Origin of the sequence: Winogradskyella ursingii, from assembly GCF_013403975.1 — a bacterium.
Lineage (GTDB): Bacteria > Bacteroidota > Bacteroidia > Flavobacteriales > Flavobacteriaceae > Winogradskyella > Winogradskyella ursingii.
Window position 1 is genome coordinate 115,344 of record NZ_JABFDH010000003.1, and the last position, 230,686, is coordinate 346,029.

A 230,686-nucleotide genomic window follows, 5' to 3' on the forward strand; every position below is an offset into this window, starting at 1 on the left:
GCTTTTCTTCAAAACCGTAAGCCAAATTAGGGTAAGTAACTGGCATCATAGTTACCTCACCGTCTTTATCATCTTCATCTTTTTTCATTTTGTCATCATTATCGTCAACGTCATCTTTTTTAGTTTTGTTGGCGTAAAATGATACGTCATTACCATTTGGTAATGTGGCTTTACCATTAAGACTGTTACCATCTTTTGTGGTTGCAATAATTCTTATGAATTCGTTTTTGGTGCTATCAGCAGTTTTAAAGGTTAAATTCATCCAATCATCCACATAAGATATTTTGTTGCCGAGACTCTTGTCTCCAGTTTCAAGTTTTGCTTTAGGTTTGCTAGCGCTTCCAGAAATGGCGAGGTCATATGAATTACCAGCTAGGTTAAAGGTATAATCACCATCAATATCTTTCACATTCATGTTTTCTATAATGTGCTGTGTGCCTTGCACCCAGTTTTCGAACAATGTGGTTTTCTTATCAAAGATATCACCAGAAGTAATCAAAAAATTAGCATAGCTACCAGCTTTCAGAGTTCCGATTACATCAGATTTTCCTAATAATTTTGCAGGAACCGTAGTGAGAGCCTCTAGGGCTTTTTGTTTAGAAAGTCCACTTTCAATGGCTTTCATTAAGTTAGAACTAAAAGACTTTTTAGATTTTAAACCGTGTGTAGTTAATGCGAATGTAATTCCGTTTTCAGCTAATAATCTTGGATTGTGTGGTTCTTGATTCCAGGCACGCATATCGCTTAGAGCTAGAGTAGAAGCTAAGTAAGGATTGTCTACATCATAAGCCATTTGAAAATCTATAGGTAAAATTACTGGTGCATTGGTTGCTTTCACTTCTTCAATGCGCTCATACTCATCGCCTCCACCTAAAATCACATATTGAATATTAAATTCATCACCAACCTTATCAGCACGTAATAAATTGGCTCTACTACCTCCTTCAAAAATTTGGTGTAAATTTTTATTTTTATTTAAAGCTTCGAGTGACAAATCTTTGGTTTTTACATTGCCGTCTGCATACCAATTGGCATCGTGATACATTTGTCTAAGCAATGCCATACTACCCATAATAGAAGAAGGATAGGCTTGTCTATAAGCGACACTCTTGTCAAAAGAAAGATATTGAGCAGATCTGCCATCAACCACTCTAACCGCATTATCGGCATTATTGTTAAGTGCTATTAACGCTCCAGTACCACGCACAATACCATCTGGCATATGTGTATTTACCATGCCAAAACCTAATTTTTGCATTTCGGTAGCCGATTTGGAATCATAATTAAAAGATGTCATTGCATCTTGTTCTGGCATCACATGGTCGTTCCAATAAAAACCAGTTCTACTTGCCTCATATTGTGGACCATTGCCGCGAGCACGTTCTGGTTTTTTAATGCCGAAATCGGTAAACATATCTATAAAAGATGGATAGATAGATTTTCCAGTCAGGTCAATAGTGGTTGTGTTTTTAGGAATGGAAACCGATTTGCCAACACTCACAACTTTACCATCCTTTACCACCATGGTAGCATTTTCTATCACTTCAGTAGGTGATACATGAATAGTGGCATTGGTAAAAGCCGTGTAATTAGAATTATTTGCTATAACTCCTGTGTTACTAGGGAAATAGTCCTGGCCAAATAAAGAAAAACTGCACATGAATACGAACAGTCGTAAATAGAATTTTATCATAAAAAAGATTAATTAAATTAGAATTCTAAATATAAGGATTATAGCTAAAAGCAATAATGAAATGCGATTTTTTAACTTTTACAAAGGCAAAATAGTAATTAATTGTCCTGCCTTTACTTACAGAAGTAAGGATTTATAAGGTTTTGTTTTCATAATAATTCACTAAAAGTGCTACTACATAACTGTAACTTTCCATACCACCAGACTGGTTATTGGCCTTTAAAAAACTATCAAAGGTTTTTGCAAAATAAGGTTCTACAGGATTTGCATAATCCAGCCAAAAATTCTGTACTTCTTGGTAGTTTTTTATAATGCCGAAGTTCACCTTTGTAATAATCCTATCGTAAATTTCAGTGTCACGTTTAAATATTTCGGCCAGACAATACCGAAGCGCAAATGTATAACCTGAATATTTAAAATATATATCGTCATTGTGTATCGCAGCAAGAGAACCTATAAAATTTGCTTCGTTTTCTGCCGCGTAACCCAATTGATGCGCAGCTTCGTGGCATGATGTTGTTGGAAATTTATATGTTGGCAATATACTCGCAACTTGTCCTTCGTTAGTAAATGGATTTAAATAGCCCGAAAACCCCATATAGATTAAAGGTGTGCTGAAAATTGATTTCTTTATACTCTTTGGATGATATTTCAAATGTGGATAAGTTGTTGTTAGTTTTTGGTAGCCGTCCTTGATTCTATTTTGGATTTCTGTCTTACTATAAGGAAGAACGATACGCAAGGAATCTTCGCCACCATTGAGTTGGTCGTGAACCGCATTAGATTTAGCAATTAGCTTATCGGTGAATTTAACCAATGCCTCAGTTGTATAATCTGCTTCGAGATTTAATGATTTATGAAGCGGCAATCTGTAATAATTATAAGCCCAGAGCAGATGGAATGCAAAATATAAAATAGACAACGTAGCACCAACATCCAATAGCCAACTTATTGTATCCTTATAAATACGTTTACGATTTACAAAAAGCCATCTAATAATATAAATGGCGGCTAAAGTGTACAATACATCACCTACAGAAAAAGGAATCCAACCAAAAGCATAGCGCATCATTTTTGAAAGAAACACGTAAATTCCGTTACTGTAAAATTGCTCGACAAATTCAGGAAATTTCTTTAAAATTGAAATCAAAATCAATTGAATTCCAAGAAAAATAACTAAGATTAATCTTACGTGTTTGCACATGTTTCAAAAATAAGTAAAAACTTGTAACACTTTACACATAGTACAATTTTGTGTTTAAATATGAGAGTAAACAGTTCTAATATACTAGAAAGGAGAATGTCTTTTTGTACCTTTGTGAGTACTAAAAATTAAAGAAATATGAGTTCAGAAATTAGAGCATTAGAGCCAAAAGCATTATGGAATAAATTCGCAGATTTAAATGCGGTACCACGTCCTTCGAAAAAAGAAGAACGTGTGATTAAATTCATGAAGGATTTTGGAAAAAAACTCAATTTAGAGACTATAGAAGATGAAGTAGGTAACGTCATCATTCGCAAACCAGCTACAAAAGGCATGGAAGATCGGAAGCCAATCGTGATGCAATCACATTTAGATATGGTGCACCAAAAAAATAACGATACGGATTTCAATTTTGAGACCCAAGGCATAGAAATGAAGATCGAAGGTGATTGGGTAAAAGCAAAGGGTACAACTCTTGGTGCGGATAATGGGCTAGGTGTTGCAACAATTATGGCTATTTTAGAAAGTAATGATATTGCACATCCAGATTTAGAAGCGCTATTTACCATTGATGAAGAAACTGGAATGACAGGCGCGAAAGGTCTTAAAGGTGGATTATTAAATGGTGATATTTTATTGAATCTCGATACCGAAGAAGATGACGAAATTGGAGTAGGGTGTGCTGGAGGAATTGATGTTACTGCAATGCGTGAGTATAATGCGGAAGATACACCTGAGTTTAAAATCGGCTATTCTGTTATTGTAAAAGGATTGCAAGGTGGACATTCCGGAATGCAAATTCACGAGGGGCTAGGTAATGCCAATAAAATAATGAACCGTTTATTATTTGATGGTTTTGAGAAATACGGACTTCGAATTTCTGAAATTGATGGAGGTAGTCTCCGTAATGCTATTCCTCGAGAAAGTAAAGCTATCGTTGCTATTGATTCTGCGAATGAATCTTTGTTCGAATCAGAAATTGAAGAAATTGCAAACACCGTTAAATCTGAATATAAAACTATGGAACCTGATCTGAAAATCGAGGTTTCAAAAATAGATACACCTAAAAAAATAATGGATTTAGGTGTTCAAGAAGGACTAACACGAGCGTTATACGCGGCAGTAAATGGCGTATATCGTATGAGTGCAGATTTTCCTGAGTTAGTTGAAACTTCTAATAATGTTGCGAGAGTTATCGTCAAAGACGGCAACATAAAAATAGGTTGCTTAACTCGGAGCTCAGTAGAAAGTTCTAAATGGGATCTAGCAAATACATTAAGAGCTACTTTTGAATTAACAGGTTGTGAAGTGGAATTTTCTGGTGACTATCCAGGTTGGGCACCAAATATGGATTCTGACATTTTAAAAGTGATGGTGCCTATATACGAAAGGCTTAATAACGAAAAACCTCATGTAGCAGCATGCCACGCAGGCTTGGAATGTGGTATTTTAGGACAGAATTATCCAGATATGGATATGATTAGCTTTGGGCCTAATATTAAAGGTGCACATTCGCCTGACGAACGTGCCCAAATTTCTTCTACCCAAAAATATTGGGAATTTGTTCTGGAAATCTTAAAGAACATTCCAAAGAAATAATTAGAAATACTTATTATAGAAGGATCTAAATAAAAAAGACCTGTCGAGAATAAACTTGACAGGTCTTTTTCCATAATTTAATTTCTATTTTGCTTCAGCAATACCAGCCAATTCAATGTCGAAAATTAAATTGGTTCTTGGAGGAATAACCGGTGGATTACCTGTATCTCCATATCCTAAATAATAAGGTATAAATACTCTTGCTCTGTCTCCAACTTTCATATTAAGCATGGCTTCCCTAAAACCAGCAACTAAAGTTGCAGTTTCATTATATGGCATAGTAAAAGGTTGGTAATTACCAGCTTGTTCCTGTCTTTCGTCATATTTACCATTTTTCTCTGCGACTTCTTTCCATGTGGTCCAGAATAAGGTGCCATCTTCAAAGTAACCTGCGCAATCAATTTTTACACGTTGAGAAGCATTTGGTTGAGGGCCATCACCTTCCTTAGTAAAAATCATTGCCATACCTGTTGGAGATTCAATCCTTCGACCTTCCATTTCTTCATTCTTTTTCAAGAATTCGTCCTGAGCCTCTTGAGCTAACGCTTCAGCTTTTTTTCGCTCTTCTTCTTTACGTTGTTGTTGGCGCTCTTCAATTTTTGGCATTTCCTCTTCAAACACTTTTGGTGCTTTGAAAGCTTTGGCTTCGCTTCCTTTTCTAATAATATTTACTTTTTCAATTACCACATCATCAATAGGTTTGTGGTTTCTTGCCTGTGGATTAACGACTGGTACATTAGAGATGGAATCATGAACTTCCATGCCTTCCACTACTTGACCAAAAACAGCATGCCTGTTATCTAAACCTGGCCATTCTTTTTCCATAATAAAAAATTGGCTTCCGTTGGATGCAGGACCTGAATTTGCCATTGACAAAACACCAGGTTTGTCGTGTTTTAGATCTGGGTGAAATTCGTCTGCAAATCTATAGCCAGGATCACCACTACCAGTTGCAGTTGGATCACCACCTTGAATCATAAAATTATCTATAACTCTATGAAATGTAGTACCGTCATAATAGCGCTTGTTCTTATACTCTTCTTTTACCAAGGGATGCTCGCCTTCTGCTAATGCCACAAAATTTGCCACTGTTACAGGAACCTTGTCATAATACAGTTCTGCAACCATGTTACCTTTGTTTGTTACAAATTCGGCATAAAGCCCGTCTTCTAATTCTGGATAGCGTTCTTGGCACGAAATATTTACCAATACCATAAGCACAATGAGTGCTGTTATTCCTTTTTTAATCATTGTTTTGGGTTATAGTTTTTAATTTTACTTCACAAATAAGTGGGACGTTAATCCCTATTTTATGGTCATCTCCATAATAACCAAATGCTTTATTAGATGGGAAGATAAATGTCACTTCCTCATTGGGTTTCATTAATTTTAAGCCTTCACGTAAACCAGTAAATAATTCCTCTTTATCCATTACATAAGTTCTGCTTTCTTCAGGATATATCTGCTGACCATCTAGGGTTGATACATTAAAATCAAATTCAACCACATCACCAAACTCAGGTTGTATCGTATCGTTTTCAACTTTATTATTATAGTAATACCAAAAACCACTTTCTGACGCAATATATTCTTTGTCTGGATTGCTCGTAATAATGTCCTTGATTTGCTTTTGCTCCTTTTCGTTCAATTTTTTATTCCGTTTTACGGATTCTTGAAGAAATGAACCAGTTTGCACGGATTCTGGCATACGCGCTTCAGGCGACTTGCAGCTCAAAATAATTAGAGATATAAAAATGAGTGTTACAATATATTTACTCACGCTACTTCTATTTGATATAAAGAGTTTGTGAATTTTCGATTTCATTTTTGGGACAATTCTGATTTATACTGTGGTAATATACTAATAAAATTCTCAACTGTAGCTTGTAAATCCAGGTCACTTTTTCCACCTGCCGCATTGGTATGGCCTCCACCACCAAAATGGTTTCGGGAAAATTCGTTGACCGAGAAATCACCTTTACTTCGTAATGAGATTTTTACAATATTTTCTTGTTTGTTTTCAATAAAAATAGCAGCAAATATGATGCCTTTTACGGATAATGCATAATTAACAAATCCTTCGGTATCTCCTTTTTTAAAATTAAATTCATCAAGCTCGGCTTGAGACAGGGTAATGTAGGCCGTTCTCAATTCTGGGACCACCTTAAGATTTTGCAGCGCTCTTCCTAAAAGTTGTAAACGGTTGTAGCTATTGGTATCATATATACTATTGTGTATTTCTGAATTTTCGGCACCTTTATCTATTAGATGCCCAATAACCGCATGTGTTTTACTTGTAGTAGCTGGAAATCTAAATGACCCAGTATCAGTCATAATTCCAACATAAAGACAGGTCGCAATTGTAGAGTTGATTTTTTCTGCGTCGCCCAACATATCTATAAAATTATAAACCATTTCGCAAGTGGAAGACATAGTGACGTCAGAATACATGTATTTAGCGTAATCGTCTGGCTGTTGGTGATGATCTATCATTAACTTTATCGCGTCCGATTTTTCTAAAACTTCTGATAAATCGTTACCAGCTCTGTGCAGTGCATTAAAATCGAGTGTAAATATAAGGTCTGCATTCTCAATAAGCGTTTTGCTTTCTTCTGATTGACCTTCAAATTTTACGACAGAATCATCACCTGGTAACCATTTAAGAAAATCAGGGTAATCGTTCGGTGCAATAACCACTGCATTGTGATTGTAAAGTTTTAGGTAATGATATAAACCTAAGGTAGAGCCCATAGCATCTCCATCAGGATTTTTATGCGGAACAATAACAATGTTTCTTGGTGTATCTAATAATGCTTTTATAGCTGGTATTTGTGCTTTTATCATAGTTGGCGAAGATACAATTTTTAAGATTTTGGAATGTGCTTTTAATATGAAATTAAGATTGAGCTTATATTGAAGCTGTTACAGCTACCAAAGAAGAAAACCTCATATAATTATATTATATTAATGCTTTTGCAGTATTGACATATAAACTTAAAATTGATGATGTAGAAACTGTTTTTATTCAATATTTATAAATCATTTAAAGGTCTTGATAAATTAAAGAAATACATTACTTTTGCACCACATTTAAAAAAAGATACATGGCAACTAACAGAACATTTACAATGTTAAAGCCAGATGCTGTTGAAAAAGGACACATTGGCGCAATATTAGAAAAAATTACAGCCTCAGGTTTTAGAATCGTGGCTATGAAATTAACGCAAATGACTGCGGCAGATGCTAAAGAATTTTACGCTATACACAAGGAACGTCCGTTTTTTGGTGAATTGGTGGAGTATATGACGCGTGGTCCAATCGTAGCTGCAGTTTTGGAAAAAGACAATGCTGTAGAAGATTTTAGAACATTGATAGGAGCTACCAATCCTGCTGATGCAGCAGAAGGTACTATTCGTAAACTATATGCGGCTTCTATTGGCGAAAACGCTGTTCACGGTAGTGATAGTGATGAGAATGCAGCAATTGAAAGTGCATTTCATTTTGCTGGTAGAGAGATGTTTTAGGTTAAAACATTTTGTAGGAATTAAAAAAGACCATCCAGAAGGATGGTCTTTTTTGTTTGTGTTAAGTTTAATATTGATTCTGCTCACAATTTTAATAAGGATATTATCAAGACAGTAATTAGACCACTGATCATTATTATAAAATGCCAATAATACATTTTGGCACCCCAAGTTTTACGTAACTTGGCACTAGTTTCTTTTTTGTAAAATGCATTAAAGAGTTTCCAAACTAGAAAGGTGACAACCAAAAAAAGTAAAATTGCAATTAGCCAAATATTCATTTTCTAAAATTTTTATTAATTCATTAATCAAGTTTTAGGGTTATTGTTTTTTCATAGAGAAAATCCCTAAGGACTTTTATAAGTAGACGAAAAACAGGCAATTTATTATACACAATTTTATTTTTTGGTTTTTTTCAATCGAATATGTGTTCTTCATAATCTTCCCACCATTTCTCAATATCTATTTTCGGTTTTCTACAAATATATAGAGGTATATCATTTTCTTCACCAATGGCATATTTATGAGTAATTATTTTAACTAATTCTACTTCTTCAAAAACATATTCTACAGATGGTTTTTCGTTTCCTAAACTTATCCAAACATCTGCATCTTTATTTCCAAAACCCCAGGTCCAAAAACTACCATGTCTGCTAATTGGATTGGGAAGGTTATGTTTTTTACCTAATATTTTAAGAGCACCAGCCTCTCCATAATTTTCTGCCCATAAAACACAATTGTTTTTTTCTTCTGGACTCAACGATTGATAAACACTATCAACCAAATTTACTTGTTCCTCCCACCCGAACATATCTGCATAATCACCAGTTAACTCAATTCTTCCATTTCTCTCTTCTAGTTGAGAATATGCAACATATTTTTCGATTGGTAGAAGTGGAGTAAGTTTTGGAATGAAATAAATTGAAGGAACCAGGGTAACTATTGCTATGACATATACCCAAACTGGCTTTTTAGAAAGTAAAGATTCAATTTTAACTGCTCCACTTGCAAAAAGAACAGGGTAAATGGCAAAGACATAATAGGCTTTAGAATTAAGTAGCCACATAGTACAAAAAATCACTATGGAGGCTATCCCAATTATTCTGTATTTTTTTAAATTTTTATCTATAATTAAAGCGACTAAACCGATAAGACTTATAATTAGTGTAAACGGAAAATTTAATTGCTCTAAGGCAAATTCCATCGGGTTTATAGCATCGAGTTGACTGTCATTTAAAGCATGTAAATGCCTTACAAGTGGGAAATCATTTTGCGCTTGCCAAATAATATTGGGCAAGAAAATCAGTACTGATAATGATGCAGAAAGGTAAAGCCATTTGTTTTTGAATAGATTTCCTTTTTGATAGAAAAATAAACCAATAAATAGTCCAAAAACCCAAATTAATATGGTGTATTTGTTCATTAATCCTAAACCTAAAGTTATGCCCAATAGAATTAGAAATTTATTGTTTTTTGAGTTTATGAATTTTATAATGAAGTAAAAACCAAGTGTCCAGAATAATTGGTCAAATGCAACAGGCTGAAATAATGTATGGTTTCTATAAAACGGTAAGAAAGCCATGATACAAATACCAGAAAGCATTATAGCTTTTGATTTTCCGCCAAGTTCTTTAGCAATTAAGCAGCAAAAAATTAGGATGCCAATACCAGCAAGCGTTGGGAAAAACCTTACTCCCAAAAGAGAATAATCGAAAATCCAATAAGACATTTTTCCAACTAGACCTATAAAAGGCGGGAATTCCATAAATCCCCAATCTAGATGCTCACTAACTGATAGATGTAATAACTCATCACGATGGAATCCGTAATTCCTATTTCCTAACCATTGAATTATGAGTTTGACAATAGAAAGTGTCAAAATTATTGGTAAATATTTCTTCATTGGTTTTATGGCTTGCAGGCTACAATTGTGACTAAATTATTAAATCTGAAAACATACACTTATCATTGGATTTAATTACAAATGCTCTATTGCAATTATATATTCTTGTGCACTGGCTTTCTTCAATTATCTATTTTTTTAAATAGACATTTGTTTTTTCGGGTTGTTTGATAGAATTATATTCAAAATCATTTATCCAATCAATTTCTACAATCGAAAATCCATCAAAACATTCTATTGGGATTAAATCAAATGCTTTTAGTGTTATTAAAAAACGTTCCATACCTCCGAATGGAAAATTGCCAGTAGAAAATTCAACTATTCCAACAGCATCATTTATGATTTCAAGATTATTAATTTCTACCTCGAAACCGTATTCCAGATAATTCCATATTGACAAAATACCCTTATTACCAAGAGGCCCTAATTTATCATTATCGTTATTTAGGTATTTTTTTATAAATGTATTTGCATAATCTGGAATAAATGAATTATACCTATTAATTTCTTTCCTTTCAGGATCGTCAAATTCATCGAGTGTTTTTAAAGCTTCATTTACACCTTCTTCATCCAGATTTTCCCAGTCAAAAGTTGGTTCCTCTTCTTCTTCAAATTTAAATTCAGGTTGTCTAATGTCAACCATATATGTAAAAAGTTTTTGAAAGTCTTTATACTTTGACGAATCCTGTATTTTAAATTTTATGAATAACATTTATTTATGAGGTTGTTACGGTTACGACCTCCTAAATACAATTTGGCCTAGTGAACGAAGATATAAAAAAGTGGAAGATGATAAGCAAGCGAGATATATGGTCATTAGTCGTATCGCTTAGCGAATTTTCTATTTTAAAAAAATTTGATGGATGAGTCACTTTGGTCAGCTTTTCGCTGAATGTGTTCCATCGGTTGGTATAAAAAGAGTTGCGGGTTCACGTGCGAGGATTTTCTGCAGGAAAATCAGACGTAGTAAACTTGCAACGACCTTCACTTAAGCTTAAAACTAAGCAATTATTTTTATACTGTGTTGTGCTTCCTTTATTTATTTTGTTCACGATTGATGAGTTCAGTAATTTCTTCTATATCAGTTAGTAGCTTTTCTAAATTGTAGACAGTTTCTCTTTCCGTGAAATTTTTATATAACATAGAAATTTCGATTGAGCCAATGATTTTAGGTAGATTATCCTTAATTCCAAGCTCTTCTTTTAAGAGAGGTTGATTTCTTATTCTATTTTGGAAGTCGGGTTGTGAACCTTTTATTCCTGCAATTTCCATTCTGTCAAAAAAGTATTTATTCCCGTCATTGTTAGTTTCAGTCGAGAATTCTTGATTTCGTTTAAAATCAGTTAGTTTTTTCCTTAATTCAGAAGGAATTAATTTGATTTCTCCTGTGTTTTCGAGTGAAGTAATCGTGCTATTTTGGAAACGGATTGTAGTTACAGAAAAATCCAGTTGATTTTGGTTATTCATAACATCATTCAAAGTCAAATTAGGGGTTTTATAACTTTTTAAATATTCTTTGTACAAAAGGATGTTCTCATCGTACTCCTTAATTAAAGATTCAATGTATTCTTTATCTGTTTTTAAATCTTCTAAAAGTTGTGTGTAATTGTTATCCCTGATTTCATTGGACTTTTTATTTTCATTCCAAGTATTGATTTGTAAGGCAATTAAAATTCCAATCACCACTAAAATTATCTCTCCAATCGCATATATAAGATACTTGCTGAACTTATTTTCAGAGAGTAGTTTTTGTCTAATTTTTTTAAAGAATTTTATCATTGGTTAGCGGTTTCTGGTAGTGAAGCACAACTCGTAATATCAAAATAAATACAACTAATATCCCAAGATATCCTTGGGATATAGTGTATATTATAAATTATTGTTTTGGGACCGGAAATCCACGATCACGCATTAGTGCTTCGATATTTGCATCGCGACCTCTAAACTTTCTGTAGGCTTCAGCTGGGTCCATGGCGTTTCGTGGTGCAAATAGGTATTTTACCAATTTCTCTGCAACATCTTTATCATAAAAACCACCTGGTGCTTCTCTAAAGGCTTCCGAAGCGTCACTGGTAAGTACATCTGCCCACATATAACCATAGTAAGCGGTGGCATAACCTTCACCAGAAAAAACATGTCCAAAATGTGGCGTTCTATGACGCATTGGTAGCTCGTCTGGCATGTTAAGCTCTTTTAAGGTTTCACGCTCAAACTTGTCGATATCGATATCAGTTGGGTCGGCTAAATGCAATTTCATATCCATTAGAGCTGAGGCCAAATATTCCGTAGTACCAAAGCCTTGGTTAAAGGTAGATGCCTTTTTAATCTTCTCAACGAGCTTTTGCGGAATAGGCTCACCTGTTTTATAATGCACCAAAAACTGATTGATAACTTCATCTGTAGACAACCAACGTTCTAATAATTGTGACTGAAACTCAGTATAATCACGAACACCACCATTTAAAGTTGGATACTTAACATCGGCAGAGAAGAAGTGCAGCGCATGCCCAAATTCATGAAAAAATGTTGTGGCATCGGCCCAAGACACCAAAACGGCTTCACCTGGTGCTGGTTTTACAAAATTGGAATTATTACTAGCTAAAACATTGGTTTCTCCTTCAAAAGAAGTGGCACTTCTATAGGTGGTTGCCCAAGCTCCAGAACGTTTGCCTTCTCTGGCAAAAGGGTCTAAATACCAAAGACCTATATGATCTCCAGAACTTTTATCAGTAACTTCCCAAATTTTGACATCTTCATGAAAAACAGGTACACTGCCTTCTTCAACAGGTGTGAACTCGTAATTAAACACTTCGCCAGCTGTAAAGAATAAAGCATCGGTTAGCTTATCTAACTGCAAATATTGCTTTACTTCTTCGCTGTCTAGATCGTATTTCTTTTGTCTTACTTTTTCTGCATAGTAGCGGTAATCCCAAGGTTCTATTGTTATATTTTCCCCATTGGCATCTGCTATGGCTTGCATATCGGCAACTTCTTCCTCTACGCGAGCAATGGCTGCTGGCCAAACAGCCATCATTAAATCCATGGCGTTTTCTGGAGTTTTTGCCATACGGTCTTGTAATCTCCATTCGGCATAATTGTCGTAACCCATCAAACCAACACGCTCTTTTCTGAGTTTTAATATGTCTGCAATCAGTTGATTATTATCATGTTCGTCTGCATTATCACCTCTGGAATAGTAGTTTTCCCAAACTTGTTTACGAAGTTCGCGCTCTGTGGAATAGGTTAAAAACGGATCCATGGAAGATCGTGTATTGGTAATAGCGTATTTTCCTTCTTCACCTTTATCGGTGGCTATTTTTGCTGCAGATTTTATAAATCCTTCCGACAGTCCACCCAATTGATCTTCGATTAAATAAGTGACATAATTTTCTTCGTCATGCAAAACATTGTTAGCAAATTTGGTGTATAATGAAGATAGTTCTTTGTTTATCTCTGCATAGCGCTCTTTCTTTTTGGCATCGAGGTTGGCACCGTTCATTTCAAAACTCTTATAAGTTAAATCTACGACTCGTTGTGCCTGAGGCTCTAATGGTTGCTCTTGCGAAGCCTCGTAAACTGCTTTGATACGCTGAAATAGTTTTTCATTTTGTGAAATCTTAGAACTAAATTCCGAAATTTTAGGAGCCATTTCGCTTTGCACATCTCTAAATTCTTGTGATGACACATTGCTGCCCATAATACCATAATATGTGAATACACGATTAAGTGGCTTCCCGGCACTCTCCATTGCTACAATAGTATTTTCAAAAGTTGGTGATTCAGGATTGTTGGCTATGGCTTCAATTTCTTCCAGATTGAGAGCCATGGCTTTTTCTAAAGCAGCTTTAACATCTGATACATTCATTTTGTCAAATGCAGGTAAACCTTCGTAGGGTCCTGACCATTCTTGGAGGAGTACATTATCGCTCATTAAATCGTTGTCTTTTTTAGTGTCTTCTTTACAGCTTGCAAATAATATGATGCTACCAAAAATGGCAGCTCTTAAGGCATTGGAATTCATTAGTATTGGATTTAATTTTAAAGTTAGTTTTAGCAAAACAAGATATGAATTTAGTATATTAAGATTCTTAATTATTCTATAATTTCAACCTTTTTAATATAAACGTTATTCAATGGCCATTCGCCATCATCAGTTTCTACAGCGGCGATTTTATCTACTGTGTCCATTCCGCTTATGACTTCACCAAAAACAGTATAATCGCCATCGAGATGGTAAGCCCCATCCTTTTTTTGAACGATAAAAAACTGATAGGGAGACGCTAGTTTGTAAGCGTTTTCAATTTCGCTACTTGGCATGGAAACTGCTCCACGTTTGTGGGTATAGCCACGCTTAGTATCTGGCGGAAGTAGATATCTACCGATTTTTTTTCGTCTTTGGTAAATATCCATGCCATCGCTACTACCACCTTGGATAACAAAATTTGGCACCACTCGGTAGAATTGAGTATAATCGAAATAGTCACGTTTAGTGAGGTAGATAAAATTGGCTCTGTGAAATTTAGTCTTGTCGTAAAGCAAAATGTCAATATTTCCAAAATCTGTAAATATCCTTACTTTGTTTTCTTTGTGTTCTTTTTCGTATTCCAAAAAGAATTCCATGGCATTATCGTCGGTTAGGACTGGAAATTTGGATACTGGCTTCTTTTTGGTTTTTTTTGCTTTCTTTTTTGAAGTTACCACAGTTTCGGTTGAATCTTTTACAATCGCCTTTTTATCTTTTGAAGTTTGTTTATCTTCACAGTTTATCAACATCAAACCTATACATATAGCTAATAGAAATCTCATAAATGAACTTTAATACGTTTTTAGAATCTGTTGTAAAAATAAAGCATCTTAAACTTTTTGGCGAAGCCTCACACGCAAAAATGTCACCGCCCTATCGCTTGGAACTGGCTCAAAAAATGAAAGAAAAATCAAAAGGGGCCAAAAAAGCTGCGGTTATGGCTTTGTTTTATCCCAATAAAAGGGGCAGAACAAGTTTGGTGCTTATCTTACGAAATACGTACAAAGGAGTACATTCTGCACAAGTAGGATTTCCTGGTGGTAAATATGAAGATGATGATGAAAATCTTATGGTTACTGCCATAAGGGAAACCGAAGAAGAGATAGGTATTTCCAAACAATTGTACGATGTGCTCATTCCTATGACACCGTTGTACATTCCACCTAGTAACTTTTTAGTACATCCTTTTATCGGAGTTTCAGAGGAATATTTAAAATTTAAAAAGCAAGATGCAGAAGTTAAGGCCATAATTGAGGTTGAGCTCTCTGATTTTTTAAATGAAACCAATAACATTACTACAAGAGTTAATACCTCTATGAACGTTAAGGTCGATGTACCTGCGTTTCAATTAAACAATTTTATAGTATGGGGAGCTACGGCAATGATGCTAAGTGAGTTAAAAGACTTGTTGAATGAGGTTATGTAACCTTGTCTTATTTATTACCTTTGTGGTTAAGCAAAATTGAAATTTTACTATGGGATTATTCAAAAAAAATCCTTTTGGACATATACTTTTTATCAAAAAATGGCTCATTAGAATTTTGGGTCTTTTAACGCACAGACGTTTTAGAGGGTTTAATAATCTTCAGATTGATGGTTCTCAAATTATTAAAAATTTACCTGATACTAATGTCCTGTTTATCTCTAACCACCAAACATATTTTGCAGATGTTATTGCCATGTTCCATGTTTTTAATGCAAGTTTAAGTAACCGTGAAGATTCTATTAAAAACGTTGGGTATTTATGGAATCCTAAATTGAACATTTATTACGTCGCCGCAAAAGAAACCATGAAAGCGGGATTGTTGCCTAAAATTTTAGCTTATGTTGGTTCAATCAGTATAGAAAGAACTTGGAGGGCTCAAGGCAAGGACATTAATCGTCAGGTGAAGATGAGTGATATCTCTAGCATAGGAAAAGCTTTAGATGATGGTTGGGTGATCACTTTCCCACAAGGAACAACTACACCTTTTAAACCTATTAGAAAAGGTACTGCGCATATCATAAAAAAATACAAACCTGTGGTAGTTCCAATAGTTATTGATGGTTTCAGACGATCGTTTGATAAAAAAGGATTACGTATTAAAAAGAAGAACATCTATCAGTCCTTTGAGATTAAAGAACCTTTGGCAATTGATTACGACAATGAATCAATCGCAGATATCGTTGAAAAAATTGAATTTGCCATCGAACAACATCCGTCTTTCTTGAAAGTGATTCCTCAAGAAGAACTCGAAGAAAAAGAGCGCTTAAATAAAGAATTGAGAGATTGGTAAAGCCTATTGATTGGGTTTTGTTCTTAATTCAACATTGATAACATTCCACAAAGCGGAGAAGATTTTTCCTTTCCAAGTTTCAAATCAAATAAGGTATTTATAGCTTTACCGCTATTTTGGCACTATGGTTAAAAAATTCTCTATACTTCGAGCCTTTTTAATTCCTTGTAATTTCTATTTAATCGTTTTAGCAGAACACCATATATAAGTCTGTAGAACAACAATAATAGCACGAAAAACACTACCATCATAACCACAATAATTCCCGCCATAACTACCATTTGTTTAGGATTAAAAGCAGCTACTTGGTCATGAAATTCAATATTTTCGTTAAATTCAAAATACAAAGAGAGTGGTATTGAAACAAAGACCATAGCAAGATTATAAATGACGTAGTATTTGATGACCTTCCTTGTTTTTAATATACTTTCCATCAACTTCTTTGTATTATCCGTAGTAGAAATGGATCTGTAAGATTTAAAAAGCAAATAAATAAAAGCAAATATCACAACAAACCCTATTACGGTTAAGGTAATAAATAATGGATTTTCATAGCTTTTTTCCATCCGATCTCTCATATCGTCCGATAGGAAGTAGGGCAGTGCACTAATAATAATCCAAAGGAAAAGTTCTGCAATGCTGATGTAAAAAAGCGTTTTTACAATGGAAGAGGACTTTTTATGCAACATCGGAGCAATTTCCGAATCTGTATACTCTCTATAGCTTGATTTATCGCTATTCCAGTCTTTTTTTAATATATCTAATTCATCCATAATCTTACGGATTTAAAATGGTTCTTAACTTCTTTTTCACTCGGTTCATTTTCACTCTAGCATTAACTTCACTTATACCTAAGGTTCCGCTGATTTCGCGGTAGTCCTTATCTTCTAGATATAGAAAAACGAGTGCTTTTTCAATATCGTTCAACTGTTGTACAGCCTGATATAATAAATTCAACTGTTGATCTTCGGTATCGTCATATTCATCAGCCTTTATCTTAAACTGAACATTTTCAAATTCAGTCGTCTTTATACTTCGTTTTCGTTTTCTGTACAACGTTATTGCAGTATTTAGCCCAACACGGTACATCCAAGTACTAAACTTAGAATCTCCTCTAAACTTAGGGTAAGCACGCCATAACTGTATTGTTATTTCCTGAAACAAATCGTTATGCGCATCTTGGTTATTGGTATATAGTCTACATACCTTGTGTACAATGTTTTGATGCTTCTGCAACTGTTCTACAAAACTATGTTCTAGTTCTTTGTTCAATTGATGAAATTGGTTAGTTATCTATTTGTAGTATTAATGTTTAAAACGTTACAATGCTATGAAACAAATGTTGAAAAATAAAGTTTTTAGCAGCTTTAATCTTATCTTTGGGAGCGTCAATTCTAGACGATTTACTTATGAATATTCCTGATTCAAGTTTTCCAAGAGTTATTATTATTGGTGGTGGTTTTGCTGGTGTGAGACTAGCCAAAACACTGGGTAATAAAGATGCACAAGTCGTTTTGTTAGACAAGCATAACTATCACACCTTTCAGCCATTGTTGTACCAAGTATCGAGTTCTGGTTTAGAGCCAGATTCTATTGCTTACCCATTACGAAAAATCCTCAAAAAGCATAAAAATTCATTCTTTCGTTTGGCTGAAGTAAAACAGATCAATGCCGAAAAAAATGAAGTGGAAACAAGCATAGGCAAATTAAACTACGATTACCTTGTTATTGCAACAGGTACCAAAACCAACTTTTTTGGTAATACTGAAGTTAAAGCCAACAGCATGCCCATGAAAAATGTGCCACAGGCTTTGAATATTCGTAGTTTAATACTTCAAAACTTTGAAAAAGCCGCCATTGCCGATACCAAAGAGGAGCAACAGGCCTATCTCAATTTTGTAATAGTCGGTGCAGGACCAACAGGCGTAGAGCTTTCGGGTGCAATTGCAGAATTAAAAAACCATATTCTACCGAGTGAATACCATGATTTGGACAGTAACGATATGAAAATCCATTTATTGGAAGGTGCGGATCGTGTCCTGCCACCAATGAGTGAACACGCTTCAAAAAAGGCAGAGGAATTTCTTAAAGACCTAGGCGTACAAGTGCATTGCAATACTTTAGTAGAGCATTACGACGGAAAAACTGTGACTACAAATTCCGATTTAGAATTGCAATCCGAAACCCTAATTTGGGCTGCAGGTGTAACTGGTGCTCCAATAGAAGGTTTAAAAGCTGAAGCATTATTAGAAAAAGTGAATCGATATAAAGTCAACAAATTTAACCAAGTTGAAGGTTACGACAACATTTTCGCCATTGGTGATATTGCATTGATGGAAACAGAAAACTACCCAAAAGGCCATCCGCAAGTAGCTCAACCTGCTATACAGCAAGGAAAATTATTGGGTAAAAACCTTTTGAAATTGGTTAACAATCAACTCATGGAACCTTTTAAATATAACGATAAAGGTTCTATGGCAACCATAGGAAGAAATAAGGCTGTTGTGGATCTGAAACACTATAAATTCAGTGGTGCTTTTGCTTGGTTTGTTTGGATGTTTGTACATCTCATGTCACTTGTTGGTTTTAGGAACCGTGTAGTTACATTTTTCAATTGGACGTACAATTATATTAATTTCGATAAGGCAGCACGATTGATTATTAGGCCTTTTAAAAAGTAGTTTTTTGATTGCCTTTGTCATTCCTGCGAAAGCAGAAATCTAAAATTTAAGGTAGTTAGTGGATTCCTGTCTTCTCAGGAATGACAATACTGATTATATCTTTAATTGTTAATTTTCAATATCCCTAAAACAATCAAAAACTGAGCAATGGAATAAGTTACCATAATGGAAACATCAGAAAAGGGTAGTGGCTGGTAGAATTTATTTAACGCTAAAATACTATCAGAAATCATGAAAAAAATTGCGCCTATAAAGACCAATCCATAACTCAAAACGTTCACTTTTCCTTTTCGTATATAAGCTGAAGTTGACATCCCTAAAATCACCAACATATAAATCACTACAGGAATAAGCATTTCTCCCAAACCATCTTTTAGAAAGTAAAACAGACTTGATGCATATACCAGCAATATCAAAATAAAACCAAACGGTTTTGAGTTGGGATTACGATGTTTCAAAAAAACCATCACATACATCACATGCGCAATTAAAAAAGCTATTAAACCGAAAGTGAAAAAATGCTGGGAATTATCAACTAACATAAGCAAAATATCACCCAGAAGTGAAAACACCAAAGCCAATACTGTTAATCGTTCTATAGGTTTTGGTAATTCACCTGAAGTTTTAACAAATAATGCTATAAGACTAGCAACTATGGCTGGTTTCGCAATATAGTGAGCATATGTTAGGGTTTCTGTACTTCCTGTGATTAGCTCAAACAACACAATAATAAAAAATATAATGGAAAACTGTTTCTCGGTTTGGGTGAGCATTGTTGGTGGATTTTCTTAGTGTGATTTTCAAATATATTCAATTCGTCAATGATATTTTACAGTTCGGTAACATAGAATTTAGATCCTCAGATTTTCAATAGAAGTTTGTACTATCAATTTTTGCTGAATTTATTTCAGTATCTAAAACGAACATTTAATCATCAATCAAAATCATGAAAAATATATTCATTATCCTTCTCTTATTTTTAATCAATATAAGTTATTCGCAAACAATTATTTCAGGAAAAGCAGTCGACACTAAAAATCAACCTATCATGGGTGTGAACGTCTATCTAGAAGGAACCTATGACGGCGCGACTACAGACGAAGATGGAAATTTTACCTTTAAGACCCAAGAAGCTGGGACGCAAACTTTAGTGTTATCTATGTTATCATTTGAGACCAAAACCATTGTTGAAGATGTTTCAAAAATGAAGGACTTAAATATTAAATTGAGAGAAAATGTTGAAGCTTTAGACGCTGTGGTAATCAGTGCAGGTACATTTGAAGCCAGCGATAACAGTAAAGTTTCGGTATTAAAACCCTTGGATGTGGTGACTACCGCAAGTGCTTTGGGCGATTTTGTTGGCGCATTACAGACACTACCTGGAACTTCTAATGTTTCAGAAGATGGTCGTTTGTTTGTACGTGGAGGTAATGCAGACGAAACCCAAATTTTTATTGATGGTATACGGGTATTTACACCTTTTACGCCAACGACAAATAACATTCCAACACGTGGTCGCTATTCGCCTTTTTTGTTTGATGGTATAACGTTTTCTACAGGTGGTTATTCGTCGGAATATGGACAAGCGCTTTCAAGTGTACTTCTGTTAAATTCTATCGATGAGCCAGACCAAGAAAAAACTGATATCGGTATCATGACCGTAGGTGCCAATCTTGGAAATACACAAAAATGGGAAAAATCTTCTTTGAGTTTTAGTGCTTCGTACATTAATCTAGCACCATATTTAGAAGTGTTTGAAGATAGAAACAATTGGGAAACGCCATATCAAGGTGCTCAAGGCGAAATGATTTATAGACAAAAAATGAACAGTGGTATGTTGAAGTTTTATGCTGCATTCGACACTTCAAAATTTAAATTGACTCAGGATGATATCAATTTTGAAGATGGTTTGGATTTTAAATTGAATAATAATAACTTCTACTTAAACACATCATACAAAGGTGCCCTGGGAAATAGCTGGAGTATCGCAACGGGTCTGAGCTACACTTATGCAGAGACAAAAATAGGTATTCAGACAAGTGATATAGTTGATAGAGAAAATTCTGTACATACCAAGTTGAAATTAAAAAAACGTTTCAATAGCAGATTCAAATTAAGTTTTGGTGCTGAACAATTTTTAACGGACTTCAATGAAAATTTTGAAGATCAAGAAATCGATGCCTCATATGGTTTTAATAATAATATCACTGCAGCATTTACAGAGGCCGATCTTATTTTTTCAAAAAAATTAGCTTTAAAAATCGGTTTGAGAGCAGATTACAGTTCCATTTTTAATGATTTAGATGTAGCACCGAGAGCAGCAATTGCTTATAAAGCATCAGAAAACGGACAATTTTCTTTGGCTTATGGTAAGTTTTATCAAAACCCAAACAGTAGCATTTTAAAATTTGAAAAAAACCTCAAAGCACGGAAAACGTCGCATTATATTCTTAATTACCAATATGTTAATAATGGTAAGATTTTTAGAGCTGAAGCCTATAGAAAAACATATGATAATCTCATTAAATTCGACTCAGATTTTGAAGCATTTGACAGTAATTTTACATCTTCAGGTAATGGTTATGCTCAAGGTATAGATGTTTTTTGGAGAGATAATACGGGAGTAAAAAATCTTGATTATTGGGTCAGTTATTCGTATTTAGACACTGAGCGAGACCATAGAAATTTTGAAACTGCTGCACAACCTAACTTTGCTACAAACCACAACCTATCTATTGTTGGGAAATATTGGGTTGAGGATTGGAAAAGTCAAATAGGTTTAGCTTATGGATTTTCTTCGGGCAGGCCTTATGATAACCCAAATGAAATTGACTTTCTGGCTGAGCGCACCAAATCCTTTAATAGTTTGAGTGTTAATTGGGCTTATCTTTTGGATGAACAAAAAATACTATATTTCTCTGTTAATAACGTTTTAGGTATTAAGAATGTTAATGGGTACCAGTACAGTAATTCACCAGATTTGAACGGTAATTTTAGCAGAAGAGCTCTAAGACCTGCGGCAGACCAATTCTTTTTTGTGGGTTTATTCTGGACTATTAGCGAAGACGGAACGGATAATCAGCTAGATAACTTGTAGATTAAGTATCTCTCATTAAATATTAGTTCTTTACCAATCGCTTTTCATAATTGTATACCAATTGAGTTGTGTGTTGTCATGGACAAACGTACCAGAATACTTCATTCCGATTTTATTTAAAATAGTATTTGAAGCAATGTGGTCTAGTTCTGCGGCGGCACCAATTTCTTTTAATTTTAAATCGTTAAACCCAAAATTAATGGAAGCTAAAGCTGCTTCAGTTGCGTAGCCTTTACCCCAAAATTGTTCTTTTAATCTGTAACCAACGTCGTAATAATTAAATTCTTTACGCAGATTTCGCTCATATTTTAAACCAGACCATCCGATAAATTCATTGGTTGTTTTATTGATCATGGCCAACCGACCAATGCCAAATTCTTTATACTGTTGTAATATATCATCAATCATTTTTTGTGATTCCTCTATAGTTTTAACAGGCTTTTTACCAAGGTAAATATGAACTTCGGGATTGGAATCCAATTCAAAAAAGTCTTTGGCATCATTTTTTTTAATTGGTCTAAGGATTAAGCGTTTGGTTTCTATAGTAATATTCATTTCCATTTTATATTGCATCCCATACTTGGTTTTTGGTTTTTATCAATTGGTTGGTCCTCCACTAAAGCATCCATAGCTGCTCTGAGGTCTTTACCAGTGACAGGAATTCCGTTGCTAGGCCTTGAATCGTCTAGTTGTCCGGTATAAACAAGTTCTAAATTTTCATTAAATAAAAAGAAATCAGGTGTGCAAGCCGCATCGTAAGAATTGGCAACTTCCTGGGTCTGATCGTATAGGTAAGGAAAAATAAAGTCATTTTCAACGGCATTTTCAGCCATTTTTTCAGGACTATCTTGAGGATATTTTTCCACATCATTGCTCGATATAGCAATGCATTTAATTCCTTTAGCAATATAATCTTTTGCCAATTGCGACAATTCTGAATTTACATGCTTTACAAAAGGGCAGTGGTTGCATATAAACATGATTAAGGTGCCCTTGAGACCTTTGAGGTGGTCCAACGACTTTTTATTATTGTCTTTTGTGTCTAATAATTCAAATTCCGGTGCTTTTGTACCCAGAGGTAACATATTTGAGGGTGTGAGTGCCATAATTTTTAGTATTTTAGTTCAACATTATAAAGTTACACACTTCTGCGAAAACTAATATGGATAATATCATAACATTTGAAGATTTTACAAAGGTCGATTTAAGAATAGGTACCATCATCCAAGTCAAGGATTTTCCGAACGCCAAAAAACCAGCCTATCAGCTTACAATAGATTTTGGTGATTTAGGTACTAAAAAATCTTCAGCCCAAATTACTACACTATATTCCAAAGACGATTTGTTAAATCGGCAAATCGTAGCAGTAGTGAATTTTCCAAAAAAGCAAATTGCCGATTTTATGAGTGAATGCTTGGTCGTCGGTGCTGTTAAGGAAAAAGATGTCTTTTTACTGCACCCTGAAACTAAGGTTAAGAATGGCAGTGTTGTGAGTTAAATATAGACTCATCGATGCTTATCAAAATAAATGATTTACTACTTTTTTTAAATTTTTATCTCTTTTTGTGATTTTTTAAAATCTCTTGCGAATAATATAGTAAACACACAAGACAAAACAACTTGAGCAAGAAGGCGAAATTTATTGAAATCATCGAAAGATACAGAGGTATTTTATATAAAGTGATCACAATATATTGTACTGATGATGATGACAAAAAAGATTTAGAGCAGGAAATTTTAATTCAGATCTGGAAATCTCTAGATAAGTACAACGATACATATGCCATGACCACTTGGTTGTATCGTATTTCAATGAATGTTGCCATTTCGCATTATCGTAAGACGTTTAAAACAAAAAACAGGACAGTGAGTCTAGATGCTGGATTGTTTAAGTTTACACCAGCACCTGAGACTAGTGAAAGGAGCTATGAGCAAAACGTATTGCACAAATTGTTATCTGCACTTAATGAGTTCGATAAGGCCTTGATGTTTCTATATCTAGAAGATAAAGATTACGAAGTCATTGCAGATGTCCTTGGGATTACAAAAACCAATGTAGCTACAAAAATTAGTCGAATTAAGAACCGGTGGAAGCAAGAGCTGACATCATTAAAACATTAGAAATTATGGATATCGATGATATAAAAAACATTTGGAAACAAGATATGAACGTTCTTGAACATCGTGTTAGAGTGAATGAAGAAAAAATTAAAACATTAGAACTTAATAAAGCCACAACCACTTTCGATAAATTCTTAAAAATCTCACTTGCAGGAAAGAACATGGCATTAGTTTATGCTTTAATATCATTCTTTATTATTTATAAAGTTTGGGATTCACCGTTTTTTGTGATTATAGTAAGTTTGGGAGCTGCAGCAATGATCTTTTCCTTTTTACAGCACAGTCCATTGAAAAAATTAGATTTAGGGAAATTAGGTATAGTGGCATTGCAAGAGGAAATCTATAAATTTAGAATGCACACTGCAAAAACAGCCATATACGATATGACAATTGTCGGTTTATGGATGGCCACTGTTGGTGTAGGTGTATTTCAAATATTCTCTGGTGGAGAAGTTGCAATGAACTTAGCCAAAGTCAGTGCCATAGGATTTGTTGTGTGTGCTTGGTTTGCCGTTGCATATTTTGGTGCTAGACATATTTATAAAGACATTGACGTTAAGCTTAAAGAGACCGAAGATGGTTTGGAGCAACTGAGAGCTTATAAGAGTGATATTTAAATTCTTAATATTTAAAAAGCCCAATAGTTGACTATTGGGCTTAATTTTTTCAATATTAGATAAACTTTTTAATACTCATCCCGAAAGAAAATAGCATTCATCAACAACTTATTGGTACCATACCAAAAGGCTCTAAAATTGGTGTTGTCGGTAAACGCCACAACATTACCACGACCAACACGGCCAATTTTTAACGGCACTGTATTACTAATACTATCCAGATTTTCTTCTGAAATATAACCACTCAACAATGGATTCTCTGTGTATTGTATTGGGTTATTATAACTATTTTTATCTGCAGGAATAAACAATGTAGTATTTCTGAACATTGCCAATTTATCATTTTTATAGCCAAAATTTATAGGATGCGAACGGTCCAATTCAGCTTCAAAAATAGCTCCACCAATTACTTGCGCACCTCTAAAATCGCCGCGTTCTTCAAATGTGATGTTTTTCGCGTCTAGATTACTTTTCTTGAAATCTATGTTCATTAATTTTTTAGAATCTAGCCAACGTAATGCGTTTCTATAAGCGACTAATGTGCCACCGTCTTCGAGCCATGATTTTAGTTTTTTAGTGTTGTTTTCATTTAAACCAGAATAAGAATTTACCATAATAATGGTGTTATAACGGTTTAAATCTGCACGACTAAAATCGTCTGTGTCTAACTTAGTGACTGTGATGTCGTAGCGTGTATCCAATAAGTGCCAGATTTCACCAGCATCATAAGACGTCATACCATCGCCTACTAATAACGCTATTTTTGGTAATTCAAGACTGCCAAAATTATTACTACCTAAATCGATACCCTCAGTTAACCCTGTAGAAACAGCATCAATAGTAATATGGCTTTCCTTGGCAGTTTCATCTAAAAATGAATAAACTTCGGACGAACTCATATCCTGATTCTGAGCAGGTACCATAATCGTTCCGTAACCGTACTTTTTACCATTTGCCGTAAATTGTTTTGAACTCACTTTGGCTCTCAAGCCTTCTTTTAAAATAGCATATAAAAGTTTTGGTGAGTAATATTCGTTCCATTCAAACAAATATGCATAGTCACTTTTTGATGCTACACCACCTGTTTTTGGCTGTAAATCTGTGACCACACTCCCAGCATTAGATGTTGTTGTTTCCGTATAATCAAGATTAAACGCTAATGGGAAAGACCAAGCCGAAATATCATAAAACAAGCTATCTTGAAACGTGGTACGTTTCTCAAACATCGCATCAATCAACCTTGTGTTTTTTTGATTTTTAGGCACAATATAGCTGTATCCTTTTTTGAAAGATATGCCATTCGCTGAAAAATCAGATTCCACTTCGTGGAACTTAATTTTGTGTCTATTCAATATTTCAGCCAGATGATATGTTTTAGCCGCATCTTTTTCATCTCCAAAGACAATCGCTTTATTACCGAATTTTGAACCTTCATTTCTTGCATTGTTATAAAATGTATTCTGATACTGAAGAATTTCTTCGCGCATGCCATTAGCAGCTTCTAATGTTGATAACGCTGCTGTAAATTGATTTCTTATGGTAAATGGAAACGTTAAAATACCATTGTCACTTTCTTGAATGTGTCCACGAGAACTGGCTTGTTCAAACAAAATTCCGATACCACCATTAATATCAGGAAAGGTTGAACCTTTGCCATAATAGAAATCATCAAAACTTTCTTCAGAATAATATAGCGAGCCAATCTTATCCAATGCTTTTGCATGATATTTAGCGATACCTCTGGTCAAATCTTGATTCATTTGCGGAGTTAACGGATGCGTTCTTGAAGGAATTCCCGGTTGAAAGAAAAAACTTGAATTGGTACCCATTTCATGGTGGTCGGTTAAAATATTAGGCATCCATTCGTGAAATGTTTTTATACGTGCTCGTGATTCTGGAAGTTGCACAGGCAACCAATCTCTATTCATATCAAACCAATAATGGTTGGTACGTCCACCTGGCCAAACCTCACTATATTCTCTATCATTTGGATCTGGATTAAGGTTAATACTTTTATTGGTGTTAGCCCAATACGCAAATCGTTGCAAACCGTCTGGATTAAAAGATGGGTCAAAAAGAATGACCGTATTCTTCATCATTTCATCAATTTTAGACCCTTGTGCTGCAGCCAAATAATAAGCAACTGCCAAAGCAGCGTTAGAACCACTTGGCTCATTTCCGTGTATTGAAAACCCTTGATAAACTACGATAGGTCTATTTTCTACATTGGCAGATTTACTCTCAGTGGCCTCAATGTGTGCTTTTTGTATGGCATCTAAATTCTGATGGTTTTGAGGCGAGGTGATGGTCAATAATAATAATGGTCGACCTTCAAATGTTTTTCCTCTATCGTCAATTGTAATTCTATCAGAGGCTTTCGCAAGAGCGGTCATATATTGTACGAGTTTATCGTGAGTGATATGCCATTCGCCAACCTCATGACCAATGATGCTTTTTGGTGTTGGTATACTCGAATCATACTGTACGTCCTGAGGTAAATAATAGGACAGATCGGTATTGGATTGTGCAAATAGACCAGTAATTGATAAAAGGAATACAAATAAAATACGTTGCATAAAAATTGGATTAGTTTGTTGTAAAATCTTTGAAATTTTTTGACTTAATCATCTTAATGAAGGCGACTAGTTTCTTAATTGCTTAAAAATAAAAAACCCTGACGATATTGTCAGGGTTTTGGTATAATTTAACAGATGTACAACTTAAATATCATCAAAACTGATATCGGTAAAACTATCCGTCGATTTTGTGTCTTGTGGAGTTTTAGCTTCTTGTGCTACGAAATCATCATCTTCTCTCTTAAAATCTTTCTGATGACGTTCGCTAATAACTTCGGTACCTTTTTCGTCAATGATATAATCCGTCATTTCACCAAGGATTTCTCTAAATTCAATAAAATCCTCTTTATAAAGGTATATTTTATGCTTTTTGTAATGAAACGATCCATCATCATTAGTAAACTTTTTACTTTCTGTAATAGTTAAGTAATAATCGCCCGCTTTAGTTGCTCTTACATCAAAAAAATAAGTGCGTCTTCCCGCACGTAATACTTTAGAGTAGATTTCTTCTTTGTCCATCATTCCGTAGTCACTCATAATTCAATCTTTGATTTTATATTATTTCGAAATCAAAAATCTAAAAAAAAAGTATAGCAACCAACAAATTATAACATTTCTTTTTCTGAGAGTTGCTTTGTGTAAAGTTCTTTATAATATCCATCGATATCAATGAGACTTTGGTGAGTTCCGGTCTGGATCACTTTACCATCGTCCAGAACAATTATCTTATCTGCATTTTTAGCCGAGGACACACGGTGGCTCACTATAATAGTAGTTTTATCTTTGGTGAGTTTTACAAGATTTTTAAGGATTTTCTCTTCGGTTTCAGTATCTACAGCAGAAAGACAATCGTCAAAAAGAAGTATGTCTGGTTTTTTAACAATTGCTCTAGCAATGGACACACGTTGCTTTTGGCCACCAGATAATGTAATGCCACGTTCACCTAAAACGGTATCGTATCCTTTATTGAAACCAATGATATTTTTATGAACTCTTGCGTTTTTTGCGGCTTCTATTACTTCATCATCCGTAGCATCTTCTTTTCCGAATTTTATATTATTTCTTATCGTATCAGAAAATAAAAAAGCATCCTGAGGTACATAACCAATACTTTGTCTCAAATTGTAAAGATTGAGATTTGAAATCACAGTATCATCAACTAAAATAGACCCATTGTCAATGTCGTAAAGCCTTCCAATTAAATCGAGAATAGTCGATTTACCAGATCCAGTCTTTCCTAAAATAGCTAAAGTTTCGCCAGAATTGATTTTAAAACTCACGTCTTTTAGAGCCTTAATATTAGTGTCTGGGTATATAAAAGAAACATTTTTGAATTCGATATCACCTTTTATGGGTGTCAACTGCTGAACCTTGTTTTGGATCTCTGGTTCTTGACCTAAAAACTCATTAATGCGCTGTTGTGATGCTTCTGCCTGTTGTACGAGCGAAGTCACCCAACCCACTGTAGCGACTGGCCAGGTAAGCATATTTACGTAAATGATAAACTCTGCAATGGTACCAATATTTTCAATTTCACCATTCATATATTGCATGCCACCAATATAAATTACAATGAGATTACTCAAGCCTATAAGCAAGATCATCAAAGGAAAAAATAAGGCTTGTACTTTTGTTAGATTAATCTGCTTTTGTCTGTTTTCAGAAGATAGATTATCAAATTCCGTATTGGTTCTGGGCTCAATGCCATAAGATTTAATTACCGAAACTCCACTGAATGTCTCTTGCGTATAAGTTGATAATGTTGAAAGAGATTGCTGTACAATAGTACTGCGCTTATTAATCATTTTACTTAATTTATAAATGGAAAATGATAAAATAGGCAAGGGGAGTAGTGTATATAGGGTGAGTGTTGGCGCAGTATTAATCATATATATAAAAGCCACAACAAACAAGGTAATGGTATTCATGGTGTACATAATGGCTGGACCAACATACATACGTACTTTACCTACGTCTTCACTGATTCTATTCATTAAATCACCCGTTCTGTTCGATTTGTAAAAATTTAAAGAGAGAATTTGGTAATGCTGATAGATTTCATTTTTAAGGTCGTATTCAATATAGCGCGACACGTTGATAATTGTTTGTCGCATTAAAAACGTGAAAATCCCAGCAACAATTGCTGCACCGATTAAGTAAAGAACATTGACCAATAAATCAGCTTTAAAAGCTTCTGCACCAATCTTACCATTAAAATGATCAGAAATAATATTAATTGAGTCACCAACTAATCTTGGTGTAAACAGCGTAAATATTTTAGCTATTATAGTGATAAGAATACCTACAATTAAACGGTATCTGTATTTAAAAAAATATTTATTGAGGTGTTTTAGTGCTTTCATATTGCATTTGGTCGGACAAAAGTATTACCATAATCTTATTTTGTAGTTAATATTTTGCTAATCCTCTAATTATAATTTATTTTTGCTCGCCGTTTTTAAGGAATCCTCAAACGGTCTAAAATCTTATTAAACATGACTTCAAGTATTATATCACCCAAAGAGCTATCTCATGTAGATCCCGTCTTTGGACAGGAATCTTTTGATGACCACGAGCAAATTGTTTTTTGCAACGACAAAGATACTGGTTTAAAAGCTATAATTGGTATTCACAATACAGTTTTGGGACCAGCTTTAGGAGGTACCAGAATGTGGAACTATTCTAATGAATGGGAAGCATTAAATGATGTGTTGCGATTATCTCGCGGAATGACATTTAAATCTGCCATTACAGGATTGAATCTCGGCGGAGGTAAAGCCGTAATTATCGGTGACGCTAAAACACAAAAAACGCCAGAGTTAATGCGTCGTTTTGGAGAATTTGTTCATTCATTGAGCGGACGATACATTACAGCAGAAGATGTTGGTATGGCCACAGAAGACATGGATACGGTTAGAGAGGTAACTCCATATGTTACTGGTATATCAGAAAGTAAAGGTGGTGCGGGAAATCCATCTCCAATTACTGCTTATGGTGTTTTTATGGGTATGAAGGCAGCAGCTAAATTCCAATATGGATCTGATATCTTAGAAGATAAAAATGTTTTTGTTCAAGGTATAGGTAATGTTGGCGAAGCATTAGTGGAACATTTAGTTAATGAGGGTGCCAAAGTTACCATCGCAGATTTAAGCCAAGATCGTTTGGAAGAAGTGCGCAGTAAGTATGGAGCTACTATATATGGAGGCGATGATATTTACAGTGCAAATATGGATATTTATGCTCCGTGTGCGCTTGGTGCGACTATAAATGATGATACCATTTATAAACTTCAAGCAAAAATTATTGCTGGAGCTGCCAACAACCAATTGGCGAATGAGAAAAAACACGGTCAAATTTTACAGGAAAGAGGTATTGTATATGCACCAGATTTTTTGATTAATGCTGGTGGAATTATTAATGTTTATGCGGAACTGGAGAACTACGATAAGCAGGAAATAATGCGTAAAACAGAGAACATTTACAATACCACGCTCGAAATTCTCGATAATGCCAAGGTGAACAATCTAACCACGCATAATGCCGCACTTAATATTGCAAGAGAGCGTATTGAAACGAGAAAGAGAGAAAACTCAAAATAGTTTTTTTCAGAATTAAATAATAGTATTTTTGCACGGTGGGTTTTTTGCCCACCTTTTTTTAATCAAAAAACAAAAGTAAGTTCTTAGACATGCTCAATAGAAGACACATCAGAATAAAAGTTATGCAATCGCTATATGCTTTTAAAGGAACTGAGAGTGATGATATCACAAAGAACGAAAAATTTTTGCTTCACAGTTTAGATAGTATTTACGATTTATATCTATCCATACTTGCATTGCTTACCGAACTGCAAAAAAAGAGCAAAGACCACAATCAAAAATTACAGAAAAAGTTAACAGGGTCTGCCGCAGACAGAAATCCAAGCACCAAGTTTCAGGATAATCAATTGTTGGAGCTTATTAGCAGCAATAAGATGCTGCAAGAAATTATCAAAAAGCGTAAACTTAATTTTTGGGAGCTTGATTTTGAATACATCGATATTTTATTTAAAGAGATATTGAAAAGCGAGATTTACGAGGAGTATATTAATGATACTGAGAATTCTTTTCAAAAGGAAAAACAGTTTGTTTTGGATATTTATTCTGAAATTATAGCACCTAACGATAAACTTTATGATTATTTTGAAGATAAGAGACTTACTTGGGTCGATGATCTTCCAGTTGTAAATACAGCTATTTTAAAGGTCTTGAGAAAGCAAAAACTGATTTCTCCAGAAACTGCCTTGCTACCAGAATTGTACAAGGATGATGACGATAAGGAATTTGCTAAAGACTTGCTCAAAAAAACTTTGCTTAATAGCAGTACTTTTATAGGAGAAATTTCAAGTAAGACCACAAATTGGGATTCTGAGCGCTTGGCCAGTATTGACGGTGTATTACTTCAGATGGCTATTTGCGAATTCCAGAAGTTCAATTCTATACCCTACAAAGTTACTATTAATGAGTATCTGGAAGTCGCTAAGGAATATTCTACGCCTAAAAGCAGTTTCTTTATAAATGGTATTTTAGATAAAATTGTGAAAGACTACCAAGCCGAAAAGAAACATCAAAAAACAGGAAGAGGGTTGCTGTAAGTGTTAACAACAAACTAAAAGTTTTAATTGGATGAAATTATTATTACCTTTGACGGCTGAATTAAAAATGTATTTAAGTTAATTAAAAAATAATAGCAATGAAAAAAGTAATTTTAGGACTTAGTGCTTTATGTATGGTAGCCTTTACTTCTTGTAAAGAAAATGCTGCTGACAAAGTAAAATCTGAAAATGTAGCCGTCGCTGCCGAAAGAGATGCCAATGCTGGTGATTTTCCAGTAATTTCTTTTGATAAAGTTGAACACGATTTTGGAACGATTGAAAATGGAACACCTGTAGAAACTACTTTTAAGTACACAAATACTGGTAATTCTATGTTGGTTGTAAGTAACATTAAAAGTACTTGTGGATGTACAGTACCATCTAACTGGACAAAAGAGGTGAAGCCAGGCGATACGGGTGAATTTGTTGTAAAATTCAACGGTAAAGGAAACGGAAATAAAGTTTCTAAATCGGTAACTTTGACTACCAATACTGAAAAAGGAAGTGAAGTGGTAAAAATTACTGCTTTTGTGGAAAAAGATCCAAACGCTAAAGCAGCACCTGCTACAGCATCTATGAATCAAGCCGCACCTAATACAACTGGTACAGTGATGAAAACTTCAACACAACCAGGGCACGAAGGACATAACCATAACTAATTAAAATAATTTAATGGAAGGATTAGGATCTTTTTTGCCATTTATTGCCATTTTCGCCGTGATGTATTTCTTTATGATAGCACCACAGATGAAAAAAGCAAAACAAGAAAAAAAATTTGCGAGCGAACTTAAGCGTGGCGATCGTGTCATTACCAAAAGCGGAATGCATGGTAAGGTTGTGGATTTAAACGATAAAGATAATAGCTGTGTAATTGAAACATTAGCTGGAAAAATTAAATTTGATCGTTCTGCAATTTCAATGGAAATGAGTAAAAAATTAAATGCACCAGCTGTTGTAAAGAAATAGTAGGTTGTAATACAGAATAAATTAAAAAGGCTTCCGATTTGGAAGCCTTTTTTTATGCTCTAAATCGAAACGTAGGGTAAATTGGTTTTTAAGTGTCTTAATAATAGAAACCCTAAATTGAGATTAATTAAAAAACAATTATTATGAAAACGTGTTATACCATCATTTTTGTCGTAATGCTTAGTATAGTTTCTATCGGAACCTCACAAGAGCAATCGAAAAACCAAAAGGAAGACAAAGAAAAAACAGATTTAGATAGAGCTTCTTATTATGAAAAAAGGGGAAAAGAAGATGCAAAATTTGAGCAACATTACGATTCCGAAAAATCAGAAGGAGAAGAGGAGTTTTGGAGAGAACAAAAGGACTATGAGAAATCTTTAAAAAAACGAGATAGAAAGGCTTACAAAGCTTATAAAAAAGGTAAAGAGGATGCTTATAGAGAACATTATGAGCATTGCGATTCACATTGCCACCATAGTGACCATTACTATCAATATGCATCTCATTACCATCGTGGTTATTACAATTATTATTACTATGAGCGACGAGCTCCAAGAAACCAAATAAGGGTGCATACTGGCACTCCAAGAGTTAGAATAAGTTTTCTTTAGGTTGGTTAGTTAATTTGAGTTGATTGATGAAAAAGTCTCCCAATAAGGAGGCTTTTTCTTTTGATCAAATATCAGTTGCACTAGCAGTTTTTATATTTGTCATTAAGACCGACACCATTTAAGATCATGGGTGTGATTTTTTCTAATCGAGACTGTTTGGTGGTCTCTCTTTTTGCGGTCTCAATATATTCGCAATATTCACGTTGTTTACCAGCTGTTAACGTATTAAAACTTTCCTGTAAATTTTTATTTGCTTTCAAAATTGAATTAAGTTCAGGTGGAACATCTACCTTTTTGGACGCTCTTTTTGGTTTAATTTCCTTGCCTGCTTTTTGATTGGCAATAGCCTCATTTATATAGCTTAGAACTACAGCATCATTAATGTCATCTAAGCTTTCAAAACGCATTTGCCTTAAAGCCTTTGTCTTATTTTCTTGTGCATTGATGAGCAAGCTATCATCATCTTTCAAAAATACACCTTGATGAAACCATAAGCAAAAATGTTGTTTAAATGCACCAATGCCCAAGACGTTTTTTCCATTGATACAATAGGTTGGCATACTCCATTTAATAGTTTCTTCCAATTCTGTTTTCAATAAGATGTTTCGGAGTCTTTTTAAAGCTTCAGCCCAATGGTCGTTAGACTCTATGTACTCCTCAACGGTATGGTTTTTTTTCATATTTTAATATGTCTTATATCGGTTAATTTATTGTTCATTATAGCCAGTTAACCACTCTGTTAATTATTTATTGTAGTTCTTTTTTTTGACCTGACGTTTTTCACCGACTTATCAAATAATTGTCGATAAATTTAGCCAAATGCCATACTAGCAACGTGTTTATTTTTTGCCGTAACTTGTATTAGGAATCCTAGGAATATTTGTCTTTTCTCAAATAATCAAATGCACCTTTTCTGAGTTGTATGCCATATTCTAAATATGCTTTCATACAAGCCAGAAAATTTGCCCATCCTCCAGAATTTTCTAATGCCCATTTTAAATTATCTTCAGTAAGCACTTTGCCTGTTTCATTCACTCGTACTAGAGTAGTATTGTCAGGTAAACTTTTTAAAGTGATTAAAACAACAGTTTCTGGATCCCATACAAAGGAAATAGACTTATTGTTTTCAACTTTAACTTCTGTTATAGGGAATTTTTCTTCAAATTCAGGAAATTTCCATATCAGTTCTTTTCCTGTTTCAAGCCAACCGCTACTTTCAGAAATAAAATACTTGGTCATAATATCTGGATTTACAATCCCTTCAAAAACTTTTTCAATAGGTTTTTGAATTTGTATAGCCGCGTTGGATTCAAGTTTCATAATAATCTTATTTGTCTTTATGTGTGGTTTGATCCAAATTGGCGCTAAATATTTCTAACCGAAGTTTGGCTTTCTGAACTAAGATACAAAAAGCGTAAGATAATGAAGTAACATGTTTTAACTCTACTCCGTAAGCGAGGTTATCCCAATTCCTTTATATCAGATTTATTTTCTATTTAAGATTGGTAATTCTGCGACTTAAAATCCTAAAATCTGATGGAAGACTCTATCAAAATGATGACATTTTTTCAATTCAGCGATATAGAGTTGTAAAGTGGTTATTAAAAAATATCATAATCACTTATCACTAAACTTATTAATCATCTAAAAAACAAACACAATGGACGAGCAAAAAATTTCCTTATTAATTAGACACATCGGTGGTTCTAAGAAAGGACAGGTAGAAAAATTTTCAGTTGATGACATTTCGGAAATCAAGATTGGCCGCGGACTGGATAACAATGTAAGTTATGACCCAGTTAAAGAAGATACCATAAGTCGAGATCATTGCAGAATTATTCAGGATAACACCAACCCAGAACATTTCTTCATCTCTGACAGTCATAGTAAAAACGGAACATTTGTTAATGATCAACGGACAACAGGTAAAACTGAACTATTTGCTGGTGACATCGTAAAACTAGGTAAAGAAGGACCATCTTTTGAGTTTGATCTTGACCCTCGACCACAATCGCATATAAAAAAGACACGAGTGATCGACCCAATTTTAGCAAAGGAAACGAAGATGCATACAGCTACGAGTTCGCAAAAGGCAACTTCGGTGAAAACACCACCTGTAAAAGAAGGTATAGGTAAGAACACGATGCAACATATGATAAACCAATCTGAAAAGAAAAGTAAAACCGGTTTAATTGTCACGATAATTGCACTATTACTAATAGTTTCAACAGCAGGTTACTTATTAGCTAAAAATGGTGGGACAACCATAATTCAAGTTAATGAAGAAAAGGATACTTTTTCTCCAACAGAAATAGCAAAAACAAATAAAGACCAAGTCGTCTACATTGAAATGGCCTGGAAACTAACTAATACAGCATCGAGTGAAGAAATGTATCATGTCTATTATCCTATTTTTAGTGGTGACAATATTACTGGATATAGAGGTGCTTATTATCAAAACAATCAAGGGGCAATCGTGCCGTTTCTGGCAACAAAGGGAGATTATCTCAAAGCACTAGGTAATGCACAAGGAATAGAACTTGACCTTATTGGAAGTGCAGGAAGCGGTAGTGGATTTGTTGTGGACGAACGTGGTTTTATTGCCACAAACAGACACGTTGCTTCAAACTGGCTTACAAGTTTTCAATTTCAGGATTATGCATTTCCAGGTGTTCTCGTAGAGACTAATCAAAACGGATTATATGAGCCATCTTGGGATAGACCAGTTACTAGTGATATGGTTGGCGCATGGGTGCCTGGCAATGATAGTAGATATATAGGTGTGAATACGTATCTTGATGTTACTTTTGCTAACAATTCACAAAGAACACCAGCTAAGATTGTACGTACCTCTTCTACGCATGATGTCGCTATGATAAAAATTGATCTACCTGAAACTTTACCAACAGTTAAACTTTTTGATAGTTATAATGAAATTCAACCAGGAGATGCTGCCATTGTTATGGGATATCCTGGCATCGCACCACAACAATTGGTATTAAAGCGTAGCCAAGATGTTTTTAATTCCAATTCAAATATTTCGTCCGTTCCTGTACCTACAATTAGCACCGGAAATGTTGGCCGAATGGTACGTGGCTCCGAAAAAAACGATAAAATTGATGGCTATAAATCTACTTTAGGAGACTATTACCAATTGACCATTAATTCTGCAGGTGGAGGTAATAGCGGAGGCCCCATGTTTGATGATAAAGGCCGTGTAGTCGGTGTGTACAGTGCCGGAAAATGGGCACCAGGTACTTCAATTAGTTTCGCAGTTCCTATTAAGTATGTCATGGAATTAATGGGCCGTCAGCAAGTTATAAGATAAAAATTTTTCAGCTAAATTTTTTTTAGATGATCTACTGTCAAGTATTCCACCAGTTATTATTTCAAGGCTGGTGGATGACAGTAGTGTAACCTTCAACATTAAAACATTATGGGATTCTTATTTTCAAAAAAAAAGAAAAAGGCGCCTAAGGCAACCAATAATTATCAAAGCCAAAAAAGAAATTGTTGTGAAGTCCATGCCGTATCAGAAACAGGTCCAGCACGCGACCATAACGAAGATGCTATCGCTTTTTCTTTTCCTGAGAATGACAAGCAGAATCTTATAGCTGTGGTAGCAGACGGTATGGGAGGACATAATGCTGGCGAAGTGGCAAGTAAAATGGCTTGCGATTTGTTGCTTGATTATTGCATGGTAAATTGGTCAAAGCACAATCCGGAAAAATTACTACATAAAGCATTTATTAAGTCGCACCAAGAGATTGTTGAGAGCGGAAATTTAAATGCTGAACAGAAGGGCATGGGTACTACGGCAACTTCGGTAATTATTAAAAAAGGTGTTTGCTATTTAGGACACATTGGCGATAGTCGTGCATATATGCTACGCAATGATACACTGACGCAGCTTAGTAAAGACCATACTTTAGTTAATCAGATGTTTGAAGGTGGCGAAATTACAAAAGAAGAACGGGATGAGCATCCTATGAAAAATGTATTGTTGCAGGCCATGGGTACTACACCAAGTATAGAGCCTCAGATGATTTCTGATGGAATAAAAATAAAGGAACGAGACCGTTTGTTGCTCTGCTCTGATGGAGTAAATGACGTACTGAGTGACGATGACATCAAAGACCTACTTTTAATGAAACAGCCGGAATTTATGTTGGAATGTCTCAGTTCCGTGGTAATATCACGTAAAGTTTCCGATAACTTTTCTGCATTATTGATAGATATTTCAGCGGTCATTCAAGCAATTCCGTCAGAAACAAAAGAAAACATAGTATTATGAGCGGTATAGGAAGTCAATACGAAATTATCCAGAAACTTGGCGAAGGTGGCATGGGAATGGTATATCTCGCAAAAGATACCATGATTAACAGACTGGTCGCCATAAAACAGCTGCATCGAAATACAGGATCTGAGGACGAGAGTTTGGGAGAACGGTTTCAATCCGAAGCACATACCTTAGCTAAACTGAACCATCTCAATATCACTCATTTGTATTCCTTTATTCCTAAAGAGGATACCTATTGGATGATCATGGAGTATGTTGAAGGAAAGACACTAGAAGATTGGCTCCTTGTCCATAAAAAAATCACACATCAACTCGCTGCCAGTATTGCGGTCCAGGTACTTGATGGTTTGGACCATGCGCACCGTAAAGGAATTATTCATCGCGATATAAAACCAGCCAATGTGATGATTAACGATGAGGGTGAGGTAAAGATTATGGATTTTGGTATTGCGAGAATGCGTAACTCGCAGCGTCTTACCAATCACGGAAAATCAGTTGGTACTTTAGAATACATGGCACCAGAGCAAATTCAAGGTCATGAAGGAGATGAGCGCACAGACGTCTATGCTGTGGGCAATCTTTTGTATGAGATGCTTTGCGGTACAACACCTTTTCAAAGTGATACCGACTATCAATTAATGAAGGACAAGCTAGAGAAACAACCAGACTCAATCTTATGGGAAAACCCTACGGTTCCTGTGGCTTTTGAGAAAATTATCATTAAGGCGCTTCACCGCAATCCAAATAAGCGGTACAAATCAGTCTTGGATATGAAGTTTGCTATTGAAAAATGTCTTAAAGGAGCATTGATTGATCAGGCTTCACTTTCTCAAGTACTACAAGCCTCACAGGTATTTACGGAGCCACAAAACGATCATGAAATTATCTCTGTAAGTAAAATTTTATCCAGAGCAAAAACCATTTCGGACCGATTTAAAGTACCAGCTATTAATTTTTCCTCTGTTAATGCCATTAAGAGACCTTATCTTATTCTCGGTGCCTCCATACTATTGTGTATGATATTATTAATTTGGAGTGGAGGACGTGATGCCAATTCTGGAGGGGAACTACCTCAAAATCTTACTGCATGGGAAGATCCAGAAGTTGCGCCTACTATTAAAAATGTACCGCAAACAAGTGATGATTTTGATGAGACACCGAGTGAAATGTACGAGCGTATTTCAAATCCTCCAAAAGAAAAAACAACACCTAGAGAGCTTACTAACTTAAGTCCTAAAACGGGAAATAACAATACAAAAAAAGTAGTCAACGTTCCTCTGGACGATAAATTGAATAAGTCGTCCAAAACAACCGAACGTGATGTCGTCAAAGAAGAAAAAGCTGAAAAAAAACCAAAGATTCCAAGTAGTCCAATAGATGTTCCTAGAGGGCAAACAATACGTGTTACCTTAATGGAAACCATAACCTCAGAGGAAGTAGAGCGGGACGGCACGGTAATTCGGTTAATATGTAATGAAAATGTAGTTGCAGAAAATCACGTTATCATTCGTAAAGGGGCTGTGGTTAGAGGAAAGATTGTAGATTGTATTCCATCGTCAAAAAAAAATAGAAAAGCTTTAATTGGCTTTGTAATCCAAGGTGTGGATGCCGTTGACGGTAGTAATATTAAATTACGATCCGAGCGTTACAAATTATTCGCTGAAGTACCAGGAAATGCTGTAAGCTACCGGTCAGGGCAGACCTTCGAAGCAAAGTTAAAGGGAGGGAAGGTTTTTGATAGGTGAATTAAAATATGACGTATTTATCTAAATTTAATTATTATGTGAAGAAAATGTTTCAGTTTTTTGATAATTCTTTACTTCTAGTGTCAGGAATGTGATAAGTGTTTCATCTTCTGTCTGTTTTAAATTGGCTAAGAAATGTTGGTCACTTTGGTTAATAAAGTTCTTACCCATTTGTCCTGTGTATTGTTTAAAATGAATGTCGTAGGCTACTGGTTGAGCGTTCTGGACAGTAGTGTGAATATGTCTGTTGTCTGCTGAACTTCCATAATCACCTGGCAAAATAGTTTGAACAAAAATCCGACCTTTATTATCTGTTTTTATTGTTCCATTTAATCGAGCCGTTGATTCATCATTAGGATTCTTTTGTTCATATTCACCATCTGAAGAAGTATGGTAAAGACTTATTTCTTCGTAGACTAACGGGTTTTTAGTTTCCTTTGATATAAATGTAAGACATAACCACAGTTTCTGTCCAGGTTCGTTTAATCCACTTATTTGTAATTTATGAGCATTATCTAAGTTTTTAAATGTTCTTAGCACCTGAATTTCAGATTGACTTAGGTTTTGAATAGTTCTGTCAATCGAACAGTGAGTAAATACAATACTCATAAATAATAATGATAAAACTCTTCTCATTATGTTGTTCTAAAATGTACTATAGGTTTCTAGTGAGATTTGATTGTATAATTGAGCAACTAAAACAGTAAACGCTAATCGGATTAAAAGTCTGTAAGGATTTTTATAAATAGACCCTAATTAGTCATCGTTTATATTAATTTTTGGTCGCAGGCTGTTTTTGCCATACCGGACTTTCATTTCTACCTCTAGTATTAGTTAATTGTTTTCGTTCTTTTGTATTAATATTTATTTTCCAAATATTATAATTTCCTTTACTTCCAGCTGTATAAACAAGCCATTGTCCATCTGCAGACCAATCTGGCGAATAGCACTCAATGCTGTCATTGGTGAGATTGTACAAATTTGTTCCATCAGAATTCATTATAAATAAATCCCAATTATTTTCATTAAAACCATAAAAAGCGATTTGTTTTCCGTTAGGAGAAAATTTAGCTCCCGAATCGTAACCAGTTTTGTTTGTAAGTCTTCTTACATTTTCGCCTTTGATATCCATTATGTGTATTTCGCCATTAGCTGCGTGACTAGTATCAAGTGAGTCCCGCAATTGTCTTGTGAATATTATGTTTTTAACATCGATTGACCAGCTTGGACTTTCTTCGTAAAATTTGTTTTTTGTTAATTGCCTGATATTAGTGCCGTCCTTATTCATTAAATAAATATTTTTTGAAAGAGAATCTCTTTCGCTCATAAATACTATTGTATTTCCGTCAGGTGATAATTCAGGAAGTACGTCTGTTGTTGGATGATTTGTTAGTCGAATTAAAACATCTCCATCTAAATTCACAGCATATATTTCCGCATTGCCATCTCTTTTTGAATAGAAATAAAGACTTTGGCCATCATGAGACCATGATGGATTAAAGTCAAGTGAATCATTCTTTGTAATGTTTCTCAAATTATCTCCATTAGCATCCATTGTATATATTTCAGAGTTACCATCTCTGTTAGTTACAAAAGCGATTTCTGAATTTGATAAATTGCTAATATCAACACTTCTTCCCGTATGCTCTTTACAAGAATTGAAAATTAAAATAAGAACGATAAAATCAATGAACTTCATGTTTTTTATTTGTTACAACCCATTGTCTCGGTGACGAATAGATGTTTGGTTGGTAATGTAATTTAGCAAATAAAAACTAGATAGATATAGTCCACGAGACAACAACGGATAAGATTTGCAACAGTAATTTACTTACTTAAGCTAGAGCCAACAAATAATTATACCCATCTTAATTTTGAAATCCACTAATTTTAGAGGAAAGTGATTATTATAGATAATTGAAAAACAGTTCAATGAAAATACCGAGTATTACACTTAACATGGCTGCCCAACGAGATAATCGTTGTAATTTGAATGTGTTTGCAAATGCTAGCCAAAGACATAACAAAGCGCAAATCGTTAAAATTATTGTTCCGTATAAAGGTACTATGCTATTAAAAAGGCCTATTTGATTAAATAAAGGATCTAGTAAAGCTGTAAATCCAAAAAGAGACAAAGCGAAATTTGCCTTTTTGTGTCTTATAAATAGGTAATAACTGGCAAATAATAGTTCAATACTTATGGCCAACGGGCCAAATTGATTATAGTATTCTCTTTTAAGATATGGCTCAAATCCTTGAGGAAAGTCAATTTTTAATATAAAGGCAACACTCAATAAAGTTCCAATAATTAGAAGTAGTAATGAAATAGCTTTTCTTTTTTTTGTCATGAAATTTTATAATATGTCTGGCAACACGTTTGGCTATGGTTTTTTACGTGAAAATCTTCGCGAATTCTACACCATAAGCGAAAGGTAACAAAATTGCTAATAATTTTTGAGAGAAATGTCAGAAGCAGTGAACTATAACTTGTGTTATGTGTGCATAGTTTTTAATTAAGTGGTTTTCTATTTGCCTTTATGTTTTTTAATTTCAGAATCTGAAAGTTTCAAAAATTTAGCTGCATTATTATAAAAGATATCTTCTTTTTGTTTCAGTGTAAGAAAATCTGCCGAATTAATAGCCTCAATAGCGTCGTCTATGGTTTCTACCCAAATCATGTGATCAGTTCCAAACATAATTCTTTTACCAAATCCAGCGTCCACCAATCCCTTTAAGAAATTATGAAACTCTTTTCTTGGTAAAACCCAATTAATCACACCAAGCTCAACATAAACCTGTGGGTGGGTGTACATAAGAGCTTTCATATCGTCCAAATAAGGCCAACCTGCATGCATTATATAAAATCTCATTTTTGGATGCGAAAATAGAATTTCTTCTAACTGCAAAGGTTTACCTTGAAACGCTCTTATTTTTGGGTACATAAAGTAGGCTCCTCCAGGAGGACCGCCAGGAAACATGTGATAACCCATTGGGATACCTAATTCTTCTGCCAAATCATAATATTTACTTAAGCTCTCGTCAGTTGGTAGCACTCCTTGATAACTAGGTGCTACTTCTCCTAATACATCTAACTTACCGTTAGAATGTTTTTGTCTTAACTCTTCTACTGTAAGGTGATTATCATTCCCGATTATTACTTTCTCAGGAGCAAAGTCGTGCCAGAGCTCTCCTTGGGATACCATAGCTTTAACAATATTGTGTTCTTTGAACTTCGAAAAAGTTGCTTTTTTAAGATGGTTCATCGAAGATGGAGCAGAGTAGATCTTGCCAGTCATAGCGAGATCCATTTCTTGTCCTAACATACGATTGAATGAGCTATTCTCGTCAAACGCGTGGCTGTGCATATCTATTATTGGACCAGAATAAATTGTTGAGACGCCTTCTGCATTAGTGTTTTTTATTTTTTGATCTTGTTGAATGCACGAAATCATAAGTATAGCTAAAAATCCTAATATTAATTTCTGTGTTTTCATAATATTGCTTTTATGGCCCACGTGTTTATGTACAAGCATTTTCCGAATAAAAATCAGTCGTAACAGACGTTTAACAACCTTTATTTTAGATCAATACCGGTAATTATATATATACATTGTTGACAGTAATTTCTTATTTATAACTTGAATTCAAATTCAAAACATGTAAAAAATTAATCAGTAACTCTTCGCCAACCGACTGCTAATCCATTTTCCACTTCCATTCCAACACCTTTAGCAGCGACTTTACCTTTTATGAGCCATGAGACATCGTAGAAGTTTCCTGTTTTTTCAATTACAAGATCATATTCATCTGAAAAATCTCCATTCTCGAAATAATAGCGAACGTGATAATTTCCAACATACCCACTTTCTTTTGGTCCGCCTGTTGCTATTCCAGGACCACTATAAGCATTGCCATAATTCCATCTTGCGAATAATGTTCCTGGCGTATTGCTTTTTGTATAAAGTACAAAACCAATATTCAGGGGTTCTTTCTCGTCAGAATCTGTTTCATTCTGAGAAAAAGATAAGATTGGAAAAATTGCAATAACAAGAATCAATAACAATTTCATTGGTGCATTTAATGGTAGATTTTCTTTCATTGTGTTTTTTTTTAAGTTTAGCGTTCGGTATTTATTACTTCCAACTGTTTTGTGTATAGATTCGTTGCGTGTTTAAGTATTACAGTTAACACATAAATCCCAGATAGAAAGTCCTCTAGGACTTTCGCAGGTAAGCTTTAACTAGCAAATACCTATGGACATTTTTTTGCGCTCGTATTTTATTCTTTCATTTCTACTCTAATCAGCCGGATAGTTTTCGTATCGCTTAAATTCTCTACAGTATGAGGTGCTTCAGGGTCTTTATACATTGTTATAGGAAAAACAAGAGGTTCAGGTAATTTCCTGGTATCCATAATCACATTCCCTTCTGCGTCTCGGTCAATGAAATCAGCAGCTTCCAAAATATATAAGACACTTTTCCATTGATGATGGTGAACAGGCTCAATTTCGTTGGGTAAGACAGTTACTTCTAAAACTCTTACTTTATCATTTTCCAATAGTATTTTATGATTATTTGGTGCAGATACAACTGCATCTTGGTCTTTTGGCCAATCTGCTGGATTTCCTGTTTTATATAAAAGTTTTTGTTCGTCAGTTGTTTGTCCAGAAACTGAAATAGTTGAAAATACTGCAAAGCAAATCACGGTAATTAAAAATTTTGAAGTTGATTTCATATTTGGTCAGTTTTAGTTTTATATGCTTACTTAAAACGGTTTTCGGCTTTCCCGTTTGTCTTTGTCACAGTCAGTTGTAATATGACGCATTTCGTTGCATGTTTAAGTACTAAAGTTAGCAAATAAATCACAGAAAGCTAGACCTTTATAATTTTTCTACGGATCAGCGGAAAGGAGAATTAGAAACTGAGAAATATTTTGTTAATGTGCAGTTTCAATTCATTTAAATACGATGAGGTCTACAGAGAATTTTATGAACGATTTGTTGCCAAAGGGAAGAGCAAAAAAATTGCTTTAGATGTATTATGAAAGAAGTTTTGCCATAGAAAAATCGGGATTGGTTAACGATGCTGAATATAAAAGTACCTTACTGCAAAATTATTGTGATATCATTTTTTTCAGCACCTTTTATGGAACGCTTTTTATTCATAATCTGGAATATTCAGTCCCAAAGTTAAATCTCTATTTGCCGTCCAAATGCCATCTTCCATTTTCAGTTGTATAATTCCAGAACCACCTCTATTTTTGTGTAATTGTATTTTTTCTTCTGTTAGCAAAACGTCACTTTCGAAAAAGTAACTATCAAGGTAATAAGGATTAGTATTAGGTTCTTTTACGTAAATATGAATATGTTCAGGTTCTTGAGCATTTGGATATGAAGCTGGTCTGAAAGTATAAAACGTAAATTTTCCATTTTTGCCGGTTTTTAACCATTCTCTATATTTTCCGTGCCTTTTTTCCCAGCCAAAAGGTTGTTCACTTGGTTGATAGATTCCATTTCGGTCTGTGTGATAAATATATAGTATCACGTTTTCTGCTGGTGTTTTTCCATCTTTTTGAAATACAGTTCCGGTTATTTTTACTTTTGACTCATTGTTTTCAAAACCTGGTAAGGTATCTGTTGATTTTGGTTGACTATTCAACTCTTTAAAATCTAAGACTGCCACACAATCTTGACAAGGTCCGCCAACCTTTCTTTCAACACCAGAATTTGACTGTCCTTGACAGGAACAAACGAATAAAGTAACTAATAATATTTGCAAGTATTTTTTCATTCTCAACGCTATTTCAAAATGGATCACCATACGTTTAAGTACTAAAGTTAATAAATAAATCACAGATAAAAAGTCCGAGAATACTTTCGTTGGGATTAACAAAAAAGAGAATCAAAAATTAAGGTATCTATTGTTATGTGCACTTTTCAATGTCTATAAATATTACAAGTCGTGCAGAGCAAAAAACTTTATGTGCGAATTGTGACCAAGGGAAAGAGCAAAGAACTGACATTGATTACAGTTTGTAATTAGCTATTGAAACAGGTCTTTGCAAAAAATACATAGTGAAAAATTAATGAGGTTTTACTTGTCTTTAACCATAGTACTCAGATAGCAAATGTTTCTTGATTATAATAAATTTTTAATTTTCTTTTTAACTTTTTGAACATCTTGAGAGTAGGAGTATCATTTAAGTATTCAATTTTTCTGTTTTTATCAATCAATATAAAAAAGGGATAGTATGGAATTCCAAATTTTTTGATTAAGTGTGTACTATTATGAATTACCTTGAAATCAAGTTTATGATTTTCTAAAAAAGTATATAATGCTTCCTTTTTATTAAAAGTTATTGCAAAAAACTCAACGGGTTGATTTTTAAAATATTCTTTTAACTTATTCAATTCAGGAAACTCTACAACACAAGGTTTGGGGTTTCATATTTGATTCTAAGTTTAAATTTTTGCCAACGGATTCGGTTATGAGTAATTGCGTTGTTTAGCGCGTAACATTACAAGAACACACCAATTTGTGAATTTCGCAGGGAATTTAGAAATATGCGATAATGGCTCCATTACTTATAGCCATTTGTTACGTGCTGGTGTTTTTATTTAGTTTTTTTTTCAGATTTAATTCTTTGAATATTTATAAATGGACTTTTAATTAAATAGAGGAGTGATTGTTTTTCATCCGTATCAAATTCCACCAATCCATATGCCATATCTTCTACTGGCATCATTTTAAAAGTTCCAAATAACCTGTCCCAAATTATAAATATATCTGCATAGTTTGAGTCTGTATAGAGTTGATTTTGTTGGTGGTGAACTCTATGATGGTCGGGCATTACAAAAAGCAGTCCTATTGTCGAATTCAACCATTTTGGGTAATTTAGATTTGCGTGCTCGAAAAAGAAGAATAAATAAAGGACGAAATAATACAATGCCATAGAAATGACATCTGTTCCAATTAGGGCAGCAGTAATTATATTTCCCATTCCAAATACAAGAATTAACTCAATCGGATGAAAACGAAAAACCGTTGAAGAATCCATTGATGTATCGCTGTGATGTACTCTATGAAATCTCCAGAGCAAGGGTATTTTATGAGTTCCTCTATGAATCCAGTATGCTGTAATGTCGTATAGTGCAACAGAAACACAGAGTTTAGCCCAAATGGGTAATTCTATCAAATATAAAAGCCCAATATTATTTCCATTCAGCCATTCAATTGAAAAAACCTGAAATGTTACAAAAAAGATATTGAGAATCACCAGTATAATTTGGAATAGGACATTTTGAAATAGATGATTAATTCTTTTTTTGAACTTAAATGGAGATTGCATTATTTGCTCTAAAGAAAAGAATAATGCAATTAATCCAATCACAATATAATTTGGGTCTATCCCCAATAATTTGTTTATTAAATCCATAGTATAAAGTATGAGATAAATTGTCATGGTACGTTTTTCTAAATTGTACCTAACTAGTTATATATCAATAAATATATGGATTAATTGAGCAATTTTTCGGTATAACAAAACATTTTGGTTTGTGTTATCCTGCTCCTTTAGATTTTCTAAAGGGAATTAAAAGACAAATTAGTCGCTTATAATTTTAAAACGACCGTATATGCTTACCAAGAATTAAGAATGACAATTACCTAAAGATTATTTAAATTGTAAAACTTATCAGAGACTTTACTCCGCTGACTCTTCCATGGTATGGTACACATTCTGTACATCGTCATCTTCTTCCAGTTTTTCAATTAATTTTTCGACATCTTCGGCTTGTTCTGCTGTAAGTTTTTTGGTTACTTGAGGGATACGTTCAAAACCTGAGGAAATAATTTCGATATCATTTTCTTCTAAATAAGACTGAATGTTTCCAAAACTTTCAAAAGGAGCATAAATCATAATGCTATTGACTTCATTGCCATCTTCGTCTTCATCTGTGTCTTCAAAAATCTCTTCGACACCATAATCAATAAGTTCTAGTTCTAGTTCCTCCATATCTAAATCGTCACCTTTAATTTTGAAATTGCAGGTATGGTCAAACATAAATACCACAGAGCCTGAGGTACCTAAACTTCCATCAGTCTTGTTAAAATATGAACGCACATTGGCAACCGTACGCGTGTTGTTATCTGTTGCAGTTTCAATTAATACCGCAATGCCGTGTTGAGCGTAACCTTCAAAAATAACTTCTTTATAATCACCTTGATTTTTATCACTGGCACGTTTTATGGCGCGCTCAATATTATCCTTAGGCATATTTACAGACTTGGCATTCTGTATAACGGCACGTAACCGTGAGTTTGAATCTGGATCTGGACCACCTTCTTTAACGGCCATTACTATATCCTTTCCTATACGCGTAAATGCCTTACTCATAGCAGACCAACGCTTCATTTTTCTTGCTTTTCTAAACTCGAAAGCTCTTCCCATTGAAAATCATATTTTCATTTCCGTGAAAACGGAAATCTAGTTAAAAGGTATAATTTAAATTGCCTAAAATTGTTTTTGAAGGCAAAGCAAATTTAAAAAAATATTGAATGTATTAAGAACGTATTCTAAATTAAAGAACTGCAAACTTATTGCTGCCTACTGAATACTACCACTGAATTTCCCCTTTGAGGAAAATGTATGTAAGATCCAAAGAAATTATTCTTCAACCTCAACAATATCTTCGATGGCTTCTGCCAATTTAAAATCTTTTTCGGTGACACCACCAGCATCATGAGTAGATAAAGAGATTTTAAGAACATTATATACATTGGTCCATTCCGGATGATGGTTCTGTGACTCACACTCAAATGCAATACGGCTCATTGCGCTAAAGCAGTCTTTAAAATTCTCAAACTCAAATTCTGCATGGATAGCGTCTTTGTTGTATTCCCAATCTGGGAAATGAAGTAATTTTTTTTCTATTGTAGAATCGTCTAATTTCATAATATAATTTGTTTAGCTGAAATTTAAGGAATAAATAAGAACACTACAAGCATAACTTAATTCTTAATTTTCAATATTATTAAAGAGAATGATAAGGGCGGTAGACACTTACTTTTGAATCTCTTCCAAGACATAATCGCTGGTTACCTGAAGGTGTTTGGGCAATTTATTAAACTTTGGAAGTACGGCCAGATAGCGATCTTCATTAGTAGTAAATACATGCTTTAGCTGTACATGACCTTTGGTGAGATTCTCAACGATCTGTTTAATAAATTCATCATGATGTACCAAATCTGTACTTCCTAAATGAAAAACTCCATATTTATCTCTGTTGATGATGTAATGAATTTGCTGTGTGACTTTCTTGTCTAATGTCACATTCATAATAAGGTTAGGAAAAATTTCGACGGACGATTTATCTTTTGAAGCTTGCTTTATTTCCTGAACCCTTGGGCAATTGGCACCAAAAACCATGGGTAATCTCAAAATTGCTATTTGCTTTTTGGGCAATCGCAGCAACATATTTTCTATCTTAATTTTAAAATGGCCATAAATACTATGGCTCAGTGTTTTGTCTAGCTCATAGCTCGGATATTTGCTGTACGCATCAAAAGCATTAGCAGAAGAAAGGAAAATGATTTTTGAACCAAATTGCAATGCATATTCCGCAATATGCTGATGTGCTATAGTTTGTGCATGGAAATCACCTCGCAAGGATGAAATGATAATGGACGGTTTACACGCTTCCAGTATCTCATAAACATCATCTTCTTCTACATTATAATGAAAGAATTGCTGATTGTTTTCAAAGGCTTTTGAAGGTGTACGATAGGTGCCATAGGTTCTAAAGTAAGGTCCTAATTCTTTATATATGGCAGTGCCCAAATAGCCGCTGCAACCTAATATTAAAATTCGATGTTTCTGTGTGTCCTGCTTCATTAATCTTACTTCATCTCAAAAATCACCCTTTGTAAAAAGGCAATTTTACAACTGTTGCAGGAATTGCATTTTTGCGTACCTGAATGTTTATTTTACTTCCTACGTCCGAGAACACTTTTGGCACATAGCCTAATCCTATGCCAATCCCCAAACTCGGACTCATGGTCCCAGAAGTAACAGTGCCTATAGTGTTTCCATTATTATCTACAATGTCGTAACCTTGTCTTGGAATACCTCGCTCATCAATTTTAAAAGCAACCAACTTACGTTCTGGCGTGCGTTCTTTTTCAGCTTTTAACGCTTCGCTATTGGTAAAGTCTTTGTTGAATTTACAGACCCAGCCCAAACCGGCTTCAATAGGTGAGGTAGTATCGTCGATATCATTACCGTAAAGACAATATCCCATCTCCAAACGCAAAGTATCTCTTGCTGCCAAACCAATTGGCTTAATGCCATAATCTGCACCAGCTTCCATGACCTTATCCCAAACTTGTTTTACTTCAGAATTTTTACAATATATTTCAAATCCTCCACTGCCTGTATAACCTGTTGCCGAAATGATCACGTGCTCAACACCTGCAAAATCGCCTACCACAAAATTGTAGAATTTAATGGCTGATAAATCATGACTTGACAACGGCTGCATTGCCTCAACCGCCTTTGGACCTTGGATTGCTAACAAGGAATAATCCTCGCTCAAATCGCGCATAGTTGCATTAACGTCATTCTTGGATTTTATCCAATTCCAATCCTTTTCAATATTACTGGCATTTACAACCAGTAAATAAGTTTCTTCTTTAATCTTATATATAATTAAATCGTCTACAATACCACCATCGTCATTTGGCAGGCAACTGTATTGTGCTTTACCGACTTCGAGTTTAGAGGCATCATTACTGGATACTTTTTGTATCAAGTCTAGCGCGTTAGGACCTTCAATTAAAAATTCACCCATATGAGAGACATCAAAAACACCAACGGCATTTCTAACAGTTTCATGTTCTATGTTAACACCCTCGTACTGTACAGGCATATTATAGCCTGCAAACGGGACCATTTTTGCTCCAAGAGCTTCGTGTGTTTTAGTTAATGCGGTATTCTTCATAAGTGTGACTTTAAAATGCTGAATCTTGAAATTTATTGCGCAAAATTACATTTTCTTTGCTATTTAAGATGATATCTATGCCTATATATTTTTTCTTATAAAGGCAAAAATTGTGTTTTTTGGGTCAATTTCTAAATCCAAAATATAGATTTTTGTAAATTGAATCTTAACCTAATTGAATAATGTACTCCGATAACAAATACCTAGACATATCTAATAAATGTCTTGAAGATTGCCAATCTTATCTCAAAAAAATTGAAACTACAGAACTCAACGAAACTTTCATTACAAAGTATATGGAATGTATTGATGCAGCATACGTATGCATAAAACAGTTGTCTAAATCCAATGCTTACTCTGATGAATATGCAGCGCTTTGTGGTTCATTTGGTAAGTTAATTACTCAAATGACTGAGAAATTAAAAGAAAGTCAGTTGCTGGTATCGACTAAAAATCCATGATCCAATCATCAATCTCTTTGTCATCAGAGCCATGTAATACAGAAATATCACCGGTAGATTCAAAAACAACGGCTTTGACTTCAGAAAGCTGAATCACATTGGCTTCGCGTAATTTGGCCTTTAAATCAGATTCGGTGACTTTACATTTTTCAAGGCTACCATCAATTAATTTTCCATTTTTCATAAGTAAAGTAGGTTTGTTATCCATGATATGTCTCACGGATTTCCAGCGTCTGCTATGTGCTACTAACATCTGGATGACATAAATGCTTATCAATCCCGCTATACCATGCCATAGAGTAACTGATTTAGAAATAATTACAGTTGCCATAACAGAACCAATAGCTACGGTTATAGCAAAGTCGAAACTGGACATTTTAGAAAAACTTCGTTTTCCGCTAATTCTTGTCATTATAACTAATGCAATGTAGGTACCTACTGCAGTGATCGCTATGGCCAAAAGACTTTGGTCGGAGGTTGAGAACCATTCTTTCATATTATTTATTCTTTAGGTTATCATAAAAATTATCGATTTGATCTTGCGCGCGCTTCAGTTGCTCATCTGTCGGATAAGGTCTGGTTTGTTGGTCCTTTAATTCTGGTTCAAATGAAAATTTTGTATATAATGGAAAATGATCAGAATGTACGTCCTGGCAGCGTCTTACTTCGTCCAGTCTGAATTCATTTGATAGAAAAATATGATCCAAAGGCCAGCGCATAATATAACTGTTTGCATCATAGGTATTGTACAATCCACGACCTTTACGCACATCCAATAATCTGCTTACATTCTGAAATAATTTTGAAGTTTGAGACCATGCCACATCGTTAAAATCACCAATTACAATTACTGGATATTTAGATTTTAAGGCCATTTGTGCAATCATCATCATTTCTGCATCTCTATCTGCAGACGACGGATTTTCTTGTGGCATTGGAGGAGTAGGGTGTATGGCATAAATTTGTACAGTATCTTTTTCAGTAAGCTTTAGTTTTGTGTGGATTGATGGTACACTATCACTAACCAAATATTTTACATGGGTGTCAAACAATTCAAACTTAGAATACAGTAACATACCGTAAGTATTATCTTTTGGAACTTCAACTTGACCTTTATAAGATGGGCTAAGTCCCTTAGTGATATGTGTTTTCCAGGCTTCATTAGTTTCAGTAAATAAAAGCACATCGGCATTGGTTTGTTTGCAGGTGTTGTTCAAAACTTCATATTCTACATTTTTCTGTAAAACATTAGATGTAAATAGGCTTATCGTTACCTTATCATCGACGGTTTCTAATATTTCATATTTGGCAAATGCGGTATATGGAAATATTTTACTGAATTGAAATATAAAACAACTTATAAGTAACGTAGCAAAAAAATAATCGCGCCAATTCTTAAAATCGAACTTTACAAAATAAATCAATAGCGCTAGGGCTGTAAGGAAAGTAAGTTGCAGATGTGGAAAATCGAACATTCTAATCCACCAATAATCCAATGCCACAAAAGGCATTAAAGTGAAGAGGATAGCGATAAAACCAAAAACGGTAACAACGGTTTTAAAAGTTGAGTTTTTCATAAGTTGGGTTGGTGAGAATTCAATATACATCAATTATGTGAAACAATAAATAAATTAAGTAAATGCGTCAAATGTTGTTTTAAAAGGAATATCGGGTGTCTTAAAATTAAAATAGCTTTGTAAAAACAAAAACCTTTAATTATGAATACTTTATATGAAAAATGTATAGAATTATGCCAGCAATGTTTGGTCGATTGCCAGAATTGTTTGGTCGAAATGGCAGGAATTGAGAGTATGAACGACTGCCCAAAATGTTGTGTGCAGTGTATTGACGCTTGCTATATGTGTATTAAAATGATGTCTGCAGACAGCGCATATGCGAAACAATATGCTTTGTTATGTGCAGAAATTTGTGATTATTGTGCCGACCATTGTGAGGCACACAGCCATGAACATTGTAAGTTATGTGCTGAATCTTGTAGAGCCTGTGCTGAAGAATGTCGAAAGATTGCAGCTTAACTCTCATTAGAAAAATTATGAAGGAGCAAAAGCTTATAGGCAAAGAAGCCATAAAAAAGATTGAAACGCTTTTAAGCAACAATCAACTTGCTATGATGGCTACAAAGTTATCGACCATGCCGTTTTCAGTTTGCCCTATGACGACTCAAGAAATTGACAAAAATGGGAAACTTTGGTTTTTTACAGCAAAAGATAGTGAACACAATCGGGAAATAAAGCAAGATAATCGATTACATTTAACCTATGCCAATCAAAGTGATCAAGAATACCTCTCAATTTATGGTACGGCGGAAATTACTGAAAACAAACAAAAAATAGACGAACTTTGGAGTTCCATTCTTAAAGTTTGGTTTAGTGGCAAGGACGATCCTAATTTAGCATTGTTGTGTGTTACAATACATGATGCGTATTACTGGGATCAGAAGTATAACAAAGCGGTAACTTTATTTAAGATGGCAAAGTCTGCGATTACTGGAGAAAGAGACGATACTAATGATCAAGGAGAATTGAGCGTTTGAAAATATAAAATAATAAATGGCAATACTTGGCAATATAATTAAAGGATTTATTAATCTAAAAGATACCTTTACTTCAGAAATAGTGCACACCGAAGCGCAAAAGGAAGTTTTAGAACAATTACTGGAAAAAGCAAAGGATACGCAATTTGGTACGCATTATAATTTTCGATCGATCTTAAATTCTAACAATAGCACGAAGACCTTTTCTGAAACCATTCCATATTTTGATTATAATAAGTTGAATAACCAATGGTGGCACAAACTTCATAAAGATGAAGAAGATGTTACCTGGCCAGGAAGACCATCTTATTTTGCCCTTAGCTCTGGTACAACAGGAAAAACAAGCAAGCGTATTCCGGTAACTGATGATATGATTGAAGCTATAAGACAAGCAGGAATAAAACAAGTCTTTGCTTTAAAGAACTTTGATTTACCTGGAGATTTCTTTGAAAAAGAAATTTTGATGCTGGGAAGCTCTACAGATCTCGAGGAAAAAGATGATCATCAAGAAGGTGAAATTAGCGGTATAACGGCAAGTAATATTCCATCGTGGTTCAGAGGCTATTACAAACCAGGAGAAGAAATTGCCCAAATTGATGATTGGGACGAACGTGTGCAACATATCGCACAACGTGCCGAAGAATGGGATATTGGTGCTTTGAGTGGCATTCCTTCTTGGATAGAACTTATGCTTCAAAAAGTAATTGAACATCACAATCTTAATCATATTCATGAAATTTGGCCAAATCTTCAGGTATATACCTCTGGAGGTGTTGCGTTTGGTCCCTATGAAAAGAGTTTTAAGGCATTACTGGGTCAGCCTGTAACGGTCATAGATACCTATTTAGCCTCGGAAGGCTACATCGCCACCCAAGTACGACCAGAAACTGATGCAATGCAGCTCAATACGGATAATGGTATATATTTTGAATTTGTGCCATTTCAACCAGACTATATCAACGAGGACGGATCGCTTACAAATGATGCTCCCGCACTAACCTTAGATGAGGTGGAATTGGATCAAGATTATGCTTTAATCATTAGTACTGTTAGCGGTGCATGGCGTTATTTAATTGGTGATACGATTGAATTTACAGATATTGAACGTGCCGAAATTAAAATTACGGGACGCACTAAATTTTTCTTAAATACTGTAGGCTCACAACTGTCGGTTAACAAAATGGATGATGCCATGCGTAAACTCGAAGAAGAATTTCAAACAACTATCCCTGAATACACTATTTGTGCGCAGCGAAGTGAAGAAGACGATGAGTTCTATCACTGTTGGTATTTGGGCTCTGAATTAGAGAATGCAGATGTTGTGAGAATTGCCGAATCTTTGGATGAGTCGCTACAATCAGCTAATAAAAACTATAAGGTAGCACGAAGCAAAGCGTTAAAAGGAGTGAAAGTGAAAGTGATACCTCCAAGTAAATTTTACGATTGGAACGCGAGAAACAAGAAAAAAGGCGGACAAGTAAAAATGGAACGCGTTATGGGTGAAGATAAATTTGCCGAATGGGAAACATTTCTTGCTGAAAGTTAATTGTTTTTATCAGCGTCACGTTCTTTAACTAACTCCATAATTTCTTCTGGTGATAAATAATATTTTATTATTCGATCCTTGTAGGAAGTTGTGATTTTTGCATTGTTTAGGATAAAATCCTTAGTTTTTAAAATATAATGTTCCATGCCGTGTGCAACTGCAAAACTATCTGCAGCACGTTCAGCCTCTACTATATGGTTATCTGATAATATATAATTAATACCAAACCAAATTAAATTAAGTTTACTTCGGTTCTGATAATCCATTATATGACCAAGTTCGTGTCCAATCCATCCTATAAAAATGTCTTCAGGAATGTGTCTTGTCATGAATTCTTGATCCGATATCTTAAATTTTTCACTAATTAAAATTACATATTCCCTATTTTTTCGACTCCTAAAAAAACTACCAAATCTTGGTCGAGCTTGCATGGTCGATTTTTTTATGTTTTTCTTAAATCGGAACTCTATTTTAGTACTGTCTAATTCTGGATAATAAGAGAGGGCGGTTTCAACATTTTGACGTATAGATTCTGGGATAATATGTTGGGAATTCATGTAATTAGAAGAGGTTAAAAAAATTATGAAGGTAAAATAATGCAGCGATTTTAAAGATGGTATTTTATTTAAAAACATTTGAAAAATCAAATTTTATAGCATTAAAAGTCTGTGGTTTTCGGTTAATTAAAATTTGCGTTTAAAACTACCTTAGAATAAACAATAAAAAAACTAATTATGAAAACTTTAAAAGATTTATTTGAACATGAAATTAAGGATTTATATTCTGCAGAAAAGCAATTAGTAGATGCATTGCCAAATATGGTAAAAGCAGCATCAGATAAGAAATTACAAAAGGCTTTCTCTGATCATCTTAATGAAACCAAAACACATTTAGAAAGAATACAAGGAATTTGTGAAGAGTTAGATATCAACCCTACTAACACAAAATGTAAGGCAATGGAAGGATTGGTAAAGGAATGTGAGGGCATGATAAAAGAAGACGCAGATGCAGATGTAAAGGATGCTGGATTAATTGCTTGTGCACAACGGGTTGAGCATTACGAAATCTCTGGTTATGGAACAGCCGTTCGCTTCGCTAAAGAATTAGGTCACGAGTCTATAGCCAAGAAATTGCAGACTACTTTAGATCAAGAATATAAGGCAGACCAAAACATGGATGATTTGGCACAAGGACGACTCAATAAAAAAGCAATGGCTTAATTTTTAAATAATTATTTCATAGCTGTTTACAAGTCTGTTTCTGATATTTAATTTTTAAGGCGAGAGAACCTTGGTTTTATTCCTTTCATAAGATGAGTTAGTTAAGCACCATTATAAAAATGGTTTCAAAGGCGTTTTAACCAATGTTTTAATTATCAGAATTTTAAACTTTTAAACAGCTTTTTTATGTACATAATTCAATTATCATATTACTACAATATATAGCAATATAATGCTACATATATAGGTATCTTTGTTTTACAAAATAGAACTAAAAACGAAGGAGGTTTATAATTGTCATTTCAACGTACCCAAGAAAAACTCAAAATACTTGCTGATGCTGCTAAGTACGACGTGTCGTGCTCATCAAGCGGAAGCCAACGCGCTAATAAAAATAAAGGTTTAGGAGATTCTACAGGAATGGGCATCTGTCATTCTTACACAGAAGATGGCCGTTGTGTGTCACTTCTTAAAATCTTGCTCACTAATTTTTGCATTTTTGATTGCGCCTACTGTGTTACAAGAAAAAGTAATGATATTAAAAGAGCTGCTTTTAAAGTGCAGGAAGTCGTAGACCTTACAATTAATTTTTACAGACGAAATTATATTGAAGGTTTGTTTTTGAGTTCTGGAATCTTTAAAAGTGCAGATTATACTATGGAACGATTGGTGGCTGTGGCAAAAAAACTTCGTTTAGAAGAAAATTTTAATGGTTACATTCATCTTAAATCCATTCCTGGAGCTTCAGATGAATTGATGCGAGAAGCAGGTCTATACGCAGACCGTTTAAGCGTCAATATCGAAATTCCTACCGAAGCCGGACTCAAAAAATTGGCGCCAGATAAAAAACGTGAAGATTTTATTAAGCCAATGGTAAAGGTGAAAAATGAAATCATTCAATATAAAGCTGAAAAGAAAATCATAAAAAGCACACCCAAATACGCTCCTGCAGGTCAAAGTACTCAGATGATTATTGGAGCAAGCGGAGAAAACGATTTTCAGATCATGCAAACATCTAATTTTTTCTATAATAGCTATAATTTAAAACGTGTTTATTATTCAGGTTACGTTCCCATTAGTTATGATGAACGTTTACCGCAAATAGGGACTGCGGTGCCAATGCTCAGAGAAAATAGGTTGTATCAAACTGATTGGTTGATGCGGTTCTACGGCTTTGATGTTAGTGAAATTTTAAATGAACAGCATCAAAATTTAGAATTGGACATTGACCCTAAATTAAGTTGGGCATTGCGAAATTTACATGAATTTCCTGTCGATATCAATACTGCAGATAAGAGAATGTTGGCAAGAATACCAGGTCTGGGAATGAAATCGGTACATAAAATTTTAAATGCTCGTCGATTTAGAAACTTAAATTGGGACCATTTAAAGAAAATAGGTGTCGCTCTTAATAGAGCACAATATTTTATCGTGTGTGAGAGCAATCAATTTGAACGTCGCGATTTAACCTCAGATAAAATAAAAGGGTTCATTCTTCAGAATTCTACAAGTAAATACCGTAAAACACTAAGTAACCAATTAAGTTTGTTCGGGTAGATGCAAGAAAAATGTCTTATATATGACGGAACTTTTGATGGTTTCTTGAGTGCTGTGTTTTATACTTTTGAACACAAATTGGAATTGGTGAATATCCAGAATGAATTTGCCCCTCAAAATGAATTGTTTTCAGAAAATGAACACATCCTTACCGAAGAAGACAAAGCCAATCGTGTTTGGTCCGGACTCAAAACCAAATTGACTTCGCAGGGTAGTTATCAAATGTATTATGCGTTTTTGAGTGAGAAAGATGGTGTTGAAAATGTACTGCTAGACTATGTGCGCTATGCATTTTCTAAAAACACCAAAGTCGATAAGGATTATTCCCATCCTTCCGTTTTAAAGATTGCTCAAATTGCGAAAATGGTTGGTCGCGAAAAGCATAGAATGGAAGCTTTTGTACGTTTTCGACTCACTAAAGATCATATTTATTTTGCGAATATCGAGCCTGACTTTAATGTGTTGCCACTGATTCAAAAACACTTTAAACGACGCTACGCAGACCAAAAATGGATGATTTATGATATTAGAAGGCGTTATGGATTATTCTACGATTTAGACAAAGTTGACATTATCAATATGGATTTTCCTAAACAATTTGATTTTACAAAAACTAATTCTGATTACTTTGCAGAACAAGAGTTTGATTTTCAAAAATTATGGCAAGATTATTTTAAAGCGACTAATATCAAATCGAGAAAAAACATGAAGTTGCACGTAAGGCATGTTCCCAAACGCTATTGGAAATATTTAAGCGAAAAGCAATCCACTTAATTAACTCTGTGCTTTGCAAAATTGTCTGCCCAATCTTTTACAGTATCACCAAAACACTCTAATATGGCATCGACACCAATAACACTTCCTTTTGCCAATCTGCCGAGTACTGCAATAGGTACAATCGTTTCATTTTCTGCAGTTTTTATATAGGCATCTGGTTGGGTTTCAATTCCTAATTCTGAATGTATGGGCTTTATAAGGTTGTTTTCGAGTAAATGTTCTATAATTTTAGAATCAGTATCTAATAATTTCGGTGGATCGATTACACTATTTACAAGTACGCTACAATGAATTATTTCGTTTTTCTTGTTTTTTAGTTCCCATCCCTTATCAATTGCACTAATTTTTGGATCGTGAACGTAGTTTAACGTTAAAACTTCTGCGTCTACAAGAGCCAAGAGTTGCTGCATGCTTTCTATTGGAGGACCATAAGAATAACGTTTAATGCGCTCATCCAATTCTACAACTTTATTAAGGATGCCTTCATCAATTTGTGCATGTGTAAAAGTTTTATAAAATCTGGGTTGGCAATGTCTCCAAACTTGACCGATACAAAAATCCAAAGTAATTTTAGCCTCTCCCAAAGCCATACCTATAAAAGATTCAATTTGTTTATAGGTGGATAAATCAGTATTTAAAATAAGTGCGTGTTTAAAATTGTCGTTGCGTAACCATTCTAAAATTACTTGTTCAACCTCAGTCGAATCTAGATCATGATTTTTAGCTTTTTTATTCAAATTAATAAAAATTTGAGCGACAATCTTTGCCATTGGTTCTATTAAAAGGTCAATGTTGTTCACACTTTTTTGACTTTGAGTTACAGCATCTATTTTTTTAGTAAACCAGCTTAGGGTTTTGTTACTTGGAAGAAACCAATTGTCAATTTTTTGATTTAACGGCTTAGGCGCTAAAGGCAAACCATCTAATGAAAATGGAACTAGTTTTAAATTTTGGCTGTTTACTTTATAGTAAACTGTTTCAAAGGTGCATGGATTGGTTACTTTAAAATTTCCGTAATTGTTTATTGCCAAATACCGCATTATATCTATCATGGCAAGACCAAATCCTCTCATCCCAATATTTATGTCGGTTTTGTTTTTGTAATTTTTAAGTTGTGTTACAGGATAAGGTTCTGTAAAAACTTCAGTATTTAGATTTTTTTCTGCGTGCTTGACCCAAGATTTAATTTGGGTTGATAATTTGGTCGGTTGATGTCCTATGGTTAGCAGTACGTCATCACAAGTCCAATTTTTATTATGAGTTTGGATAAAGATTTTACCATCTTTAGCCTCAACATGTTGCACAAACTCTTTTACGATATGAAAATGATGAAGATGTTTTATGTCTTTAACAAGTGCTGTAAATCGTTCAAAAAGATAGCGACCCAATTTATTTCTAGGAGGAAAGTTATCTGGTTTGGTCGACGATTGTTTAAATCCGCACCATTCATGATAAGATGGAAAACGTTTAATGGTTAAATTGCTATACTCAAATTTTGGCCTTTCTTTTATACCAATCAATGCACGCTCAGTAATATTTATCCAATTAGAATCTGGTTGATCTACATTCCAAATGGTACCAGCACCTGGTGTATTTGACGGTTCAAAAATATAGATTTCTAAGGTTTTATCGAGGTGGCCTAAATTGATTATAAGCCGCTCCAAAGCATAAAGACCCCTTGGACCCATTCCTATAATAGCAAGTTGGTTCATACCTTTTAAAGTTAATAAAAAACCATCTCGATTGAGATGGTCATTTATATAAATATGTGCTTTATTAGTTAAAATTGGTACCGAACACCCAATGCGATATCAAAATCAAGATCATTATTGTCGTATAGGTCATCTCCAAAACCAATTTCTGGCCTAAAATCTAATGATAACATAAGAGGAATATCGAAGCTGTATTCTATACCAATGTCTCCAGCAGCAAAGAAAAACGTTTCGCTATCATCAAATTGATCAGGTACATTGTCAAAACTGTAAGATGCAACTCCACCACCTGCGCCTACGTACCAGTTAAAGTCTCCATCCAACGGAAATACCCATTGGTACAGACCTGTTAGTTTAAAACCATCGTAATTATTACCGCTTCTTAGGCCTAAATCAAGCTCAAGCCTATTAGCATCACCTAAGGCACGTTGATAAGATATTTCAGCCCCAAAACCGTCACTATCACCTAAACGTAATCCAATAGCGTTTTCAGCGATTTCTTGGGCGCTTGAGATGGTTGTAAAACCGATTAACAAACCTGCTAATAAAAATAATTTTTTCATAATCTTTGAGTTTTAGTTTTTTAATCAGAGCATCATAGAATGCCCATATTAACATAAGTACGAATTTATGTTAAAATTGAAATAGAAGGTTTATTTTTATGACAATTTTATAACTCTAACCGAGCTATTTTTAACTTATATGCTTTTGTCAAACTCCAAAAATCTTTCTCTACTTAATTCCACTTTAGAAGGCAATTTATATTTTGACGATTTAATGCGGAAACTCTATGCAACGGATGCGTCGGTATATAGAAAATTACCACTAGCAGTAGCTATACCAAAATCAAATCAGGACATAAAATTATTGATTGATTTTGCCAAAGAGCATGCCATTTCTTTGATACCAAGAACTGCAGGAACTTCTTTGGCTGGCCAATGTGTTGGCAATGGTGTTGTAGTTGATGTGTCCAAACATTTTACTAAGATTTTAAAAGTTGACGAGCGTTATAAAACAGTGACCGTTCAGCCCGGAGTAATTAGGGACGAGCTTAACAATTTCTTAAAACCGTTTGGTTTGTTTTTTGGGCCAAACACTTCCACATCCAACCGTTGTATGATAGGAGGTATGGTAGGCAATAATTCTTCCGGTACAACATCTATTCAATATGGTGTTACAAGAGATAAGGTTTTAAGTCTGAAAACAATTTTAAGTGATGGAAGTGAGGTTGAATTTAAGTCGATTTCAAAGGAAGAATTCGATGATAAATTAAAACTTAAAACACTTGAAGGGCAAATATATAGAACTGTATTTTCTGAATTAAAACCGGAAGATGTTCAGAATCAAATAAGAAATGAATTTCCCAAACCCGTAATCCATCGCAGAAATACAGGTTATGCGATGGATGAATTAATTAAATCTGAAGTTTTTCCAAATTCAGTTACAAATTCAAATTTTAATATGTGCAAACTGCTCGCAGGTAGTGAAGGCACATTGGCATTTACCACTGAAATCACTCTGCAATTAGATAAATTACCTCCAGCTGAGAGTGCAGTTGTGGCGCTGCATTATAAAAGTATCGACTCTTGTTTAAAATCTATCGCAAAATTGATGGAGCACAATTTGCATACTTGCGAAATGCTTGATGATACAATTCTAAATCTCACAAAGCACAATAAACTTCAGCAACAAAACAGACAATTTATTGTTGGCGAACCCATAGCACTTTTGATGTGTGAACTAAAAGAAGATACCATTGACGACTTAGATGCCGCTCTTCACCGATTTATCGGAACAGTTGAAGATCTTGACCTATCTTACGCTTCACCCGTTTTAAAAGGCAGGGAAATTGATAAATCAGTAGAATTACGAAAAGCAGGATTGGGGCTTTTGGGTAACATGATTGGTGACAAAAAGGCCGTGGCTTGTATTGAGGATACTGCTGTGGCTTTAGAAGATTTAGAAAACTACATATCTGAGTTTTCGGAATTGATGACTTCATACAAGCAAAATCCGGTTTATTATGCTCATGCTGGAGCAGGAGAGTTGCATCTTAGACCGATTTTAAATCTTAAGAAATCTGAAGATGTTGCTTTATTCCGAAAAATCACAACTGATGTTGCTACTTTGGTTAAGAAATACAAAGGTTCAATGTCTGGTGAACATGGAGACGGCATCGTTCGCTCAGAATTTATTCCAATGATGATTGGTGAAGGTAACTATCAAATTTTAAAGCGGATTAAATCAACCTTTGACCCAAATAATATTTTTAATGCTGGTAAAATTGTCGATGCCTTTCCCATGGACCAAAACCTACGATATCAGGTCGATCGGGAAGAACCGAGAATTGAGACTGTTTTAGATTTTTCAAGTTCCAAAGGTATTCTACGAGAGGCCGAAAAATGTAATGGTTCTGGTGATTGCAGAAAGTTACCAGAATTTGGAGGTACTATGTGTCCGAGTTATAGAGCCACACGAAATGAAAAGGATACCACACGAGCACGAGCTAATGCATTGCGTGAATATTTGACCAATTCAGATAAAGCCAACAAATTTAATCATAAGGAATTAAAAGATGTGTTCGATTTATGTCTGAGTTGCAAAGCTTGTGCGAGCGAATGCCCAAGTAGTGTTGATGTAGCAAGTTTAAAGACCGAATTTCAGTACCAATACCAAAAAGCAAATGGTTTTAAATTTAAAGACCGGTTTTTTGCTAATGCAACTAAATACAATAAAATTGCTTCACGGATGCCATGGCTAACTAATGGACTTTTTAATGGAAAATTCAGTTCTAAATTGCTTCGTCTTTCTTTAGGTATCCATCCCAAACGAAGCTTCCCAAAAGTGACGAAATCTTATTCCAGTTTTAGTAATTTTTCAGATTGGATTGAAGATGAAAAAGATGTCAAAAAAATCATTAAAACTGTGCATTTATTCGTGGATGAATTTACTAATTATTTAGAATCTGAAATTGCGATTGACACTAAAGTTTTACTTGAATCATTAAATTACAAAGTGATTGATGTCAGTCATTTAGAAAGTGGAAGAGGTTTTTTGTCTAAAGGATTTTTGGAACAATCAAAATCAATAGCAAATACCAATGTCAGCTATTTTAAAGAATTTCAAAATGATACTTTTAATCTAGTCGGAATTGAGCCATCAGCGATATTGACGTTCAAGGATGAATACTTGCGTTTAGCAGATGATAAAGATTCAGCTAATCAAATTGCGAAACAGACCTTTTTAATTGAAGAATTCATTCAACAAGAAATAGAATTGGGAAATATTTCTTCAGAACAATTTACAACAGATTCCAAATCAATTAAATTCCATGGACACTGTCATCAAAAAGCATTAGCGAATCAAAAAAGTAGTTTTGATATGCTTAATTTGCCAAAGAATTATAAAGTAACCATCATTCCTAGTGGTTGTTGTGGTATGGCAGGCAGTTTTGGTTATGAAAAAGACAAATACGAGATTAGTATGCAAATTGGCGAGCAAACTCTTTTTCCAGCAGTTAGAAAAGCTTCGGGCGATACTTTAATTGCGGCAAACGGTACAAGTTGTAGACATCAGATTAAAGATGGAACCGGAATTAAAGCTAAGCATCCTGTAACTATTCTTAGAGAGGCCCTTATTTAATCTTTATTCTTTTTCTTTGTTTTTTTAGGCTGCTCAACAATGGTAATTGCGGCAATCAAATCTTTCATGTCCATTTCCTTTAATTCTTCATCTGCAAAAAAAGGGGTAAGCTTATCTTTATTGTAACTATATATTTTCCAGCGCTTAAATTGATACTCTAAAGCGGTAAAATTTTCGACCCAATCTCCAGAATTGAGATATGTTGTGTTGCCATATTTGTTTTCAACCTTTAACATTTTTGGTTGATGAATATGGCCACAAATCACATAATCGTATCGATTTTCTATAGCTAGTTCAGTCGCAACTTTTTCGAAATCATTAATATATTTTACAGCTCCCTTTACTGAGTTCTTTATCTTTTTGGATAACGAATAACGTTCTTTGCCCAATCGATCCAAGCACCAATTGACAAAACGGTTGATTAAGATTAGCATATCATAACCGTAACTTCCCAATTTGGCGAGCCATTTAGCATTTTGGATAGAAATATCGAATACATCGCCATGAAAAAACCATGCTTTTTTTCCATCAAGATTCAATACCAATTTATTAACTATGGAAATATTACCAATTTCAGTATCTGTAAATTTACGAAGCATTTCATCATGATTGCCTGTTATGTAAATGACCTCAGTACCATTAGCGGCAAAGTCCATAATTTTCTTAATAACGCTAAGATGTGATTTTGGAAAGTAACGCTTTTTAAATTGCCAGACATCGATAATATCACCATTTAGGATCAGTTTCTTTGGCTGGATGCTGTTAAGGTAAGTCAATAACTGCTTGGCGTGACAGCCATAAGTGCCGAGATGCACATCCGAAATTACTACTATTTCAATTTTTCGTTTTAAATTCAAAGCTCTATTCAATTACTGCAAAGCAAAGAACACAAAATGATTTTGCATTCGTATTATCACATAATTAACTAACTATGAGCAAACTGTTATTATAATGTTACGGAAATATTAAGCATAAAATAAGCGGACATTTTAAACAATCACTGACGAAAATTCGTGATGCATTTTTGTTTCTGTAATAATACATTTACATTAGCGTAAAATATGATTTAATGGCGGGAAATTCCTTCGGAAAATTATTTAAACTCACCACTTACGGTGAATCACATGGAAAAGCAATTGGCGGAATTATTGATGGATGTCCGGCAGGAATACAGCTCGATTTTGAAGCAATCCAAAATGAAATGGAGCGTCGCAAACCAGGACAGTCCAAAATCGTTACGCAAAGAAAAGAGCCAGATGCAGTGGAATTCTATTCAGGTATTTTTGAAGGTAAAACAACAGGCACGCCAATAGGATTTGTGATTCATAATACCAACCAAAAATCTAAAGATTATTCGCATATAAAAGATGTATATCGTCCAAGTCACGCAGACTATACGTACGATAAAAAATATGGCGTTCGTGATTACAGAGGTGGAGGAAGAAGTTCGGCTCGAGAAACAGCGTGTAGGGTAGTGGCAGGAGCTATTGCAAAACAGTTTTTAAGCTCCATTAAAATTAATGCTTTCACATCTTCAGTTGGAAATATCACTGTGGAAAAACCTTATCAGGAATTGGATTTGAATTTAACAGAATCTAATGTGATACGTTGTCCAGATTCTGAAACTGCTGAAAAAATGATTGCCAAAGTTGAAGAGGTTAAAAAGCAAGGTGATACCGTAGGAGGTGTGATTACTTGTGTTATACAAAATGTACCAGCTGGATTGGGAGAACCGGTTTTTGATAAATTGCATGCTGAATTAGGCAAAGCAATGCTATCGATAAATGCCGTAAAAGGTTTTGAGTATGGTAGTGGATTTGATGGTGCAAAAATGCTGGGTAGTGTACATAATGACAAGTTTAATGAAGATGGTAGCACTAAGACCAACCGTTCTGGTGGTGTGCAAGGTGGTATTAGCAATGGCATGGACATTTATTTTAATATAGCTTTTAAGCCAGTGGCAACGACTTTACAGAAACAAAAAACAATCAACAGTAAGGGCGAAAATGTTGAAATGCAAGGCAAAGGCCGCCATGATCCGTGTGTTGTGCCGAGGGCCGTACCCATTGTTGAGGCTATGGCTGCTTTGGTTATTGCGGATTATAAACTCCTTCGTAGACAGGAGTCTCAGGATTGGTGATTTGACTTTGCGAAAACAGCGGTCCATATGAGCAATTAATGGTTAATAAATAAAAGAATAAGTTTAATTATAAAGATTCCTGCTTAGTAGGAGGAGATACTGAAATAAATTCAGCATACAATGAAAAAATTAGCATTACACTGGAAAATTATTATAGGAATGGTACTCGGTATCATTTGGGCATTGGTTTCAAGTTCAATGGGTTGGAGTGAATTTACCATCGATTGGATTGATCCTTTTGGCACTATCTTTATTAATTTGTTGAAATTGATTGCTGTGCCGCTTGTGTTGTTTTCTATTATTAGTGGTGTGGCCAATATTGGAGACCCTGCAAGTTTGGGGAGAATGGGCGGAAAAACCCTTGGGATTTATTTAGTTACCACAATTTTAGCGATTTCACTCGGATTATTATTGGTTAATGTGATTAGTCCTGGAAAACTCATAGATGAACAGAGCAGAATTGACAATAGAATAAGCTATGAAATTTGGGCCGACAGCGAAGGCTATGAAATAAAAGATGGCGTAAACTATCTAAAAGATCCTGAGTTCTTTGAACGTGCACAGGAAATTTCAGATTTATCCAAGAGCGAACTTAAAGAAGCTTCGGTAGCAGATAAAATGGAGACTGCAAAAATGAAGGAAGATACTACACCTTTACAGCCTTTGGTAGATATAGTGCCTAGTAACTTTTTCTATTCATTATCCAACAATGGCTTAATGCTTCAGATCATATTCTTTGCGATATTTTTCGGTGTTTGTTTGTTGTTTATTCCAACGGACAAGGCCAGGCCTGTTATGAATCTTGTTGACAGCGTTAATGAGGTGTTTCTTAAAATGGTAGATGTTGTGATGCAGGCTGCACCATTCTTTGTCTTCGCATTATTGGCAGGTGTAGTGAGTAAAATGGCAGGTGATGATATTGGAAAAGTTGTAGAAATATTTAAAGGTTTAAGCTGGTATTCATTAACTGTATTGGCTGGTTTACTTCTTATGATTTTTGTTGTTTATCCAATGATTTTGAAATTGTTTGTAAAGAAAGTTCCATACAAAGGATTTTTTAAAAGTATGAGTCCTGCACAAACCTTGGCATTTTCGACATCGAGTAGTGCTGCAACACTTCCTGTTACTATGGAATGTGTGGAACAGAATTTAGGTGTCAATAAAAAAATAAGCAGTTTTGTACTACCGATTGGAGCAACCGTTAATATGGACGGAACGAGTTTATACCAAGCTGTAGCTGTGATTTTCCTGGCTCAAATGCACATGATAGATTTAACTTTAGGACAACAGATTACTGTAGTTTTAACAGCGACTTTAGCCTCAATTGGTTCTGCAGCGGTACCAAGTGCAGGGTTGGTAATGCTGATTATTGTTTTGAGCTCAGTAGGGTTAAACCCTGCATGGATTGCTATAATTTTTCCGGTTGACCGTATTTTAGATATGTTTAGAACTGTTGTTAATGTAACTGGAGATGCAACTGTTTGTTCAATCATTGCCGATGGTGAAAATATGTTGGATTATAAAGGAGAAAAAGACCCAACAGAAACTTTTGACTTGGATTCTTAAGTATTCTTTATTAATTTTTTAACTTTAATATAAAGGAACTAAAAACCAACACAATATGAACATTTGCTTCATTATGTATCCATGGGAAACTATTAATCCTGAACACGATACAAGTTTAGCTTTGATTAAAGAATGCGTGAAACGAGGACATGGTGTTGCCATGTGTTCTCCGGCAAACCTTACGATTCGAGATAGTGTAACCAATGCTTTTTGCAATGTTATTGGGCGTATGGAAAAAGTGCCATCAACGCTCAAATCATTTTATTCAAAAGCAAAACTCAGAGAAGAAATGTTGCCCTTGGCAGGTTTTGATGCGATTTTCTTTAGAGCTAATCCGCCTTTGGATCCTATAATGCTTAATTTTTTGGATTCAGTAAAAGACGATGTATTTATTGTAAACTCTCTTCAAGGCATGCGAGAGGCAAACAACAAACTTTACACCGCTGCTTTTGGTGATGCGCACAGCAATATCATTCCTAATACCCATGTATCAAAAAATAAGGAGTATTTGGTACAGCAAATAAAAGATTCCAAAGCAGATAAAATGATTTTGAAACCACTGAACGGTTTCGGTGGCTCTGGTGTCATTCTAATAGAGAAATCGGCAATGAGTAACATTAACTCTTTGCTCGACTTTTATATTTCTACAGGTGAGGGGGAAACCAATTATGTGATACTTCAAGATTATATTGATGGTGCAGACAAAGGCGATATTAGAATTTTATTGCTTAATGGAGAACCTGTTGGTGCCATGAGAAGAGTACCAGGCTCAGATGACCATCGCTCTAATGTTTCGGCAGGAGGAAGTATTCAAAAACACACACTTACCAAAGCCGAAAAGGCTTTATGTAAGCAAATAGGACCAAAACTTGTTAAAGACGGCTTGTACTTTGTAGGTATCGATGTAATAGGAGGTAAATTGGTAGAAGTCAATGTTATGTCGCCAGGAGGTATTACTTACATGAATAAGGTTTATAAAAACAAGCGAAAGGTCGAAGAAAAAGTAATTGACTTTTTAGAAAGTAAAGTCTTGGATAAACTGCAAGCCTTTGATAGAAGAGCACGATTACGTAAAACTGTAGAAGAAGCATAGATGTTTTGAATCCGGATTATTTAAAGTTGGTTTTGTGATTGATATAATATGGATACAAATCGTTTAAATTCAGTATTGGTCTCGGTCAAATGGCTTCAAAAAGAAATCGATAATCCAAACCTGATAATTCTTGACGCGACTATAAATAAAAAGATTTCTGAGTCTGCGCTGAGAATTCCAAAAGCACGTTTTTTTGACATCAAACAAAAATTTAGCGATGTAAATTCAATATTTCCTAGTACACTTCCTAGTGCTGAGCAATTTCAAAGTGACGCCAGAAAATTAGGCATTAATGAAGATTCCTTAATTATAGTTTATGACGATAAAGGTATTTACTCAAGCCCAAGAGCATGGTGGCTGTTTAAGACTTTTGGGTTTGATAATGTAGCCGTACTAAATGGTGGTTTACCAGAATGGAGAAATAAGGGGTTTTTGGTTGAATCATATTCAAGTGAGCATTATAGTATTGGAAACATTGAAGTCAATTTCAATTCAGACTTGATTACCGATTATGAAGGTCTTCAAGACTTCATTTTAGATTCTGAAAGAATAATTATTGACGCACGTTCCTCGGAAAGATTCAACTGTCAAGTACCAGAACCTCGAGAAGGTTTACGGCGTGGCAATATTCCCTCATCTATAAATTTGCATTATCAAGAACTGTTAATCGGTAATAAACTAAAATCCAAAACTTCCCTTTTAGAGTTATTAGAACCATTGAGTAGGAATAAAAAGAAAGTAGTTTTTAGCTGTGGATCTGGTATAACAGCATGTATTTTGGCATTGGCAGCAACAATTTGTAACTTTAAAAATATAACGGTCTATGACGGATCGTGGACAGAATACGGTAGCCTAACAACATAAATATGAAAACAATTGACTGGACAAGAGACGAACTAGTAGCTTATATTTTACTGTTCGCAGCAAATTCAGATTTTAAGGAAAACAACAAAGAGCGTAACGTGATTCTTTCAAAAGTAGATATGGAAACCTTTCAGGAAATCCATAACGAATTTGATAATGATAATGACTACCAAGGTATAAAAAAAATAATGACGAGCTTGGAGCAGCATAATTATACGGATGAGGATATTGAAATTCTTTTGGCCGATATTAAGGTCTTATTTTTTTCGGATAAAGAATTCAACATCATGGAGCGAAACATGCTTAAATGCCTTAAAAGATTATTTAAAACTATATGATTCAACGATTATCCATATCAGAAATTATTTTAAAAATCCAAGCAGAAGAAACATTCCATGCGGTAGCAGAAGATTATTCTTTTACTTTAAAGATTGAAAAATACGTCCATTACGCGTGTGCCGCCATACACGACGGTCATCAATTCAGAAAAGAACTTTGGGATAATTGTTTGCATACGGCTTACGAGCGTTGGTACGAAGAAGATCCAGAAACAATGTCGATGGTCACGTCTCACCCGATTGTGCTGGCTGGTTTGGATTCCCGCTTTGAATATGATCTTAACCGTACTCCTGAAGAAGCTGTTTTTGAAACTGCGTGGGGAAAACAATTATGGAAAACTCCGCTGCCAGAATCCCAAATAGAAAAAAGTCTAAAGAAGCATGCCAATTTTTATAAAGTCGTAAAAGTCTTAATTGATAAATTAGAAGAAAAATTTGGTGTTTGTGTAGTTTACGATATGCACAGCTATAATTGGAAACGTTGGGATAGGGAAGTACCAACTTGGAATTTAGGAACCTCAAACATAGACAACAGACGTTTTGGTAACGAGGTTGAATCTTGGCGAAAAGCTCTTTCTGAAATTGAATTACCACATGGTATTAAACAAACTGCCGCAGTTAACGATACGTTTCAAGGGAATGGCTATTTTTTAAAATTCATCACTAATAATTTTGAAAACACGTTAGTATTAGCGACCGAAATAGCTAAAGTTTATTGTGATGAGTATAAGCAGATAATGTTCCCAGAAGTGATTGACGCTGTTTCTAATCAACTAAAATCCAAACTAAAACATCACGCGAACGAGTTTTATAAATCACATTCTAAAAAATGATATCAGATAAGAAACATAAAATCGATTCATCAATAATTGACAAAATATGTAATAGCATTACTAGTGAAAAACCTGTAAATATAGAATTACAGAATAATGGAATATTGCATATCGATAAACTTTTACCATTTATCTGTGTTTACAGATTCAGTGAAATGGATGTTTATTTTTCAAGAATTTTAAAAACGCAAGCATCATATCTTATTGTTAATGACCAAGTGGATATATCGCATCTATTAGAAGCAATAAGAATTGTGGTTTCCGCAAAATTTGATACATTTTTAATTTTGGAAATTTGGCCTAATAAGGATGAACAGAGTACTACATTTAATATATCATGTCCAGAAAACAAGGCACCTGCAACAGTATCAGCGTTAAAGGCCGGTTTTGAAACACTCAGTGATTTATATGCGAATCTTAGCGTTAATATTGACGATTCACACCAACGTCATCCAGAGCATTTGTCACCACTTCTTAATGTAGATGAATCGAAGAAAAAAGGAACGTTAATTATTGGGCTAAGCATGCCTATTCTCTACAAAAACAACAGTTCTAACGAACTTTATTCTTTGTTCTTTAGAGAATATTATTCTGTCTTTTCTGAAACAATAAAACGTGCTGTGTTTGAATTTATACGCGTTCAGACTACAGATGATTTTGAGAATTTCTTAATGCTAGGAAAAACAAACATTGACCAAGTAACGCTAAAATCTGATGCAGTCCTGGCAGAAATAAGTAGCGGAATGTCTTTTCTATTGCGTACCACGCCCGTAAATAGCAATGAGGAATGGAAAAACTTCAAGAAAAATAAATTTGAAAAAGTTCCATCGTTTAAATACAGATTAATTGCATTGGATCCTGAATTAGAAAAACGGAAACTATACAATATTCCGATAGATCTAGTAGACGATCCCACAATAGCTTTTATCTTAAGAGGAAAGCGACTGGAAATTGAAAAACAGTTGACTATGCTAGAAGAGCGTGGTACTAAAAACTTTCGATTTGTGGGAGAAAGTCTATATGGAGTAATCAAGAAAAAATTACTAGAGCAGGCCAAACACATTTTAAAAACCTATGCAAAACGTGAGGATCGTAAGAGCAAAAAAAGATATAGCTGCCATGAATTTGCAGATCACGCACAAAAGGAATTGGATTATTACAATACAAAATTTCCTGACCTTGACCTTGGTCTTGAGATAAGAAATGATGTTGCAGGCATTATGGTTTCAAAATCAAAATTATTGATTAATAATGAAGTTAGTTTTGATGCCAATCGTTGCGATGCACTCATTCAACATGAAATAGGAACACATATTCTCACTTATTGTAACGGAAAAAGACAGCCTTTACAACAGATGTACGAAGGGTTTGAAGGTTATGATCAACTTCAAGAAGGTCTGGCGGTTATTGCCGAATATTTAGTCGGCGGATTAACCGTAAACCGATTAAGACTTTTGGCAGGCAGAGTTATTGCGGTAGAATCTATGGTTAATGGGGCAAATTTTATTAAAACTTTTCACTTACTTCGCAAGGAATATGGTTTTAGCGATCGGATTTCATATTACATCACCATGCGTGTTTACCGAGGAGGAGGACTCACAAAAGATGCCGTTTATCTCGCAGGACTGATGGATTTGATGGACTATTTAAAGAATGGTGGAAATTTGGAAAATTTATATACAGGAAAATTCAACATTACCCATATAGATTTGGTAGAGGAGCTGTTATATAGAAAAGTTTTAAAACAACCCGAATTACCAAGATTCTTAGAACGAAAAAGCGTTCAAAAAAGACTAAAGAGGCTTAGAAAAGGAATTGATATTACCGAATTGGTAAACTAAAAAAGAAATTATGAAAATTGCATTTATAATAAACGATCACGACACGGAGAAACCGAACTATACTACTCCTGGTTTAGGTTATACCGCATATAAAAGAGGTCACGATGTTTATTATATTGGTGTTGGTGAATTAGCCTATGCTTCAAAAGGCCATTTATCCGTTAGATGCAAAACTGTTAGAGGTCCTAAGTTTAATACTCAGGAAACTTATTTTAAAGCCGTACAAAAAGAGAAATTTACCAGAATTAGCTCAGAACAATTAGACGTTTTATTTTTAAGAAATAATCCAGCCGAAGAAATTGGACACAGGGACTGGGCACAAAATGCAGCTTTTATATTTGGGGAAATTGCAATGAAAAACGGTGTTTTGGTGCTTAATCATCCATTGAGTTTAGCAGGAGCAGTAAACAAAATGTACTTTCAACATTTTCCAGAAATTGTAAGACCAAAAACCATTATCTCTAGGGATCATGATGAAATAAAAGAGTTTTTTAAATCACAAAAACAAAAAATGATATTAAAACCTTTACAGGGTTCTGGTGGCACTAACGTTTTTATGATGGATAAAAAAAACGAGCATAATCTTACCCAAACCATTGATGCTATTGCAAGAGATGGATTTGTAATTGCACAAGAATATCTCAAGGAAGCAACTAAAGGAGATACACGGTTGTTTTTAATGAATGGTGAGCCTTTGGAGGTCAATGGTAAATATGCTATAATGCAACGTGTTAATGCATCAAATGATATACGTAGCAATGTTCATGCAGGCGGCAGGCCTGAGCCTGTTAAAATGACCGAACAAATTATGCAGCTTGCTGAGATAGTTCGGCCAAAGCTGGTTCAGGATGGTATGTTTTTGGTAGGTATTGATATAGTTGGCAATAAACTTATGGAGATTAATGTTTTTAGCCCAGGAGGATTGAATATCTCAACAGAAATGTACGAAGAAGATTTTTTTGCACCTGTCATAGAGTCCATAGAGAAGAAAGTTAACTATAAGGCTATGTATCCTGATTACTTATTTAATAGTCGTTTGGCAACGTTGTAATATATCTTCAAACCTTGCATGTAACTCATAGATGATTTCTGCACTTTTAACTTTTAAAACTATTTTTTGAGGTGCTTTAACGAGTACTTTATGTCGGTTGATAAACTTCGCTTAAATTTACTTTAACAAGATAAATGCTATTAATCAATTATTCCGTACCCTCGAATAATTTGAAATTAAATTTTTTGTTTAGATTAAATTAGTTTTAAGTAAATTGTTAATTTACAAAGCCTTTTGAAGTGGATGTCAAAAGGCTTTTTTTATTCTAAAAATTTAGATTTTAATTCTGGAGTTGGGATCATACAAGACTCTTTTTTGCCGTACCATTGGTATCTGTTTTTGGCAATATAATCATAGACCCAATTTCTAATAAAAACAGGTACGATTAAAAAAAATGACAATATGTTAATCGGAAAATTTAAGTTGGCTGCTATTTTTAATGCAGCTGTAGACTTGTAGGTAATTTTATCTTCTTTAGGGTCATATAGTAAAATAGAATCCGTGTTCTCAGTATTTATTTTGAACTTCTCAATGACGTTTTGGCCAATTTCACTTTGTAATGGTGCAAAACGAAATCTATCGTTTTTATCTCGCTTAATTACATAAACAACACTACTATTACAAAGATTGCAGACTCCGTCGAATAGTATCAATTGTTTGTCTTTTGGTATATTTTGTATCACATTACAAAGATACATTAATCAGAACTAAGTATCTTAATATTGACTCATACTATAGCAGACATATTTATCATCAAAAAACCCATTCAAATTATATTGAATGGGTTCTAAAATGATAAAATAAACATAAAGTAATTTTTAGGTTTTCAAATAATAATTTTTAATTATTCGAAAATTTAACGTGGTTTTTGCTGTTGCTTAGCCTGAGCCCTTGTTTGTTGGCGCTCGTTCTGTTGTTTTGGCTGATTTTCACGTTGTCTTTGTTCATTTTGTTGCTGCTTTTTCTGCTGCGGCTTGTTCTGATTTTGTTTGTTTTGTGTACTCATAATATTTAAATTTTATAATTAAACTTAAATAAAGCTACCATTAGAATTGGATGCTGTGGTACCTAAAAAATTTTCTTTTTAATCCAATAAGTTGCATCAAATATCAGCCAATATTCCAAGTGCTATTTTTTTACCGCTTCTACCAATTCCAATAGATCCAAGCTAACATTTGTAGTAAACATACCATAATTGACATTGGCCTTTCCTTTTTCTATAGAATCGATACTACCAACAGCTCTACCATCGTGCATTCTAACTCTATCACCAACTTTTAAGATTGGTTTCGGTTTTTCTACTTCAGCCACTTTTTTCTTAGCGGCCTTTTTCTTTTTACGGATCACTTCAACTTTCTTTTCGGCTTCCTGTTTTATTTGCTGTTCTTTGTTCTTTTCGGCTTGGCGTTTTTTGGCTGAAGTTTTTTTACGTTTAGAATTTTCAATCTGTACTAGTCTAAATAACTCTGCCATCAATTCTCGTTTCTTTTTATTGATAAAATACTTTTCTGACAGATCGTTGACTTTTTGACCGAGATAGATTAATCGTTGGTTGCTGTCATACAATTCTTGAAAACTCTCTAGCTTTTTCTGGATTTTAGTATTTGTTTCTTCTAATTTTTCCGCCTCAGTAAGTTTCTTTTTTTCGTTTTCTTTTAACGACCGTTCTGTGCGTTCTAATTTACTTCTCTCTTTTTGTAGCTTGGCTATTGTTGCGTCAAATCTTACTTTACCTCGTTCAATTTTCTTTTTTGATTTATTAATTAAACTATATGGAATACCGTTTTTCTGCGCAACTTCAAAAGTAAAAGAACTTCCTGCTTGCCCTATCACCAACTTATATAAAGGTTCTAAGCTTTTTTCGTCAAAAAGCATATTGGCATTCTGCATGTGTGGAAGTTCGTTGGCCAATAGTTTTAAATTAGAGTAGTGGGTAGTTATAATTCCAAAAGCATTCCTTTCATAAAAGACTTCAAGAAAAGTTTCGGCCAAAGCTCCACCCAATTCAGGGTCACTTCCTGTTCCGAATTCATCAATTAAAAAGAGGGTTTTATTATTGACTTTTCGCAAAAAATAATTCATTTGTTTTAAACGGTAACTGTATGTACTCAAATGATTTTCTATCGATTGATTATCGCCAATATCACTCAATATTCTATTAAACAAACATACTTTACTACGCTCATGAACGGGAATTAGCATGCCGCTTTGCAGCATCACCTGAAGCAACCCAACCGTCTTAAGGGTGATACTTTTACCACCAGCATTGGGTCCGGAAATTACAATGATTCTGCTATTTTCGTTGAGACCTATGGTCTGAGGAAATGTTTTTTCACCTTTTTCTTTATTGGTTAAATAGAGTAGTGGATGGTAAGCATCGCGCAAATACATGTCGCGCTTTTCTGAAATTTCTGGCAAAATCGCATTCATACTTTTTGCATATTTCGCCTTTGACGAAATGACATCAATTCTCGTTAGAAACTCTTGGTACGTTCTTAAAAGAGGCAAGAATAAACGAATAAAATTAGTCAGATCTTTTAATATTTTTATCACTTCCTCCTTCTCTTCATATTGAAGGTTATTGAGTTCTCGTGAATACTGCAAAGTAGTTTCAGGCTCAATGTAGACGATGCTTCCAGTTTTGCTACCACCCATAATGGCACCCTTTACCTTTTTACGATACATGGCTTTAACAGCCAACACACGTTTGTTTTCTACAACAGATTCTCGGATGTCATCTAAATAATCAAGACTATGATATGTATTTAAAGCCGAAGAAAAACTACTGTTTATTTTCCCTCGTAGCTTGTTAATACTTTGCCTTAATTCTAAAAGTAAAGGTGAGGCATCGTCTTTAATATCTCCAAACCTATCTACGACTGAATCTACCTGTTCTATTATAGATTTAGTGACTTCTATGTTAGAACTATAATGTGCTAATTTGGGATAATATTCCTTAAACTTTTCAAGAAATTTTAAAATTGAATTTACCGTCAGCGACATGCTCACAATTTTCTGAAAGCTTGGAACTTCTAGATAAGTGTTTTCAATTTTTAAAAGTTTTAACTCTTTGCTTATTGCTTCAAAACCGTGATTGGGAATGCGATTGTCATTATCAAATGATGACAAGTATTCGTTCACATATTCTAATTCTAATCGTAAATTAGCCTCATCTTCATAAGGCAGCATAGCAAGTACAGAATCTTTACCCAAAGCTGTTATACTGTGCTCACTAACTTGTGCTAAAACCGTTGAGAACTCAAGGTCTTTTAATGTTTTTTCATGAATGCGTATCATGTAATTTTATTGATTTTGAAGATTGTAAATTTAGGTTAAATAAGACGATATGCCTAATGCATCTTTTCAATGACTTATTGTTATTTTTGAATAAAATTTAGGACATGAATGTTGATATACACGATACCTGGCAACCATATCTCCAACCGGAATTTGAGAAAACATATTTTAAGGATTTAGCTGAATATATAAAATCAGAATATAAGAATCACCAATGTTTCCCAAAAGGATCCGAAATTTTTAATGCGTTTAATCATTGCCATTTCCAGGATTTGAAGGTCGTAATCATTGGTCAAGATCCATACCATGGATATGGCCAGGCTAACGGGCTTTGTTTTTCAGTTAATGATGGAATTCCGCATCCTCCTTCGTTAATCAACATATTTAAGGAAATTGAAGACGACTTAGGAATTCCTTATCCTAAAAGTGGTAATTTATTACCATGGGCAGATCAAGGAATATTGCTGTTGAATGCTACTTTAACGGTGAGAGCACATCAAGCTGGCAGTCATCAAAAAAAAGGATGGGAGCAATTTACGGACACAATAATTCAATTAATAAGCGATAAAAAAGACAATATTATATTTTTACTTTGGGGAGGTTTCGCCAAAAAGAAAAAGAAATTGATTGATGGCTCAAAACACGTTATTTTAGAAACTGGCCATCCATCTCCATTAAGTGCAAACAGAGGTTATTGGTTTGGAAATAATCATTTTAGTAAAACTAACTACCTGTTGCAGCAAGCTGGCGAGTCTGTAATTGATTGGAAATTAAAGTAGGTCTTTCTTCTCTAATTATGTGAGGTTGTTTAGAAACCGATTTTTTAGTTGTCTTATTACAACTGAATATTAATAGGATGAAATTTACGGCAACTAAAAAGGCTAAAATTAGAGTAATTGTTAATACCATATTAATTTGTTGAAGATAAAATTATAAGATTTGGTAAGGCAAATATAATTAAAAAATTGAAATAGTGCGGTTTAGTGGGGATTTTTAATCATCTCAGGTACGAAAATATGTATACAATTTTGTTTTTAATCGTTTTTAATTGTGCTTTATCGATTGTTTTATTAAGAATTTAGCTACACTTTTCTAAAAAAGTTAATCTTAAGTTATCAATATTAATAATTTTCGAGTTTTATAAATTCTTTAGATTTTTTTTACCAACTCAGAATATGAAGCTTTTTTATTAATAATATTTAAATCGTAAAGCTGATCCTGAATATTTCTAATGGTAGTCTCATCCATAACATCTTGTGACCATTCCGTTAGTGATAACCACTCTTGTACATCATCTAATTCTTGCTCGTATCTATTGGCAATAGTTTTATCTATACTAGGAATTGATTTAAATTCTTCTGTGGTTTGATTGACAATACTTAAAATAGCCTTCAATTCATCTTCGCTGTTTTCTATAAATTCTTCCCTTACAGCAATCACAAAGCATGGCCAAGGTGTAGGACAATTGGAGATACGTCTAAAAATTCCATCATCTACAATGGGCTTTGTGGTAAATTTTTCCCACATAAAATAATCTGCTCTTTCTTCTGTGAGTCCTCTAATTGCACCATCAAGATTTTTGATGACTTCAAAGTTCAAATCCTCTTCTAAATTCCAACCGTGTTTTTTTGCATTGATGTAAGCCATAAGGTGAGAGCCTGAACCATATCTGCTAATTGCAGCTCTTGTACCTTTAATATCTTCTATAGTTTTAAAATTTGAATCTGCAGCCACATGAATACCCCAAATTAATGGGGATTGTACAAAAGTTTGAACAATCTTAGAAGGGTTACCTTCGATGATATCTTTGATAATCCCTTCTGTTAAAATAACGGCCATATCAATCTCCCCAGACCTTAAGGCTTTACACATGGCACCTGTGCCGCCATGATAATCGTGCCATCTCAGGTTGATGCCTTCTTCCTTGTACTCACCATTTTTTAGCGTTAGGTACCAGGCTAGATTAAAATGCTCAGGTACACCACCTATATTAACTTTCTTCATTTATGCTAAACTTCCTTATGCTGAATTATAAGATTTTTTATTAAAATTTTTACTATAAATAGTTAAGATACACTTCAGTGTAAATCATTATATATTAACGATACGCTCTAAAGCATACTTTATTAATTTCTCAACTGTTTTTTTTGGATTGTTGCTAAAATGACCTGTAGCTCTATTTGCTATTATTGCATTTAGAGACAGTGCTTCGTGACCTAATAATTTTGAAAGTCCATAGATGACCGACGTTTCCATTTCAAAATTTGTAATCCTGAAATCTTTGTAATTAAAACTATCCAGTTTTGAATTAAGAGAAGCATCATGCAAAGGCAACCTTAAGACCCTTCCCTGTGGTCCATAAAAACCACCTGCTGTACCTGTCATGCCTTTAAAAATAGAATCACTTTCAAAATACTTCTGTAAATATTTACTGTTATTAATTATGATGGGCCTTGCCTTATTTTTATCCCAGCTGGTATGTGTTATAAATGCATCTTCAATTTCTGGGTTACTGATACCATCTATTTGATAAAAATGCAGCATCCCATTCACATCTAAAGCATGTGTACTAATTAAAAAAGCATCTACGGGAATATCTTTTTGCAGCGCACCAGAAGTGCCAATTCTTATTATGTTAAGACTTGTTAACTCAGATTTTGGCTTTCTAGTTTTGAGATCTATATTGACTAGGGCATCGAGTTCATTCAAAACTATGTCTATATTATCTGGTCCAATACCTGTTGAAATAACACTTATGCGTTTATCTTGATAATATCCTGTTTGTGTTTTAAATTCCCTTTTTTGCGTTGTAAATTCTACACTATCAAAATGGTTAGTGATTTTTTCAACCCTATCTTGGTCACCGACAAATATGATGGTATCCGAAATATTTTCAGGTTTTAAATTCAAATGGTAAACGCTACCATCTGGATTAAGTATAAGTTCTGAATTTTTAATTGCCATGCTTGGCTGATTTAATTAGTTTGTTCTGTTCTACACTAAATTGAAAATCCAAACGATTCACTCCGCCGTAAGGCATATCGTTATTAACTTCTAATACAAAATTGCGCTGTCTTAAAATTGCCTCGTGACCTTTACGATTTAATTCGATGCCATTTTCGGTCGTTTCAAAAAAAATAGAGAGTTTTTCTATAATTCTTTTGAGCTGAGTATCTCCAAAACCATAATAACCTTGATAATTTAGAGCATATCCCAAAAGATGGTGTTTAGATTTAATATTGTTTTCCTCAATTAATTTTAAAATATTTTGTTCCAATACGCTCAGACCATTTTTTTGATGTGGAAAACGCTTTAAATGAGCCTTTAAACAATTGCTCATATATTTAAAATTAGATGGCGTTACTATGTAAGGTTTTAAAATATTATGGTCTGTGCCACAGTATGTTCTCCACAAAGCGACGGTAAAGTCTTTATCTTCTTCAGTTAAAAGGACCTTATTATCGTAGTGATTATTTAGCTGCACAGGACTAAGTTCGCTTAATCCTTTTAAGCCTTTCTCTCCTTCTACACGTCCACTGCAAATTAAATAGAGTGGTAGATCAATATTTTTTTGATGTAATAAATTAATGACACCTATTAGATTGATGTGGCAAAATAAATCATATTCAAACCATAGGTTAATTTCAGTATATTTTTCAACATTATTTAACTTTGATAGTTCTTTGTGCAGATCTTCATTATTAACCTCAATGCCATAATAATCTTTAAGAAATCGAGATCGTATATCAAAAAACTCTATACTACTAATCGCGGGAATTGTTGGGCCTTCACACAACATTTCTTGCCAAGTAAGTATATCATCTGTGTAATCTAAATCTCTAAGGTAATTAGTTAGATTATTTCCGTTTGTGATATGTAAAGTGGTGCCGGCCATTATCCGCCAACGCGTTTCACATTAAATCCTTTCTGCTTCAGAATTTCCATAATTTTATTACGATAATCACCTTGGATTATAATTTTATCATTTTTAAAACTTCCTCCAACGCTCAATGTTGTTTTTAGATCTTTTGCAAGTTTCTTAAAATCTTCTGTCGCACCGGTATAACCTTCAAGAATCGTTATTGGCTTACCTTTTCGTTTTTCGTACTTACAGATTATAGGGTCGTCCTGTATCCAAAGGTTGTCTGTAGAATCTTCTGATGTAGCCTCTGGCTCTGGAGTATGCTCTGGGAACAGGTTTTTAAGTTGATCTTTTAAATCCATTTATTCAGTTTTCAGTCTCAGTTTTCAGACTCGGTTACAAGAATGCTATTTGCAAACTGTAACTGCGACTGCATACTATTTTTTAACTAGTCCAAGTTCAACCAATCGCTGATTCAAAAATTTACCAGCCGTAATATCCTTGTATAGCTTTGGGTTGTCTTCATCTATACAGCTCTCCAATACGTCTAATTTCATTTCGCTGACTGGATGCATAAAAAATGGTATAGAATAACGGGATGTTCCCCAAAGTTCACGTGGTGGATTCACCACACGGTGTATCGTGGATTTCAACTTGTTATTGGTGTGTCTCGATAGCATGTCGCCCACATTAATCATTAATTCGTCTGGTTCTGCAATCGCATCAATCCATTCTCCATCGTGACGTTGCACTTGTAAACCTCGACCCTGAGCACCCATTAACAGTGTTATAAGGTTAATGTCTCCGTGTGCTGCAGCTCTAACAGCGTTTTTAGGTTCTTGTGTGATTGGTGGATAATGTATAGGTCTTAAAATGGAATTACCATTGTGGATGTAATTATCAAAATAGGTTTCTTCCAAATCTAGATGAAGTGCTAATGCACGCAGCACATATTTTGCCGTTTTTTCTAACATTTGATAAGTTTCCTTACCAATTTTATTGAATTCCGGTAATTCTTTTACTTGTACATTTTCAGGATATTCTTTACGTCTTTCGTCATCATCTTCAACATATTGTCCAAAATGCCAAAATTCCTTTAAGTCACCTTCTTTTTTGCCTTTTGCGCTTTCTTTGCCAAAAGAAACGTAGCCTCTTTGTCCACCAATTCCCTCGATTTCGTAACTCTCTTTAACTTCAAGTGGCAAATCGAAAAAGTTCTTCACTTCACTATAAAGATTATCTACTAATTTATCGTCCAAAAAATGGCCTTTTAAAGCTACAAAGCCAATATCCTCGTATGCTTTACCAATTTTATCAATAAACTTTTGCTTTCTATCTGGATCGCCAGAAATGAAATCCTTTAAATCTACGCTAGGTATTCTTTCCATCGGTTTTAAATTTATTTTTCAACAATATACAAAGGTAAATAAAATACAACTAGAATTTGAGTTTATAATTATGCTTAAAATCAATGGCTCTACAGGAGTTTGAGTGAATTTTAATTACATTTGAATATACTTTGAAAGAAATTAATATGCCAACCATAACTAAAAGCAATATCGACTACGACCGTAAAAATCTCAGTGACAAATCGTTGCTGAAGCTCTATTACAATATGTTAAAGCCGAGAATGATTGAAGAGAAAATGCTCATTCTATTACGCCAAGGGAAAATATCAAAATGGTTTTCTGGAATTGGGCAAGAAGCAATTTCTGTTGGTGTAACTATGGCGCTTAAACCAAGTGAATATATTCTCCCAATGCACCGGAATCTAGGGGTTTTTACAACGCGGGAAATTCCATTGCATCGTCTATTTTGCCAATGGCAAGGTAAGGCCAGCGGCTTCACTAAAGGCAGAGACAGGTCATTTCATTTTGGTACTCAGGAATACAATATAATTGGAATGATTTCACATCTCGGTCCGCAATTGGGTGTGGCAGATGGCATAGCTTTAGCCAATCTTTTAAAGAAAAACGGACAGGTTACAGCGGTTTTTACTGGTGAAGGCGGAACTAGTGAAGGTGATTTTCACGAAGCGCTTAATGTAGCTTCCGTGTGGCAATTACCTGTGATATTCTGTATTGAAAATAATGGCTACGGTTTATCTACACCAACTAATGAACAATACAACTGCAAGCATTTGGCAGATCGAGGAAAAGGTTATGGCATAGAATCATTTATAATTGATGGCAACAACATAGTCGAAACTTACACGAAACTTAAAAAATTATCGGAAAGCGTTCGGAAACGTCCGCGTCCTATTTTAATTGAATTTAAAACTTTTAGACGACGTGGTCATGAAGAGGCGAGTGGTACAAAGTATGTTCCGGATGAATTAATTGCAGAATGGGAATCGAAAGATCCCATTGAAAATTTTAGAAGTTACCTATTTGCTAACCAGGTTCTGTCGCAAGAAATTGATGAAAAATATTCTACAGAAATCAAGGCTGAAATTGACTCGGCATTAGCATCTGCAGATGATGAAGAAATTGTTATACCAAATGAAAGTATTGAGTTAAATGACGTATACAAAACCTTTGAATATAAAGAATTTAAAGAAAATTCTAGCAAAAAAGAGATACGTCTAATTGATGCTATTTCTGAAGGCTTAAAACAATCAATGGAACGCCATAAAGACTTGATTATAATGGGTCAGGACATTGCGGAATATGGTGGTGTTTTTAAAATTACAGAAGGCTTTGTTGAGCTATTTGGAAAAGACAGAGTAAGAAATACACCTATTTGTGAATCTGCCATAATTGAAACAGCAATGGGCTTATCCATTGCAGGTATGAAAGCCATGGTCGAAATGCAATTTGCAGATTTTGTGACTTCTGGTTTCAATCCAATAGTAAACTATTTGGCAAAATCACATTACCGTTGGAACGAAGCTGCCGACGTGGTTGTAAGAATGCCATGTGGCGCAGGTGTTGCAGCGGGTCCATTCCATTCGCAGACTAACGAGGCGTGGTTTACAAAGACTCCAGGTCTTAAGGTGGTCTATCCTGCGTTTCCTTATGACGCAAAAGGGCTATTGGCAACAGCAATTAACGATCCAAACTCTGTGATGTTTTTTGAACATAAGGCATTATATCGCAGCATTAGACAAGATGTCCCTACCGACTATTACACGTTACCTTTCGGCAAGGCGTCGCTCTTAAAAGAAGGTAAGAATGTGAGTATCATCACTTACGGTGCAGGCGTGCACTGGGCTTTAGAAGTATTGGGTAATAATCAAGATATTTCAGCGGATTTAATAGACTTGAGAACCCTACAACCTTTGGATACAGACGCAATTTTTGAATCTGTCAAAAAAACAGGTCGTGCTATTATTCTCCAGGAAGATTCAATGTTTGGTGGAATAGCTAGTGATTTATCTGCACTAATAATGGAAAATTGTTTTGAGTACCTAGATGCACCCGTAAAACGAGTAGCAAGTATGGAAACTCCAATTCCTTTTATCAATCAGTTAGAAGATCAGTATTTAGCAAAGGGCCGGTTTGAAAAAGCCTTAAAAACTCTTCTTCAATATTAGTCAAAATACTATAAACTAGTTGTTTAACTGAATTTTTGTCAGTAATTCTGAAATTTTTTCAGATATTCTCAGTTGGCATTTATTTTGTAATTATAAAGTCAAAAATTAATGTTTAACATAAAATTTTAAGACTTATGAGTAATTTAATTCCAACCGTAAAAAGAGGTAGTGATTCAAATAACAATACAGGTTTTAGAACATTGCCAAGTATATCATCCTGGTTAGATGATGTGATTAATAATAATTTTGGCACTGAATTTATGTCTAACTTTAATACAGGTATGACGTTACCTTCTGTAAACGTGAAAGACAGTGATGAAGAATATATAGTAGAGATGGCTGTACCTGGATTAAAGAAATCAGATTTTGATATTAATATTGATAACAAACTGCTATCTATTTCGGCAGAATTACAAACAGATTCTGAAGAAGAAGATGATAACTACACAAGAAGAGAGTTTGGATATTCTTCTTTTAAACGTACATTTTCTTTGCCAGAAACTATTGAGACAGAAAAAATCAGTGCGAAATATAATGATGGAATTCTTAAAGTTAATTTACCTAAACGTGAAGAAGCGAAAAAGAAACCATTAAAACAGATTAAAGTTTCTTAAGAATTTATGACACAGAAAAAAAGCCAGTCATGCGACTGGCTTTTTGTATTTCAATATACATGAATTTTAACTTTGAGCTTGTATCTCGTTTCTAATAGCTTCAACTTCATCTAAAACACGTAACAAATTACCACTCCAGAGTTGCTCTATTTCATTTTCGGTATAGCCACGTTTTACCAATTCTAAGGTCACATTAAATGTCTCAGAAGCATCGGACCAGCCTTTAATGCCACCACCACCATCAAAATCACTACTAATACCAACATGGTCGATTCCCATTTTTTCAACTAAATAATCGATATGGTTCACAAAATCCGTAACATCAACAGGAGGTGGTAGGTTATCCATAGTTTCTGTTTTTCTCTTAACTATCGATCGCATTTCCACATAATTATTATAATATTCTTCCCGTTCTGCTTCTTGTAGTTTTGATACTTCGCTTCTTTCTATCATTGGTGTTCCCAAAGAATCCATTACAGTTCTTCTAATTTCATCTAAAACTTCATTTCGGGCGTCGTTCTTTTCTGTATTTAGATATGATGTAAAAGCAACAGTCTGGACCACACCACCGTTATCTTTCATCCATTGCAATTGTTCATCATCTAAATTTCTACTATGATTACAAAGCCCTCTTGCTGAAGAGTGCGAAGCTATGATTGGTGCTTTACTCAATTCAATCATTTGTCGCATAGCTTCTTTTGATGGATGTGAAACGTCGATCATCATTCCAACACGATTCATTTCTGCCACAACTTGTTTTCCCAAATCACTGAGACCATTATGTAACCAAGTACTGTCTTTTTCGCCGGTATTGCTATCACTAAGTTGGCTATGACCGTTATGTGAAAGTGACATATAGCGACCTCCCATGTTATAGAATTTTTCTACGTTGCTTAAATCCTCTCCAATGGGATAGCCGTTTTCAATACCAATCATCGCCACTTTTTTACCTTTTGCTGTAATTGCTCTTACTTCTTCAGATGTTGTGGCCAGCTCTATCTCTTCTGGTGCAATTTCTGTCACTAATCTATTAATCGCATCAAATTTTGAAATTGCATTATCATAAGCTTTTTTATAACCTGCTTCGTTGAGCGAATCTTGTCCAGTATAAACGATGAACCAAGCGACGTCCAATCCACCTTCCTTCATTTTGGGTAATGTGATTTGTGTATCCAAATCCTGGGTATAGTTTAGAGAATCCGTGAAATTTTTTACATTGATATCACAGTGTGTATCAAGCGTAATCACACGTTCATGAATGGCTTTAGCTTTGGCCATAAGATCTTCATCCTTTGGCGTTTCAGATTTACAACTAAAGCATAATAACAGTACGATTGCGCAATAAGGTAGCAGCGTTTTTGACATTTCTTTTTATTTTGGTTGGCTTAAATGTAGTTAGAACGCTATTAAAATCAAAGAAACCGATACGCTTTATGTATCGGTTTCTTTAACTAAATCTAAATTGATGATTAGTCAACCTTAAGATTTAATGTTTTCTAAGTCATCATCCAAACTATGGGATGTATTGACAATTCTTGCTAGTGTTCTCATAACTGTTCGATTTTTTGATTGTGATGCTGAAAAAAATTCAGCGTCGATTAATGAATTTTTCTTTGTTATCTGTAACGTCTTTTTTGGTTCCAAGTGTAGCTTTTTGTTTCAGTTGACGTACTCGATAATTGATTGTTGTTTAAAGTTCTCATGATTGATGTTTTTTAATTGATTACTACTATATAGACGAGTCATAAATAAAAATGTTACAGTACTATGTATTACAAAGTAATGATTTAACATTTTTTAACTTTATATTTATTGCATGGACAGGAGAGTAGCTCTTACAATTGCTTTACTGGTTATTACAATTGGTTGTAATGATAGAGAAGAAAGATGTGTGGCAAAAAGCATGAAAGTTACTGCTACAGCCTATAATTCTTTAGCGTATCAAACCAACTTTAATCCTAATATCACTGCTTTTGGAGATAGCTTGAAGCCAGGATTGCGCTATATTGCTGTCTCCCGAGATTTATTAGATTCTGGTTTGGTGCATAATACCAAAGTGAAACTCGAAGGATTTGACAGCCTATTTACTGTAAAGGATAAAATGAACAGGCGTTATCGAAAACGTATCGATATCTATATGGGTGTCGATGTGAAAAAAGCTAGAAAATGGGGCAAAAAGAAGCTTTTGATAACCTATTGTATTGAGCCTAAGGATTCGATATTTTAATCTTCACGCTTTATCTGTATTTCTGAAATTACAAATGGATAAGCCTTTTTAACAACTTGTAATTCGGTTTTTGATAAATTTTCTGGTGATTTATTAAACTTCTTTTTGGCATAATTTGCTCTCAAATCATAGAATCCTTTAGTGATCTCATCTTGTACCCTTATAAAAAAATCATATTTAGTTAATGCATCATAGCTTAGCGAGATGACTGCTTTATTAGGATGGTCAGAGGATTCAACGTCCTGCGGACCATTACAATAGTCACAAGAATCCATTCCATTATTATCAATAAAATTATTAATTAGTGTTTGAATGTCTTCAATTTCAACCTTTTCATCTTCAATCAAAATCTCATGTTCTTTATTGAGAGCAATCCGTAATACATTACGTTCTGCAATTTTATCTGAGCATTCAGATCCTGATGGACATTCTGCTGGTAATTTCCTCAGAATGCCTTTATCTGCTGAAATGGTCGTTGTAACCAAAAAGAAAATAAGGAGTAAAAAAGCAATGTCTGCCATAGACCCTGCGTTAACTGTTTCGGAATTTCGTCTAAATCTTTTCATGATTAAAAGGTTTTGGTGAATAATTTGAATCACAAAAACGATACCGTTTTGTTAAATGTTGTTAACAATTGAGGTAAAGAACCTTTATAATGTGCTATTTTTGCAAAATTAACACGTTACCAAAATCAATACATGTCAGAAATCCAAAGCATACAAGAAACTGCGACCGAGAAAAGACTTTATGACTATCAAATAAAGGATCTCAATCGCATTTTCGATGTAATGAACGAGGAATCCAATAACTTCAACCTTTTATACCAATTACCCACGGGTGGTGGCAAGACGGTTATCTTTTCTGAAATTGTAAGACGATATATTGAAACGCACCATAAAAAGGTGGTAATTTTAACTCACCGAGTAGAATTGTGCAAACAGACTTCGAATGTACTTTCTGGCTTTAATGTTAAAAATAAAGTTATTAATAGTAAGGTAAAAACCCTACCAGATCAAGATGAGTACAAATGTTTTGTCGCGATGGTTGAAACACTAAACAACCGTCTGTCGGACAAAGATTTTGAACTTAAGAATGTAGGGCTGGTCATTATTGATGAAGCACATTACAACTCATTTAGAAAACTATTTAAGTTTTTTGATCAATGCTTCATTCTTGGCGTAACAGCCACACCGTTAAGCAGTAACATAAAGTTGCCCATGAAGGATAATTATGATCAACTTATTGTGGGTGACGATATTTCCACCTTGATTAAAAATGGCTTTTTAGCTAATGCAGAAGTCCATAATTACGATGTTGGATTGACCACGCTTAAAATAGGCATCAATGGTGATTATACGGTAAAATCTTCTGAAGCTCTATACACTAACAATGTCATGCAGTCTAAGCTATTAATGGCTTATGAGGAAATGGCAAAGGGTAAAAAGACACTGATTTTCAATAATGGAATTTATACGTCTAAGGAAGTATTTTACACCTTTAAGAAGGCAGGTTACAATGTTAGGCATTTAGACAATACGGCCAGTAAACAGGATCGAAAGGATATTTTAAAATGGTTTAAAAAAACACCTGATGCGGTGTTAACTTCGGTGAGTATTTTAACCACAGGATTTGATGAACCTTCAGTTGAATCCATTATTCTAAACAGAGCTACGCGTTCGTTAACGCTGTACTTCCAGATGATTGGTCGTGGCAGCCGTATTTATAAAGATAGAGATACGTTTCAAGTGATTGATTTGGGTAATAATGTTGCCCGTTTTGGCCCATGGGACCAGCCAGTTGATTGGCAACATATTTTTAAATATCCTGATTTTTATCTTGAGAATATTGCAGATGACGAAACCATAGAACAAGATTTTGTATATGTAATGCCTAGCGTTCTAAAAGAGAAATTCAAAAAATCTGAATCTATAGATTTCGATGTAAAAGCTGAATATAAAGACGTCATTAGCCTTAATAAAAAATCCTTTACTGTAATTGAACGGTCTATTGCACAGCATTCTCAAATGTGTATTGAAAACAGCGAAGATGTTTATGATGCAAGAGATTTGGCAAAATTACTTCAGGATGATATTGCGTATCGTATAAAAAAATATTGTTACTGCATCATGAATAGTACTCAGAACTATAAAGACTGGTTATTTGAAGAGTACAATAGAAAGTTAAGAATAAGTTTTAACGGTAAGTTTTAACTTTTTTTTGTAAGGTTTTGCACTTTTATACGTTTATTTTGAAGTAGGTATGATTTATGGTATATTATATCAGATGACAATAACTTTGAAAACAAATTCATTTACAATACTATTTTTTCTTATCTGTACTTTGTGCGGCACAATGGCTTTTGCACAAGTTAAGGATAAGGAAAATAAGTCTATTCGTATTCCTGCAGAAACATCCAAAAAGGAAAAGGATTCTACGCCATTAAAAATAAAAGTTGCTCCAAAAAAAGACAAAGACTCAGCAGCTGCTGGTGGAAAGATTAACAAGCTTGGTGGTATTTCTAAAGGTGATGAAAAAAAGTTTATTATTAAAGAGACTGAAAAACCGTTCTCTATGGTTCACGATGATGGACTTATTAGCCCAGGACAAATTTTTGAAAAACGTTGGAATAAAGAAGCTGAAAAAGGTGGCATCATTAGAACTATGGACGATCAATTTTTGGGCGAACACCGTGTCGACACCAAATTTGTAAATATCATTTGTCGAGACCATCAATACCCAGATGGTGACCGTGTTCAGATTTTTATTAATGATGTAATGGTAGAGCGTAATGTGCTGCTTACCTCTAGTTACCGCAAAATACAGGTGAATCTGGCGGATGGTAAAAATACCATCGATATTGTCGCTTTAAATCAAGGTGATTCCGGTCCTAATACGGCAGAGTTTGTGGTATATGACGATAAAGGAAACTTGATTTCTTCTAAAGAATGGAATTTGCTTACAGGTGTAAAGGCAACCATTATCTTTAATAATGAAAAAACCATTATACAGCCAAAAGATAAAGTTGCATCTTCTGACGAACAGGCTTCTAACGATAATAAATAAAACATATTTAAATCACTCATTAAATACCTTGTTGTCATTTCTGCCTTGGCAGCAATGACAATTTTGATTTTAGATTTTCGTAAGGGATTGGTTTCTTATTCTTTGTTGAACTGAATTATTTCCGCTGGTTGCATGTCACTCAGTGTATAATTTCCAATTCGTACTCTCACCAATCTTAATGTGGGAAAACCCACTTTAGCAGTCATTTTGCGTACTTGTCTAAATTTACCTTCGGTTATGGTGATTGAAAGCCATGAGGTTTTGCCATGCCTCTCGTCGCGTACAAAACGGTCATGAATATGTGAAGTATTATTCAATATTTCGGCTTTGCAATGTTGTGTTTTATACGGTTTTCCGTCAACTGAAATTTCAACACCATCTTTTAATTTATTGACGGTTTCTTGAGTAATTTCGCCATCAACCATAACGTGGTATTCTTTTTCAATTTTTGGACTTCTGATGTATTCGCTGAATTTCCCATCCGTAGTAAGCAACAATAAACCTTCGGATTTTTCATCTAAACGACCTACAGCCATGATATTGTTAGGTAAATCGAATAAATCACTGAGCAACTTTTTGTTTCGTCGTTTGTTTTGATGATTCACAAACTGACTTAAATAACCGTAGGGTTTATATATTTTGAAATATTTGTGATGCATTACCAAAATGTGATGAACCCTTTTTTTAGTTGATTATTTTTATCTTTTAGCCAAATCATAGGTGAGCGTTGATTAGTTATTTCTTTTTTAATATTAAGCTTTGCTTCATCAAAACCAAGCCAATTCACTTCATTATGCGGAATAATGAGCCAATCTAATTTCGATGGCATATACATTTTGAAATCTTTCAGCGTTTCAATTTTATTGAATGAAAGATGAAATCCTGAAATGCATGACCTGTTTAAGCTATCAAGTTGAATAGTGTCAACCTGATAAGGAAAAAATAGCTGTGCTTTAAATGAAACATATTGATTTATGTTTTCAGCTTTCAAGTTGAATTTATTTAAATATGGTTCACAATACTTATTTAATAGTAATGGCAACTGCTTCCCTTTCAACTTTTGTAGTTTGTAAATTAAAGTATCTTTTCTATTTGGACCAATCCAATAGGCGAGTGGGTCTGCATAAGTTTGTATGGTATCAAATAGATAGAATTTGTACACAATTTCTAAATGAATAGTTTGAGATTTATAATGAAACAGTGCATCCAGTTCTCCGATGGTTTGCTTACCGTTTTGGATTTGTAGATTCTCGGCAATCCATCCAATATTTCTATTTTGCTTTAGTTGATGACAAGTGAATGCTTCAGTTAATTTTCCCAATCGACGGTTTTGAAATTCCAGTTGGTAATGAGATTCAATTTTAAAATCATCATTCTTAAATTGTTTTAGACTAAATACGTCATCATCAAACCAGAGGAGTGGTGTTTCTAAAAAGCCTTGATAATGTAAAAATGTCTTAAAATCCATGTTTTCACGAATATACGTATTAAACTCATTTCCGGTTAAAAACAAAAAGTCAAGATGAGTTCATTACCTTTGTCGCATAATATAAATTTATGACAACATTTTCGGACTTAGGTATTAAAAAACCTTTTATAAAAGCACTTAAAGAAATTAAAATTGTTAACCCGACTGAAATTCAGAAAACGGTTATACCTATACTTTTGGAAACTCAAACCGATCTAATTGGTTTGGCTCAAACAGGTACTGGAAAAACCGCTGCTTTTGGGCTTCCGCTTTTACACTCTATTGATAATAATAAAGAGGAAATACAAGGTTTAGTTATCGCACCAACGCGTGAATTGGCACAACAGATAAAAAAGCAACTTTTTAAATTCACTAAATATATCGATGGTAAAATCTTTGTAGAAGCAGTATATGGTGGCGAGAAAATTGACCGACAAATAAAATCCTTAAGCAGAACAACACATATTGTGGTGGCCACACCTGGACGACTATTAGATTTAATTGAACGTAATGCGCTTGATATTTCAAAGGTGAAAACATTAGTTTTGGATGAAGCGGACGAGATGTTAAGTATGGGTTTTAAAGAAGAATTGAACAAAATTTTAAAATATAATACATCTAACAGACACACTTGGCTATTTTCTGCTACGATGCCAGATGAGATTAAAAGTATTATCAAAAATTACATGTCTAAAGATGCTGTTAGGATTGAAGTGAATAAAAATAGTTTGGTGAATGAGAATATTTCACATCATTACATTCATACAAATATTAAAGACAAAACGAATATGATCATTCGTATTCTGGACAAAAGGCCAGAAGACAGAGGTGTGATATTCTGCCGAACCAAAGCTGGCGCTAGACAATTAGCAAAGCAATTGACAGAAGAAGGTTTTGCAGTTGATGCACTTGAAGGTGATATGCAACAAAAAGAACGTGATAAAGTGATGCGAGCTTTTAAAAACGAGAGTTTACAAGTGTTGATTTCAACAGACGTTTCTGCACGAGGCATTGATGTTAATAACCTAGCTTTTGTTTTGCATCATCAATTGCCAGAACAAATGGATTACTATACTCACCGAAGCGGAAGAACCGCAAGAGCTGGTAAAACAGGACAATCCATTGCATTAATCATACCAGGCGAAATGCAAAAAGTCCTCGATATTCAGAGGACTTTAGGAATTTCTTTTAAGGAAATTGTTATGTAATCAATTACAACTATTTTATGAATTTGTCACCTTTTGTTGTGCTTTTGGTGATAGGCTCTTCCGTGTGAAAGGTTTTTTCTAGGCCTGCAGAATCTACGCCAAAATAATCCAAAACTTTTGTGGTATTCACAATATGTTCAGTATTATCACCATGAATAATTATGGCACCTCGCATGGCATTTGGATTGTTTTCTAAAATCTTTAAATAATTATCTTCGTTATATTCAGAATCATCGTCTAACTTATCGACCTGAGCCGTGTTGATGAAATCTTTGATACTTTTATTTAAAGTCTGTGCCAATTCCTGCCATTGCGAACTACTTGGCATGTTTTCTGTAATATCTGTTAGCAAAATATCTTTTTCAGCAGATTCCAGATAACCTGGAAGTGATTTACCAAAATCTGAAGTGCTGGAATAAATACAATTGATTTGATTTTTATCTCTACTTATAATTCCCATGTTTAGTATGTTTTCATTTTTTGTTTACGCTTATCCAATTGTCTAAGAAGTTCGTCAACCACATCAGCTACTGATTCTTCAAAAGTATCATTAGAAGATTCCGCGAACAATCTGGGTCCTGGTGCGCTTAATCTAATACCACATTTCATTCCGGTTTCGTCGCTACTAGTATTTTCTGTTTTAAAAAACACATCGGCGCGAATAACGAATTCATAACGGTTAAAAATACGTTCTAATTTCTTTTTTGTGAATGTCTCCAACCGATCGCTGGCTGTTACATCATGATATTCAAATACTGTTTCCATTATATTTTTGTTTTAAGTTAAGTTTATTTCTTTAAAAAATCGAGTAAAAATTTATTTAAAATAGACGCATGAGTTACATTAAGTCCATGTGGCGCATCTTTAATGACATGATAAGAATTATGCTTTATTCCTTCCGCTGCCTGATCACCAGCTGTTTCTTTTGGCACTATGTTATCAGCGTCACCATGGATAATTAATGTATCAACATCTACATTCTTTAGTTCTGGTCTAAAATCAGTTTCTGCCCAAGCTTTTGCTGCTTGGATGGTTCCTGTAGGTGATGCGTGAGAAGCAATGGACCAATCGTAATGTAATTGTGCTTCGCTTGCTCCATCTTCCAGATTACCATAATTATAGAAATTCTTATGGAATTCTTTCAAAAATCCTACGCGATCCGATTCCAATGCATCCATTATACCATCCAAGTCTTTTTGCGGCACACCTTTTGGATTATCGTCTTTTTTGGCTACAAGTGGAATAATTGAACTGATTAAAGCAACCTTGTCAATATTGGATGTACCATAATCGGTACAATATCTTACAACTTCACCACCACCCATTGAGAATCCGACGAGAATTACATTTTTTAATTCTAATTGAGTAATAATAGAATTAAGGTCTGAAGCTAAACTAGAATAATCATATGATCTCCAAGGTGCGGAAGAGTTTCCAAATCCTCGTCTATCGTAAGCGATACATCTGTATCCAGCTTCTACAATGGCCCAAATCTGTTGTTCCCATGCTTTATGACTTAATGGCCAGCCGTGAATTAAAATCACAGGCTGTCCATGACCGTAGTCTTCAAAAAATAAATCTATATTTTGTGTTTCTGTTTCGTTTGTTAAAAATGGCATTCTTAATGGTGTTTTAATTAGTTTTTCTTTATTTCGACCTTCAGAATTTTAACGCTCTGTACTATCCTCTAAGTTAGAATTAGATTCCGAACCTTGACTGTACAATTGATTTTCTTCGTCTTTGAGTTTTTCTTCTGGCCTGTTACGAGGCAAATCTCTACCTGGTACATCTAAACCTTTTCCTGTAAAATCGACGTCTTTGGTTCTATTTTTGAGTTGAGCATCATCGGTTTCCTTATCTCGCATGTGCTTATTTTTTTCGCCCAAAGTATTCAAATCTTCTTTTGTAATATCTGAATTGTATTTTTTCTCGTTCTCTTTATTTTTCATCTCTTATGTGTTTTAATTATTATAATATAAATGAGATTGAGCGTTCTGCCATAGGTTTTAATAGTACTTTAAGAAATGATAGAAACGCCTTTCATTCTTTCTATATCAATATCGTATTTATAAAGAGATTTGATTATCTTCAAAACAACAAATGTTAACTTGAATGAAAGTCATAAAAAAGCCCAGTCTGTAACTGAGCTTATTTGATAACTGAATTGACTAATAATTACAACGAAAGACTTATTATTCTAATACTATCTTTTGAATTCGTTTTTCGTTAATTCCATTATTAATTTGAACAATATAGATGCCAGACGAGAGATTATTGACCTCTATAATTTGTTTTGTTTCAAACGCATTCAAATCTTTAGTTCTAAGGACCCGACCGTTAATGTCATAAATCGTGAAGATGGATTTGTCGCTAAGCTGTCCTTCAATAATTATAGACTTATCTAATTGATTGGTGTAAATAATCAGGTCATTTAATTCTTCCTCAGTTGTGCTTAATACTTGAGATTCAAAATGAATAAAAAATCGTCCCGGTTTTGAGATATTTTCTTCAGCAGTGAAATTATAACTATCATCATGCAATAAGGTGAAATTATTTTTCTCCCTATCTTCGAGATAAATATCGACGTAGCTTGGTATGGACATTTGTGATAGACTAACCGAAACTGTTTGACCTTGTATAGCATTGATCCCCAACGGAATTACAACAGCATTCATATCATTTTCACCAATTGCCTGTATACCCATCGGAATACCTGTATTTTCTTCTACTAACATTGTGTATACTGAAAAATCAGGGGCTGAACCACCAAACAAAGAAGCGTCATAACCTAAATCAAGACCTCTTGAAGCATTGGTGTTGAAATAAATATCTGTTTCGAATGTGTCTGAACTATTTGCTATTTCAATTTTTACCAGACCTAAATTATTTCTACCTGTAATAAAATCGTCTGTATTTCCTTTAACCCTCATTGCTGGTGTAAAATTTATTGTACCACCTCCAGATTTTGTTTTAACAAAGAAACCTTGGCCAGGTGCAATTAACACACCACTAGTCACATTATTAAGAATGGTCCAACCATTGGTAGCATCACCATCATAACCATAAACGGCTTTCAACGCACCAGCATCCAGTTCGTCTTTATTTAGATTAAAGAAGGTTTCGAAATCCATATAGGAAGGGTAGGGGTTTCCTATCAAATTCCATCCGCTGAATGAAGACTGAGATTCAGTTATTGGGATACTAAAGCTTGTAGTTTCTACATTTCCAGAGAACTCAAGAGTTGTTCCGTTTGCTCCATCTTTTGAAGTATCTCTTGCTGCCCGATAACCAACACCTTTGTCTAAGGTTGCACCACTATCAGTGGATGCGAAATAAGTTTGATAATTACCTGAAGATTCATTAAATGGCCCAAATAACTTTTGGTCAGGATTTGAAGGGTTGGCAAATAAGTTTGGATTTGCCATATTAAAATCTCCAAAAGTTTGACCTGTTACAGGTGGAACAATAAGATCATTACCTGTAGTACCATTATAAGCATTGACATGACGTTTATAGCGCACTTCACCCGAACTTGTACCATTAACGATTAAGCTAGAGTATTTGGTAGAATTGGATTGTAATTCCAAGCTACCGTTATTGGTCAGATTGCCATTCACGGTTAAGCTAGCACCCTTTTCAATAATCAAACTTGCTCCCGACGCTATTTCAATATGGTTAACAATGATTTCACTATCTTCTGTAACGATATAAGTTCCATCCCCAACTAAAATATCTTTTAGCCCAGTTGTTTCTGTAGGTCCATCCCCATAAATCCATTCTCCACTACAGTATAGCATAGCATTTTCCGGTACATTAACGTTGCAGCTATTGCCAGGTGATAAATATTGAATTAATGTTGCTTTAGGAGTGGTGCTGCTGTCTTTTTCGATATTTGAATCTGCTCCGCGACCTCTTAAGTGGACACTAACAACATTATTTTGCCCGTCGCTATACAATTGAACGCGTATTGCATCCGCCTCAATAGGATTCGTCGATGGTCCTCCCCATTGGTATATGCCATTATCTAACCATCCGCCTTGACCTTCTTCCAGAATATTCCAAATACCATCTCTTCTATAGCTAATGCGCCAAATCGTTTGAGATTGGTCTTGATTTGAATACGAACCACCAATAGTTAAATAATTGATATATTTTACGTTAGGCCAATTGACTCTCCATTCAAAGGCATCATTAATATTTGGTGTTCCAATATTTTCTTCAAAACCTACACCATATTCATTATAATCAGTAATTATATGATATTCTCCTATATCTGGATCGTATAAAATAGTTTCTGGCGTTCCTCTACCGTCACTAACAGATCCACTAACGATAGCTTCTGAAAGTAAGGCCAAGTTAATATTATCATCAGCATAATTATCTGGAATGCCCCCTAAACTGCATTTGCTTGGTGCTTCAAAAAGAGTATCTTCACTAAAATTACAAATTGGATTTTCTGAGAAGTAAGCATTAACATTCACATCTAAGCCATCTGCAGTTAAACCGGTTAATGTAATTGTCTGAGGACTTGTGCCAATTGGAAAGCTTTGATTATTGACTATTAAAGTTCCATTAGTTGGAGCATTGGAGTATTCGATAATTAAATCTTGAGAGTATGTATCATCAAAATCGTCGCAAGAACTTTGAACGCTAGGAACAATTGAATTTATCGGGCAATTTCTATCGTAGAACAATAATAATCGAGGAGCAATAGAAGCACCACTTTCCCTGGCATCAGCAACCCGCCTTCCTGTCCCAGAAATAATAAATGTCATTGAATTGCCAGAAATCCAACCAGGTTGAGAGTAAATTTCATTAACGATATTGGTAATCCTAGGCGTTTGCTGTGAGTATTCTGAAAAATTTTGCTTCCCCCATTTTCCTACATCGTCCCAGTTAATTGAAGCGTTAGTTAAAGTTCGACTAGAAATATTATGACTATTATTTGCAAAAGTATTGCTATTTGGGGCTAATTCACCTCTAATAACGAGATTTGTTGGGTCCAAAATAGAATCTGTCTCATCCGTTTGAAATTGAATGTATGCTCTTAGAATAGTTGCGCCTTCAATAATATCTATATTATCAAATCTTATACCCACAAGTTGGTCATTACCATTATCATTGATAAGTTCTAAGTCTGAACTACCAATTTCAACAACACCAGTCGCAACGAATTCTTCGGCATCATCCGAATCAACAGAAACTCGTGTTGTTTTGAGGGTTAAACTGTTCTCTTCAATCCCAATACAATTGCAAGCACCATCTTCTTCATCGTAAACTGTAGTGGGATCATTGTCATCGCAAGGGGCTCCTTCTGGTGGGCATGATGCTAAAGCTGCGTTTGAAATTGTGACAACAGATCCTGTTGGAGGTGAAAATATGTTAAGATTGGTAGGCAATGTAAAGGGATCTGTATTTGAAACTTCTGTAACCTCGCTGGCATTACTGACGTTTATTGTTCTTAATTCCATCATAGAAGGTTCGACAAATATGAGCTTAAACTGATTGAATGTACCTGAGTTCCTTGTCCAACTTTTAAGTCTGTCATCTGGTCTGAGTGGTGCTCCCCAAGAACCTTCGCCTGCATATACAGTCCCGTTATTTTTATCAATAACGAAGCCTAAATCATTTCCAGGCTCAAATGATGGTTTAACAGGCCATGTTGTTTTGGTCATATGTGAATCTGAATCAACGACCAATTTCACCCCGTAATCATAAAAAAGATTAGCCCAGGCTGTATAAATTCTATTATCATCAGATTTGAGGCTGTTATGAGAGCGCATTGGTCTATGATATTGTGCCATTTTCCAAGTAATTTGGGAAGATGCTTGTAAATCGTTTTCTAGCCAAGTTTTTTGATTACCTAAAACTGAAATATTGGTGTCTAATGTATATGCTCTAATTAAATCATCACCAAAAGTTATTGCAAAATAAGTATCTGTGTTAGAAGCACCAGTAACATTTGGCGAGTCAAATAAATTATAAATTGTATTGTCATCTGTCTCGTGGTTTCCACGAGCAGCAACTATAGGAAACATTCTGCCGTCACTGGCTATAGTGAGTTGCCAATCGTCAAACCACTCCCTCCATTCAGATTCACTATTGGTGTCCGTCATGTCACCACCAAAGAAAACAGCATGTGGCTTTAGTTTACTTACCAGCAAATTAGCGTCCTGTCTTGGTAATCTATTGTTTCGAGAGTCGCCACCTGCAATAAAAGATAGTCTACTATTGTCATCTGGTGCAGTCCTAAACCAAAAACGTTGGCTAGTGCCTTCGCTATCTGCAATAACAAAATAATAGTTTGTGTTAGGAGTGAGGCCAGTTAACCTTACGAATTGATTGTTCATACCTTTATAAATAAGTGATCTATCCACATTTTTTGAAAAAGGATAAGAACCAACTGTGGTTCCAAAATCCGTTGTGCCGTAATATAGAATAGGATCATTCCCAGAAATTTGATTCCATCCCACGGTAGCGGTCGTAGCAGGATCACTCCGTAATATCAAGCGGTATTTATCTGTATTGCCAAACCCAAATAGAAAGGTGGCCAAAAAAAGAAATATTAATATTGTTTTAAATTTCATGGGGTTGTAATTTTTATCTTTTCCTTTTTTGCATTATGTTCTAATAGCAAAGCAATTAGCGGCACAAATCCGTGCGCAAGCCTATATACCGTTAAGTAAGCATTATTATGCAGGGAAGACCATAAAAAGTTTTGATTGAACCCAGCAAACACTCGAGCAAAGGCTGTAGCAAAACCCCAAAATACCATATAAATAAGTACGTATTTTGATATACCTGGTATAAATATAAGAAACGAACAGATGACATCCAATAAACCAACAATGAAAAGAAATGATGTAGCTTGAGCTTCATTCACTCCAAATATCAAAATTGTCATATCCACAAAATGACCTGGTAGATAAATTAGTCCCATGGCAAATAAACCATGAGGAATAAAAGTTAGTGCCGTGGTTATTTTCAAAATGAGCAGTACTTTTTTGCTATTCATATTTGAACCATACAATAAAAGAATGATGGGTGCCGCAAATTGCATGCTCAATTCAAACAATTTCAAAATATCATAATTACTGTCTTTTACCATGCAAATCCCTAGAATTACGAGAATTAACAACGATAATACCAGAATGATTTTTTTGAAAAGGTGATATTTTAAATTATCCCAAAAAAGGCTAGTAATGGCACCTAAAAACAAAATTATACCGCAAAATCTTGTAAACCCATCTATCCATGTATTTACAGATTCGCTTGTAGCATAATCATACCATGTGTAATCGGACAAGCCTTCAACTATCGGAGTTAAAAGGCTCTCATCCCATAAAATTGCTCGAAATGGTGCTCCAAAAAAATAAAATTGATAGGCTCTACCTAGAAAAACGGTAAAAGCGCAGATTTTTATAAGCGATATTAGATTAATCTTTTTCATTTAGAGCACTTAAAACTAATCATTTGAAAATGAGATTCGAATTAAAATCGTTTAATGGATTAATAACTCTTTTAAATGAAATAATAATTTTTATAAAGGTTGAAAAGTGACATTTCAAAGTCTAATTCTTGATTTCGGAGGATCATGTTTAATGAATTAAGACCTTCTGAGAACGCTGATATCCGAAATTTTTGATAACTATAATGTAAATACCTGTTGTTAAAGTAGAAACATCAATAGAACAACTTAAATTATTTGCATTCAACATTTTGAAGCTAATTTTACGACCAGATAAACTTAAAATTTCAATTAGCTGTTTTTCTCCCACTAAACCCTTAACCTCAATACGTTTTAGGTTTTGATTAAAAGTAATTTCTGGGAGATTTGATTTAAACATATTAATATCTAATAGTTCAGATTCAAAATGCACAAGAAACCTCTCTCCATTGGCCATGTTTTCATCAGGAAAAAACGTATAGTTCTCATCATTTAGAAGTGTATACATTCCGGTTAATTTATCTTCAAGATATACAAATACTGATTCAGGTATTGTTATTTCCTTTATACTGACTTCTATCTGTTGTGTTTCTGTTGAATTGATTCCCAAAGGAACGGTGACATTGCCCAACTCGTTCTCACCTAATGACTGAATTCCCATTGGTGTTCCATCATTTTCTTCTACTAGAAATGAGTAAACTGAGAATGGAGGCGCTACACCTCCTATCAAAGAGGCGTCATAGCCAAGATCCAAACCTTGAGACGCATTGGTGTTGAAATAAATATCAGTTGAAAAATTTTTCTGAGAATCCTTAATTTCTATTGTAACTAAGCCTAAATGAGTAAAAACAGAATTTTTAACAATTTGAGCTTCTTGTTGAGTGGGTGCTATAGGTGAAAAGCTTACGAGAAAACATGACAATAAAAGAGATTTTGATAATAATAACTTCATGAGGGCTGATATTAAATGAACGCTATAATCAATTATATCAGTAATTAAAATTACTTCATCATTTTCTCGATACTATTTATTTTCGATTAATTGAATATAAATTGGTATTAAGTTGCAAATAGTAACTAAAATCTAATTAATTCTTCCATGTTTGGCTCAATCCATTTAATTTTTCAAAAATTAAGCTACGAATTATTAACATTTTTTTTGAATTCTATTTGTACAAAATAATTTATCTTAAGAGTATGAAAAGGACAAGTTTTACAATCAGTATTTTGTTTTGTTTGCTTTTGTTGAACTGTGGAGCATCTAAAGAGAATATTTCGGAATCTGACAGAGCTGCTTTTAACGATTTAAAGACGTCTATATTAACATCGCCTATTAGATTTGAGGCCGAATCTGCTTCACCAACACAAACTTTTGGTTTTGTAGCCGCATCAAATTATTTACTGAGACAAACAGGGAGTGTGAGTAGTAGGATTTATTTAAATGATAGAAACGACTATATGTATATCTCAAAAGATTCGGTAAATTCTGAATTGTCGTATTATGGAGAGTTAAGAAATCCGACGTATGGCAGTATTAATAATGGAAAAATAGAACTCGAAGGGAGCCCTCGGAAATTAAAAATTGAGGAAAATGATAAAAAGCAAAATATAACCTTGAATTTTAGAGCTACCAACGATTCAGAGGAGTGTGAGGTGACAATGATTTTATTCCCAAATCGTAAAGCAACCGTTATTATTAATAGTCTCAACAGAACGACTATTCGATACAATGGCGTTTTTTCTATTGTCGAAAAGATTGAAAATTAGCGGTATTGACTTCTGCTAGTGCCCTTAGTACAAGGACAATTACTTGCGCTCTGCAACAAATCCAAACCTATTGTGATCATATGAGTTCCTGAGTTGAAGCCAGAAAGATCATTGATGGTTAGCTGATATGAATAAGCAAAGTATATGTTATGATATGATATTCCTGCCATAGGACCGATATTAAGTGGATTTAAAAATTGATCATTTAAAAAACGGTAAGAAGCACCTATCCAATAGTAATCGCCATCTCTGTTAAATTTTCGATATTTAAAGTTGAGATCTGTACTCGATCGGTTATCGCTATCAAATAATTGGAAAAATACTGAAGGTTCAAATTCGATATTTTTGTTGGTTTTGCTTCTAAGAACCAATCCTGAATATAATTGATAGTTTAATAATTGAGACGGCTCAACTCCTGTAAAATCATCAATATCTTTTGAAATGAGATTGTTGGCATTCAAGCTAATGTAAAATGCTTTGTAACGATAGAGGATACCAGCATCAAAATTATTGTTGCTTATAGCTCGATCGCCATCAATGCTTGGATCAACAATAGGGACATCATAAGTTGTGTTAAAATTCTCTGTATCTATCCTAAAACTATTAATGTTATAGGATAAACCTAAAGATAGATATTGTTTGGATTTATAATCTAAAATCAAATGATGTGCAAACGAAAACTTAACTCCTTTCTGTCTTGTATTTCCATTCTTATCATTATAGGCCGAAACACCAACTCCAGAACGATTGGAAATTCTAAAATCTGCATAAATGGATTGATTATCTGGTGCATTTTTAATTCCAACCCATTGTGTTAACCCATTGGCTCTTATTTTTAAATTATCTCCAATTCCTGCATAAGTTGGAGAAATCACAAAATCATTATCTGCCAAGTATTGGGTAAATACAGGCAAGTTTAATTCTTGACCATATCCAATAGACATAGCGAAGAATAATATATATAGTGTTAGATGTTTCATCTTTTTAGTTTTATTTAATTGCATTACCTGTATAATGTAAAATGTCCAACGAATTCTCTGTCTATGTTCGGATCATTTGTTTTCACTACAAACCAATAATCTCCAGTAGGTAGTTCAGTACCGTTATACCTGCCATCCCAAACTTCGCCAACTCTATAAGTAGCTACTTTACGACCATACCTATCGAAAATATCGAATGTGAGATTTGGATAATTTTCAGTACAACCAGGTGCCCAAGTATCAAATTCACCATCACCGTTTGGTGTAAACCAATTTGGAATACAGATATCAATAAACTCCAGTTCTATTTGAGCAGTTGCCATACAGCCACTACTATCTGTTACTGTGACTTCATATAGTCCAGACTCTGTAATCGTATAGGTAAATACATCACCGAAGTCTTCACCATTCATTGTAAATTGATAATCACCAGAACCACCTGAAGCATTAGCTATAAATTGATTCAATTCGCCTTCGGTAAGCGTTAAGGTAACAGGTTCGTATCCTTCAATATCAAATAATTCTGTGCTTTGGATACAACCGTCGGTATGTCGTACTTCAATATAATGTCCCGTTCCAACTGGTACATTTGTGAAAATATTACTTGCTTGGTATGCACCTCCATTTAGGGAATAATCAAACTGCGAAAGATCTGTATTACTATCATCAATTGTAACAGTAACCATATTGCCTTGACTATTATTCTCACAAGTATATTCGACAATAACCTCTGGGTTAATAATTACGGAATCAGGGAAGGTTATATTCCACTCCGATTCACAACCTTGGGCATCACGGATGTATACAATATGATCTCCACCACCTAAGTTGGTAAAATCGAAAATTGTTTGTGTTGCCGTACCTGTAGTGTAAGGACCGTCGTAATCATCCAAACTCACACTATACGGTAAGTTTCCACCAGAAATATCAATACTGAATTCTCCGTTAGAGTCACCCTCACATACTTCTGGGAAGAGTGAATCGGCAACAATTGTAATTAACACAGGTGTTGGTTCCGAAACGGTTGTTTGAAAGGTTAAATAACAACCTAATTCATCTTGCACGATGATATCATAATCACCTGGTGCCAAATCTTCAAATAGATTGGTTTCAAAAAATTGATTCAACTGTGGAGAAATAGCGTATTTAATAATTCCGGTTCCTCCTGTTGCTGTAATTTCAATAGAACCGTCATCTGTTCCACTACACGTTACATCACTTACAGCTAAGGCTGCATCCAGTGATGTTGTTGGTTCTGTGATATTAATCACGGCGGTAGTAGTTTCACAATCACCGCTCTCTACACGAACTCTGTAACTTCCGGCAATTAATTCCGTAAAGACACCTGGACTACTCTGCACAGCGGAAATCGGGTTCCCAGCTCCATCTAATAAAGTATAAACATAATCTCCTAGACCACCTTGAGCCATAGCAACAATTGTTCCTGTATTATCACCAGTACAATTAATCGTTGGATTTGTTGAATCTAAATTAATAGTCAGAGCTGGTAATGGATCAATTGTGATTTCGTTCGAAACATCTGCAATACAGCCATTAGTATCACGAACAAAATATTGATACGTTCCTGGCGTCACAGAAAACGTTGTTGAAGCCGCAAATGATCCTAATGTCGTAGTAAAGGTCTCATCTGTACTATAGGTATATGGTCCTGTCCCTCCATTTGCGCTTAAGGTTAACGTGCCATCGGTTAAACAAGTTGGAGTAGTGTTCGCAACTAAACTTGCCATTACTTCAGCAGGATTGTCAATAACTATATCCAAAGAGGTCGTACTACAATTAAATCCATCGGTGATTACAACATTGTAAGTTCCAGCTCCTAAATCTGTAAACACATTTGAAGTTTGAGGTCCTGATGAACTTGTCGTTGGGGAAATTGTATTTAGCGTATAAGTATAGTTACTTCCTTGTCCACCTGTGACAGCATTAACAGTTATAGTTGCATTTTGGTCGCCAAAACAAGATAATAGCGTAGTGCTTGGGGTAAATGTAGCATCAATAGGAGTAGGCTCTTCCAAAATAATGGTTTCAGAAACAACACAACCTTGTGCATCTCGTGCATTTACTATGTATGTACCTGCTGATAAATTTGGAAAGGTTCCATTTGCTGAATAAGCAACGGTAGCATCACCTGTTAATTCGTATTCATAATCACCATATCCACCAGACGCAACTGCTGTAATTGTACCTTGATTGTTATCACAAGTTACGTCAGAAGTTTCAGTAGCAATTAAATCTAAAGCTTCAGCCGGAGAAATTATTGTAACGTCAGAAGTAGTTGAACAAAATGGACTTTCTGTTTCCGTAATTACTACAGAATACGTTCCAGCAGACATTCCGTTTACAGTTTCTGGATTTACAGCAGTATTTGCATTAATTGGTCCTGAAACTGAAACACCTAAACTATCAAACACTTCGTAAGTATAGGCGCCTGAATAATTATTAACTGAAATTTCAAAAGATCCAGAATTATCACCAAAACATGTTACTCCAGTTGGTACTGTTGTAAATGTTGGAGGTGTAGCTTCAGGTACAAAAATCTCAACATCCTCTGTGCATGATGTTACTATGTCGCTTACAGTGATTGTATATAATCCTGATGGCACACCCGAAAATACATTGCCACTTAATGAGGTTGATGCTGGATTCGGAGTTATTGCATATGCATAAGTACCAGAACCTCCTGAGCCGATAACGGTTATTTGACCATCATCATTGTTACAAGATGGAATTGAAGTAACCTGAGGTGTTAATTCTAAAGGTGGCTCAATATTTACAGAAACTAAATTGCCACAACCATTAGCATCGTTAATTTCGATAGTATGTATTCCAGATGAAAGATTTGAAATGGTAAATGGAGCAGTTCCAGACTGAAAAGCACCTCCATCTATACTAAAGGTATATGGTGGTATTCCAGCTGAGGCTAATGACACATCAATTTCAAAATTACCTTCTGTCACAGTACATTGATTGTTTACAGTTGCTGTAATCATAGGTGATGGATCCTCAGGCAATATTGTTGCGGGACTTGTTACAATACATCCATTAGCATCAAGTACATGAATATAATATGTGCCAGCATCAACATTAAAAACACTATTGGAATTCCATGCAGCGTCTGTTGCTAAAGGAGCAGTTGCTGATGTGGTAATTTGATATTCATAAGGAGAAGTACCGTTTTGTCCAATCGCTGAAATCACGCCAGAATTAGGGTTACAATTCGCATTTTGATCTACAAAAACATTCAAATCCAAAGGCACTGCAGATTCTGAAATTTCAAAAATTGCGGATGCAGATTGACAACCGTTGAATGACCCTGTTCCGTTTTCAGTGAATACAATATAATACTGTCCAGGTGACAACGTGCCAGGCGTTGGAGTTGTTACTGTTTCTGGAGTACCGAATGTTACTGGTAAATTGGTTGGCCCATCAACTAAAGTATTGTCAAAAGCGGTGTAAATAGCATAATCTACAGATGCTGTAGTGTTATCAAAATTATCAATTGTAAAAGTAACACTACCATTGGCTTCACCAACACAAGCTACGTTGTTTGGAACTACCGATGATGTTAATGGTGATGCTGGATCTATTGGTGCATCTGCAGATTTCACAAAGTAACAATCAGTCACCAAATCATGAACCACAAATGTGTAAATCACACCAGGAATTAAATTTGAAAATGTTCTTGTATCACCACCAGGCACGTCCGGTGCAAAATAAGTCGATGTATAAGGAATTGAGTTGAATTCTAAAATTCCAAATTCGTAACTACCACTTCCAACAGCAGATATTGCAGTAACTACAGCTGTTCCACCAGAAACACAGTCAGGTACTGTGGTTGAAATGTTGATATCCAAATCCGATGGAGGAGAAGCAATAACAATTTGCTGAGAAAGACTACAGCCATTATCATCAACTACATTTATTGTGTAAGTTCCAAAATCAATAATATTGAAGGTGTGATCTTCATTTGACGTTGCAGAATATGGGTTTCCTGGGATGACATCACCAAAATTATTTGAAATATAATACGTGAAAGGTGCCGTACCTCCTGAAACGTTCTCAACAGTAATTGATCCTAAGGAAGATCCTCCAGGATTATTACAGGTAATATCTACTTTGCTTAAATCAAAATCAATAGCATTGGGTTCATTGATTACCACAGTATCCGTTGCTGTACAAAAATTAGCATCTGTTAATGTAATGGTATATGCTCCTGCAGTTAAACCGGAAGTTTGTGTTCCATAATCAGTGCCAGTGGTGTCATTATTTACGTTGATAATATATGGTGGAGTGCCAAAAGCTGTATCAATTGTAATATCAATTGCACCATTGGCCTCTCCATTACAAAGAATAGGTTGAGTTTGTGTAATAATATCAAATTCAGGTGGAGTAATAGGATTTACAGTAACTATATTAGACTCTACAGTACAACCATTACCATCTGTAATTTCAAATTGGTAAGTTCCAGCAGACGCTGTGGTATAAGTAAATGCTGAACCAGTTGCTCCTAAATTTGTATAAGCACCACCATTTATTGAAACCGCATATGTAAATGAAGCTGTGCCCGAGATCGTTCCCGAAATAACAGCATCAGGTGTTGCAGTACAATCCAAGCCTTCAGTAAGTAGAATATCTACCGTAGTAACTGGTAGTGGATCTACGGTGTAAGATTCACTATAAACACAGTTGTTTTCATCTCTTACTTGAAAGGTGTATGTTCCTGGATCTAATCCAGCAAAAACATTTGAAGTTTGATAAGCTGTTGCAGCACTAGCAGGTGCTATAATTTGATATTCAAGTGTACCGGTTCCACCAGTGGTCCCTGTGACAGTAATGGCTGTGGTATTTGCGGCACAATCTATCGGAGTATTATCAAACATTAAATCCGTGGGTGGATTAAGTGCTTCAATTGTAATGTCATTAGTTATAAACGTACAGTTATTAGCATCGCTAATTGTGACCGTATATGTGCCTTGGCTTAATCCAGTAAAAGTGTTCCCACTTTGAAAATTTACCCCATCAATACTGTACATATATGGAGCATCTCCACCTGTAACTCCTGTAATGGTAATTGTTCCAGTATCCGTACAGGTAAAAGGAGCAGATAATTCGGCCGTTCCAGAAATAGCATCATTTTCAATAATAGTTACAGTTTGAGGATTTGTCTCACAAACTGAAGGACCAGACGTATATTGAACTACTACATCGTAATTTCCAGCCGTTAATCCCGTGAAAACTGATGAATTCACAAAAGTTACTCCTCCATCAATACTATACTGAACAGAGTTCCCGTTCGGGTTAGTCACATCTATTTCAATAGTTCCTGTATTACCTGAGCCACTACAAAGAATGTCTGTTGTATTTATATTGAAATCTGGTTCAGGAATTTGACCAACATTAATAGTTGTACTTGCACTACAGTTATTAGAATCAATAACAGTGATATTATAAGTCCCTGCAGATGTCACAACGATTTCAGGAACGGTTTGAAACACCGTTGTGCTGTTTACAAAATAAAAGTAGGGAGGTGTTCCACCTTCAGCGTATACTGTGATTTCCCCATCTGTACATGTTAATGGTGCAGTCAATGCGGCAGAAACCGTTAGTAAAGGAGGCTCAACTATTGTAATATCTTCAGAAAATAAACAGCCGTTTTCAGTTTCTATAGTTGCTGTATATGTCCCTGGGTTTAAATTGTCGAATACATGTGTATTTGATGTAACTGGCCCAACACTGTTGACTAAAGTCGCACCATTAAATAATGAAAACTCATATTGAGGATCAACATCATTTGCTGCTAATTGAATACTTCCCAATTCACCATAACATAATGGTTGTGTTACTGTTGCAGATGCCGTAAAATCCCGTTCTCTAATCTGAACGTCAGGCACTGTAAATACACAAGGATTGGTTGGGATCCCAACCTGTCTGATATATACGGTATAAGTTCCAGCTGTATTTACAGTAAATAAATTGCTAGCTTGATAATTGGTACCATCTATACTGTATTCATAACCAGTCGGTACATCATTTACGGTGATGCTTCCAGGCGTTGTACAGATTATATCCGTCGCATCAACTGAAGCATTTAACACATTTTGATAAACGTTAAAATAAAACTGAACAAAGCAGCCTCCAGGATAGTTAATTGTTAATCTAAATTGTCCCGAAGTGTTCGCAAGAAAGTTAGGTCCAGTTGCAACTTCGTTCCAAGTACAAGCTGCATCTTCATTAGCACAATCTTGATTTGCGACAGCAGTACAACTCGATTCATCCAATTGTTCCCAAATAATTGATGTTGAATCTGAAATATTGGTTTCAATAAATCTTGAATCGTTTGCTCCACATAAAAATATGTTTGGCAGCAACTTACCATCGTTAGGACAAGTCACAACCTCATCTGCATAGGGAATTACTGGATTTTCTATATCGCCACCAAAGAGTTGAACATTGTATTGTTGCTCAATCGATTGGCAAGGAGCAATTGCAGTATTGAAAGAATAGTAGGTACCAGTCTCTGTAACCGTAATTGTTTGGGTTGTTCCAATAACAGGAGTTCCTGTTGGGCTAGTAGACCATGAGTAGGTATCATAGCCGTCAGCGGCTGTCAGCTGCAAACTTTCTCCACAAAGTATTTCTTCTTGAATAAATGTACAATCCAAATCGGCTAAAAAGTTAGTAGCTTGTGGTGTTAACAAACAACCAGTGTTACTGCTTAAACTAGGGTCATCAGTTACTGTAAAAGTTGGATTAAAAAATCCATTATACGAAGCAAAAGCCTGATTGGTAACAATATTAGAACAAGCATCTGCTAATTGATTACATTCATCTACAACCTGAACTTCAATTCTAATTTCATAGACAGGATCATTTTCCTCGACTAAATAATCTTCAATTGAAAATATAATTTCTCTAGTAGCAGGATTATAACTTTGAACCGTGACACCAGGTGGCAAAACAAGATCAGTAGGATAATTAAAAATAATGTTAATCGGTAACACATCTCTGATTTGAAAATTGGTAGCATTGTCATTTCCTGTATTCTGAAATCCAATTACATAGTTTAAAGACGCTCCTAAACCAACCAATTCACCACCTATATCATTACCTGCATCATCTTCAACAATTTTAGTAAGCACAATATCCGGCTCAATAATTTCAACCGCAAAAACAAATAGGTATGGAAAATAAGTATCTCCACTTGTGTCTAATGTTACAGTTGCAGATGTAGCATCATTTGCAATTAATGTATTTCCTGGATTGGGTACCGCTATCACACCAGTGTCAAAACCTAATGTATTTGAACTATTAGGAACCCTATTGTTAACTGGAGTCGCATCCAAACGTGTCACAGAGCTATTAAAGAAGTTAGTTTCTGGGCGGTCTGCTGTCGACAAGGGTGTGCCATTTAACAATAAACGATCACCTAAAATAGGACTATCACCTTCTAAAGTTGCAAATGCAAAATTTGCACGAACAGGAGCAGGAGCAGGGACTGTTCTAAAACCACTAACCGGAATATCCAGTGAAGGATTTGCACCTGGTACACTAATGGCACTAAAACCATCAAAACTTGTAATGGATTTACCTGGCAGTGTTGGGTCTTCATAAACAATAAACAAAGACCATCCAGCAGATTGCCCTGTGCCATTATATGGATTAAAGGTATCTGTTTGGCCAAGCGCAGAAGATACATTTGCCACAGTATAGGTACCTAAATCTGCACCACTACCAAAAGCAGTTACAATATTTGTGACATCTGCAAAACACGCATACGAAAAACTGTCTCCGCCATCTACAGTTGTGCCGTTAGCATCATAAATAATAGTACCTGTTATATCATTATAACCTCCACTAGGACCTTTAAGTTTTACTTCGGTAATTGGATCACCTCCTGGATTTACGGCTCCCCAATATAATCCAGCATATATAATACGATAGCAATTGGGGTTTGGAATTTCTAAATCTGCACTAGAGGATGAGAATGTCGAAGCGTCTCCATCAATGTCTATATATTGCATATCTACATTATGGTTATAAACCGTACCGTCGTTAAACGCATTATTGTCTGGTCCTAAAATATTGTTTCCAATTAGAACAATATCTCCTTTGAGATCTTGATTAAAACGTGGAGTAAAAGGTTCGTAGTTTTGCGCAAATGTATTCACCCCAAATAGCAAAAATGTGAATACAATTACAAGTTTTGAAAAAGTAGGTTTTTTCATGGTTTGGTTTTTTTTGTTCTATTCTTTCAAGGGGCATATCGAGAAAAGAACTGGTGCTTAACTATTTATTCTTAATTTTCTATTTTTATTAATGACATATTTACATTATACGGTCTGTTTCCTTTAGTTTTCATTCCTTCAGTTGCGGCTCCAATACTGTCAAACTTATCATAATAGATATAATAATTGCTAGTATTAACATCATAAAAGAAATCTACATTATTACGCCCAGAAGCAATGACTTTCTTAAGAAATTCATCCCTTTTTGCTAGATCGTTATGAACAGCAATCACAAGGAAATAACCATCTTCGACATTGTTTACATTCTTTAATATCTTAATATTTTCACTCTGTTTTTCACCAAAGTCAAAATCAGAAGCTTTGAATGGTGTGCTTGTTAGAGCCGTGTTCTCCTTTAAACTTTTTAAGACTGCCCTGTCCTGAGTATATCGCTTTTCTTCATTATCAAATGCCGCACGCTTAATTCTTCTTCTTCTCTCAAATTCTGTTGCTACTCTAATAGTTTCAAGTTGTGCATCTAAACTTGCTTTAGTCTGGATTGCTTTTAGTTGTTCTGCCGTTAATCTTTTAATTTCTTTTTTATAATAGAGCATAACCACATCGTTGGTCAATGTATCGGCTTGGTAATTGTCTTCATATAAAGATTTAAGTTCTTCGATTTTTTGATTTCTATCTTCAATTATTTTGTCCAAATCTGCTTTTATAGCTTTTAGTTCATTGTTTTCGGCTGTAATACTTTTAAATGGTTTTGGAGCGACAGCAATACCTTTTTCGCTTAAATCATTTTCTTCTTTTAAATCCCTAAGCGTTTGGTCTTTAGATATTACAACTTCATTTAATCTTTGAAGTAATATATTCTGCTCGGCTTCCGACTGTTTGGCTTGTTGGTCTAAACTATATAACGCTTTGCCAACAGCATCTTGCGGATTAGAAATTAATTCTTGTTCGGCTAATTTGTCGATTTCTAATTGCGCTTGCCCCTCCGCTTCTTCTTTTACTTTTCTTTCTTCTTCTAGGATGGCTTGTTGTTGTGCTAATGCATTCGCTTTTTCTTCGGCATCAATTTTAGCTTGCTCTTCCAATACTAACTTAGCAGCAATTTCAGTTTGCTTTTGTTCTTCTAAAAGTTTAGCATCAGCTTCCTCTATTGCTTTCTGTTCTTGTTCAGCTTTTAACTGTGCCTCTGCCAATTCTTTAGCTTTCTGCTCTTCCAATAATTTTGCTTGTGCTTCAGCTGCAGCTTGTTTTTTTGCATCTTCTTGCTGTTGCTTTTCAATTGCTATAGCTTCGGCCTCTTCTTTAGCTTTTTGTTCGGCTAATAATTTGGCTTTTGCTTCAGCGTCTTTCTGTTCTTGGGCTTTTTGAGCTGCTATCGTAGCACGAGCTTTTTGTTTGGCGGTTTCAACTCTTTGAGCTTCTACTTGAGCTGCCAATCTTTCTTTTTCGTCTGCTTCCTCTTTTGCCTTTTGTTCAGCAGCTATTCTAGCTATTTCTTCAGCTTCAATTTGGGCTTTAGCTATTTTTTCAGCTTCCAATTTTTTTAATGCTTCTCCAGACTGATTCGTTTTATCCTCTTCATTAGCTTCTTTATTCGTGTCTCTTGAGGCAACTGTTGTAGTGTTATTTTTTCTATTTGAATTTCTCCTTCTGGAAGATGCTCTTCGTGGCTTCATTCCTGAGAAGATTCCTGCTACTTCTTCCTCATTACTATAATCAAAATTTCTATTGTTTTGGAACCTATACGCCAAGGATATCTCATGGGAAGGGCCAAAAACATTTAAGTCTCCTAATGGTGTTTCGTAATTATACTCAAGTGCAATAGAATTAGTAATGTTAAGCCCAACACCTCCAGATGCACCAAATACTGTATTGAAGCCCAATTGAGCCCAAATACCTTTTGGCACAGTTACCATTGCCATGGCAGAAATAATGGTTTCGTCTGTTTTGAACTCTGATCGCAACAATCCTGAAAACTTACTCTCATCGAAAAAACCTCTACTATTTATAAAGCCAGTATACATGATATGACCTTGAATACCCTGTTCTGGATTTTCTTCTATTAGTTTTGAGGTATTAAAATTGTATGTGACTAGGTTATTTATAGACACCCCAAAATCGAAAAAATCTGTTCCATAATTTATACCAGGATTTACCGTCATCAAAAAGTTAGATGGTACGTTTTGTAACGATGGGTCTTCAAAATTAGTTACAGTTTTAGAAGTATTAATACCACTACTGTAGGCAGCCATGTTAAGACCAAAGGTTAGATTGCTAAATCGTGATAATTGTGCATTGTATGCAAAATTGAAAACACCGCCAAAGGTGGTCAGCACGCCATAATTTTGTTGAAAAAAGCCAACACCAGCTCCAATATTTTCACCAAATCTACCAGCAAAACTGGCTAAATAAGTTTCAGGAGCATTATCAAACTGTACCCATTCTCTTTTGTTGGTAATAGATATATATTTGGTCTGTTCCCTTACAAAACTAAATGTTGGATTCATCACAAATCGATTAAGCGTTAACGAGTTTCTAACTGGAATACTAAGCGCAACCACACCATCATCTTCTTGAGTTTGGAGCATCTGTGTAACACAGAGAAAGATTAGTATGGTTAGCGTTATTTTCACTTTACTTTATGATAGTTATAGATCCTTTTTTAGTTTTATTATCTGCCGTGGTTATCACGTAATAGTATATTTGGTTTACATTGTTAGTTTCCAAATCGTTTTCTGGCCAATTATTTTGATAATCATTGGTTTTAAAAATCACTTTTCCTCTGTTGGTTAAAATCATGACTTCAGTATTGGTGCCACTGACAAATTGTTGTGGAATCACCCAGGTATCATTAATCATATCACCATTGGGACTAATAACATTTGGAATTTGATCCACATCTGGAAATGGGTCTGCGGCTTCCTCAATAGTAAAATCGTATTGTACCGCTCCGTTACAACCTGCAGTTTCCGAAATGACCACACTGTAGTTTCCAAAATTTGAAGCCAAATATGTTTCAGTTGTTGCGTCAGTAATTAATTGATTCCCCAAATACCATTCAAACACAGGGTTTTGAGCCGATGCAGTTACAATAACTTCTAAATTACTGCCGGATTCTAAGTAATTGATTTCTGGTATATTAATGGAACTTTCAAACAATTCGCTAATCAAATTAATTGAACCTGCGGCTTCGCAACTTCCTAAATCTACCTCCACAGAAAAAACACCCGATTCATTAGTCTGGTACATTTGGTCAGTAGCATCTGGAATAGCAATACCGTCTTTAAACCATTGGTAAGAGTTACCGCCAATAGTACTTAATGTCGTCAAACCTTGTTCGGGACAATAAGGATTTCCTAAACTTGAAACAATTGTAGCATTTGCATTGCCAGAGGTGACTTCACTAATAGTTACTCGGTTTGAAAACGAGTTGGAAGTACATGTGCCATAATTTGTTTCTACAAAGTAAGTACCTTCTGTGCTGACATTTAATTCTGGGCCTTCCTCCACAAATTCCGAAGTGGTAGGACTTGTTTCCCTATACCAATAAAATGTAAGTGAAGGGTAGAGCAGTGGCGAATCGTTAGAATCTCTTCCTGGATTATCAATAGTCAATAAATAACTACCGCCAGAACAATACGCACCAGTCGAAACTAAATTGTTTATGGTAAAAGGTGAATCTTGCACTTTATAATAAGCTGCAAATGATATTGAACCAGCACTAGTAGCTTCTGGAGCCGTACTTTTTATTCTAATTCTGTAGCCTTCTCCTGCAGAGTTTTCTGGTATCGAAAAATTTAAAGTAGCTGGTGATGTGGTTATAGAACCTGCTGTAGATGTGTAAAGAATTGTCGCATTGGTAAAATCGCCCGTAGCGTCAGACATTTCAACAATAAATTGATTTGTAGCTTGTGCTGCTGATTCTGGGGAAAATACAAATGTAGCACTGTAGTCGTTAAATGATTCACTAGCACAAGCCTGAGTAAAACCCAAATTAGGAGTACCTATAACCATTTGTGCGCTTAATTGTTTTTGGAAAACAAAAAAGCACCATAGGAAAATAAGTTTATTAAGCGTAGAATTCGAGTTCATTTAATTTAGGTTGTAGTTGTCTATCCTATACGCGTCTGGTTAAAAATTAAAGAATTAAAGTCAGTTCATTAATCTTCGTCTGGATCGTCATAGTCTTCATAGTCATTTGAAGCTATGATTCTATTGATTCTTAATCTAAAGTCTGGTTGTCTGCTATTGCTAGCATCAATAAATGTTTCAGAATCTGGACCTTTGGAATAAACATTATCAAAGGCGCGGCTACCATACCAGCTTTCCAGATCTTCATTATTGCTGTTATATTTAGAGAAGATGTTCCCATTACAATTATTGAAATAGGTCTTGTTAAAATTAATTTTCTCAAGATTTTGAGCATTAATCATTATTTTTTCGTCTAAAATAACCGCTGGACTAAATCCAGAAATCACACTATTGCTAATTGTGAAGTGAGTATCTACACCTATATAAATAGCTTCTTGCACTAATCCAATCTTAATATCAGACTCTAGATCGTTGGAAATATTTACCATTGTAAGATTTTCTGCAAAAACACGGCTTTCCTTTTTTGCAATATTCATGTTTTCTTCTTGGTCATAAGATTTAATTGACAGTACTTTAGACCCATCCGGACTAGAGATGTAAGGAGATCTGACAGCTAGGGAATTAAGAATGTTGCACTGAGCACCATAATTAAATTGATAATCATTTTGACTTGACCTAAATGAAATAAGTTTTACCAATATCAAATCACCACCCATAATATTGAAGGAATCTCCTTCGCAATAGCTCACCATTACATTATAGATTGTAGTATCACGACCCACGCCTGCTAAAGTTAATCCATTAAAATTGCCAAAATCACGAGTTTTCTTACCAGCAAATTCAATACGTACATATTTTAATATACCGGAATTGCTATTGGGATTATCACCGCCAAAACTAATGTCGCTTGTTGAGTTAGGCTTTAAGCCAAAATTTAAAGAGGTCTCATTTCCAAAAGTGTTAATAGGAGCATCTCCTAGAATAAATAATCCGCCCCAATCGCCTTCTTTTTTATCACTTCGACTAGATGTGAAAACTATTGGATCTGTAGGTGTGCCTTCTGCAATGATCTGAGAATTTTTACTTATTGTAAGAGAACCTTTAGTCTTGAAATCACCAATAATTACAGTGCCTGGCTCAATAGTTAAAATAGCGTTGTTGGTTACAAACACATCGCCAATCAATAAATAGATATCTTTTTTGAAAAGCTTGGTGTCTTTATCAATATTACCGCTTATGATTTGGGTAGGTTTACCATAAACCGCCTGATTAGGCTTAAATTCTGTCCATGTATCCAACCAATTATCGTATCCCGTAATTCCTTTTTCCTGTTGTGCATTCAGAGTACTAAATACCAATAGAAGTGTTAGTAAACTCAGCGTAATTTTTTTCATAATAGGTTAATTTATTATTTAGATTTTTGGGCAATCTATCTATATGAATCAAACATAGTACATAATCCCACGAAATACAAATTATATCGATGAAATACACAAATTAATAAGATGATACAGAACTTTTCTTACATTTTTTATCCATTTCTAGGTTTTAAATGAAAATATTAGACTCTGAGAATGAAAAAACCTTAACAATTACTTGTTAAGGTCTCTTAAGATTAAGCGGTAAAGTAGTAAAGTTTAGTTCTTCTTAAAATCGTTATAAGTATGTAATGATTTTAGCGTCTCTTCATAAAATAAAATTGCCGAAATTAAATCTGACGTATCAGAGTATGGCAAAATTTTCTTTTGAAATTCTATAGTACTATCAAAATATGTGGTTGAAGCTTCAATATTATCTTCCAATGCCTTTTTATTTTCTTTTGTATCTGGGATGCCTAAGGTGGACATCGTAATTCCAGGTTTAGTTGCAAAAGCAATATTAGGTAGTATATTTACAATTACTTCAATACGTTCTATATATAAAACTAATAGCTCACCTTTAGGCATATTCTCTAAAGCCTCACGACTATGATACTTCGAAATATTGACTTTTCCACTGATTATACTTTGGGATTCGTTCTTTTTTTGAGCAAAACCTATACTGACCATTAAGATAAAAAAGGCACTTAAAAGAGTAAGTTTTGTATTCATAATTTAGGGATTTAGGTTCATGTTTGTGCAACAAATCTATACATTAAATTAAAAAATCCAACTTATTTCACTTATTTTTTTAAGATTATTTTATAATGTAAAATGCATATTTTGCGGATAAACTGCGTCTTTAGCGGATAAAATGCGTTTTTTATAGACGTAATGCATTTTTCTGATTTTCGATTTTTTAAGTGTATTTGAATAGCAAAAAATAGATTTTTATAATTTTTTGACACCCTATAAACGTATAAATACTTCGAATTTGTCTCTTTTATAATGAGAGCATATTTTCAAAATTTGGTAAATCTGTCATCCTACTTTAAAGGCTTATAACTTATTGTTATCTATATTTCAGCTTCATTTCGTCGAAATAATCGAGCACTTCCATACGCTTTAACCTTAAATTTAGTCATTCGTATGGTTTATAGTGGTTTATGAAATTTATAAAAGAAATTTGATCAATCCCAAACTCTTTATTTCATGAAAACTCGCTCTTACTTTTTAAAATTTGTCATTCTTTTAGGCGTTTTTAATTTTATAAATGCACAATCTTCGGATGGTTCCAATGGTATAAATCAAATAAACCCTATATATGATTATTTGGGTCAGAAGATAAGTAATACGGCTACAATTCCTGATTTTCAATCAAAATCAGATCAACTTAAAATTACTGGTACCATATATAAAAGCGATGGTGTTACACCTGCTAAAAATGTAGTACTCTATATTGAGCAAGCTGATGAACATGGTGATTTTGACTTGAGAAACGAAAAAGAAAACCGTTACGTTTACAATAGAGCATGGATAAAAACAAATGAGGATGGTAAGTACACATTTTACACATATGTTCCTGGTAACGATAGAAGATTTAATCAATTTCAACAGATTTTTCCTGTAGTTATAGATGAAAATCAAAATACTTATGAAATCGGTACTTACCTTTTTGATCAAGATCCATTGCTCTCGAGAGCTTGTCGAAAAAAAATCGCAAAAAAGGATGATCCAACAAGAATATTAAAACTGCAAAAAGTCGAAAGTTTATTTACCGCAAAACGGGATATAGTTTTACCAGAAAATATTGGTAAAGAAAAAGTAGCATCTAAATAAATAGCATTATCATCTAGAGCAAAAGGCATCATAAATTTATGATGCCTTTTTAGTTTAAATTATAAAAGAAGTTTAAAGCCTAAAAGAAACAAAGGGAATTAAAAGATTTTTACATCTTAATTCCCTTTGAAATCATAATTCCTTCAGTTGGCATTATCCGACGAAGTGCAATGGGTATATTTTCAGCTGTCTAACTTAAGCACCCCAATTATGATATAATAAATATACAGAATAATCTAATTGAATCAAAGCATTTTAACATTCTTTAAATATTAATTTATGGTTTTATTTCTAACCATTTGAAATCATAATAGATTTTGTATTCACAAATTCCTTCATACCAAATCCTCCGTGTTCTCTACCGTAACCAGAATCCTTAACACCACCAAATGGCATATTAGGTTCTGCTAGACCAAAAGAATTTATGAATATCATACCTGTGTCAAAATACTTTTCAGCCAATTCGGCGGCTTTTTCTTCATCTTTAGAAAATATTCCTCCTCCAAGACCAAATCTACTATCGTTTGCTATTCTCATAGCGTCGTCTGTATCTTTAGCTTTAATCAATGAAGCCACAGGCCCAAAAAGTTCATCGTCATAAGCTGGCTGCCCAGGCTCTACTTGTTCTAAAACTGTTGCTGGGTAATAATAGCCTTCACCATCAGGCATTTCGCCACCACAAAGAATTTTTGCACCTTTAACAACACTGTTTTGTACTTGTTCATGAAGTTTCTCACGTAAATCCTCACGTGCCATCGGTCCCATATCTGATGATTCTTTTGTTGGGTCACCAATTTTAATATCTGACATGGCTTTTACAAATGCTTCCTTAAAATCATCATAAATTGCCTCTACAGCAATAAAACGCTTTGCTGCAATACATGTTTCGCCATTGTTGTAGATTCTTCCTTGAACACATTTTTTCACCGCAACATCTAAATCTGCATCATCTAATATGATATATGCGTCATTACTTCCCAACTCCAAAACCGTCTTTTTCAATTCAGCACCAGCTTTTTCACCGATGGTTTTTCCTGCACCAGGACTACCTGTAAGGGTAACACCTCTTACCAATTTATGCTTTATGAGCTCATCGGATTGGTTGTGGCTAATTATCACAACCTTAAATAATCCTTCTGGCAAACCTGCTGTTTCAAAAATAGTTTCAAGTAATAGGGCAGTGCCAGTAACATTAGCGGCATGTTTTAGCAAAACAGCATTACCAGCCATTAAATTTACAATGGCATATCTAATAACTTGATAAGCTGGATAGTTCCAGGGTTGGATGCCGTATATAATTCCTATAGGCGAGTAGGTAATTATGCCTTTCCCACCATCGGATAGTTCACGTTCCTCGTTTTTAAGGACCTCTGGACCCTGTTTGGCCGTGTATTCACAAATTCCGGAACAAAGTTTAATTTCTTGATGACTTTGCTTAATCAATTTACCCATTTCATTGGTCATGAGCTCAGCTAATTCAGACTTGTAATTTTGAAGTTCTTTACCAATATTTTTAATGACCTCACCGCGCTCTTTGTGCGATTTCTTCTTCCATTCTAAAAATGCTTGATGAGAATTTTGAACAATTTCTTCAATTTGATCACTATTCATCTCATTATAAGAAGATAATTTCTTTCCATTAGCCGGATTTGTTGTTTCAATCGTTTTTTTATCTGTTGTAGTTTCCATAGTATCTTTTTTAATTATTTTTTTATTTCTGTTCACTTGGTACAATATACACATCATTAATATTGACGCGGTCTGGTTGTGATAATGCATAATAGATAGCATTTGCAATATCCTCGGATTCTAAGGTGTTCATACTCATCATATCAGACATTTTATCTTTAATGTCTTCGTCTGTAATAGTATCGGTAAGATTGGTTGCAACAGCACCAGGTTCTATTGATGTCACATTAATCCCGTGTTCTGGAGCAAGTTCTTGTCTCAATCCTTCAGAAAACATTTTTACTGCCGATTTTGTTGCACAGTATACTGCACCACCTGGAAAATAGCGATGTGCCGCCATAGACGAAATATTTATGATATCTCCTCCCTTATTTTCAATAAGTTTTGGTAGAACTGAAGACACGCCGTTTAAAACACCTTTAATATTTACATCTACCATTTTGTCCCACTCATCAGTTTTTAACTTTTCAATGAATGAAAGAGGCATCAATCCAGCATTGTTAATTAATCCATCTACTTTACCATATTCTGATACTGCCTTTGAAACTACATCTTCAAAATCTTTTTTCTTAGTCACATCACCAGATGCTACCAATGCTTTTCCTCCAGATTTTTCAATATCGTTCTTTAGGTTATTCAACTTATCCTCAGTTCTAGCCATGAGAACCACTTTAGCACCTTCTCCGGCCAGTTTTTTTGCTGTTGCCTCACCGATTCCGCTGGATGCTCCAGTGATTATTATTACTCTGTTATCTAATGTCATATTTATTATTTTTTTATTAAGATTTCTTTAAATATCCCTTAAATAACTGGTTAAGGTTAACCCAATAATATTTTATGTTGACGTATTCACTAATCCATCAATTTATTATGTAAGTCGCTATTATTAAGAGTAATATTTTTTTCATAAGAGATAAGTCTACAAGAGAGCGGCTTGTATTTTTAGTGTGAATCACATAAAAACAAATAAAATGATAAAGCCAAGAACAAAAACACCTAATCTAGAAATTGATTTAGTCAATGATACCAGATGGGATCTGAGCGAACAGACACCGAAAAATTTTACGATGATTGTTTTTTACAGAGGCAAACATTGTCCGGTTTGCAAAAAGCAGCTGGAAGAGCTTCAGCAAAAACTAAGCAAATTCACTGAACGTGGAATTAATGTAATTGCTATAAGCTCTGATACCGAAAAGGTCGCAAAGGCCACGTATGACGATTGGGATATTGCCGATATTCCTATTGGATTTGAATTTCCTATTGAGGAAGCCAGAAAATGGGGTCTTTTTATTTCCGAAGGCATTAATGATGAGCCGAAACACTTTACAGAACCAGGTCTATTTTTATTAGATAAAGATCAGAAAGTGTACTGGGAAACCATCCAATCCATGCCATTTGGCCGACCAAGTTTTAACGATGTTCTTAGCGGAGTTGACTACATCTTAAAAGAAGATTATCCAGCAAGGGGAGAAGCTTAGTTGTATATTTGAAAGTGGAAAAATTTAAATTTAATCATTTACCCAAGCTTTTAATAAAAACGGGAAAGGAGTGGTTTGATGGAGAACCCTTTCAGCGAAGTGCTATTGTCGCATATTACTCCATTTTATCGCTTCCTGCTCTCATAATTATTATCTTAAAAATTGTAGGTAGCTTTTGGGAAGAAGAAATTGTACAAGGCGAATTACTTGGAGAAATTTCAAAAGCTCTTGGGCCGGAAACCGCTAGGTCTATAAAAGAAATCATAGAAAGTCATGGAGGTGAAACTACTTCTATATTCGCCACAATTGTTGGAATTGCCACTTTAATTTATGGGGCAACAGCTGTGTTTTTTCAAGTTCAAACAGCACTTGATGACATTTGGAACGCAAAGTCCCCTTATAAAAATAATATTGTATCGATTTTAATGAATCGTATTAAAAGCTTTGGGTTTATATTGATTATTGGCTTCCTGCTTCTTACAAGTTTCGTTTTGACATCAATATTAAGCACCTTTAGCAATAGGTTAGAACGATTTCTTCCCGAACACCTTTTCGAATACATATTTGTATTTGATATATTAATCTCCTTAGGATTAATTTACATGATCTTTGCATCCATGTTTAAATATCTCCCGTCGCTTCATATACCTTGGAAATCGGTAAGGATTGGTGCAGCGTTAACCACCATTCTTTTTATGATTGGTAAATACGTCTTAGCATTTTATTTTAATACCATGGAGCCAGGCTCCACTTATGGTGCTGCAGGATCGATTATTTTAATTATGCTTTGGGTATCTTACTCTAATCTCATATTGCTATTTGGAGCCTATTTCACAAAAACTTACGCGGAGTGCTACACTAATTTTAAAACCAAAACCATCTAAATATGTCTTTATTACAAGATAATACCTCTGAAACTTTAGCAAAATCTATAGAAAATTATTACGACAAACTGATTACGGCTCTTCCTAGAATAGCACTCAGTATTTTTGTAATAATTGCTGGTATTTTAATAGCAAAAGCCATTACTAATTTTTACAAAAGCCGTATTCTAAAGAAGGCCCAAGATCCTTTAATGGCAAGATTTCTGGCTCAAGCTATTAAAATCACATTAACCCTCATAGCCATTATGCTAGCGTTGCAAGTTGCAGGTTTAGATGGCGTTGCTACGGGACTCTTAACAGCTGCAGGAGGTGCCGCCATAATTTTGGGTTTTGCGTTTCAGGATATTGGGAAAAACTTTTTAGCTGGAATTATATTAGCTTTTAATCGTCCATTTAATATTAATGATACAATTAAAGTAGATAATTTATTCGGAAAGGTTAAGGCTTTAAATTTCAGATTTATGCACATTAAAACTTTTGATGGTCGGGATATTTACATTCCTAATAGTGATGTGCTCACAAAACCAGTAGAAAACTATACAGCTGACGGATTTTATAGAAACGATTTTGTAGTTGGAATTGGTTATGAAGATGATATTGATGGTGCCAAAAAAATAATTCATGAAATACTTGATGCAAATACAGATATTGTTCATGACCAAGACCATGAAAATTTTGTATTTGAAGATGAACTTACTGCTAGCACAGTCAATTTAAAGGTCTACTTTTGGGTAGATACTTTTGACTATCGCAAGTCTGCTATTATTATTCGTGGCAATATTATTCGAAAAGTGAAGGAAACACTCGATGAGAAAGGATTTAACCTTCCAGCGGACATTAAGGAACTTAAATTATATGGTAATGAAGAGGACATTCCATTGAGAGTTAGGAAAGATCCAAGGGATGTTGAAAATGAGAATCGAAAAAACAATGAGAGCTAATCTGTCTTTAAACCTCTGGTTCTGCTTATTGCAATACCAATAATTTTTAGAATAACATTGATTAATTTAAGAGCAAGAACAAAAGAGCAATACATTAAATTAATTAACATTGAGAGGTTTAATACTTAAATGAGCTAAAATCAATTGTTGTAAATTACCAAACAATATCACATTCATAATAATTATTATATCCTTATTTATTTAGAAAATTCGTGAAGCTATTCATTAAAATTAGGATTACTAAAGTTAGCTTTTTATTTTTCCTCATCAGCTTTTTGTCATTTGGATATGTTAATGCACATATTTCTGATGGGCATGTCGTGATTGAGAGAAAAGCCTACGCATTATTAAAAGCACAAAAACCTAAGGGTAGCTTACCCAATGGAGAAACGATGTTTCAATTTTTGGTGGCAAATGGTTTTATTAAGGATAATGACGAGGCAAATAGTGCTTATCCAGATTTGGATTTAGGAAGGCAGTTTTTGTCCGATAGACAAATTTATCATTTTATGGCAAGTAGCCATTATGTAATGGAGGCGCTGAGGAAATATGATGATGTCGAAATGCAAAAAGCGTATATACTCAAAAAAGCCCTTCCTGATTGTTTAAATATGGTATATACCTTATTAAGGGAAACCATTGACAATCCTGTAGGTGCGAGCGAAGCTGGCCGAGGCATATATGTTCTAATGCATGCCATTACAGATTCATACTCTAGAGAACACACCATCCGAGACTCCAAGACATTCGACCTTATAAATATTAAAAGCTGGCAATTGTCACGTTTATTTTGGCCAAAAGCAGCCAAGCAACCAGAACCGAAAAAAGAAGACTATGTAGAGACCATGGTTTTTTTACATTCAATAGAGGGCCTGGCAGATGAAGAATGGGAGTATGATGGTGGTGAACTTAAACCTGAAGCTATTGCTGCTGCAAACGCCATTAAAGAGTTGTTGGTGACAATTTATATTGCAAAAAACGCAAACGACAATATTGATGGTTTAATTACTGCTTATATGAGTAAACATTTTAAACCAAAAATTGCAGTGACGGAAAATGATAATTTTCGATTTCGCAATGATAATACAGTTCTGAAACTTAGTTACGATATAGGTTACGCAAATAATCAAAATGTACTAAAATTAGATCGATATCCTTTATTCTCGCACATGTTATATGCTCAAAACGGCTTAAATGATACTGAGAGAAGTTCCTTTGGGTATGAGGTGGGTTATCATGTTACACCTAGAGCAGCGTTTTCTTCAACCTCTTTTTTTCAACGTTTGCCGTACGGTTTTACGATGGCCGTTAATGAGAATACCAGAATTTTAAAAAACACTAATTTCTTTGAGTCTCTACAATTAAAAGCTACTGCAAAGGTTGCTATATACCTGCCTTTGCGAAATTTAGTGCTAGAGCCAAAAATCGGTTATGGTCTAACACCATTATATGAGCAGGCTTCAAATTCTGGTTTTATCACAGGTTTTGATATAGCGTTTAACTTAGGACGAGACAATAACAGAGCACGGACGAAGCGTTTTGCAATAGGTTATGAGTATGACAGTTCAGGCCTGCATTCTTACAATAGTATTTTACTAAAAATAGGCTATAACAGTTGGCAAGGTCGTACAATAAAAAAGTAAATCACTCATATTTGTTTAATGTTTTGTTAATTATGTTAAACAAAATAGGTTTTTTAGTACCTTTCAAAAAAATAACTAAAAAACCACATCATGAAAACTATTAAAAAATTAAGTATTTTATTATTGGCTTCTTTATTTTTCTATGCTTGCGAGGAAAAAAAGAAACAAGAAAACGAAACCGTTAAAACTGAAGAAGTAGCAGAAGTAATGGAAGTAGAGGAGACTGATCCAAATATTGTAGAAGTAGCCTCTGGAAATGACAATTTTTCTACTTTAGTTGCAGCTGTAGGTGCTGCCGATTTAGCAGGTACATTAAGCGGAGATGGTCCATTTACAGTATTTGCACCTACTAATGATGCATTTGCAAAATTACCTGATGGTACTGTAGATACCTTGTTAAAACCAGAAAACAAAAATACATTAACAAGTATTTTGACTTACCACGTGGTTTCTGGGGCATACGATGCTGCCGCAGTAATTGATGCCATTAATAAGAATAATGGAAAATTTACTGTAACCACAGTTAATGGAGGAATGATTGACCTAAGCATCAAAGATGGTAATGTAATGCTTACAGATGCCAAAGGCGGCATGGCTCAAGTTATAATGGCGGACGTACCTGCTTCAAACGGTGTTATACATGCCATAGACAATGTAGTTATGCCCAAATAATCTTAAGAAATAATTAGTAAAGAAAACCAATGTAATTTTTACATTGGTTTTTTTGTTAAAAAACAAATGGTAATAACCATGCCCAAATAGGTGCAGTTATAAAACCAGCAAGAATATCTATGATCTGTTCTTTGGTAGTATTGGTACCACCATTTTTTTTCTGAAAATATTCTAAAGCAACAACCATAATTAAGCAGATGCCCAATCCAACCCATTGATTAAATAAGACAATAGAAATTGCGATAATAATAAAGTTGATAAAATATCCCCAAGCAAAGTGGACATACTTGTCATGATTCTCTTTTGACTCCCGCTGTCTTTTAGCGAGAAATTTAACTAAGAAAGTAAGCTTCATTCTATTGTATCTTGTGTTATTAAGACATAAAAATTACATTTCACTTTTTTGTACCTAAACCTTCACCACCATTTTTCCTTTGTTTTTACCATCAAACAAATCTATAAATGCTTGTGGAATATTCTCAAAACCTTCAACAATCGTCTCAGAATACGTTAGTTTTTCTTCTGCCAACCATTTAGATAATTGATTGATGCCTTCAGGGAATTTTTCTTCAAAATTAGAAACGATAAAGCCTTGCATTGATGCGCTGTTTTTAATTAAGAATGGGCGCACACTAATGCTTTTTGGAGTTTCGGTTTCATTGTAAACCGCTATGGCGCCACAATTTACGGTTCTGGCAAATTTATTTATATTGAATAATACGGCATCTGAAATCTCACCACCAACATTGTCAAAATACACATCCACACCGTTTGGTGCAGCTTCATTAATTGCAGCTTTCATGTCCTCAGTAGTATTATAATTGATACCTGCATCAAAACCAAATTTGGTTTTCAGCATTTCTACTTTTTCGTCTGTACCTGCGATTCCGACCACTCTTAATCCCTTAATTTTTCCTATTTGTCCTACCACACTTCCCACTGCGCCTGCAGCTCCGGAAATAACTAAAGTTTCTCCTTCCTTAGGTTTTCCGATTTCGGTTAAACCAAAATAAGCAGTTAATCCTGTCATTCCCAAAATACCCAAGTAAGCACTTAAATCTGCCTTGGATGAATCTACTTTATGAAGTCCTTTGCCATTAGAAATTTGTTGTGTCTTCCAATCCAACATCCCAGATACATGGTCACCTTTTTCAAACTTGTCATTTTTAGATTCCAGTACTTTTGCAATTACACCAGAATTTATAGGCTTATTGAGTTCAAAAGGTTCTACATAAGATTTAGCATCTCTCATTCTTCCTCTCAAATAAGGGTCTACGGAAACGTAAAGTGTCTCTAAAAGCAATTCCCCATCTTTAATGGTTAAGTTTTTATCTTCTTTTTTAAACTCAAAATCCGAAAGTTTAGGTTTTCCCGCTGGTCTGTTTTTTAGTAAAATAGTTTGTATCATAATGTTTGTGGTAATAGAATTAATATTTTATTCAAGCACAATTATTGTACTTAAATTTTTAACGTTTAGTGAAATAACAAAAAGGATGGCTGTAGTTTAGATTTAAACGGTAGTCTCACAAAAATATAGAAAATTAAACCTTATTATTTGCTTTTAACAAAGGTTTATCTGTTATGTTTTCAATTTGATTTATTAGAATATAATATGATTGTAATTAAGGTAGTTTGGTATTAATTTATTAAATTTAAAACTATCATTTTAGAATAAATTTATGCTCCCACAACATTGTTTATTAATTCAAATTCCACATGGCACACCAATGCCTGGCGAAGGTAAAACTTTAGATTTTTCAGATCCGTTTGAGGTGATTGTCTATGTAATTCTTCCAATTCTGCTTATTGTATTTTATCTTATTTGGAGGAAGAAGAAAAGAAAAAACAAATAGTCATTAGAAATTGATAATTAGATCATCTAATATTCCTAATATTTTTATCGTAACTATTTTATGTTTAATTATTTAAAACTCTATATTTTTACTAAAGGTTCAAGATAATCCCAAACCGTATTGGCTATAATTTCATGACCTCTAGAAGTGGGATGAATGCCGTCATTTTGATTCAATTCTTTAATACCTCCAACATTTTCCAAAATAAACGGAATAAAAACGACATCATTCTTTTCCGCTAAATCCGCATACATCTCCTTAAACTCCGTAGTGTAATCCTGACCCATATTAGGTGGCAATTGCATACCCGCTAAAATAATTGCTGTATTTGAATCTTTTTGATTTACAGCATCTATAATGGCTTGCAAATTTTTGCGTGTTTCTGATAGCGGTACACCTCGTAAACCATCGTTGGCGCCAAGTTCCAACACAAACACATTAATATCTTGATTTAAAATCCAATCAATACGACTTCTGCCACCAGAAGACGTTTCACCACTCACACCTGAATTCACTACAGTATAATTCAAATTCAAAGAATCAATTTTTTCTTGAATCAACGCTGGAAAAGCATCATCAGTAGTATCCAATCCATAACCTGCCGTGATGCTATCACCAAAAAACAGAATAGTTTTGGTGTCCGTGGATTTTGAATTCTCGTTTTCTTCGACAGCAACCGTCTCAACATCTTCACTATTTTGTTTGTTGGAATTGTTGCCACAAGAAATCAAGAACAAGCTAAACACCATAAAATAACAAAACTTTAAGATTTTCTGTGCGTTCAAAGCGAGGGCATTCGAAACCAATTGTTTATTTTGAGCATCATTCATAAGTAGCATAAAATTTATAATTACATGTCAAAGATATTAAAGATAAATGGTCTTGAGAAAACCTATACAAGTGGTGCAAAACAATTAACAGTTCTGCAAAATATAACTTTCGATGTTGAAAAAGGGCAGACCTTTTCCATCGTTGGTCCTTCAGGCAGTGGAAAAACAACGCTTTTGGGATTGTGTGCTGGATTGGACACACCAAATGCAGGAAATGTAGAATTGTGTGGCCATGACCTCAATACACTAAATGAAGATGAGCGCGCCCAATTGCGAAATAGGGAAGTGGGTTTTATTTTCCAAAATTTTCAATTATTGCCAACGCTTACGACTTTGGAAAATGTAAGTGTACCATTAGAATTACAAGGAGCGAAGCAAGCCGCAAAACGTGGTATGGAACTTTTAGCTCAAGTTGGGTTGGCAGACCGTTTCCATCACTATCCCTCACAACTTTCGGGTGGTGAACAACAGCGTGTGGCATTGGCAAGAGCATTTTCAAATTCTCCGTCTATTTTATTTGCTGATGAGCCCACAGGAAATCTGGATGATGAAACGGGCGAAAAAGTGATTAAATTATTATTCGATTTAAACAAGGCATCAAATACAACTTTGGTTATCGTGACGCACGATCTGGATTTAGCCAACCGCACACAACAGATTTTACGACTTAAAGGAGGCGAAATTATAACCAATCAACCTACTGTTACACATTGAAAACAAAAGACTTCTCTTCAAAATTAAATTTGCCGTGGTTATTTAAAATGGCATGGCGAGATGCAAAAGCTAGTCGTGCGCGATTGTTATTGTTTACTGCATCAATTATACTGGGAATTGCCGCTGTGGTTTCCATTCAATTATTTCGCGATAACCTTCAGGATAATATTCAAAGTCAATCCAAATCATTAATGGGTGCCGATTATCTCATTGATATTGACGAAACACCCAATGAACGTGCTCAAGCTATTATCGATTCTTTAAATCCTGTAGCATCTGAAGTCAATTTTGTATCCATGGTTGCCTTTCCGAAAAATGGAGGCACCAAATTAGCACGCGTTCGTGGGATTGAAGGCCCTTTTCCAGTATATGGAAAAATGGAAACTCAACCAGAGCAAGCTTCTTCCACTTATCAAGAAGAAGGTGGCGCTTTAGTGGACGCTACTTTACTTTTGCAATATGGTATTAAGCCTGGAGATTCCATCAAAGTAGGTGAGTTGACGCTGCCCATTGTTGGGTCTTTAAGCAGTATGCCGGGAAATTCCGCTGTGACTTCTTCCGTTGCGCCACCAGTTGTTATTCCGAATCGATTAGTTGCAAAGACTAATTTATTGCAATTCGGCAGTCGAAAAGAATACCAATATTTTTATAAGGCTACACCAGAAACAGATCTCATAGAACTGGAAAATGTTATAGAACCGATGCTCGATGCAGAGCGTGCCGACTTGGATACACATACAAGTACAAGTCGAAGATTGGGAAGACGTTATGAGAATATGGGCAAATTCCTCAATCTGGTCGCCTTTATTGCTTTGTTATTGGGCTGTGTTGGTATTGCTAGTTCTGTTCATATTTATATCAGAGAGAAGTTAAAGCATATCGCAGTATTGAAATGTTTAGGAGCATCAAGAAAACAGAGTTTTTTGATTTATCTCATTCAAATTGCCGGAATCGGAATTTTAGGGGGTGTTTTGGGCGGAGGAATTGGAATAGGTATTCAAGAATCCTTTCCTTATATATTAAAAGATTTTTTACCTTTTGATGTCGAAATCACAATAACTACCCAGCCAATTATTATGGGAGTGGTGCTTGGTTTCTTAATTGCTGTACTATTCGCATTATTATCATTACTCAATACATGGTATGTCTCGCCGTTGCAGGCGTTACGCATAAGTGACACTAGTGGTTCAAAAAAACCTAAACAAGCCAAACGTATTGTATTTACCATTATCATTATTTTTCTATTTCTATTCTCCTATTGGTTGTTGAGAGATGTGACTTACGCCATGGGTTTTGTTGTAGGGATGCTCATCACCTTTGCCATTTTAGCAGGAATTGCGACTTTAACCATGAAAATGATAAAGGCATGGTTTCCTAAAACTTGGGGCTATACTACTAGACAAAGTCTATTGAATCTCTTTAGACCTAATAACCAAACATTGGTGCTTATAGTAGCTATTGGTTTGGGTACGTTTTTAATCAGCACGTTATACTTTACGAAGGACATATTACTTTCGAAGACTGCAGTTGGCGACAGTTCCAATTCGGCAAATATGATCATGTTGGATGTACAACCGAAACAAACTGAAGCCATAGCGAAGACCATTACAGATAACGAATTAGAGGTTATTGATAATATTCCATTGGTGACGATGCGAATTCATAGTGTCAAAGGTCTGGATGCGAAAGCAGAAGAACAGGATAGCACTGTACAAATAAGAGGTTGGATTTATAATCACGAATTCAGAACGACATATCGGGATCATTTGATGGCCTCCGAAGAAGTGATAGCAGGTCAATGGACTCCAGAGGTAAGTAATGACGATGTTATTCCTATTTCGATTTCAGAGAATGTAGCTGAAGATGCTAACGTTACCGTAGGAGATAAAATGGTATTCAATGTACAAGGCGTACTTATGGAAACTGTTGTTGGCAGTATTCGTATGGTGGATTGGGGACAATTGCAACTTAACTTCAACATTCTATTTCCAAAAGGTGTACTAGAAAATGCGCCTCAGTTTAAAGTGCTTTCCACAAAAGCACCAACTGAAGCAAGTTCAGCGCAACTACAACGTGAAATTGTTTCTAATTTTCCCAATGTCACCATCATAGATTTAAGACAGGTGTTTACGATTGTAGAAGATATTTTAGGTAAGGTATCTTGGATCATCAATTTTATGGCATTTTTTAGCATTATCACTGGTGTTATTGTGTTGATTGGTTCTGTGCGTACCAGCAAGCATCAACGTATAAAAGAAAGTGTATTGCTTAGAACTTTAGGTGCAAAGAACAACCAAATATTAAAAATTTCTGCTTTAGAGTATCTGCTGCTTGGAATCGTTGGAAGTTTAGTTGGAATCGTATTGGCTTTGGTTAGTACATTACTGTTAGCACTGTTTGTGTTTAAAGAACCGTTTGTGCCTTCTGCTATTCCATTCTTGATATTTCTACCAGCAATTTCTCTTTTGGTTTTAGCAATTGGGCTGAGCAATATACGAGGTGTTTTGAGTAGCTCACCTTTGGAAGTGTTGAGACGTGAAGCCTAATTTATTTTTTTTATTAGCAGCTATTTTTGCAACAAAATGAATTTATAATTTAAAATCATTTCACTGTGCAAAAAATATACAATTGTTTTAGCTCTTAATAATTCGATGTGTTTGTGTGACTAAACACAAAAAAGATGCTATCTTTAGATAGAATCAATCTTATAAACCATGCTGAAAAACGTATTACTAGAACGTGACATTTACGCATCAGAAGAACACAAAATGATGCGACAAATGATTCAGGATTTCATTCAAAATGAAATGATTGATGAAACTGAGGAATGGGAGAAGAACGGCATGGTCAGTAGAGCCATTTGGGAACGAGCAGGAGAACTAGGTTTACTCTGCATTGATGTGCCAGAAAAATACGGAGGAAGTGGACTGGACTTCAGTTTTAGTGCTCTGTTAATTGAAGAAATGAATAAAGAAGGCATTACTGGACCTGGATTTTCCTTGCACTCCGATATTGTAGCACCGTATCTTTTAAAATATGGTACTGAAGACCAAAAGCAAAAATATCTTCCACAAATGGCTACCGGAAAAATAATTACTTCCATAGGCATGACTGAACCCAATTGCGGTAGTGATTTAAAAGCTTTAAGAACTACAGCTGCAGATAAAGGTGACCATTATGTGGTTAATGGACAAAAAACCTTTATCACTAATGGCTATATGTGCGATATGTCTATTGTCGCCGTAAAAACAAATTCCGGAACTAAAAAAGAAGGTGTTTCATTATTAATAATCGAAGCAGAACTTGAAGGTTTTACAAAAGGTGTCCCTTTCAAAAAAATTGGACTGAAAGCACAAGATACGTGCGAATTATTCTTTGATAATGTCAAAGTTCCCAAAGAAAATCTATTGGGCGAAGAGGGAATGGGATTTAAAATAATGATGACAGAATTAGCGCGAGAGCGATTGTCCGTAGCACTTGCTGCCATCGGTGGAGCAGAAGGTGCTATAGAAAAAACGATTGCATACACTTCTACAAGAAAGGCATTCAAAAAAACAATTGCCGAATTCCAGAACACACAATTTAAACTTGCCGAATGCACCACACAATTACAGCTCAATCAAGCTTTTATTGACCGTTGTATTCGCTTGGTTGACAACCATAAGCTTACTGCTGAAAATGCATCTATAGCAAAATATGCAGCAACCGAAATGCATGGTAAAGTTGTTGATGAATGCTTGCAATTATTTGGAGGTTATGGTTATATGTGGGATTATCCAATTGCACGTATGCACGCAGACAATAGAGTCGCTCGTATATATGCTGGTACAAATGAAATCATGAAAGTATTGATTGCTCGTGGTTTATTTAAATAGGCATTAAAAATATAGAAGAATAAAACAAATCTAATTAGGTGTGTATATGAATTTGTTTATAAAAAATGAGAGAATTTCACTTTGCCCTAAATCGATATATTCAGATAATGTAATCTCAAAACAATGCATCGTTTGTTAGAAATATTAGTAATTTGTGCTTTTATACAAAATGACGAGCGAAATTATTAATAGAAATAATGTAAAAGTATTAGGTGAAGGTGAAAAGACTATACTTTTTGCTCATGGTTTTGGTTGTGACCAAAACATGTGGAGATTTGTAACACCAGCATTTGAGAAAAATTATAAAATTGTCCTTTTTGATTATGTTGGTTGTGGAAATTCGGATTTGTCAGCATATGTACCTGATCGCTATTCTGAATTACAAGGGTATGCCCAAGATATCTTAGAAATTTGTTCAACATTAAATTTAGAAAATGTCATTTTTGTTGGTCATAGTGTAAGTTGTATGATCGGTCTGTTGGCTGATATGGAAAATCAACATTTATTTTCTAGTTTAATTTTTATAGGACCATCTGCAAGATATGTCAATGATATGGATTATTTAGGTGGATTTTCTAAAGAAGACCTAGAAGGATTATTGGAAGTGATGGATAATAATTATCTTGGATGGGCATCTTTTTTAGCTCCTGTAGTAATGAAAAATGAAGATAAACCTGAGCTCACCAAAGAACTTGAAGTGAGTTTTTGTTCTACAGACCCAATTATAACAAGAAATTTTGCAGAGGTTACCTTTTTCTCAGACAATAGAGATGATTTAGCCAATTTAACCAAACCTTGTTTGGTATTGCAATGCTCCGATGATGCAATCGCACCGGATGAGGTAGGTCAATATATCCATGAGCAAATAAAAGGAAGTACTTTCGAAAAAATGAATGCGACTGGGCACTGTCCGCATTTAAGTCATCCTACGGAGACTATAAGATTAATGAAGAAATTTCTAAAATCTCAATATCATTTCAGCTAAATCTAATAATAGTTTATCGTGGGATAAAATTTATGATGCTATCCCCTGTTTTTTATTTTCTATTTCCAATACCGGAAAAATAATGAAAATGAATAGAGAATTACGGTTGAAACTGGGAGTAGAGGTTGAGGAAGTTCCTGGTCTTCAACTCGAAGACTTGTTAACCGTTGGGAGTAAAATATTTTATCAGACTCATTTCTATCCATTAGTAAAAATGCAGAACAATGTAAGAGAAATTTACCTTGTATTTAAAGGTGTGAATGGTCAGATTCCGGCATTATTAAATGTTGAAGTTAAAAAAAGCAATGACCAGGTTGAAATTCTATGTGGAGGCATGGAAATATCAAAAAGAAATAAGTATGAAAAAGAGCTTTTAGCGGCCAAGAAACAAGCTGAGAATGCGTTGTTACATAATGCTGAACTTAGGGAAGCTAAAAATAAGTTGCTTAAAAATCAATCGCTTTTAGAATTTCAATTAAGAGAAGTTAATTTACTAAAAGAACAACAACAAGAAATCTTTAGATTAATAGCGCACGACCTTCAGGAACCATTGCGCAAGACAATTTTTATGAGTAATTATATCTTGAATACTACTACCGAACTTTCTAGTGGTACTGAAGAAAGAGTTAGAAAGATTATAAATTATAACATTAAGATGCGTGAAATGCTTCTTATGCTCTTACGATTTAAAGAGTTAGAAGGAAGGAATTTGGAATATACTTCCATTAATCTATCCGATCTAGTCAGCAGTGCCGTAAAATCATTAATGATTGATAATAAAGACAGTATTATCTTGACATGTCCTAACACGTGTATCAGTCTTAAAGGAGATTATAAGCTACTTAAGAACCTTTTTGTTGCGCTAATACGAAATTCACAAAACGAGCAGCACGCCAATAAAGACCGTCTATTAATAAATATTAATGCATTCGTAACTGTAAAAAATAATAATTTTCAAATTAAAGACCATTACCAATATAAAAAGTTTGTAAAAATTACTTACACCGATAATAGCAAAGGCTATAGTTCTAAGTTAAATAAAATTATACAAAAATCAGAAGATCTTAATAAAGTAAATATCGGACTTGCATATAGTGCACAGGTAGTTGATAAACATAATGGTGCTATGGAAGCAGCATCATTAAATGGTAAAGGTGTAAATTATACTATTTTCTTACCAATAGACCCTGATTTAAAAAATTAACAACTACAGATTGGTTATGGTAGACGTTGCGGCATCAAATGTATTCATTCCTTATATGGACACTGTGACAAGACCTAAATAAGGTTAAATCCAAGGGTCAAAATTAATTCTTATCTAAAATAAAATATCACACTTCAAATCACTACTAATAGTGTTAGAGTTTTACTTGTTTGGATTAAGCTTCAACCCATTACTTAATTATTTTTGAAACTAATTCTATCACATACTTATGACTTTACAGGAAACTATTTGGCTCATTTTATCGGTGCTCGGAATATTTACAATCGTAATTGTTATAACACGGATATTTGGACTTCGGACCTTTGCAAAAATGTCTAGTTTTGATTTTGCTTCTACGATAGCAGTAGGCTCAATATTGGCTTCTATTATATTAAATAATGATTATTCTTTATTAAAAGGTGGTATAGCACTAGCAACTATTATTGGGTTTCAGACTTTATTTTCATATTTGGTAAGACGTTCTGATTTTTTTCAAAAACTATTTACAAACAAACCACAGTTAATTATGTGGAATGGAGAGATTCAATATGAGAATCTTAAAAAATGTAACGTCGGAAAAGATGATTTAATTGCTAAATTAAGAGAAGCCAATGTCCATAGTTTTAATGAAGTAAAAGCAGTTATATTTGAAAGCACTGGAGATGTATCGGTGATACACAATAGTGAGAACAAGTCCATTGATGAGGATTTGTTACAAGATTTATAGAGAATTAAATTGTTCTTAAACCATTGTAATTTGTCTTATAAAAGATAGAAACAGCCAAAGACAACTGAATTGACGTTTCGAGTTAAATTCTATGAAAATGTTAAGATTATATTAAGAACTTAATCGGGTCAAAAATTTCCTTTTAGATGTTTTAATTTTAATGAAAACTTAATTTTATGAAAAGATATACTTACCTCATGGCCATTTTGTTATCGGTCACTATATTATCCTGTAAAACCAACAAAGAAAAATCTGGAAAAGAAAAGGAAATGGCATCCGAAAGAACAGCAGATACTGTCCAAACAGCAATTGGTCAACTTATTTTACCTAAACCATACGCAACAGAATCCGTTAGAAACCGTCATCAACTTGTTGATTGGCCAAAAGGTAAATTGCCTGTCGCACCAGAAGGTTTTACAGTTACAAAATTTGCTGATGGATTTGAATATCCACGCTGGACCTACATTGCACCCAATGGTGATTTTTTTGTGTGTGAGTCGAACACAAGAAATAGTGCCAATCGTATTACTATATTACGAGACACAAACAATGATGGCTCATTTGAGCTAAGACAGCCATTTCTCGAAAATCTCAATCAACCTTTCGGCATGTTAATTATTGATAATAATTTTTATGTTGCCAATACAGACGGTCTTTATAAATTTCCTTATAAAACAGGACAAACATCTTTAATAAATTCTGATGGTAAAAAAATAGTTGATTTGCCAGCAGGTGGTTACAATAACCATTGGACAAGAAATATCATTACAAACAATGCGAAAGATAAAATATACATTTCAGTAGGCTCGGCAAGCAACGTAGGTGAGCATGGTATGGAAGAAGAAATTCGACGTGCTAATATTCTGGAAGTCGATTTAAATGGAGAAAACGAGAAAATTTATGCCAGCGGACTTAGAAATCCTGTAGGTATGGATTGGAATCCAGTTAACGGAGAATTGTGGACTGCGGTAAATGAGCGAGATAAACTTGGCGACAACTTGGTGCCAGATTATGTGACCAGCGTAAAAGAAGGTGGTTTTTATGGATGGCCTTATGCATATTACGGACCAATTGAAGATCCTCGATTAGAAGGAGAAGCTCCAGAACTTGTAGCAAAAACTATAGTGCCTGACGTTTCCGTTGGACCACATACTGCTTCATTAGGATTAACATTTTATAATCATGATAGTTTTCCTGCCAAATACAAAAACGGAATATTTGTAGGTCAACATGGCTCCTGGAACCGTTCGGTACTTTCAGGTTATGCCGTAAAATTCATTCCTTTTCAAAATGGTAAACCTACAGGAGAACCACAAGATTTTCTTACTGGTTTTATGGCAGATGACAGCAATACAGATGTTTATGGCAGACCTGTTTGCGTAGCAGTAACTCCGACTGGTGATTTATTAGTTAATGATGATTCTGGTAATGTTATATGGAAAGTGAGTTACACTAAATAAACCAACAAATTCATCCCAATTTAATTCATGAGGTTTACACTATTTAAAGTAATAGCAGTTATTGTTTTTACTGCTATTACCAACCCTTTTTACGCTCAATCAGTAAGTGCACGTGTTATTAACAATTCAAATTCTGGAATATCGGGCGTTTCGGTTTTTATTAAAAATGAAGTAATTTCTGAAAGTAACGCTCAAGGGTTTTTTACCATTCCGACATCTTATCGTTTGCCATTAGAATTGACCTTAATGCATCCTGATTATTATATTAAAAAAGTTATACTGTCTCAAAATAATTCAATCTTCAAACTAGAAATTATAGAAACCACATATAATCTAGATGAAGTTATTATTTCTTCAACCTATCAAAAAGAAAGTAAAGTTATTATCCCGACTTCTAAGATTGAAGCTCAAAAGTTTGATGCCTATAGTCCAGTCGATTTAGTTTCGGCTATCAATGAAACACCTGGTGTATATATTCAAAGTGGTGCTATAAATACAAATCGGATAGTCATTAGAGGAGTAGGGTCAAGAACACTTTATGGTACCAATAAAATACGTGCTTATTTTAATGGAATTCCCATAACAAATGGTACAGGTGATACTGCAATTGATGCTTTTGATCCTGAGGATATAGAAAATCTAGAAATTGTAAAGGGTCCAAAAGCTGCACAATACGGCACCAACTTAGGAGGGACTTTATTATTAAATTCTAAACAAGCACAAGCAGGAGAAACATTCATAAAAAACAACCTTACTCTTGGGAGTTTCGGGTTGCTTAAAAATAATGTTTCCTTTGCCACAGCAGATGAAAATTTGTCTTTTAATCTCAATTATGACCATTTAGAATTAGATGGGTTTCGCGACAACAGCAATTACAATAGAAATGCAGTTTTGATGACTTCTTATTATCAACTTAATGAAAAGAATGAGTTAGGAGTTTTAATCAATTATACCGATTATTTTGCGCAAATTCCAAGTTCAATCAGTAGAACTGCATTTGAGGAAGACCCTTCTCAAGCCGCTTTTACATGGAATGCAGCACAAGGTTATGAAGATAATGAGCAAATTTTGGTTGGACTGAATTATACACATCGTTTTTCTGAGCAATTTAGCAATACTACCTCATTATTCTATACCTATCTCGATCATTATGAACCACGTCCATTCAATATTTTGGATGAATATACCAATGGTTATGGTGTGCGAACTTTATTTGCAAAAGATCTCAAATTTTTAGACCGAAAATCCATATTGAGCTTTGGTGGTGAATTTTATAACGACCAATATAATTGGAAAACCATAGAAAATCGATACGAAGAAAATAACGGCAACGGAAGCTTGGAAGGTGAGTTGCTGAGCGACAATAGAGAAAAACGCCGGAATATTAATGTATTTTCAACCATTACTGTTCCAATTACCGATAAGTTAAAAGCACAATTAGGATTAAACATTAATAAAACCGATTATCAATTTTATGATGAGTTTAATTCTGGAGAAGACAATAAAGATGCAGATCGTAATTTTGATCCTATTTTTGCACCCAACTTAAATGTTTTATATCAATTTGCGCCAAATATTAACGCTTATGCCAATGTGAGCAGAGGATTCAATTACCCGTCTATTGAAGAAACACTTACTCCAGATGGTGTAATCAATCCTGAGTTAGGTCCAGAAACAGGATATAATTACGAAGTTGGTAGTGAATTGTATGCGCTGAAAAGACAACTGAAAATTCAGCTTTCTGCCTATTTATTGGATATAGATAACTTGTTAGTGGCCGATCGGGTTGGTGATGACCAGTTTATTGGTCGTAATGCGGGAAAGACCGAACATAAAGGTATTGAACTGTCAGCAATATTTACACAACGTTTTAACAATAACTTCACGATGTCTCCTTATCTAAATGCGGAATTTAACGACCATAGGTTTATTGATTTTGTAGACGGTAATACGGATTATTCGGGTAAACAATTAACTGGTGTGCCTGACCACAAAGTAAATGGTGGTATTCGTTTTGGACTGCACAATTTTAATTTGAACACCAATTTTCTGTACATAGGAGATATGCCGTTAAACGATTCTAATACGCTGTTTTCTGAATCCTATACGGTATTTAATGCAAAATTATCTTACGAAAATCAATTGACCGATCATTTTTCAATAGCAATCAATGCAGGATTGAACAATCTTACTGATAAGGATTATGCATCTTCGGTATTAATTAACGCTGTAGGCTTCGGTAATTCTGAACCACGATATTTTTATCCAGGTCAACCACGCAATTGGTTTGGAGGTATTAAAATAGGTTATTCATTATAAAGATTTGATGACTGAATTTTAAAATTAATTTAATCAAAATTTTTTAAGACACTGAATTCTAAATTGTTTTACATAGATCCAGAATTCGCTATATTTTGTAAGGCTTGGGAGATGTTTGAAAGTGCTTCATCTTCAGAATTAATATCATGTCGTCCAGCCAGGTAAAAAGGTTCATTATAAATAATATGTACCTCACCTTCATTATTTTGATAGACCAAAATTTTCTGAGGCAAATCTAATGCCATCGTTCGCGATGCTTGCATGAGTGGAGTGCCTAAGACAGGATTTCCAAAGATTATAAGCTTAGAAGGTAATAAATCCATATTTACGCTTTGTGCATTAGCTTGGTGATCGAGCTCAGCGAAAATTGATATATTCTCGTTGGTATTTAATGTCGAAATAATGTTATTGTAAGTAGTTTCAAAATCATTATTACTTGTTATGGAGATGATACCACTAACGTCAAAATTTGCGTTATTTAGTGTTACTTCTTCATCTGTGGCAGAATTAACAATGTTAGATAGGGCAGAAGCAACCGTATTTAGTGTAGGCGCAGTCTCTAGGTTATGTCTGTCAGCTAAATATTCTACCGAATTATAACATACAATTGTATCATCATCTTCGTCGGTATAGACAGTAATGCGCTGTGGTAAATCCAAACCAGCTTGCATATTTTCGTTCATAATCGGTGTACCTAATGCTGGATTTCCAAAATAGACCGTACGCGTAAAGTTTAATTCTAAATCTGCATTTTGGGCATTGGCCGAATGGTTGACTTCAGCAATAATGGAAATATTGCTATTGGCATTTAACTTAGAGATAACTGCATTATAAACAGATAGTGCAGTCTCGTTTGTTACAGCAAAACCGATGCCTTCTGTTTGTGGTTTTTTATTTTCAGATTGTTTCTCAGAATTATCTGAGTTATTGCAGGCATTTAACAAGAAAAATGCGAGTGTAATTGTAACGAAGTTAACTAATGACTTTTTCATACTATTTTATTGAATATCATAAAATTAAAAGATAACTTGAATTTAGGTTGACCTGTAAACGATAAGTTTTTGCTTTATAGCGTGTGGTCTTTAAATTTTAAAAGGGTGTTATTAAGAAATTGCAGAGAAGTTTTTGGTTTCTGGTATGGCTGAACCTCAAAAAAGAATTACACAACATAGAAACGTTTTAGACACTACAAAAACCAATGTTGTCAAAAAATAGTATAAAACAGTATCGTTGGAGCAGAATAGGGCAATGCCTTTAGTCCCATAGTGCAAAGTAGTCGCCAAACCGAAAAGGATGTTCAAAATTCTGGATTGAATTGGTTTATTGGACGAAACGGAATTTACATAGAACCAGATTTGGAATATTCGGATACCTACATAAAAGAAGGAGAAATAAGAAACTGTGCTGAAAACGGAAAATGCACGTATATGTGTAGAAGTGAATTGGGCCATGCTAATTCAAAAATGCTAACGGAAGATGAGCACAAAGGAAACATTTATAATTTGGTTGGAAATCCCATTGCACAAGCACAATTAGCAGATTACATCAATCAAGTACATGCGACCAATCTTGTTTATAATTCGGTTTCGGTTAATGCTTACGCAAAAGAAAGAAAAGCAGAGCTCGGTGAGTTTTTGGGAACCATTATAGCGGGCATTTATGAAGGAATTTTAAATTGCAAATAATGTAGATTCAGATTACCAAACAGCAATTGGAAGATCACATAAACCTACATTGGAACTTATAAAATCTATAAAGAATTAACAATAGCACCCTTCTAAATAAATCTTTTTTGGCAGTATTAACAACGAACATTTACATAATATTTTAATGTAAACATCCAGTGAATGGATTGATTTATTCAAAAGATTATTTTTTTAATAAATAAGAATACACAAACAGTTTGTTTGAATGTTCTGTACTTTCCCAAAAATGCAATTTGTTCTTCATTCCTAAATTAAATCAATATAATCCTATACGAATTATAACAGCTACCACCGTCAAAGTTCTGTTATTTTCAAAATATTGTCCAAACCACTATCATTCTAATTGTTTCAATTATTCAATTATTCAATTATCACCTTAAGATTGTTAAAATTTATAGATAATATAAAAAGGCAAATTTTTTTATTTATAGGATTAAACTGTAAAGTATTGAAAATGTAATTTTTATCTACAATTTATGTTTAACCAAAAAAATATAATTATGACAATGCTCAAAAGTTATGGAGGTGGATTTTATCCGACCTTCCTAGAGAATTTTTTCGAAAACAGTTGGGACAATCCAAATTTATTATTCAATTCATCATCAAGGACACCAGCCGTTAATATTAAAGAAACGGACGATTGTTTCTGTATAGATGTTGCGGCTCCTGGTATGAAACGCGACGATTTTGATATTAGTGTTGAAAACGATCGATTAACTATTTCTGCCTCTGCAGAGGAGAGTTCAGAAGATTCTGACGACAACTACACGAAGCGCGAGTTTAGTTATTCGTCATTTACACGCTATTTTCAATTACCGGATTCGGTGGATGATGACGATATTGAAGCGAATTACAATGATGGTGTCCTCAACATCAACATTCCGAAAAAAGAATCGGCTAAGCCTAAACCACGTAGAAGTATTAAGGTAAATAGCTCAAAAGAATTATCGGACAATAATAGAGTCGATAACAGAGAAACAGCTTCAAACGACGGACAACCAAAACATGAGTCTGCAGAAGCATAAATCTTGTAATTCTAATTAAAGAATTTATAAAACAGGCTACCTAAAATAATGTTTTAGGCAGCCTTTTTAATTTTTTAGTAGGTTAAAAAACTATTATTCACTGCGGAATTATTATGATTACAAATAGTAAACTTAATGTAGTATCATCTCTTGTAGATATCAATTTTGCAGGTACACTTCTAGGCTGTTCCTTATTAAAGGTGATGCTCACAACCCTGTGACTGTATGTGTTTTTAACTTTTTTTCAGGTTTTACAACTCAAGAAGCTTTGACAACGCTTTAGGTAGGTTGTTTATTATTACCTTTAAACCGTCTTTGGTTGGAGCCATTTCACTACGACATACTGTAGTTTGTAATGTTATCAAATCATAAAGATTTTCAAAAAGTAATAAAGCAAATTACCAGTTAATGAGCAAGGCTAGACAAGCATTAAAAGAACGAATCAAAGAACTCACTTGTCTCTATGAGGTGTCGTCCATTATAGCCAATACCGATTTTGAGCTTATAGAGGATACTTTAAAAGCGATTGCCTTCAGTCTTAAAAAAGCGTTTCAGTATCCTGAAAAAACAGATGTTTTAATTGAATGTGATGAAGTTTCATTTACAACGAATTCCCTTTCTAAGGAAAATCCAACCATTGCATCCAATATCAAGATTTTTAATACAGAGAAAGGCCATATTGTAGTTCATTTGGACATTTCAGAATCTGAAGCAATGAGTTTTCTAAAAGAGGAACAACTCCTTTTGGATAACGTTGCACTTAAAGTTGGAAACCTTTTTGAGCGCATAGAAATTCAAAAAAATGAAACATCCCTTAGGCGTCAAATGGAGCATGCAGACCGTTTAAGTATTTTAGGTGAAATCACAGCTGGTATTGCTCATGAACTAAACACACCTTTAGCAAATATTCTAGGATATTCAGAACTGCTTAAAGACGACATAAAATCTAATCCGAAAGCGATTTCAGATATAGATAAAATAATTAAAAATGCTATATATTCTAGGGAAGTCGTAAAAAAACTCATGTTTTTTGCCTGTGAGATGCCTCAAGAAATGAAGCGCGTCAACCTTATAGAACACATAAAAAACGCCATTAAATTATTGGATGCAACCTTTAATAAAGAACAGGTAAAATATATCGTAAAGACTGAAGACGAAGCATTATGGTTACGAGCAGACCCAATACAATTGACACAGATTATCTTCAACTTATTAATTAATGGCATTTACTTTTCCCCAAAAAATGGTTCAATAACAATTGAAACATACAACTCTAAAAATTCTATTTTCTTGAAAATTTCCGATGAAGGTCCAGGTTTTAAAAAAAACGATTTAAACAAGGTATTTGAGCCCTTTTTCACAACTAAACCTATTGGAGATGGCTCTGGCTTGGGCTTAAGTGTAGTGCATGGTATTGTAGCATCGCATAAGGGCACGATTACTGCAGAAAATAACGCTAACGGAGGCGCTACCTTTACAATAACACTTCCAAAAGACTAAAATAATTATGCAATTAAGAAAAGAAAATATACTTATTGTTGACGATGACGTAAATATTCTAGAACTTTTGCAACGTCACTTACAATCATGGAACTATCACGTTTTTAAAGCTATTTCAGTAAAAGAAGCTGTCACCATTTTACGAGATACGCAAATAGATTTATTGATTACCGATTTAAAAATGCCAGAAATCGATGGCTTTGAACTTATAAAATTTGTGTCTGAGCATTATCCTAAATTGTCAAAATTGGTCGTTACCGGTTATCCATCGGTTCAAGGGTCTTTGGAAACTATTAAATCTGGAGTGGTCGATTATTTAACCAAACCTTTTACAAAAGACGAACTGAAATCTGCTCTAGATAAATCGTTAATTGCATATGAAAACAAGAAAGACCAACCAAGAAACACTTCGCAAGAAAACATCAAAGCGTATGGAAATATCATTGGCAATTCAGAAAAAATAAACGATGTTATTCAGGTTATAGAGCGTGTAAAAGACAACAAGGCAACCGTTTTTATTAAAGGCGAAAGTGGAACTGGTAAGGAATTGGTGGCGCGTGCCATTCATTATCAAGGTAAATTTTCCAGAGCGCCATTTATAGCAGTAAATTGTGGTGGTATCCCAGAAAATTTATTGGAAGCAGAACTATTCGGTTATGTAAAAGGTGCGTTCACAGGTGCAGAATCCAATAGGGAAGGTTTCTTTCAAGCGGCAAATGGTGGCACTATTTTTTTGGATGAAATAGGAAACGCTTCACTAACCGTACAATCGCGATTATTGCGTGTACTTCAAGAAAAAGAAGTGGTTCGTGTAGGTTCAACAAAGGCCGAAAAAGTAGATGTGCGGATTATAGCTGCAACCAATAGCGATCTGCAAGATATGATACAGAAGCAAACCTTTAGAGAAGATTTGTATTATCGTCTTACGGTCGTAGAAATTCATATAGCACCATTACGCGAACGAAAGGATGATATCGCCTTATTAGTCGATAAATTTCTGTTTAAATATGGTATTGAATATAAGGACCGATTTTTAAAAGTCACACCTGAAGCATTGGAAATTTTAATCCGTCATAATTGGCCAGGAAATATTAGGGAATTAGAAAATATCGTTCAGCACGCTGTAATTATGTGCGATAAGATAATAGATGTAGAGCATCTACCAGATTATTTAAAGCATACCATATCGTTTTCTGAGGAAACATTAGTACCACTTAAGGTTATTGAAAAACAATATATAGAAAAGGTATTACGAGCCACAGGAAATAATAAAACCAAGGCTGCAGAAATTCTTCAAATAGACCGAAAAACCATTCGCCAAAAACTTTTAGAATAGTTTTTTTCAAACTGATACCTTTTTACCCAACTGGGTAATTTTGTGCCAGTTCTATTCTTTATCACAAATTATACTATATAGCATCAAACCCTTTGTCTAAAAGGGTTTTTATGTTTTGTGACCTAACCAATAATTGTTATGGCATGTGTATTGCCTTTTTGTAAGTGAATACATTGATCTATAATGATCATAGTATAACCAAAATAGAATTAAGAAAAAATCTAAAATTAGTTCAACAATTAAATTAATAAAATCATGATTTATAATGCAATTATTTCAGCTGTAACATGTAAAAGTTCAAGATCTAAAAAATCTCATAGATCATCGCGAAACAAATACATCACTCAGAAATACAATGAGAGATCTATTATAAATAGATACTTCTAATAAAATTAAATTTAAAATCAATTAAGCTACGATTCAAAATAGATTAACATGACAATAGTAACAGCAGATTTGAAAGAAGCATTCAAAAAAGCACCTATAAAAGGTATGATGGATAATGTTATGGAGCAGTTTAACAGTGCTGCAGACCAAATTAACCTTCATCCTAACATCCGTAAAATTTTAAGTATTACCAACAATGAAATCATTGTGAATTTTCCAGTAAAAATGGATAACGGAGATGTTGAGATTTTTACTGGCTACAGAGTACAACATAACAATGCATTAGGACCATACAAGGGTGGTTTGCGATATCATCCAACGGTAGATATTGATGCAGCAAGAGCGTTAGCAATGTGGATGACTTGGAAAACCTCATTGGCAGGTTTGCCCTATGGTGGTGGAAAAGGTGGAATAAAACTAGATCCAACAAGATACTCTAAAGGAGAATTAGAGCGTATTACAAGACGCTTTACCTTTGCCCTAGCTGATAACATTGGGCCAGAACACGATATACCTGCACCAGATGTTAATACCAATAGCCAGACTATGGCCTGGATTGCAGATACCTATATGAGTACGCGTCCACCAGCAGAGCGTACCGCAAATCAGCACGTAGTTACAGGGAAACCAGATGGAATTGGAGGATTGGAAGGTCGCGATAGAGCAACGGGTTACGGAGTGTACTTATCAATTAAATTTTGGGCAGAGAAGAACAACAAGAGCTTAGAAGGAACGAAATTTATTGTTCAAGGTTTTGGTAACGTTGGTTATTGGGCGGCACATTTCTTAGAGAAAGATGGCGCAAAGTTAGTAGCTGTACAAGATGCTTTTGGTAGTGTCCAGAACCAGGAAGGGATTAACGTAGAAGATTTATTTAAATACTCTCAAATTAATGATGGAAGTTTTGGGGGTTTTCCCAACGCAAAACCTGTAGACAAGAACAAGTTTTTCACTTTAGATTGTGACATCTGTATTCCTGCTGCTTTAGGTAACCAGATAACCATAGAAAACGCACCACAAATAAAAGCTAGCCTCATAGCGGAAGGTGCTAACGGACCAACAAATGTAGAAGGCGAAAAAGTGCTATTAGAAAGAGGTATTACCATAATACCTGATATACTATGCAATTCTGGTGGAGTAGTCGGTAGTTATTTTGAATGGCTTCAAAACCGAAACGGTGAGCTATGGCAGTTAGATGAAGTGATGGTTAAACTACATAAAAAAATGAAAGAATCTTTTGACAAAGTCTATGATTATTCCAAAAAAGAAGACGTTGATATGCGTACCGCAGCATTTTGTATCGCTATAGAACGTATTGAAAAAGCATACATACAAAGAGGGATTTTTCCATAATATTATTAAAGAATTAAGAAATGAAGTACGGAAGTTTAATATTAGAAAAGAAAGAGTATGTCTATTTAAAACGCATACTTAACATATCTGGTTATGCAGAAGACCATGAAATACAAAAGTGTTTAATGAATTTATCCGAAGAGCTTAAAACAGCATACATTGTTGACGACGAAGAGATGCCAAAAGATGTCATACGCTTTAACTCAACAGTAACGGTAACCTTTAATAATGGTATAGAAAAAACAATACAACTTGTCACACCAATTGATAAAGACGTTAAAAACAACAAGATTTCTGTGTTAACACCAATGGGGTCAGCGTTAATTGGCTACTCAAAAGAAGATTCTATAATATGGAATTTTCCTAATGGAACACAGCAGATTACTATTAAAGGAGTTGAGCAACAAGTAACCCACAGTGGTATAGATATAGTTATATAATATTTAACATTATGGAAACTCTAAATAAAGACATATTTAATCACGACACCAGTATTGATGTTACACACAAAATCAATACTATGGAATTGGATAACTGGATCAATCATTTAAAATACGTCAAAAAGGAACTTACAAATCTGATAAGTACCTGTAATAAGGATTTGAAGAATAATCTTGCTGACCATGACATTGTTGAGCGTTTTGAAAAAAAGCAAATTGAAAATGAAACCTTATTAATGGCACTTTTAAAATATTCTAATTCTAGAACAGATATAGCAGAATGTGAAGACACACAATGCGATATGATTTATATCAGAGAACACGAGACTTACCGCAGAAGCTACCTTTATCATTTGGACAAATACCGAAGATTAAAAAACGTCTTTTTTGATAAAGTACATGGTAAATTTTCACTTTCAAGAATTGGTTAATTATTATAAATACAATCATATTTGAGTACAATAACTGCATACAAAATAGACGTTCATAGACGCTTATGTATAAAAAAAGATTTATACGAATTAAATCTGTGGACTACTGCGCTAGAAGATTTTAATACAGAGTTAGACCATTTAAATATGATAGAAAAACAATTGATAAAAAACAGTTCTATATCTATTGCAATTAAAGCGATGCGGAGAAATAATATTCTAAACATGGCATCAATTTGTAAATATGAACAAGAATTAAAAACAGAATACGAGTACGGCAAAACGGAATATAATGACCAAAGATCAAAGAGCCATGAGCAAAGACAGCAGAGCTATTTACAGTTTCTAGACGAGATAAAAACATTTAAAAACCAGATTTATAATCTGTTGAAGCGATATCGAAGTAAGTAATTGTTAAAACATATTTAGGATCACTAAATCGTGATTGGTTAAACAAGAAGTTAGTTAGGTTAAGAAAATTTTCAGCTTATCTATCCATAAAAAGGATTGACTTTGCGGTTAACCAAAATAGAATAAAACGAAGTTTCACAATTAAATCAATAGAAAGATGAAAAAAATTTTAATTCCAACAGATTTCTCGCTTAATAGTTACCGGACTGCTGACTATATCACTAATCTTTTCAAAAATGTAAAATGTGAATTTTATTTTTTGAATACATATAGATACGAAAATTCTGGCTTAAATGCATTTGAAATGCTTCAAGCGGACGATGAATGGTTCGAAAGACCAAAAAAAGAATCTTTAAAAAAACTCGGAAAATTAATAACACATTATACATTAAAATCGAATAACGATAAACATTCGTTCCATGCAATTTCAGAACATAGGGATATTGTAGAAGGAGTTAATGATAGCGTTAATAATATATTGATTGATGTGCTTGTAATAACCGGAAAAGGCACATCTTCATTGAGTGCAACAACCGAAAGTATTTTAGAGAAGGTAAGATCTTGTCCTGTTTTAATTGTGCCACCAGATGCAACAGCATGCAAAGGTCTAACGTTAACCATAGCATCAGACTTTCAACAAAAAATTAATACAACAGAAATAGAACGTTTTATCAAAGCACTAGAAAACACGAACACTCAAATCGGGATATTGGCACTAAAAGAACAGAATAATCTTTCGGACAAAGCTGCAGAAAATCTGGAAATATTATTAGATTATCTCAAGCCACTTTCGAGCAAACCTATTGATTTGGAATTTTTGAAACCAACATATAGATTAAAGGATTATGCTTCCAATCACAATAACGAAATTATGTGTGTTGTAGATAACAAGCCAGATTTATTTAGAAAAATTGGTATTTTAAAATCTAATGTTTTATCGACTATCGCTAAATTAAATAATAATACAGTATTGACAATACACCAATAATTTTTTATAATCCATTGGATTTTAAAGTGTTAATGTAATTGCGTGTTGCTCGTTTTGAGCGTAAACGAGCTATTAAGATTTGCTTTATTCAAAAGATTGCCATTTAAATTTTTGATAATACGAATCTCGAATGTTTCTAATAATTACTTTGGTGAGATTTTAGTTTAAAATCTTAAGGAGGTTGGTTTTATATAATTTACCAATTGGAATAACATGGTCTTGAATGTGTATTTTGTTTCCCTCAATTCTTTTAATGTGTTTTAAAGCTACCGCAAATGATTTGTGTACTTGCACAAAATTGTCTGAAGGTAGTGACTCTAAGACATCAGATATTTTTTCTCTTATCGTAATGGATTCATTTTTAGACTCAATTTTAGTGTAATTTCCGGAAGCTTCAATAAATAAAATAGTGTCTACTTCTAATTGTATGTACGATTTGTTCTGACGTAAAAATATGCGTTTTGTTGTGGTATCGATTTCTTGTGAGTTGGTGCTTATTGTATTGGTATTTAAGCCCATAACTTTATTTACGGCTTTTAAAAATCGTTCGAAACTAAACGGTTTTAATAAATAATCTACAACATTAAGCTCATAACTTTCTATTGCGAACTCAGAATATGCCGTAGTAACTATAACTTTTGGAGGTGCTGATAATGTTTTTAAAAACTCAAATCCTTTAAGCTTTGGCATATTTATATCTAAAAAGATTAAATCAACTTGATTCGTATTTAAATATTCCATAGCCTCCAAAGCGTTATAACAGTTTTTTTGCAATTTCATGTGTGATAACATTTCACAATATTCCATTATAATTTTGTGGGCCATATGTTCGTCATCTATAATTAAATATTTCATTATTTTATATTTAAAGATAGTTTAGCTTTATACGTATTACTGTCTACACTAAAAGAAAGTCTATGCTTATTTGGGTATACTAATTCTAACCTACGTTGTAAATTTTTTAAGCCAATACCTTCATTGTTAGGGTTTTGTTTTAATTCAAAATTATTTTCAATTTCAAAATTTACATTATTATTATGTTGAATTAAGTTGATATGGATATAAGCGTCTTTTTCTAAATTTTCTAAGCCGTGCTTAAATGCATTCTCTACTAAAATAATAAATAGCAAAGGCATGATTTTACTTTCAGGATTATTTATTTCTGAAGTAAATGTAATATCAGACTTTTTGTGATAACGCATTTCTTGAAGCTCAATATAGTTTTTTAAATAATCTATTTCTTGTTTGAGGGTTACCCAATCTTTGTTTCCTTCATAGATACTATATCGCATCATGTCAGACAATTTAAGTACCATTTCTCTTTCCTTGGAGTTTTTCTTCATTAATCCATACAGATTATTGAGTGTATTGAAGAAGAAATGCGGATTCACCTGACTTTTTAAGTGCATTAATTCTGTTTTTTCTTTCTCATTCTTTAAGCGAATAATTGATTTGATTTGTTTAAAAATCCAATACGCAATTGTAATAAATACAACTATAAAGTAAAGTGCAATAAACTCTGCAAAACCTTCTAATTTACCAAAAGTGTCATTAAATATTACAACCACTAAACCTAGTATTACAAGTGTAATTTTATAAAATCGGCTTATGACTTTCTTTTTATTATCTGATATTTTCAACTTCATATATCAATATTAATTAAATAAAGGTCCTCTAACAAATTAGTTGATGCACAATGGATACAAAGGGTTGAATGCTCATTTAACAGTGACAAATAACGTTTGTACCTACCAAAATTGTGTTTGTCACACTTTACAACGAGTGTGTCACAATTACTTTTTAAAGGCTAAAAAGGAACATATGTTTGTTTTAATCAATCAAAAAACGGACAATATGGAACTCATTATTAATAATTTATCTAAAACGTATTCAAATGGTGTAAAAGCACTTCAGAATATTTCCTTAGAAATCCCTACAGGCATGTTTGGTCTATTAGGACCAAATGGCGCAGGAAAATCTACTTTAATGAGAACCATCGCCACGTTGCAAGAAGCAGATCAAGGCTCAATAAAATTTGGAGCCATTGATGTTCTAAAACAAAAAAATGAGCTAAGACAAGTTTTAGGATACTTACCACAACAATTTGGTTTGTATCCTAAAATATCTGCTGAAGCATTACTTAATCATTTTGCGGTTTTAAAAGGCATTTCTAACAGAGGTGAACGTAAAAATTTAGTAAATGCCCTTTTACATAAAACTAATTTATACGACGTTAGAAAACAAAACCTCAAGGGATATTCTGGAGGCATGAAACAACGTTTTGGTATTGCACAAGCCTTATTGAATAATCCTAAATTACTTATCGTAGACGAACCTACAGCAGGATTGGATCCTTTAGAACGCAACCGATTTTACAATGTGTTGAGTGAACTAGGAGAGCATACAGTAGTTATATTATCTACACATATAGTGGATGATGTTAAAGAACTCTGTACAAATATGGCGATTATTAATCAAGGACAAGTTTGTTTACAAGGGAAACCTCTGCAAATACTAGAGACTCTAAAAGGGAGAGTTTATAAGAAAACAATCGAAAAAACGGAATTAAACAATTACAAGGAAAATTATCAGGTAATTAGTGAAAAGCTATTTCTAGGAAAACCAACCATTCATATTTTAAGTGATAAGAATCCTGGAGATGGTTTTGCTCTTATTGATGCAGAACTAGAGGATGTGTATTTCTCTGAGATATTCAATAATTCAAATCTTAAATCTAACTAATTATGTGGTACAATATTTTTAAGTTCGAGTTACAATATCGTATTAAACGACCAGACACTTATGTGTTCTTCCTGTTTTTATTTCTGTTTTCTACTGTTGGTGTAGACTTTATTTTTCAGGGTGCAGAAATGGGACTTATGAAAAAGAACTCTCCATTAGTCATTGCTAAAACGATGGGAGCTATTACGGGCATTTTCATGATTTTAGCGTCAATGATTATGGGCGTTTCTGTATTAAGAGATTTTGAATACAATATAGAATCCTTGATGTTTTCTACGCCAATCCATAAAAAAGATTATTTGTTAGGTAGATTCTTAGGATCTTTTTCAGTGTTGTTTTTTGCCTTTACAGGTATTTTATTCGGTATGATGCTGGGAGAATTTATGCCATGGCATAACCCAGATGATCTATTGACCTTTAATGCATTTGTTTATATTAAAACGTTTTTAATGGTAAGCTTACCAACCCTTTTTTTTGGCGCAGCTCTGTTTTTTGTCACTGGTGCTTTAAGTAGAAATTTAGTGGTTGTTTATACTCAAGGAATAATTTTATTTGTGGTTTTCATGCTAACCAAGGCCATTACTAATGATTATTGGCAAGCTATTCTAGATCCATTTTCGTTAACCACAACAACCTTAGCTACAACATCTTGGTCTGCTTTAGAAAAGAGTACTCAAAGTGTTCCTTTCTTAGGTGTATTGATGTATAATAAGCTGTTCTGGTTTTCTCTCGGAATTGTAGCTCTAATCTATGGCTATAAAAAATTCAATTTTAATGTGGTTAAAGAAAAGAAAACCAAAAGAGAGCAAACTCAAAAGTTAGGAGCCAAAAGAACCATAGAAGCAAACAATGTTACAGTTCCTTCAGCTATAAAAGAATATGGTTTATTATCTCAATGGAACCAGTTAAAACAGTTTTCCTGGTTTTATTTTATAAGTGTGTGCAAACAAGCATCCTTTTGGGGCATCGTTATTTGTGGGATGATCATCATTCTTATAAATTCCGTAAATCTCGGTACTGTATATGGCGTTAATAGTTATCCTGCAACGTATTTTATTGTAGAAGAGCTTAAAGAAACATCCATATATTTCTTTATTATTCTTTTAGTGTTTTATTCGGGAGAATTGGTTTGGAAGGAAAGAAGTGCTAAGCTAGATTTAATTTATGACGCTACGCCCACATCAAGCTTTATAAAACTGCTCGGCAAGTATAATGGCTTAAACTTAGTGTATGTGGTTTTAATGCTTGCCTTAATAATTTCAGGCGTTATATTTCAAACCATAAGTGGATATTATAAGTACGAATTTCAAGTCTATTTTTATGGCTTCTTTCTAGAAATTTTACCGTTTTTAGCATTGTATACCTGTATTGCATTTTTTATTCAATCGATTGTTAACCATAAGTTTGTTGGTATTATGTTGGTCATCGTATTTTTTATGGCCAATACGGCTCTAGGGTTATTTGGGTATGATCACGATTTATACTTTTTTGGAGGTAGCGCTTTAGGAACCTACTCAGATATGAATGGCTATGGTCATTTTTTAAAACCTTATCTATTGATTAAATCATATTGGTTTCTATTCGGAATTCTATTGCTTATAATTGGATCTTTGGTACACGTTAGAGGTACAGAAACCAACTTAATAAAACGTATTAAAGCGAGCAAATACAAAATAAGCAAACCACTTTTAAAATTTGCGAGTATCGTTTTGTTAGCATTTATGCTTAGTGGAAGTTTTATCTTTTACAATACCAATATTTTAAACACATACTGGACAGATTCTGAAGCTACTGCATTTAGAGTCTCCTATGAGAAAGAACTCAAACAATTTGAATATATTCCACAACCAAAATTAGTAGATGTTAATTTACATTTAGAACTCTATCCTGCAAAACGAGATTACACCGTAGAAGGTTACTATATGTTGAAAAACCCAACTAATGAAAGTATTAGGTCAATTCATATTCAAAAGCTGCTTGAAGATAATGTCATCTTAGATAGTATTTTTTTTGAAGGCGGATTTACAGTTAATCAACATTATAAAAAATTTGATTATTCAATTTTCAATCTTAAAACAGCTTTAAAACCTGGTGATTCTGTAAAAATGTATTTTAAGCAACGTTTTATTACAAAAGGGTTTGAATCTGGAAACTCTAATGTGAATATAAACAACAACGGAACCTTCTTTAATAATTCAGATTTACCAACCATTGGGTATAACAAAAAATATGAACTCAAAGATACAGAAGAACGTAAAGCGTATAATTTACCTGTTCGCTTTAATAGAGCGGATAGACAGAATGCTAACGAACTCAAAAATGCAAGATCAGGTAGTGATTCTGATGGTATTAATTTTGAAATGACTATTGGTACTTCTAAAGACCAAACAGCCTTAGTTCCCGGAAATTTATTGAAACAATGGACAGAGAATAATCGTAATTATTTTCAATACAAAATGGATATTTCAATGATTAATTTTTACGCTATCGTTTCGGGAGTTTATAATATAAAAAGAGATACCTGGATTCCAAATCAAGATTCCATTTCAAAACCTGTTGATCTAGAAATTTACTATCATAAAGACCATAGTTATAACATTGATAGAATGATGGCTTCTATGAAAGCGTCGTTGAACTATTACAACAAAAATTTTAGCCCTTATCAATATAATCAATTGCGTATTATGGAATTTCCGCGTTATGCACAATTTGCGCAATCGTTTCCTGGAGCCATTCCATTTTCAGAGTCCATAGGCTTTGTGTTGGATATCGATGACGAAAAAGATGTAGATATGGCATTTTATGTAACCGCTCATGAAATTGCCCATCAATGGTTTGGTATGCAGGTAGAAGCAGCCAATGTAAGAGGACAATACTTTATTCTAGAAACCTTGTCACAATATGCGGCAATGATGGTTTTAAGAGAAACATATTCTGAAGAGAAGTTACTGCAATTCTTAGAAATTCAAAAAGAAGATTATAAAGAAGGTAAGGACCGAGAATCAGCAACTGAGCCGTCACTTGCTTTAGTAGAAAACCAAGATTATGTCTATTATGCAAAAGGCGCTATCAACATGTATAAATTTCAAAAAGCAGTGGGAGAGGAGCAAGTAAATAAAGCATTGAGACGTTTTCTTGAAGATTGGAATACAACAAATGGCAAACTGAAAATAACTTCAAATAGATATGCAACATCAAAAGATTTATTAGGCTATTTTAAAGAGGTTACACCAGATTCGCTTCAGTATTTAGTAGTGGACCTGTTTGAAAAAGCAAAGCCTGTAGAATTGAAATTTTAAATAGTATGTGGAATATAATAGTATGTGGAATATTACCCAAAAGCGCTATTACGGTAATTGTTGTGAAATGTTCTAGAATGTTCTCTGTTATGTAACTTAAGTATTTGTAAAAAGCGAATGGTACTTCTACAGATTCTTATAAAAATTTATTCTCAATAGATTCTTCTGCAATGTTAATGAAATCGAAATTTGAGATTAGGTTGAGCGGAGCGAGACCAATTAGCTCAAAAAAGTTTCCTAAAATGTAGCGTAACGAGCCGTAATTGTTTCCAAAATTATATACTATTTTAAAGAATTGATTGAATATCAATTTTTAAAATACCTACTTGAATTTTTGTTTTTGTAATAGTATATAATGTCTACCAGACATCTTATATTATTAGTATTTTAAGACAAAAGAAATTGAAACTTAAAAAAAGAGTGTTTGGAATTCTAAATATAACAAGTGCATAGAATTTTGGTTTTACTCACGTATTTAATTATTTACAAAAACTTCAAATGAGTTCGTGAATCTCGTAAAAACTCGATTTCTCAAAATTTATGCTCTTGTGGAAGTCCATGAGAATCGTCTAAACTTTTTTATCATGTACATTTTGTCGTTTACGCGATTTTTAAATAGTAATGTTCCAAACCCACAATTAGCTTGTACATAATCTTTGACGTTATATAACAGCAATGCTGTCATAGAACTGAGATTATGTCAAATATCGCTAAAAAGCGCTATTACGCTAATTGTTGTAAAGTGTCCTATAATGTACTTGCGTTATGTACAACATGGGCTTTGGTTAAAAGCGCATGTTAGTAATCTTATTCTAGGAAAATTTAATCTATAAGCTTCTTTACTCAGTTAATGGAACACTCTTTTTCTGAAAGGGCAGAGGAGTGGTGGAAAATGTGTGTGGAATGGTTTTGAAATATTTTTACTATATTTACTTAATCACTTTGTTATCAGTGAAAAATCCCACCCTTATTTTATATTAATAGCGATTCTTGGAATTCTAAAAGTACCCATTAATGGGTATGCTTTGGTATTTCCTTATAAATTATATTAATCTAAAATTATTAAATTATGAAACAACAAATCGTAATTACCTTGACTTTATTTCTTCTTATTAGTTGTAAAAGTTTGCCATCTTTACCTCAAACCCTAGGGGAAGCCAATTCAGCTTACACCTATATTCCAATAGATCCACTTCCAGTATTTGAAGAGCCCGGTCGAAGTTGTAAGGAAGTGGAGAATGAATTAGCTTTTAAAGATCTACTTGAATCACTTCCTGATCAGGCAGTTAGATTGGCAATTGCGCAATTAAATGGAAGTGCATCCGGTTCTTTTGGTCCAGCTTCGATAGGATATGAAAACAATTCATATCAAGTTGTACTTGATTATATAAGTGTTGATGCTACACAACTACCAGTATACCTTAAGCGAGTTGTATTGAGTGGTCCAAGAGCCGGCGAAAGAGTTCCGTTATATGATGAGCTTCCAAATACGCCAACAAGATATGTAGTTAAGGGAGCACCTCGTATCAATCCTTATGCCTCCTCAGATACTGAGTATATAAGAAACGAAAATGATGGAGAACTAGTTGTATTTCCCGTTTATATCGGTGTTGGTTTAAGATTAACCGCAACTGTCGATGTCATTGAAGGTAATGTAAATTTATCAAGTTTAGCTTCAATAGCTGCAGAAGCACAGGCAGAAAAACTTACGGGATCATTAACCGTACAAACTTTAGGTATCACTGGAAATAATGTATCTACCTCGCTACCACTACCAAGTGAGATTAATCAATCTACTGTACAAAACGCTATTTTATCACTCGGATCTATAAAAGCTGTTTTATATGATGAAGAAAACACTAAAATTACTCCGCGTGTAGTAGGTATTTACAATCCTGTAGGTGGCGGACAAGAAGTTGTAAATGGAATAATATCAGTTTTAGCAGAAAATCCTATTGTTTGGTACAGACCATGCAAATAAGTTAATTCTAAATATATCATTAAAAATCAAAATATTAGTTTAAACAACTGAATACCAGTGTTTTGATAAATAATTGTTTATAGATGTTTTTATTATATATTTGATTAACTAACTAATTAATTTAAATGAATGTAACTTTTCCTTTTGAAAAACTACCAGTTAGTGAAGATTGGGTATTTAAAAATGTAAAATCTACACAACAATGGACACATGGATATCATCGATATCCTGCTAAATTTCTACCAAATTTAGTTAAGAAAATAATTGAAGACCATACGAATCCAGGAGATGTTATTGCAGATCTTTTTGCGGGTTGTGGTACAACACTTGTTGAGTCAAAAATCCATGGTAGAAAATCAGTTGGAGTCGATATTAACCCTGTTGCTCAACTAATTACAGATGTCAAAACAAGTCCAATTAGACAAGGCTTAGTAGTAGCTAAATATGAAATTATCTTAGCTGAAATTGAAAATTTCAAGCCTGAAGATTTTCATAACATTGAAAAGCATGATCGAATTGATTATTGGTTTTATCCAAATGAAAAATATCAAATTGCATTTCTTTATCAAACAATAACTGAGTTACGAACAACTAAAAAAGTCAAAAATTTCTTTTTAGTTGCTTTATCTAATATTCTAAAGAACTGTTCAAAATGGTTGCAATCTAGCACAAAACCACAAGTTGATCCAGATAAAGTACCAACGGATGTTTTTAAAACTTTTAATAGACAAGTTAAATCTATGCTCAAAAAAAACGAATTGTTTTTTAATGCATTAGAGAAGTTAGAATTTACAGATATTGAGTCAAAATTAGTGCTTGAAGATGCACGTAATACATCAATCAAGTCTGGTAGCATTAGTGCTATAATTACGTCACCACCTTATGTTACATCATATGAATATGCTGATTTACATCAATTAACAGGATACTGGTTCGATTATTTAAATAATTTGCTGGAATTCAGGAAAAATTTCATTGGTACTTTTTATTCTTATGGTGAAAGTCTAAGTTCTCATTCTAAAATTGCTCAAAGATCTATTGATGATTTAAAAGACAAACACTTAAGAACAGCAAAGGAAGTAGCAAACTATTTCAATGATATGTACGAAGTTTCAAATGAGATGTATAGAATCTTAAAAGATGGTGGTAAAACTTTCGTTGTAATAGGAAATACAACGTTCAAAAATGTAAAAATACAATCGGCAGAAATTTTTGCTGAATTACTCGTGATAAGTGGTTTTAAAATCGAAGATGTAATAAAAAGATCAATTCCAAATAAATTAATTCCGACAATTCGGGATAAAGATTCTGGTAAATTTACAACTAAAGCAAATAAAAACAGTAAAGAAATATATCCTGAGGAATATATAATAATTGCTAAAAAATAATGGAATTAGAAAAATACGGTACCAAGGTTGATGATATTCCTGTACATATTAGCTACAGAATTATTGAACTATTTTCTGCAGGTTTATATTCGAGCCCAAATAAAGCATTTGAGGAGTTAGTAAGTAATTCATATGATGCTATGGCAAGCAAAGTTGCAGTTTATATACCTCAGAACTCATTAGAGGAGGATGAAGTAATGTGGGTCTGTGATAATGGACATTCAATGAATAAGTCGGGATTAAAAGATTTATGGATGATTGGTCGTTCATCTAAAACAAATGCAGAACAAGATGAGAGACCATATATTGGTCAATTTGGAATTGGTAAACTGGCAACATACATACTTACTTATAGATTAATTTATATATGTAAAACTGCCGAAGGTTTTTATTCAGTAGAAATGGATTATAGGAATATTAAAGATGATACTGAGGAAATAAGTCTTGATGAGATTGAACTTACTGAAGAAAGTGCTAAAGAATTACTTACTCCATATTTAAAAGATGGAAGTAGAGAATTAATGCCTTTTTCCTTATTTGGGGAAGGAGCAGAGGAAAGTTGGACTTTTACAATTATGACAAGTCTAAAGCCTAAGGTTGCTGAAATAAAGGAAGGTAGACTAAAATGGATTCTATCCACAGCACTACCCTTAAATCCAAATTTCACATTATATTTCAATGGAGATAAAATAGATTCTAGTAAAACACATAAAGAACCATTAAAAGTTTGGACTTTTGGAGAAGAAGATAAAATTGTTGCTAAAAATTCTGAATATACAAGTGGTAAAGATGATTATGGCTTTTATGTTGATTTACCAAACCTCAAGGGCGTTAGAGGTCAATTAGAACTTTATGATGATTCTCTAGTCAAAGGTAAATCAGAATTATGGGGTAGAAGTAATGGTATTTTTCTATCAATAAGAAAAAGATTAATCAATATTGACGATCCATTATTAGGTATGGCCGCTATGACTCATGGTGTTTTCAACCGTTCTAGAATAATTGTGGAAGCAGATGGTTTAAATAAATTTATTACGTCTACAAGAGAATCAATTAAAGATAGTACCGCTCTTTCTGAACTTAAAAAATATATTCAAAGAAAATTTTCCGAAGCTAGAGAGTTTTATTTTAACAAATTGGATGAAGAAGAATTGCTAAATAGAGCTTCTTATAAAATTGCACATGCAGCAGGAAGCATGTCGAGAAGACCACTTCTAATTGCTGCGAAAAAGTTTTTTGCAGGTGATATTTCGAGTTTAATTCTTACAGATATTCCGGAAAAGTTAACTGTAGAAGAAAAAAATCAAATTATTCAAAGACTAGAAGAAGATTTAACAAGTGAGGAAGGAATTATAAAAGATGTAGAATGGATAGCTCTAAAACCAGAAGAACCTATCGCTAAGTTTGATTTGTTAACTGGAATAGCAAGAATAAACCTAATGCATCCATTCTTTGCAAACTTTGTAGAAGATTTAAAATCACCGCTTCCATTTCAATTGTTCGCTCTGACTGAAATCCTTACAGAAGTGGCTCTAGTCGAGCAAGGTGTCTCAGAAGTTGATATCAAAGAAATTATTTACCGAAGAGACAATATTCTAAGAGAGTTGACTTTTAGCGATAAACAAAACGCACCAGCTGTAGCAAATTTAATTAAAGCAACATTAGATGATCCTGATGGTTTAGAAGATTCTTTAACAAGATCTTTTGCAGCATTGGGCTTTGAAACTACACCTATTGGTGGTAATGGAAAACCTGATGGTTTAGCTTCAGCATATCTGGAACATAAAAATTCTGAAGAAAATTATAAAATAACATTTGATGCTAAAAGCACTAAAAAAGATAAAATAATGGCGAGTACAGCCCATATCTCTGGAGTGGATAGACATAGGGAAGATTATGGAGCTGACTATGCAGTAGTTGTTGCTATTGGATTTCAAGGAGCAGACAACGAAGATTCTGCTGTAAACAAAGAGGCTAAAAAATTAAAAGTTAACTTGATAACGGCTAGCGACTTAATAAATTTAATTTTACTTGCTGGTCCCAAGCAACTAGGATTAAAACAATTGAGACCATTATTCGAAAATTGTCATACAACTATTGAAACTTCTAAATGGATAAATGACTTAAAAGATGTGGAGGTTGATACAGGTCCCATCAAGGAAGTTTTAAATGCAACATACGATTTAATGAAGGATGATACAGAGCGACCTGATATTTCTTCCATAAGAGCAAAACTAAAATATGATTATGGTATAGAAGATATATCCAAAGAAAAAGTATCTCAAATTATCCAAACTTTAGAAATATTAGTACCAAATTACATATCAATAGAGAATAGTAATCTAGTTAGCCTTCAAAATACGCCAGAAATAATTCTCAAAGCACTAAATCAACATTCTAACGATTCAATGATTCCATTTGAATTTAGGCAAATGTATTTAGATGCTTATAATCATCAAGTAGAATCGTAGGCCTCATAAAATTTTGGTTAAACAATAGGTGAAATGAGCGTACATATTTTAGGGAGTTTATAATACATAAAGTAAAGAATTCTTTCTATAAATGGGAATTCAAAGCAATCTTAATCAGTTCAGAAGTTTCCTAAAATATAGCGAATGAGCCGTTAATTGTTTCCAAAATTATATGCAGCCTTGAATTTTTGTTTCTTTTGTTTCAAGACAAAAGACATTAGAAACTTAAAAAAAGCCAATTTGGAATTCTAAATATAACAAGTGCATAGAATTTTGTTTTTTTCAAAATTTATGCTCTTGTGGCAATCCACGAGAATCGTCTAAAATTTTTTATCACGTACATTTTGTCGTTTACGCGATTTTTAAATAGTAATCAAAAGCTAGCTTTTATGTGCGGCTGGCAAGCGTTGGATAATTGTGTTATAAATAAATTGCCATAAGCAATTTGTATTTATAAAAGCAATATGCGGTTGACAGCGGACATTTGACATAACGGCAAATTATAGGAACAATGCTTTTTTAGATCTGCGAAGCAAACCGTTTCTAGTTTAATGCCCAAGTTCTGCACATTAAAACCAATAGTACTAAAGCTTCTAGGATATTTTACATAATATCATTATAGTTGACAAATGGTACACTATCATTAAATAACCAACAATTGCATTTGTCCTATAATTTATATTATGTAAAATAACATATATCAATAACTATATTGTCATCTACTCTAACTTATCTAATATCATTTTCTGTGCATTTTCAAGCTCATAGATAAATCCATTGATCATATCACCATACGCATTGACGTACAAAAATCTTAGTGACGCAATTCTTGCTTTAAAACTTTCATCTTGCGTTAAATAATTCACACAATCGGTCTTGCATTTAAAATCTGTCATTAATTCAGTATACCAAGATTCGCTTGCTTCAATAATTTCGAGATTACTGGTCACTTTCCTGTAAATTATATTTTCTACGTCTGATATGTTTTTAAAATACAGTTTGTAAATACTACTTAAATCTATCAGCTTTTCCGATATTTCAGAATTGTTGAGCTTTGCGTTGTCTATAAGATTAACGGCATAATTTTCTAATCCCAATTCGGTGACTTCAAAAAGAATGATAGAAAAAACATTTTTAGTTCCTGTTTTAGTTGCATCATAAGATCTATCCAAGTACTTAAGATACACTTCATTTAAAGTATCAAGATCTTTCTTAAAATACTTTAACTCATTGATATCACTTTGCAACTGAACCAAAACTTTCTGTTGAATTTCATCATTGGCAGCTGCTAATTGTTTGTCATTATTCCAGTTGTTAATCCACAAGGCGATTAAAATGCCAATGACTACCAAAAGTATCTCTCCAATAGCATAGGTCACATATTTTGCTACTCTATTTCCTTCCAGTATGTTTTGTCGTGCTTTATTGAAGAATTTCATAAGTGTAAATGTCTTGTAATTTACAAATTCTATTAATGTTCTATCTCAACTATTAATACCAATTTATTTAGTAGTCCATAAAACCATTCTTTTATCAGTTGAGTAACCGTTCATCGAAATGCCTCTGGTCATTCGTCGGTTTGTCGGACTTAATTTCGTTTAAACAAATTATTTAGTTTGTAGCTCATGTATGGTTTAAATTTAATTAAGATTCCCCTCAAATCTATTAACACTTAAAACCTTTTATAATGGACGAAAATCTTGCATTATTCAATCAGATCAATAGTCTTTCTTATTGGCTATTAAAGGAAAGTCACTACAAAAGCTCAGTGACCTTAGATGCTACGGACGATAGTTACTTTATTTCTATCAAAAATAATGTTGAATCTATTTACAAGCATCACATTGAGAATTTTAGTAAAAAAGACGCGCGTTTATTAAACTTTGAACTTTCATCCATCGTTCAGCATTTGCTTAACATTAAACGTACCTTTCGAGAAAATGCGCCAATGGCGATGTAGTTTTACATTTTGATACAAAAAAAGCCCTGGACGTTAAGTACAGGGCTTTTTTTATTCTCACTCTATTTTTTTTTAGGATTCCAAACTACTATTGAGCGTGATTTCCGCCTTTAATAATTTTGAAACCGGACAAACATTCTTTGCTTTTTCTGCAATAGAATTGAATTCGTCCGATTCTATATTTGGTACTTTTCCTTTTAAATCCAAGGCTATTTTTGTGATTTCACCATCATCAAATGTAACTTTGGCGTTTGTTTCTAAATGGTCTGGTGTATAACCAGATTCGCCCAATAAAAAACTGAGTTGCATTGTATAACAACCTGCGTGTGCGGCACCAATTAATTCTTCTGGGTTCGTTCCTTTTTCATCTTCAAAACGTTTGGTAAAATCATAAGGTGTGTTGTTTAATACCTCACTTTCTGTAGTGATGTGACCTTGACCTTCTTTACCGCTTCCCTTCCACTCTGCTGTGGCTTGTCTTGTAAAATTCATATGTTTTAGTTTTTATATTATTATTTATTGTTGTTGATTAGTAATCTGTATAGCCTTCTTTTTCTGCAGAATAGAACAATTCTGGGTTTGGGTCTCTCAAATCGTCACCATCTTTAAGTTTCTCCACTAAATCTGGATTGCTAATAAACGGTCTGCCAATATATACCAAGTCATAACCATCCTTTAAAATCTGTTCTGCATCTTCTTTGGAATTCACGTCGCCTCCAGTGATTATTGGTCCGCCGAAATTCAATTTTATAGTTTGTTTTATATCGGTTTTAAAATCAGGCGCACCCATGGAACCTGTGTGGTCTACAATATGAATGTACAGAATGCCAATTTTTCTTAACTCTTGAGCCAAATAGGAATATAGTTCTACGATATCATCATAATCGTGTGCTACATCGTTCATGGCTCCGTATGGTGAAATTCTGATGCCTACTTTATTTTCTCCAATAACATGAGCCACTTTTTTGGCGGTTTCAATAACAAATCGTGCTCTGTTCTTAAAATCTCCTCCATACTCATCTGTTCTTAAATTTGATTTTGGATTTAGAAATTGATCCAATAAGTAACCATTCGCAGAGTGCAGTTCTATCCCATCGACACCTGCTCTTTCTACCAAATGCTGAGCGCTATCGGCATATTCTTGCTGTGCAGATTTAATATCGGCCAACGTCATGGCTCTTGGTGTGACATGTGGTACTTCTCCTTTTTCGTCGGTAAACATTAAACCATCTGCATGTACAGCACTTGGTGCAATAACCTCTCCTCCTTCAGGTACATTTTCGGCAGCACATATACGACCACAATGCATAAGCTGCAAAAAGAATTTTCCTCCATTACTGTGAATTTTGTTTGTAATGGTTTTCCACCCTTCAATTTGTTCTGGTGTATAAGCTCCTGGAATTCTCGGGTAGCCAATACCATTTACAGATGGTGACGTACCTTCCGAAATAATTAGACCTGCACTAGAACGTTGCGTGTAATACTCTGCCATTAGATCGTTTGGTACATTGTTAATAGCGCGAGAACGCGTCATAGGTGCCATAACAATTCTGCTGTTTAATTTTAGATCGCCAAGTTCAAAAGGCTCAAATAATGCTTTATCTGTTGAAAATATGCTCATATATTGTAGTGTTTTTATTTTTTTAATTCTTTTAAAAGTAACTCGACCTGCATTAACTCTTTAATGGTTTTCAGCTAAGTTTTGACGTAATAAAAAAACGATAGAAATATCTATCGTTTTTATTGCTTGTAAATTTTAATTATTCTTCTTTTTCATCAACATAGCCCAACGGTTGAATCTTGGGTTTCAGTTTTTTGTACAATTCTAATTGTGGTCGCGTCAATACATTTCTCATTTCCATGGTTTCGGCAATTCTCAACTTTTTAATTTCATTGAGCATTGCTTTTCCTTTATAATTAGCTCTTATTTTCTCTTCACGCTGCAAAAATTGTTCAACCTTTTTTTTAAAGAGAATATTTTGTTTGGCATCCAGCTCAATTTGCTCATCGTACTTATCCGTAATTTTGGCAGCCCTCTCCTCTATCGATTCATCGTCTGTCTGTAAAATTGGATCTTGGGCAGATAACTGCAGTGTAAATGCAAATATCAGTGTATATATTATTGTTTTCATAATTCGAATTTTTTCTGGTAAAATTCAAATTACAACTTATATCACCTTTTGTTTGACGTAAAATGTATTAATGTTAATGCAGATGATATACAATGGCATTTGTCCACAAATTAATCTTCTGGTGGGTACCCATGGATTTCTTCAAACTTCTCATCGAAATTAGCTCGCAAATAAGAGTTGAGCTTTTGTCTGTAATCGTCCTTTAGCCATTTTAAAAAGTTGCCTGTACTCCTACTGATGCATTTTGCATAAATTTCTATGCGCTGATTAATATCATCTTTTAGCAATTTAGCCAAACCAAGGGCATCATAAACATCTTCGCTATTTTCTATACAGATTTTAGCATGTTGTTCAATTGAGCGCTCCAAAACCACTTTTGAGGATTCTCCGTTAGTAACGGCATCTTTATAGGTCTGCTTGATATCAAAATATGTGTCTTCGGATTTTGAAAACTCATCTTTAATTTCGTCGGATAAGTCGTGTTTAAACTCGCCTTCAATAGCTTCATCACTTTTAATTCGGTCTGAAAACCAATTAGGAGATTTAAAAATCAACTGCCAGTCTAAATCTGCTCCCCAAGGACCAAAACGGTATAGGTTGTTTCCTAAATCGATTACCGTAAATTTAGATTTGTTGTTGAGAATACGAGAACCACGTCCAATCATCTGATAATAAAGGGTTAATGACTTTGTAGCTCTATTGAGAATAATGGTATCAATGGTTGGCTCATCAAAACCAGTAGTTAAAATACTCACCGAAGTTAAGATGGCATTTGGTGTATCATGAAACCATTTTAAAATTTGCTTACGTTGTTTTTTGGTTGCTGTATTATCCAAGTGCATAATGGGTAAACCCGCTTCACGAAAGGTGTAATACACGTTTATGGATGTATTGATCCCATTGTTGAATATTAAGGTTTTCTTACCGTCGGAATGCTTTTTATAAGCATCTAATAATTTTTGAAGCATCGCAGGACTGGAATACAAATCCTCAGAAGATTTTACCGTATAATCACCGTTAGATCCAACTTCAAGTGAAGTTAAAGCCATATCGTAAGCGTAAGTTTCGGCACGAGCCAAAAATTCGTTTTCAATCAGTGCTTCGATGGATTCTCCCGCGATCAGCTCATCGTAATTGTCCTTCATCGGTAAGTCCTTATTAGAACTTAGAGGTGTAGCTGTTACGCCCAGAATAAAGGAATTTTCAAAAAATTTGAATAGTTTGGTGAATGAATTATAATGCGCTTCATCAATGATTACCAAACCAACATCAGAAATATCTAATTTATCGTCATTTAATCTATTGTTCAAGGTTTCAACCATTGCCACAAAACAGGAATAATCCGCTTGGTCGTCCAAATTAGCTTTACTGTTTACGACCTTATTGGTGACTCCAAAGCTTGTCAACATTTTTGAAGTTTGATTACAAAGCTCAATTCTATGAGTCATAATCAGAACTTTCTTGTCATGGTTTTTAAGGTATTGGCGTACCATTTCAGAAAAAATGACCGTTTTACCTCCACCAGTTGGTAGTTGATATAGCAGATGATGATCATCTGGTGCATTATCAAATTTTTCAAAGATTTGCTGAATGGCACCTTGTTGGTACGTATATAATTCTTTATCGGTTTTTTTCTCTTGAATTGCTTGATTTGTTTCGGACATAAAATAAAGTTCCTGTAGTTTTATAACATTTGTAATGAAGTTGCAAATTTACAACACTTTAAGGCATAAAAAAAGCATCGGTAATTATCGATGCTTCTAGCTTATGATTAATAGATGCTAATTAATTACAGTACCATCTGCTCTAAATTCAACATCCATATTTTTCCCTTTTTGTTTAAACTCCACATCATAGAACAATCCTTTAGCCGCACTATCAACCTTTTCAATTTCTGTAATGTCTTCACTGCCATAATTATCTTTGATGGCTTGTCTAATCGCCTTCGGAAGGTCCTTCTTATCTATACTCGTCTCTGTCTCTACCCATGTTCCATCTGCGTTAAAATCTGCTCTGTATTTAATCCCGTCTATTTTAAAATTCGCTTCATAAAATCCATTATCGTCTTTATGCCAATCCGGATCATTCTCACCTGGATATTTAGCTTGAAATGTTTTTTTTACGGCATCAGGTGCTTGTCCTTTGACTGCGGTATTACAACCGAATAAAACAAATATTATAATAATGCTGATATATTTCATAATTCTTTTTTAGATGATACATCAAATATAGCTTGACTCATGTGATCTATTGTGCTGATATGCTAGTAAAAATAGTGCATTCAACACATGATCCAAAAACTTTATCTCAACGTATTTGAATTTGATTTACGATACAATATGGAGGATCACAATTACGTTACTAACAAGTTAAATTTTTTGAAAAGCCCATGATGAAGCACCTTTTATTCTTTTTAATTTTTATGTGTTCTGGCACAATCGCATTTGCTCAAGTCGATACTGAAATTAAAGTAATTAAAATTAAAAACCCTCATACTTTACACAAAAACATCATGGTAAAGGAAGTCGAAATTCCACTTGTCGCAAAAAACAAACCGATAGAAATTACCGATATTAAATCAGAATATTGGGACCACACACAATTTAATCCATACCGAGGATCTAAGGTAGAATTTCCGATACAACTCAAATTCTACGATAGTCTCTATTCCTCTCCTATACCAAGGAAAAAAGTTATAACGTCCCGTTATGGATGGCGCAAAGGCAAAGCGCACCAAGGTATAGATATAGACCTAGTCACGGGCGATAGCGTGGTGAGTATGCTCGATGGTATTGTAAGGTTTGCACGTTACAGTTCTGGACATGGCAATACTGTTATTGTGAGACATTATAACAGTTTGGAAACTGCTTATGCACATCTTTCAAAATATGCGGTCAAAGAAAATGACACCATCAAGAAAGGGCAATTATTGGGTTATGGAGGTGCGACTGGCAATGCCAGAGGAAGCCATTTGCATTTGGTCGTAAGCTACAAAGGTGAATACATTCATCCCGAATATATTTTTGATTTTTCTGAAAACAATACCATTCGAGGACAAAATGTTTGGCTCACCAAAAAGTGGACACGCGCCAATTATCACAATTCTAAACAATTAAGCGATTTGAACTTACTGCAATCCGAAGAAGACGCTTTGGCGAGTTTGGCAGACTTACAGCAAATCTATATTGTTAAGCCTGGAGATACCCTATCACGTATTTCTAAACGTAACCGCATACCTATTGAGGCCATTTGCTCTGCTAATGCCATAGATAGAAACGCTACCTTGAAAATTGGTCAACAATTAGTATTAGAACTGTAACTTTTTTTAGCTTTTAAGCTATAAATTTCTGTAATTTGCCAGCTGAAAGATGATTATATTTTGAAAGTCTGTATTGCCGAAAAACCAAGTGTAGCTAGAGAAATTGCGTCTGTTTTGGGTGCTTCCACAAAACGCGATGGGTATTTTGAAGGTAATGGTTATGCGGTTACCTACACTTTTGGTCATCTCTGTACCTTATACGAACCTGCAGATTATAAACCATACTGGAAAAGTTGGGATTTGAATAATCTACCCATGTTGCCCGAAAAATTTAAGGTTAAGGTATCTGATAATGATGGTATTAAAAAACAGTTTAAGATTGTTAAGTCATTGTTCGATAAGGCTGAAGTGGTTATAAATTGTGGTGATGCTGGTCAAGAAGGTGAATTAATTCAACGTTGGGTCATCAATAAAGCCAATTACAAAGGTGAAGTTCAGCGTTTATGGATTTCGTCTTTAACCACAGAAGCCATAAAAGAAGGTTTCAATAATCTTAAACCTTCTAAAAATTACGACAATCTTTTTTATGCAGGTTTTTCAAGATCTATTGGAGATTGGCTTTTGGGCATCAACGCAACACGACTATATACTGTAAAACATGGCGGTTACAAGCAAGTGTTATCAGTCGGGCGAGTGCAAACTCCTACATTGGCAATGCTGGTTAACCGGTTTAAAGACATTGAAAATTTTAAACCGCAGCCCTATTGGGAACTTCAGACCATGTATAGAGACACGTTGTTTAGTTATGAGGAAGGGCGATTTTACAAGATGGAAGATGGAGAAGTTTTGGCTAACAAAGTAAAGGATGATGATTTTGAAATTGTGTCTGTGACGAAAAAGAAAGGTACTGAGTATGCACCAAAACTTTTTGACTTAACAGGATTACAAGTCTATTGCAATAAGAAATTTGGATTTTCTGCTGATGACACGCTCAAAATAGCGCAGAAACTCTATGAGAAAAAAGCTGTAACCTATCCAAGGGTGGACACCACGTTTTTACCCAATGACGTATACCCTAAAGTAAAGCGAATTTTACAACAACTTACTGATTATAAAAACCTTACAGCACCTTTATTAGATAAAAAGATTAAGAAGTCTTCAAAGGTATTTAATGATAAAAAAGTTACGGATCACCACGCCATTATTCCCACAGGAATCCAAACTAATTTACAGTACAACGAACAGCAGGTTTACGATATCATAGTTAAAAGGTTTATCGCAGTTTTTTATGACGATTGTAAAGTATCTAATACAACTGTGATTGGTAAAGCTGCCGAAGTCAATTTTAAGACCACCGGAAAAGAGATTTTATCCAAAGGATGGCGAGTGGTATTCGATACTTCGACTGAGCTCGACAACCAAAAAGATAAAATGCTCCCAACATTTACTAAAGGTGAAAAAGGACCACACCAACCTTCATTTTTAGAAAAACAGACCAAACCGCCCAATCAATTTACGGAAGCTTCCCTCCTACGTGCCATGGAAACTGCCGGAAAACAAGTTGAAGATGATGAATTGCGCGACCTAATGAAAGAAAACGGTATTGGCAGACCATCTACTCGTGCAAATATTATAGAAACACTGTTTAGACGGAAATATATTAAGCGGAACAAAAAACAAATTATTCCAACTATTACCGGAATTCAGTTAATAGACACAATTCAAAATGAATTATTGAAATCCGCCGAACTAACAGGTACTTGGGAAAAGCAACTAAAAGATATCGAAAAAGGCGATATCAGCGCTGCAGCTTTTATTAAAGGTATGAAACGCATGGTTGACGCTTTAGTTTACGAAGTGCGTAGTGAAAAAGTTGAAACTCGGATTTCGGCCGTTAATAACAAACCTGCTCAATCGTCAAAAAAGAAGAAGAAATCAAATTTAAAACAACTTGTTGGGAGCTCTTGCCCTAAGTGTAAGTCTGGAGAATTGATAAAAGGAAAATCAGCCTACGGCTGTAATTTATATGGCAAAACCTGCGATTTTACCTTGCCATTTAAATTTGCTGATAAAAGTATTTCAGAAAATCAATATTTGAGATTGTTATCCAAAGGCTCCACAGTTAATCTAAAAGGCTTTAAAGTAAACGAAAATACAGTTGAAGGACTTTTACGTTTTGATGAAAATTTCAAAATAAAATTAGAACCAAAACAAGACAAAAAGCAAAATCTCAAAGTAGGTGCTCCTTGTCCGAAATGTAAAACCGGAAGTATATTAAAAGGTAAAACTGCTTTTGGATGCAGTAATTATAAATCTGGGTGTGATTTTAGAAAGCGCTTCTAATTTGAAGATATATTTTATAAAGTCATTAAAAGAAAAAGCACAAGAATGATCTTGTGCTTTATAAATTTCTATATCTGGTTATGAATTACATACCTGGCAATACAACAGTATCAACCACATGGATAACACCATTAGACTGATTGACATCTGCAATTGTTACGGTCGATTTATTTCCTTTACCGTCCATTAAAACAACAGACTTACCATCTAGCACTGCATGTAATTGGTCTCCGTTAACTGTCTTAAAAGAAGCTTTACCGTTTCCTTTTTTAATCGCATTAACAACATCAGTTGCACTGAATTTTCCCGCAATAACGTGATAAGTCAATACAGATTGTAATTGATTTTTATTTTCTGGCTTCAATAAAGAAGACACAGTTCCTTCTGGGAGTTTATCAAAAGCAGCATTTGTTGGTGCAAATACAGTAAAAGGACCGTCACCCTGTAGCGTCTCTACAAGATCTGCAGCTTTAACAGCAGCAACCAAAGTTGTATGATCATTAGAATTTACCGCATTAGACACTATATCCTTTGAAGGATACATTTCTGCACCACCAACCATTTTAGTGTCTTGCATTTTGCTCATTTTGTCTTTCTTCTTCATTTTATCTTTCATTTCTGTTTCTTGGGCCATAGCCGTCGCACTAAAAAGCATTGCAAATGATAGAATTAAGCCTGTTAATAAATTTTTAGTTTTCATAGTTAATTTGTTTTTGGATTAAAATTAGTTAATGTGTTCTATACCATATTTACGTGTAGACCCAAGGTGCGGTTTTATGATCGACGTCCTTTGTGATAACTTTATGATTTTGATTTCATCGATGTCTTGACATTTATGAACGAAATAGGCACAAAAAAACCACCATTTTTTATAAAATAGTGGTTTGTAAGTTATATAAGACTAAAATTAAGCGCGCTTTACTTTTACGGCATTCATACCACGCTGCCCTTTTTCGAGTTCGAAAGTCACTTTATCATTCTCCATAATTTCATCTATAATACCACTAACGTGCGTAAAATGCTTTTCGTTAGTTTCTGTATCAATAATAAAACCAAAACCTTTTGAACTATCGTAGAAAGATACCTTTCCATTTCGGACAGGATCAAATTCTTCGTCACTTTCTTCTTTTGGTGGCACACCAAGCACAATATTTTTGGCCTTTACCTTTACCTTCATAGAAGGATCTGGTGGAGTATCCGTTAAATTACCGTTGTGATCAACATAGGCAATCGGAATGCCATCTGAGCCATTTTCTTCTTTTTCGAGTTTACGCGCTTCCATTTTCTTGCGCTTGTCTTCTCTCTTTTTTAATCTCTTTTTTTCTTTTTCACTTTTACTAAAAGTCTGTTGCGATTTACCCATTCGATGTTTTAAATATTAATAATAAGGTGGTTTATGAGTATACTACAGTGCGGGAAAGATGTTGCTTTAAGTAACAAGTGCACCATATTAAAAAACCTGAAAATAACTTAAGAATAAGGTTACTAGTGTGGTGTATCTTCAATAAACGTAATGCAAAGATACAATTTCTATACCATATTATGAATTTTGCTTAAGTATAAATAGAAAAAGGCCTCTCAAAACAAATTGAAAGACCTTTTTAACTTAAAGAATTTTATGATAAATCCTATTTTGGATCCAATAGCTGCTCAATACGCTCAATTGCATCTCTGTAATGGTATTTTGTCTCTGTATTGACATTAGACCTTGCGGCACTACTTAACGTGCTCTTAAGCTCATTTAACTCACCTCTTACTAATGATCTCACATCAGATTGGTTAACGTTGAAATATTGTCTTGTACGTTGTGGATTTAAATCTTCTGTCATTAAATAAGCCATACGATCTAAATAGGCACGTTGAAGGTTTCGTCTAAAAACAGAAACGTTAGTACGGTTCCTGGCTTCTTTCCATATGCCTGAACGTAAATTTTTCAACATTTCCAATGCTGAATAGTTTTGAGGATCCATAGCTTGGTGGTCTATCAATCGTCCCAAAAGTTCAAAATCTAAAAGGCTATTAAGATGTCTTGACTGTAAACCTCTTATTCTATCCGTATAGCCAGCATAGTTGATGTTTTTCAGAATTTCTTCATCAAGCAACCACTCTGGTGTTTCAAATGCATTTTTGTGCAACCATTGCATCGCATCTTTTTGATACTCTGCCGCAACCGGATTGTAAACTGTCCCTTCCTGGGATGGATTTTTACTATCTTCCACTACTCCACCAACATGTGTAGTCACATGGCCAACATAACGACTCCAAACACCAAGCATTTCGCCATATAATTCTTCTAAATCTTCATAATTATCGGTTTGGTCGCTTGTCCAGCTTGGTAAATTCTCAGCAACTATTTTTAGATTTTTAAGTCCGTAAGTACTTGCTTTGATACTGTTGTTTCCAATATCCTCCGTTTGCGCTGTTGGATCAAAACGACTACTTTGTTTACCGAATTTGTAAATAGGGTCACCAGCTTTTTCCATAATCCAGTTGTTAAGAATTTCTTTCTCCTGTTCTGGAGAATCTACTCCTGGAATATATCTGTAACCGTAATTAATTGCATAATCATCATACGGCCCTAATTGTCTTACAAAACGAATATTGGTATCACCTGGTTGTGCAATGTAGTTGTACCTAGCATAGTCCATAATTGTCGCTGCAATTCCGTTTTTCTGCGTAAATGCACCATCTCTGTAATTTTCTACATCGTAAGCATAACTTGCGCTCATGTTATGTGGTAGACCCAAAGTATGACCAACCTCATGTGCGATAACCATTTTCATCATTTCACCTATTTCGGCCTCTGGTGTATTCAAGGTTCTTGCTAAAGGATTCGCAGCACCTGTCTCTAACAAATATCTATTTCGGTAAGAGCGTAAGTGATTATGGTACCAAATGATATCACTTTCAATAATTTCTCCACTTCGTGGGTCTGATACACTTGGACCTGTAGCATTTCTGGTAGTACTTGCTACATAGCGCACTACAGAATATCTAATATCCTCAGGACTGAATTCTGGATCCTCTTCTTTTGTTGGTGGATCTTTGGCAATAATCGCATTTTTAAAACCAGCCGCTTCAAACGCTTTTTGCCACAGCTCAATACCTTCTTTCATATATGATCTAAACTTTTGAGGTGTTGCTGGATCTAAATAGTAAACGATAGGTTTTACAGGCTCAACGAGCTCACCTCTTTTATAAGCTTCGATGTCTTTTGGAACTAACTTCCAACGTCTTAAATAAGTTTTTTCATCAGATTTTAATTCATTACTTCCATAATCAATTTTACTTAAAGTGAACCAACCAACTCTTTCATCGAATAAACGTGGTTGCATTGGTTCCTTAGGCAATAAAATCATGGATTGATTCATTTGCACGCTAATGGTTTCATCTCCAGTGTCAACTGGTGGATTTGTAGCATTGTATGTAAAATCCTGAACCACTTCAATATTTTCCGGGAAACTTTTTACCGAGTTTATAAAACTTCTATCGTTATCTAAATTTCTTACTTTATAAGCTTGACGTAATCTAGATCCCAAACCACTTATGGCTTTAACGTCAGAACCATAAAATTTAGACACATCGATAACCACAGCCGACGAATCCTTTGAAAAAGCTTCGATATCAAAAGCAAAAAGTGTCGGTTCATAATTATTGGCCTTTACTGAAACATTAATCGGTAAACTATCTGCAGCTACGGCACTTGATGTTTTTTCCTTAATCAGGATTTTATCTTTAAAACGTTCCCAATTAATCATCCTAGTGTTGGTTTTTGTACCAGCATTAACATAGCCACCACCCAAATTTGATGGTAATTTGGCAAAACGACTTACCAAAAGCATATCTGTATTGAGATGCTCCATTGGGATTTCAAAATAATATTTGTCGCCAATTGTGTGTACATCAAAAAGACCTTCGTCTGTAATAGCCTCTTTTGTAATAACTTTATCGTAATCTTTAATTTTACCTTGATTTTTCTTAGAAGAAGCTGAATTAGACTGTTGTGCGGTTGCATCTTTGTTATCTTTCTTCTTGGATTGTGCATCGATTGATGCACAGGAAACTACTACGAGCGAGCAGAGTGCTAGAGTAAATAATTTTTTCATGTGAAATTTTTGGTTTTAATTGAAAGTTCCGCTAAAGATAATTAATACAATTTGAGTTTTGAATAATTTCTTAAAAGCTGTTAAAATATCATGTTATTACTGATACGAAGTGTACTTTTGCACAAAATTTAAGAGATGTTAAAATTTTTACCATTATTTAGAATTATTGCACTATTGGAAGGTGTTTCATATATATTGTTATTGTTAATTGCAACACCTGTAAAGTATTTTTTGAACGACCCTCAATACGTTAAAATATTAGGTATGCCTCATGGTATTTTATTTATTGCCTATATTCTCTTTGCAGTACTGTTAAGTCCAGAATTAAAATGGAACAATAGAACACTGTTTATTGTCATTGTGGCATCCATAATTCCGTTTGGAACGTTCTATGTAGACAAAAAATACCTAAGGAAAAATTAATGATTGACATTAAACATTTTATATACGATTACTTAGTCGAAAAAGGCATATCCCAATCTACGGCAGAGTATCTAAATATGCTTATTTTATTATTTGCATTATTATTATTCGCTTTTTCGATTGATTACGTAACAAAGCGTATTCTTTGGCGTTTTTCTGCTGGTGTTGCAAAACGTACCAAAACCAATTTTGATGATATTTTACTAGACAACAAACTACCTAGAAATATTGCACATATAATTCCTCTTATCATTTTAATCGAGTTTGTCCCACAGGTATTTTCTGATTTTGCATATGTTGAAAATATTATAGAAAAGACACTTAAGGTAATTGGTATCATTCTCACATTGAGCATTATTCGCAGTATGCTCAAATCTATAAAAGATTATTTAAAAACGTTACCGCAATACAGAGACAAGCCTATAGACAGTTACATCCAGGTATTTATGATTTTTGCATGGCTTATTGGCGCTTTTGCAGGAGTCGCAATTTTTACCGGGATATCCTTTTTTAAGTTTGCAACAACATTGGGTGCTGCTTCGGCTATCATCATTTTAATTTTTAAGGATACCATTTTGGGTTTTGTAGCTAGTATACAGGTATCCATTAATGATATGGTTCGCATTGGTGACTGGATTACATTCGAAAAATATGGTGCAGATGGTGACGTTGTTGAAATTAATTTGGCCACAGTTAAGGTACAAAACTTTGACATGACGATTACCACAATTCCAACTTATGCGCTCATTTCCGATTCATTTAAAAATTGGCGTGGCATGTTGGCCTCTGGAGGAAGACGTATTAAGAGATCCGTTATTGTAAAGGTTTCGACCATACGTTTTTTAACCCAAGACGATATAGAACAACTTAAAAAGATACAGTTGATTTCTGATTACCTAACCAATACTACAGAGAAAATAGATACTTATAACAAAGAACATGGTGCCGACAAATCTGTTTTGATCAATGGTATAAACATGACCAATTTTGGTGTGTTTCGAAAATATTTGCAAACTTATATTGAGCATCATTCTGCCATTAATAAAGACATGTTGTTGATGGTACGTCAATTAGAGCCTACACCACAAGGTATACCTATGGAGATTTATGCGTTTAGTAAAGATCAACGTTGGGAAAACTATGAATATGTAATCGGTGATATTTTTGACCACGTTTTAGCTGCAGTTTCGTATTTTGACTTAGAAATTTATGAGCTAGCCTTGGGACAAAAACAATCTTAACTGTGCTTTTAATTTTTAATAATTAGGACCACAATCGAGTGCTTAATTAATGATCGGCGTTTCAAGCTAAGCTATAATATATATTACTACAGTCTATCCTTAACGAACTCAACCACCGTTTTTCCATGAGGTGTTGGTTTACCATCTTGGCCTAAATTGACCATGATTATATTATCTACCGTTAAAATGGTTTCTCTCGTCATTTTATTCCGGACTTCACATTTCATAGTGATGGAGGATTTTCCAAATTTGGTCACCTCAATACCAATTTCAACAATATCACCTTGCTTGGCAGATGCCATAAAATTGATCTCGGACATGTACTTAGTTACAATTTTAGAATTTTCAAGTTGAATAATGGTATACAAAGCCGCTTCTTCATCTATCCAAGCCAATAACTGACCGCCAAATAATGTACCGTTGGGATTTAAATCTTCTGGTTTTACCCATTTTCTAGTGTGGAATCTCATTCTCTTAGGTTTTAATGTTGGCTTTAAGAATTTGTTTAGTTTCAGTTTTGTTCAAAGATAATATAATGTTTTACTACCAATAATTGTGAGACGCACACTTTCGTCATACTTTTTGTTAATAACAGCGTTAACAACATATTGCGGATGGCTTTTCATTGGGTTGCATTATGTTTACATTTAATTCCAATATCAATTCTTAATCCTCAATGATGACTACACGAACTGAGAATTTACTCGCTAATAGACCTACAATTTCTTCCGCTAAAATTTACGACACGATGAGTGCTGATGAAAGGTTTCAGAATAAAACGCTTAGACCAATTGTTAAGATGCAGCATGATTTACTTATTGCTGTATTCAATAACTATATTGCGAAACACAAAAATGTGTTTTCGGAATTGTCATTACAGAAACAACTGGACTATATTGATAATGCCATCCATAAAGACATGAAATTCAGAAATTCGGTCAAGGGAATGGTTATTGGTCAGTTTACGGTTGAAGAATACGCCATCTATATTCAAAATTCTTCTGCACTTAACAAGCGTATGATGAACATTGTGAAAGAGCGATACATTAATAGCATACAGCTTTTTACCCAGTCTGAAGTTTTACAAGCGGTATAATAGATTTTTTATGAAATTGAAATCACAATTGTTGGAAATTTGTCAGCAACACGCAGATAAACGCATTAGAGGCTATAAGAATGAAATTGAGCTAATAAAAGAATCGATTGAAAGTAATGACAAGGTTAGCAGTGAGGAAGATGAATCTGGTAATTCTAAGTTATTGGACGACCTCGAGAAAAACATGAATTACCTTAATGAAGCTCAAAAAACGAGGGAACAATTACAATTAATTAGACCAAATTTATTTTCAGATTCTGCAGTATTGGGTAGCGTTGTAAAAACTGAAACAAGAGTGTTTTTTATCGCCATAAGTATTGGAAAGATCGAATTGGAAGGCAATGATTATTACATTATTTCTTTAGCATCACCAATTGGCCAACTCTTAAAACAAAAGAAAAAAGGGGATGGTTTTGAGTTTAATGGGGAGCATTATATAATTACTGAGGTTTTATAACCAATTATAGTAACGATTCGCCATTGAGATTGGAAGTGAGCACGTCTGTCATATAATCCAAATAAGGTCTGGCATTTTTAAAAGCTTCGTTGACTTTTATTAAAAAATCATTTTCTAATACTTCATTATCAGTGTAATCTTTAGTGAAAATAAATTGCTTTTTGCGTATGAGGTCTATAGCAGAATGTTCTTTGTCAAAACCTTTGGGTGCTGTTTTTAGTTCGTCTCCAACAAAATTTCCCCAAGTAGACTTAAACATTTCGTTATTAAGAATTTCTCTTATTTCACTATCGTCCATTTCAAACTCTTTTCTAATGCGCAATAGATCATCCTTATTGGGCTGCCAAAAACCAATGGCTATAAAAGATTCGTTATTGGGTTGTAACTGCAAATAATAGCCACCTCTCAATTCAGGCTTTTTTCTGATGAATGATCCTCCAAAATGGGTTTTATACGGTTGTTTATTCTTTGAAAAACGGACGTCTCTATAAATTCTGAATATCTTAACCTTTTCAATTTGATCGTGGTTGTTCATTAACCCACCTAAATAGTTGTATGCGGCTTTGACGTCTTTTTCAATTGTTTTGAACTCTGGTTTATGTGCGTTAAACCAGTCTCTATCGTTATTTTCTTTTAGCTGGTTAAGAAAATTGAATGTTTCTTTTTGTATACTCTGATTCATATAGATACTTTTTATAAAAGTAAAAAAGCCATCTGTAAAAGATGACTTTTTATTATACAATCTATGAAGCTGTTGCAATTACATTTTATCTGCTCTAAAATGCTCTACTACTAAAATACCGTCTTTATTATAATATTCGACTGTAAACATCCCATCTTCAAAATACCCTATACCATTAAAGTCATCTGTAGTGAGTAAGTATACATCAGAATTATTTGAAAATCTCAAAGAACCGTATGGGTCGCTGGTTTTTGCATTTATTATTTTGTAACCTGAATTAGTTCTTTCAAAATTATATCCTGCACCTTCCTTATAAAAACTTACATTGGATTCTTCATCATATAACGGATCGTTATCGTTATCAATGTAAATCACCTTAGATACTTTTGTATCCGGGAATACACGCGGAGCATCAATTGTGCCTGCATAACTTGGATCGGTTTCAACGGTTTGTTCTTGTGTTGTACGCACCATTATTTTCTTTTCTACCATTTTGCCATCTTCCATGACTTTGATAATTCTAGTAGTGGTTTCTACTATTTTATCTTTTGGTTTTTCAACTTTTACTGTGTCCTGAGCTTGCACACCAATAAAGGCTATTAGTGCTAAGCTTAATATTTTAAATTTCATAATTTCTAAATTTTAATGTTAATAATTAATTGATCCAGTCTATAAACTCAGCTAATTATCATCAACGGCGTCACTAATATCATCAGCCGTATCTTCAACTGCATCGCCAACGTCATCTACTGCATCTTCTATTTTGTCTTCAGTTGATTTCTCTTCTCTACAACTTGTAGTCAGAATACTTAAACTGAAAAACAGTAAAAACAAATATGCAAATTTTCTCATTTTTCAAATATTTAGTTCATACGATTTTTTAAAAAAAAACTTAAGCTTTCCTTCCTCTCAAAAGAGATACTATAAAAAGTACTAAGAATACAAAGAATAAGATTTTAGCAATTCCAGCAGAAGCTCCTGCTATGCCGCCAAATCCTAAGATTCCGGCAATAATTGCAATGACTATAAATATAATTGTCCAACGTAACATAATTTTTGATTTTTTAATTAGTAATAAGGTGTACTGTCCATCAGTAGCCTATACTCAAATATCGGAATGTTAAGATGAAAAACTTAGCTCTAACACATCTTGTATTGACTCATATTGTTTAGAGCTAAGGTTGGAATTTAACAAGTTATTAGTCAGTATTCTTATTGTCAGATTCGGTTCTATCTATATTCAGCTTATTATCGAACTGAAGTGTTCTAATTGGGAATGGGATATTAATATCTTCTGCATCATAAGCCTTTTTAATTGCCATAATCGCTTTGTTCCTGGCTCTGTGAACGTCTATTTTTGCGGTACCATCAATCCAAAATCTACAAATGTAGTTAATAGAGCTACCACCAAATTCTGTAAAATAAAATTCTACATCTTTGTCGGGACCATCTCCTTTGAACGTATTTGAGATCGTATCTATAGTAAGTTTTTCAACTTTTTCTAAATCTGACTCATAACCTACACCACATTCTATAGTAATTCTCATTGTCTCAGTTAATGAGTAATTTTTTAATGGACTATCTAATATAGTTTTATTAGGAATGAGAACAATATTATTGTCTGCTTCCTGAAGTTCAAAATTTCTCAGGTTAATTTCGGTGACTCGTCCTGCAAAGTCATTAGTTTCTACCCAATGTCCTATTTTAATATTTTCTCTAAATGACAGAACAAGACCGGCAAATGTATTGGCTAATGTGCCTTGAAGCGCCAAACCAATAGCCAAACCAACCACACCAGCACCTGCCAGTAATGACGTTAATGCTTTCCCCAGGTTAAGAATACCTAGAGCAATAAATAATCCAAGCGCAACCACAAGTACTGCTGTAACCTTAGATATTGCACTTTTAATAGACTCTTGCTTTACTTTATTGCCTAAAATTCTATACATCAACTTACTTACATAACGCGATATATAATAAGCGATAACCATAACCAATATGGCTACGACTAGATTTGGTATATTTTCTATAATAGCATTAAACCATCCTTTGAGTTTATCAATTAGGTTGTCCAGTGCGGTGTTAAATTGTTCTTTCATAATTTTATTAGTTAGTTTTAATTCTGTTTAGTTTTAATTCTGTAAAATACTATATAGTTTATTAAGCCTCTATAATACTTTCATTTAGTTGTGATCGTGAGTCTTTAGTAAAAGCATTCAACATCCAGCTGCTCTTTTCCAATTCTCTTATAAAAGATCCAATTAAATCTATCGTTCCTTCATCATTTGCCTCATTGGCTTTTTCAATCACTTTGGACATTTGTTTTAACAAGATAGCATGATTTTCTAAAATCTCAAGTACCATTTCTTTATCGGATAGCTTGGAGGACACCTCTTTAACTGAAGTTGTTTTTAGATAATCCTTCAGATTACTCATGGGATGATAGCGCAAAGTGAGAATCCGTTCTGCAATTTCATCAATTTTAATTCTCGCATCACTGTATAATTCCTCGAATTTTCTATGTAGATCAAAGAAGTTTTCTCCTAAAACATTCCAATGAAAGTTTCTTAGGTTTTGGTAGTAAACATGATAATCTGCCAAAAGTGTATTTAGTTCCATAACCGTTGGCATTAGTTTTTCGTCGTCTATATTTAAATAATTCATTGACTGTAATTTTCTGATCTTTCTTAATATAGGTTAGTGAATAACTCTTTTAAACCGACTTAACACGTTTTAACTTAATGAAGGTTTTGTTAACATAATTTTGTGTTAAGAATTGTGGCAATTGTTAACTTATTTAACACTTAAAAAATATTACGAATAATGTTAAAAATAAACTTGTGGGTTGAAAGAAAATTCACTATTATGCACTACTTTTAAAACACAGTATTTATTTTATGGGTAGACCAGCAACACGACCAACCAAACTCAAAGACGGTTATTATATCGAAATCAGAAATAAAGGAGCCAAATCAGGAGTTAAACTATATAGCCATTCAAAATTACAGATGGATAGAGCCATAAAAATGTATGAACGCTCTAAAGAAGTGCTTATTCTGGGCAAATCTGTAAATGGCAAATTTGTTGAAAAAGAGCCAAAACTTCACGTTGTAGATTAATTTCCTCAACCGATTACCACATCTTTTTTGAAGTTTCCAATATACCTCTCTAATTTATTTTTCATAAATTGTTGATTAATTGGATTTTTTGTCATGTCCAAAAACTAAACTAATTAAACAATCTATTATGGAAAATCAATTGAACAAACCACCAGTTTGGTTCTGGCTGGTGAGCATTCTGGCATTATTATGGAATGGTGCTGGCGTTATGGCTTATTTGGGTAGAGCTTTCGCAACAGATGAAATGATTGCAGCACTTCCTGAAGAACAGAAAGCAGAGTTTTTAATGGAATTTCCCGCATGGTATACAGCCGCTTTTGCATTGGCTGTATTTTGTGGAGCTTTAGGATGCATCGCACTATTAATCAGAAAGAAATGGGCTTATATTCTTTTTGTAATATCTGCCATTGGTGCTGTGGTTCAGCACATTTACTTATTTGTAAATGTTGAAATGGACATGACCTCGATAATAATGCCGATTCTGGTTATTATTGTTTGTTTCTTATTGATTTGGTTCGCAAAAAAATCAATTGATAAAGGCTGGATTAAATAAAAATAATAAATTCTAATAACAAAAAGGTGTCCCTCAAATCGGATGCCTTTTTTTATTCAAATTCTACAGAATGCAATATCAATCCAGAAGCTGGAGCAATGTAATCCATCACCTCTTTACTATCATGACTTAATGTCTGTTCAATATAATCTAAGCTCAACTCACCTCTACCCAATTTTATCAAACATCCAAACATTAATCTAATCTGATTTCTCATAAATCCTTTTCCAACTACTTTGAATACATAAGATTTTTCCGGAAAAAAATTAGCTACATAAATTGTGTTCTCAATAATTTCGGAAGATTCAATAGTACGCTCATACTCACCTCTATCTGTGGCTCTATAGCAATACGTCTTAAAATTATGCGTACCTCTGAACAACTTTGCACCTTTTTTCATGATCTCTACATCCAATGGCTCTAAAATAGTCGTTAAAATAGGAGCACAAAATGGATGGTTTTTTTGACCTTCTGAAAAAACATAATGATATTCCTTTAATTTTGAATCCTGAATGATATTGAATTCCTTCTCGACTTCTTTAATAGACAACGCTCTTATGTCCTGCGGTAGATTATGGTTAAAAATCTCTAAAAAAACATCAAAATCCTGGATAGGCTCGTTGTAAATAAACAATTCTAAAGCCGCTTCGTTAGCAGAAACCATGGCATCCGTCCTTCCTGCACCTAAAGTTTTAAATTTAACGTTCTTTAAAATAAATTTTAAAGTTCTATCAATCATCAAATGCACCGTTTTTACATCTGGTTGTTTTTGCCAACCATGAAAACGATAACCCAAATACTGAATCTTTATTAAATAATAAAAGCGTTTATTAAACATGGCAACAAGAACGCTATTTTATTGAAGATTCCAAAAGCAATACGTATTTTTATGTTTATAACTCGAACTTTTGAAGCGACAATACCCTTTCGATCCTTTATTAAAACACCACCTTTTAATTGGCTTACTGTTAGCTATTTGGGTATTTGTGTTTCTCTATTTTTCAGAGCCGTTGGACGTCAATGAATTCACTGCTAGAGAAAAACTCATTTATCTACCAGCTTACAGTCTAATTGCAGCACTACTATATATCATTAATCTGCCATTTCAAAATTGGATATACAAAAAATTGAAAAGCAATTGGTTTGTATTTAGCGAATTACTCTTCAATATACTTTTCGTTGTTATAGGGATTGTTGCGCTTCGATTATTTTATTTGCAATTTATAATCGATTGGAATCCTAATGCGTATACATTAACCTATCATGTAGTATCCATTATTTTACCTGCAATGCTAACTGTATTACCTATTGTCATTGTAGCGAGATTTGCATTTGGAAAATATCATGAAAAACGACTGGAAGATCAAAAAATTGAAATTAAAGGAGAAGGTAATTATGAAGGTTTGAAGGTGCATTTAAATGAGGTTATCAGTATCAAATCATCCGATAATTATATTGAAGTGTATTATTTATCCGGAAATGAAATGAAAAAAACTTTAATACGGAATAAACTTTCTGCCGTCGACGATGAGTTTCCTGAATTGCTTCGATCACATCGCTCTTTTTTAATAAATCCATACCATTTTCAACAATGGAAAACCGAAAACGGTAAATTGACAATTCTTTTAAATCACAATATTAAAGTCCCGGTTTCCAAAACTTATCACGCTACAATAAAAGCGCAGATTAATTCCGCCACAAACTAAGGGCATTTCGCCCCAAACACCTATAATTATTGAATAAATGGAAGATTCTGAAATAGATTTGTTTCAGAAAGTTTAATCACAAAAACCATTTAATCATGAAAAATTCATTCAGTTTTCTTCTCGTTCTATTCATTTCAATTTTCAATTTGAACGCTCAAGACGAGCAAAAAGAAATATTAATTGTAGGAAGTATGCACACGGTTCCTAAAATTGTAAAACATAGCTATAAGCCAATGTTAAGACGTGCCGTAAAATATAATCCAACTTCTATTTATGTAGAAAGTCCTATGGCTAACGATACATTGAGTTGGGAATATTTAAAAGATGGCTGGTCTAAAGGTTATAAAGCGTTTTATTACCTGTCCGATTCCATTCAAAAAACATTTGAGCCTAATATTAATAAGTTCAATTCTATTCTCGAAAAATCCTTTTCTAAAATGACTAGAGAGGATTTAAACTTTATGATTAATAGTTTTGCTTATAAAAGAGACAATGCTAATCATGAATTTTATACATATTTAAAAAATCACGGAAGTACAGGCGCAAAAAAGCCAACACGTCACGAAGATGGAGACTTAACCTTTAAGCTTGCTTTGAAACAAGGCATTAAACTATTAAAATCTATGGACGACCAGCGCACCAATGGAGATTACCACGAGGCATGGTCTAAATGTTCAAAAGAAGGTGCAGCCAATGGAAATAATGCCATAGTTAATAAGATGAACAAAGAGGATTATAACTCTGCTATTTTACCTTCCATTTTTAGAGGACTGGGAAAGCACGTTAATAAAAGAAAATCTTTAATGCGTTTGCACCAAATGAGTTCTTTCACCTATGTTAAGACTAAAACTGAAGGATGTACGGATGGTGAGCGCTATTGGAATGAAAGAAACATGAGAATGGCCAGAAATATTGGTGATCAAGTAATGGCTTCAGATTCCAACAGGAATATCGTAATTGTTGGCGCCTCGCATGTTATTGGATTAGAACAGGAATTAAAAAACAATTACCCTAACATAAAAGTGGTTCTTGCTAGTGAATAAACTTTCATTTTTTTTCTACAAGAATATAGCTGTTACTATCTAAGGTAGTAGCAGCTTACTTTTTCTCTCTTTGTTCTAAAACTGCAATCACATCCTTAATCTCAAACCCTTTAGCTTGCAATAGCATTAAGTAATGAAATAACAAATCTGCACTTTCTTCTAAAAACAATTCATCATTATTGTCTTTTGCTTCGATAACAACTTCAACAGCCTCCTCTCCTACTTTTTGAGCAACTTTGTTGATACCTTTTGCAAATAGAGAAGCAACGTAAGACTTATCGGTATCTGCAGAATTAATGCGCGATGTAATGGTTTCTTCTAATTTAGAAATAAATCCATACGATGCATCATTAGTTTCATTCCAACACGTATCCGAACCTTTGTGACATGTCGGACCTTTTGGGCTAACTTGAACTAACAACGTATCATTATCGCAATCTAGCTTTATGTCAACCAAATTCAAAACATTTCCGCTTTCTTCTCCTTTGGTCCAGATTCTGTTTTTAGTTCTACTGAAAAAAGTCACCAAGCCTGTTTCTTTCGTCTTTTCAAGTGCTTCTTTATTCATGTAGCCCAACATTAACACATTTTTGGTTGTTGCATCTTGAATTATTGCCGGCACTAAGCCATCGCTATTTTTATTAAAATCTATGTTCATTACAAAATTGTTTGTCCTTCCGAAGTAAATGCGGAATCCAATTAATTTATTTATCTCATTAAAAGATGTTTCACCCTTATTAGAATGGCATCAAATTCTCACAGGAATTTCCTGCTGTTTTAATTCTTTTTTTAATTCCGCAATAGGAATTTCACCAAAATGAAACACACTTGCAGCCAAAGCCGCATCAGCCTTTCCCTCAATAAATGTATCTGAGAAATGCTGGATAGTTCCCGCTCCACCTGAAGCTATAATTGGGATATTCACAATATCAGATAATTTTGCCAAAGCCTGGTTTGCAAATCCCGCTTTTGTACCATCGTGATCCATAGAGGTAAATAATATCTCACCAGCACCACGTTGCTCTACTTCAATTGCCCAATCAAATAAGTTGATTTTAGTCGGAATAGTTCCACCTGCCAAATGCACCAGCCATTCACCTTCCACTTGTTTGGCGTCAATGGCAACGACTATACATTGACTTCCAAATTTATCCGACAGTTCATTAATTAAATCTGGCCGTTTTACAGCCGAAGAGTTAATCGAAACCTTATCAGCGCCACAATGCAAAAGTGCATCGACATCCTCAACCGAGGAAATTCCTCCTCCAACCGTAAACGGAATATTTACCTGTTCGGCAACTTGTAATACCATCTTGTGCATGGTTTTACGATTTTCTAAAGTAGCGGCGATATCTAAAAAAACCAATTCGTCAGCACCTAATTCTGCATACTGCTTGGCCAATACAACAGGATCGCCAGCGTCGCGTAGGTCAACAAAATTGACACCCTTTACCGTGCGGCCATTTTTAATATCCAAGCATGGTATAATTCTTTTTGTTAGCATATGCATTATTTTAGTCATTGAGAGTACGAAATAAAAGTCAGTTCTTTAATTAAAACAGATTGCTTTACTCTATTGCCTGGATCACAATGACATTTTCATTTTATATAAATTTTTCCAATTCTTTCAGAGTAATGCGGTTTTCATAAATCGCTTTACCGATAATCACACCTTCGCAACCAATTTCGTTTAAATTTTCTAAATCGTTCAATCCTGAAACACCTCCTGAAGCTATTAGTTTAATTGATTGCACTCCACTACTATTACTGCATTCCTTAATGATATTTTTGTAAAGTTCAATTGAAGGACCTTCTAACATACCATCTTTAGAAATATCGGTGCAAATCACATATTTAATTCCCTTTTTCTGATAATCCTTAATGAATGAAATTACTTCTTCCTTGCTATTATCCTGCCAACCATTAATTGCAATTTTACCATCGTTGCTATCAGCTCCCAAAATTATCTTCTGAGATCCGTATTTATCTAACCATCCCTCAAATGTTTCTCTATCATTAACAGCTATACTTCCACCTGTAATTTGTCGTGCACCACAATTAAAAGCAACATTTAAATCTTCATTGGATTTTAACCCTCCACCAAAATCAATTTTTAAAGCGGTTTTTGATGCCAACTGCTCCAACACTTTATAGTTAACGATATGTTTAGCTTTTGCGCCGTCTAAATCCACCAAGTGCAAATACTCGATTCCTGCATCCTCAAAGGCCTTCGCTACTTCAAGTGGATTTTCATTATATATTTTTTTTGTATCGTAATCCCCTTTGGTTAAGCGAACACATTTACCTTCAATTATGTCTATGGCTGGTATAATTCTCATTCTTTTTGGCTTTTACCTTCCTACCGTTAACCAGAAGTATATGGCTAATAGCAAAATGTTTTATTTATATTTTTAAAAAATTTTTCAAAATTTGCTCTCCCGCTTTACTGCTTTTTTCTGGGTGAAACTGTACTCCAAAAAAGTTATCTTTTTCTAAGGCTGAAGCGTAATTCATTTCATATAATGAAGTTGCAATTGCCTCATCACACATTTCAGCATAATAACTATGCACAAGGTACATGTATTCTTCTTCTTGGATTCCTTTAAATAGATCAGATTTTAAATTTGAAATTGTATTCCATCCCATTTGAGGGACTTTTACTTTGTTGGAAAAACGCTTAACATTTACATTGAAAATTCCTAAACCATTTGTATTACCTTCTTCGGAATGGTTGCACATTAACTGCATGCCTAAGCATATGCCCAAAACAGGCTGTTTCAGGTTCGGAATTAGAGTGTCCAAACCACTTTCCTTCAACTTTTTCATGGCACTACTCGCCTCACCAACTCCAGGGAAAATCACTTTGTCAGCAGCTATTATCTTATCGGAATCACTAGAAAGTTCTGCATTGTAACCCAAACGTTGAAATGCAAATTGAATACTTTTAATATTGCCAGCTCCGTAATTGACTATTTTTATGTTCATAGTTATTTTTACTTGTGATGTCGAACGAATGTGGGAAATCTTGTTTTAAGATTCTATATCACTTCAATCTGTCGGAATGATTTTTACAACACACCTTTTGTTGAAGGCAAAATCATTTTTTCAATATCTTGTTTTACAGCCATCTTAATAGCTTTTGCAAATGCTTTAAAGATTGCCTCAATCTTATGATGCTCATTTGTGCCTTCACATTTAATATTTAAATTGCATTTGGCTCCATCGGTAAAGGATTTAAAGAAATGGTAAAACATTTCGGTTGGCATTTTACCAATCATTTCCCGTTTAAAGTCGGCTTCCCAAACCAACCAATTTCTACCACCAAAATCAATGGACACTTGTGCCAGACAATCGTCCATTGGTAGGCTAAATCCATAGCGTTCTATTCCCAACTTGTTGCCTAATGTCATGGCAAACACTTCTCCTAAAGCTATCGCTGTGTCTTCAATAGTGTGATGCTCATCGACCTCTAAATCTCCATCAACTTTAATGGTTAAATCCATTTGACCGTGACGTGCAATTTGGTCCAACATGTGATCAAAAAATGCGATGCCAGTATTAATATCGCTTTTTCCTGTTCCGTCTAAATTGAGCTCTATTTTGATTTTTGTTTCATTGGTGTTACGCTCTACATTCCCAACGCGTTCCGTGGTTTTGAGAAATGTATAAATTTCCTTCCAATCATTAGTTTCTAATGCAATAAATTGCTGTAATTCCGAATTGTCAACAGTTACTTCGTCTGTCCCTAAATTGGTGTTATCGTTTATAAATATACCTTTTGCACCTAAATTTTTAGCCAATTCCACATCGGTCAATCGATCACCTATCACAAATGAATTTGCCAAGTCATAATCCTCGGAAAAATATTTAGTCAACAATCCAGTATTGGGTTTGCGAGTTGGCGCATTGTCCTTAGCGAAAGTTCTGTCTATAAATTGTTCTTTAAACTTCACACCTTCGGCTTCAAAAGTTTTTAAAACAAAATTATGTACTGGCCAAAAGGTCGCTTCTGGATAAACCTCCGTTCCCAGACCATCTTGATTGGTAATCATTACGATTTCAAAATTAAGTTCTGTCGCTATTTTACTTAAATATTGAAATACCTTCGGATAGAACTCCAATTTTTCAAATGAGTCGATTTGCTCATCAGCCGGTTCTTTAATTAATGTACCGTCTCTGTCTATAAATAATACTGGTTTTTTCATAGTCTTAATCATTCCTATATATCATTTATCGCTCAAGATAAACTATGGCAGGAATCTGTTTATATTTTCTTAATTGTGATTTCCGCATCAAGTGCGTAATGACAATCTCAATTTAATTTTTCTAAAATTTTTACTAACCTTTGATTTTCATCTTTAGTTCCAACTGTGAACCGCAAACAATTTTCACACAAAGGCTGTGTCGTTCTGTTTCTCACCACTACTCCCTTTTGCACCAATTCTTTATAACGTTTATTGGCATTGTCCACTTTGGCCAGTATGAAATTAGCATCGGAAGGGTAAACATTTTCAACTACCGAAATGGTTTTTAATTCATCCATTAATTTATTTCGCTCACTTAGAATTTCTTCAATTTCATTATTAACTTTTTGAGTTGAATTTAGACGCTCTAACGCTGTATTTTGGGTGAGCTGATTGATATTGTATGGTGGCTTAATTTTGTTTAACACTGAAATAATTTCGGTAGAAGCATAACAAATTCCCAATCGAATTCCTGCTAAACCATAGGCTTTTGATAGCGTTTGTGTGATGATTAAATTCGGAAAATCATTTAATCGATTTAACCAACTTTCTTCATTTGAAAAATCAATATAAGCTTCATCAACTACAACAATGCCTTCAAAATTTTTAATTAAATTTTCAATTTTTGAAGCTTCAAAACTATTTGCTGTTGGATTATTGGGTGAACAAATGAATAATAATTTCGAATTTTTATTCTGCGCATTTAAAATAGCTTCAACATTCGGTTCAAAATCTTTATTGAGAAGCACTTCTTGAATACCTATAGCGTTAAGATTTGCTAAAACATTATACATACCGTATGTTGGTGGGAGTGTGATAACGTTATCTTTATTTGGATCACAAAAAGCCCTGAATATTAAATCAAGAACTTCATCGCTACCATTACCCAACAGGATTTGGTTGGTTGGGACACCTTTTAATTCTGACAGAACGTTCTTTACCTTTGTTTGCTGAGGGTCTGGATAACGATTAACATCTGTCTCAAACGGATTTTCATTGGCATCGATAAATACCATATCCGTATTAACCTCTTGGTATTCATCGCGCGCTGACGAATAAGGTTTAATGTTTTTAATGTTCTCCCTTAAGAGATTATTTATCTTGAATTTTTGTTTCATTTTTAATACTTCTACATAGCTCTACTGAGTCTGTCGATAAAGTTTTTCTTGTTTAACGAAATAACTGTAAGTAAGGTGATTTAATTTTTTTCTAATTCCTTAAGTCGTAAAGTTACTGCATGTTTATGAGCCTGTAACCCTTCGGCCTCAGCCATTAATTCTATGGCATTCCCAATATTCTGAATTCCTTTTTTGCTAATTTTCTGAAAGGTCATGTTTTTTTGAAAACTATCTAAATTTACACCTGAATATGCTTTTGAAAATCCATTGGTAGGTAAGGTATGATTAGTGCCAGAAGCATAATCTCCTGCACTTTCTGGAGTATAGTTTCCAATAAAAACTGAACCTGCGTTTCCTATATTCTCAACAAAAAAATCGTTGTTTTCAGTGGCTACGATAAAGTGTTCAGGACCGTAACTATCGATTAAATCTAAAGCTATTTCAAAATTATCGACTACTATTAATTTTGAATTGGAAATTGCATCTCTTGCCATGACTTTTCTTGGTAAATCTTCCAATTGCTTTTCAACTTCAAGATTAACATGCACTGCCAATGCTTTTGAAGTAGTAACTAATATTACTTGGCTGTCGCTCCCATGTTCGGCTTGACTTAATAAATCAGACGCTACAAATCCAACATTTGCTGTTTCATCTGCCATTACCAAAAGTTCGCTTGGACCTGCTGGCATGTCAATAGCAACACCATATTTAGTAGCTAATTGTTTTGCCACGGTTACAAATTGATTTCCTGGTCCGAAAATTTTATATACCTGCGGAATGGTTTTAGTCCCAAATGTTAATCCGGCAATCGCCTGAATGCCTCCTGTTTTTATAATTTTGGTAGCTCCACATAAATCTGCAGCAAATAAAATTTCATCCGCTATTTTACCTTCTTTATTTGGTGGAGAGCACAATACAATTTCCTTGCATCCAGCTATTTTTGCGGGAATAACCAACATTAAAACCGTTGAAAATAAAGGAGCAGTACCACCCGGAATATACAAACCAACTTTTTGAATTGGACGTTTTTCTTGCCAACATTCTACTCCTTCCATGGTTTCTACATGGACTTTATCTGTTTGTTGAGCTTTGTGAAATTTTTCAATATTTGATTTTGCTAATTGTATAGCTCTTTTAAGTTCTTTTGAAACATTATTTATAGCTTCATGAATCTCAACTGATGTAACTACGTTATCCTGAAGTTCAACACCATCAAATTTTAAGGTATATTTTTCAATTGCTTTATCACCTTGAGACTTGACCTCATTAAAGATTTGATTAACGGTAGATTCAATTTCATCAAGCGCTTTAGTTGGTCTTTTTAATATTTCTGGCCAAACCTTCTTATCTGGATTTTCGTATAATTTCATATTACAACACCATATTTTCAATCGGACATACCAAAATACCTTCTGCCCCATTGGCTTTTAGCTCATCAATGACATTCCAAAAATCATTCTTATTAATTACTGAATGAATTGAACTCCAGCCTTCTTGTGCTAAGGGTAAAACTGTTGGGCTCTTCATGCCAGGTAAAATATTAATAATGGCCTCCAAATTATCATTTGGAGCATTAAGCAATACATATTTGTTTTCTCTACCTCTTAAAACAGATTTTAATCTAAACTGAAGCTTATCTATTCGTTCCTGATTTTCTTTTGAAATTTGAGGAGATGTTGCTAAAACTGCTTCAGATTGAAGCAACACCTCTACTTCTTTTAAACCGTTTTTAAACAGCGTGCTACCGCTCGAAACAATATCGCAAATACCATCTGCTAACCCAATGTTAGGTGCAATTTCAACCGAACCGTTAATGATGTGAAGGTTGGCTTTCACTCCTGCCTTTTCTAAAAATTGATTAACTGTATTTGGATATGAGGTGGCTATGCGCTTACCCTCTAAATCTTTCAAACTTTTAGCTTTGGAAGCTTTTGGAACTGCAATGGATACTTTGCATTTTGAAAAGCCCAATCGCTCTACAATGCTTATATCGTGTCCTTTTTCTATCAATACATTTTCTCCGATGATAGCTGCATCAACCACTCCATCTCTTAAATATTGTGGAATATCACCATTTCTCAAATAAAATACTTCTAAAGGGAAATTACGTGCCGATGCTTTTAATTGGTCTTTTCCGTTGTCTATAGAGATTCCTATCTCCTTAAGAATCATCATGGAGTCTTCGTGTAAACGTCCCGATTTTTGTACTGCAATTTTTAGTTTGTTCATTTTAGTTTCAATAGTGTTCAAGATTTCAAAGTGGTTTTTGAAAACAAAAAACCCGAATGAAATCTCAAACGGGTTTTTAAAATATATTTTTTGAATTTATTCAATACATTTTCACCTCGCTTGAGCGATGATATGAAAATGATGATGTGTTTGAATAAATGTCATTTTATTTTTTGTCTGAGCAAAGATTGTGAAAATAAATTTAAAATTCCTAATCGATACTCATTAATTTTTTGTTAAGACTATTGATTGCCTAGAATTATTGGCATTCCAGAATCTCCAGAGCCAATAACAATGACTTTACTGTTAGATGATTGCGACAGCTTAATTGTAGCATCAATACCCTTATCCTGCAAAATCTTATCTGTTAACGATGCACTTAAAATACGGTTGGCATCTGCTTTACCTTGTGCTTCAATACGTACTTTCTCAGCTTCTTTTGATGCGGTTACCAATCTAAATTCGTACTCTAAAGATTCCTGCTCTTGCCTTAACTTACGCTCAATCGCCTCTTTTATGGTATTTGGTAAAGTAACATCTCTTACTAAAACTTCATTTAACTGAACGAATTGCTTTTCTAAAATGAGTTTTGTTTCCTCAAAAATTTCATCTTGAATAGCATCTCTTTTACTAGAATACAATTGCTCTGGCGTATAACGACCAACAACACTTCTCGCTGCAGATCTGATGGCTGGCTGGATAACTCGTTGTAAATAATTTTCTCCTAGATTTTGATGCAATTTACCTAAATCCGAATATACTGGCTCGTACCAAGCTGAAGCGTCAATTTGGATTTCGAGACCATTAGAAGAAAGCACCTTCATTTTTTCGAATAATTCTTGTTGACGCACTTCATATATAAACACCTTATTCCAAGGTGCCACAATATGAAATCCCTCTGCCAAAGGTGGTTCGTCCACAACCACACCTTCACCGAAGGTTTTAAACAGCACACCTGCTTCTCCTGAGTCAATTGTTACTGCAGATTTTGCAATTACGATAATTAAAATAATAATTCCGATAATAATTGGTATGCCAATTTTTGGTAATCTTTCCATAGTTTAGTTTTTATATTAATCCGTTATATTTTCTGATGAACCACTCAGCAAAAAGACTTAATGCCATAAGGCCAAGAAGATATTTCCAGTCGATCAAAGGTACGATATTTTTGGTGCTTTTTTGAATGGTCATGTACCTTTTATCTTCGAGTAAATTATCAATAAGACGATTACTTTGTGTAATAAAATATGCTTGTCCACCACTTTCTGCGGCTAAATATTTTAGCTTATTAATATCTGCGTTTAAAAATTGCTGTTCTACATTATATTCCAAAACCTCAAAGCTACCTGAAGCACTTACAGCTTCAGAATTGTGTTTTACCGTAAAATCGTACGCACCTGCTTCAATGCCGCTCAAATCTACTGTATAATTGGTGTTGCTTAATAATAAGGGCGTCTCCGTAATGGCTTCTGTTTTCTTGTTTTTTAAAGTTACGGTCAATGCAGCGTTAGGATCAAACTCAAAACTTTTGTTGAAGTATTGCGCTGAAATCACCACATCGTCATTTCCGTTATAAAAAGATTTGTAATCGATATTAAGTCGCTTTCGCTTTTTATTGCTGCTTAAATATTGAACTAATTTGCCCATGAAATTATCAAAATCCGTAAAACTCTCTGTGTCTAGAAAGCTTTGTGCTCGCCATCTCCAAATACCTTCACCACTTAGCAATGCATGCTTAGTGTTGTCGCTTTCAAACGTGGATAGAAGCGGTTCATTGGTCGTTATCCCATTGACCGTTTTAAATAGAAAAGTCGAGTTGGGCACTAGAAATTCTGTTGAACCAAATTCCGATTTTAACGGTGGGTAATCATTAAAATTAATATTATCAATAATAAACGTGCTGTAATTTTTATTTATGGTCGGTTGATAATTTTCAGATTGATTTGTAATTGTTTGATAAAAATAGGATTGTGAATTGTTCAACAAATTGAAATCAGTAGTTGTACCTGTAATAGAGAACGTATTGATGTTTTGTGTTCTAATCACATCCAAAATCGACCTAAAGTTATTATTTGGTTGATACAAAATAACTAATTGAAAATCATTAATTTTTACCAAATATTCTTTTGGTTTTAAAAATGAAACACTGCGCTGTTCATTACTTTCAATTGATTTTTTGAGAGCACCTAAATCTGGATGCAATCTGTCATATATGATAGCAATATTTGTTTTTTGATCAATAACCTCTACCCCAAAATTTTTGGTGTTATTAACAGTATTTTTTTCATTCTCTAAGGGTACCAATTCCGCTCTATAAGTCTTAACGCCAACACTACTTGCTAATAGCGTTGTTGAAATAATTTCGGAATTTTTAGTTGAATTAAATTGAATAGGCTTTCTGTAGATCACAGAATTTCCTGACCAAATTTTGAGTTCGGTATTTACTGTTTCGCTACCACTGTAATTGGCTATAATTTCAATAGGAAATCTATTCTTTAAAAATACATATCTATTAACATTCAACTGTCTTATACTTAAATCTGAATACAATGTAGAATCCCCAAGTATGATTGGATATATAGGTTGTTTCACCGTTTTACCCAAATAGCTATAATCTGTTCCATATGTCTGATTTCCATCGGAAATTACTACGATTGGAGCAATCTGATTGGCATAGACCTCTCCTAATTGCTTTAGGGCATTTGAAAGATTAGACTGTCGTTCGTTAAAATTTAAACTATCAGAATTGTTTACTGCTTTACCGAATGTATAATTTTCAATGTTGAAGCGCTCATTTAATTCTGTATTATTTAAAAATGTTTCACGTATAGCTCTCGTATTGTCATCTTGATTTAAATAAGCAATTGATTCCGAATTGTCAGCTGCGATAACTAATGTTGGTTTCTCATTAAAATAGTTGTTTGATTCAAACTTAGGGTTAATGAGCAACAACAATAAACATAATATTGAAACTGTGCGTAATGCTGTTAGCGCATATTTTAATTTAGACTTTATTTTAGATTTATACACATACTGAAACAGCGCTATTGAAAGCGCTGTTATTGCTGCGACTATAATGTATACAATAGTTTCTGTTTGCATTAATTGACTTTAGATTTATGAATTTAGATTTACGTGTTCGAAAATCTAAAATCTGCAATCGGAATTATGTGAGCATTCCACCATCAACATTTAATGTTTGTCCTGTAACATAAGCACTTAAATCACTTGCCAAAAACACGCAAGCATTGGCAATATCTTCAGGTGTGCCACCTCTTTTTAATGGGATAGCGTTTCTCCAACCTTTTACAGTTTCTTCATCAAGCTTTTCCGTCATTTCAGTTTCGATGAAGCCTGGTGCAACAACGTTACTGCGAATATTACGCGAACCTAATTCTAATGCTACGGATTTTGAAAACCCTATGATTCCAGCTTTTGATGCTGCATAGTTTGTTTGCCCTGCATTGCCTTTTACGCCAACAACAGAGCTCATATTTATAATGGAGCCTTTACGTTGTTTTAACATTGTGCGCTGTACAGCTTTTGTCATGTTAAAAACTGATTTAAGATTCACTTCTATTACCTTATCAAAATCTTCTTCCGCCATTCGCATTAAGAGGTTATCTTTAGTTATACCTGCATTGTTGACCAGAATATCAATAGATTCGAATTCAGATAAAACGTCTTCAGCCAATTTCTGTGATTCGTCAAAACTTGCTGCGTTACTTTTATATCCTTTGGCTTTAATGCCTTTATTATTCAATTCTTTTTCAAGCTCATTTGCTGCTTCTACTGAAGAACTGTATGTAAATGCCACATTAGCGCCATGTTCTGCAAATACTTGAGCAATTCCTCTACCAATGCCTCGACTGGCTCCTGTTATTATTGCGGTTTTTCCTTCTAAAAGTTTCATATTTTATATGTTCGGTTAGTTGTCAAATATAGGTAATCTGTTTCAAAAAAGCCATCCTTAATCATTCAGAGGAAGGGAATACTAAAGGCTAAATTTACTGATTACAAGTTGCAAGAAATAAAAAAACCTCACAAGATTTTGTAAGGTTTTTAACAGTTTCATGTGAGATCCTGAAACGATTTTAAGACTACATGTAATTCAAATTTTGATGTTTGTCACAACAAAAAACATGATTCAGATTAGCCTAAAACTTCGGCTACTTTTTTGCCTATTTCAGCAGGCGAATCCACAACATGGATTCCACAGGCTCTCATTATTTTCTTTTTGGCTTGAGCCGTATCATCGCTGCCACCAACAATAGCTCCAGCATGACCCATTGTACGACCAGCAGGTGCAGTTTCACCCGCAATAAATCCTACAACTGGTTTTTTACTTCCACTTTCTTTATACCAATTTGCTGCATCAGCTTCCAATTGTCCGCCAATTTCACCAATCATGACTACAGCTTCTGTTTCTGGGTCGTTGATCAAAAGCTCAACAGCTTCTTTAGTTGTAGTACCAATGATTGGGTCTCCACCAATACCAATGGCTGTTGTTATTCCCAGTCCTTGCTTTACAACTTGGTCTGCTGCCTCATATGTTAACGTTCCTGATTTTGAAACGATTCCTACTTTTCCTTTTTTAAACACAAAACCTGGCATAATACCTACTTTTGCTTCACCTGGAGTAATGACACCTGGGCAATTAGGACCAATTAAACGGCAATCTTTATCTTTAATATAGTCTGCAGCTTTAATCATATCACCAACAGGAATTCCTTCAGTAATTGTTATAATTACTTTAATACCTGCATCCGCAGCTTCCATTATGGCGTCAGCGGCAAACGCTGGTGGTACAAAAATGATGGTTGTATCTGCACCTACTTTCTCCACAGCTTCAGATACAGTATTAAAAACGGGTTTGTCTAAATGGGTTTGCCCTCCTTTGCCAGGAGTAACACCACCAACAACATTGGTTCCGTATTCGATCATCTGTTCTGCATGAAATGTGCCTTCACTACCTGTAAAACCTTGTACAATAATATTAGAATCTTTATTGACTAAAACGCTCATTATAAATTTCTGTTTTTAAGTTGTTTTATGTTGTGCAAAAATAAGTTTTTTGATACGCAATTGCGACCACTTTTTAAATTTTTCTTTCGGTGTAGGATTTCATGCTTGATTGATTGTTTTCGTTAGCCTGATGACTAATCTCATAACCTCTATAAAGTTTTCCATCCTTAACTTCCCAAATTGTAGCAAAATGAGCTAACGCAATTTCGCTATCAGGATTTTCTATCGTGTTAGCGAATAATGTATGCCTTGTTATGACCGTATTATTTACTTCGATAAAATGGGTAAATTCAAAACGTAAAGCAGTATATGATTCTCTTGTACCTTTGAAAAACTTTTTAATATCGTTATACTTCAACAAGGTGAAACCCTGACTACTAGTCCAATGTAACTCGCTTTTCTCATGAAAAAATTCGGCTACCACATTAGCGTTGTTAGCCAAGTCGGAATTATAAAATGCTTTAACTAATTCTTTTGCTGACATCATTTGTTTTTTAGTTGTTCTAATATTTCTGGTATTCTTTTAATTGAAGCAATTTCTTTGTATTTAGACCTAAAGTCTTCAGCTGGTGTACCGAAATAGCTCTTATTTCCTTCGAGAGATTTACTCACACCCGATTGTGCCGATATTACCGCTTTTGAACCTATAGTTATACCGCTAGTAATACCTACTTGACCCCAAATAGTCACTCCATCTTCAATTACCACGCAACCAGCTATACCTACTTGAGACGCAATTAAACAGTTTTTACCAATTATAGTATCATGACCTACTTGTATTTGGTTATCTAATTTAGATCCTTCGCCAATAGTCGTATCTCCTGTAACTCCTCGATCTATTGTACAAAGCGCACCTATATCGACATGGTTCTTAATGATAACACGTCCACCGGATTTGAGCTGGTCATAACCACTTGGTCTATTTTTATAGTAAAATGCGCTAGCGCCCAAAACTGTGCCTGAATGAATGGTAACATTATCTCCAATAACAGCATCATCGTAAATGCTTACGTTAGAATGTATAATACAATTGTTACCAATCGTTACATTATTTCCTATAAAGCAATTAGGCTGTATAATGGTATCACTTCCTATTTTAGCTGAATCTGATATAGAAGCATTTGATGGTTTAAATGGATTGAAATGACTCGTTAGCTTATTGAAATCACGAAATGGGTCATCTGAAATCAATAAAGCTTTGGCTACTGGACAATCAACTTCTTTATTAATTAATATGATGGTAGCTTCAGAATTCAAAGCTTTATCATAATATTTTGGATGATCTACAAAAACGATATCTCCAGATTCTACGACATGGATTTCATTCATACCAAGAATCGGAAAATCATCTTGGCCAACGTATTTGCAACTTATTAAATTTGCAATTTCTTTTAAAGTATATGGTTTTGGAAATTTCATAAATTCCTTAGTTACTGAAACAAGTCCAGTACAAGTCGCAGTAATTAATATCCTGGCTCGTTTTTAGTGATTTTATTCTTTTACACGTTCTTTATAAGTGCCCTTATCTGTTTCAATTTTAATTTTATCCCCTTCATTAATAAACAGAGGAACGTTAACCTCTGCACCTGTTTCGACGGTTGCCGGTTTCGTAGCATTGGTTGCTGTATTACCTTTTACCCCTGGCTCCGTGTGCGTCACTTCTAATTCTACATAAGCCGGCATATCTACCGAAAGAGGCATATTATCTTCTGTGTTGATTTGGATGGTAACGATTTCTCCTTCTTTTAATAAATCTGGCCTATCCAATGCAGACTCTAGTAAGCGAATTTGTGTATAGTCTGCTTCATTCATAAAATGGTAGAACTCACCATCAGCATATAAATACTGAAATTTATGAGTTTCAACTCTCACATCCTCTATCTTATGTCCTGCTGAAAATGTGTTATCTAAAACCTTACCTGTTGTTACACTTTTCATTTTTGTTCTTACAAATGCAGGTCCCTTCCCAGGCTTTACATGTAAGAATTCTATAATTTTATAAATGTCATTATTGTATCTTATACAAAGTCCATTTCTTATATCTGAAGTTGTTGCCATTATTTTTTTTAGTTGTTAATTCTTAAAGTTGATACTTGTTTGCTCTTTTATTAAGGCTTCTAACATTGAATTTAGTTAGATTTGAAATAGCCCTTCATAATTCCTCGATGTGAGTTCTTTATAAATTGGAGTATTTCATCCCGTTCTGGTGTAGCTTCCATTTCGGCTTCTATTAAATCAGAAGCCTGCGTATTGTTATAATTTTTTTGATACAGAATTCTATAAATATCTTGAATTTCCCTGATTTTATCTGAAGTATAACCTCTTCTTCTCAAACCAACAGAATTTATCCCAACGTAAGATAACGGTTCTCTTGCTGCTTTAACATACGGAGGAACGTCTTTACGAACCAAAGAACCACCAGTGACAAAGGCATGATTGCCAATGGAACAGAATTGATGCACGGCTGTCATTCCAGCCAATACCACATAATCACCTACAGTAATATGACCTGCTAATGTGCTATTATTGGAAAAAATACAGTTGTTACCCACAAAACAATCGTGGGCAATGTGACAATAGGCCATAATAAGGCAATTGTTACCAATTACTGTTTTCATTTTGTCCGTTGTACCTCTATTAATGGTGACACATTCTCTAATAGTAACATTATCACCGATTTCTACAGTAGTATCTTCGTCGTTATATTTTAAATCCTGTGGTACAGCTGAAATCACAGCTCCAGGAAATATATTGCAATTTTTACCGATACGCGCACCTTCCATAATGGTTACATTACTTCCAATCCATGTGCCTTCACCAATTATAACATTATTATGAATTGTGGTGAAAGGTTCTATAACAACATTCTTAGCGATTTTTGCTCCAGGATGTACGTATGCTAAAGGTTGGTTCATTTTTTAAAATTTATTTTACTTTTGATATTTGCGCCATCAATTCGGCTTCTGCACATAATTTTCCATTAGCATATGCGTAACCTTGCATATGGCAAATCCCTCTTCTGATTGGTGTAATTAAAGAACATTTAAATATAAGCGTATCTCCAGGCACCACTTTTTGTTTAAACTTTACATTGTCCATTTTCATAAAAAATGTCAAGTAATTTTCAGGATCTGGCACAGTGCTTAGAACTAAAATTCCGCCTGTCTGCGCCATAGCTTCTATTATTAAAACACCAGGCATTACAGGTGCTCCAGGAAAATGCCCTTTAAAGAATTCCTCGTTCATGGTTACATTTTTGAGGCCAATAACGTGATTGTCGGTAAGCTCAAAAACTTTATCCAATAATAAAAAAGGCTGTCTGTGAGGTAACATGTTCATTATTTGATTCACATCCATTAAAGGCTCTGAATTCACATCTATATGAGGAACATTGTTACGTCTTTCGTTTTTAATGATTTTAGATAATTTCTTTGCAAATTGAGTGTTCACAAAGTGTCCGGGTTTATTGGCAATAACTTTTCCTTTAATTCTGGTACCCACCAAAGCCAAATCACCTACTACATCCAATAACTTATGCCTCGCAGCTTCATTAGGATGGTGTAATGTTAAGTTATCTAAAATCCCGTTTGGCTTAACTGCAATACTATCTTTATTGAATGCCACGCGGAGTCTTTCCATTGTTTCTGGAGATAGTTCTTTATCTACATACACAATTGCGTTATTTAGATCGCCACCCTTAATGAGTCCATTTTCAAGAAGCATTTCAATTTCATGAAGAAAACTAAAAGTTCTAGAATCTGCGATGTCTTTTTTAAAGTCTGAAATTGAATTTAATGTAGCATTCTGTGTGCCCAATACTTTAGTTCCAAAATCTACCATGGTAGTAATCTGGTATGTATTGGATGGCATTAAGATAATTTCGCTTCCAGATTCTTCATCAGTATAGGATACGACTTCCGTTACTTCATATTCTTCTCTCAACGCATCTTGTTCAGAAATACCAGCTTTCTCCAAAGCCTCTACAAAGAATTTTGAAGAACCGTCCATAATTGGTGGTTCTGATGCGTCCAATTCTATAATTACATTGTCCAAGTCTAAGCCTACCAGTGCTGCTAGCACGTGCTCGCAGGTTTTTATTGAGACTCCGTTCTTTTCAAGACATGTACCTCTTTGGGTATTAGTTACATAATTGGCGTCCGCTTCAATTTTTGGGCTGCCCTCTAAGTCCACTCGCTGAAAAATGAATCCCGAGTTTTCTTCACCTGGCTTAAATACCAAATTTACATTAGCGCCTGTATGAAGTCCAACGCCTTTAAGTGTGACTTCTTTCTCAATGGTTTTTTGCTTGATTTCTGTTTTAATTATTCCCATCGACTTTCTTTTCTAAATCGTTTATTGTTTTTACAAGTTTTGGCAAGTTTTTGAAATAGACATAGGATTTATTCCAATCTGTATATCCAAATGACGGAGAACCTTGCAGGACTTCATTATCTTTTACATTTCTGCCTATTCCCGACTGCGCCTGAACTTTCACATTGCTACCAATAGTTAAGTGCCCTGCTATACCTACTTGTCCACCAATTTGGCAATTTTCACCAATTTTAGTAGAACCTGCAACACCTGTTTGTGCTGCAATCACAGTATTTTTGCCAATCTCTACATTGTGTGCTATCTGTATTTGATTGTCTAACTTTACACCGCTTTTTATAACAGTAGAACCTAAAGTAGCTCTGTCTATTGTTGTTCCTGCACCAATATCTACAAAATCTTCTAAAATTACGTTACCTATCTGCGGCACCTTATTATATTCTCCTTTTTCATTTGGCATAAAACCAAATCCATCGGCACCAATAATGGCACCAGAGTTAATAACACAATTTTTTCCGATAACACAATCCGAATATATCTTAGCACCAGAAAACACAATAGTGTTATCTCCAATAGTTACATTATCGCCAATATATGAATTAGGAAAAATTTTTACATTTTCACCTAATTTTACACTGTCACCAACATAGGTAAATGCTCCTATATATATATTATCTCCAATCTCTGCAGTATCTGAAATAAAACTAGGTTGTTCTATTCCTGATTTGTTCAATTTAATTTGGTTGTAATATTCTAAGAGTTTAGTAAAAGCACCATAAGCATCATCTACCTTAATCAATGTGGTTTCTAGGTCTTCTTCTGCTGTAAAATCTGAATTTACTATTGTAATAGATGCTTTTGTACTATATATATATGATTTGTATTTTGGGTTGGCCAAAAATGTTAATGATCCTGGAATGCCTTCTTCAATTTTTGCGAGTTTAGACACTTCTACATTTGGGTCGCCAACTACAGTTCCTTCTAATATACCTGCAATTTGTTCTGCTGTAAATTTCATGTGTTTCTATATATTATTTTCAATGGTCACATGGAACATTTCGAACAACAAGTCTCTTTCAATTTTAATATTTAAGTACGAATGTTTCAATTATCTGATTTTATAGTATGGTTGGTCTTCCGCAAAAATAGAAAAAATGTATCACATTCTCTTTTTAGGATAGCAGATATAATATTTAGTTACTGGTTTACTGAGCGCTTTGAGATTTAATTGGTCTGTTGCCTTAACAATATCTTTTACTTTTCCTGATTTAAGCAAAATATTTATGTTCTGTTTGTTATTTTGATAGGCTTGATTGGTGATCTTACCCATAAATACAAAATAGTCTGCTTCATGCTTAGAGATGTTGTACTTAGTTTTTAACGCTTCGGAATGCGTTAATAGTGCCTTTGCGGCAATAGGTTTGTTTTTTAATTTTATTTTAAGCAAATCTCTATTAATAATCATTTCGCAAAGATTACTAAGTACAAAATCCTCGTTATATTGCCAATCTTTCATTGCTGAAACGATATCATAATCGTCTAGATTTGCAAATGTTTTTAAGGTTTCGAGATTGAAATTCTCTGAGGTGATTTCAGATTTTAAAAAAAACATTAATGATTCACTACATTTTAAATCGGTGCCTTGGACAACTAGTTCTTTGGCGCGTTGTAAAATTCGCATTAATAATTGTTCTGCCACAACTCCGGTTTTGTGTAAATACACTTGCCAGTACATAAAACGTCTCGCGATTAGGAATTTTTCGACACTGTAAATACCTTTCTCCTCAACTACCAACCCGTCATCCACTACGTTAAGCATTGTAATTAACCGTTCGCTATTTACGTTACCTTCAGCTACACCAGTATAAAAACTATCCCTTTTAAGATAATCAGCCCTATCCATGTCTAATTGACTGGAAATTAACTGACACATAAATTTTCTGCCGTATTCACCTTTAAAAATTGAAATAGCCAACGTTAAACTTCCGTTAAACTCTTCATTTAGGGTTTGCATAAAACGCAGCGATATTTCTTCGTGAGATACATTATTTACGATGCTATTTTCCATAGCATGCGAAAATGGCCCATGGCCAATATCGTGTAATAAAATAGCGATGAAAAGTGCGTTTTCTTCATCTTTAGAAATCTCAACACCCTTAAAGCGTAGTACGTTCACCGCTTTTTGCATTAGATGCATACTTCCCAATGCATGATGAAAACGTGTGTGATGCGCACCAGGATATACTAAATAAGATAATCCCATTTGGCTGATACGACGTAATCTCTGAAAGTATTTATGCTGAATTAAATCGAAAATGACCGAATTCGGAATCGTAATAAAACCGTAAATTGGATCGTTAAATATTTTGAGTTTGTTATTAGACTTCAAAAGCTTTACATTCTATAAATTATAAACAAATATACATGAACACTATAAATATTCTTTGGGTTGACGACGAAATTGATTTGCTAAAACCCCATATCCTCTTTTTAGAACAAAAACAATATAAAGTCACCAAATGCCAAAGCGGTACTGAAGCCTTGGAAATACTGGATGACACCAATTTTGATATCGTGTTTTTGGATGAAAACATGCCAGGTCTTACAGGCTTGGAAACATTGACAGAAATTAAAGAGCGTCGCGCTAATCTTCCTGTGGTTATGATTACCAAAAGTGAGGAAGAATATATTATGGAAGAAGCTATAGGTAGTAAAATTGCGGATTACTTGATAAAACCAGTAAATCCAAACCAAATTTTATTGAGCCTTAAAAAGAATTTGGATCATTCGCGTTTGATTTCAGAAAAAACTACTTCTAATTACCAGCAAGAATTTAGAAAAATTGCTATGGATCTGTCTATGGTAAATTCTTATGAAGAATGGGTAGAGCTCTATCAAAAACTCATTTACTGGGAGCTTCAACTAGAAGGCATAGAAGACGTTGGGATGACCGATATTCTTGAATCCCAAAAAACTGAAGCCAATATGCAGTTTGGTAAGTTTATAGAAAAAAATTATGAAGACTGGTTCGAGCCAAAAGCAGATGCTCCAGTAATGTCGCACACTCTATTTAAGGAAAAAATTGTTCCAGAATTGAGTGACAAACAGCCTACGCTTCTCATCGTTATTGATAATTTAAGATACGATCAATGGAAAGCTTTTGAACCTATTGTAAATAATTACTACAAAAAAACTTCAGAACATTCCTTTTTTAGCATTTTGCCAACAGCGACACAATATGCACGTAATGCTATATTTTCTGGATTAATGCCAGCCGATATGGAACAATTGTTTCCAGAGTATTGGAAAAACGATACTGATGATGGAGGAAAAAACATGCACGAAGATGACTTTTTAAAATCACAGCTTAAACGTTTAGGATTAAATCATATAAAACACGAATACCACAAAATCACCAATCTTAAATCCGGTAAAAAATTAGTTGAAAACTTCAGGTCTTTAAAAGAAAATGATCTCAACGTGGTAGTCTATAATTTTGTAGATATGCTTTCACATTCCAAAACGGAAATGGAAGTAGTTAAGGAACTCGCCTCTAATGACAAAGCGTATCGCTCACTTACAGTAAGTTGGTTCAAAAATTCTCCGTTATTAGAAATGATTCAATTATCACAACAACTAGGATTCAAACTGATATTAACCACAGACCATGGGACCATCAACGTTAAAGCACCATCAAAAGTTATTGGAGATCGAGACACAAGTTTAAATCTAAGGTACAAAACAGGACGAAGTCTTACCTACCAAGATAAAGATGTGCTTGCCATTAAAGATCCTAAAACTGTCCATTTACCTGCCCTTACCATGAGCAGCTCTTTTATTTTTGCCAAGGGTGATTTGTTTTTGGCGTATCCAAATAATTTTAATCATTATGTAAGTTATTACAGAAATACGTACCAACATGGAGGTGTCTCTTTAGAGGAAATGATTATCCCATTTGTGGTATTAGACCCCAAATAAATCCCTTAAAGGCATAAAAATCCGACGAAACGCAATTTTTCTTAGGTTATCTGATTAATTATTGCTAACATTGTAAACCCTAAAGACAAAATTTTAGTTGAAAACAATTGAGTTTACATATCATCTAAGTGAAATTGACGAAGTTGCATTGCGCATTCTGGAAAATCTGAACTCAAAAACCATCTTATTTAATGGTGAAATGGGTGCGGGCAAAACGACTTTAATTAAGTCATTGCTAAAAGTTATGGGTAGTGATGATATTGCTACGAGTCCAACATTTTCTATTGTAAACGAATATAATATTTCAGGCGACAAGGTTTTTCATTTTGATTTTTACAGAATTGAAAATTTAGAAGAAGCCTATAATTTTGGTTTAGAAGAATATTTAGACAATGGACATTGGCAATTTATGGAATGGGCAGAAAATATTGAGCCATTATTACCTGAAGATGCTCAAAACATTGATATCACTAAGATAGACGACAATACAAGATCCCTCAAATTAACTATAGAAACTAATAATATAACTGAAGATAAAGCTATGACAGCACCAAAATTTTAATTAAAATTTTGATCACATTCCGACTAGATAGATTGCCGATTACGGAAAAACCGTAATTGAAAGGCCATAATTTTTTGGATTTTAACATTATTGCATTTGCGAAAGGCTCTTAAGCCCTTTAGATTTGTAGTATTAATTAATTAAAATCCCTTATATTATGAAAACTAAAAAACTAGTACTAGCAATTGCAATCTTTGGAGGAATGTTATTTACTGCTCAAGCAACTAACATTATTGACCTCGATGGACAAACTACAACACAAATTGAAAAGGGCAAAAGAAAGCTCATCAAAAACGGATAAACAAAAGTTAAGTAGAAGTGCTATTGTTGGAACTATACTTGGTACAATAATCGCTGCTTCTCCACTATTTTATTCTTTACATGAAAGTGTTCCGACTGGAAAAGTCTGGAGCACTTTTTTGTTTACTTACGAAAGTGGTGCTTGGGAAGATGCTCAGTACGCAATGTGGGTTTATACGGGTAAATTTTTACCACTTATTTTATTAACAATATGGTTCTTTACATGTAAACAATGGTGGTACCACGCAATTTTGGTTCCTATTATAATGTATGTGTTTCAAATAGTAACCACTTTTAATGCCGAAGCTCAGAGAATCGACGAAGGACAAATAGTTGTTTTATTGCCCATCTTAGTTATAATTGTTCCATCGATATATTTAATTCGAGCCAAAATGTTTAATAAAATTAATGATTCAGATAAAACCCTTGAAGAACTTGAAGAAGAGTTTATGCTAAAGCCTAAGACGCTTTGGGGAAAAATAACCCAGTATTTTTAGAATCTTATTTTATACTTAAAAATTCTATTCATTTAAGTAATTAGTAATGCTTATCTTGCAGTTACTAATTTAAAGAAATAGCTTAAATGAGTAAATCCTTATCACCATTTACCAAAGCCCAATTACTTCCACAAGAGGAAACTTTAGAGATTACAAAGCAAAAAGGTGACCTTTTCATCGGCATCCCTAAAGAGACCCATTTTCAAGAAAAACGAGTTTGCCTAACACCAGATGCTGTTTCTGCATTAACTGCCAACGGTCACCGAGTGTTATTTGAGTCTGGTGCTGGTACTGGTTCAAATTTTAAGGATAAAGATTACAGTGAGGCTGGCGCAGAAGTTACTAAAGATACGGCGAAAGTTTACTCCTGCCCTATGATTCTTAAAGTTGAGCCTCCTTCATTGGATGAAATTTCGATGATAAATCCGCAGACCATTTTAATTTCTGCACTCCAGATTAAGACTCAAGACAAATCATATTTTGAAGCACTAGCCAAAAAACGTATTACTGCTTTAGCTTTTGAATATATTAAAGACGAAGATGGTGCCTATCCTGCTGTACGCTCATTGAGCGAAATTGCAGGTACTGCATCAATATTGATAGCATCAGAGCTTTTATCTAACGTAAATGGTGGCAATGGCTTAATGATGGGAAACATTAACGGTGTACCACCTACAGAAGTTGTAATTCTTGGTGCTGGTACGGTTGGTGAATTTGCAGCTAGATCGGCCATAGGATTGGGCGCTAGGGTAAAAGTTTTTGATAGCTCTATCACAAAGCTACGTTGTTTACAAAACAATTTGGGTCGTAACATCTATACATCCACCATGCAGCCAAAGAATATTCTCAAAGCTTTAAAACGTTGTGACGTGGCTATTGGTGCGGTTAGAGGCACCAACCGTTCTCCGATTGTAGTGACCGAAAGTATGGTGGCGCATATGAAATCTGGATCTGTAATAATTGATGTAAGTATCGATATGGGAGGTTGTTTTGAGACAAGCGAAGTAACAACTCATAACCACCCAACATTTGAACATAATGGTGTCATTCATTATGGTGTTCCTAATATACCGGCAAGATATTCCAGAACTGCCTCTGTATCCATAAGTAATATTTTCACTCCTTACCTTTTGGAAATCGCAGAATATGGCGGAATAGAAAATGCGCTTCGTTTTGATAGAGGATTAAAAAATGGATTGTATTTTTACCACGGAATTTTAACTAATAAATCCGTAGCAGAGTGGTTTGGTTTAAAATATAGTGACGTAAATCTTTTAATATTTTAACTCTGAACTGGTATCAGTAAATTTTCACTTTACAACTAAACTGAATTTTCTATGAAATTTATTCATCGATTAGGTTTTTACCTAGGTGGTTTTGCCATTGGCCTTATTATACTTATGTTTTTTTTAAATGGTAAAGATGCATCGTGCGATTACGGACCAAATGCCAGAACTGTAAAAAACATAACTTCCAAGCCAATTGCTTATTCCTCAAATGCTGAAGAATTTATCAATTTACAAAATTTGGACACGCTGACTATTAGTAATTTAGTGAAATATGGACGTGTCGATTTTTCAAAGAGCAATACAGAACCAGACACCTGCAAAGTATATCACATTGATAATACTTATAAGGATAGAGATTTAGAACTCTCCATTAAAAATTGTGATTCCCTAGCCACACTTTTGGATATAAAATACATCACAAACGAATAAATTGAAGTTTGTCCGATTAATTTCAAGAAATTGGATAGTTATGGGCATCTTTGAAATCCAAATCTTAATAATAAATATTAAAAATGAAAATATTAGTTACCGGAGCAGCTGGTTTTATTGGCTTTCACGTTTCTCAAGTTTTATTGGATAAAGGACATGAAGTCATTGGATTGGATAATATAAATGATTATTATGATGTTAATCTCAAGTATTCCAGACTAGAGGAATTGGGTATAAATCGAGACCAAGCTTCAAGGTTTAATGAAATTTGTAACAGTGAAAGTCATTCTAAGTTTTCATTTATAAGAATGAATCTAGAGGATCGTGAAGGCTTACCTAATCTATTCAAAAATCAAAATTTTGATATTGTATGTAATTTAGCGGCACAAGCCGGAGTTAGATACAGTTTAGAAAATCCTGAAACCTATATCGACTCTAATCTAGTAGGGTTTTTGAATATTTTGGAATGTTGTAGACATAATGACATAAAGCATTTGGTCTACGCAAGTAGTTCTAGTGTTTATGGTCTGAACAAAAAAATACCTTTTGCAACAGATGACAATGTAGATCATCCCATAAGTCTTTATGCAGCCACGAAAAAAAGCAATGAGCTTATGGCTCATACCTATAGCCACTTGTTTAAAACTCCTACAACAGGTTTACGATTTTTTACTGTTTACGGTCCTTGGGGAAGACCCGATATGGCTATGTTTCTTTTTGTTGATGCCATAGAAAACGATAGAACGATTAAAGTCTTTAACCATGGTAATATGGAAAGGGACTTTACTTATATAGATGATATTGTAGAAGGTGTAGTTAGAATAATAGAAAAGCCGACCAATGATCGTGTTGATGCAAAAGAACTTTATAAGGTATATAATATTGGAAATAATAATTCCGTGCGATTAATGGATTTTATTGAAGAAATAGAAACAAACCTTAATAAAACAGCCGAAAAAAATATGATGCCAATGCAGCCAGGTGATGTAGAACGGACCTGGGCAGATGTTGATGAATTAATTAAGGATTACGATTATAGACCAAACACTTCTATAAAAGAAGGAGTTAAATCTTTTATCGACTGGTTTAAAGCTTATTATAAATAATTCAAAAATCAAATTTTGCCCACAAAGGGCTTTTATCGTTAAAAAATGTAGTTGGCATAAAAATTTACCTTTATGTTAATATTTCGTACAAATTTGCAGTTGTATTAAAATTTTAACCCGAATCTAGTAAACTTAAAAATTATGAAAATCACTAAGATATGTTGTATTGGCGCTGGTTATGTTGGCGGACCTACAATGGCAGTTATCGCAAAGAAAAATCCACATATACAAGTTACAATTGTAGATATTAATGCTGAGCGCATTGCAGCTTGGAATGATAAAGATGTTTCCAAACTACCAATATATGAACCAGGTCTGGCTGAAATTGTTGAAGAAACAAGAGGTAAAAACTTGTTCTTTTCAACAGAAATAGACAAAAGCATTGATGAAGCCGAGATGGTATTTATTTCAGTGAACACTCCTACCAAAACCTACGGAAAAGGTAAAGGTATGGCCGCAGATTTAAAGTATGTAGAACTTTGCGCACGTAACATTGCAAAAGTAGCTACTACAGATAAGATTGTTGTAGAAAAATCTACCTTACCTGTAAGAACAGCTCAAGCCATAAAAAGTATTTTGCATAACACTGGAAGCGACGTGAATTTTAGCATTCTATCAAATCCTGAATTTTTAGCTGAAGGTACAGCCATACAAGATTTGTTGAATCCAGACCGTGTATTAATTGGTGGAGAGTCCGAAGAGGCAATAGAAAGCTTAGCTCAAGTTTATGGTAGTTGGGTTTCTGATGATAGAATTTTGAGAACCAACGTTTGGTCTTCCGAATTGTCTAAATTAACAGCTAATGCATTTTTAGCACAACGTATATCTTCGATAAATGCTATTTCAGAATTATGTGAGCATACAGAAGCAGACGTTAATGAAGTGGCCAAAGCTATTGGTATGGATTCAAGAATTGGTCCTAAGTTCTTAAATGCTTCAATTGGATTTGGCGGATCATGCTTTCAAAAAGATATACTTAACCTAGTTTATATCGCAAGAAGTTACGGGCTAAATGAAGTTGCAGATTACTGGGAACAGGTTATCATTCTTAATGACCACCAAAAAAGAAGATTCTCAGATAATTTAATTAGCACTTTATATAACACTGTTTCAGGAAAAAAAATTGCTATGTTAGGTTGGGCTTTTAAGAAAGACACCAATGATACTAGAGAGTCTGCTGCCATATATGTTGCAGATCATCTGTTAAATGAACAAGCTGAAATCGCAGTTTACGATCCTAAGGTAAACCAACAAAGAATACAGGCAGATTTGAACTATCTAAATACAAGAACCGAGAAAGAAAACGAAGAACTTGTGACAACTTTTGATGATCCTTATAAAGCAATTGAAGATGCGCATGCTATTGCCATAATGACAGAGTGGGACGAGTTTAAAACCTATGACTGGAAAAAAATATATGGTATAATGAAAAAACCTGCATTTATTTTTGATGGAAGAAACATCTTGGACAAAACCGAAATGGAAAACATTGGCTTTGAATATTCCTCTATCGGAAAATAGATTAAAAGTTTCTATAGACTAAACAGTTAAATTAAAACTGAAAAGGCGCTATCAAAAATTGATAGCGCCTTTTTTTAGTATAATTTCAGGTTTAAGTGTCCTCTTAATAACCTCTAATAATTAATTTTTTGATTTTCTCGCTTTCAGAACCGACCAACTTAATGTAATACATCCCGTTTTGGAGAATGCTCAAGTCAATTTGAGTAGTTAATACGTTGAGATTAGCATTTTCATTAATTATCTCGTTATGCATTACTAATTCACCTGTGAAATTATAGATATAATATTCTGATAACTCCTCTGGGTTTGAAATTTTTAAATTTACAAAATCATCTGCCGGATTAGGATACAGCATAAGATCAAAGTCAAGATCGTCCAATTCAGGGTCTGCATTTTCTATTCCACAATTATTATCAACTTCAACCCATACTGATGCTTCATCAAAATGAACTTCATTAAATACAGTTACTGTATATTCTGTTGTTTCTGATGGTTCTACTTCTATAGTTGCAGTGGTGTCACCGGTACTCCACAAATATTCATCTCCTCCAGTTGCAGTTAGAGCTACAGTTTCTTCAGGACAAATTGAAACGTTTTCCCCAGCATTAGCATCAACTGGTTCAAAAACATTGACCGTGACTCCTTTTTCTTCGTAGCAATCATTTATATAACCTTTAACCTCGTATGTTGTGGTTTGGGTTGGACTTACCGCTATATTTGGTTGTGTAGCGCCATTGTTCCATTCGTAATTATTGGCACCAGATGCCGATAATGTAACAAAATCACCATATAAAACATTCACACTATCACCGTTATCAATAATTACATTCGGCGTAGGACTAACTACAACTTCAACACTTACAGTATCCTCCTGACCCGAACTATTAGAAACTGTTACACTATATGTAGTTGTTTCGTTTGGGCTCACCTCGATTGAAGCAGTTGTTTCGCCAGTACTCCATAGATAGCTCGATCCGCCTGAGGCAGTAAGGGTGGCAAAATCCCCTTGACAAATCGATTGGTCACTACCTGCGCTCGCTTGGAGCGCTTCAATAAAAACCGTTATTTGGGAGGTATCTGTAAATCCACCGTCTAGTGAGGTAAATGTAATAATTACTGGAGTGTCAGACGCAGCAATTGCCGTTACCAATCCGTTACTGTTTACCGTTGCTATAGCAGTATCGCTAGAAGCCCACTCACCTGATTGGTTTGTAGTATTAGACGGAGTGAAATTTTTATTCAGTTGAAGAGTAAGACCTTCTGCCAAATCATAAGATTCGGGTGAGATGTTAACGCCCTCAGCTGCCACAGCTTCAGTATTATTATTGTCAACTTGATTTAAATACTCTTCCAACCAGGTATATCCGCTTGGTGCAATATCATCATGATCTTGACCGTTAGGCACATTTGTACTGAACCATACTTCTGGAATGTGGTCGTTACTTATATAAAAATCACTTGGTCTGGTATTCGAAATTGAAATTACCGGTAATTCAATGTTTCTTTCACTACTGTAAAATACATCCTGCTCGGCTATACCATTAACTTGAAATGTATCGTATTGGTCTCTATAAAAACCAACCGTTCCATCATCTTTAATATATTTTGAAGCTCCAACAAACTCCAAGACATCATCAAAAATTTCGTCCGAACCTAAAATTGGCAGTGGGCGACCTTGAATTGGCAGCTGATTGTCTATAAACCAATCTGGATTAGGAATTTCATCATCATCTCCTTGAAAAACACTCCATTGGTTGGAATGGTTATAGTCATTATTCCTAACGTCTTCTGAATAATAATTATCGTCTTGATAAATTTGAGGTGACATATTGTTATACCCCGTCCATGTTTTGTGCAAATTTGGATAGCTTCTTGTTCTACTTTGTCCACCACTCTGATAATGGTTACCTATATGGTTTAACTTGTAATTATAAGGATCAAATCGCATTAGTCGGGATTTCCAATTGTGTGCTACATTGTTTATAACATCAAAATTACCAGATCCGCCAAATTTACCAGGCACTCTCCAACTGACACTATAAAATGCATTTCTCAAAACTGAAACACTTCCATATGGTAAAGATGTTGCACCTTGTGCAAAATCACTATTACCTATTATTAATCCATTTTTGGAATTTCCCATTAAACAATTCTGAATGGTATGATCTGTCGCTGATGCACCTTCCCCATTTGCTGTAACTGAAAAAACTATATCACCTGTATGAGAACCTGACAAATGATCTAATATATAATTATCTGCTAAACTAAGACTTAAACATCCATCGTAGCTTGCGGTTTCTCTGAACTTTAAATATCTAATAATAACTTGACCGATTGCAACAATTTTAATTTTCCCACCTGTAATAGTAATACCACCTTCTGGTGCGGTTTGCCCCGCTATAGTAATTCCGTCTGCATAACCACCTTCATCACCAGGTCCATTACTAATATACATGTCAGATTGTAGGTCAATAATACCACTCACATCAAAAACAATCGTTCTAGGAACACCTTTATTTTCCGCGCCTTTTAAGGCCCATCGCAAGGTGCCTACATAATTGGGATCATTCTGATCCAAAATATCAAGTAAGCTTGTAACATGAACCACCTTTCCTCCTCGCCCACCTGTAGTGTAAGCTCCTGCTCCGTAAGCAGACGGAAAAGCTAATTGCTGCGCATTGAGAAAGCTATTAAAGCTAGTTATGAATAAAACAATAAAAAAAAGGCTCAGGTTATTTCTGAGATTTGGTGCAATAAGTAGGGTTTTCAAAATAATTTTATTTTTAGTATTAATTTGGGGTATGTGCAATTAAAGAAATAATCAAATATAAACAGTCTAAATACTTTATTATTCGATAAAGCGTATCTTTTTTGTAAGAATTTTAGTTATAAAATTTATTAAATCGTCGTACTGCATTTATTTACGACTAAAAACCATTTTTGGATCATAAAAATTTATTTTTAACATTACAGAGAAATTGCCTACTTAATTCACACAAACAAGAATCATATTCAAGTTATACTTAATTACTAAAGAATGAAAAACCTACTATTTTTAAACTTTATGGAATTGAAACGATTTACCTAGCATTTTGTCCTATTATTTGTTTAGTTCAGTCGTTAATTTCTATTAATTACATTTATTATTCACATATTTGCTCTCTTAATTTTTACAATTTAAATTTTGAAATAATTTTAGAAATTTTTAATTATTAAAAATATGATTTTCTAACATAAAGTTCTAAGCTTTGACCTAATCTATATTTACAAAAACTTAACCAAATCATGTCTAGAGTTTCCAAATCATTAAAAAATGCTAAAGTCGGTGTGTTTTTCTTCATCGTCTCCATTTTTGTACAGTTTTTCACTAGGAAGTTATTCTTAGACAATTTAGGTAATGAGTTCATCGGGCTTGAGACAACTCTAAGAAGTATATTAAGTTTTCTTAATCTGGCTGAACTAGGAATAGGTACTGCTATTGGTTTTACGCTTTACAAACCAATTTTTGATAAAAATTACCTTGAAATTAACAAAATAATTGCGCTATTGGGTATTCTCTATAGAAAGATAGGATATGCCATTTTTGGTGTGGGTTTTATAATTTCTCTATTTTTTCCTATGATGTTTGATGATACATCATTTCAGTTGGTACTGGTATACTTTGTTTTTTATGCTCTATTGTTTTCTACATTATTAAGTTATTTCGTTAACTATCATATCAGTTTATTAGGCGCAGATCAAAAAGGATATATTGTTCAGCAATACTTCCAAACTTTTACCATTATAAGAGTTGTATTACAAGCTTTGGTGGCAGTTTATTTAAAGGATTTCTATATCTATATCACACTAGAATTGGTGTTTAGTATTTTATACAGCATTGTAGTGAGATATAAAATAAAAAAAGAATATCCATGGCTAAAAATCAACTCTTCACAAAAAGCAGAGATAATTAGAGAATACCCAACGATAATTAAAAAAATAAAACAAGTCTTTTTTCACAAAATGAGTTCATTTGTGAAAAATGGTACAGATAATCTTCTCATTGCATTCTTAATTAGCATAGAAAGCGTTGCATTCTTTGGTAATTACCAACTCATTTTTACCAAATTAGGAGGTTTGGTTAAAATGGCGTTTGCAGGAACTGGTTCGGCAGTCGGTAATCTCATAGCTGAAAATGATCAAAAAAACATCAAAAAAGTATTTTGGGAATTAGTGGCCATTCAATTTTTTATCGCAGGATTTTTTAGCATTATAATATATAATGTTATGGACTCTTTTATTTTACTATGGTTAGAAAAAGAAGAATATGTACTTTCAAATACCATTTTATTATTAATGATTGCCAACTTTTTTATGTATCAGATAAGCTCACCCATTGAGCGATTCAAAAATGCCTATGGTTTATATTCCGATACTTGGGCTGCAGTTGCAGAAGCTTTAATTAATCTAGGAATTTCATTTTTCTTTGGGAGAATTTATGGCATCGCTGGTATTATGCTCGGTACATTAGTGAGTATGTTATTGATCATGGTGATCTGGAAGCCTTATTTTTTGTATAAAAATGGCTTTAAAAAAAATGTCTGGTTATATTGGAGAGGTTTGTTGCCAATAATTTTGGTGTTTTGCGCTTCAGCTCTAATTGTAAACTATCTGATAGACTTTTTTGTTTATGACGAACAAAATTCTAGCTTTATCAATTGGGTGATGTATGCCACCAAAACAACGGTATCAGTTATTATTATTTATGGTTCGTTAATGTTTATTTTTATACCTGGATTTAAAATTTTCTGTCTAAGAATTAAAAATTTAATATTTAAAAAACTAATAAAAAAACCTTAATCAACTTCAAAGTGAAAGACAAAAAAAATAAAATAGGTTTTGTAATAGGTGCTCTGTCCTCAGGAGGTGCCGAACGAGTGATATCCACCTTAAGTAATGAGTTGATAGAACATTTTGATGTTGTTATTATTACTTTTTTAACAGCCGAACCCTTTTATCCTCTTGATGAAAGGGTTGAAGTGATACCATGCACTAGTGGTAACAAAAAACCATCCTCAGGATTACAGTCTTTACAACTCAATTATAGCCTTGTGAAAAAAGTGTCGAATATTGTCAAAATAGAAAAGATTGACTTACTTATAGGTTTCATTACATCTGCAAATATTATTGCTGTAATTGCAGCAAAACTCAACGGTATACCTAGTATAATTAGTGAAAGAAATAATCCGCAGGTAGAAAATGTTCCAAAATTTTGGGTTTTCTTAAGAAAACATTTTTATCATAGAGCTGATCGTCTTGTATTACAGACCCAAGGCGTAAAAAACATTTATAAAGAAAGTGTAAATGCTGAAAAACTGCTTATTCTTCCCAATCCAATTTCATCTGATTTATCAAATAAAAGAGATATCAGTGTTAAAAAGGACAAATTGATTTTGACCGTTGGCCGTTTGATAAAAAATAAATGTCACGATGATTTAATAAATGCCTTCAAAACTATAAATCCCCAAGGATGGAAACTTGTAATCATTGGTACCGGAAGTGAAAAGAAAAAACTCAACCAACTCATTATTGACCTCGACCTATCGGATAGGGTTACTATTATGTCCAAGGTCAAAGATATCCATAACTATTATAATAAAGCATCAATTTTTGTGTTCACCTCCAAAACCGAAGGTTTCCCGAATGCGCTTTTAGAGGCCATGCATTTTGGACTTCCAGCAATTTCTAGTGATTGTAATTTTGGGCCTTCTGACTTAATAGTTGATGGAGAGAATGGATTTTTAATCAAGGTCAACGACAAGAATGATTTAGTTGAAAAACTAATGATTCTGTTAAAAGACAAACAATTACAACAGCAATTTTCCGAAAACGCAAAAAAAACCACTGAAGATTATGTAAGCGAGAAAGTAGTGTTGAAATGGCGAAATTTAATAAATTCACTTCTTAAATAATGGTAGCGTTATGATGAAAATTTTGAGATACATCTGCTTAGCATTAATCATGCTCAACCTACCAGCAACAGCTCTTGTTGCCTTTGGAGGAACTGCTGGGAGTGTACTTAGTTATCTTACAATATTGCTTTTGGCATTTTATTATTTTTTGGAGAAGAAAACAGAACCCAATTGGTGGTTGCTTGCCATAGCTATATTGTACTTCACCATTTCTAGTTTGCAGTATTCTGGTTCTTTTACTTTTTATGGGCTAGATTTTATAAAATATCTCATATTCGTAATCTGTGGATATGAACTAGCCAAAAGAGTAACTGCAAACGAACTTTATGTTTTCTTATTTATTGGGGCGTTAAGCATAGGTTTAGAGGCACTACTTTTAACAAATGATTTTGGAAGGTATTCTGGGTTTTATCTTAACCCAAATGTTGCCGGTTTTATTTGTATTTATGGCTATTCGTTTATTTACGGTCTTAAGAGTACTACTTTAAAACTCATTGGGCAATTTCTTTTTACACTAATGGGACTCCTTACATTTTCGAGAACTTTTATAGTCATATGGATTTTAATTAATCTTATTTCTCTAAAGATAAGTGTTAAGAATATAAGGATATTCGGAATAGGTTTTTTGATATTCAGTACACTATTAGTAATAGATGAAACCGTAGGTCTCAACAATCCGCGTTTTGAACAATTAAAAAACATTGTAAATAATGAGAATGTATCGACACAGGAAATCAGCGAAGACTCAAGGACAGCCACTTGGGCTAAGTTTTATGACCAAGTCTTGGAATCTCCATTTTTTGGGAATGGTTACGGCACATTTTCTGGAAAATTAGGGGTACTAGGTGCCCATAACACCTATCTGATGATTCTTGGCGAGGCTGGCATCATTCCGTTTGCCTTATTTCTTGGATATATTGGTTTTCTGTTTTATTGGAGTTATCATTTCTTTAAACAGTCTCCAAACTTAATAATGCAGACTATTTCTCTGTCCGTATTCTTATTGGCTAACCATAATTTCTTTACTTTTTATTACATGTCTTTCTCAGCCATATGGATCCAATACCAAATTATCAAATTAAAAAAAGAAACCGCAAATGAAACTAAATATCTAAAATATGATAGCGTCTAAAGCAGAATACAAAACATATTTGGAAAAGGATAAAATCGCCCTTAAAATCAATACAGATTCTTTTATGGCGAAACTCATCAATAAATTGTTTCCAAATCCAATTTGGAAATTTCAAAAGACCATGCGCCAACTAGAATATTATACTAATTGTAAAAGTGGTGCATTAAACAAAGTTTATTTCTTTTATCTAAAGTATAAGTTTAGAAAAATATCCCTAAAACTTGGATTCTCTATACCCATAAATGTTTTTGGACCTGGCTTATCAATTGTGCATTACGGTACCATCGTGATCAACAGAAATTCAAAAATAGGAGCGAATTGTAGAATGCACGCATGTGTAAACATTGGCGCTTCTGGAGGTGAAAGAGAAGCACCACAAATTGGAGACAATGTTTATATCGCACCAGGAGCCAAAATTTATGGCAATATATCCATAGCCAATAATACAGCAATAGGTGCCAACGCAGTGGTGAATAAATCTTTTACTGAAGAACACACTGCAATAGCAGGTGTGCCTGCAAAAGTGATAGGAACTGTTGATATTAACAAAATAATTAAGCACATCTAACGTAATATGAGCACAGATTTACGAAAAAGAGATTTTAGAAAACGATTGTCCAATGTCTACAGAAAATCAGATTTAGGTTACTATTTGGTACGCCCTTTTTATTTAATCTATGAATTTATATTAAAAATGATTCCTGATGAGGCTGTTGTAAGATCAAGCTTTAAAAAACATATGGGTTATTCTTTGGACCTAGAGAATCCAACGACCTTAAACGAAAAAATCAATTGGCTAAAACTGTACCATAGAAAAAAAATACATACAACAATAGCAGATAAATTTAAAGTAAGAGCTTATATAAAGGAAAAAATTGGCGAGCAATATTTAATACCGTTGCTTTACGAGACTAAAAACCCAGACGATATCCGTCCGGAAAACCTACCAGACATTAACCATATTATTAAGTGTAATCATGACAGTACTGGTGGTGTGATCGTAATAGATAAATCCAATATAGATTGGAAACGAACCAGAAGACGCTTTAGAAGACTATTAAAACTAAATCACTATGTCAAAACCCGTGAATGGCAATACAAAAATATAGAACCCAGAATTATAGTCGAGAAATTAATAACCAATGCAGATGGTAGCATACCAGACGATTATAAAATTCATTGTTTTCACGGTAAAGTTGTATTTTTTGGCGTAGACGTCGATAGGCACCTAGAAACAAGAGGACGTAATCTTTACGATACCAATTGGAATCTGCTACCTTGTAACTGGGGAAGGCCCAATGGAAGGGATTTACCAAAACCAGAAAATTTAGATGAAATGATAACCCTTGCAGAAAAATTAGCAAAAGACTTTATTTATCTGCGTGTAGATTTTTATTCCGTTGAAGGTAGAACCTATTTTGGAGAATTGACCTTGCATCAATCATCTGGTTTTAGAAAATTCTGGCAAAAAGAATGCGACGAAAAATTCGGTAAGCTTTTAAATCTCAAATCAATTAAAAAACCCTGACAAACTTTATTGTTATCGAAATATTAAAGTTTAAATAACATTGCCCCTTTAACTTTATTCTAATTTCGAATTTAAAAAACAATAAATAACTACCTACAATGAAAACCTTAAGGAACACTATTACCAAAGTTACAAAACAATCAGAATTGGGTTATTATCTTTTGAGGCCAGTATATATGGCCTATGACTTCTCTCTTAGGTTAATACCTGACGAAGTAATAGTTAAAAACAGCTTTAAAAAACATATGGGTTATAAGTTAGACCTTAACAACCCAAAAACCTTAAATGAAAAGATAAACTGGCTCAAACTCTACGAGCGAAAAGAACACCATACAATCATTGCAGATAAGTATGCTGTAAGAGAATATATTAAAGAGAAAATTGGCGAGCAATATCTGGTTCCTCTTTATTTTCACACTAAAAACCATAAAGAACTTCGATCAAAAAATTTACCAGATAAAAATTTTATTATAAAAACCAACCACGATAGTTCTGGCGGAGTAATAGTAACGGACAAATCTGAGATTAAATGGAAAAAAGTACGAAAAAGATTCAAAAGGCTTTTAAAGGAAAATCACTATTTTCGCACACGTGAATGGCAATATAAAAACATAAAGCCTAGAATTATAGTAGAAAAACTATTGACTAACAAAGACGGTAGTATTCCAAATGATTTTAAATTTCACTGCTTCAACGGGAAATTAGCTTTTGTTATGGTAGATCTCAATAGGCATATTGGTAAAAGAACTAGAAACCTTTACGACAAGGATTGGAACTTATTACCGTGCGAATGGGGAAGACCAAACGACAGAGACATGGAAAAACCTTCTAATCTCGAAGAAATGATTAAATTGTCCGAAATTTTAGCCAAAGATTTTCCATATTTAAGAGTGGATTTTTATTCTGTTAAGGGAAAAACCTATTTTGGTGAATTAACCCTGCACCACGCATCCGGTTTTCAAAAATTTACACAAGAAGAATATGATTATAAATTTGGAAAAGAATTAAAACTGGATATTCATAATGAGTAATAAAATAAAAGTCTTTTTTGTTATACCAACACTTTTTGCTGGAGGTGCTGAGCGCGTTATGTCATTTGTATCACAAAATTTGGACAAAGAGAAATTCGATGTAACTCTTGTTGTCATTGGTTTTGAGAAAGATAGCAGATATGCAATTTCTGGTATAACAGTGAGATACTTAAATAAAGATAGAGTACTTCATTCTGTTTTTACATTAGCTAAAATATTTAGAAAACAAAAACCTCAAATTGTAATAAGTGCTATATCTCATCTTAATGTAGTGATGGGTTTTATGTCCGTATTTTTTCCAAAGATTAAATTTATTGGGAGACATACAATTGTTAGAATTCAGGACAAAGAGTTTAAAGCCAAATACAAAAAAAACACATTTAAGAAAAGAATTAAACAACCCCTTGGAAAAGGTTATAAACTACTGGATATTATCCTTTGTCAATCCATGGACATGTTCGTTGATATGAGAGACGAATCTCATATACCTGAACATAAACTCAGAATTATAAATAATCCAATTACCGATAATTTTGATATTAAGTTAAGAGATTCTAATAATGGAGAAATAACTAAACTTATAACAGTTGCAAGAATATCTAAAAACAAGGGGCATAAAAGAATTTTGAACGCATTATCCAAAGTGGATTTTCCTTACCAATATACTATTATCGGAAAGGGTGTTGAAAAAGACAATGTATTCGATCAAATAAAAAAATTGGGTATTGAAGGGAGAATAAAATATATTCCATTTACCACAGAAGTTCCTAAACATCTAGCTAGTAGTGATTTTTATCTTATGGGCTCTTATTCAGAAGGATTACCCAACAGTTTAATTGAGAGTTGCTCGGTTGGTACACCTGTATTAGCTTACAGAGCACCAGGAGGATTAAATGAAGTAATTGAGCCAGGAATTAATGGATATTTAGTTGATAGTGAGGAAGAATTTATTGAAAAGCTAAATGAATCAGTAAAAAAAGAATGGAGCCCTGAGATAATTAGGAATTCAGTATATAAAAAATTCAACAAAAAGAAAATTATAAGCGATTACGAACATCTTTTTTTTGATGTCCTAAATAAGTAGATTGAGTACCTCAAAACCAAACATAAGTATACTCTGTACATCGCTTGCCAGTGGTGGCGCAGAAAAAGTTATAAGCCTGTTGCTAAAAGAACTTAAAAATGATTTCAATGTTTTTTTAGTGCTCTTTTATGATGATATCCACTTCCCTATTCCTGATGAAGTGAATGTTATTTTTCTTAACAATAAAAAATCAAATTCATCTTTTTTCCAAAGAGCAATTGATCCTTTGTTGTTTCTGAAGCGCTATCGTAAACTGATTAAAAAAGAAAAGATTGAAATTTCAGTATCCTTTTTAGCATTTCCGAATCTTATAAACGGAATTGTCGCAATGTTTAACAATAATATTAAGACTATTATTAGTGAGCGTGGTTTTCCTTCGGATAACACATCCAGTAAATCGTCGTTCTATATTTCAAAGGTCTTCTACCCTATTCTTTATAATAAATGTGATAAATTGTTTTCAAATTCGGTTCATATCAATCAAGATTTAAAAGAAAATTTTGGAGTTAAAATTCCGATGGAAGTAATTTACAACCCTATTGAAATACCAGAAAAAACAATAGTTCCAGAAAATTTAAACCAACCAACCAAACCCTTAAAACTTATAACCGCAGGAACGCTCAACAAGCGTAAAAACCAGATTATGGTAATTAGAGCCTTAAAAGAAAGTAACCTAAATTATTTATTTACCATATTGGGTGGTGGCGAACTTGAAAACTATTTATCACAAGAAATAGTGAATCACAAATTAGAAGAAAGCGTTATATTAAAAGGAAGAGTAAAAAATGTGAACGAGCACCTTTTAGATAACGATTGCTTTGTACTTTCGTCTTTTACCGAAGGTTTTCCAAATGCATTGTTGGAAGCGATGGCTATTGGTCTGCCATCCGTTTCAACCAATTGTTTATCTGGCCCTTTGGAGCTTTTGAACAAAAATGAAGAGATTAGTCTGAAAAATGGTGAATTTTACATCGGCAAATACGGATTGCTCGTTAATAACGATGACCACGTTGGGCTGAGCAAAGCACTCGATTATTTTAACAATAATCCTGAAGAACGCCAAAAATACAGTGCATTGAGTTTGCTGCGCGCAAAAGAATACCATTTGGATACCATTTATTCAAAATTTAAAACGTTTATTACAACATAATTAGCTTAGAAATGTGCGGAATTAATGGCATTATAACAAAATACAACCAAAGTGAAGTAGACATTAAAAACACACTTCACAAGATGAATAATCTCATTATTCACAGAGGTCCGGACGAAGATGGTTTTGTGACAAAACAAAACGAAGATTTTTCGGTTGGTATGGCAATGCGACGTTTGTCTATTATAGATTTATCCTCTGGAAGGCAGCCTATTTATTCAGAAGACAAAAAAATAGTAATCGTTTTTAATGGTGAAATTTATAATTTCAAAATATTGAAAGCTGAGCTGGAAGCTTCCGGTGTAAAATTCAAAACCACAAGTGATACGGAAGTTATCTTGAAACTCTACGAACAACAAGGTGTTGAAGCATTTAAAAAACTTGATGGTATGTACGGTTTTAGTATTTACGATCAAAATATAAACAAGCTCTTTATTGCACGAGATTTCTTTGGTGAAAAACCGTTGTATTACACTAATTCTGGCAATCAATTTCTTTGGGCTTCGGAATTAAAATCGATTGTAAACGTTTTAGATGAAAAACCAAAAATTTCAAAAAAAGGATTGAATCTATTTTTGCGATTGACTTACATTCCTGCACCATACAGTATATACGAAAACGTTTCAAAGCTTGAAGCGAATCATTATATCGAATATAATTTTGAAAATCACAATTTCAAAATACATAAGATTCAGCAAGAAATTACACCAAAACCACAGAACATCTCATTTAAAGATGCTAAAAAAGATGTTCGCGATTTAGTTTACGAAAGTGTGGAAAGCCGATCTATAGCAGACGTACCTTTGGGTACGTTTCTTTCTGGCGGTGTGGATTCTTCAATTGTATCATTGATACTATCGCAATTAAATGATAAAAAAATTGAAACGTTCTCCATAGGTTTTCACGATTCTTCTGACGAATCAAACAAAGCCAGAACCGTTGCAGATCTAATAAAAAGTAACCACCACGAATTCAAGATTGGGGAAGACGATCTAAAAGATAACATCCACGAAATATTAATGAATTTTGATGAGCCTTTCTCCGATACGGCTGCCCTACCCACCTATTTCGTTTCCAATAAAACAAAGGATTATGTAAAAGTGGCATTGACTGGAGATGGTGGTGATGAGATATTTGGCGGCTATAATAAATATTACGTGGGTAAAATGAATACACGCTACACGAGCGTTATCCCAAAACCATTGCACAAAGTTCTGTTGAAATCTTCCGAAACGCTTTTAGCAACAAACCGAGATAGACGTGGCAAACGCTTTAAAATAAAGAAAATGCTCAAAGCCGTAGATTACGATGGTAATTACTATTGGGACATTATTTCTTTGGCAAATACCGAAAGTGAACTTGAAGAAATCTTATCTTCAAACTATTACGAAAACAATCTTTTTAGTGAGTACAAAGACATTCTCGGTAATGACAAGATTGACACGCTTACCGATTTTAGGCACGTTGATAAAATTTTAAGTCTCGAAGGTGGTATGCTCGCAAAAGTTGATAGAACTAGTATGCAAAACTCTCTGGAATGCAGAGCGCCATTTTTGAACAAGAAACTTTGGGACTACACCAACACACTGCCAGAAGACTATTTAATGAAAGGTTGGAATAAAAAGCACATTTTAAAAGAAGCATTTAAGGACCAGTTTCCGGAACAGTTTTTGGAAATTAGTAAGCAAGGTTTTGGCTCTCCAGTTGGTAATTGGCTCAAATCCAGCTTACAAAATGAACTCGAAAGTTACATTGAACCAAAATACCTTGAGGAACAAGACATATTTAATTCAGATAAAATCATATCTTTAGTCCGAAATCATTTGGACAGTAAACGCGACAGCACTTTTAGGGTTTGGGCATTCTATTGTTTCCAAAAATGGTACTCAAATATTTATCTCAATCAGTAAAACCGCTACATGAGTAAAAAAAGGATTTTAGTCGTAGGTTCGACGTCAACATCATTAATAAATTTTAGAGGGGATTTTATACAGAATCTCATTGATAATAATTATGAAGTTTTTACTGCTGCTGGACATTTTAAGGAAGAGACACTTACAACATTAAAGGAAGATTATGGTGTAACTCCTCTAACATACAGATTACAAAGAACGGGACTAAACCCATTTGACGATTTAAAAACTATTAGTGATCTCAAAAAAATAATAAAAAAGAACAAAATAGACCTTGTATTCCCTTACACGGTTAAGCCAGTTATTTATAGCTCAATGGCCGCAAATTCTTGTGGTGTACCAGTAATTTCGCTTATTACGGGTTTAGGTTTTACCTTTACCGGTCTAACTTTAAAAGCAAAAATACTACAACGTGTTAATGAATTATTGTACAAAAGATCTATTAGAAAAAATAAGGCTGTAGTCTTTCAGAATAAAGATGATAGGGATTTATTTTTAAGACGAAATATTTTAAAGGATAGGTCAAAAATTGAAGTCGTTAGCGGTTCTGGTGTTAACCTTGAAAGATTCAAATTCAAAGAGAAATATAATAAGGATAACAAAGTAAGTTTTCTTTTAACCGCAAGACTTATAAAAGAAAAAGGAATCGCACTTTACATCAATGCCGCAAAGGTGCTAAAGAAACAATATCCAGATGCTGAATTCCATGTTATTGGCCCTGCACAGACTTCACCTTCCGCGATAAAATTGGAAGAGCTCGAAAAGCATAATGAGGAAGGTACATTAATTTGGCATGGCCATCAATCAAATATCGTAGAGCATCTTACAAATCGTGATGTATTTGTGCTGCCGTCTTACTATAGAGAAGGTGTGCCACGCTCAATTTTGGAGGCACTTTCCGTTGGCTTGCCAATAATCACAACAGATTCTCCAGGTTGTAGAGAAACTGTCATTGAAGGTGAAAACGGATTTTTAATTCCTCCGCAACGTTTGGAAGAATTGGTAAAATCGATGAAATTCTTCCTCGAACATCCACAAAAAATTGAGGAAATGGGCAGAAACAGCCGTAAATATGCAGAAGAACGTTTTGATGTAAATATTATTAATGCAGATTTACTTCGGATCATTGATAGTGTGTTGAAATAAACTAAATCCTATCTGAAATAATTATATTTCAATAACGAAATTCGCCTCAAAACCTTATAACGCATATATTTATTGAATTTATAATATTCATAAATTAGAAATGATGGAAATAGATATGCAGCCACTTTGTTGGATTTGTATATGCGATGCTTAACCTTTACGATATATCGGAAGAATTCCTCAGGTTTTAAAATGAATTTAATCATGGATTTTACACTCATTAAATTCTTTGGAATTTCATAATCTATTCCGGTTTTCTTGTTGCTTATGTTTTGGTAGTAACCAGCTGTTAATGTTTCCAAGAATTTAATCTTTTTCATACTCTGCCGCGTTCCTACTCGCAATGCAAAATCAACTAATGTATTCTGCACCATGTGGTCGTTGTAACAAACCGTCTCAAGTTCCTCCGTTAGTTTTAAGTGAATGGCGAACATTTCATCCTGATGTTGACCGATAAAATTATCATATAACCATTTCTCGTTTTCCTCGTGATGCTCTATGGTGTAACCGTTTTCGGATTTGGCATATTCTATGCAGCAACCGTGTCCTGCTCCAGCAAATTGCTCATACAATTGTGTGTTGGCGTGCAATATGTGAAAACTATATGTCTCGTAAGGCAATATTGAAAAAACAAACCCGTGACGTTTGGTGTCTTTATTCGGACTGTAAATTAGATTTAGTCCTAAATAGAAACCATTGACTTTTATTTTCTGGTTGAAAAAATTGTAAATTGCTTCCTGCATTGTTCCTCCCCAACCAATATCTACGACGTTAATACCATCGTTTTCAATATCTTCATTAAAAGAATTCAAATATTCCGTAAAAACAGATTTGTTAGATAGTCTGTGTGTTTCATAGGCTTCTCTAAAGTTTTCTTCCTCTTTTAAGTTTTTAAAAATTTCAGAATCGAGAAAATTTTCAACTAAACTATCCCCATCAACATTTAAAGCATTAATAATAGTTTGTTTAGTTACAGTCTTAAAGTTTAAAAACGACAGAAATTCCATAACGCTCATAGCTTTATACTTGCGCGTTAAATAACTGAACCTCTCCTCTTCGATTGGTTTTAAAGATATTTGAAGTGATGCTTGGCGTGACACTTTGAGGTAGTGCGTTCTAATTGTGTTTGCCGAATCAATTTCGGTATGTTTTAAATACGAATCGAAAAGTCGCTTAATAAATAGACCTTCTCGCGATAAAAAGAACAGGCTTTTTATATCATTTTTTTTACAATGTCGGTATAGTCGCTCAACAAAAAAATGATAAAACACCACATATTCTGTGTATGGAATTGTAACCTTTTTATTGCAGTGCGAATAGGTTTCGCCAATGATCTGCCGCAAATTGTATTCATCGTCACCAAAACCATTTAACTTATTTTGTCTCAGGTATTTTTTGTGTGGCAAAACATAGGAATGCAAACCAACTTTTTCAGCATTTTTGGAATCGCTGCGCTCGTTGTCGCCAATCATTATTGCATTTGATGGGTCAATACCTAATTCTGAAAGCACATGTTGGTAAACTGTACCTGTGTGTTTGCTTTTGCCAACGGTTGACGAACTGTAAACACCATCAAACAATTCAGAAATCCCATGATGCTCAAGCAAATTCACAAATAAGGATTTGGGACAATAAAAGTCGGAAAGCAAATACACCTTTCCTCCTTTTGCTTTAAAATCCTTAATAATTTGAAGTGTATTAGGGTTTAATCGTTGTACGCTCTTTTCAGCTTTTAAGTGTGCTTTTTCAAAATAGCTAAGAAAATCTTTTTCTTTCTCATCGGAGATTAAACCGATTGTATTTATCCTTTTAAATACATCATTTTTTATGTCATCGTAAGGTAATTCGTTTCGATCTGTATTTAATTTTTCAACTAGATACAAAACGGATTCCTTAAACGCGAAATATAAAGTATCAATTGAAATATTTAAGCCTAACTCATTGATTATGATTTTAGACCAAATTCTCAATACTTGATTAGGATGTACGCTTCTGTGTACCAACGTATCGTAATAATCCGTGAATAGGACTTTTATGCTAGGATTTTCGAGTTTTTTTCTTAGTTGGTTCATCTTACCAATTTGATTAAATCAAAATCTTAAGATTTGCACAGATTAGGGTCTAGTGTCTTAATTTTATTTTTCTAAATATATAGAAGTAATTGTTTTATAATCAATCTTCTCATTTTTGGTTTTTGGCAATGTGTCAAAATAATGGAACTTAATTGCCGAGCCTTGAATTTTAAATGTTCCAAACATTGCCTTTTTCAACTCGGCTTCTTCTAAATTTTTATGGCTGTGAGCAATTAGGATAAACTTGTCATTTATACCAGTACAAGCTAGCAAACTCAAGTTTAAGTTGGATTTTACGAACGCTTCAATTTCGTCCAAATTAACTCTGTTACCAAATACTTTTGCAATTCGTTTTAGTCGTCCACTTATATAGAAATAACCGTCCTCATCCTGCTTTGCCAAATCACCTGTTCTCAACATTTCAATATTTTCCCAAGTTGCGAGATCTTCTTTTTGTTTGGCATAACCTCCAAAAACATTCGGACCAGAATATAAAAGTTCATCTGTATCAATATCTATTGTAATATTTCCGTTTTTAATGGGCTTACCAATGGAAGTAATTTTATCTTCTAACATTGAAGGTGGCACAAAAGAAATTCTCGCCGTTGCTTCGGTTTGTCCATACATAACGAAAAATTCAATACCGTTTTCTATACAATAGTTATTGAATTCACTTTTAATATTTTGACTCAAATTACCTCCTGCTTGTGTTATATATTTTAAAGATGGATGAGGTTTTTTCAAAAAACCTATACGTTGAAACATCTCATAAATAAATGGCACACCTGCGATTGAAGTGAATTCATATTCATTTAAATGCTTCCAAAAATCCTTGCTCAAAATATCTGGAAGCCCACAAACAATTGTCGCTCCGTTTATGGCGTTGGAATGTAAAACAGATAAGCCATAAGAGTAATGCAACGGCAAATTTAACGGAGTTACGTCTGTTGATTCAATTGGCAGATAATCACTTATGGATATTGCGTTTTGCTTAATGTTCTCTTCGGAAAGCTTTACGAATTTAGGTGAACCTGTAGTCCCTGAAGTTGAAAGCATAAGACGTAAATTATCGTCTAAAACTGACTTAAATTCTTTATTTATATGAAGTTTAATTTCAATGTTTTCGTTACTTAATTCCCTGGCTTCATATTTATCAATGTATGAACGTTCGTCATCAAAAATAATTGATGGCTCATAATCATTTTCAAGATTCTCTTTGAGCTTAGTTTCAATGGTGTTACTTAACAATACCAATACATGTTTGGTTTTAAGTAAATTGAGGTAAGTGACTAAAGAATTTAAACTATTATCAGTATATAAAAAAATTAAGCTTCTAGCCAGCTCAATATTATTTATAGGCAAATCAATTTGCTCAAGCGTATATCTGGTGTCATTTGATGCATCTATAAAGTTTACAT

Annotated in this window: 208 protein-coding genes and 1 pseudogene (2 of these 209 only partly in view); 98 read left to right on the plus strand and 111 right to left on the minus strand. The window is 34.1% G+C overall.

What is annotated here, in order from left to right:
* Positions 1–1,693, minus strand: the 5' portion of a protein-coding gene (locus HM983_RS07880) for an amidohydrolase family protein (protein WP_246277488.1). It extends 1,280 nt beyond the left edge of the window; 1,693 of the gene's 2,973 nt are visible here — the first part of the coding sequence; it begins with the start codon at positions 1,691–1,693; its stop codon lies off the left edge, out of view.
* Between the two features lie 133 nt (positions 1,694–1,826).
* On the minus strand, positions 1,827–2,897 hold the full coding sequence (locus HM983_RS07885; RefSeq protein WP_179344872.1) for a DUF3810 domain-containing protein: 1,071 nt from the start codon (positions 2,895–2,897) through the stop codon (positions 1,827–1,829).
* Between the two features lie 138 nt (positions 2,898–3,035).
* Between HM983_RS07885 and HM983_RS07890 the strand changes: the two genes are divergently transcribed.
* On the plus strand, positions 3,036–4,496 hold the full coding sequence (locus HM983_RS07890) for an aminoacyl-histidine dipeptidase (protein ID WP_179344873.1): 1,461 nt from the start codon (positions 3,036–3,038) through the stop codon (positions 4,494–4,496).
* 84 nt (positions 4,497–4,580) lie between these two features.
* Here the strand turns inward: HM983_RS07890 and HM983_RS07895 are convergent, their stop codons facing one another.
* Genes HM983_RS07895 through HM983_RS07905 form a run of 3 tightly spaced genes read right to left on the minus strand, consistent with a single transcriptional unit; the run spans position 4,581 to position 7,340 of the window.
* Entirely contained in the window at positions 4,581–5,747 is a 1,167-nt protein-coding gene (locus HM983_RS07895) for a peptidylprolyl isomerase (RefSeq protein ID WP_179344874.1), read from the minus strand.
* Positions 5,740–6,276: a gliding motility-associated peptidyl-prolyl isomerase GldI gene (gene gldI / locus HM983_RS07900; protein ID WP_317166955.1), complete on the minus strand. Its 537-nt coding sequence runs from the start codon at positions 6,274–6,276 to the stop codon at positions 5,740–5,742. Before gldI ends, HM983_RS07895 begins: the two co-directional genes overlap by 8 nt.
* Before the next feature lie 41 nt (positions 6,277–6,317).
* On the minus strand, positions 6,318–7,340 hold the full coding sequence (locus HM983_RS07905; RefSeq protein ID WP_179344876.1) for a DHH family phosphoesterase: 1,023 nt from the start codon (positions 7,338–7,340) through the stop codon (positions 6,318–6,320).
* Positions 7,341–7,600: 260 nt separating this feature from the next.
* Between HM983_RS07905 and HM983_RS07910 the strand changes: the two genes are divergently transcribed.
* Positions 7,601–8,020 (plus strand): nucleoside-diphosphate kinase, encoded by a 420-nt coding sequence (locus tag HM983_RS07910; protein ID WP_179344877.1) that lies wholly within the window; start codon positions 7,601–7,603, stop codon positions 8,018–8,020.
* Between the two features lie 415 nt (positions 8,021–8,435).
* On the opposite strand, the gene HM983_RS07915 is transcribed toward HM983_RS07910, so the two are convergent.
* The 5 genes from HM983_RS07915 to HM983_RS07935 all read right to left on the minus strand — a co-directional run bounded on the left by HM983_RS07915 (position 8,436) and on the right by HM983_RS07935 (position 14,729).
* Positions 8,436–9,923: an ArnT family glycosyltransferase gene (locus HM983_RS07915; protein WP_179344878.1), complete on the minus strand. Its 1,488-nt coding sequence runs from the start codon at positions 9,921–9,923 to the stop codon at positions 8,436–8,438.
* A gap of 130 nt (positions 9,924–10,053) precedes the next feature.
* Positions 10,054–10,566 (minus strand): hypothetical protein, encoded by a 513-nt coding sequence (locus tag HM983_RS07920; protein ID WP_179344879.1) that lies wholly within the window; start codon positions 10,564–10,566, stop codon positions 10,054–10,056.
* A 392-nt stretch (positions 10,567–10,958) separates the two neighbouring features.
* A complete protein-coding gene (locus tag HM983_RS07925) occupies positions 10,959–11,702 on the minus strand; it encodes a DUF6090 family protein (RefSeq protein WP_179344880.1) in 744 nt (247 codons plus the stop codon).
* A 97-nt stretch (positions 11,703–11,799) separates the two neighbouring features.
* On the minus strand, positions 11,800–13,944 hold the full coding sequence (locus HM983_RS07930; protein ID WP_179344881.1) for a M3 family metallopeptidase: 2,145 nt from the start codon (positions 13,942–13,944) through the stop codon (positions 11,800–11,802).
* A 71-nt stretch (positions 13,945–14,015) separates the two neighbouring features.
* On the minus strand, positions 14,016–14,729 hold the full coding sequence (locus tag HM983_RS07935) for a peptidylprolyl isomerase (RefSeq protein ID WP_179344882.1): 714 nt from the start codon (positions 14,727–14,729) through the stop codon (positions 14,016–14,018).
* Positions 14,730–14,731: 2 nt separating this feature from the next.
* Here HM983_RS07935 and HM983_RS07940 point away from each other — a divergent pair, with 2 nt between their 5' ends.
* Both HM983_RS07940 and HM983_RS07945 read left to right on the plus strand, forming a co-directional pair.
* Positions 14,732–15,373 (plus strand): NUDIX hydrolase, encoded by a 642-nt coding sequence (locus HM983_RS07940; RefSeq protein WP_179344883.1) that lies wholly within the window; start codon positions 14,732–14,734, stop codon positions 15,371–15,373.
* Between the two features lie 49 nt (positions 15,374–15,422).
* Positions 15,423–16,223, plus strand: a complete 801-nt coding sequence (locus HM983_RS07945) for a lysophospholipid acyltransferase family protein (protein WP_179344884.1) — start codon at positions 15,423–15,425, stop codon at positions 16,221–16,223.
* Between the two features lie 140 nt (positions 16,224–16,363).
* On the opposite strand, the gene HM983_RS07950 is transcribed toward HM983_RS07945, so the two are convergent.
* Together HM983_RS07950 and HM983_RS07955 are read right to left on the minus strand one after the other, a co-directional pair.
* Positions 16,364–16,996, minus strand: a complete 633-nt coding sequence (locus HM983_RS07950) for a hypothetical protein (protein ID WP_179344885.1) — start codon at positions 16,994–16,996, stop codon at positions 16,364–16,366.
* 4 nt (positions 16,997–17,000) lie between these two features.
* Positions 17,001–17,495, minus strand: a complete 495-nt coding sequence (locus HM983_RS07955) for an RNA polymerase sigma factor (protein WP_179344886.1) — start codon at positions 17,493–17,495, stop codon at positions 17,001–17,003.
* A gap of 137 nt (positions 17,496–17,632) precedes the next feature.
* Between HM983_RS07955 and HM983_RS07960 the strand changes: the two genes are divergently transcribed.
* Entirely contained in the window at positions 17,633–18,904 is a 1,272-nt protein-coding gene (locus tag HM983_RS07960; RefSeq protein WP_179344887.1) for an NAD(P)/FAD-dependent oxidoreductase, read from the plus strand.
* A gap of 101 nt (positions 18,905–19,005) precedes the next feature.
* On the opposite strand, the gene HM983_RS07965 is transcribed toward HM983_RS07960, so the two are convergent.
* On the minus strand, positions 19,006–19,677 hold the full coding sequence (locus HM983_RS07965) for a lysoplasmalogenase (protein WP_179344888.1): 672 nt from the start codon (positions 19,675–19,677) through the stop codon (positions 19,006–19,008).
* 173 nt (positions 19,678–19,850) lie between these two features.
* Here HM983_RS07965 and HM983_RS07970 point away from each other — a divergent pair, with 173 nt between their 5' ends.
* Positions 19,851–22,001 (plus strand): TonB-dependent receptor, encoded by a 2,151-nt coding sequence (locus HM983_RS07970; RefSeq protein WP_179344889.1) that lies wholly within the window; start codon positions 19,851–19,853, stop codon positions 21,999–22,001.
* Between the two features lie 30 nt (positions 22,002–22,031).
* Here HM983_RS07970 and HM983_RS07975 read toward each other — a convergent pair whose 3' ends face one another.
* Positions 22,032–22,556, minus strand: a complete 525-nt coding sequence (locus tag HM983_RS07975; RefSeq protein ID WP_179344890.1) for a GNAT family N-acetyltransferase — start codon at positions 22,554–22,556, stop codon at positions 22,032–22,034.
* Positions 22,553–23,107, minus strand: a complete 555-nt coding sequence (locus HM983_RS07980) for a thioredoxin family protein (RefSeq protein WP_179344891.1) — start codon at positions 23,105–23,107, stop codon at positions 22,553–22,555. The genes HM983_RS07975 and HM983_RS07980 overlap by 4 nt, the downstream gene beginning before the upstream one ends.
* Before the next feature lie 56 nt (positions 23,108–23,163).
* Between HM983_RS07980 and HM983_RS07985 the strand changes: the two genes are divergently transcribed.
* The 3 genes from HM983_RS07985 (at position 23,164) to HM983_RS07995 (ending at position 24,739) form a co-directional block, all read left to right on the plus strand.
* Positions 23,164–23,499 (plus strand): tRNA-binding protein, encoded by a 336-nt coding sequence (locus HM983_RS07985; RefSeq protein WP_179344892.1) that lies wholly within the window; start codon positions 23,164–23,166, stop codon positions 23,497–23,499.
* 122 nt (positions 23,500–23,621) lie between these two features.
* Positions 23,622–24,122 (plus strand): RNA polymerase sigma factor, encoded by a 501-nt coding sequence (locus HM983_RS07990; RefSeq protein ID WP_179344893.1) that lies wholly within the window; start codon positions 23,622–23,624, stop codon positions 24,120–24,122.
* Positions 24,089–24,739: a hypothetical protein gene (locus HM983_RS07995; RefSeq protein WP_179344894.1), complete on the plus strand. Its 651-nt coding sequence runs from the start codon at positions 24,089–24,091 to the stop codon at positions 24,737–24,739. The genes HM983_RS07990 and HM983_RS07995 overlap by 34 nt, the downstream gene beginning before the upstream one ends.
* A gap of 68 nt (positions 24,740–24,807) precedes the next feature.
* On the opposite strand, the gene HM983_RS08000 is transcribed toward HM983_RS07995, so the two are convergent.
* From HM983_RS08000 to HM983_RS08010, 3 genes are all read right to left on the minus strand, one after another.
* Entirely contained in the window at positions 24,808–27,315 is a 2,508-nt protein-coding gene (locus HM983_RS08000; RefSeq protein ID WP_179344895.1) for a M14 family zinc carboxypeptidase, read from the minus strand.
* A 144-nt stretch (positions 27,316–27,459) separates the two neighbouring features.
* Positions 27,460–27,852 (minus strand): PUR family DNA/RNA-binding protein, encoded by a 393-nt coding sequence (locus HM983_RS08005; protein WP_179344896.1) that lies wholly within the window; start codon positions 27,850–27,852, stop codon positions 27,460–27,462.
* A 68-nt stretch (positions 27,853–27,920) separates the two neighbouring features.
* Complete coding sequence (locus tag HM983_RS08010; protein ID WP_179344897.1) at positions 27,921–29,678, minus strand: ABC transporter ATP-binding protein; 1,758 nt, start codon at positions 29,676–29,678, stop codon at positions 27,921–27,923.
* 132 nt (positions 29,679–29,810) lie between these two features.
* Between HM983_RS08010 and HM983_RS08015 the strand changes: the two genes are divergently transcribed.
* From HM983_RS08015 to HM983_RS08035, 5 genes are all read left to right on the plus strand, one after another.
* A complete protein-coding gene (locus tag HM983_RS08015; RefSeq protein WP_179344898.1) occupies positions 29,811–30,914 on the plus strand; it encodes a Glu/Leu/Phe/Val family dehydrogenase in 1,104 nt (367 codons plus the stop codon).
* Positions 30,915–31,003: 89 nt separating this feature from the next.
* Positions 31,004–31,948, plus strand: coding sequence for a transcription antitermination factor NusB (gene nusB, locus HM983_RS08020; protein WP_179344899.1), 945 nt, complete (start codon positions 31,004–31,006; stop codon positions 31,946–31,948).
* A 98-nt stretch (positions 31,949–32,046) separates the two neighbouring features.
* A complete protein-coding gene (locus HM983_RS08025; RefSeq protein WP_179344900.1) occupies positions 32,047–32,607 on the plus strand; it encodes a DUF1573 domain-containing protein in 561 nt (186 codons plus the stop codon).
* 13 nt (positions 32,608–32,620) lie between these two features.
* A complete protein-coding gene (gene yajC, locus HM983_RS08030) occupies positions 32,621–32,914 on the plus strand; it encodes a preprotein translocase subunit YajC (protein ID WP_179344901.1) in 294 nt (97 codons plus the stop codon).
* A gap of 143 nt (positions 32,915–33,057) precedes the next feature.
* On the plus strand, positions 33,058–33,525 hold the full coding sequence (locus HM983_RS08035) for a hypothetical protein (protein WP_179344902.1): 468 nt from the start codon (positions 33,058–33,060) through the stop codon (positions 33,523–33,525).
* Positions 33,526–33,605: 80 nt separating this feature from the next.
* On the opposite strand, the gene HM983_RS08040 is transcribed toward HM983_RS08035, so the two are convergent.
* Positions 33,606–34,205 carry a YdeI/OmpD-associated family protein gene (locus HM983_RS08040; protein ID WP_179344903.1) on the minus strand — a complete coding sequence of 200 codons (600 nt, stop codon included), beginning with the start codon at positions 34,203–34,205 and terminating at the stop codon, positions 33,606–33,608.
* 190 nt (positions 34,206–34,395) lie between these two features.
* Entirely contained in the window at positions 34,396–34,845 is a 450-nt protein-coding gene (locus tag HM983_RS08045; protein ID WP_179344904.1) for an SRPBCC domain-containing protein, read from the minus strand.
* Between the two features lie 340 nt (positions 34,846–35,185).
* On the opposite strand from HM983_RS08045, the gene HM983_RS08050 reads away from it, so the two are divergent.
* From HM983_RS08050 to HM983_RS08060, 3 genes are all read left to right on the plus strand, one after another.
* On the plus strand, positions 35,186–36,853 hold the full coding sequence (locus tag HM983_RS08050) for a trypsin-like peptidase domain-containing protein (protein ID WP_179344905.1): 1,668 nt from the start codon (positions 35,186–35,188) through the stop codon (positions 36,851–36,853).
* 108 nt (positions 36,854–36,961) lie between these two features.
* Entirely contained in the window at positions 36,962–37,819 is an 858-nt protein-coding gene (locus HM983_RS08055; protein WP_179344906.1) for a PP2C family protein-serine/threonine phosphatase, read from the plus strand.
* Entirely contained in the window at positions 37,816–39,570 is a 1,755-nt protein-coding gene (locus tag HM983_RS08060) for a serine/threonine protein kinase (protein WP_179344907.1), read from the plus strand. Before HM983_RS08055 ends, HM983_RS08060 begins: the two co-directional genes overlap by 4 nt.
* Positions 39,571–39,597: 27 nt before the next feature.
* On the opposite strand, the gene HM983_RS08065 is transcribed toward HM983_RS08060, so the two are convergent.
* The 13 genes and pseudogenes from HM983_RS08065 to gcvT all read right to left on the minus strand — a co-directional run bounded on the left by HM983_RS08065 (position 39,598) and on the right by gcvT (position 50,566).
* Complete coding sequence (locus HM983_RS08065) at positions 39,598–40,179, minus strand: dioxygenase family protein (RefSeq protein WP_218841838.1); 582 nt, start codon at positions 40,177–40,179, stop codon at positions 39,598–39,600.
* A 163-nt stretch (positions 40,180–40,342) separates the two neighbouring features.
* Entirely contained in the window at positions 40,343–41,269 is a 927-nt protein-coding gene (locus tag HM983_RS08070) for a TolB family protein (protein WP_179344909.1), read from the minus strand.
* A 208-nt stretch (positions 41,270–41,477) separates the two neighbouring features.
* Positions 41,478–41,918 (minus strand): hypothetical protein, encoded by a 441-nt coding sequence (locus tag HM983_RS08075; protein ID WP_179344910.1) that lies wholly within the window; start codon positions 41,916–41,918, stop codon positions 41,478–41,480.
* 177 nt (positions 41,919–42,095) lie between these two features.
* The gene (locus HM983_RS08080; RefSeq protein WP_179344911.1) at positions 42,096–43,064 is read right to left on the minus strand and encodes an amidohydrolase family protein; all 969 of its coding nucleotides are present in this window, start codon (positions 43,062–43,064) and stop codon (positions 42,096–42,098) included.
* Positions 43,065–43,237: 173 nt separating this feature from the next.
* On the minus strand, positions 43,238–43,669 hold the full coding sequence (locus HM983_RS08085; protein WP_179344912.1) for a hypothetical protein: 432 nt from the start codon (positions 43,667–43,669) through the stop codon (positions 43,238–43,240).
* Between the two features lie 179 nt (positions 43,670–43,848).
* A complete protein-coding gene (locus tag HM983_RS08090) occupies positions 43,849–44,304 on the minus strand; it encodes a hypothetical protein (protein WP_179344913.1) in 456 nt (151 codons plus the stop codon).
* A gap of 422 nt (positions 44,305–44,726) precedes the next feature.
* Positions 44,727–45,359, minus strand: a complete 633-nt coding sequence (locus tag HM983_RS08095) for a peptidase associated/transthyretin-like domain-containing protein (protein WP_179344914.1) — start codon at positions 45,357–45,359, stop codon at positions 44,727–44,729.
* 326 nt (positions 45,360–45,685) lie between these two features.
* Positions 45,686–45,994, minus strand: a pseudogene (locus HM983_RS16040) (peroxiredoxin family protein); the annotation flags it as partial.
* A gap of 188 nt (positions 45,995–46,182) precedes the next feature.
* Entirely contained in the window at positions 46,183–47,004 is an 822-nt protein-coding gene (locus HM983_RS08105) for a sterol desaturase family protein (protein WP_179344916.1), read from the minus strand.
* A gap of 267 nt (positions 47,005–47,271) precedes the next feature.
* Complete coding sequence (locus HM983_RS08110; RefSeq protein WP_179344917.1) at positions 47,272–48,018, minus strand: YebC/PmpR family DNA-binding transcriptional regulator; 747 nt, start codon at positions 48,016–48,018, stop codon at positions 47,272–47,274.
* Between the two features lie 216 nt (positions 48,019–48,234).
* Positions 48,235–48,522 (minus strand): 4a-hydroxytetrahydrobiopterin dehydratase, encoded by a 288-nt coding sequence (locus HM983_RS08115; RefSeq protein ID WP_218841839.1) that lies wholly within the window; start codon positions 48,520–48,522, stop codon positions 48,235–48,237.
* A 108-nt stretch (positions 48,523–48,630) separates the two neighbouring features.
* Complete coding sequence (locus HM983_RS08120; RefSeq protein ID WP_179344918.1) at positions 48,631–49,461, minus strand: sugar nucleotide-binding protein; 831 nt, start codon at positions 49,459–49,461, stop codon at positions 48,631–48,633.
* A gap of 22 nt (positions 49,462–49,483) precedes the next feature.
* Positions 49,484–50,566 carry a glycine cleavage system aminomethyltransferase GcvT gene (gcvT, locus tag HM983_RS08125; protein ID WP_179344919.1) on the minus strand — a complete coding sequence of 361 codons (1,083 nt, stop codon included), beginning with the start codon at positions 50,564–50,566 and terminating at the stop codon, positions 49,484–49,486.
* Positions 50,567–50,748: 182 nt separating this feature from the next.
* Between gcvT and HM983_RS08130 the strand changes: the two genes are divergently transcribed.
* Positions 50,749–51,027, plus strand: a complete 279-nt coding sequence (locus HM983_RS08130) for a hypothetical protein (RefSeq protein WP_179344920.1) — start codon at positions 50,749–50,751, stop codon at positions 51,025–51,027.
* Here the strand turns inward: HM983_RS08130 and HM983_RS08135 are convergent.
* Entirely contained in the window at positions 51,014–51,523 is a 510-nt protein-coding gene (locus HM983_RS08135) for a DUF421 domain-containing protein (protein ID WP_179344921.1), read from the minus strand. The genes HM983_RS08130 and HM983_RS08135 overlap by 14 nt on opposite strands.
* 1 nt (position 51,524) lies before the next feature.
* Entirely contained in the window at positions 51,525–52,604 is a 1,080-nt protein-coding gene (locus HM983_RS08140) for an endonuclease/exonuclease/phosphatase family protein (RefSeq protein ID WP_179344922.1), read from the minus strand.
* A gap of 297 nt (positions 52,605–52,901) precedes the next feature.
* On the opposite strand from HM983_RS08140, the gene HM983_RS15900 reads away from it, so the two are divergent.
* The 3 genes from HM983_RS15900 to HM983_RS08155 are packed head-to-tail and all read left to right on the plus strand — an operon-like array spanning position 52,902 to position 55,127.
* On the plus strand, positions 52,902–53,063 hold the full coding sequence (locus HM983_RS15900; RefSeq protein WP_246277501.1) for a four-helix bundle copper-binding protein: 162 nt from the start codon (positions 52,902–52,904) through the stop codon (positions 53,061–53,063).
* Between the two features lie 17 nt (positions 53,064–53,080).
* Positions 53,081–53,581: a pyridoxamine 5'-phosphate oxidase family protein gene (locus tag HM983_RS08150; protein WP_179344924.1), complete on the plus strand. Its 501-nt coding sequence runs from the start codon at positions 53,081–53,083 to the stop codon at positions 53,579–53,581.
* 16 nt (positions 53,582–53,597) lie between these two features.
* Complete coding sequence (locus HM983_RS08155) at positions 53,598–55,127, plus strand: GH3 family domain-containing protein (protein ID WP_179344925.1); 1,530 nt, start codon at positions 53,598–53,600, stop codon at positions 55,125–55,127.
* On the opposite strand, the gene HM983_RS08160 is transcribed toward HM983_RS08155, so the two are convergent.
* Complete coding sequence (locus HM983_RS08160; RefSeq protein WP_179344926.1) at positions 55,124–55,684, minus strand: hypothetical protein; 561 nt, start codon at positions 55,682–55,684, stop codon at positions 55,124–55,126. The genes HM983_RS08155 and HM983_RS08160 overlap by 4 nt on opposite strands.
* A gap of 177 nt (positions 55,685–55,861) precedes the next feature.
* On the opposite strand from HM983_RS08160, the gene HM983_RS08165 reads away from it, so the two are divergent.
* The 3 genes from HM983_RS08165 (at position 55,862) to HM983_RS08175 (ending at position 58,678) form a co-directional block, all read left to right on the plus strand.
* Complete coding sequence (locus HM983_RS08165) at positions 55,862–56,347, plus strand: ferritin-like domain-containing protein (protein WP_179344927.1); 486 nt, start codon at positions 55,862–55,864, stop codon at positions 56,345–56,347.
* Positions 56,348–56,641: 294 nt separating this feature from the next.
* Entirely contained in the window at positions 56,642–57,904 is a 1,263-nt protein-coding gene (locus tag HM983_RS08170) for a putative DNA modification/repair radical SAM protein (RefSeq protein WP_179344928.1), read from the plus strand.
* The gene (locus HM983_RS08175) at positions 57,905–58,678 is read left to right on the plus strand and encodes a TIGR03915 family putative DNA repair protein (RefSeq protein ID WP_179344929.1); all 774 of its coding nucleotides are present in this window, start codon (positions 57,905–57,907) and stop codon (positions 58,676–58,678) included.
* On the opposite strand, the gene HM983_RS08180 is transcribed toward HM983_RS08175, so the two are convergent.
* Together HM983_RS08180 and HM983_RS08185 are read right to left on the minus strand one after the other, a co-directional pair.
* Positions 58,675–60,393: an FAD/NAD(P)-binding protein gene (locus HM983_RS08180; protein WP_179344930.1), complete on the minus strand. Its 1,719-nt coding sequence runs from the start codon at positions 60,391–60,393 to the stop codon at positions 58,675–58,677. The two genes, HM983_RS08175 and HM983_RS08180, sit on opposite strands and share 4 nt — an antisense overlap.
* 68 nt (positions 60,394–60,461) lie before the next feature.
* Positions 60,462–60,956, minus strand: coding sequence for a hypothetical protein (locus HM983_RS08185; RefSeq protein ID WP_179344931.1), 495 nt, complete (start codon positions 60,954–60,956; stop codon positions 60,462–60,464).
* Between the two features lie 139 nt (positions 60,957–61,095).
* On the opposite strand from HM983_RS08185, the gene HM983_RS08190 reads away from it, so the two are divergent.
* Entirely contained in the window at positions 61,096–64,035 is a 2,940-nt protein-coding gene (locus HM983_RS08190; protein ID WP_179344932.1) for an FAD-binding and (Fe-S)-binding domain-containing protein, read from the plus strand.
* On the opposite strand, the gene HM983_RS08195 is transcribed toward HM983_RS08190, so the two are convergent.
* Positions 64,032–64,892: a UDP-2,3-diacylglucosamine diphosphatase gene (locus HM983_RS08195; protein ID WP_179344933.1), complete on the minus strand. Its 861-nt coding sequence runs from the start codon at positions 64,890–64,892 to the stop codon at positions 64,032–64,034. The genes HM983_RS08190 and HM983_RS08195 overlap by 4 nt on opposite strands.
* A 212-nt stretch (positions 64,893–65,104) precedes the next feature.
* On the opposite strand from HM983_RS08195, the gene aroC reads away from it, so the two are divergent.
* The 8 genes from aroC to HM983_RS08235 all read left to right on the plus strand — a co-directional run bounded on the left by aroC (position 65,105) and on the right by HM983_RS08235 (position 73,761).
* A complete protein-coding gene (gene aroC, locus HM983_RS08200) occupies positions 65,105–66,175 on the plus strand; it encodes a chorismate synthase (RefSeq protein WP_179344934.1) in 1,071 nt (356 codons plus the stop codon).
* Between the two features lie 120 nt (positions 66,176–66,295).
* A complete protein-coding gene (locus HM983_RS08205; RefSeq protein WP_179344935.1) occupies positions 66,296–67,741 on the plus strand; it encodes a dicarboxylate/amino acid:cation symporter in 1,446 nt (481 codons plus the stop codon).
* 55 nt (positions 67,742–67,796) lie between these two features.
* A complete protein-coding gene (gshB, locus tag HM983_RS08210; RefSeq protein WP_179344936.1) occupies positions 67,797–68,834 on the plus strand; it encodes a glutathione synthase in 1,038 nt (345 codons plus the stop codon).
* A 48-nt stretch (positions 68,835–68,882) separates the two neighbouring features.
* Complete coding sequence (locus HM983_RS08215) at positions 68,883–69,698, plus strand: sulfurtransferase (RefSeq protein ID WP_179344937.1); 816 nt, start codon at positions 68,883–68,885, stop codon at positions 69,696–69,698.
* Between the two features lie 2 nt (positions 69,699–69,700).
* Entirely contained in the window at positions 69,701–70,036 is a 336-nt protein-coding gene (locus HM983_RS08220; RefSeq protein ID WP_179344938.1) for a hypothetical protein, read from the plus strand.
* Positions 70,036–70,869 (plus strand): N-formylglutamate amidohydrolase, encoded by an 834-nt coding sequence (locus tag HM983_RS08225; protein ID WP_179345339.1) that lies wholly within the window; start codon positions 70,036–70,038, stop codon positions 70,867–70,869. The genes HM983_RS08220 and HM983_RS08225 overlap by 1 nt, the downstream gene beginning before the upstream one ends.
* On the plus strand, positions 70,866–72,710 hold the full coding sequence (locus HM983_RS08230) for a flavohemoglobin expression-modulating QEGLA motif protein (RefSeq protein ID WP_179344939.1): 1,845 nt from the start codon (positions 70,866–70,868) through the stop codon (positions 72,708–72,710). The genes HM983_RS08225 and HM983_RS08230 overlap by 4 nt, the downstream gene beginning before the upstream one ends.
* A gap of 10 nt (positions 72,711–72,720) precedes the next feature.
* Complete coding sequence (locus tag HM983_RS08235) at positions 72,721–73,761, plus strand: glutathione synthetase (RefSeq protein ID WP_179344940.1); 1,041 nt, start codon at positions 72,721–72,723, stop codon at positions 73,759–73,761.
* Positions 73,762–74,021: 260 nt separating this feature from the next.
* On the opposite strand, the gene HM983_RS08240 is transcribed toward HM983_RS08235, so the two are convergent.
* From HM983_RS08240 to HM983_RS08250, 3 genes are all read right to left on the minus strand, one after another.
* A complete protein-coding gene (locus HM983_RS08240; RefSeq protein WP_179344941.1) occupies positions 74,022–74,444 on the minus strand; it encodes a thiol-disulfide oxidoreductase DCC family protein in 423 nt (140 codons plus the stop codon).
* Between the two features lie 173 nt (positions 74,445–74,617).
* Positions 74,618–74,767, minus strand: coding sequence for a hypothetical protein (locus tag HM983_RS08245; RefSeq protein ID WP_179344942.1), 150 nt, complete (start codon positions 74,765–74,767; stop codon positions 74,618–74,620).
* 122 nt (positions 74,768–74,889) lie between these two features.
* The gene (locus HM983_RS08250; RefSeq protein ID WP_179344943.1) at positions 74,890–77,058 is read right to left on the minus strand and encodes an endonuclease MutS2; all 2,169 of its coding nucleotides are present in this window, start codon (positions 77,056–77,058) and stop codon (positions 74,890–74,892) included.
* Positions 77,059–77,162: 104 nt separating this feature from the next.
* Between HM983_RS08250 and HM983_RS08255 the strand changes: the two genes are divergently transcribed.
* On the plus strand, positions 77,163–77,837 hold the full coding sequence (locus tag HM983_RS08255) for a uracil-DNA glycosylase (RefSeq protein WP_179344944.1): 675 nt from the start codon (positions 77,163–77,165) through the stop codon (positions 77,835–77,837).
* Positions 77,838–78,207: 370 nt separating this feature from the next.
* Here the strand turns inward: HM983_RS08255 and HM983_RS08260 are convergent, their stop codons facing one another.
* The 5 genes from HM983_RS08260 to HM983_RS08280 form a co-directional block, all read right to left on the minus strand.
* Positions 78,208–79,062, minus strand: a complete 855-nt coding sequence (locus HM983_RS08260; protein ID WP_179344945.1) for a substrate-binding domain-containing protein — start codon at positions 79,060–79,062, stop codon at positions 78,208–78,210.
* A gap of 87 nt (positions 79,063–79,149) precedes the next feature.
* Positions 79,150–80,022 (minus strand): nucleoside phosphorylase, encoded by an 873-nt coding sequence (locus HM983_RS08265; RefSeq protein WP_179344946.1) that lies wholly within the window; start codon positions 80,020–80,022, stop codon positions 79,150–79,152.
* Complete coding sequence (locus HM983_RS08270; protein WP_179344947.1) at positions 80,012–80,953, minus strand: DUF1835 domain-containing protein; 942 nt, start codon at positions 80,951–80,953, stop codon at positions 80,012–80,014. The genes HM983_RS08265 and HM983_RS08270 overlap by 11 nt, the downstream gene beginning before the upstream one ends.
* Positions 80,953–81,282, minus strand: coding sequence for a translation initiation factor (locus HM983_RS08275; RefSeq protein WP_179344948.1), 330 nt, complete (start codon positions 81,280–81,282; stop codon positions 80,953–80,955). The genes HM983_RS08270 and HM983_RS08275 overlap by 1 nt, the downstream gene beginning before the upstream one ends.
* 75 nt (positions 81,283–81,357) lie before the next feature.
* Entirely contained in the window at positions 81,358–82,308 is a 951-nt protein-coding gene (locus HM983_RS08280; protein WP_179344949.1) for an isopenicillin N synthase family dioxygenase, read from the minus strand.
* A 146-nt stretch (positions 82,309–82,454) separates the two neighbouring features.
* On the opposite strand from HM983_RS08280, the gene HM983_RS08285 reads away from it, so the two are divergent.
* Together HM983_RS08285 and HM983_RS08290 are read left to right on the plus strand one after the other, a co-directional pair.
* Positions 82,455–84,455: an alpha-ketoacid dehydrogenase subunit alpha/beta gene (locus tag HM983_RS08285; protein WP_179344950.1), complete on the plus strand. Its 2,001-nt coding sequence runs from the start codon at positions 82,455–82,457 to the stop codon at positions 84,453–84,455.
* Positions 84,456–84,589: 134 nt separating this feature from the next.
* Positions 84,590–85,069: an Hsp20/alpha crystallin family protein gene (locus HM983_RS08290; protein WP_179344951.1), complete on the plus strand. Its 480-nt coding sequence runs from the start codon at positions 84,590–84,592 to the stop codon at positions 85,067–85,069.
* A 66-nt stretch (positions 85,070–85,135) separates the two neighbouring features.
* Here the strand turns inward: HM983_RS08290 and HM983_RS08295 are convergent, their stop codons facing one another.
* Positions 85,136–86,434 (minus strand): dipeptidase, encoded by a 1,299-nt coding sequence (locus HM983_RS08295; RefSeq protein ID WP_179344952.1) that lies wholly within the window; start codon positions 86,432–86,434, stop codon positions 85,136–85,138.
* Positions 86,435–86,885: 451 nt separating this feature from the next.
* Here HM983_RS08295 and HM983_RS08300 point away from each other — a divergent pair, with 451 nt between their 5' ends.
* Positions 86,886–87,296: a 3D domain-containing protein gene (locus tag HM983_RS08300; RefSeq protein WP_179344953.1), complete on the plus strand. Its 411-nt coding sequence runs from the start codon at positions 86,886–86,888 to the stop codon at positions 87,294–87,296.
* Here the strand turns inward: HM983_RS08300 and HM983_RS08305 are convergent.
* Positions 87,293–87,862, minus strand: coding sequence for an ExbD/TolR family protein (locus HM983_RS08305; protein WP_179344954.1), 570 nt, complete (start codon positions 87,860–87,862; stop codon positions 87,293–87,295). The genes HM983_RS08300 and HM983_RS08305 overlap by 4 nt on opposite strands.
* A gap of 132 nt (positions 87,863–87,994) precedes the next feature.
* Here HM983_RS08305 and HM983_RS08310 point away from each other — a divergent pair, with 132 nt between their 5' ends.
* Positions 87,995–89,506 (plus strand): DEAD/DEAH box helicase, encoded by a 1,512-nt coding sequence (locus HM983_RS08310; RefSeq protein WP_179344955.1) that lies wholly within the window; start codon positions 87,995–87,997, stop codon positions 89,504–89,506.
* Positions 89,507–89,648: 142 nt separating this feature from the next.
* Entirely contained in the window at positions 89,649–90,359 is a 711-nt protein-coding gene (locus HM983_RS08315; RefSeq protein WP_179344956.1) for a hypothetical protein, read from the plus strand.
* Positions 90,360–90,454: 95 nt separating this feature from the next.
* Here HM983_RS08315 and HM983_RS08320 read toward each other — a convergent pair whose 3' ends face one another.
* Together HM983_RS08320 and HM983_RS08325 are read right to left on the minus strand one after the other, a co-directional pair.
* Positions 90,455–91,018, minus strand: a complete 564-nt coding sequence (locus tag HM983_RS08320; protein WP_179344957.1) for a pseudouridine synthase — start codon at positions 91,016–91,018, stop codon at positions 90,455–90,457.
* The gene (locus HM983_RS08325) at positions 91,018–91,827 is read right to left on the minus strand and encodes a DUF1853 family protein (RefSeq protein WP_179344958.1); all 810 of its coding nucleotides are present in this window, start codon (positions 91,825–91,827) and stop codon (positions 91,018–91,020) included. Before HM983_RS08325 ends, HM983_RS08320 begins: the two co-directional genes overlap by 1 nt.
* 89 nt (positions 91,828–91,916) lie before the next feature.
* Here HM983_RS08325 and HM983_RS08330 point away from each other — a divergent pair, with 89 nt between their 5' ends.
* Positions 91,917–93,035, plus strand: a complete 1,119-nt coding sequence (locus HM983_RS08330; protein ID WP_179344959.1) for a DEAD/DEAH box helicase — start codon at positions 91,917–91,919, stop codon at positions 93,033–93,035.
* Positions 93,036–93,045: 10 nt separating this feature from the next.
* Here the strand turns inward: HM983_RS08330 and HM983_RS08335 are convergent, their stop codons facing one another.
* The 7 genes from HM983_RS08335 to HM983_RS08365 form a co-directional block, all read right to left on the minus strand.
* A complete protein-coding gene (locus tag HM983_RS08335) occupies positions 93,046–93,495 on the minus strand; it encodes an arsenate reductase family protein (protein WP_179344960.1) in 450 nt (149 codons plus the stop codon).
* A 2-nt stretch (positions 93,496–93,497) separates the two neighbouring features.
* Positions 93,498–93,800: an HPF/RaiA family ribosome-associated protein gene (locus HM983_RS08340; protein WP_179344961.1), complete on the minus strand. Its 303-nt coding sequence runs from the start codon at positions 93,798–93,800 to the stop codon at positions 93,498–93,500.
* Between the two features lie 23 nt (positions 93,801–93,823).
* Entirely contained in the window at positions 93,824–94,654 is an 831-nt protein-coding gene (locus HM983_RS08345) for an alpha/beta fold hydrolase (RefSeq protein ID WP_179344962.1), read from the minus strand.
* Between the two features lie 48 nt (positions 94,655–94,702).
* On the minus strand, positions 94,703–94,984 hold the full coding sequence (locus HM983_RS08350; RefSeq protein ID WP_179344963.1) for a hypothetical protein: 282 nt from the start codon (positions 94,982–94,984) through the stop codon (positions 94,703–94,705).
* 243 nt (positions 94,985–95,227) lie between these two features.
* Entirely contained in the window at positions 95,228–99,622 is a 4,395-nt protein-coding gene (locus HM983_RS08355; RefSeq protein WP_179344964.1) for a fibronectin type III domain-containing protein, read from the minus strand.
* Positions 99,619–100,485, minus strand: coding sequence for a hypothetical protein (locus tag HM983_RS08360; RefSeq protein WP_179344965.1), 867 nt, complete (start codon positions 100,483–100,485; stop codon positions 99,619–99,621). The genes HM983_RS08355 and HM983_RS08360 overlap by 4 nt, the downstream gene beginning before the upstream one ends.
* 148 nt (positions 100,486–100,633) lie before the next feature.
* Positions 100,634–101,404 carry a T9SS type A sorting domain-containing protein gene (locus HM983_RS08365; RefSeq protein ID WP_179344966.1) on the minus strand — a complete coding sequence of 257 codons (771 nt, stop codon included), beginning with the start codon at positions 101,402–101,404 and terminating at the stop codon, positions 100,634–100,636.
* Between the two features lie 275 nt (positions 101,405–101,679).
* Here HM983_RS08365 and HM983_RS08370 point away from each other — a divergent pair, with 275 nt between their 5' ends.
* Complete coding sequence (locus HM983_RS08370; RefSeq protein ID WP_179344967.1) at positions 101,680–102,249, plus strand: DUF4251 domain-containing protein; 570 nt, start codon at positions 101,680–101,682, stop codon at positions 102,247–102,249.
* On the opposite strand, the gene HM983_RS08375 is transcribed toward HM983_RS08370, so the two are convergent.
* The 6 genes from HM983_RS08375 to HM983_RS08400 all read right to left on the minus strand — a co-directional run bounded on the left by HM983_RS08375 (position 102,246) and on the right by HM983_RS08400 (position 117,675).
* On the minus strand, positions 102,246–103,229 hold the full coding sequence (locus HM983_RS08375; protein ID WP_179344968.1) for a PorP/SprF family type IX secretion system membrane protein: 984 nt from the start codon (positions 103,227–103,229) through the stop codon (positions 102,246–102,248). The two genes, HM983_RS08370 and HM983_RS08375, sit on opposite strands and share 4 nt — an antisense overlap.
* 23 nt (positions 103,230–103,252) lie before the next feature.
* Positions 103,253–111,475, minus strand: a complete 8,223-nt coding sequence (locus HM983_RS08380; protein ID WP_179344969.1) for a T9SS type B sorting domain-containing protein — start codon at positions 111,473–111,475, stop codon at positions 103,253–103,255.
* A 71-nt stretch (positions 111,476–111,546) separates the two neighbouring features.
* The gene (locus HM983_RS08385; RefSeq protein WP_179344970.1) at positions 111,547–114,126 is read right to left on the minus strand and encodes a PorP/SprF family type IX secretion system membrane protein; all 2,580 of its coding nucleotides are present in this window, start codon (positions 114,124–114,126) and stop codon (positions 111,547–111,549) included.
* A 1-nt stretch (position 114,127) separates the two neighbouring features.
* Positions 114,128–115,585 (minus strand): T9SS type B sorting domain-containing protein, encoded by a 1,458-nt coding sequence (locus HM983_RS08390; RefSeq protein WP_179344971.1) that lies wholly within the window; start codon positions 115,583–115,585, stop codon positions 114,128–114,130.
* A gap of 68 nt (positions 115,586–115,653) precedes the next feature.
* On the minus strand, positions 115,654–116,979 hold the full coding sequence (locus tag HM983_RS08395; RefSeq protein ID WP_179344972.1) for a hypothetical protein: 1,326 nt from the start codon (positions 116,977–116,979) through the stop codon (positions 115,654–115,656).
* A 243-nt stretch (positions 116,980–117,222) separates the two neighbouring features.
* Positions 117,223–117,675 carry a hypothetical protein gene (locus HM983_RS08400; protein WP_179344973.1) on the minus strand — a complete coding sequence of 151 codons (453 nt, stop codon included), beginning with the start codon at positions 117,673–117,675 and terminating at the stop codon, positions 117,223–117,225.
* Positions 117,676–118,155: 480 nt separating this feature from the next.
* On the opposite strand from HM983_RS08400, the gene HM983_RS08405 reads away from it, so the two are divergent.
* Complete coding sequence (locus HM983_RS08405; protein ID WP_179344974.1) at positions 118,156–118,782, plus strand: peptidase associated/transthyretin-like domain-containing protein; 627 nt, start codon at positions 118,156–118,158, stop codon at positions 118,780–118,782.
* A 291-nt stretch (positions 118,783–119,073) separates the two neighbouring features.
* Here the strand turns inward: HM983_RS08405 and HM983_RS08410 are convergent, their stop codons facing one another.
* Positions 119,074–120,471: an NAD-dependent succinate-semialdehyde dehydrogenase gene (locus HM983_RS08410; RefSeq protein ID WP_179344975.1), complete on the minus strand. Its 1,398-nt coding sequence runs from the start codon at positions 120,469–120,471 to the stop codon at positions 119,074–119,076.
* Between the two features lie 22 nt (positions 120,472–120,493).
* Positions 120,494–121,234, minus strand: coding sequence for an SDR family oxidoreductase (locus HM983_RS08415; protein ID WP_179344976.1), 741 nt, complete (start codon positions 121,232–121,234; stop codon positions 120,494–120,496).
* Positions 121,235–121,442: 208 nt separating this feature from the next.
* Between HM983_RS08415 and HM983_RS08420 the strand changes: the two genes are divergently transcribed.
* The 5 genes from HM983_RS08420 (at position 121,443) to HM983_RS08440 (ending at position 126,089) form a co-directional block, all read left to right on the plus strand.
* On the plus strand, positions 121,443–121,949 hold the full coding sequence (locus HM983_RS08420) for a peroxiredoxin-like family protein (protein ID WP_179344977.1): 507 nt from the start codon (positions 121,443–121,445) through the stop codon (positions 121,947–121,949).
* Between the two features lie 14 nt (positions 121,950–121,963).
* Positions 121,964–122,833, plus strand: coding sequence for a YihY/virulence factor BrkB family protein (locus HM983_RS08425; RefSeq protein ID WP_317166957.1), 870 nt, complete (start codon positions 121,964–121,966; stop codon positions 122,831–122,833).
* 2 nt (positions 122,834–122,835) lie between these two features.
* Entirely contained in the window at positions 122,836–123,774 is a 939-nt protein-coding gene (locus HM983_RS08430) for a mechanosensitive ion channel family protein (RefSeq protein ID WP_179344979.1), read from the plus strand.
* Between the two features lie 212 nt (positions 123,775–123,986).
* A complete protein-coding gene (locus HM983_RS08435) occupies positions 123,987–125,417 on the plus strand; it encodes a hypothetical protein (protein WP_179344980.1) in 1,431 nt (476 codons plus the stop codon).
* Positions 125,418–125,507: 90 nt separating this feature from the next.
* Positions 125,508–126,089: a fasciclin domain-containing protein gene (locus HM983_RS08440; protein WP_179344981.1), complete on the plus strand. Its 582-nt coding sequence runs from the start codon at positions 125,508–125,510 to the stop codon at positions 126,087–126,089.
* A 55-nt stretch (positions 126,090–126,144) separates the two neighbouring features.
* On the opposite strand, the gene HM983_RS08445 is transcribed toward HM983_RS08440, so the two are convergent.
* On the minus strand, positions 126,145–126,444 hold the full coding sequence (locus tag HM983_RS08445) for a hypothetical protein (protein ID WP_179344982.1): 300 nt from the start codon (positions 126,442–126,444) through the stop codon (positions 126,145–126,147).
* A 54-nt stretch (positions 126,445–126,498) separates the two neighbouring features.
* Positions 126,499–127,497: an NADP-dependent oxidoreductase gene (locus HM983_RS08450; RefSeq protein ID WP_179344983.1), complete on the minus strand. Its 999-nt coding sequence runs from the start codon at positions 127,495–127,497 to the stop codon at positions 126,499–126,501.
* A 271-nt stretch (positions 127,498–127,768) separates the two neighbouring features.
* On the opposite strand from HM983_RS08450, the gene HM983_RS08455 reads away from it, so the two are divergent.
* On the plus strand, positions 127,769–127,942 hold the full coding sequence (locus HM983_RS08455) for an adenylosuccinate synthetase (protein ID WP_179344984.1): 174 nt from the start codon (positions 127,769–127,771) through the stop codon (positions 127,940–127,942).
* An 80-nt stretch (positions 127,943–128,022) separates the two neighbouring features.
* Here the strand turns inward: HM983_RS08455 and HM983_RS08460 are convergent, their stop codons facing one another.
* Positions 128,023–128,772 carry an arylesterase gene (locus HM983_RS08460; protein WP_179344985.1) on the minus strand — a complete coding sequence of 250 codons (750 nt, stop codon included), beginning with the start codon at positions 128,770–128,772 and terminating at the stop codon, positions 128,023–128,025.
* A gap of 24 nt (positions 128,773–128,796) precedes the next feature.
* Here HM983_RS08460 and HM983_RS08465 point away from each other — a divergent pair, with 24 nt between their 5' ends.
* The 8 genes from HM983_RS08465 to HM983_RS08500 all read left to right on the plus strand — a co-directional run bounded on the left by HM983_RS08465 (position 128,797) and on the right by HM983_RS08500 (position 140,056).
* Complete coding sequence (locus tag HM983_RS08465; RefSeq protein WP_179344986.1) at positions 128,797–129,486, plus strand: ABC transporter ATP-binding protein; 690 nt, start codon at positions 128,797–128,799, stop codon at positions 129,484–129,486.
* Positions 129,487–129,533: 47 nt separating this feature from the next.
* Positions 129,534–132,032 carry an ABC transporter permease gene (locus HM983_RS08470; protein ID WP_179345340.1) on the plus strand — a complete coding sequence of 833 codons (2,499 nt, stop codon included), beginning with the start codon at positions 129,534–129,536 and terminating at the stop codon, positions 132,030–132,032.
* 168 nt (positions 132,033–132,200) lie between these two features.
* Positions 132,201–133,361, plus strand: a complete 1,161-nt coding sequence (locus HM983_RS08475) for an acyl-CoA dehydrogenase family protein (protein WP_179344987.1) — start codon at positions 132,201–132,203, stop codon at positions 133,359–133,361.
* Positions 133,362–133,530: 169 nt separating this feature from the next.
* Positions 133,531–134,346, plus strand: coding sequence for an alpha/beta fold hydrolase (locus tag HM983_RS08480; protein WP_179344988.1), 816 nt, complete (start codon positions 133,531–133,533; stop codon positions 134,344–134,346).
* Positions 134,347–134,434: 88 nt separating this feature from the next.
* Positions 134,435–135,550, plus strand: coding sequence for a HAMP domain-containing histidine kinase (locus tag HM983_RS08485; protein WP_179344989.1), 1,116 nt, complete (start codon positions 134,435–134,437; stop codon positions 135,548–135,550).
* Positions 135,551–135,779: 229 nt separating this feature from the next.
* The gene (locus tag HM983_RS08490; RefSeq protein WP_179344990.1) at positions 135,780–136,277 is read left to right on the plus strand and encodes a DUF421 domain-containing protein; all 498 of its coding nucleotides are present in this window, start codon (positions 135,780–135,782) and stop codon (positions 136,275–136,277) included.
* 176 nt (positions 136,278–136,453) lie between these two features.
* Positions 136,454–137,737 (plus strand): PQQ-dependent sugar dehydrogenase, encoded by a 1,284-nt coding sequence (locus HM983_RS08495; RefSeq protein WP_179344991.1) that lies wholly within the window; start codon positions 136,454–136,456, stop codon positions 137,735–137,737.
* Positions 137,738–137,764: 27 nt separating this feature from the next.
* Positions 137,765–140,056 (plus strand): TonB-dependent receptor, encoded by a 2,292-nt coding sequence (locus tag HM983_RS08500; RefSeq protein WP_179344992.1) that lies wholly within the window; start codon positions 137,765–137,767, stop codon positions 140,054–140,056.
* 68 nt (positions 140,057–140,124) lie between these two features.
* Here the strand turns inward: HM983_RS08500 and HM983_RS08505 are convergent, their stop codons facing one another.
* Positions 140,125–141,048, minus strand: coding sequence for a DUF302 domain-containing protein (locus HM983_RS08505; protein ID WP_179344993.1), 924 nt, complete (start codon positions 141,046–141,048; stop codon positions 140,125–140,127).
* Between the two features lie 318 nt (positions 141,049–141,366).
* On the opposite strand from HM983_RS08505, the gene HM983_RS08510 reads away from it, so the two are divergent.
* The 9 genes from HM983_RS08510 to HM983_RS08550 all read left to right on the plus strand — a co-directional run bounded on the left by HM983_RS08510 (position 141,367) and on the right by HM983_RS08550 (position 149,633).
* Entirely contained in the window at positions 141,367–141,741 is a 375-nt protein-coding gene (locus HM983_RS08510; protein ID WP_179344994.1) for a Rossmann-fold NAD(P)-binding domain-containing protein, read from the plus strand.
* Between the two features lie 521 nt (positions 141,742–142,262).
* Complete coding sequence (locus tag HM983_RS08515) at positions 142,263–142,787, plus strand: Hsp20/alpha crystallin family protein (protein WP_218841843.1); 525 nt, start codon at positions 142,263–142,265, stop codon at positions 142,785–142,787.
* A 408-nt stretch (positions 142,788–143,195) separates the two neighbouring features.
* Positions 143,196–144,287 (plus strand): sensor histidine kinase, encoded by a 1,092-nt coding sequence (locus HM983_RS08520; RefSeq protein ID WP_179344995.1) that lies wholly within the window; start codon positions 143,196–143,198, stop codon positions 144,285–144,287.
* Between the two features lie 7 nt (positions 144,288–144,294).
* Complete coding sequence (locus tag HM983_RS08525) at positions 144,295–145,623, plus strand: sigma-54-dependent transcriptional regulator (protein ID WP_179344996.1); 1,329 nt, start codon at positions 144,295–144,297, stop codon at positions 145,621–145,623.
* Positions 145,624–146,058: 435 nt separating this feature from the next.
* A complete protein-coding gene (locus HM983_RS08530) occupies positions 146,059–147,363 on the plus strand; it encodes a Glu/Leu/Phe/Val family dehydrogenase (protein ID WP_179344997.1) in 1,305 nt (434 codons plus the stop codon).
* Between the two features lie 20 nt (positions 147,364–147,383).
* Positions 147,384–147,803: a GreA/GreB family elongation factor gene (locus tag HM983_RS08535; RefSeq protein WP_179344998.1), complete on the plus strand. Its 420-nt coding sequence runs from the start codon at positions 147,384–147,386 to the stop codon at positions 147,801–147,803.
* 11 nt (positions 147,804–147,814) lie between these two features.
* Entirely contained in the window at positions 147,815–148,234 is a 420-nt protein-coding gene (locus tag HM983_RS08540) for a hypothetical protein (RefSeq protein ID WP_179344999.1), read from the plus strand.
* Positions 148,235–148,255: 21 nt separating this feature from the next.
* Positions 148,256–148,645, plus strand: a complete 390-nt coding sequence (locus HM983_RS08545) for a hypothetical protein (RefSeq protein WP_179345000.1) — start codon at positions 148,256–148,258, stop codon at positions 148,643–148,645.
* A gap of 157 nt (positions 148,646–148,802) precedes the next feature.
* Entirely contained in the window at positions 148,803–149,633 is an 831-nt protein-coding gene (locus HM983_RS08550; RefSeq protein ID WP_179345001.1) for a universal stress protein, read from the plus strand.
* Between the two features lie 159 nt (positions 149,634–149,792).
* On the opposite strand, the gene HM983_RS08555 is transcribed toward HM983_RS08550, so the two are convergent.
* Positions 149,793–150,488 (minus strand): LytR/AlgR family response regulator transcription factor, encoded by a 696-nt coding sequence (locus HM983_RS08555; protein WP_218841844.1) that lies wholly within the window; start codon positions 150,486–150,488, stop codon positions 149,793–149,795.
* Complete coding sequence (locus tag HM983_RS08560; RefSeq protein WP_179345002.1) at positions 150,488–151,279, minus strand: sensor histidine kinase; 792 nt, start codon at positions 151,277–151,279, stop codon at positions 150,488–150,490. The genes HM983_RS08555 and HM983_RS08560 overlap by 1 nt, the downstream gene beginning before the upstream one ends.
* 208 nt (positions 151,280–151,487) lie before the next feature.
* On the opposite strand from HM983_RS08560, the gene HM983_RS08565 reads away from it, so the two are divergent.
* The 5 genes from HM983_RS08565 (at position 151,488) to HM983_RS08585 (ending at position 161,514) form a co-directional block, all read left to right on the plus strand.
* Positions 151,488–152,375, plus strand: coding sequence for an ABC transporter ATP-binding protein (locus HM983_RS08565; RefSeq protein WP_179345003.1), 888 nt, complete (start codon positions 151,488–151,490; stop codon positions 152,373–152,375).
* A gap of 2 nt (positions 152,376–152,377) precedes the next feature.
* Positions 152,378–155,674 (plus strand): ABC transporter permease/M1 family aminopeptidase, encoded by a 3,297-nt coding sequence (locus tag HM983_RS08570; protein WP_179345004.1) that lies wholly within the window; start codon positions 152,378–152,380, stop codon positions 155,672–155,674.
* A gap of 1,069 nt (positions 155,675–156,743) precedes the next feature.
* Positions 156,744–157,655 carry a hypothetical protein gene (locus HM983_RS08575; protein ID WP_179345005.1) on the plus strand — a complete coding sequence of 304 codons (912 nt, stop codon included), beginning with the start codon at positions 156,744–156,746 and terminating at the stop codon, positions 157,653–157,655.
* A gap of 125 nt (positions 157,656–157,780) precedes the next feature.
* On the plus strand, positions 157,781–159,043 hold the full coding sequence (locus tag HM983_RS08580; RefSeq protein ID WP_179345006.1) for a DNA methyltransferase: 1,263 nt from the start codon (positions 157,781–157,783) through the stop codon (positions 159,041–159,043).
* Positions 159,043–161,514: an ATP-binding protein gene (locus HM983_RS08585; RefSeq protein WP_179345007.1), complete on the plus strand. Its 2,472-nt coding sequence runs from the start codon at positions 159,043–159,045 to the stop codon at positions 161,512–161,514. The genes HM983_RS08580 and HM983_RS08585 overlap by 1 nt, the downstream gene beginning before the upstream one ends.
* Before the next feature lie 719 nt (positions 161,515–162,233).
* Here the strand turns inward: HM983_RS08585 and HM983_RS08590 are convergent.
* Complete coding sequence (locus HM983_RS08590; protein WP_179345008.1) at positions 162,234–162,953, minus strand: hypothetical protein; 720 nt, start codon at positions 162,951–162,953, stop codon at positions 162,234–162,236.
* Between the two features lie 248 nt (positions 162,954–163,201).
* On the opposite strand from HM983_RS08590, the gene HM983_RS08595 reads away from it, so the two are divergent.
* Positions 163,202–163,474 carry a hypothetical protein gene (locus HM983_RS08595; RefSeq protein ID WP_179345009.1) on the plus strand — a complete coding sequence of 91 codons (273 nt, stop codon included), beginning with the start codon at positions 163,202–163,204 and terminating at the stop codon, positions 163,472–163,474.
* Positions 163,475–163,546: 72 nt separating this feature from the next.
* Here the strand turns inward: HM983_RS08595 and HM983_RS08600 are convergent, their stop codons facing one another.
* The 5 genes from HM983_RS08600 to HM983_RS08620 all read right to left on the minus strand — a co-directional run bounded on the left by HM983_RS08600 (position 163,547) and on the right by HM983_RS08620 (position 167,807).
* Positions 163,547–163,966, minus strand: coding sequence for an OsmC family protein (locus HM983_RS08600; protein ID WP_179345010.1), 420 nt, complete (start codon positions 163,964–163,966; stop codon positions 163,547–163,549).
* Positions 163,967–164,003: 37 nt separating this feature from the next.
* Positions 164,004–165,095 (minus strand): alkene reductase, encoded by a 1,092-nt coding sequence (locus HM983_RS08605; protein WP_179345011.1) that lies wholly within the window; start codon positions 165,093–165,095, stop codon positions 164,004–164,006.
* Between the two features lie 139 nt (positions 165,096–165,234).
* Positions 165,235–165,606, minus strand: coding sequence for a hypothetical protein (locus HM983_RS08610; RefSeq protein ID WP_179345012.1), 372 nt, complete (start codon positions 165,604–165,606; stop codon positions 165,235–165,237).
* A 110-nt stretch (positions 165,607–165,716) separates the two neighbouring features.
* Positions 165,717–167,270 (minus strand): DEAD/DEAH box helicase, encoded by a 1,554-nt coding sequence (locus HM983_RS08615; protein ID WP_179345013.1) that lies wholly within the window; start codon positions 167,268–167,270, stop codon positions 165,717–165,719.
* Between the two features lie 117 nt (positions 167,271–167,387).
* Positions 167,388–167,807, minus strand: coding sequence for a PepSY-like domain-containing protein (locus HM983_RS08620; RefSeq protein WP_179345014.1), 420 nt, complete (start codon positions 167,805–167,807; stop codon positions 167,388–167,390).
* A gap of 188 nt (positions 167,808–167,995) precedes the next feature.
* Here HM983_RS08620 and HM983_RS08625 point away from each other — a divergent pair, with 188 nt between their 5' ends.
* Together HM983_RS08625 and HM983_RS08630 are read left to right on the plus strand one after the other, a co-directional pair.
* A complete protein-coding gene (locus HM983_RS08625) occupies positions 167,996–168,925 on the plus strand; it encodes a M23 family metallopeptidase (RefSeq protein ID WP_246277489.1) in 930 nt (309 codons plus the stop codon).
* 60 nt (positions 168,926–168,985) lie between these two features.
* Positions 168,986–171,208, plus strand: coding sequence for a type IA DNA topoisomerase (locus HM983_RS08630; RefSeq protein WP_179345015.1), 2,223 nt, complete (start codon positions 168,986–168,988; stop codon positions 171,206–171,208).
* 85 nt (positions 171,209–171,293) lie between these two features.
* Here the strand turns inward: HM983_RS08630 and HM983_RS08635 are convergent, their stop codons facing one another.
* The 3 genes from HM983_RS08635 to HM983_RS08645 all read right to left on the minus strand — a co-directional run bounded on the left by HM983_RS08635 (position 171,294) and on the right by HM983_RS08645 (position 175,314).
* The gene (locus HM983_RS08635; protein ID WP_179345016.1) at positions 171,294–171,908 is read right to left on the minus strand and encodes a fasciclin domain-containing protein; all 615 of its coding nucleotides are present in this window, start codon (positions 171,906–171,908) and stop codon (positions 171,294–171,296) included.
* Between the two features lie 207 nt (positions 171,909–172,115).
* Complete coding sequence (locus HM983_RS08640) at positions 172,116–172,571, minus strand: cold-shock protein (protein ID WP_179345017.1); 456 nt, start codon at positions 172,569–172,571, stop codon at positions 172,116–172,118.
* 265 nt (positions 172,572–172,836) lie between these two features.
* Entirely contained in the window at positions 172,837–175,314 is a 2,478-nt protein-coding gene (locus HM983_RS08645) for a zinc-dependent metalloprotease (RefSeq protein ID WP_179345018.1), read from the minus strand.
* 135 nt (positions 175,315–175,449) lie between these two features.
* Here HM983_RS08645 and HM983_RS08650 point away from each other — a divergent pair, with 135 nt between their 5' ends.
* Positions 175,450–175,737, plus strand: coding sequence for a DUF3817 domain-containing protein (locus HM983_RS08650; RefSeq protein ID WP_179345019.1), 288 nt, complete (start codon positions 175,450–175,452; stop codon positions 175,735–175,737).
* Positions 175,737–176,978 carry a mechanosensitive ion channel family protein gene (locus tag HM983_RS08655; protein ID WP_179345020.1) on the plus strand — a complete coding sequence of 414 codons (1,242 nt, stop codon included), beginning with the start codon at positions 175,737–175,739 and terminating at the stop codon, positions 176,976–176,978. The genes HM983_RS08650 and HM983_RS08655 overlap by 1 nt, the downstream gene beginning before the upstream one ends.
* An 86-nt stretch (positions 176,979–177,064) precedes the next feature.
* Here HM983_RS08655 and HM983_RS08660 read toward each other — a convergent pair whose 3' ends face one another.
* On the minus strand, positions 177,065–177,448 hold the full coding sequence (locus tag HM983_RS08660; protein WP_179345021.1) for an acyl-CoA thioesterase: 384 nt from the start codon (positions 177,446–177,448) through the stop codon (positions 177,065–177,067).
* Between the two features lie 209 nt (positions 177,449–177,657).
* Here HM983_RS08660 and HM983_RS08665 point away from each other — a divergent pair, with 209 nt between their 5' ends.
* On the plus strand, positions 177,658–178,074 hold the full coding sequence (locus HM983_RS08665) for a glyoxalase (protein ID WP_179345344.1): 417 nt from the start codon (positions 177,658–177,660) through the stop codon (positions 178,072–178,074).
* A 10-nt stretch (positions 178,075–178,084) separates the two neighbouring features.
* Positions 178,085–178,531 (plus strand): hypothetical protein, encoded by a 447-nt coding sequence (locus HM983_RS08670; protein ID WP_179345022.1) that lies wholly within the window; start codon positions 178,085–178,087, stop codon positions 178,529–178,531.
* A 4-nt stretch (positions 178,532–178,535) separates the two neighbouring features.
* Here HM983_RS08670 and HM983_RS08675 read toward each other — a convergent pair whose 3' ends face one another.
* The 6 genes from HM983_RS08675 to HM983_RS08700 form a co-directional block, all read right to left on the minus strand.
* Positions 178,536–179,213 carry a DUF2461 domain-containing protein gene (locus HM983_RS08675; RefSeq protein ID WP_179345023.1) on the minus strand — a complete coding sequence of 226 codons (678 nt, stop codon included), beginning with the start codon at positions 179,211–179,213 and terminating at the stop codon, positions 178,536–178,538.
* A gap of 78 nt (positions 179,214–179,291) precedes the next feature.
* The gene (locus HM983_RS08680; protein WP_179345024.1) at positions 179,292–179,843 is read right to left on the minus strand and encodes a hypothetical protein; all 552 of its coding nucleotides are present in this window, start codon (positions 179,841–179,843) and stop codon (positions 179,292–179,294) included.
* Between the two features lie 51 nt (positions 179,844–179,894).
* The gene (locus tag HM983_RS08685; RefSeq protein WP_179345025.1) at positions 179,895–180,065 is read right to left on the minus strand and encodes a hypothetical protein; all 171 of its coding nucleotides are present in this window, start codon (positions 180,063–180,065) and stop codon (positions 179,895–179,897) included.
* A gap of 40 nt (positions 180,066–180,105) precedes the next feature.
* Positions 180,106–180,264: a DUF1328 domain-containing protein gene (locus HM983_RS08690; protein WP_179345026.1), complete on the minus strand. Its 159-nt coding sequence runs from the start codon at positions 180,262–180,264 to the stop codon at positions 180,106–180,108.
* A 148-nt stretch (positions 180,265–180,412) separates the two neighbouring features.
* Positions 180,413–181,312 (minus strand): mechanosensitive ion channel family protein, encoded by a 900-nt coding sequence (locus tag HM983_RS08695; RefSeq protein WP_179345027.1) that lies wholly within the window; start codon positions 181,310–181,312, stop codon positions 180,413–180,415.
* Between the two features lie 61 nt (positions 181,313–181,373).
* Entirely contained in the window at positions 181,374–181,877 is a 504-nt protein-coding gene (locus HM983_RS08700; RefSeq protein ID WP_179345028.1) for a Dps family protein, read from the minus strand.
* Positions 181,878–182,110: 233 nt separating this feature from the next.
* Here HM983_RS08700 and HM983_RS08705 point away from each other — a divergent pair, with 233 nt between their 5' ends.
* Both HM983_RS08705 and HM983_RS08710 read left to right on the plus strand, forming a co-directional pair.
* A complete protein-coding gene (locus HM983_RS08705; protein WP_179345029.1) occupies positions 182,111–182,332 on the plus strand; it encodes a hypothetical protein in 222 nt (73 codons plus the stop codon).
* Positions 182,333–182,459: 127 nt separating this feature from the next.
* Positions 182,460–182,885 carry a hypothetical protein gene (locus HM983_RS08710; RefSeq protein WP_179345030.1) on the plus strand — a complete coding sequence of 142 codons (426 nt, stop codon included), beginning with the start codon at positions 182,460–182,462 and terminating at the stop codon, positions 182,883–182,885.
* A 52-nt stretch (positions 182,886–182,937) separates the two neighbouring features.
* On the opposite strand, the gene truA is transcribed toward HM983_RS08710, so the two are convergent.
* Positions 182,938–183,723: a tRNA pseudouridine(38-40) synthase TruA gene (gene truA, locus HM983_RS08715; protein WP_179345031.1), complete on the minus strand. Its 786-nt coding sequence runs from the start codon at positions 183,721–183,723 to the stop codon at positions 182,938–182,940.
* A gap of 70 nt (positions 183,724–183,793) precedes the next feature.
* Here truA and HM983_RS08720 point away from each other — a divergent pair, with 70 nt between their 5' ends.
* Both HM983_RS08720 and HM983_RS08725 read left to right on the plus strand, forming a co-directional pair.
* Positions 183,794–184,591: a LytTR family DNA-binding domain-containing protein gene (locus HM983_RS08720; protein ID WP_179345032.1), complete on the plus strand. Its 798-nt coding sequence runs from the start codon at positions 183,794–183,796 to the stop codon at positions 184,589–184,591.
* Between the two features lie 95 nt (positions 184,592–184,686).
* Complete coding sequence (locus tag HM983_RS08725; protein WP_179345033.1) at positions 184,687–185,634, plus strand: DUF5694 domain-containing protein; 948 nt, start codon at positions 184,687–184,689, stop codon at positions 185,632–185,634.
* A gap of 55 nt (positions 185,635–185,689) precedes the next feature.
* Here the strand turns inward: HM983_RS08725 and hisIE are convergent, their stop codons facing one another.
* The 19 genes from hisIE to HM983_RS08820 form a co-directional block, all read right to left on the minus strand.
* A complete protein-coding gene (gene hisIE, locus HM983_RS08730; protein WP_179345034.1) occupies positions 185,690–186,292 on the minus strand; it encodes a bifunctional phosphoribosyl-AMP cyclohydrolase/phosphoribosyl-ATP diphosphatase HisIE in 603 nt (200 codons plus the stop codon).
* 90 nt (positions 186,293–186,382) lie between these two features.
* Positions 186,383–187,138, minus strand: a complete 756-nt coding sequence (gene hisF / locus HM983_RS08735; RefSeq protein ID WP_179345035.1) for an imidazole glycerol phosphate synthase subunit HisF — start codon at positions 187,136–187,138, stop codon at positions 186,383–186,385.
* 100 nt (positions 187,139–187,238) lie between these two features.
* A complete protein-coding gene (gene hisA / locus HM983_RS08740) occupies positions 187,239–187,973 on the minus strand; it encodes a 1-(5-phosphoribosyl)-5-[(5-phosphoribosylamino)methylideneamino]imidazole-4-carboxamide isomerase (RefSeq protein ID WP_179345036.1) in 735 nt (244 codons plus the stop codon).
* 64 nt (positions 187,974–188,037) lie between these two features.
* Positions 188,038–188,619, minus strand: coding sequence for an imidazole glycerol phosphate synthase subunit HisH (hisH, locus tag HM983_RS08745; RefSeq protein ID WP_179345037.1), 582 nt, complete (start codon positions 188,617–188,619; stop codon positions 188,038–188,040).
* Between the two features lie 83 nt (positions 188,620–188,702).
* Positions 188,703–189,839 (minus strand): bifunctional histidinol-phosphatase/imidazoleglycerol-phosphate dehydratase HisB, encoded by a 1,137-nt coding sequence (gene hisB, locus HM983_RS08750; protein WP_179345038.1) that lies wholly within the window; start codon positions 189,837–189,839, stop codon positions 188,703–188,705.
* A 107-nt stretch (positions 189,840–189,946) separates the two neighbouring features.
* Positions 189,947–190,996 (minus strand): histidinol-phosphate transaminase, encoded by a 1,050-nt coding sequence (gene hisC, locus HM983_RS08755; RefSeq protein WP_179345039.1) that lies wholly within the window; start codon positions 190,994–190,996, stop codon positions 189,947–189,949.
* An 80-nt stretch (positions 190,997–191,076) separates the two neighbouring features.
* On the minus strand, positions 191,077–192,366 hold the full coding sequence (hisD, locus tag HM983_RS08760) for a histidinol dehydrogenase (protein ID WP_179345040.1): 1,290 nt from the start codon (positions 192,364–192,366) through the stop codon (positions 191,077–191,079).
* A gap of 1 nt (position 192,367) precedes the next feature.
* The gene (gene hisG, locus HM983_RS08765) at positions 192,368–193,225 is read right to left on the minus strand and encodes an ATP phosphoribosyltransferase (protein WP_179345041.1); all 858 of its coding nucleotides are present in this window, start codon (positions 193,223–193,225) and stop codon (positions 192,368–192,370) included.
* A gap of 242 nt (positions 193,226–193,467) precedes the next feature.
* The gene (locus HM983_RS08770; RefSeq protein WP_179345042.1) at positions 193,468–194,283 is read right to left on the minus strand and encodes a prohibitin family protein; all 816 of its coding nucleotides are present in this window, start codon (positions 194,281–194,283) and stop codon (positions 193,468–193,470) included.
* A gap of 10 nt (positions 194,284–194,293) precedes the next feature.
* Positions 194,294–196,327: a VWA domain-containing protein gene (locus HM983_RS08775; RefSeq protein ID WP_179345043.1), complete on the minus strand. Its 2,034-nt coding sequence runs from the start codon at positions 196,325–196,327 to the stop codon at positions 194,294–194,296.
* A gap of 64 nt (positions 196,328–196,391) precedes the next feature.
* Positions 196,392–197,138, minus strand: a complete 747-nt coding sequence (gene fabG, locus HM983_RS08780) for a 3-oxoacyl-[acyl-carrier-protein] reductase (RefSeq protein WP_179345044.1) — start codon at positions 197,136–197,138, stop codon at positions 196,392–196,394.
* 239 nt (positions 197,139–197,377) lie between these two features.
* Positions 197,378–198,250, minus strand: a complete 873-nt coding sequence (sucD, locus tag HM983_RS08785) for a succinate--CoA ligase subunit alpha (protein ID WP_179345045.1) — start codon at positions 198,248–198,250, stop codon at positions 197,378–197,380.
* A 73-nt stretch (positions 198,251–198,323) separates the two neighbouring features.
* Positions 198,324–198,737 (minus strand): nuclear transport factor 2 family protein, encoded by a 414-nt coding sequence (locus HM983_RS08790; RefSeq protein WP_246277490.1) that lies wholly within the window; start codon positions 198,735–198,737, stop codon positions 198,324–198,326.
* Positions 198,734–199,669 (minus strand): UDP-3-O-(3-hydroxymyristoyl)glucosamine N-acyltransferase, encoded by a 936-nt coding sequence (locus HM983_RS08795; RefSeq protein ID WP_179345046.1) that lies wholly within the window; start codon positions 199,667–199,669, stop codon positions 198,734–198,736. The genes HM983_RS08790 and HM983_RS08795 overlap by 4 nt, the downstream gene beginning before the upstream one ends.
* 72 nt (positions 199,670–199,741) lie before the next feature.
* Positions 199,742–200,308 carry an elongation factor P gene (gene efp, locus HM983_RS08800; protein ID WP_179345047.1) on the minus strand — a complete coding sequence of 189 codons (567 nt, stop codon included), beginning with the start codon at positions 200,306–200,308 and terminating at the stop codon, positions 199,742–199,744.
* A gap of 71 nt (positions 200,309–200,379) precedes the next feature.
* On the minus strand, positions 200,380–201,165 hold the full coding sequence (lpxA, locus tag HM983_RS08805) for an acyl-ACP--UDP-N-acetylglucosamine O-acyltransferase (RefSeq protein WP_179345048.1): 786 nt from the start codon (positions 201,163–201,165) through the stop codon (positions 200,380–200,382).
* Between the two features lie 10 nt (positions 201,166–201,175).
* Positions 201,176–202,582: a bifunctional UDP-3-O-[3-hydroxymyristoyl] N-acetylglucosamine deacetylase/3-hydroxyacyl-ACP dehydratase gene (locus HM983_RS08810; protein ID WP_179345049.1), complete on the minus strand. Its 1,407-nt coding sequence runs from the start codon at positions 202,580–202,582 to the stop codon at positions 201,176–201,178.
* Positions 202,569–203,597, minus strand: coding sequence for a UDP-3-O-(3-hydroxymyristoyl)glucosamine N-acyltransferase (gene lpxD, locus HM983_RS08815; protein ID WP_179345050.1), 1,029 nt, complete (start codon positions 203,595–203,597; stop codon positions 202,569–202,571). The genes HM983_RS08810 and lpxD overlap by 14 nt, the downstream gene beginning before the upstream one ends.
* 141 nt (positions 203,598–203,738) lie before the next feature.
* Positions 203,739–204,968: an HD domain-containing protein gene (locus HM983_RS08820; protein ID WP_179345051.1), complete on the minus strand. Its 1,230-nt coding sequence runs from the start codon at positions 204,966–204,968 to the stop codon at positions 203,739–203,741.
* 35 nt (positions 204,969–205,003) lie between these two features.
* Here HM983_RS08820 and porX point away from each other — a divergent pair, with 35 nt between their 5' ends.
* The 7 genes from porX (at position 205,004) to HM983_RS08855 (ending at position 212,261) form a co-directional block, all read left to right on the plus strand.
* The gene (gene porX / locus HM983_RS08825; RefSeq protein ID WP_179345052.1) at positions 205,004–206,557 is read left to right on the plus strand and encodes a T9SS response regulator signal transducer PorX; all 1,554 of its coding nucleotides are present in this window, start codon (positions 205,004–205,006) and stop codon (positions 206,555–206,557) included.
* A 97-nt stretch (positions 206,558–206,654) separates the two neighbouring features.
* On the plus strand, positions 206,655–207,119 hold the full coding sequence (tsaE, locus tag HM983_RS08830) for a tRNA (adenosine(37)-N6)-threonylcarbamoyltransferase complex ATPase subunit type 1 TsaE (protein ID WP_218841845.1): 465 nt from the start codon (positions 206,655–206,657) through the stop codon (positions 207,117–207,119).
* 242 nt (positions 207,120–207,361) lie between these two features.
* Positions 207,362–207,916, plus strand: coding sequence for a hypothetical protein (locus HM983_RS08835; RefSeq protein ID WP_246277491.1), 555 nt, complete (start codon positions 207,362–207,364; stop codon positions 207,914–207,916).
* 86 nt (positions 207,917–208,002) lie between these two features.
* Positions 208,003–209,202 carry an alanine dehydrogenase gene (locus HM983_RS08840; RefSeq protein ID WP_179345053.1) on the plus strand — a complete coding sequence of 400 codons (1,200 nt, stop codon included), beginning with the start codon at positions 208,003–208,005 and terminating at the stop codon, positions 209,200–209,202.
* 51 nt (positions 209,203–209,253) lie between these two features.
* Complete coding sequence (locus HM983_RS08845; RefSeq protein WP_179345054.1) at positions 209,254–209,634, plus strand: hypothetical protein; 381 nt, start codon at positions 209,254–209,256, stop codon at positions 209,632–209,634.
* An 83-nt stretch (positions 209,635–209,717) separates the two neighbouring features.
* Complete coding sequence (locus HM983_RS08850) at positions 209,718–210,740, plus strand: NAD-dependent epimerase (protein WP_179345055.1); 1,023 nt, start codon at positions 209,718–209,720, stop codon at positions 210,738–210,740.
* Between the two features lie 141 nt (positions 210,741–210,881).
* Entirely contained in the window at positions 210,882–212,261 is a 1,380-nt protein-coding gene (locus HM983_RS08855; protein WP_179345056.1) for a nucleotide sugar dehydrogenase, read from the plus strand.
* 103 nt (positions 212,262–212,364) lie between these two features.
* On the opposite strand, the gene HM983_RS08860 is transcribed toward HM983_RS08855, so the two are convergent.
* Entirely contained in the window at positions 212,365–215,031 is a 2,667-nt protein-coding gene (locus HM983_RS08860) for an Ig-like domain-containing protein (RefSeq protein WP_179345057.1), read from the minus strand.
* A gap of 515 nt (positions 215,032–215,546) precedes the next feature.
* Between HM983_RS08860 and HM983_RS08865 the strand changes: the two genes are divergently transcribed.
* The 10 genes from HM983_RS08865 (at position 215,547) to HM983_RS08910 (ending at position 227,196) form a co-directional block, all read left to right on the plus strand.
* Positions 215,547–217,100: a lipopolysaccharide biosynthesis protein gene (locus HM983_RS08865; protein WP_179345058.1), complete on the plus strand. Its 1,554-nt coding sequence runs from the start codon at positions 215,547–215,549 to the stop codon at positions 217,098–217,100.
* Between the two features lie 11 nt (positions 217,101–217,111).
* A complete protein-coding gene (locus HM983_RS08870; RefSeq protein ID WP_179345059.1) occupies positions 217,112–218,212 on the plus strand; it encodes a glycosyltransferase family 4 protein in 1,101 nt (366 codons plus the stop codon).
* 10 nt (positions 218,213–218,222) lie between these two features.
* Positions 218,223–219,344 (plus strand): O-antigen ligase family protein, encoded by a 1,122-nt coding sequence (locus tag HM983_RS08875; RefSeq protein WP_179345060.1) that lies wholly within the window; start codon positions 218,223–218,225, stop codon positions 219,342–219,344.
* A complete protein-coding gene (locus tag HM983_RS08880) occupies positions 219,331–219,912 on the plus strand; it encodes a serine O-acetyltransferase (RefSeq protein ID WP_179345061.1) in 582 nt (193 codons plus the stop codon). Before HM983_RS08875 ends, HM983_RS08880 begins: the two co-directional genes overlap by 14 nt.
* A 6-nt stretch (positions 219,913–219,918) precedes the next feature.
* Positions 219,919–220,872: an ATP-grasp fold amidoligase family protein gene (locus HM983_RS08885; protein WP_179345062.1), complete on the plus strand. Its 954-nt coding sequence runs from the start codon at positions 219,919–219,921 to the stop codon at positions 220,870–220,872.
* 98 nt (positions 220,873–220,970) lie between these two features.
* Entirely contained in the window at positions 220,971–221,903 is a 933-nt protein-coding gene (locus tag HM983_RS08890; protein WP_179345063.1) for an ATP-grasp fold amidoligase family protein, read from the plus strand.
* The gene (locus HM983_RS08895; RefSeq protein ID WP_179345064.1) at positions 221,896–222,987 is read left to right on the plus strand and encodes a glycosyltransferase; all 1,092 of its coding nucleotides are present in this window, start codon (positions 221,896–221,898) and stop codon (positions 222,985–222,987) included. The genes HM983_RS08890 and HM983_RS08895 overlap by 8 nt, the downstream gene beginning before the upstream one ends.
* Before the next feature lies 1 nt (position 222,988).
* Positions 222,989–224,137, plus strand: coding sequence for a glycosyltransferase (locus HM983_RS08900; protein ID WP_179345065.1), 1,149 nt, complete (start codon positions 222,989–222,991; stop codon positions 224,135–224,137).
* A gap of 11 nt (positions 224,138–224,148) precedes the next feature.
* A complete protein-coding gene (gene asnB, locus HM983_RS08905) occupies positions 224,149–226,047 on the plus strand; it encodes an asparagine synthase (glutamine-hydrolyzing) (protein WP_179345066.1) in 1,899 nt (632 codons plus the stop codon).
* A gap of 9 nt (positions 226,048–226,056) precedes the next feature.
* On the plus strand, positions 226,057–227,196 hold the full coding sequence (locus tag HM983_RS08910) for a glycosyltransferase family 4 protein (RefSeq protein ID WP_179345067.1): 1,140 nt from the start codon (positions 226,057–226,059) through the stop codon (positions 227,194–227,196).
* 8 nt (positions 227,197–227,204) lie between these two features.
* Here HM983_RS08910 and HM983_RS08915 read toward each other — a convergent pair whose 3' ends face one another.
* Positions 227,205–229,268, minus strand: coding sequence for an HAD family hydrolase (locus HM983_RS08915; protein ID WP_179345068.1), 2,064 nt, complete (start codon positions 229,266–229,268; stop codon positions 227,205–227,207).
* Positions 229,269–229,331: 63 nt separating this feature from the next.
* A protein-coding gene (locus HM983_RS08920) for an AMP-binding protein (RefSeq protein WP_179345069.1) crosses the window boundary here: on the minus strand, positions 229,332–230,686 show its 3' portion. It continues 55 nt past the right edge of the window; only the last 1,355 of its 1,410 coding nucleotides appear in the window; its start codon lies beyond the right edge, outside the window; its stop codon occupies positions 229,332–229,334.

Excerpts from the sequence above, each read along its gene's own strand:
- HM983_RS08050 (WP_179344905.1), top strand. The coding sequence starts at position 35,186 with ATGGACGAGCAAAAAATTTCCTTATTAATTAGACACATCGGTGGTTCT.
- HM983_RS08585 (WP_179345007.1), top strand. The coding sequence starts at position 159,043 with ATGGAATTAGAAAAATACGGTACCAAGGTTGATGATATTCCTGTACAT.
- hisF (WP_179345035.1), bottom strand. The coding sequence starts at position 187,138 with ATGCTAACAAAAAGAATTATACCATGCTTGGATATTAAAAATGGCCGC.
- HM983_RS08400 (WP_179344973.1), bottom strand. The coding sequence starts at position 117,675 with ATGAATACAAAACTTACTCTTTTAAGTGCCTTTTTTATCTTAATGGTC.
- HM983_RS08865 (WP_179345058.1), top strand. The coding sequence starts at position 215,547 with ATGTCTAGAGTTTCCAAATCATTAAAAAATGCTAAAGTCGGTGTGTTT.
- HM983_RS08370 (WP_179344967.1), top strand. The coding sequence starts at position 101,680 with ATGAAAAGGACAAGTTTTACAATCAGTATTTTGTTTTGTTTGCTTTTG.
- HM983_RS08220 (WP_179344938.1), top strand. The coding sequence starts at position 69,701 with ATGAAAACAATTGACTGGACAAGAGACGAACTAGTAGCTTATATTTTA.
- HM983_RS08550 (WP_179345001.1), top strand. The coding sequence starts at position 148,803 with ATGAAAAAAATTTTAATTCCAACAGATTTCTCGCTTAATAGTTACCGG.
- HM983_RS08360 (WP_179344965.1), bottom strand. The coding sequence starts at position 100,485 with ATGAAAAAGATTAATCTAATATCGCTTATAAAAATCTGCGCTTTTACC.
- HM983_RS08505 (WP_179344993.1), bottom strand. The coding sequence starts at position 141,048 with ATGAAAAAGTCATTAGTTAACTTCGTTACAATTACACTCGCATTTTTC.
- HM983_RS08855 (WP_179345056.1), top strand. The coding sequence starts at position 210,882 with ATGAAAATCACTAAGATATGTTGTATTGGCGCTGGTTATGTTGGCGGA.
- HM983_RS08335 (WP_179344960.1), bottom strand. The coding sequence starts at position 93,495 with ATGGGAATTATAAGTAGAGATAAAAATCAAATCAATTGTATTTATTCC.
- HM983_RS08230 (WP_179344939.1), top strand. The coding sequence starts at position 70,866 with ATGATATCAGATAAGAAACATAAAATCGATTCATCAATAATTGACAAA.
- HM983_RS08320 (WP_179344957.1), bottom strand. The coding sequence starts at position 91,018 with ATGCATCACAAATATTTCAAAATATATAAACCCTACGGTTATTTAAGT.
- HM983_RS08215 (WP_179344937.1), top strand. The coding sequence starts at position 68,883 with ATGGATACAAATCGTTTAAATTCAGTATTGGTCTCGGTCAAATGGCTT.
- HM983_RS08665 (WP_179345344.1), top strand. The coding sequence starts at position 177,658 with ATGACTACACGAACTGAGAATTTACTCGCTAATAGACCTACAATTTCT.
- HM983_RS08640 (WP_179345017.1), bottom strand. The coding sequence starts at position 172,571 with ATGGGTAAATCGCAACAGACTTTTAGTAAAAGTGAAAAAGAAAAAAAG.
- lpxA (WP_179345048.1), bottom strand. The coding sequence starts at position 201,165 with ATGAACCAACCTTTAGCATACGTACATCCTGGAGCAAAAATCGCTAAG.
- HM983_RS08915 (WP_179345068.1), bottom strand. The coding sequence starts at position 229,268 with ATGAACCAACTAAGAAAAAAACTCGAAAATCCTAGCATAAAAGTCCTA.
- hisG (WP_179345041.1), bottom strand. The coding sequence starts at position 193,225 with ATGAACAAACTAAAAATTGCAGTACAAAAATCGGGACGTTTACACGAA.
- HM983_RS08450 (WP_179344983.1), bottom strand. The coding sequence starts at position 127,497 with ATGATACAAACTATTTTACTAAAAAACAGACCAGCGGGAAAACCTAAA.
- HM983_RS08300 (WP_179344953.1), top strand. The coding sequence starts at position 86,886 with ATGGACAGGAGAGTAGCTCTTACAATTGCTTTACTGGTTATTACAATT.
- HM983_RS08420 (WP_179344977.1), top strand. The coding sequence starts at position 121,443 with ATGATAAAGCCAAGAACAAAAACACCTAATCTAGAAATTGATTTAGTC.
- HM983_RS08485 (WP_179344989.1), top strand. The coding sequence starts at position 134,435 with ATGAATAGAGAATTACGGTTGAAACTGGGAGTAGAGGTTGAGGAAGTT.
- HM983_RS08605 (WP_179345011.1), bottom strand. The coding sequence starts at position 165,095 with ATGAGCATATTTTCAACAGATAAAGCATTATTTGAGCCTTTTGAACTT.
- HM983_RS08625 (WP_246277489.1), top strand. The coding sequence starts at position 167,996 with ATGATGAAGCACCTTTTATTCTTTTTAATTTTTATGTGTTCTGGCACA.
- HM983_RS08480 (WP_179344988.1), top strand. The coding sequence starts at position 133,531 with ATGACGAGCGAAATTATTAATAGAAATAATGTAAAAGTATTAGGTGAA.
- truA (WP_179345031.1), bottom strand. The coding sequence starts at position 183,723 with ATGTTTAATAAACGCTTTTATTATTTAATAAAGATTCAGTATTTGGGT.
- HM983_RS08875 (WP_179345060.1), top strand. The coding sequence starts at position 218,223 with ATGATGAAAATTTTGAGATACATCTGCTTAGCATTAATCATGCTCAAC.
- HM983_RS08310 (WP_179344955.1), top strand. The coding sequence starts at position 87,995 with ATGTCAGAAATCCAAAGCATACAAGAAACTGCGACCGAGAAAAGACTT.
- HM983_RS08835 (WP_246277491.1), top strand. The coding sequence starts at position 207,362 with ATGGACAAACTACAACACAAATTGAAAAGGGCAAAAGAAAGCTCATCA.
- HM983_RS08775 (WP_179345043.1), bottom strand. The coding sequence starts at position 196,327 with ATGCAAACAGAAACTATTGTATACATTATAGTCGCAGCAATAACAGCG.
- HM983_RS07935 (WP_179344882.1), bottom strand. The coding sequence starts at position 14,729 with ATGAGATTTCTATTAGCTATATGTATAGGTTTGATGTTGATAAACTGT.
- HM983_RS08305 (WP_179344954.1), bottom strand. The coding sequence starts at position 87,862 with ATGAAAAGATTTAGACGAAATTCCGAAACAGTTAACGCAGGGTCTATG.
- HM983_RS08660 (WP_179345021.1), bottom strand. The coding sequence starts at position 177,448 with ATGAGATTCCACACTAGAAAATGGGTAAAACCAGAAGATTTAAATCCC.
- HM983_RS08255 (WP_179344944.1), top strand. The coding sequence starts at position 77,163 with ATGAATGTTGATATACACGATACCTGGCAACCATATCTCCAACCGGAA.
- HM983_RS08380 (WP_179344969.1), bottom strand. The coding sequence starts at position 111,475 with ATGAAAAAACCTACTTTTTCAAAACTTGTAATTGTATTCACATTTTTG.
- HM983_RS07965 (WP_179344888.1), bottom strand. The coding sequence starts at position 19,677 with ATGCTCACCCAAACCGAGAAACAGTTTTCCATTATATTTTTTATTATT.
- HM983_RS08695 (WP_179345027.1), bottom strand. The coding sequence starts at position 181,312 with ATGAAAGAACAATTTAACACCGCACTGGACAACCTAATTGATAAACTC.
- gshB (WP_179344936.1), top strand. The coding sequence starts at position 67,797 with ATGAACATTTGCTTCATTATGTATCCATGGGAAACTATTAATCCTGAA.
- HM983_RS08155 (WP_179344925.1), top strand. The coding sequence starts at position 53,598 with ATGGCAATACTTGGCAATATAATTAAAGGATTTATTAATCTAAAAGAT.
- HM983_RS08795 (WP_179345046.1), bottom strand. The coding sequence starts at position 199,669 with ATGAAATTTCCAAAACCATATACTTTAAAAGAAATTGCAAATTTAATA.
- HM983_RS08295 (WP_179344952.1), bottom strand. The coding sequence starts at position 86,434 with ATGTCAAAAACGCTGCTACCTTATTGCGCAATCGTACTGTTATTATGC.
- HM983_RS08770 (WP_179345042.1), bottom strand. The coding sequence starts at position 194,283 with ATGGAAAGATTACCAAAAATTGGCATACCAATTATTATCGGAATTATT.
- HM983_RS08340 (WP_179344961.1), bottom strand. The coding sequence starts at position 93,800 with ATGGAAACAGTATTTGAATATCATGATGTAACAGCCAGCGATCGGTTG.
- HM983_RS08290 (WP_179344951.1), top strand. The coding sequence starts at position 84,590 with ATGAGTAATTTAATTCCAACCGTAAAAAGAGGTAGTGATTCAAATAAC.
- HM983_RS08010 (WP_179344897.1), bottom strand. The coding sequence starts at position 29,678 with ATGAAAGCACTAAAACACCTCAATAAATATTTTTTTAAATACAGATAC.
- HM983_RS07950 (WP_179344885.1), bottom strand. The coding sequence starts at position 16,996 with ATGGATGAATTAGATATATTAAAAAAAGACTGGAATAGCGATAAATCA.
- efp (WP_179345047.1), bottom strand. The coding sequence starts at position 200,308 with ATGGCAACAACTTCAGATATAAGAAATGGACTTTGTATAAGATACAAT.
- HM983_RS07945 (WP_179344884.1), top strand. The coding sequence starts at position 15,423 with ATGGGATTATTCAAAAAAAATCCTTTTGGACATATACTTTTTATCAAA.
- HM983_RS08345 (WP_179344962.1), bottom strand. The coding sequence starts at position 94,654 with ATGCCATTTTTAACAAACGAAACAGAAACACAAAATATAGATTTATTT.
- HM983_RS08375 (WP_179344968.1), bottom strand. The coding sequence starts at position 103,229 with ATGAAACATCTAACACTATATATATTATTCTTCGCTATGTCTATTGGA.
- HM983_RS08015 (WP_179344898.1), top strand. The coding sequence starts at position 29,811 with ATGACTTCAAGTATTATATCACCCAAAGAGCTATCTCATGTAGATCCC.
- HM983_RS08190 (WP_179344932.1), top strand. The coding sequence starts at position 61,096 with ATGCTTTTGTCAAACTCCAAAAATCTTTCTCTACTTAATTCCACTTTA.
- HM983_RS08890 (WP_179345063.1), top strand. The coding sequence starts at position 220,971 with ATGAAAACCTTAAGGAACACTATTACCAAAGTTACAAAACAATCAGAA.
- HM983_RS08840 (WP_179345053.1), top strand. The coding sequence starts at position 208,003 with ATGAGTAAATCCTTATCACCATTTACCAAAGCCCAATTACTTCCACAA.
- HM983_RS08390 (WP_179344971.1), bottom strand. The coding sequence starts at position 115,585 with ATGAACTCGAATTCTACGCTTAATAAACTTATTTTCCTATGGTGCTTT.
- HM983_RS08140 (WP_179344922.1), bottom strand. The coding sequence starts at position 52,604 with ATGAAAAACTCAACTTTTAAAACCGTTGTTACCGTTTTTGGTTTTATC.
- HM983_RS08410 (WP_179344975.1), bottom strand. The coding sequence starts at position 120,471 with ATGGAAACTACAACAGATAAAAAAACGATTGAAACAACAAATCCGGCT.
- HM983_RS08670 (WP_179345022.1), top strand. The coding sequence starts at position 178,085 with ATGAAATTGAAATCACAATTGTTGGAAATTTGTCAGCAACACGCAGAT.
- HM983_RS08245 (WP_179344942.1), bottom strand. The coding sequence starts at position 74,767 with ATGAGTACACAAAACAAACAAAATCAGAACAAGCCGCAGCAGAAAAAG.
- HM983_RS08490 (WP_179344990.1), top strand. The coding sequence starts at position 135,780 with ATGACTTTACAGGAAACTATTTGGCTCATTTTATCGGTGCTCGGAATA.
- HM983_RS08530 (WP_179344997.1), top strand. The coding sequence starts at position 146,059 with ATGACAATAGTAACAGCAGATTTGAAAGAAGCATTCAAAAAAGCACCT.
- HM983_RS08110 (WP_179344917.1), bottom strand. The coding sequence starts at position 48,018 with ATGGGAAGAGCTTTCGAGTTTAGAAAAGCAAGAAAAATGAAGCGTTGG.
- HM983_RS08260 (WP_179344945.1), bottom strand. The coding sequence starts at position 79,062 with ATGAAGAAAGTTAATATAGGTGGTGTACCTGAGCATTTTAATCTAGCC.
- HM983_RS08445 (WP_179344982.1), bottom strand. The coding sequence starts at position 126,444 with ATGAAGCTTACTTTCTTAGTTAAATTTCTCGCTAAAAGACAGCGGGAG.
- HM983_RS08460 (WP_179344985.1), bottom strand. The coding sequence starts at position 128,772 with ATGAATGATGCTCAAAATAAACAATTGGTTTCGAATGCCCTCGCTTTG.
- HM983_RS08165 (WP_179344927.1), top strand. The coding sequence starts at position 55,862 with ATGAAAACTTTAAAAGATTTATTTGAACATGAAATTAAGGATTTATAT.
- aroC (WP_179344934.1), top strand. The coding sequence starts at position 65,105 with ATGGCGGGAAATTCCTTCGGAAAATTATTTAAACTCACCACTTACGGT.
- HM983_RS08470 (WP_179345340.1), top strand. The coding sequence starts at position 129,534 with ATGGCATGGCGAGATGCAAAAGCTAGTCGTGCGCGATTGTTATTGTTT.
- HM983_RS08135 (WP_179344921.1), bottom strand. The coding sequence starts at position 51,523 with ATGAAAGAATGGTTCTCAACCTCCGACCAAAGTCTTTTGGCCATAGCG.
- HM983_RS08440 (WP_179344981.1), top strand. The coding sequence starts at position 125,508 with ATGAAAACTATTAAAAAATTAAGTATTTTATTATTGGCTTCTTTATTT.
- HM983_RS08790 (WP_246277490.1), bottom strand. The coding sequence starts at position 198,737 with ATGATGTCAGCAAAAGAATTAGTTAAAGCATTTTATAATTCCGACTTG.
- HM983_RS08105 (WP_179344916.1), bottom strand. The coding sequence starts at position 47,004 with ATGGATTTAATAAACAAATTATTGGGGATAGACCCAAATTATATTGTG.
- HM983_RS08655 (WP_179345020.1), top strand. The coding sequence starts at position 175,737 with ATGATTGACATTAAACATTTTATATACGATTACTTAGTCGAAAAAGGC.
- HM983_RS08330 (WP_179344959.1), top strand. The coding sequence starts at position 91,917 with ATGACAACATTTTCGGACTTAGGTATTAAAAAACCTTTTATAAAAGCA.
- HM983_RS08270 (WP_179344947.1), bottom strand. The coding sequence starts at position 80,953 with ATGGCCGGCACCACTTTACATATCACAAACGGAAATAATCTAACTAAT.
- HM983_RS08085 (WP_179344912.1), bottom strand. The coding sequence starts at position 43,669 with ATGAAAGAAAATCTACCATTAAATGCACCAATGAAATTGTTATTGATT.
- HM983_RS08515 (WP_218841843.1), top strand. The coding sequence starts at position 142,263 with ATGACAATGCTCAAAAGTTATGGAGGTGGATTTTATCCGACCTTCCTA.
- HM983_RS08595 (WP_179345009.1), top strand. The coding sequence starts at position 163,202 with ATGGACGAAAATCTTGCATTATTCAATCAGATCAATAGTCTTTCTTAT.
- HM983_RS07915 (WP_179344878.1), bottom strand. The coding sequence starts at position 9,923 with ATGAAGAAATATTTACCAATAATTTTGACACTTTCTATTGTCAAACTC.
- HM983_RS08555 (WP_218841844.1), bottom strand. The coding sequence starts at position 150,488 with ATGAAATATTTAATTATAGATGACGAACATATGGCCCACAAAATTATA.
- porX (WP_179345052.1), top strand. The coding sequence starts at position 205,004 with ATGAACACTATAAATATTCTTTGGGTTGACGACGAAATTGATTTGCTA.
- HM983_RS08065 (WP_218841838.1), bottom strand. The coding sequence starts at position 40,179 with ATGAGTATTGTATTTACTCACTGTTCGATTGACAGAACTATTCAAAAC.
- HM983_RS07930 (WP_179344881.1), bottom strand. The coding sequence starts at position 13,944 with ATGAATTCCAATGCCTTAAGAGCTGCCATTTTTGGTAGCATCATATTA.
- fabG (WP_179345044.1), bottom strand. The coding sequence starts at position 197,138 with ATGAAACTTTTAGAAGGAAAAACCGCAATAATAACAGGAGCCAGTCGA.
- HM983_RS08495 (WP_179344991.1), top strand. The coding sequence starts at position 136,454 with ATGAAAAGATATACTTACCTCATGGCCATTTTGTTATCGGTCACTATA.
- HM983_RS07910 (WP_179344877.1), top strand. The coding sequence starts at position 7,601 with ATGGCAACTAACAGAACATTTACAATGTTAAAGCCAGATGCTGTTGAA.
- HM983_RS08880 (WP_179345061.1), top strand. The coding sequence starts at position 219,331 with ATGATAGCGTCTAAAGCAGAATACAAAACATATTTGGAAAAGGATAAA.
- HM983_RS08115 (WP_218841839.1), bottom strand. The coding sequence starts at position 48,522 with ATGAAATTAGACGATTCTACAATAGAAAAAAAATTACTTCATTTCCCA.
- HM983_RS08130 (WP_179344920.1), top strand. The coding sequence starts at position 50,749 with ATGTACTCCGATAACAAATACCTAGACATATCTAATAAATGTCTTGAA.
- HM983_RS08055 (WP_179344906.1), top strand. The coding sequence starts at position 36,962 with ATGGGATTCTTATTTTCAAAAAAAAAGAAAAAGGCGCCTAAGGCAACC.
- HM983_RS08620 (WP_179345014.1), bottom strand. The coding sequence starts at position 167,807 with ATGAAATATATCAGCATTATTATAATATTTGTTTTATTCGGTTGTAAT.
- HM983_RS08570 (WP_179345004.1), top strand. The coding sequence starts at position 152,378 with ATGTGGTACAATATTTTTAAGTTCGAGTTACAATATCGTATTAAACGA.
- HM983_RS07895 (WP_179344874.1), bottom strand. The coding sequence starts at position 5,747 with ATGATTAAAAAAGGAATAACAGCACTCATTGTGCTTATGGTATTGGTA.
- HM983_RS07920 (WP_179344879.1), bottom strand. The coding sequence starts at position 10,566 with ATGGTTGACATTAGACAACCTGAATTTAAATTTGAAGAAGAAGAGGAA.
- HM983_RS07925 (WP_179344880.1), bottom strand. The coding sequence starts at position 11,702 with ATGATAAAATTCTTTAAAAAAATTAGACAAAAACTACTCTCTGAAAAT.
- HM983_RS07960 (WP_179344887.1), top strand. The coding sequence starts at position 17,633 with ATGAATATTCCTGATTCAAGTTTTCCAAGAGTTATTATTATTGGTGGT.
- HM983_RS08325 (WP_179344958.1), bottom strand. The coding sequence starts at position 91,827 with ATGGATTTTAAGACATTTTTACATTATCAAGGCTTTTTAGAAACACCA.
- HM983_RS08280 (WP_179344949.1), bottom strand. The coding sequence starts at position 82,308 with ATGGAAAGAATACCTAGCGTAGATTTAAAGGATTTCATTTCTGGCGAT.
- HM983_RS08035 (WP_179344902.1), top strand. The coding sequence starts at position 33,058 with ATGAAAACGTGTTATACCATCATTTTTGTCGTAATGCTTAGTATAGTT.
- HM983_RS08615 (WP_179345013.1), bottom strand. The coding sequence starts at position 167,270 with ATGTCCGAAACAAATCAAGCAATTCAAGAGAAAAAAACCGATAAAGAA.
- HM983_RS08405 (WP_179344974.1), top strand. The coding sequence starts at position 118,156 with ATGAAAACTCGCTCTTACTTTTTAAAATTTGTCATTCTTTTAGGCGTT.
- hisA (WP_179345036.1), bottom strand. The coding sequence starts at position 187,973 with ATGAGAATTATACCAGCCATAGACATAATTGAAGGTAAATGTGTTCGC.
- HM983_RS08355 (WP_179344964.1), bottom strand. The coding sequence starts at position 99,622 with ATGAAATTTAAAACAATATTAATATTTCTTTTTTTGGCCACCTTTCTA.
- HM983_RS08910 (WP_179345067.1), top strand. The coding sequence starts at position 226,057 with ATGAGTAAAAAAAGGATTTTAGTCGTAGGTTCGACGTCAACATCATTA.
- HM983_RS07885 (WP_179344872.1), bottom strand. The coding sequence starts at position 2,897 with ATGTGCAAACACGTAAGATTAATCTTAGTTATTTTTCTTGGAATTCAA.
- nusB (WP_179344899.1), top strand. The coding sequence starts at position 31,004 with ATGCTCAATAGAAGACACATCAGAATAAAAGTTATGCAATCGCTATAT.
- hisB (WP_179345038.1), bottom strand. The coding sequence starts at position 189,839 with ATGAAAAAACCAGTATTATTTATAGACAGAGACGGTACATTAATTAAA.
- HM983_RS08610 (WP_179345012.1), bottom strand. The coding sequence starts at position 165,606 with ATGAAAACAATAATATATACACTGATATTTGCATTTACACTGCAGTTA.
- HM983_RS08810 (WP_179345049.1), bottom strand. The coding sequence starts at position 202,582 with ATGGGAATAATTAAAACAGAAATCAAGCAAAAAACCATTGAGAAAGAA.
- HM983_RS07970 (WP_179344889.1), top strand. The coding sequence starts at position 19,851 with ATGAAAAATATATTCATTATCCTTCTCTTATTTTTAATCAATATAAGT.
- HM983_RS08675 (WP_179345023.1), bottom strand. The coding sequence starts at position 179,213 with ATGAATCAGAGTATACAAAAAGAAACATTCAATTTTCTTAACCAGCTA.
- HM983_RS08725 (WP_179345033.1), top strand. The coding sequence starts at position 184,687 with ATGAAAAATTCATTCAGTTTTCTTCTCGTTCTATTCATTTCAATTTTC.
- yajC (WP_179344901.1), top strand. The coding sequence starts at position 32,621 with ATGGAAGGATTAGGATCTTTTTTGCCATTTATTGCCATTTTCGCCGTG.
- HM983_RS08500 (WP_179344992.1), top strand. The coding sequence starts at position 137,765 with ATGAGGTTTACACTATTTAAAGTAATAGCAGTTATTGTTTTTACTGCT.
- hisD (WP_179345040.1), bottom strand. The coding sequence starts at position 192,366 with ATGAAATTATACGAAAATCCAGATAAGAAGGTTTGGCCAGAAATATTA.
- HM983_RS07940 (WP_179344883.1), top strand. The coding sequence starts at position 14,732 with ATGAACTTTAATACGTTTTTAGAATCTGTTGTAAAAATAAAGCATCTT.
- HM983_RS08045 (WP_179344904.1), bottom strand. The coding sequence starts at position 34,845 with ATGAAACTTGAATCCAACGCGGCTATACAAATTCAAAAACCTATTGAA.
- HM983_RS08520 (WP_179344995.1), top strand. The coding sequence starts at position 143,196 with ATGAGCAAGGCTAGACAAGCATTAAAAGAACGAATCAAAGAACTCACT.
- HM983_RS08070 (WP_179344909.1), bottom strand. The coding sequence starts at position 41,269 with ATGAAGTTCATTGATTTTATCGTTCTTATTTTAATTTTCAATTCTTGT.
- HM983_RS08600 (WP_179345010.1), bottom strand. The coding sequence starts at position 163,966 with ATGAATTTTACAAGACAAGCCACAGCAGAGTGGAAGGGAAGCGGTAAA.
- gcvT (WP_179344919.1), bottom strand. The coding sequence starts at position 50,566 with ATGAAGAATACCGCATTAACTAAAACACACGAAGCTCTTGGAGCAAAA.
- sucD (WP_179345045.1), bottom strand. The coding sequence starts at position 198,250 with ATGAGCGTTTTAGTCAATAAAGATTCTAATATTATTGTACAAGGTTTT.
- HM983_RS08160 (WP_179344926.1), bottom strand. The coding sequence starts at position 55,684 with ATGAATTCCCAACATATTATCCCAGAATCTATACGTCAAAATGTTGAA.
- HM983_RS07975 (WP_179344890.1), bottom strand. The coding sequence starts at position 22,556 with ATGAATATTACTATAGAAACCAAACGCTTAATCCTTAGACCAATTAAA.
- HM983_RS08235 (WP_179344940.1), top strand. The coding sequence starts at position 72,721 with ATGAAAATTGCATTTATAATAAACGATCACGACACGGAGAAACCGAAC.
- HM983_RS08535 (WP_179344998.1), top strand. The coding sequence starts at position 147,384 with ATGAAGTACGGAAGTTTAATATTAGAAAAGAAAGAGTATGTCTATTTA.
- HM983_RS08180 (WP_179344930.1), bottom strand. The coding sequence starts at position 60,393 with ATGAACCAACTTGCTATTATAGGAATGGGTCCAAGGGGTCTTTATGCT.
- HM983_RS08475 (WP_179344987.1), top strand. The coding sequence starts at position 132,201 with ATGCTGAAAAACGTATTACTAGAACGTGACATTTACGCATCAGAAGAA.
- HM983_RS08415 (WP_179344976.1), bottom strand. The coding sequence starts at position 121,234 with ATGACATTAGATAACAGAGTAATAATAATCACTGGAGCATCCAGCGGA.
- HM983_RS08430 (WP_179344979.1), top strand. The coding sequence starts at position 122,836 with ATGTCTTTATTACAAGATAATACCTCTGAAACTTTAGCAAAATCTATA.
- HM983_RS08565 (WP_179345003.1), top strand. The coding sequence starts at position 151,488 with ATGGAACTCATTATTAATAATTTATCTAAAACGTATTCAAATGGTGTA.
- lpxD (WP_179345050.1), bottom strand. The coding sequence starts at position 203,597 with ATGAAATTTACAGCAGAACAAATTGCAGGTATATTAGAAGGAACTGTA.
- HM983_RS08060 (WP_179344907.1), top strand. The coding sequence starts at position 37,816 with ATGAGCGGTATAGGAAGTCAATACGAAATTATCCAGAAACTTGGCGAA.
- HM983_RS08635 (WP_179345016.1), bottom strand. The coding sequence starts at position 171,908 with ATGAAAACTAAAAATTTATTAACAGGCTTAATTCTATCATTTGCAATG.
- HM983_RS08350 (WP_179344963.1), bottom strand. The coding sequence starts at position 94,984 with ATGAAAAATAAAGAGAACGAGAAAAAATACAATTCAGATATTACAAAA.
- hisH (WP_179345037.1), bottom strand. The coding sequence starts at position 188,619 with ATGAACATAAAAATAGTCAATTACGGAGCTGGCAATATTAAAAGTATT.
- HM983_RS08315 (WP_179344956.1), top strand. The coding sequence starts at position 89,649 with ATGGCTTTTGCACAAGTTAAGGATAAGGAAAATAAGTCTATTCGTATT.
- HM983_RS08700 (WP_179345028.1), bottom strand. The coding sequence starts at position 181,877 with ATGAATTATTTAAATATAGACGACGAAAAACTAATGCCAACGGTTATG.
- HM983_RS08265 (WP_179344946.1), bottom strand. The coding sequence starts at position 80,022 with ATGGCAATTAAAAATTCAGAACTTATACTTAATCCAGATGGTAGCGTT.
- HM983_RS08090 (WP_179344913.1), bottom strand. The coding sequence starts at position 44,304 with ATGAAATCAACTTCAAAATTTTTAATTACCGTGATTTGCTTTGCAGTA.
- HM983_RS08850 (WP_179345055.1), top strand. The coding sequence starts at position 209,718 with ATGAAAATATTAGTTACCGGAGCAGCTGGTTTTATTGGCTTTCACGTT.
- asnB (WP_179345066.1), top strand. The coding sequence starts at position 224,149 with ATGTGCGGAATTAATGGCATTATAACAAAATACAACCAAAGTGAAGTA.
- HM983_RS07985 (WP_179344892.1), top strand. The coding sequence starts at position 23,164 with ATGGATAATATCATAACATTTGAAGATTTTACAAAGGTCGATTTAAGA.
- HM983_RS08650 (WP_179345019.1), top strand. The coding sequence starts at position 175,450 with ATGTTAAAATTTTTACCATTATTTAGAATTATTGCACTATTGGAAGGT.
- HM983_RS08680 (WP_179345024.1), bottom strand. The coding sequence starts at position 179,843 with ATGAAATTTAAAATATTAAGCTTAGCACTAATAGCCTTTATTGGTGTG.
- HM983_RS08580 (WP_179345006.1), top strand. The coding sequence starts at position 157,781 with ATGAATGTAACTTTTCCTTTTGAAAAACTACCAGTTAGTGAAGATTGG.
- HM983_RS08685 (WP_179345025.1), bottom strand. The coding sequence starts at position 180,065 with ATGAGAAAATTTGCATATTTGTTTTTACTGTTTTTCAGTTTAAGTATT.
- HM983_RS08895 (WP_179345064.1), top strand. The coding sequence starts at position 221,896 with ATGAGTAATAAAATAAAAGTCTTTTTTGTTATACCAACACTTTTTGCT.
- HM983_RS08395 (WP_179344972.1), bottom strand. The coding sequence starts at position 116,979 with ATGAAAAAAATTACGCTGAGTTTACTAACACTTCTATTGGTATTTAGT.
- HM983_RS08075 (WP_179344910.1), bottom strand. The coding sequence starts at position 41,918 with ATGACAAAAAAAAGAAAAGCTATTTCATTACTACTTCTAATTATTGGA.
- HM983_RS08705 (WP_179345029.1), top strand. The coding sequence starts at position 182,111 with ATGGGTAGACCAGCAACACGACCAACCAAACTCAAAGACGGTTATTAT.
- HM983_RS08690 (WP_179345026.1), bottom strand. The coding sequence starts at position 180,264 with ATGTTACGTTGGACAATTATATTTATAGTCATTGCAATTATTGCCGGA.
- HM983_RS08120 (WP_179344918.1), bottom strand. The coding sequence starts at position 49,461 with ATGAAGCAGGACACACAGAAACATCGAATTTTAATATTAGGTTGCAGC.
- HM983_RS08885 (WP_179345062.1), top strand. The coding sequence starts at position 219,919 with ATGAGCACAGATTTACGAAAAAGAGATTTTAGAAAACGATTGTCCAAT.
- HM983_RS08590 (WP_179345008.1), bottom strand. The coding sequence starts at position 162,953 with ATGAAATTCTTCAATAAAGCACGACAAAACATACTGGAAGGAAATAGA.
- hisC (WP_179345039.1), bottom strand. The coding sequence starts at position 190,996 with ATGAAACAAAAATTCAAGATAAATAATCTCTTAAGGGAGAACATTAAA.
- HM983_RS08000 (WP_179344895.1), bottom strand. The coding sequence starts at position 27,315 with ATGCAACGTATTTTATTTGTATTCCTTTTATCAATTACTGGTCTATTT.
- HM983_RS15900 (WP_246277501.1), top strand. The coding sequence starts at position 52,902 with ATGTCTGCAGACAGCGCATATGCGAAACAATATGCTTTGTTATGTGCA.
- hisIE (WP_179345034.1), bottom strand. The coding sequence starts at position 186,292 with ATGAACATAGATTTTAATAAAAATAGCGATGGCTTAGTGCCGGCAATA.
- HM983_RS08275 (WP_179344948.1), bottom strand. The coding sequence starts at position 81,282 with ATGGATTTAAAAGATCAACTTAAAAACCTGTTCCCAGAGCATACTCCA.
- HM983_RS08250 (WP_179344943.1), bottom strand. The coding sequence starts at position 77,058 with ATGATACGCATTCATGAAAAAACATTAAAAGACCTTGAGTTCTCAACG.
- HM983_RS08025 (WP_179344900.1), top strand. The coding sequence starts at position 32,047 with ATGAAAAAAGTAATTTTAGGACTTAGTGCTTTATGTATGGTAGCCTTT.
- HM983_RS08560 (WP_179345002.1), bottom strand. The coding sequence starts at position 151,279 with ATGAAGTTGAAAATATCAGATAATAAAAAGAAAGTCATAAGCCGATTT.
- HM983_RS08525 (WP_179344996.1), top strand. The coding sequence starts at position 144,295 with ATGCAATTAAGAAAAGAAAATATACTTATTGTTGACGATGACGTAAAT.
- HM983_RS08005 (WP_179344896.1), bottom strand. The coding sequence starts at position 27,852 with ATGAGTGACTACGGAATGATGGACAAAGAAGAAATCTACTCTAAAGTA.
- HM983_RS07890 (WP_179344873.1), top strand. The coding sequence starts at position 3,036 with ATGAGTTCAGAAATTAGAGCATTAGAGCCAAAAGCATTATGGAATAAA.
- HM983_RS08040 (WP_179344903.1), bottom strand. The coding sequence starts at position 34,205 with ATGAAAAAAAACCATACCGTTGAGGAGTACATAGAGTCTAACGACCAT.
- HM983_RS08285 (WP_179344950.1), top strand. The coding sequence starts at position 82,455 with ATGCCAACCATAACTAAAAGCAATATCGACTACGACCGTAAAAATCTC.
- HM983_RS08845 (WP_179345054.1), top strand. The coding sequence starts at position 209,254 with ATGAAATTTATTCATCGATTAGGTTTTTACCTAGGTGGTTTTGCCATT.
- HM983_RS08465 (WP_179344986.1), top strand. The coding sequence starts at position 128,797 with ATGTCAAAGATATTAAAGATAAATGGTCTTGAGAAAACCTATACAAGT.
- HM983_RS07980 (WP_179344891.1), bottom strand. The coding sequence starts at position 23,107 with ATGGCACTCACACCCTCAAATATGTTACCTCTGGGTACAAAAGCACCG.
- HM983_RS08540 (WP_179344999.1), top strand. The coding sequence starts at position 147,815 with ATGGAAACTCTAAATAAAGACATATTTAATCACGACACCAGTATTGAT.
- HM983_RS08205 (WP_179344935.1), top strand. The coding sequence starts at position 66,296 with ATGAAAAAATTAGCATTACACTGGAAAATTATTATAGGAATGGTACTC.
- HM983_RS08080 (WP_179344911.1), bottom strand. The coding sequence starts at position 43,064 with ATGAAAACACAGAAATTAATATTAGGATTTTTAGCTATACTTATGATT.
- HM983_RS08710 (WP_179345030.1), top strand. The coding sequence starts at position 182,460 with ATGGAAAATCAATTGAACAAACCACCAGTTTGGTTCTGGCTGGTGAGC.
- HM983_RS07905 (WP_179344876.1), bottom strand. The coding sequence starts at position 7,340 with ATGATAAAAGCACAAATACCAGCTATAAAAGCATTATTAGATACACCA.
- HM983_RS08645 (WP_179345018.1), bottom strand. The coding sequence starts at position 175,314 with ATGAAAAAATTATTTACTCTAGCACTCTGCTCGCTCGTAGTAGTTTCC.
- HM983_RS08575 (WP_179345005.1), top strand. The coding sequence starts at position 156,744 with ATGAAACAACAAATCGTAATTACCTTGACTTTATTTCTTCTTATTAGT.
- HM983_RS08455 (WP_179344984.1), top strand. The coding sequence starts at position 127,769 with ATGCTCCCACAACATTGTTTATTAATTCAAATTCCACATGGCACACCA.
- HM983_RS08095 (WP_179344914.1), bottom strand. The coding sequence starts at position 45,359 with ATGAAAAAATACTTGCAAATATTATTAGTTACTTTATTCGTTTGTTCC.
- HM983_RS08185 (WP_179344931.1), bottom strand. The coding sequence starts at position 60,956 with ATGAAAAAATTATTTTTATTAGCAGGTTTGTTAATCGGTTTTACAACC.
- HM983_RS08175 (WP_179344929.1), top strand. The coding sequence starts at position 57,905 with ATGCAAGAAAAATGTCTTATATATGACGGAACTTTTGATGGTTTCTTG.
- HM983_RS08150 (WP_179344924.1), top strand. The coding sequence starts at position 53,081 with ATGAAGGAGCAAAAGCTTATAGGCAAAGAAGCCATAAAAAAGATTGAA.